238 protein-coding genes, 4 tRNA genes and 1 pseudogene (1 of these 243 cut by a window edge) are annotated in these 217,703 nt (G+C 61.1%); 136 read left to right on the top strand and 107 right to left on the bottom strand.

Annotated features, from left to right (window positions below; all coding sequences use genetic code 11):
* Positions 1–464, top strand: partial view of a hypothetical protein gene (locus MKK04_RS17040; protein WP_241105773.1) — the 3' portion only. Its footprint begins 262 nt before the window's first position; 464 of the gene's 726 nt are visible here — the last part of the coding sequence; its start codon lies off the left edge, out of view; it ends in the stop codon at positions 462–464.
* A gap of 392 nt (positions 465–856) precedes the next feature.
* Entirely contained in the window at positions 857–1,483 is a 627-nt protein-coding gene (locus tag MKK04_RS17035) for a LysE family translocator (protein ID WP_241105772.1), read from the top strand.
* Positions 1,484–1,529: 46 nt separating this feature from the next.
* Here the strand turns inward: MKK04_RS17035 and MKK04_RS17030 are convergent, their stop codons facing one another.
* Entirely contained in the window at positions 1,530–1,838 is a 309-nt protein-coding gene (locus MKK04_RS17030) for a chorismate mutase (protein ID WP_207831231.1), read from the bottom strand.
* Between the two features lie 359 nt (positions 1,839–2,197).
* Here MKK04_RS17030 and MKK04_RS17025 point away from each other — a divergent pair, with 359 nt between their 5' ends.
* A complete protein-coding gene (locus MKK04_RS17025; RefSeq protein ID WP_207831233.1) occupies positions 2,198–2,923 on the top strand; it encodes a hypothetical protein in 726 nt (241 codons plus the stop codon).
* A gap of 313 nt (positions 2,924–3,236) precedes the next feature.
* Here MKK04_RS17025 and MKK04_RS17020 read toward each other — a convergent pair whose 3' ends face one another.
* The gene (locus tag MKK04_RS17020) at positions 3,237–3,905 is read right to left on the bottom strand and encodes an SOS response-associated peptidase (RefSeq protein WP_241106814.1); all 669 of its coding nucleotides are present in this window, start codon (positions 3,903–3,905) and stop codon (positions 3,237–3,239) included.
* A gap of 184 nt (positions 3,906–4,089) precedes the next feature.
* Here MKK04_RS17020 and MKK04_RS17015 point away from each other — a divergent pair, with 184 nt between their 5' ends.
* Together MKK04_RS17015 and MKK04_RS17010 are read left to right on the top strand one after the other, a co-directional pair.
* Positions 4,090–5,304, top strand: a complete 1,215-nt coding sequence (locus MKK04_RS17015) for an aldose 1-epimerase family protein (protein WP_233693596.1) — start codon at positions 4,090–4,092, stop codon at positions 5,302–5,304.
* Positions 5,305–5,571: 267 nt separating this feature from the next.
* On the top strand, positions 5,572–5,955 hold the full coding sequence (locus MKK04_RS17010) for a c-type cytochrome (RefSeq protein ID WP_241105771.1): 384 nt from the start codon (positions 5,572–5,574) through the stop codon (positions 5,953–5,955).
* Between the two features lie 181 nt (positions 5,956–6,136).
* Here the strand turns inward: MKK04_RS17010 and MKK04_RS26720 are convergent, their stop codons facing one another.
* Complete coding sequence (locus tag MKK04_RS26720) at positions 6,137–6,409, bottom strand: GNAT family N-acetyltransferase (RefSeq protein ID WP_442964543.1); 273 nt, start codon at positions 6,407–6,409, stop codon at positions 6,137–6,139.
* A gap of 106 nt (positions 6,410–6,515) precedes the next feature.
* On the opposite strand from MKK04_RS26720, the gene MKK04_RS17005 reads away from it, so the two are divergent.
* Positions 6,516–6,980, top strand: coding sequence for a GNAT family N-acetyltransferase (locus tag MKK04_RS17005; RefSeq protein WP_233686869.1), 465 nt, complete (start codon positions 6,516–6,518; stop codon positions 6,978–6,980).
* A 47-nt stretch (positions 6,981–7,027) separates the two neighbouring features.
* Here the strand turns inward: MKK04_RS17005 and MKK04_RS17000 are convergent, their stop codons facing one another.
* Both MKK04_RS17000 and adhP read right to left on the bottom strand, forming a co-directional pair.
* The gene (locus MKK04_RS17000) at positions 7,028–7,264 is read right to left on the bottom strand and encodes a hypothetical protein (protein ID WP_207831239.1); all 237 of its coding nucleotides are present in this window, start codon (positions 7,262–7,264) and stop codon (positions 7,028–7,030) included.
* A gap of 29 nt (positions 7,265–7,293) precedes the next feature.
* A complete protein-coding gene (gene adhP, locus MKK04_RS16995; RefSeq protein ID WP_241105770.1) occupies positions 7,294–8,307 on the bottom strand; it encodes an alcohol dehydrogenase AdhP in 1,014 nt (337 codons plus the stop codon).
* Positions 8,308–8,878: 571 nt separating this feature from the next.
* Here adhP and MKK04_RS16990 point away from each other — a divergent pair.
* Positions 8,879–9,076 carry a hypothetical protein gene (locus MKK04_RS16990; protein WP_207831243.1) on the top strand — a complete coding sequence of 66 codons (198 nt, stop codon included), beginning with the start codon at positions 8,879–8,881 and terminating at the stop codon, positions 9,074–9,076.
* 1 nt (position 9,077) lies between these two features.
* On the opposite strand, the gene MKK04_RS16985 is transcribed toward MKK04_RS16990, so the two are convergent.
* Both MKK04_RS16985 and MKK04_RS16980 read right to left on the bottom strand, forming a co-directional pair.
* Positions 9,078–9,491, bottom strand: coding sequence for a DoxX family protein (locus MKK04_RS16985; RefSeq protein WP_207831245.1), 414 nt, complete (start codon positions 9,489–9,491; stop codon positions 9,078–9,080).
* Positions 9,492–9,595: 104 nt separating this feature from the next.
* A tRNA-Leu gene (locus MKK04_RS16980) sits at positions 9,596–9,680 on the bottom strand.
* 202 nt (positions 9,681–9,882) lie between these two features.
* On the opposite strand from MKK04_RS16980, the gene MKK04_RS16975 reads away from it, so the two are divergent.
* From MKK04_RS16975 to MKK04_RS16960, 4 genes are all read left to right on the top strand, one after another.
* Positions 9,883–10,158 (top strand): hypothetical protein, encoded by a 276-nt coding sequence (locus tag MKK04_RS16975; protein WP_207831247.1) that lies wholly within the window; start codon positions 9,883–9,885, stop codon positions 10,156–10,158.
* Between the two features lie 113 nt (positions 10,159–10,271).
* On the top strand, positions 10,272–11,432 hold the full coding sequence (locus tag MKK04_RS16970; RefSeq protein ID WP_233686866.1) for a two-component system sensor histidine kinase NtrB: 1,161 nt from the start codon (positions 10,272–10,274) through the stop codon (positions 11,430–11,432).
* A 5-nt stretch (positions 11,433–11,437) separates the two neighbouring features.
* The gene (locus tag MKK04_RS16965; protein ID WP_241105769.1) at positions 11,438–12,883 is read left to right on the top strand and encodes an ATPase domain-containing protein; all 1,446 of its coding nucleotides are present in this window, start codon (positions 11,438–11,440) and stop codon (positions 12,881–12,883) included.
* Positions 12,884–12,895: 12 nt separating this feature from the next.
* Positions 12,896–13,249: a response regulator gene (locus MKK04_RS16960; protein WP_207831253.1), complete on the top strand. Its 354-nt coding sequence runs from the start codon at positions 12,896–12,898 to the stop codon at positions 13,247–13,249.
* Between the two features lie 45 nt (positions 13,250–13,294).
* Here the strand turns inward: MKK04_RS16960 and csrA are convergent, their stop codons facing one another.
* From csrA to MKK04_RS16920, 8 genes are all read right to left on the bottom strand, one after another.
* The gene (csrA, locus tag MKK04_RS16955) at positions 13,295–13,492 is read right to left on the bottom strand and encodes a carbon storage regulator CsrA (protein WP_207831303.1); all 198 of its coding nucleotides are present in this window, start codon (positions 13,490–13,492) and stop codon (positions 13,295–13,297) included.
* Positions 13,493–13,745: 253 nt separating this feature from the next.
* Positions 13,746–14,768 (bottom strand): DNA topoisomerase IB, encoded by a 1,023-nt coding sequence (locus MKK04_RS16950; RefSeq protein WP_207831254.1) that lies wholly within the window; start codon positions 14,766–14,768, stop codon positions 13,746–13,748.
* Between the two features lie 57 nt (positions 14,769–14,825).
* Positions 14,826–15,917, bottom strand: a complete 1,092-nt coding sequence (gene modC / locus MKK04_RS16945; protein WP_241105768.1) for a molybdenum ABC transporter ATP-binding protein — start codon at positions 15,915–15,917, stop codon at positions 14,826–14,828.
* Position 15,918: 1 nt separating this feature from the next.
* Positions 15,919–16,599, bottom strand: a complete 681-nt coding sequence (modB, locus tag MKK04_RS16940; RefSeq protein WP_207831257.1) for a molybdate ABC transporter permease subunit — start codon at positions 16,597–16,599, stop codon at positions 15,919–15,921.
* Positions 16,599–17,357: a molybdate ABC transporter substrate-binding protein gene (modA, locus tag MKK04_RS16935; protein WP_207831260.1), complete on the bottom strand. Its 759-nt coding sequence runs from the start codon at positions 17,355–17,357 to the stop codon at positions 16,599–16,601. The genes modB and modA overlap by 1 nt, the downstream gene beginning before the upstream one ends.
* A 194-nt stretch (positions 17,358–17,551) precedes the next feature.
* Complete coding sequence (locus tag MKK04_RS16930) at positions 17,552–18,640, bottom strand: NAD(P)H-dependent flavin oxidoreductase (RefSeq protein ID WP_241105767.1); 1,089 nt, start codon at positions 18,638–18,640, stop codon at positions 17,552–17,554.
* Positions 18,641–18,684: 44 nt separating this feature from the next.
* The gene (locus MKK04_RS16925; RefSeq protein WP_013973186.1) at positions 18,685–18,855 is read right to left on the bottom strand and encodes a hypothetical protein; all 171 of its coding nucleotides are present in this window, start codon (positions 18,853–18,855) and stop codon (positions 18,685–18,687) included.
* A gap of 7 nt (positions 18,856–18,862) precedes the next feature.
* Positions 18,863–19,165 carry a DUF1883 domain-containing protein gene (locus MKK04_RS16920; RefSeq protein WP_004375922.1) on the bottom strand — a complete coding sequence of 101 codons (303 nt, stop codon included), beginning with the start codon at positions 19,163–19,165 and terminating at the stop codon, positions 18,863–18,865.
* Positions 19,166–19,325: 160 nt separating this feature from the next.
* Here MKK04_RS16920 and MKK04_RS16915 point away from each other — a divergent pair, with 160 nt between their 5' ends.
* From MKK04_RS16915 to MKK04_RS16880, 8 genes are all read left to right on the top strand, one after another.
* Positions 19,326–19,685, top strand: a complete 360-nt coding sequence (locus MKK04_RS16915) for a hypothetical protein (RefSeq protein WP_207831264.1) — start codon at positions 19,326–19,328, stop codon at positions 19,683–19,685.
* Positions 19,686–19,762: 77 nt separating this feature from the next.
* A complete protein-coding gene (locus MKK04_RS16910; protein ID WP_207831266.1) occupies positions 19,763–20,413 on the top strand; it encodes a c-type cytochrome in 651 nt (216 codons plus the stop codon).
* Positions 20,410–21,324: a c-type cytochrome gene (locus MKK04_RS16905; protein WP_233686862.1), complete on the top strand. Its 915-nt coding sequence runs from the start codon at positions 20,410–20,412 to the stop codon at positions 21,322–21,324. Before MKK04_RS16910 ends, MKK04_RS16905 begins: the two co-directional genes overlap by 4 nt.
* A gap of 300 nt (positions 21,325–21,624) precedes the next feature.
* Positions 21,625–22,464, top strand: coding sequence for a UTP--glucose-1-phosphate uridylyltransferase GalU (galU, locus tag MKK04_RS16900; protein WP_013973181.1), 840 nt, complete (start codon positions 21,625–21,627; stop codon positions 22,462–22,464).
* A 97-nt stretch (positions 22,465–22,561) separates the two neighbouring features.
* Positions 22,562–23,917 carry a glutathione-disulfide reductase gene (gorA, locus tag MKK04_RS16895; RefSeq protein ID WP_207831270.1) on the top strand — a complete coding sequence of 452 codons (1,356 nt, stop codon included), beginning with the start codon at positions 22,562–22,564 and terminating at the stop codon, positions 23,915–23,917.
* Between the two features lie 234 nt (positions 23,918–24,151).
* Complete coding sequence (gene ahpC, locus MKK04_RS16890) at positions 24,152–24,715, top strand: alkyl hydroperoxide reductase subunit C (protein ID WP_004375926.1); 564 nt, start codon at positions 24,152–24,154, stop codon at positions 24,713–24,715.
* 124 nt (positions 24,716–24,839) lie between these two features.
* Entirely contained in the window at positions 24,840–26,402 is a 1,563-nt protein-coding gene (gene ahpF / locus MKK04_RS16885) for an alkyl hydroperoxide reductase subunit F (RefSeq protein WP_241105766.1), read from the top strand.
* 169 nt (positions 26,403–26,571) lie between these two features.
* Entirely contained in the window at positions 26,572–26,760 is a 189-nt protein-coding gene (locus MKK04_RS16880) for a hypothetical protein (protein WP_013973178.1), read from the top strand.
* A 4-nt stretch (positions 26,761–26,764) separates the two neighbouring features.
* Here MKK04_RS16880 and MKK04_RS16875 read toward each other — a convergent pair whose 3' ends face one another.
* From MKK04_RS16875 to nhaR, 3 genes are all read right to left on the bottom strand, one after another.
* Positions 26,765–27,409 carry a YceH family protein gene (locus MKK04_RS16875; protein WP_207837006.1) on the bottom strand — a complete coding sequence of 215 codons (645 nt, stop codon included), beginning with the start codon at positions 27,407–27,409 and terminating at the stop codon, positions 26,765–26,767.
* A gap of 110 nt (positions 27,410–27,519) precedes the next feature.
* Positions 27,520–28,731 (bottom strand): serine/threonine transporter SstT, encoded by a 1,212-nt coding sequence (sstT, locus tag MKK04_RS16870; RefSeq protein WP_207837004.1) that lies wholly within the window; start codon positions 28,729–28,731, stop codon positions 27,520–27,522.
* 168 nt (positions 28,732–28,899) lie between these two features.
* Positions 28,900–29,793 carry a transcriptional activator NhaR gene (gene nhaR, locus MKK04_RS16865; protein WP_207836994.1) on the bottom strand — a complete coding sequence of 298 codons (894 nt, stop codon included), beginning with the start codon at positions 29,791–29,793 and terminating at the stop codon, positions 28,900–28,902.
* Positions 29,794–29,927: 134 nt separating this feature from the next.
* On the opposite strand from nhaR, the gene MKK04_RS16860 reads away from it, so the two are divergent.
* Both MKK04_RS16860 and MKK04_RS16855 read left to right on the top strand, forming a co-directional pair.
* On the top strand, positions 29,928–30,167 hold the full coding sequence (locus MKK04_RS16860; protein ID WP_063912438.1) for a hypothetical protein: 240 nt from the start codon (positions 29,928–29,930) through the stop codon (positions 30,165–30,167).
* 28 nt (positions 30,168–30,195) lie between these two features.
* Positions 30,196–30,948: a TerC family protein gene (locus MKK04_RS16855; protein WP_063912437.1), complete on the top strand. Its 753-nt coding sequence runs from the start codon at positions 30,196–30,198 to the stop codon at positions 30,946–30,948.
* A gap of 132 nt (positions 30,949–31,080) precedes the next feature.
* Here the strand turns inward: MKK04_RS16855 and MKK04_RS16850 are convergent, their stop codons facing one another.
* Positions 31,081–31,257 carry a hypothetical protein gene (locus MKK04_RS16850; protein WP_207836984.1) on the bottom strand — a complete coding sequence of 59 codons (177 nt, stop codon included), beginning with the start codon at positions 31,255–31,257 and terminating at the stop codon, positions 31,081–31,083.
* A 166-nt stretch (positions 31,258–31,423) separates the two neighbouring features.
* On the opposite strand from MKK04_RS16850, the gene MKK04_RS16845 reads away from it, so the two are divergent.
* Positions 31,424–32,158 (top strand): peptidase C39 family protein, encoded by a 735-nt coding sequence (locus MKK04_RS16845; protein ID WP_241105765.1) that lies wholly within the window; start codon positions 31,424–31,426, stop codon positions 32,156–32,158.
* Positions 32,159–32,278: 120 nt separating this feature from the next.
* On the opposite strand, the gene MKK04_RS16840 is transcribed toward MKK04_RS16845, so the two are convergent.
* Positions 32,279–33,562, bottom strand: a complete 1,284-nt coding sequence (locus MKK04_RS16840) for an NAD(P)/FAD-dependent oxidoreductase (RefSeq protein WP_063912435.1) — start codon at positions 33,560–33,562, stop codon at positions 32,279–32,281.
* A 203-nt stretch (positions 33,563–33,765) separates the two neighbouring features.
* On the opposite strand from MKK04_RS16840, the gene MKK04_RS16835 reads away from it, so the two are divergent.
* The 4 genes from MKK04_RS16835 to MKK04_RS16820 all read left to right on the top strand — a co-directional run bounded on the left by MKK04_RS16835 (position 33,766) and on the right by MKK04_RS16820 (position 35,363).
* Positions 33,766–33,842, top strand: a tRNA-Val gene (locus MKK04_RS16835).
* 168 nt (positions 33,843–34,010) lie between these two features.
* Positions 34,011–34,087, top strand: a tRNA-Val gene (locus MKK04_RS16830).
* Positions 34,088–34,217: 130 nt separating this feature from the next.
* Complete coding sequence (locus tag MKK04_RS16825; RefSeq protein WP_025338525.1) at positions 34,218–34,787, top strand: SPOR domain-containing protein; 570 nt, start codon at positions 34,218–34,220, stop codon at positions 34,785–34,787.
* Positions 34,788–34,937: 150 nt separating this feature from the next.
* Positions 34,938–35,363 (top strand): GTP pyrophosphokinase, encoded by a 426-nt coding sequence (locus MKK04_RS16820; protein WP_241105764.1) that lies wholly within the window; start codon positions 34,938–34,940, stop codon positions 35,361–35,363.
* Between the two features lie 58 nt (positions 35,364–35,421).
* Here MKK04_RS16820 and MKK04_RS16815 read toward each other — a convergent pair whose 3' ends face one another.
* Complete coding sequence (locus tag MKK04_RS16815; protein WP_207836978.1) at positions 35,422–35,664, bottom strand: DUF1654 domain-containing protein; 243 nt, start codon at positions 35,662–35,664, stop codon at positions 35,422–35,424.
* Between the two features lie 294 nt (positions 35,665–35,958).
* Between MKK04_RS16815 and MKK04_RS16810 the strand changes: the two genes are divergently transcribed.
* The 7 genes from MKK04_RS16810 to MKK04_RS16780 all read left to right on the top strand — a co-directional run bounded on the left by MKK04_RS16810 (position 35,959) and on the right by MKK04_RS16780 (position 42,978).
* Positions 35,959–36,915 carry a sugar ABC transporter substrate-binding protein gene (locus MKK04_RS16810; RefSeq protein ID WP_207836976.1) on the top strand — a complete coding sequence of 319 codons (957 nt, stop codon included), beginning with the start codon at positions 35,959–35,961 and terminating at the stop codon, positions 36,913–36,915.
* 21 nt (positions 36,916–36,936) lie between these two features.
* Positions 36,937–38,490 carry a sugar ABC transporter ATP-binding protein gene (locus MKK04_RS16805; protein ID WP_241105762.1) on the top strand — a complete coding sequence of 518 codons (1,554 nt, stop codon included), beginning with the start codon at positions 36,937–36,939 and terminating at the stop codon, positions 38,488–38,490.
* Complete coding sequence (locus MKK04_RS16800) at positions 38,487–39,482, top strand: ABC transporter permease (protein WP_241105761.1); 996 nt, start codon at positions 38,487–38,489, stop codon at positions 39,480–39,482. The genes MKK04_RS16805 and MKK04_RS16800 overlap by 4 nt, the downstream gene beginning before the upstream one ends.
* A gap of 4 nt (positions 39,483–39,486) precedes the next feature.
* Positions 39,487–40,509, top strand: coding sequence for a LacI family DNA-binding transcriptional regulator (locus MKK04_RS16795; RefSeq protein ID WP_207836962.1), 1,023 nt, complete (start codon positions 39,487–39,489; stop codon positions 40,507–40,509).
* Between the two features lie 15 nt (positions 40,510–40,524).
* A complete protein-coding gene (gene rbsK, locus MKK04_RS16790) occupies positions 40,525–41,433 on the top strand; it encodes a ribokinase (protein WP_241105760.1) in 909 nt (302 codons plus the stop codon).
* The gene (gene rbsD, locus MKK04_RS16785; RefSeq protein WP_016711344.1) at positions 41,430–41,828 is read left to right on the top strand and encodes a D-ribose pyranase; all 399 of its coding nucleotides are present in this window, start codon (positions 41,430–41,432) and stop codon (positions 41,826–41,828) included. The genes rbsK and rbsD overlap by 4 nt, the downstream gene beginning before the upstream one ends.
* A 148-nt stretch (positions 41,829–41,976) precedes the next feature.
* Positions 41,977–42,978, top strand: a complete 1,002-nt coding sequence (locus tag MKK04_RS16780; RefSeq protein WP_233686856.1) for a nucleoside hydrolase — start codon at positions 41,977–41,979, stop codon at positions 42,976–42,978.
* On the opposite strand, the gene MKK04_RS16775 is transcribed toward MKK04_RS16780, so the two are convergent.
* Positions 42,950–43,162 carry a hypothetical protein gene (locus MKK04_RS16775; protein WP_233686855.1) on the bottom strand — a complete coding sequence of 71 codons (213 nt, stop codon included), beginning with the start codon at positions 43,160–43,162 and terminating at the stop codon, positions 42,950–42,952. The genes MKK04_RS16780 and MKK04_RS16775 overlap by 29 nt on opposite strands.
* Before the next feature lie 276 nt (positions 43,163–43,438).
* Here MKK04_RS16775 and MKK04_RS16770 point away from each other — a divergent pair, with 276 nt between their 5' ends.
* Positions 43,439–43,750, top strand: a complete 312-nt coding sequence (locus MKK04_RS16770; RefSeq protein ID WP_233686854.1) for an I78 family peptidase inhibitor — start codon at positions 43,439–43,441, stop codon at positions 43,748–43,750.
* Between the two features lie 223 nt (positions 43,751–43,973).
* Here MKK04_RS16770 and MKK04_RS16765 read toward each other — a convergent pair whose 3' ends face one another.
* Entirely contained in the window at positions 43,974–44,186 is a 213-nt protein-coding gene (locus tag MKK04_RS16765; protein ID WP_003250656.1) for a cold-shock protein, read from the bottom strand.
* Between the two features lie 162 nt (positions 44,187–44,348).
* Positions 44,349–44,654, bottom strand: coding sequence for a hypothetical protein (locus tag MKK04_RS16760; protein ID WP_207836943.1), 306 nt, complete (start codon positions 44,652–44,654; stop codon positions 44,349–44,351).
* 337 nt (positions 44,655–44,991) lie between these two features.
* On the opposite strand from MKK04_RS16760, the gene thrS reads away from it, so the two are divergent.
* From thrS to MKK04_RS16715, 9 genes are all read left to right on the top strand, one after another.
* A complete protein-coding gene (gene thrS / locus MKK04_RS16755; protein ID WP_241105759.1) occupies positions 44,992–46,914 on the top strand; it encodes a threonine--tRNA ligase in 1,923 nt (640 codons plus the stop codon).
* The gene (gene infC / locus MKK04_RS16750; RefSeq protein WP_013972005.1) at positions 46,914–47,465 is read left to right on the top strand and encodes a translation initiation factor IF-3; all 552 of its coding nucleotides are present in this window, start codon (positions 46,914–46,916) and stop codon (positions 47,463–47,465) included. The genes thrS and infC overlap by 1 nt, the downstream gene beginning before the upstream one ends.
* A 61-nt stretch (positions 47,466–47,526) precedes the next feature.
* Positions 47,527–47,721 (top strand): 50S ribosomal protein L35, encoded by a 195-nt coding sequence (rpmI, locus tag MKK04_RS16745; RefSeq protein ID WP_003250667.1) that lies wholly within the window; start codon positions 47,527–47,529, stop codon positions 47,719–47,721.
* A gap of 27 nt (positions 47,722–47,748) precedes the next feature.
* Positions 47,749–48,105, top strand: a complete 357-nt coding sequence (rplT, locus tag MKK04_RS16740; RefSeq protein WP_003250671.1) for a 50S ribosomal protein L20 — start codon at positions 47,749–47,751, stop codon at positions 48,103–48,105.
* Between the two features lie 109 nt (positions 48,106–48,214).
* Positions 48,215–49,231, top strand: a complete 1,017-nt coding sequence (pheS, locus tag MKK04_RS16735) for a phenylalanine--tRNA ligase subunit alpha (RefSeq protein ID WP_013972006.1) — start codon at positions 48,215–48,217, stop codon at positions 49,229–49,231.
* A 31-nt stretch (positions 49,232–49,262) separates the two neighbouring features.
* On the top strand, positions 49,263–51,644 hold the full coding sequence (gene pheT / locus MKK04_RS16730; protein WP_241105758.1) for a phenylalanine--tRNA ligase subunit beta: 2,382 nt from the start codon (positions 49,263–49,265) through the stop codon (positions 51,642–51,644).
* Positions 51,645–51,648: 4 nt separating this feature from the next.
* On the top strand, positions 51,649–51,951 hold the full coding sequence (gene ihfA, locus MKK04_RS16725) for an integration host factor subunit alpha (protein WP_003250679.1): 303 nt from the start codon (positions 51,649–51,651) through the stop codon (positions 51,949–51,951).
* Complete coding sequence (locus MKK04_RS16720) at positions 51,932–52,288, top strand: MerR family transcriptional regulator (protein WP_003250681.1); 357 nt, start codon at positions 51,932–51,934, stop codon at positions 52,286–52,288. The genes ihfA and MKK04_RS16720 overlap by 20 nt, the downstream gene beginning before the upstream one ends.
* 112 nt (positions 52,289–52,400) lie before the next feature.
* A tRNA-Pro gene (locus MKK04_RS16715) sits at positions 52,401–52,477 on the top strand.
* 79 nt (positions 52,478–52,556) lie between these two features.
* Here MKK04_RS16715 and MKK04_RS16710 read toward each other — a convergent pair.
* The 8 genes from MKK04_RS16710 to MKK04_RS16675 form a co-directional block, all read right to left on the bottom strand.
* Positions 52,557–53,720, bottom strand: a complete 1,164-nt coding sequence (locus MKK04_RS16710) for a tyrosine-type recombinase/integrase (RefSeq protein WP_241106813.1) — start codon at positions 53,718–53,720, stop codon at positions 52,557–52,559.
* Positions 53,606–54,010 carry a helix-turn-helix transcriptional regulator gene (locus tag MKK04_RS16705; RefSeq protein ID WP_225903899.1) on the bottom strand — a complete coding sequence of 135 codons (405 nt, stop codon included), beginning with the start codon at positions 54,008–54,010 and terminating at the stop codon, positions 53,606–53,608. Before MKK04_RS16705 ends, MKK04_RS16710 begins: the two co-directional genes overlap by 115 nt.
* A 19-nt stretch (positions 54,011–54,029) precedes the next feature.
* A complete protein-coding gene (locus tag MKK04_RS16700; RefSeq protein ID WP_241105757.1) occupies positions 54,030–54,206 on the bottom strand; it encodes a hypothetical protein in 177 nt (58 codons plus the stop codon).
* A 38-nt stretch (positions 54,207–54,244) separates the two neighbouring features.
* Positions 54,245–54,583 (bottom strand): hypothetical protein, encoded by a 339-nt coding sequence (locus MKK04_RS16695; RefSeq protein WP_241105756.1) that lies wholly within the window; start codon positions 54,581–54,583, stop codon positions 54,245–54,247.
* Between the two features lie 51 nt (positions 54,584–54,634).
* Complete coding sequence (locus MKK04_RS16690; protein ID WP_241105755.1) at positions 54,635–54,946, bottom strand: hypothetical protein; 312 nt, start codon at positions 54,944–54,946, stop codon at positions 54,635–54,637.
* 46 nt (positions 54,947–54,992) lie between these two features.
* Positions 54,993–55,325, bottom strand: coding sequence for a hypothetical protein (locus MKK04_RS16685; RefSeq protein WP_241105754.1), 333 nt, complete (start codon positions 55,323–55,325; stop codon positions 54,993–54,995).
* Positions 55,313–55,717 carry a phage protein NinX family protein gene (locus MKK04_RS16680; protein WP_241105753.1) on the bottom strand — a complete coding sequence of 135 codons (405 nt, stop codon included), beginning with the start codon at positions 55,715–55,717 and terminating at the stop codon, positions 55,313–55,315. Before MKK04_RS16680 ends, MKK04_RS16685 begins: the two co-directional genes overlap by 13 nt.
* A 187-nt stretch (positions 55,718–55,904) precedes the next feature.
* Positions 55,905–56,183 carry a hypothetical protein gene (locus MKK04_RS16675; protein ID WP_241105752.1) on the bottom strand — a complete coding sequence of 93 codons (279 nt, stop codon included), beginning with the start codon at positions 56,181–56,183 and terminating at the stop codon, positions 55,905–55,907.
* A gap of 122 nt (positions 56,184–56,305) precedes the next feature.
* Between MKK04_RS16675 and MKK04_RS16670 the strand changes: the two genes are divergently transcribed.
* The gene (locus MKK04_RS16670; protein WP_241105751.1) at positions 56,306–56,533 is read left to right on the top strand and encodes a hypothetical protein; all 228 of its coding nucleotides are present in this window, start codon (positions 56,306–56,308) and stop codon (positions 56,531–56,533) included.
* Positions 56,534–56,695: 162 nt separating this feature from the next.
* The gene (locus MKK04_RS16665) at positions 56,696–56,920 is read left to right on the top strand and encodes a hypothetical protein (protein ID WP_207833689.1); all 225 of its coding nucleotides are present in this window, start codon (positions 56,696–56,698) and stop codon (positions 56,918–56,920) included.
* On the opposite strand, the gene MKK04_RS16660 is transcribed toward MKK04_RS16665, so the two are convergent.
* Positions 56,908–57,414 (bottom strand): hypothetical protein, encoded by a 507-nt coding sequence (locus MKK04_RS16660; RefSeq protein WP_241105750.1) that lies wholly within the window; start codon positions 57,412–57,414, stop codon positions 56,908–56,910. The two genes, MKK04_RS16665 and MKK04_RS16660, sit on opposite strands and share 13 nt — an antisense overlap.
* 42 nt (positions 57,415–57,456) lie before the next feature.
* Here MKK04_RS16660 and MKK04_RS16655 point away from each other — a divergent pair, with 42 nt between their 5' ends.
* Positions 57,457–57,921 carry a hypothetical protein gene (locus tag MKK04_RS16655; RefSeq protein WP_241105749.1) on the top strand — a complete coding sequence of 155 codons (465 nt, stop codon included), beginning with the start codon at positions 57,457–57,459 and terminating at the stop codon, positions 57,919–57,921.
* A 1-nt stretch (position 57,922) separates the two neighbouring features.
* On the opposite strand, the gene MKK04_RS16650 is transcribed toward MKK04_RS16655, so the two are convergent.
* The 18 genes from MKK04_RS16650 to MKK04_RS16570 all read right to left on the bottom strand — a co-directional run bounded on the left by MKK04_RS16650 (position 57,923) and on the right by MKK04_RS16570 (position 67,457).
* Positions 57,923–58,798, bottom strand: a complete 876-nt coding sequence (locus MKK04_RS16650; protein WP_241105748.1) for a hypothetical protein — start codon at positions 58,796–58,798, stop codon at positions 57,923–57,925.
* A complete protein-coding gene (locus MKK04_RS16645) occupies positions 58,795–59,574 on the bottom strand; it encodes a DUF2786 domain-containing protein (RefSeq protein ID WP_241105747.1) in 780 nt (259 codons plus the stop codon). Before MKK04_RS16645 ends, MKK04_RS16650 begins: the two co-directional genes overlap by 4 nt.
* A gap of 493 nt (positions 59,575–60,067) precedes the next feature.
* Positions 60,068–60,631, bottom strand: coding sequence for a hypothetical protein (locus MKK04_RS16640; protein WP_241105746.1), 564 nt, complete (start codon positions 60,629–60,631; stop codon positions 60,068–60,070).
* On the bottom strand, positions 60,606–60,971 hold the full coding sequence (locus MKK04_RS16635; protein WP_039615420.1) for a DUF7740 domain-containing protein: 366 nt from the start codon (positions 60,969–60,971) through the stop codon (positions 60,606–60,608). Before MKK04_RS16635 ends, MKK04_RS16640 begins: the two co-directional genes overlap by 26 nt.
* 81 nt (positions 60,972–61,052) lie before the next feature.
* Positions 61,053–61,241, bottom strand: coding sequence for a hypothetical protein (locus MKK04_RS16630; RefSeq protein WP_241105745.1), 189 nt, complete (start codon positions 61,239–61,241; stop codon positions 61,053–61,055).
* Between the two features lie 2 nt (positions 61,242–61,243).
* A complete protein-coding gene (locus tag MKK04_RS16625; protein WP_241105744.1) occupies positions 61,244–61,750 on the bottom strand; it encodes a hypothetical protein in 507 nt (168 codons plus the stop codon).
* A gap of 7 nt (positions 61,751–61,757) precedes the next feature.
* Positions 61,758–62,375, bottom strand: coding sequence for a lambda exonuclease family protein (locus tag MKK04_RS16620; RefSeq protein WP_013972383.1), 618 nt, complete (start codon positions 62,373–62,375; stop codon positions 61,758–61,760).
* Positions 62,359–63,120 carry an ERF family protein gene (locus MKK04_RS16615; RefSeq protein ID WP_241105743.1) on the bottom strand — a complete coding sequence of 254 codons (762 nt, stop codon included), beginning with the start codon at positions 63,118–63,120 and terminating at the stop codon, positions 62,359–62,361. Before MKK04_RS16615 ends, MKK04_RS16620 begins: the two co-directional genes overlap by 17 nt.
* Positions 63,121–63,130: 10 nt before the next feature.
* Entirely contained in the window at positions 63,131–64,255 is a 1,125-nt protein-coding gene (locus MKK04_RS16610; protein ID WP_241105742.1) for a hypothetical protein, read from the bottom strand.
* Between the two features lie 284 nt (positions 64,256–64,539).
* Positions 64,540–64,710, bottom strand: coding sequence for a hypothetical protein (locus MKK04_RS16605; RefSeq protein WP_176514331.1), 171 nt, complete (start codon positions 64,708–64,710; stop codon positions 64,540–64,542).
* Entirely contained in the window at positions 64,707–64,910 is a 204-nt protein-coding gene (locus tag MKK04_RS16600) for a hypothetical protein (protein WP_241105741.1), read from the bottom strand. Before MKK04_RS16600 ends, MKK04_RS16605 begins: the two co-directional genes overlap by 4 nt.
* Positions 64,907–65,323, bottom strand: a complete 417-nt coding sequence (locus MKK04_RS16595) for a hypothetical protein (protein ID WP_241105740.1) — start codon at positions 65,321–65,323, stop codon at positions 64,907–64,909. Before MKK04_RS16595 ends, MKK04_RS16600 begins: the two co-directional genes overlap by 4 nt.
* 20 nt (positions 65,324–65,343) lie before the next feature.
* Positions 65,344–65,577 (bottom strand): DUF551 domain-containing protein, encoded by a 234-nt coding sequence (locus MKK04_RS26715; protein WP_412481359.1) that lies wholly within the window; start codon positions 65,575–65,577, stop codon positions 65,344–65,346.
* Complete coding sequence (locus tag MKK04_RS16590; RefSeq protein WP_241105739.1) at positions 65,574–65,852, bottom strand: hypothetical protein; 279 nt, start codon at positions 65,850–65,852, stop codon at positions 65,574–65,576. Before MKK04_RS16590 ends, MKK04_RS26715 begins: the two co-directional genes overlap by 4 nt.
* 185 nt (positions 65,853–66,037) lie before the next feature.
* The gene (locus MKK04_RS16585; protein ID WP_155950787.1) at positions 66,038–66,202 is read right to left on the bottom strand and encodes a hypothetical protein; all 165 of its coding nucleotides are present in this window, start codon (positions 66,200–66,202) and stop codon (positions 66,038–66,040) included.
* Positions 66,203–66,697: 495 nt separating this feature from the next.
* Complete coding sequence (locus tag MKK04_RS16580; RefSeq protein WP_241105738.1) at positions 66,698–66,937, bottom strand: hypothetical protein; 240 nt, start codon at positions 66,935–66,937, stop codon at positions 66,698–66,700.
* A 30-nt stretch (positions 66,938–66,967) separates the two neighbouring features.
* Entirely contained in the window at positions 66,968–67,225 is a 258-nt protein-coding gene (locus tag MKK04_RS16575) for a hypothetical protein (RefSeq protein WP_241105737.1), read from the bottom strand.
* A gap of 22 nt (positions 67,226–67,247) precedes the next feature.
* Positions 67,248–67,457 carry a hypothetical protein gene (locus tag MKK04_RS16570; protein WP_241105736.1) on the bottom strand — a complete coding sequence of 70 codons (210 nt, stop codon included), beginning with the start codon at positions 67,455–67,457 and terminating at the stop codon, positions 67,248–67,250.
* A 712-nt stretch (positions 67,458–68,169) separates the two neighbouring features.
* Here MKK04_RS16570 and MKK04_RS16565 point away from each other — a divergent pair.
* Positions 68,170–68,997 (top strand): hypothetical protein, encoded by an 828-nt coding sequence (locus tag MKK04_RS16565; protein ID WP_241105735.1) that lies wholly within the window; start codon positions 68,170–68,172, stop codon positions 68,995–68,997.
* 50 nt (positions 68,998–69,047) lie between these two features.
* Here the strand turns inward: MKK04_RS16565 and bamE are convergent, their stop codons facing one another.
* The 3 genes from bamE to MKK04_RS16550 form a co-directional block, all read right to left on the bottom strand.
* Complete coding sequence (gene bamE / locus MKK04_RS16560; RefSeq protein ID WP_241105734.1) at positions 69,048–69,356, bottom strand: outer membrane protein assembly factor BamE domain-containing protein; 309 nt, start codon at positions 69,354–69,356, stop codon at positions 69,048–69,050.
* Between the two features lie 101 nt (positions 69,357–69,457).
* Positions 69,458–69,970 (bottom strand): hypothetical protein, encoded by a 513-nt coding sequence (locus tag MKK04_RS16555; protein ID WP_241105733.1) that lies wholly within the window; start codon positions 69,968–69,970, stop codon positions 69,458–69,460.
* An 805-nt stretch (positions 69,971–70,775) separates the two neighbouring features.
* Complete coding sequence (locus tag MKK04_RS16550) at positions 70,776–71,570, bottom strand: XRE family transcriptional regulator (RefSeq protein ID WP_241105732.1); 795 nt, start codon at positions 71,568–71,570, stop codon at positions 70,776–70,778.
* A 116-nt stretch (positions 71,571–71,686) separates the two neighbouring features.
* Between MKK04_RS16550 and MKK04_RS16545 the strand changes: the two genes are divergently transcribed.
* The 14 genes from MKK04_RS16545 (at position 71,687) to MKK04_RS16485 (ending at position 77,576) form a co-directional block, all read left to right on the top strand.
* Positions 71,687–71,884, top strand: a complete 198-nt coding sequence (locus MKK04_RS16545; RefSeq protein ID WP_197843788.1) for a Cro/CI family transcriptional regulator — start codon at positions 71,687–71,689, stop codon at positions 71,882–71,884.
* 29 nt (positions 71,885–71,913) lie between these two features.
* A complete protein-coding gene (locus tag MKK04_RS16540) occupies positions 71,914–72,123 on the top strand; it encodes a hypothetical protein (RefSeq protein WP_014859732.1) in 210 nt (69 codons plus the stop codon).
* A gap of 18 nt (positions 72,124–72,141) precedes the next feature.
* Positions 72,142–72,354: a hypothetical protein gene (locus tag MKK04_RS16535; protein WP_014859733.1), complete on the top strand. Its 213-nt coding sequence runs from the start codon at positions 72,142–72,144 to the stop codon at positions 72,352–72,354.
* A 105-nt stretch (positions 72,355–72,459) separates the two neighbouring features.
* Complete coding sequence (locus MKK04_RS16530; RefSeq protein WP_442964541.1) at positions 72,460–73,308, top strand: Rha family transcriptional regulator; 849 nt, start codon at positions 72,460–72,462, stop codon at positions 73,306–73,308.
* Positions 73,305–73,775, top strand: coding sequence for a hypothetical protein (locus MKK04_RS16525; RefSeq protein ID WP_241105730.1), 471 nt, complete (start codon positions 73,305–73,307; stop codon positions 73,773–73,775). The genes MKK04_RS16530 and MKK04_RS16525 overlap by 4 nt, the downstream gene beginning before the upstream one ends.
* Positions 73,772–74,515 (top strand): helix-turn-helix domain-containing protein, encoded by a 744-nt coding sequence (locus MKK04_RS16520; protein WP_241105729.1) that lies wholly within the window; start codon positions 73,772–73,774, stop codon positions 74,513–74,515. Before MKK04_RS16525 ends, MKK04_RS16520 begins: the two co-directional genes overlap by 4 nt.
* Positions 74,512–75,273 carry a replication protein P gene (locus MKK04_RS16515; RefSeq protein ID WP_241105728.1) on the top strand — a complete coding sequence of 254 codons (762 nt, stop codon included), beginning with the start codon at positions 74,512–74,514 and terminating at the stop codon, positions 75,271–75,273. Before MKK04_RS16520 ends, MKK04_RS16515 begins: the two co-directional genes overlap by 4 nt.
* Entirely contained in the window at positions 75,270–75,488 is a 219-nt protein-coding gene (locus MKK04_RS16510; RefSeq protein ID WP_241105727.1) for a hypothetical protein, read from the top strand. The genes MKK04_RS16515 and MKK04_RS16510 overlap by 4 nt, the downstream gene beginning before the upstream one ends.
* Positions 75,485–75,955 carry a hypothetical protein gene (locus MKK04_RS16505; protein ID WP_241105726.1) on the top strand — a complete coding sequence of 157 codons (471 nt, stop codon included), beginning with the start codon at positions 75,485–75,487 and terminating at the stop codon, positions 75,953–75,955. Before MKK04_RS16510 ends, MKK04_RS16505 begins: the two co-directional genes overlap by 4 nt.
* Positions 75,952–76,275 carry a hypothetical protein gene (locus tag MKK04_RS16500; RefSeq protein ID WP_241105725.1) on the top strand — a complete coding sequence of 108 codons (324 nt, stop codon included), beginning with the start codon at positions 75,952–75,954 and terminating at the stop codon, positions 76,273–76,275. Before MKK04_RS16505 ends, MKK04_RS16500 begins: the two co-directional genes overlap by 4 nt.
* On the top strand, positions 76,266–76,568 hold the full coding sequence (locus MKK04_RS16495; RefSeq protein ID WP_241105724.1) for a nuclease domain-containing protein: 303 nt from the start codon (positions 76,266–76,268) through the stop codon (positions 76,566–76,568). The genes MKK04_RS16500 and MKK04_RS16495 overlap by 10 nt, the downstream gene beginning before the upstream one ends.
* Positions 76,565–76,924, top strand: a complete 360-nt coding sequence (locus MKK04_RS16490; protein ID WP_241105723.1) for an endodeoxyribonuclease RusA — start codon at positions 76,565–76,567, stop codon at positions 76,922–76,924. The genes MKK04_RS16495 and MKK04_RS16490 overlap by 4 nt, the downstream gene beginning before the upstream one ends.
* The gene (locus MKK04_RS26505) at positions 76,921–77,043 is read left to right on the top strand and encodes a hypothetical protein (protein WP_272493113.1); all 123 of its coding nucleotides are present in this window, start codon (positions 76,921–76,923) and stop codon (positions 77,041–77,043) included. The genes MKK04_RS16490 and MKK04_RS26505 overlap by 4 nt, the downstream gene beginning before the upstream one ends.
* Positions 77,040–77,576 carry a hypothetical protein gene (locus tag MKK04_RS16485; RefSeq protein ID WP_241105722.1) on the top strand — a complete coding sequence of 179 codons (537 nt, stop codon included), beginning with the start codon at positions 77,040–77,042 and terminating at the stop codon, positions 77,574–77,576. Before MKK04_RS26505 ends, MKK04_RS16485 begins: the two co-directional genes overlap by 4 nt.
* Positions 77,577–77,942: 366 nt before the next feature.
* Here the strand turns inward: MKK04_RS16485 and MKK04_RS16480 are convergent, their stop codons facing one another.
* Positions 77,943–78,365, bottom strand: a complete 423-nt coding sequence (locus MKK04_RS16480) for a type II toxin-antitoxin system HicB family antitoxin (protein WP_241105721.1) — start codon at positions 78,363–78,365, stop codon at positions 77,943–77,945.
* 45 nt (positions 78,366–78,410) lie between these two features.
* Entirely contained in the window at positions 78,411–78,596 is a 186-nt protein-coding gene (locus MKK04_RS16475) for a type II toxin-antitoxin system HicA family toxin (RefSeq protein ID WP_241105720.1), read from the bottom strand.
* Positions 78,597–78,690: 94 nt separating this feature from the next.
* Between MKK04_RS16475 and MKK04_RS16470 the strand changes: the two genes are divergently transcribed.
* From MKK04_RS16470 to MKK04_RS16365, 22 genes are all read left to right on the top strand, one after another.
* Entirely contained in the window at positions 78,691–79,002 is a 312-nt protein-coding gene (locus MKK04_RS16470; RefSeq protein WP_016711287.1) for a hypothetical protein, read from the top strand.
* A complete protein-coding gene (locus MKK04_RS16465; RefSeq protein WP_241105718.1) occupies positions 79,002–79,271 on the top strand; it encodes a hypothetical protein in 270 nt (89 codons plus the stop codon). Before MKK04_RS16470 ends, MKK04_RS16465 begins: the two co-directional genes overlap by 1 nt.
* A 469-nt stretch (positions 79,272–79,740) precedes the next feature.
* The gene (locus MKK04_RS16460) at positions 79,741–80,388 is read left to right on the top strand and encodes a terminase small subunit (RefSeq protein WP_241105717.1); all 648 of its coding nucleotides are present in this window, start codon (positions 79,741–79,743) and stop codon (positions 80,386–80,388) included.
* Entirely contained in the window at positions 80,363–81,643 is a 1,281-nt protein-coding gene (locus MKK04_RS16455; protein ID WP_241105715.1) for a terminase large subunit domain-containing protein, read from the top strand. Before MKK04_RS16460 ends, MKK04_RS16455 begins: the two co-directional genes overlap by 26 nt.
* Positions 81,644–81,645: 2 nt before the next feature.
* The gene (locus MKK04_RS16450) at positions 81,646–83,025 is read left to right on the top strand and encodes a DUF4055 domain-containing protein (RefSeq protein WP_241105714.1); all 1,380 of its coding nucleotides are present in this window, start codon (positions 81,646–81,648) and stop codon (positions 83,023–83,025) included.
* Positions 83,025–84,101 carry a hypothetical protein gene (locus MKK04_RS16445; RefSeq protein WP_241105713.1) on the top strand — a complete coding sequence of 359 codons (1,077 nt, stop codon included), beginning with the start codon at positions 83,025–83,027 and terminating at the stop codon, positions 84,099–84,101. The genes MKK04_RS16450 and MKK04_RS16445 overlap by 1 nt, the downstream gene beginning before the upstream one ends.
* Before the next feature lie 148 nt (positions 84,102–84,249).
* Entirely contained in the window at positions 84,250–85,014 is a 765-nt protein-coding gene (locus tag MKK04_RS16440; protein WP_241105712.1) for a DUF6651 domain-containing protein, read from the top strand.
* A 98-nt stretch (positions 85,015–85,112) separates the two neighbouring features.
* Positions 85,113–86,276, top strand: coding sequence for a P22 phage major capsid protein family protein (locus tag MKK04_RS16435; protein WP_241105711.1), 1,164 nt, complete (start codon positions 85,113–85,115; stop codon positions 86,274–86,276).
* Positions 86,277–86,323: 47 nt separating this feature from the next.
* A complete protein-coding gene (locus MKK04_RS16430; protein ID WP_241105710.1) occupies positions 86,324–86,650 on the top strand; it encodes a HeH/LEM domain-containing protein in 327 nt (108 codons plus the stop codon).
* Positions 86,650–87,021: a hypothetical protein gene (locus MKK04_RS16425; protein ID WP_241105709.1), complete on the top strand. Its 372-nt coding sequence runs from the start codon at positions 86,650–86,652 to the stop codon at positions 87,019–87,021. The genes MKK04_RS16430 and MKK04_RS16425 overlap by 1 nt, the downstream gene beginning before the upstream one ends.
* Before the next feature lies 1 nt (position 87,022).
* Positions 87,023–87,406, top strand: coding sequence for a glutamate 5-kinase (locus MKK04_RS16420; protein WP_241105708.1), 384 nt, complete (start codon positions 87,023–87,025; stop codon positions 87,404–87,406).
* Positions 87,407–87,408: 2 nt separating this feature from the next.
* Entirely contained in the window at positions 87,409–87,795 is a 387-nt protein-coding gene (locus tag MKK04_RS16415; protein ID WP_241105707.1) for an HK97 gp10 family phage protein, read from the top strand.
* On the top strand, positions 87,792–88,199 hold the full coding sequence (locus MKK04_RS16410; RefSeq protein ID WP_241105706.1) for a phage tail terminator-like protein: 408 nt from the start codon (positions 87,792–87,794) through the stop codon (positions 88,197–88,199). Before MKK04_RS16415 ends, MKK04_RS16410 begins: the two co-directional genes overlap by 4 nt.
* Before the next feature lie 59 nt (positions 88,200–88,258).
* Positions 88,259–89,428, top strand: coding sequence for a phage tail tube protein (locus MKK04_RS16405; protein ID WP_241105705.1), 1,170 nt, complete (start codon positions 88,259–88,261; stop codon positions 89,426–89,428).
* Between the two features lie 57 nt (positions 89,429–89,485).
* A complete protein-coding gene (locus tag MKK04_RS16400) occupies positions 89,486–89,971 on the top strand; it encodes a hypothetical protein (protein WP_241105704.1) in 486 nt (161 codons plus the stop codon).
* Positions 89,972–90,347: 376 nt separating this feature from the next.
* Entirely contained in the window at positions 90,348–93,173 is a 2,826-nt protein-coding gene (locus tag MKK04_RS16395) for a phage tail length tape measure family protein (protein WP_241105703.1), read from the top strand.
* 27 nt (positions 93,174–93,200) lie between these two features.
* On the top strand, positions 93,201–93,344 hold the full coding sequence (locus MKK04_RS16390; RefSeq protein ID WP_241105702.1) for a hypothetical protein: 144 nt from the start codon (positions 93,201–93,203) through the stop codon (positions 93,342–93,344).
* Positions 93,345–93,371: 27 nt separating this feature from the next.
* On the top strand, positions 93,372–93,842 hold the full coding sequence (locus MKK04_RS16385; protein ID WP_241105701.1) for a transposase: 471 nt from the start codon (positions 93,372–93,374) through the stop codon (positions 93,840–93,842).
* Entirely contained in the window at positions 93,839–94,318 is a 480-nt protein-coding gene (locus tag MKK04_RS16380) for a DUF1833 family protein (protein WP_241105700.1), read from the top strand. The genes MKK04_RS16385 and MKK04_RS16380 overlap by 4 nt, the downstream gene beginning before the upstream one ends.
* Before the next feature lie 2 nt (positions 94,319–94,320).
* Positions 94,321–94,698: a hypothetical protein gene (locus MKK04_RS16375; RefSeq protein ID WP_241105699.1), complete on the top strand. Its 378-nt coding sequence runs from the start codon at positions 94,321–94,323 to the stop codon at positions 94,696–94,698.
* Positions 94,695–97,748, top strand: coding sequence for a host specificity factor TipJ family phage tail protein (locus MKK04_RS16370; RefSeq protein ID WP_241105698.1), 3,054 nt, complete (start codon positions 94,695–94,697; stop codon positions 97,746–97,748). Before MKK04_RS16375 ends, MKK04_RS16370 begins: the two co-directional genes overlap by 4 nt.
* A 37-nt stretch (positions 97,749–97,785) precedes the next feature.
* The gene (locus MKK04_RS16365; RefSeq protein WP_241105697.1) at positions 97,786–100,197 is read left to right on the top strand and encodes a hypothetical protein; all 2,412 of its coding nucleotides are present in this window, start codon (positions 97,786–97,788) and stop codon (positions 100,195–100,197) included.
* A gap of 80 nt (positions 100,198–100,277) precedes the next feature.
* Here the strand turns inward: MKK04_RS16365 and MKK04_RS16360 are convergent, their stop codons facing one another.
* A complete protein-coding gene (locus MKK04_RS16360; protein WP_241105696.1) occupies positions 100,278–102,305 on the bottom strand; it encodes an acyltransferase family protein in 2,028 nt (675 codons plus the stop codon).
* Between the two features lie 45 nt (positions 102,306–102,350).
* Between MKK04_RS16360 and MKK04_RS16355 the strand changes: the two genes are divergently transcribed.
* The 6 genes from MKK04_RS16355 (at position 102,351) to MKK04_RS16330 (ending at position 104,457) form a co-directional block, all read left to right on the top strand.
* Positions 102,351–102,839 (top strand): glycoside hydrolase family 24 protein, encoded by a 489-nt coding sequence (locus tag MKK04_RS16355; RefSeq protein WP_241105695.1) that lies wholly within the window; start codon positions 102,351–102,353, stop codon positions 102,837–102,839.
* A complete protein-coding gene (locus tag MKK04_RS16350; protein WP_241105694.1) occupies positions 102,836–103,348 on the top strand; it encodes a DUF2514 family protein in 513 nt (170 codons plus the stop codon). Before MKK04_RS16355 ends, MKK04_RS16350 begins: the two co-directional genes overlap by 4 nt.
* 42 nt (positions 103,349–103,390) lie before the next feature.
* The gene (locus MKK04_RS16345) at positions 103,391–103,603 is read left to right on the top strand and encodes a hypothetical protein (protein ID WP_241105693.1); all 213 of its coding nucleotides are present in this window, start codon (positions 103,391–103,393) and stop codon (positions 103,601–103,603) included.
* Between the two features lie 23 nt (positions 103,604–103,626).
* The gene (locus tag MKK04_RS16340) at positions 103,627–103,833 is read left to right on the top strand and encodes a hypothetical protein (RefSeq protein WP_241105692.1); all 207 of its coding nucleotides are present in this window, start codon (positions 103,627–103,629) and stop codon (positions 103,831–103,833) included.
* A gap of 119 nt (positions 103,834–103,952) precedes the next feature.
* On the top strand, positions 103,953–104,261 hold the full coding sequence (locus MKK04_RS16335; RefSeq protein ID WP_044047026.1) for a hypothetical protein: 309 nt from the start codon (positions 103,953–103,955) through the stop codon (positions 104,259–104,261).
* A complete protein-coding gene (locus MKK04_RS16330) occupies positions 104,251–104,457 on the top strand; it encodes a hypothetical protein (RefSeq protein WP_241105691.1) in 207 nt (68 codons plus the stop codon). The genes MKK04_RS16335 and MKK04_RS16330 overlap by 11 nt, the downstream gene beginning before the upstream one ends.
* 295 nt (positions 104,458–104,752) lie before the next feature.
* Here MKK04_RS16330 and MKK04_RS16325 read toward each other — a convergent pair whose 3' ends face one another.
* Positions 104,753–104,890: a hypothetical protein gene (locus MKK04_RS16325; protein WP_241105690.1), complete on the bottom strand. Its 138-nt coding sequence runs from the start codon at positions 104,888–104,890 to the stop codon at positions 104,753–104,755.
* A gap of 510 nt (positions 104,891–105,400) precedes the next feature.
* Positions 105,401–106,159, bottom strand: coding sequence for an HNH endonuclease (locus MKK04_RS16320; protein ID WP_241105689.1), 759 nt, complete (start codon positions 106,157–106,159; stop codon positions 105,401–105,403).
* A 149-nt stretch (positions 106,160–106,308) separates the two neighbouring features.
* Between MKK04_RS16320 and MKK04_RS16315 the strand changes: the two genes are divergently transcribed.
* The gene (locus MKK04_RS16315) at positions 106,309–107,478 is read left to right on the top strand and encodes a type II restriction endonuclease (protein WP_241105688.1); all 1,170 of its coding nucleotides are present in this window, start codon (positions 106,309–106,311) and stop codon (positions 107,476–107,478) included.
* A gap of 115 nt (positions 107,479–107,593) precedes the next feature.
* Here the strand turns inward: MKK04_RS16315 and MKK04_RS16310 are convergent, their stop codons facing one another.
* Both MKK04_RS16310 and dcm read right to left on the bottom strand, forming a co-directional pair.
* Positions 107,594–108,013 carry a very short patch repair endonuclease gene (locus MKK04_RS16310; protein ID WP_241106812.1) on the bottom strand — a complete coding sequence of 140 codons (420 nt, stop codon included), beginning with the start codon at positions 108,011–108,013 and terminating at the stop codon, positions 107,594–107,596.
* A gap of 83 nt (positions 108,014–108,096) precedes the next feature.
* On the bottom strand, positions 108,097–109,521 hold the full coding sequence (gene dcm, locus MKK04_RS16305; RefSeq protein ID WP_135001994.1) for a DNA (cytosine-5-)-methyltransferase: 1,425 nt from the start codon (positions 109,519–109,521) through the stop codon (positions 108,097–108,099).
* Between the two features lie 529 nt (positions 109,522–110,050).
* On the opposite strand from dcm, the gene MKK04_RS16300 reads away from it, so the two are divergent.
* From MKK04_RS16300 to MKK04_RS16280, 5 genes are read left to right on the top strand one after another with little or no spacing between them, the layout of a single operon-like run.
* Positions 110,051–112,678 (top strand): Z1 domain-containing protein, encoded by a 2,628-nt coding sequence (locus MKK04_RS16300; protein WP_241105687.1) that lies wholly within the window; start codon positions 110,051–110,053, stop codon positions 112,676–112,678.
* Positions 112,671–113,663: a PD-(D/E)XK motif protein gene (locus MKK04_RS16295; protein ID WP_241105686.1), complete on the top strand. Its 993-nt coding sequence runs from the start codon at positions 112,671–112,673 to the stop codon at positions 113,661–113,663. Before MKK04_RS16300 ends, MKK04_RS16295 begins: the two co-directional genes overlap by 8 nt.
* Complete coding sequence (locus tag MKK04_RS16290; protein ID WP_135001991.1) at positions 113,660–115,510, top strand: hypothetical protein; 1,851 nt, start codon at positions 113,660–113,662, stop codon at positions 115,508–115,510. Before MKK04_RS16295 ends, MKK04_RS16290 begins: the two co-directional genes overlap by 4 nt.
* On the top strand, positions 115,507–116,415 hold the full coding sequence (locus MKK04_RS16285) for a hypothetical protein (protein ID WP_135001990.1): 909 nt from the start codon (positions 115,507–115,509) through the stop codon (positions 116,413–116,415). The genes MKK04_RS16290 and MKK04_RS16285 overlap by 4 nt, the downstream gene beginning before the upstream one ends.
* Entirely contained in the window at positions 116,415–117,176 is a 762-nt protein-coding gene (locus MKK04_RS16280; protein ID WP_135001989.1) for a DUF6339 family protein, read from the top strand. Before MKK04_RS16285 ends, MKK04_RS16280 begins: the two co-directional genes overlap by 1 nt.
* Positions 117,177–117,412: 236 nt before the next feature.
* Here MKK04_RS16280 and MKK04_RS16275 read toward each other — a convergent pair whose 3' ends face one another.
* Positions 117,413–117,682, bottom strand: a complete 270-nt coding sequence (locus MKK04_RS16275) for a DUF3077 domain-containing protein (RefSeq protein ID WP_135001988.1) — start codon at positions 117,680–117,682, stop codon at positions 117,413–117,415.
* A 271-nt stretch (positions 117,683–117,953) separates the two neighbouring features.
* Here MKK04_RS16275 and MKK04_RS16270 point away from each other — a divergent pair, with 271 nt between their 5' ends.
* Positions 117,954–118,913 carry an IS110 family transposase gene (locus tag MKK04_RS16270; protein WP_063915132.1) on the top strand — a complete coding sequence of 320 codons (960 nt, stop codon included), beginning with the start codon at positions 117,954–117,956 and terminating at the stop codon, positions 118,911–118,913.
* Between the two features lie 233 nt (positions 118,914–119,146).
* Here the strand turns inward: MKK04_RS16270 and MKK04_RS16265 are convergent, their stop codons facing one another.
* The 3 genes from MKK04_RS16265 to MKK04_RS16255 form a co-directional block, all read right to left on the bottom strand.
* Positions 119,147–119,389: a hypothetical protein gene (locus MKK04_RS16265; protein ID WP_135001987.1), complete on the bottom strand. Its 243-nt coding sequence runs from the start codon at positions 119,387–119,389 to the stop codon at positions 119,147–119,149.
* A 573-nt stretch (positions 119,390–119,962) separates the two neighbouring features.
* Positions 119,963–120,661, bottom strand: coding sequence for a hypothetical protein (locus MKK04_RS16260; protein ID WP_135001986.1), 699 nt, complete (start codon positions 120,659–120,661; stop codon positions 119,963–119,965).
* 51 nt (positions 120,662–120,712) lie between these two features.
* On the bottom strand, positions 120,713–121,510 hold the full coding sequence (locus tag MKK04_RS16255) for a hypothetical protein (protein WP_241105685.1): 798 nt from the start codon (positions 121,508–121,510) through the stop codon (positions 120,713–120,715).
* Between the two features lie 115 nt (positions 121,511–121,625).
* Here MKK04_RS16255 and MKK04_RS16250 point away from each other — a divergent pair, with 115 nt between their 5' ends.
* Complete coding sequence (locus MKK04_RS16250; RefSeq protein WP_087500116.1) at positions 121,626–122,288, top strand: HD domain-containing protein; 663 nt, start codon at positions 121,626–121,628, stop codon at positions 122,286–122,288.
* Positions 122,289–122,509: 221 nt separating this feature from the next.
* Positions 122,510–123,304, top strand: a complete 795-nt coding sequence (locus MKK04_RS16245; RefSeq protein WP_241105684.1) for an NYN domain-containing protein — start codon at positions 122,510–122,512, stop codon at positions 123,302–123,304.
* A gap of 52 nt (positions 123,305–123,356) precedes the next feature.
* Here MKK04_RS16245 and MKK04_RS16240 read toward each other — a convergent pair whose 3' ends face one another.
* Positions 123,357–124,394 (bottom strand): sensor domain-containing diguanylate cyclase, encoded by a 1,038-nt coding sequence (locus MKK04_RS16240; RefSeq protein WP_233686844.1) that lies wholly within the window; start codon positions 124,392–124,394, stop codon positions 123,357–123,359.
* A 213-nt stretch (positions 124,395–124,607) separates the two neighbouring features.
* Between MKK04_RS16240 and glsB the strand changes: the two genes are divergently transcribed.
* On the top strand, positions 124,608–125,516 hold the full coding sequence (gene glsB / locus MKK04_RS16235) for a glutaminase B (RefSeq protein WP_085592323.1): 909 nt from the start codon (positions 124,608–124,610) through the stop codon (positions 125,514–125,516).
* Between the two features lie 243 nt (positions 125,517–125,759).
* Here the strand turns inward: glsB and MKK04_RS16230 are convergent, their stop codons facing one another.
* The 5 genes from MKK04_RS16230 to hxsD form a co-directional block, all read right to left on the bottom strand.
* A complete protein-coding gene (locus MKK04_RS16230) occupies positions 125,760–126,437 on the bottom strand; it encodes a hypothetical protein (RefSeq protein ID WP_402799527.1) in 678 nt (225 codons plus the stop codon).
* Positions 126,438–126,537: 100 nt separating this feature from the next.
* Positions 126,538–127,146 carry a His-Xaa-Ser repeat protein HxsA gene (gene hxsA, locus MKK04_RS16225; RefSeq protein WP_241105682.1) on the bottom strand — a complete coding sequence of 203 codons (609 nt, stop codon included), beginning with the start codon at positions 127,144–127,146 and terminating at the stop codon, positions 126,538–126,540.
* Positions 127,143–128,372 carry a His-Xaa-Ser system radical SAM maturase HxsC gene (hxsC, locus tag MKK04_RS16220; RefSeq protein WP_241105681.1) on the bottom strand — a complete coding sequence of 410 codons (1,230 nt, stop codon included), beginning with the start codon at positions 128,370–128,372 and terminating at the stop codon, positions 127,143–127,145. The genes hxsA and hxsC overlap by 4 nt, the downstream gene beginning before the upstream one ends.
* 5 nt (positions 128,373–128,377) lie before the next feature.
* A complete protein-coding gene (hxsB, locus tag MKK04_RS16215; protein WP_241105680.1) occupies positions 128,378–129,865 on the bottom strand; it encodes a His-Xaa-Ser system radical SAM maturase HxsB in 1,488 nt (495 codons plus the stop codon).
* A complete protein-coding gene (gene hxsD / locus MKK04_RS16210; protein WP_241105679.1) occupies positions 129,862–130,161 on the bottom strand; it encodes a His-Xaa-Ser system protein HxsD in 300 nt (99 codons plus the stop codon). The genes hxsB and hxsD overlap by 4 nt, the downstream gene beginning before the upstream one ends.
* A gap of 352 nt (positions 130,162–130,513) precedes the next feature.
* Between hxsD and MKK04_RS16205 the strand changes: the two genes are divergently transcribed.
* A complete protein-coding gene (locus MKK04_RS16205; protein ID WP_241105678.1) occupies positions 130,514–131,689 on the top strand; it encodes a phospholipase D family protein in 1,176 nt (391 codons plus the stop codon).
* 328 nt (positions 131,690–132,017) lie between these two features.
* Here the strand turns inward: MKK04_RS16205 and MKK04_RS16200 are convergent, their stop codons facing one another.
* Positions 132,018–132,935 carry a LysR family transcriptional regulator gene (locus MKK04_RS16200; protein ID WP_241105677.1) on the bottom strand — a complete coding sequence of 306 codons (918 nt, stop codon included), beginning with the start codon at positions 132,933–132,935 and terminating at the stop codon, positions 132,018–132,020.
* Positions 132,936–133,072: 137 nt separating this feature from the next.
* Here MKK04_RS16200 and MKK04_RS16195 point away from each other — a divergent pair, with 137 nt between their 5' ends.
* Positions 133,073–133,897 carry a phytanoyl-CoA dioxygenase family protein gene (locus tag MKK04_RS16195; RefSeq protein ID WP_063915113.1) on the top strand — a complete coding sequence of 275 codons (825 nt, stop codon included), beginning with the start codon at positions 133,073–133,075 and terminating at the stop codon, positions 133,895–133,897.
* Between the two features lie 80 nt (positions 133,898–133,977).
* Positions 133,978–135,369, top strand: a complete 1,392-nt coding sequence (locus tag MKK04_RS16190) for an amino acid permease (protein WP_233693565.1) — start codon at positions 133,978–133,980, stop codon at positions 135,367–135,369.
* 86 nt (positions 135,370–135,455) lie between these two features.
* Here the strand turns inward: MKK04_RS16190 and MKK04_RS16185 are convergent, their stop codons facing one another.
* The gene (locus tag MKK04_RS16185) at positions 135,456–135,899 is read right to left on the bottom strand and encodes an Lrp/AsnC family transcriptional regulator (RefSeq protein ID WP_207836819.1); all 444 of its coding nucleotides are present in this window, start codon (positions 135,897–135,899) and stop codon (positions 135,456–135,458) included.
* Positions 135,900–136,011: 112 nt separating this feature from the next.
* On the opposite strand from MKK04_RS16185, the gene MKK04_RS16180 reads away from it, so the two are divergent.
* Complete coding sequence (locus MKK04_RS16180; RefSeq protein WP_241105676.1) at positions 136,012–136,650, top strand: LysE family translocator; 639 nt, start codon at positions 136,012–136,014, stop codon at positions 136,648–136,650.
* Here MKK04_RS16180 and MKK04_RS16175 read toward each other — a convergent pair.
* Together MKK04_RS16175 and MKK04_RS16170 are read right to left on the bottom strand one after the other, a co-directional pair.
* Positions 136,625–137,206 carry a GNAT family N-acetyltransferase gene (locus MKK04_RS16175; RefSeq protein ID WP_241105675.1) on the bottom strand — a complete coding sequence of 194 codons (582 nt, stop codon included), beginning with the start codon at positions 137,204–137,206 and terminating at the stop codon, positions 136,625–136,627. The genes MKK04_RS16180 and MKK04_RS16175 overlap by 26 nt on opposite strands.
* A gap of 436 nt (positions 137,207–137,642) precedes the next feature.
* On the bottom strand, positions 137,643–138,920 hold the full coding sequence (locus MKK04_RS16170) for a bifunctional O-acetylhomoserine aminocarboxypropyltransferase/cysteine synthase (protein WP_013972022.1): 1,278 nt from the start codon (positions 138,918–138,920) through the stop codon (positions 137,643–137,645).
* 297 nt (positions 138,921–139,217) lie between these two features.
* Here MKK04_RS16170 and MKK04_RS16165 point away from each other — a divergent pair, with 297 nt between their 5' ends.
* Positions 139,218–139,667: a hypothetical protein gene (locus tag MKK04_RS16165; protein ID WP_233686836.1), complete on the top strand. Its 450-nt coding sequence runs from the start codon at positions 139,218–139,220 to the stop codon at positions 139,665–139,667.
* A gap of 32 nt (positions 139,668–139,699) precedes the next feature.
* Here MKK04_RS16165 and MKK04_RS16160 read toward each other — a convergent pair whose 3' ends face one another.
* On the bottom strand, positions 139,700–140,329 hold the full coding sequence (locus MKK04_RS16160; RefSeq protein ID WP_233686835.1) for a hypothetical protein: 630 nt from the start codon (positions 140,327–140,329) through the stop codon (positions 139,700–139,702).
* A 168-nt stretch (positions 140,330–140,497) separates the two neighbouring features.
* Entirely contained in the window at positions 140,498–141,298 is an 801-nt protein-coding gene (locus MKK04_RS16155) for a hypothetical protein (protein WP_241105674.1), read from the bottom strand.
* Positions 141,299–141,525: 227 nt separating this feature from the next.
* Between MKK04_RS16155 and MKK04_RS16150 the strand changes: the two genes are divergently transcribed.
* The 7 genes from MKK04_RS16150 (at position 141,526) to MKK04_RS16120 (ending at position 149,734) form a co-directional block, all read left to right on the top strand.
* Positions 141,526–142,344: a hypothetical protein gene (locus MKK04_RS16150; RefSeq protein ID WP_233686833.1), complete on the top strand. Its 819-nt coding sequence runs from the start codon at positions 141,526–141,528 to the stop codon at positions 142,342–142,344.
* A gap of 103 nt (positions 142,345–142,447) precedes the next feature.
* Positions 142,448–143,257, top strand: a complete 810-nt coding sequence (locus MKK04_RS16145; RefSeq protein WP_207836791.1) for a ubiquinol-cytochrome C chaperone family protein — start codon at positions 142,448–142,450, stop codon at positions 143,255–143,257.
* Between the two features lie 111 nt (positions 143,258–143,368).
* Entirely contained in the window at positions 143,369–144,433 is a 1,065-nt protein-coding gene (locus tag MKK04_RS16140) for a hypothetical protein (protein WP_233686832.1), read from the top strand.
* A gap of 454 nt (positions 144,434–144,887) precedes the next feature.
* Positions 144,888–145,730, top strand: coding sequence for an ATP-binding protein (locus tag MKK04_RS16135; RefSeq protein ID WP_241105673.1), 843 nt, complete (start codon positions 144,888–144,890; stop codon positions 145,728–145,730).
* Between the two features lie 21 nt (positions 145,731–145,751).
* Complete coding sequence (locus MKK04_RS16130; protein WP_207836778.1) at positions 145,752–147,023, top strand: hypothetical protein; 1,272 nt, start codon at positions 145,752–145,754, stop codon at positions 147,021–147,023.
* Positions 147,020–149,053 (top strand): hypothetical protein, encoded by a 2,034-nt coding sequence (locus MKK04_RS16125; protein ID WP_207836776.1) that lies wholly within the window; start codon positions 147,020–147,022, stop codon positions 149,051–149,053. The genes MKK04_RS16130 and MKK04_RS16125 overlap by 4 nt, the downstream gene beginning before the upstream one ends.
* Positions 149,054–149,065: 12 nt before the next feature.
* On the top strand, positions 149,066–149,734 hold the full coding sequence (locus MKK04_RS16120) for an OmpA/MotB family protein (protein ID WP_207836773.1): 669 nt from the start codon (positions 149,066–149,068) through the stop codon (positions 149,732–149,734).
* Between the two features lie 138 nt (positions 149,735–149,872).
* On the opposite strand, the gene MKK04_RS16115 is transcribed toward MKK04_RS16120, so the two are convergent.
* The 3 genes from MKK04_RS16115 to MKK04_RS16105 form a co-directional block, all read right to left on the bottom strand.
* Positions 149,873–150,859 (bottom strand): 5'-nucleotidase, encoded by a 987-nt coding sequence (locus tag MKK04_RS16115; protein ID WP_207836770.1) that lies wholly within the window; start codon positions 150,857–150,859, stop codon positions 149,873–149,875.
* 62 nt (positions 150,860–150,921) lie between these two features.
* A complete protein-coding gene (locus tag MKK04_RS16110; RefSeq protein WP_207836768.1) occupies positions 150,922–151,413 on the bottom strand; it encodes a DUF1543 domain-containing protein in 492 nt (163 codons plus the stop codon).
* A 214-nt stretch (positions 151,414–151,627) separates the two neighbouring features.
* The gene (locus tag MKK04_RS16105; RefSeq protein ID WP_063913773.1) at positions 151,628–152,542 is read right to left on the bottom strand and encodes a LysR substrate-binding domain-containing protein; all 915 of its coding nucleotides are present in this window, start codon (positions 152,540–152,542) and stop codon (positions 151,628–151,630) included.
* A gap of 94 nt (positions 152,543–152,636) precedes the next feature.
* Here MKK04_RS16105 and MKK04_RS16100 point away from each other — a divergent pair, with 94 nt between their 5' ends.
* The gene (locus MKK04_RS16100) at positions 152,637–153,812 is read left to right on the top strand and encodes an MFS transporter (protein ID WP_233693558.1); all 1,176 of its coding nucleotides are present in this window, start codon (positions 152,637–152,639) and stop codon (positions 153,810–153,812) included.
* A gap of 67 nt (positions 153,813–153,879) precedes the next feature.
* Here MKK04_RS16100 and MKK04_RS16095 read toward each other — a convergent pair whose 3' ends face one another.
* On the bottom strand, positions 153,880–154,503 hold the full coding sequence (locus MKK04_RS16095; RefSeq protein ID WP_063913771.1) for a glutathione S-transferase family protein: 624 nt from the start codon (positions 154,501–154,503) through the stop codon (positions 153,880–153,882).
* Positions 154,504–154,701: 198 nt separating this feature from the next.
* On the opposite strand from MKK04_RS16095, the gene MKK04_RS16090 reads away from it, so the two are divergent.
* The 3 genes from MKK04_RS16090 (at position 154,702) to MKK04_RS16080 (ending at position 156,838) form a co-directional block, all read left to right on the top strand.
* Positions 154,702–155,004 (top strand): DUF3077 domain-containing protein, encoded by a 303-nt coding sequence (locus tag MKK04_RS16090; RefSeq protein ID WP_233693556.1) that lies wholly within the window; start codon positions 154,702–154,704, stop codon positions 155,002–155,004.
* 79 nt (positions 155,005–155,083) lie between these two features.
* Positions 155,084–155,806, top strand: a complete 723-nt coding sequence (locus tag MKK04_RS16085; RefSeq protein WP_207836282.1) for a hypothetical protein — start codon at positions 155,084–155,086, stop codon at positions 155,804–155,806.
* 111 nt (positions 155,807–155,917) lie between these two features.
* Positions 155,918–156,838 carry a LysR family transcriptional regulator gene (locus tag MKK04_RS16080; protein ID WP_063913767.1) on the top strand — a complete coding sequence of 307 codons (921 nt, stop codon included), beginning with the start codon at positions 155,918–155,920 and terminating at the stop codon, positions 156,836–156,838.
* A gap of 121 nt (positions 156,839–156,959) precedes the next feature.
* On the opposite strand, the gene MKK04_RS16075 is transcribed toward MKK04_RS16080, so the two are convergent.
* On the bottom strand, positions 156,960–158,264 hold the full coding sequence (locus MKK04_RS16075; RefSeq protein ID WP_241105672.1) for an MFS transporter: 1,305 nt from the start codon (positions 158,262–158,264) through the stop codon (positions 156,960–156,962).
* Between the two features lie 266 nt (positions 158,265–158,530).
* Here MKK04_RS16075 and MKK04_RS16070 point away from each other — a divergent pair, with 266 nt between their 5' ends.
* The 3 genes from MKK04_RS16070 to MKK04_RS16060 are packed head-to-tail and all read left to right on the top strand — an operon-like array spanning position 158,531 to position 160,840.
* The gene (locus MKK04_RS16070; protein ID WP_241105671.1) at positions 158,531–159,694 is read left to right on the top strand and encodes an iron-containing alcohol dehydrogenase; all 1,164 of its coding nucleotides are present in this window, start codon (positions 158,531–158,533) and stop codon (positions 159,692–159,694) included.
* A 21-nt stretch (positions 159,695–159,715) separates the two neighbouring features.
* A complete protein-coding gene (locus MKK04_RS16065) occupies positions 159,716–160,030 on the top strand; it encodes an NIPSNAP family protein (RefSeq protein ID WP_013972037.1) in 315 nt (104 codons plus the stop codon).
* Between the two features lie 33 nt (positions 160,031–160,063).
* Positions 160,064–160,840: an SDR family oxidoreductase gene (locus MKK04_RS16060; protein WP_207836261.1), complete on the top strand. Its 777-nt coding sequence runs from the start codon at positions 160,064–160,066 to the stop codon at positions 160,838–160,840.
* A gap of 156 nt (positions 160,841–160,996) precedes the next feature.
* On the opposite strand, the gene MKK04_RS16055 is transcribed toward MKK04_RS16060, so the two are convergent.
* From MKK04_RS16055 to MKK04_RS16035, 5 genes are all read right to left on the bottom strand, one after another.
* Complete coding sequence (locus tag MKK04_RS16055; RefSeq protein ID WP_233693553.1) at positions 160,997–161,932, bottom strand: cyclase family protein; 936 nt, start codon at positions 161,930–161,932, stop codon at positions 160,997–160,999.
* 98 nt (positions 161,933–162,030) lie between these two features.
* Positions 162,031–162,573: a WYL domain-containing protein gene (locus MKK04_RS16050; protein WP_241105670.1), complete on the bottom strand. Its 543-nt coding sequence runs from the start codon at positions 162,571–162,573 to the stop codon at positions 162,031–162,033.
* Positions 162,574–162,679: 106 nt separating this feature from the next.
* Complete coding sequence (locus MKK04_RS16045) at positions 162,680–163,072, bottom strand: hypothetical protein (RefSeq protein WP_233687997.1); 393 nt, start codon at positions 163,070–163,072, stop codon at positions 162,680–162,682.
* 58 nt (positions 163,073–163,130) lie between these two features.
* On the bottom strand, positions 163,131–163,928 hold the full coding sequence (locus MKK04_RS16040; protein WP_207836255.1) for an SDR family NAD(P)-dependent oxidoreductase: 798 nt from the start codon (positions 163,926–163,928) through the stop codon (positions 163,131–163,133).
* 92 nt (positions 163,929–164,020) lie between these two features.
* Positions 164,021–164,938, bottom strand: a complete 918-nt coding sequence (locus MKK04_RS16035) for a LysR family transcriptional regulator (protein WP_241105669.1) — start codon at positions 164,936–164,938, stop codon at positions 164,021–164,023.
* A 382-nt stretch (positions 164,939–165,320) separates the two neighbouring features.
* Between MKK04_RS16035 and MKK04_RS16030 the strand changes: the two genes are divergently transcribed.
* The 4 genes from MKK04_RS16030 (at position 165,321) to MKK04_RS16015 (ending at position 168,321) form a co-directional block, all read left to right on the top strand.
* Complete coding sequence (locus tag MKK04_RS16030) at positions 165,321–166,514, top strand: MFS transporter (protein ID WP_241105668.1); 1,194 nt, start codon at positions 165,321–165,323, stop codon at positions 166,512–166,514.
* Positions 166,515–166,544: 30 nt separating this feature from the next.
* A complete protein-coding gene (locus MKK04_RS16025; RefSeq protein ID WP_241105667.1) occupies positions 166,545–167,651 on the top strand; it encodes an alkene reductase in 1,107 nt (368 codons plus the stop codon).
* A 153-nt stretch (positions 167,652–167,804) separates the two neighbouring features.
* The gene (locus tag MKK04_RS16020; RefSeq protein WP_063913757.1) at positions 167,805–168,050 is read left to right on the top strand and encodes a type II toxin-antitoxin system Phd/YefM family antitoxin; all 246 of its coding nucleotides are present in this window, start codon (positions 167,805–167,807) and stop codon (positions 168,048–168,050) included.
* Positions 168,040–168,321 carry a type II toxin-antitoxin system RelE family toxin gene (locus MKK04_RS16015; RefSeq protein WP_241105666.1) on the top strand — a complete coding sequence of 94 codons (282 nt, stop codon included), beginning with the start codon at positions 168,040–168,042 and terminating at the stop codon, positions 168,319–168,321. The genes MKK04_RS16020 and MKK04_RS16015 overlap by 11 nt, the downstream gene beginning before the upstream one ends.
* A gap of 72 nt (positions 168,322–168,393) precedes the next feature.
* Here MKK04_RS16015 and MKK04_RS16010 read toward each other — a convergent pair whose 3' ends face one another.
* Together MKK04_RS16010 and MKK04_RS16005 are read right to left on the bottom strand one after the other, a co-directional pair.
* A complete protein-coding gene (locus MKK04_RS16010) occupies positions 168,394–168,789 on the bottom strand; it encodes a hypothetical protein (RefSeq protein WP_241105665.1) in 396 nt (131 codons plus the stop codon).
* A gap of 88 nt (positions 168,790–168,877) precedes the next feature.
* Entirely contained in the window at positions 168,878–169,786 is a 909-nt protein-coding gene (locus tag MKK04_RS16005; RefSeq protein WP_063913754.1) for a LysR family transcriptional regulator, read from the bottom strand.
* A gap of 291 nt (positions 169,787–170,077) precedes the next feature.
* Between MKK04_RS16005 and MKK04_RS16000 the strand changes: the two genes are divergently transcribed.
* Genes MKK04_RS16000 through MKK04_RS15990 form a run of 3 tightly spaced genes read left to right on the top strand, consistent with a single transcriptional unit; the run spans position 170,078 to position 173,675 of the window.
* Positions 170,078–171,382, top strand: a complete 1,305-nt coding sequence (locus MKK04_RS16000) for an MFS transporter (RefSeq protein WP_233687995.1) — start codon at positions 170,078–170,080, stop codon at positions 171,380–171,382.
* A 29-nt stretch (positions 171,383–171,411) separates the two neighbouring features.
* On the top strand, positions 171,412–172,653 hold the full coding sequence (locus tag MKK04_RS15995) for a Zn-dependent hydrolase (protein ID WP_241106811.1): 1,242 nt from the start codon (positions 171,412–171,414) through the stop codon (positions 172,651–172,653).
* On the top strand, positions 172,653–173,675 hold the full coding sequence (locus MKK04_RS15990; RefSeq protein ID WP_241105664.1) for a histone deacetylase family protein: 1,023 nt from the start codon (positions 172,653–172,655) through the stop codon (positions 173,673–173,675). Before MKK04_RS15995 ends, MKK04_RS15990 begins: the two co-directional genes overlap by 1 nt.
* A gap of 122 nt (positions 173,676–173,797) precedes the next feature.
* Here the strand turns inward: MKK04_RS15990 and MKK04_RS15985 are convergent, their stop codons facing one another.
* Entirely contained in the window at positions 173,798–175,222 is a 1,425-nt protein-coding gene (locus tag MKK04_RS15985; RefSeq protein ID WP_063913751.1) for an aminotransferase-like domain-containing protein, read from the bottom strand.
* A 48-nt stretch (positions 175,223–175,270) separates the two neighbouring features.
* Here MKK04_RS15985 and MKK04_RS15980 point away from each other — a divergent pair, with 48 nt between their 5' ends.
* From MKK04_RS15980 to tam, 3 genes are all read left to right on the top strand, one after another.
* Entirely contained in the window at positions 175,271–175,546 is a 276-nt protein-coding gene (locus tag MKK04_RS15980) for a hypothetical protein (RefSeq protein ID WP_085619209.1), read from the top strand.
* Positions 175,546–176,955, top strand: coding sequence for an amino acid permease (locus tag MKK04_RS15975; protein ID WP_207836243.1), 1,410 nt, complete (start codon positions 175,546–175,548; stop codon positions 176,953–176,955). Before MKK04_RS15980 ends, MKK04_RS15975 begins: the two co-directional genes overlap by 1 nt.
* Positions 176,956–177,129: 174 nt before the next feature.
* Entirely contained in the window at positions 177,130–177,906 is a 777-nt protein-coding gene (tam, locus tag MKK04_RS15970) for a trans-aconitate 2-methyltransferase (RefSeq protein WP_063913750.1), read from the top strand.
* Here the strand turns inward: tam and MKK04_RS15965 are convergent.
* Positions 177,896–178,267, bottom strand: a complete 372-nt coding sequence (locus MKK04_RS15965) for a DUF2784 domain-containing protein (protein ID WP_207836240.1) — start codon at positions 178,265–178,267, stop codon at positions 177,896–177,898. The two genes, tam and MKK04_RS15965, sit on opposite strands and share 11 nt — an antisense overlap.
* A gap of 157 nt (positions 178,268–178,424) precedes the next feature.
* Positions 178,425–179,294, bottom strand: a complete 870-nt coding sequence (locus MKK04_RS15960; protein WP_063913748.1) for a LysR substrate-binding domain-containing protein — start codon at positions 179,292–179,294, stop codon at positions 178,425–178,427.
* A gap of 243 nt (positions 179,295–179,537) precedes the next feature.
* On the opposite strand from MKK04_RS15960, the gene MKK04_RS15955 reads away from it, so the two are divergent.
* From MKK04_RS15955 to MKK04_RS15935, 5 genes are all read left to right on the top strand, one after another.
* Entirely contained in the window at positions 179,538–180,854 is a 1,317-nt protein-coding gene (locus MKK04_RS15955) for an MFS transporter (protein ID WP_241105663.1), read from the top strand.
* Positions 180,855–180,869: 15 nt separating this feature from the next.
* The gene (locus tag MKK04_RS15950) at positions 180,870–182,261 is read left to right on the top strand and encodes an FAD-dependent oxidoreductase (protein ID WP_241105662.1); all 1,392 of its coding nucleotides are present in this window, start codon (positions 180,870–180,872) and stop codon (positions 182,259–182,261) included.
* A gap of 97 nt (positions 182,262–182,358) precedes the next feature.
* The gene (locus MKK04_RS15945; protein WP_013972055.1) at positions 182,359–183,069 is read left to right on the top strand and encodes a YebC/PmpR family DNA-binding transcriptional regulator; all 711 of its coding nucleotides are present in this window, start codon (positions 182,359–182,361) and stop codon (positions 183,067–183,069) included.
* A 139-nt stretch (positions 183,070–183,208) separates the two neighbouring features.
* A complete protein-coding gene (locus MKK04_RS15940) occupies positions 183,209–184,153 on the top strand; it encodes a LysR family transcriptional regulator (RefSeq protein WP_207836233.1) in 945 nt (314 codons plus the stop codon).
* Between the two features lie 181 nt (positions 184,154–184,334).
* Positions 184,335–185,747 carry a DOPA decarboxylase gene (locus MKK04_RS15935; protein ID WP_207836232.1) on the top strand — a complete coding sequence of 471 codons (1,413 nt, stop codon included), beginning with the start codon at positions 184,335–184,337 and terminating at the stop codon, positions 185,745–185,747.
* Positions 185,748–185,883: 136 nt separating this feature from the next.
* Here MKK04_RS15935 and MKK04_RS15930 read toward each other — a convergent pair whose 3' ends face one another.
* The gene (locus MKK04_RS15930; protein WP_207836217.1) at positions 185,884–187,257 is read right to left on the bottom strand and encodes an MFS transporter; all 1,374 of its coding nucleotides are present in this window, start codon (positions 187,255–187,257) and stop codon (positions 185,884–185,886) included.
* A 288-nt stretch (positions 187,258–187,545) separates the two neighbouring features.
* Between MKK04_RS15930 and quiC the strand changes: the two genes are divergently transcribed.
* On the top strand, positions 187,546–189,453 hold the full coding sequence (gene quiC, locus MKK04_RS15925; protein WP_207836214.1) for a 3-dehydroshikimate dehydratase QuiC: 1,908 nt from the start codon (positions 187,546–187,548) through the stop codon (positions 189,451–189,453).
* Between the two features lie 74 nt (positions 189,454–189,527).
* Here the strand turns inward: quiC and MKK04_RS15920 are convergent, their stop codons facing one another.
* The 5 genes from MKK04_RS15920 to MKK04_RS15900 all read right to left on the bottom strand — a co-directional run bounded on the left by MKK04_RS15920 (position 189,528) and on the right by MKK04_RS15900 (position 195,605).
* Complete coding sequence (locus MKK04_RS15920) at positions 189,528–190,196, bottom strand: class I SAM-dependent methyltransferase (RefSeq protein ID WP_241105661.1); 669 nt, start codon at positions 190,194–190,196, stop codon at positions 189,528–189,530.
* Positions 190,197–190,241: 45 nt separating this feature from the next.
* Positions 190,242–191,105 (bottom strand): sensor domain-containing diguanylate cyclase, encoded by an 864-nt coding sequence (locus MKK04_RS15915; protein ID WP_241105660.1) that lies wholly within the window; start codon positions 191,103–191,105, stop codon positions 190,242–190,244.
* A gap of 87 nt (positions 191,106–191,192) precedes the next feature.
* Positions 191,193–192,521 carry a TolC family outer membrane protein gene (locus MKK04_RS15910; RefSeq protein WP_207836204.1) on the bottom strand — a complete coding sequence of 443 codons (1,329 nt, stop codon included), beginning with the start codon at positions 192,519–192,521 and terminating at the stop codon, positions 191,193–191,195.
* Positions 192,522–193,862, bottom strand: a complete 1,341-nt coding sequence (locus tag MKK04_RS15905; protein ID WP_207836202.1) for an HlyD family type I secretion periplasmic adaptor subunit — start codon at positions 193,860–193,862, stop codon at positions 192,522–192,524.
* Positions 193,863–193,868: 6 nt separating this feature from the next.
* On the bottom strand, positions 193,869–195,605 hold the full coding sequence (locus MKK04_RS15900) for a type I secretion system permease/ATPase (protein ID WP_207836200.1): 1,737 nt from the start codon (positions 195,603–195,605) through the stop codon (positions 193,869–193,871).
* A gap of 544 nt (positions 195,606–196,149) precedes the next feature.
* On the opposite strand from MKK04_RS15900, the gene MKK04_RS15895 reads away from it, so the two are divergent.
* Entirely contained in the window at positions 196,150–207,852 is an 11,703-nt protein-coding gene (locus MKK04_RS15895; RefSeq protein WP_241105659.1) for a peroxidase family protein, read from the top strand.
* Between the two features lie 153 nt (positions 207,853–208,005).
* Here MKK04_RS15895 and MKK04_RS15890 read toward each other — a convergent pair.
* From MKK04_RS15890 to MKK04_RS15860, 7 genes and pseudogenes are all read right to left on the bottom strand, one after another.
* Positions 208,006–208,272 (bottom strand): annotated as a pseudogene (locus MKK04_RS15890) (fumarate hydratase C-terminal domain-containing protein); the annotation flags it as partial.
* Between the two features lie 105 nt (positions 208,273–208,377).
* On the bottom strand, positions 208,378–209,283 hold the full coding sequence (locus MKK04_RS15885; RefSeq protein WP_046613995.1) for a MurR/RpiR family transcriptional regulator: 906 nt from the start codon (positions 209,281–209,283) through the stop codon (positions 208,378–208,380).
* 79 nt (positions 209,284–209,362) lie between these two features.
* Positions 209,363–210,127 (bottom strand): ABC transporter ATP-binding protein, encoded by a 765-nt coding sequence (locus tag MKK04_RS15880; RefSeq protein WP_207836191.1) that lies wholly within the window; start codon positions 210,125–210,127, stop codon positions 209,363–209,365.
* 19 nt (positions 210,128–210,146) lie between these two features.
* The gene (locus MKK04_RS15875) at positions 210,147–211,259 is read right to left on the bottom strand and encodes a succinylglutamate desuccinylase/aspartoacylase family protein (protein WP_241105658.1); all 1,113 of its coding nucleotides are present in this window, start codon (positions 211,257–211,259) and stop codon (positions 210,147–210,149) included.
* A gap of 9 nt (positions 211,260–211,268) precedes the next feature.
* A complete protein-coding gene (locus MKK04_RS15870) occupies positions 211,269–211,967 on the bottom strand; it encodes an ABC transporter permease (protein ID WP_063913731.1) in 699 nt (232 codons plus the stop codon).
* Between the two features lie 13 nt (positions 211,968–211,980).
* Positions 211,981–212,670: an ABC transporter permease gene (locus MKK04_RS15865; RefSeq protein WP_207836174.1), complete on the bottom strand. Its 690-nt coding sequence runs from the start codon at positions 212,668–212,670 to the stop codon at positions 211,981–211,983.
* Positions 212,671–212,694: 24 nt separating this feature from the next.
* Complete coding sequence (locus MKK04_RS15860) at positions 212,695–213,471, bottom strand: ABC transporter substrate-binding protein (protein WP_233693544.1); 777 nt, start codon at positions 213,469–213,471, stop codon at positions 212,695–212,697.
* A 284-nt stretch (positions 213,472–213,755) separates the two neighbouring features.
* Here MKK04_RS15860 and MKK04_RS15855 point away from each other — a divergent pair, with 284 nt between their 5' ends.
* Positions 213,756–214,241, top strand: a complete 486-nt coding sequence (locus MKK04_RS15855; RefSeq protein ID WP_063913728.1) for an isochorismatase family cysteine hydrolase — start codon at positions 213,756–213,758, stop codon at positions 214,239–214,241.
* Between the two features lie 426 nt (positions 214,242–214,667).
* Here the strand turns inward: MKK04_RS15855 and catA are convergent, their stop codons facing one another.
* On the bottom strand, positions 214,668–215,567 hold the full coding sequence (gene catA, locus MKK04_RS15850) for a catechol 1,2-dioxygenase (protein WP_233693543.1): 900 nt from the start codon (positions 215,565–215,567) through the stop codon (positions 214,668–214,670).
* Positions 215,568–215,733: 166 nt separating this feature from the next.
* On the bottom strand, positions 215,734–217,437 hold the full coding sequence (locus MKK04_RS15845) for a sigma-54-dependent Fis family transcriptional regulator (protein ID WP_241105657.1): 1,704 nt from the start codon (positions 217,435–217,437) through the stop codon (positions 215,734–215,736).
* Between the last annotated feature and the right edge of the window lie 266 nt (positions 217,438–217,703).

The raw sequence follows: 217,703 nt of genomic DNA, 5'->3' as shown, positions 1-217,703 counted from the left end.
TCTACCTAGCACCTGAATCACTTGAAACAGAGGGGCCCGCATTCGAACGAGACTGTGCGATGCTGCCTCCCCGCTGGAAGGAACTGTATCGTTACTTCTGGTCTTTTATGCTGACTGATCGTTCCTATCTATCCCGCGGGTGGACAAACTCCCCGTTTTCCTACAGCGGACGTCTGTCAATCGAACGCTATCGAGTGCTACGTGGGGTTAAGAAGGCCGTTATCAGGGATTTCGTCAAAGGCATCCAGGCGAGTTCCGAGCACTACCTGCGTTGCTGGCTGCTGACTGATGCGGGCGATGCCCTGTTTCTTGACGAAGGCAAATGCGATGGGAAGGTCTATCACGTTAAGAACGATGACTTTGCCGATTACCGTTTGCTCGAAGATCCGGAGACGGTACTGGACAACTACCTGGCGCACTACGTGACGACGCATTCACCAGAAGGGTTTGACTTCAGGACGTAAAGGGGTTGGGAGTAGGTCGGCAGAGCGCCGGAGGAGAGCGAAAATAGGTTCCAAAACTGAAATGGCGACCCTTGCAGTATGCGGCCTGTAGCCGTGCCGTTTCGTCGTTGTTTTGGAATCTATTTTGCGTTGCAGGCAGCATGGAGTGAAGGTTTATAACGCGGTCTTGAAAACCGTTCAGCAGAACCTGCGCCTGGGCCGCACCTGTTGGGCGGCTCGATTGCCCTATGCGAACGGCTGCTTTCGAGCCACTGCAGACATAGCGTTTTTCGCTGACTTGGACAACTCAGCAGGTCTAAACCCATCAGAGCCAACAATCCTTGAGATTCCTCCTTGCCATTGGCATACCCCACCGTCAGGATGGATGCTTTATCAGGCTTAAGGAGAGAGCCGTGTTTCCAATGAATGTGTGGTTTACCTACACTGCTGCCTGCGTGCTGTTGGTATTGGCGCCGGGCCCTGACAACCTGTTGGCCATTGGCCGTGGTCTCAGCCAGGGCAAAGTCGCAGCGGCCGTATCCGGCATGGCGTCAGGCGCGGGCATTCTGTTTCACGTCGCAGCCGCTTCGTTAGGATTGACCCTTCTGATGCAGACCTCGGTGGTCGCTTTCTGGGTGATCAAACTCATTGGTGCTGGCTATCTGCTCTGGCTCGGCATCAAGGTCTTGCGCGCACGCAGTTTGATCAGCTTTCAGCCGGCGTCCCGGCAATCGTTGCCCAGCATTTTTCTAACCGGTCTGCTTTCGGCTGTGCTCAACCCGAAACCAGGCTTGTTCGTGTTGGCATTCATTCCCCAATTTGTCGATCCGGCTCGTGGATCGGTCAGCGTGCAGATGATGGTTTACGGGGTGTGGTTTGCTGTACTCACAGCTTTCGGTTTTGCCTTGATGGGCATTTTCGCCACGGTGTTATCTCGCTACCTGTACCAGCGGCCGCGGCTGGTAAATGGGCTAAATGTGGGCGCTGGCCTCACCTTTGTCGCATCTGGTGTTTCGATTGCGGCTTTGAGTCAAAGGTAGTGGGTGAGGAAAAGCGGCGGGGCTTCGGATGAGCCCCGCGTTGTCATCAAGATGCTGAAGGTTCGTTGGCAAGCTTCGCATGGGTGGCCAGTTCTTCAGTGATGAAGGCCGAAATCATTGCCCGGTAGACCTGCTCCACGACCTCAGCCGAGGCACCAGTTTCGTCAGCCATTTCACGAACCTTCCTTATCACTTGCTCAACCCGAGCAGGCGCACGCACATCATCGGTGGTTTTCTTGAAGGCAGCTGCTTGCGTCACAAGCCGGCCCCGTTTGGCGAGAAGCGAAACGAGGTTGCGGTCGATTTCATCGATCCCTTGGCGGACTTCGTCCAGAGAGGTGCAAAGTACATCCATTTGCTTGACTTCCTTTTCATGAGCCTGCGCTTTTTTAGGGCAGGCAGTTGCTGGTGATTTGGTGCTGTATTGTAGCCTCTGGTGAATGTCCGCAATGGGTCGAAAGCGGACAGTCAACGGCGGCTACCAAGTGATACCAATTTTGATACCACTAACGGGGAAATGAGGGGGCAGGAGGGGTGTTTTGCCGAATAAACTCAACCCCTTAGCACCGCCAGACACCCCTAGGAAACTGCATGGTAATGTGGCAATAGAGATCTATTTAGTACCGATCATGGCCGAGCCTATACCGGAGCTAGAGGAATGATCCGTCCGGCCGATACAGGATTTCGAAGTTGGAGCTCGAATAGGGATAGATGATGCTTGACAAGGATAGGTACGATTTAGTGTGCACAAGCGCAGCTGATCTTGGAGAGGCTCAGCGGCCGCGCCTGAACAGCGTGGTGATCGATGCGCTTGGCGCATCCGTTGGCGAAATGTTTCCTGGCTTTGCCGAGGCCTTTCCTCGTACCGGTGCGGCGATCGAGCGTGAGTATGCGGTGCCGATAGTGATGTTCAGGCTGTTTGAAGGTACTTGGATGGCCTCGCTGGCGGCTGAAGGGCGGGAGTTGAACCTGTTCTTCGACATCGTGCCCGTTATACTTGAAACAGAGGGGCCTGCATTCGAACGAGACTGTGCGATGCTGCCGCCCCGCTGGAAGGAACTGTATCGCTATTTCTGGTCTTTTATGCTGACCGAGGATTCCTATCTGTCCATCGATTGGACCAACACCCCGTTTTCCTACAGCGGACGTCTGTCAATCGAACGCTATCGAGTGCTACGTGGGGTTAAGAAGGCCGTTATCAGGGATTTCGTCAAAGGCATCCAGGCGAGTTCCGAGCACTACCTGCGTTGCTGGCTGCTGACTGATGCGGGCGATGCCCTGTTTCTTGACGAAGGCAAATGCGATGGGAAGGTCTATCACGTTAAGAACGATGACTTTGCCGATTACCGTTTGCTCGAAGATCCGGAGACGGTACTGGACAACTACCTGGCGCACTACGTGACGACGCATTCACCAGAAGGGTTTGACTTCAGGACGTAAAGGGGTTGGGAGTAGGTCGGCAGAGCGCCGGAGGAGAGCGAAAATCAGTTGCAAAACTGAAACGCCGGCCCTTGTAGAATGCGGGTTGCAGACTGGCAAATACTGATTCGTTTTGGAACTGGTTTTAGCGCCAAAGGCCCATGAGACGGCGAGTCTTCTATCGGATTGCAAATCCGTCTACGCCGGTTCGATTCCGACCTCGGCCTTCACCATTCAAAACCCCGCAGACTAACGTCTGCGGTTTTTTTGTTATGGGTGTTGCTCGAAGGTAAAAACACCTGGCGTGTGAGCGGTGGCGATCACTCGGCGCCTTTCAACACTGAAGCGGGTGAATCAGCTCGGCGCCCTGGTTGCGCACATTCCCCACGGCTGTGCTCACCCGATACCACTCGAAGGCTTCGACCGGCTCTCCCAGGCTGAGCACCAGTTGCTCTGCGTGCTCGCTCGGCATTTCCGCCGCGATCCATTCATATGCCAGCTCAGGTGACAGCACCACAGGCCGGCGGTCGTGAACATCGACCATCCCGCCTTGGGCATCGGCGGTAATGATGACGAACCCGTCGTGCTCGCTTCCAGTGAACTGGCCGATCGAGGCGCACAGGGCAGGGCGCCCATCCTGGCGGCGGATGTAGTACGGTTGCTTCTTCGGCCTGCCTTCATCAACCCATTCGTACCAGCCGTCGATGGGCGTGATGGCCCGGTGCGGCCAGATCGCCCGGAAGAACGGGCCGTGCGCAACTTTTTCGACTCGGGCATTGATCGGCGCAGCGCGATCGGTTGCCCAATGCGGCCGCCAGCCCCACCGCACCAGGTCCGCCCTCGGGCCTGCATCATCCACACGCAGCACTGCTACCGGCGTGGTCGGCGCGACATTGTACCGGCCAAGCGGCTGGTCACCGACGTTGTTCCTCCAGGCCTCTGGCAGGCTCAGGGTTTCAACGAAGTCATGTATGCCACGGTATTGGCTCAACCTTCCACACATACGCCCTCCAACCTGAAGGATAGCCGCTGCCTCGTCGTGGTGACGCGCACTTGTGTTCTGCCTGCCGTAACCACTGCCGGAGGCTGCGCTGGGCATCGAATGCGCCGAGATGTCTGGCTTCCTGGCTTGCTGAAACGTTTCTTCGCGTTTATAAAAAGGCACAACTCCAAGAAAGGCTACTGCCATGTCCCTCCTCAAGCTGTTCATTGCTCTCGGCGCCCTGTCCGCAACCTCTCATGCCCTGGCCTGGGATTACGTTCTACTCGATACCGACAAAGCCGCCCAGAACTGGCAGATCACCAGCCAGCAACTTGGCGTAAAAACCGACAAGCCCTTCAGCGTTACCCTGCGCACCTTGCACGGAGGTCGGCAGGAGGGGGTCAGCATTGTCGACATCGATAACGGAACGATGAAACTCTCCGTAGTGCCGACCCGCGGTATGAACATCTTGCAGGCGTCGGTCGGTAATGTGCGCATGGGCTGGGATTCGCCAGTCAAGGAAGTGGTCAACCCGTCCTTCATCGAGCTCAATGGGCGTAATGGTCTGGGCTGGCTGGAGGGTTTCAACGAACTGGTCACCCGCTGCGGTTACGAATGGGTCGGGCACCCCGGCATCGACAACGGCGAACTGCTGACCCTGCACGGTCGGGCCGCCAATATTCCTGCGAGCAAAGTCACCCTGCACATTGATGAGAAACCACCGTACGCCATCACCTTGCGCGGCGAACTGAAAGAGCAGGCGTTCAAGAAAGTCGACTTCTCCGTTATGACCGAAGTGGTCACCGAACCCGGCAGCGCGGTGTTCGTCCTCAATGACACCCTGACCAACAACGGCGACTATCCGAAGGAATACCAGGCGCTGTATCACAGTAACTTCAGCACCCCGTTCCTGGAGCAGGGCGCTCGTTTCGTCGCGCCGGTGAAACAGGTCTCTCCGTTCAACGACAAGGCCAGGGGCGATCTGCCCGATTGGCAAACCTACCGTGCGCCCACCAAGGACTATGACGAAACGGTTTACAACGTGGTGCCGTATGCTGATGGCCAAGGCAATACGTTGGCTGTGTTGCACAACAAGGCTGGCAGTCTGGGCGTTTCGGTCGGCTTCAATATTCGGACGCTGCCTGTATTCTCCCTGTGGAAAAATACCGATACCCAAGGCCAGGGCTATGTCACGGGGCTGGAGCCAGGGACGAGTTTTTCCTACAACCGCCGTTACCAGCGGCCACTGAACCTGGTGCCGACAATCGGACCGAAGGAGCACAGGCAGTTCCACATCAGCTACAGCTTCTTGCCGGACAAGGTGGCGGTGGACAAGGCCCTGAAGCAGGTGAGCGAGATTCAGGGTGAGCGCGAAACCGAAGTGCGGCAGATGCCATTGGTTGATCTGACCAAAGGGTAGTGCTGGCCAGAGCATGTCGGCCGATGTTGCAAAGCATCGGCCAGATGTTCACGTGTGATCCCGTCGACTTATTCAAGGTTTATCAAGTTGCTGGCTTCTGGCCGTTGCCTTCTTAGGGGCGTCTTACCGTTCGACAGACGACCGAACCGCATCTAAGCTGTCCTTCCTCGGAAAGAGGCGTATTCCTGTCGGCAGCCGAGCTGCCTGATTGGAGAGGTTGTGATCGCGTACGGTTCGTTTCGTTAAAATTGATTGGCGCAAGAAAAAATGAAAAACAGAAAATTGTTCATCGCCTTGCTTGGATTCTGCGCAGCAACCCACGCGCAGCATTCATTGGCGGAAAATATCAATGGAAAGAAACTCTACATGCAGAGATGCTCGGTTTGTCATGGCGCGGATATCAAAGGAACAGGGCCGCTGGCAAGGAAAAGCAATCCTCCAACGCCAGACCTTACGACGTTGAGTTTCAGGAAGCGATTAGCCGATTATCCCGGAGTAATTGTATCTTCGATAGTGCTTCGCCCAAATGGAAGTTTGATTCCAGATACATTAAAAGAAAACAATGTCAAGATTCCGCCTCACTCTTGGAGTGTTCAGGATCTGCGAGATGTTAACCAATACATGAGCAGCTTGATTTCAAAAGCTCAGTGAGCAAGTGTTAATGAAGGATCGGGGTCAATTAAGAGACTCCGCTAAGATCTCTCAACGACTTCAGGAGTAGAGCTTCACAAAAATAATCCGGGATTGCCTCATCCAGATTCTCGACATAACTGCTCTCAATGAAACCGAACTTTCCGAGTGGTTTTTGCAACGGATCATTTAAGGCATTTGTCTATGTGAATAACTTTACGGCTCCGCACTGAGATTCCAGTGTACGGAGGATCGCGGAGCCGACGCCGTGACGGCGCTGTGAGTTTCTCACCATGATGAGCCGGATGAATGCGTGTCCAAAGAGCGAAAAGTTAAGTACATTATACCCCAGCAACATCGACGCATTGCGAGCTTCCACTGCGATCCAGGATCGCTTGTGCAATTCCCAGGCAATTCCCAGGCAGCCCCCTGGAATGTTGCCCCGGTCGGCCGGATCAGTCGACTGTCTCTTCATCCGCGAACAAGGAGGTGCCCCATGACCCAGTTTCCAATGATGTGTCCGTCAATGAACCGTCAACGAAATTCTGGAGGGGCCCTTGCTGCCCCGCGGAGAATCCAACATGTCCACTCTTTGCCCACCGGTGCTTCTTGTTGCCCTCAGCTCGCCTGAGGAGGAAGCCCACTGCCGCACTCTGCGTGTACGCGACGACCAATCTGACTTTATCGCCAGTAACGCCGAATCACTGGAACAGGCTGCCGATAGCCCCTGGTGTGAACCCTTGGCCGTGCGTGCCATGCAGACCGGTGAAATGGTCGGTTTCCTGATGCATGCCCTCGATCCGGATGAGAACAGCCGCTGGATCTATCGCCTGATGATCGACCACCGCCACCAGGGCCGCGGTTATGGGCGCGCCGCCCTGCGCGCGCTGCTGGCATACCTGCAACCGTTGCCAGGTGGTCCCGGTGTTGCCCTTGGCGTCGCCCCGGAGAACATCGGGGCAAAACATCTCTATGCCTCCGAAGGCTTTGTCGAGACCGGCGAAGTCATCGATGGCGAGCTGATCATGCGACGGATGTCGGCATGATCGAAGGCGGGGGCGCCCAGGCGTCCCCGTCGCTCCGCCCATTCAGGCTAGCCTTCCGGCGGGCATATCCCGCAAACGAATTCATCCGATCCAAGGCGATGCGAGCCGAACTCCACAACGTAGCCAGCACCGCGGCGCTGCGCCTCGGCCCTGGCAGTCTTCTGGTCGGCATAGACATCGACGAAATGCCAGGGATGCCGGTCTCTCAGCACGCCCCATCCGAGCACCCAGCCGTCCCTGGCCGGGTCGGGTGGCAGGTTTTTCGCCAAGCTGCGGATGCTCATACATTCACCTCGATGTGCTAGCCAGCCTTCTACTCTGAAGCGAACTGAATCACCATCCGCCCTTTGATCTTGCCCTCCAGCATCTCCTCGAAGATCTGGTTGATATCCTCGATCGGCCGCAGGGCCACCTTCGGCACCACTTTCCCTTCCGCCGCAAACTGGAAAGCTTCCTGCAGATCCTGGCGGGTGCCGACCAGCGAGCCGATCACTTCGATACCGTCCAGTACCAGGCGAGGGATATTCAGGTTCATGGCTTCCGATGGTAGCCCGACAGCAACCAGCCGCCCCCCGGCGCGCAGGGCGTCGACCGCCGAGTTGAACGCAGCCTTGGCAACGGCGGTAACCACGGCGGCATGGGCGCCACCAGTCTTGGCCTGGATAACCTTGGCGGCATCCTCGGTGCGTGAATTGATGACAAGGTCGGCGCCCATCTCGCTGGCGAAGCGCAGTTGCTCTTCGTTGACATCGATGGCGATCACTTTGGCGTTGAAGACGTTCCTGGCATATTGCAGAGCCAGGTTGCCCAGGCCGCCAAGGCCGTAGATGGCGATCCACTGGCCGGGGCGGATGTTGGAGATCTTCACCGCCTTGTAGGTGGTCACGCCGGCGCAGGTAATGCTGCTGGCAGCAGCGGAGTCGAGCCCGTCGGGCACTTTGACCGAGTAATCGGCCTTGACGATGCAGGCTTCGGCCATGCCGCCGTCCACGGTGTAGCCGGAGTTCTTCACTTCGCGGCACAGGGTTTCGTTGCCGCTGGTGCAATACTCGCAATGCCCGCAGCCCTGGTAGAACCAGGCCACGCTGGCGCGATCACCCGGCTTGAGCGAGGTGACGCCTGGCCCTACTTCCTGGACCACGCCGATGCCTTCGTGGCCTAGCACTACGCCGGTCTTGTCACCGAAGTCGCCATTTTTCACATGCAGGTCGGTGTGGCACACACCGCAGCACTGCATCTTCAGCAGCGCTTCACCGTGCTCGAGGGGGCGCAGGGTTTTCTCCACCACAGCCACGCGACGGCCTGGTGCAACAACAGCAGCTTTCATAGGAGCCTCCGTGTCTATCCGAGTGAGCTTGGGTTATCGCCGGGTTAGCATAGCCCTTGCCTGGAGGGGCAAAACTGCTTCAGGTCATGGTCTGGGGGGGTAACCGCCTTGTACTCACTTACCGGCCTTGCGCTCCCACAAGTGCCCTGCGTATGACGGCTGCCAGAGACTAGGCACAAAAAGAAAAGCCCGCGGCAATAATGCGGCGGGCTGCAAGAACATACGGAGCAGGGTCAGTGTGCCCACACGGACGTCAGTATTTCGTGAAGGTCAGGTCATGAGCGTGTCATGGTCCGGTAATTGCGGTGCCAGGCGCTGCTGTTCAGGGCCTGGTACAGGGGGTTCTTCCACTCGCAGCGGGCAATATGCACGCAGTTCAATATGATTTGCCAAGGCTGGAGAAAGGAAATACCAAGGGACAAAAAAAGCCCGCCATGGAAGGCGGGCAAGCAACGTTTGAAGGGAGAGCCTGCATGCTGGACCCGGCCGGTTAACCGAGCATTAAGCGGTAGCGCATTGACCTGCACGGCCGATCGGCCTATACAGGCCTGCCTTTAGCCCAGGAGCCAACATGCACGACGAAGACGACCTGCACGAACCCGAGCACGATCACCTGCTTGACCACGAATTCCTCTACGACGATGTGGAGCCGGAAGCGGATGCCCAAGGCGCCGAGGACGAGGTGGAGGAAGACGAGGAAACGCTGGATGACCTCGATGACGAGGAACGCGATCACCCAGCCTGGTTCGACGATTGCGAAGACGACTGACTCAGCGCCCGTCTACCGAAAAACGCCCAGGGCCGCTCACTGCCAGCAACAGCAGGCCACCCATGATGCTGAGGTTTTTCAGGAACTGGGTCATGTTGGCGCTGCGCTCAGGGTCGACCATGCTCCAGAACGGGTGGCCCAGCAGCGCCGTGCCCAGCACGAACAGCGCAAACAGGAAGGCCAGCGGCCGGGTGTAGAAACCGAGGATCAGCAGGATGCCGACGACGAACTCCATGAGCACGGCAACTGCCGCTGCCAGCATCGGGGCAGGGGCGCCCAGTGAGGTCATGTAGCCGACCGTGCCTTCGAACCCGGTCAGCTTGCCCCAGCCAGACAAGACGAACAGGATCATCAGCAGCAGGCGGGCAATCAGGATAATGATGTCGCGTTGACCATCGAACAGGGAGTAGCGCATGGCGGCGTTCCAGTGGACGGGTACAAGGTCCACTCTAGCAGCTGCGCCCAGGATTGCTGGCAGACAGCAAAAAGGCGCCGCGAGGGCGCCTTTTCAAGGAAGTTTGGTGCGAGTGGCGGGACTCGAACCCGCAAGGCTCACGCCGACAGATTTTAAGTCTGCTGTGTATACCAATTCCACCACACTCGCACGCTTGAAGGGGTCGCAACGACCAGCTCGCTTCTAAGCAGAAGGGCTTTGCAATCAAGCGCGCTTTATAACCCATTGTTATAGTTGAGTCAACCGCAGCACCTATGATCAACAGAGTGAAGGGTCGATCGTATGGGCAATTGACACCTTGCTGTCATTACGCCACTGTTGCCCTCATTATTGGATCCAGGAGTGTGCGGTAATGACCCAATCCGCTACTTCCGGGCGCATCGTGCGCCCACGGCTGTTCTGGCGACTACTGTTCGTGCAGGTGGTCGTGTTGGGGGCATTTCTCTACCTCAGCCTGATCAGCCTGGGCGGTTACCTGCTGATGCTGGGGTTCGATGCCGAACACCCTCAACCGCAGCGGTTGATGGCCCTGGCTGGTGGCGGGCTTATCCTGCTGGTCGGCTTGTGGCTGCTGAAAGTGGCGATGCCGCGACACATAAGCCCGGTGCTGGTTGAAACTGAGCGTTGAACCTGGCCAGCCACACGGGGTCCATCACGCAGGGCTAACCACGCGAGCGCTCACAGGCGAGCGCGTTCGGCCAGGCCTATTTTCCCTCCTGCTGTTGTGCCGGTGGAGCTCGCATGGTTTCAGCTGACTGCCTCGACCACCCCGTCATGCCTGCCCACCGCTATGAGCAGTTGGTGCAGTCGGTGGTGGATTACGCAATCTACATGCTCGACCCGTCCGGCCATGTGGTGTCGTGGAATGCGGGCGCGCAACGCATCAAGGGTTACCGTGCCGATGAAGTGATCGGCCAGCATTTCTCATTGTTCTTCACCCCGCAGGATTGCACTGAGGGCCGCCCGGAGCGCTTGCTGCGTCAGGCGCTGGAGCAGGGCGTGGCGCAGGACGAAGGCTGGCGCGTTCGCAAGGATGGCACGCAGTTCTGGGCCTTGGCCGCGCTGGATGTGATTCGCGATGACCATGGCCAGGTCGTCGGCCTGGCCAAGGTGACCCGGGACATCACCGACCGTCGCGAATCGGCGCTGCAGCTGGACGCGGTGCGCGCCCAGCTGTTCCAGGCACAGAAGCTGGAGGCCCTCGGCCAGTTGACCGGTGGCCTGGCGCATGACTTCAACAACATGCTGACCATCATCATCAGTTCGGCGCGCCTGGCGCTGGCCACCCAGGACCCGGCACGCGCCCAGCGCATGCTGCAGCACATTCTCGATGCCGGGCAGCGGGGCACCGAACTGACCAAGCAGTTGCTCAGCTTTGCTCGCCACCGCAAGCTTGATGTGGCCTGCGTCGCCCCGGCGAACCTTGTTGCCGCCACCCGTGGTCTACTGGAGCATGCGCTGCCTGGTTCGATTGACCTGAAGGTACTGTTGCAACCGGACCTGCCCCTGATCCAGGTGGATGCCGGGCAATTGCAGATGGTGCTGCTCAATCTGTTGTTCAATGCCCGCGATGCCATCACAGGGCAGGGCCGGATCGTCCTGACGGTCGACGTGGTCGAACTGGCCGGCGAAGTGGAAGGGCTGCACGGCGGGTTTGTGCGTTTCGAGGTGGAAGACAGCGGCGAAGGTATCGCGCCAGCGGTACTGCCGCGGATCTTCGAGCCGTTTTTCACCACCAAGCCCTTCGGCAAGGGGACTGGCCTGGGCCTTAGCCAGGTGTATGGTTTTGCCAGGCAGAGCGGTGGCGCCATTTGCGTCGACAGTGAGCCCGGCCGGGGAACTTGCATGCAGCTTTACTTGCCAATCTATCAGGACCAGACGGACAGCCAACTCGACAGGTAGACACCATGGCACAGGCACTCAGGCGGCTGGTGACGGGGATCGAAGGGCTCGATGCGTTGCTCCAGGGTGGCCTGGTGGCTGGCGCGTCCTACATCATCCAGGGCCCGCCGGGGGCCGGCAAGACCATACTTGCCAACCAGCTGGCCTGCGGGCATGTGCGCAACGGTGGCCGGGTGCTGGTGGCTACCTTGCTGAGCGAGTCGCACGAGCGGCTGTTCCAGTACCTGGCGACCTTGGAGTTCTTCGACCCGGCGCTGGTCGGCGACCCGATCCAGTTCGTCAGTGCCTTTGACACCCTGGAGCAGGAAGGCCTGGACGCGGTGGTACGGTTGCTGCGCCAGGAAATCGCCCGGCAGCAGGCCAGCCTGCTGATCGTCGATGGCGTGCTCAATGCCCGGGTGCGTGCGGAAACCGCGCTGGACACCAAGAAATTCGTCTCCGAACTGCAGGGCCATGCGGCCTTTGCCGGTTGCACCGTGCTGCTGTTGACCAGCGCCAGGCTGGAAGAGGGCAGCCCGGAGCACACCATGGTCGACGGCGTGATCGAGCTGGGCGAGCAATTGTTCGGCAGCCGCGCCGTGCGCCATATCCAGCTGCGCAAGACGCGGGGCAGTGCGGCGTTGTCGGGGCGCCATGAGTGCCTCATCGATGAAGCCGGCATGCACGTCTACCCACGCCTGGAGTCGCTGTTCAGCCACCCCAGCCAGGCGGGCAGTGCCACCCTGGAGCGTATCGGCAGCGGGGTGGAAAGCCTGGATGAAATGCTCGGTGGCGGCCTGGCTACGGGTTCGGTCAGCTTGCTGATCGGGCCCTCGGGTATTGGCAAGACGTCCTTGGGCCTGGCCTTTCTCGGTGCCAGCAGCCCGCAGGCGCCGGGGCTGCATTTCGGCTTTTACGAAACACCGGAACGCTTGCGTATCAAGGCCGTGTCGCTGGGTTACGACTTTGCCGCCATGGAGCAGGGCGGCAGCCTGCAGCTGTGCTGGCAACCGACCACCGAGGGCCTGTTGGACCAGGTCGGTGCGCGCCTGCTCGAACGGGTAGCGGCGCAAGGCAGCAAGCGCGTACTGATCGACAGCCTGGGGGCGTTCAGCCGCCTGGCCACCGACCCGGCGCGGCTCAATGCGTTTTTCCGCGCGCTGGTCGGCGAGCTGCGCGCGCGTGATGTCAGCGTGATGCTCACCTGGGAAATGCGCGACATCTTCGGTGCGGAAATCAGCGCCCCGGCCCCGGACCTGTCGAGTATCGTCGACAACCTGATGCTGATGCGCTTCGTCGAACTGGATTCGCAGCTACGGCGCATGCTGTCGATCCTCAAGGTGCGTGACAGCCACCATGACCCTGCCTTGCACGAGCTGCTGATCGGGCCGCAGGGCATTACCCTGCGCAAGGCGTTCGAAGGCGCCTGCGGTGTGCTTTCGGGAACGCCGGTGCCGCAGGGGAGCGGGTGACGGGGCGGGCCGATGAACACCATCCTGATCGTCGATGACGAGTACCTGATTGCCGACATCCTCGGTTTTGCCCTGGAGGACGAAGGTTTCCTGGTGGAAAAGGCGAGTAACGGCTTCAAGGCGCTGGAGGCGTTGAAGGAAAAGCGCGTTCAGCTGGTCATCACCGACTACATGATGCCGCTGCTCAACGGTGAGGAGCTGGTGCGCTCGATGCGTCAAGACTCGGCCTTGAGCGAGTTGCCGGTCATCCTCATGAGCGGCGCGCAGGCCAACCAGGGATGCCCGGAACTGTTCGCCGCGGTGTTCGACAAACCGTTCGACATGGACTGTATGATCGCCAAGGTGCGCGAACTGCTGGGCACCTGAGGCGCGGGGCGATCAAGCGCGTCCGTGCGGCTTGAGGCAGGTCGCTCAGTGCGAGTCGTCTTGCTTTTCCGGTGCCGGGCTGCCGGCCTGGATACGCTTGAAGATCTCTTCGCGATGGACCTGGACGTCTTTCGGTGCATCGATACCGATCCTCACTTGCATCCCTTTGACGCCCAGAATGGTGACTTTGATGTCATCGTTGATGACGATGCTTTCGCCAACCTTGCGGGTGAGTATCAGCATGTATTTCTCCTTGGTGATGTAAAAGTCCGTCGGGCTAGTTGCCACGGCGGCGGGAGCTTGTCCCTCTTCCTTCTCATTAAAGACGCTTTCGGCAGATAGTAATTCCCCGACAGACAAATTCTGTTGCGTGTCTTCAGTTGCAGGTGCCGAAGCAAACCGCCAGCGGTTTGTCGGCCAAGGTGCTCGATGGCAAGAATAGGGGGCTTGGCGCCCAATGGGAAATTTCTTCGCATCATCGGCTGAATAGACCGAGTTAATGGTCATCCTGTTCCTCAAGTGCCTGAAGAAATAACAGCAAGGCCACTTCCTCTTGGTCCAGGCCTTTGCGTACACGTCTTTTCGGCAAGTTGGCCAGGCGCCCCAAGGCAAAGTGTTCAAGCACAGCCGGGTGGATGTAGCAGCGCCTGCACACCGCTGGCGTATTACCCAGGCGTGTGGCCACCTGGCGAACGATGGCGGTGACCTGGCGTTTGGCTTCGCTCTCGGGCTCCCAGGCCAAGGGCCTGAGCAGCTCCAGCGCCAGCCTGCTACCGGCCCAGGTGCGGTAGTCCTTGGCGGTGAAGTCGGCGCCGGTCAGCTGCCGCAGAAACTGGTTGACCTCGCTGGAGCCGACGCTGTGGCGCTGGCCGTCTTCGTCCAGGTACTGGAACAGCGCCTGCCCGGGCAGTTCCATGCAGCGCTTGAGCAGGTTGGCCAGGCGCCGATCGTTGAGGCTGACGTTGTGCTCGACGCCGCGCTTGCCGCGGAACTGGAAGTGGATGCTGCTTCCCTTCACTTCGACGTGGCGGTTGCGCAGGGTGGTCAGGCCATAGGACTGGTTGTCACGCAGATAGCGCTGGTTGCCGATGCGGATCAAGGTATGGTCCAGCAGGCTGACCACCAGCGCCATCACCTTTTCCCGGTCCAGGCCTGGCCGGGCAAGGTGCGCTTGCAACTGTGCGCGCAGCTTTGGCAGGGCTTGGGCAAACGCCAGCATGCGCCCGTACTTGTGCTGGTCGCGGACTTCGCGCCACTGCGCATGGTAGCGGTATTGCTTGCGGCCACGGGCATCGCGACCCGTCGCTTGCAGGTGGCCCTGCGGGTCAGCGCAGATCCACACATCGGTATAGGCCGGGGGGATCACCAGTGCAGCGATCCGGGCGAGGGTATCGCTGTCGCGCACCCGCTGGCCGTTTGCATCCAGGTAGATGAAACGGCCACGCCAGCGCCGCCGGGTCAGGCCCGGCTGGTTGTCATCCACGTAGTGCAGGGTGCGCGGCAGGGGACAGTCGAGCATGGCTGGCAGACCTCGATCAGGTTACTGATCAATGGACACCAGCCACGCGGCCGATGCTCAGCCCAGCAAGGCCACCGACTTGATCTGGGCAAACAGTATCTGGCCCGGGTGCAGGCCGAGCTGGTCTGCCGAGAAGCGGGTAATGCGCGCGAGCAAGGCATTGCCCCCGGCATCCAGGCTGACCAGCACATGGGCCGGGTTGCCGGCCGGGCGGCTTTCGCGCACGCGCACCGGCAAACGGTTGAGGATGCTCGAAGTGCTGTCGGCTGCCAGGGCCAGGCTGACGTCACGGGCCTGCACCTTGACCCGCAGGGAGCTGCCCACCACCTGGGCCGGGTGAGCGATGCGCAGCAGCGGCCCATCCTTGCCCGGCAGGCGCAGGTCGAGCAGGTCGTAGTGCGGGTCGTGACCCACCACCAGGCCCTCGAACACCACACCGGCATCCTCGCCTTGGGCCAGTGGCAGGTCGAGGCGGGCCAGGGTTTCGCCGATCGGGCCGCTGGCCACCGCCTGGCCCTGTTCCAGCAACACCAGGTGGTCGGCCAGCCGCGCCACTTCGTCCTGGGCATGGCTGACATACACCAGCGGGATTTCCAGTTCGTTGTGCAGGCGTTCCAGGTAGGGCAGGATCTCGCGCTTGCGCGGCCCGTCGAGGGCCGCCAGCGGCTCGTCCATCAGCAACAGTCGCGGGCTGCTGAGCAGGGCGCGGGCAATGCCTACCCGCTGCGCCTCGCCACCGGACAAGGTTGCCGGCCGGCGTGCCAGCAAGTGGCCGATACCCAGCAGCTGGCAGGCCTGGTCGAGGCTGACCTTGCGCTCGGCAGCGGCCACCCGGCGCCAGCCGAATTCCAGGTTGCCACGTACCGACAGGTGCGGGAACAGGCTGGCCTCCTGGAACACGTAGCCCACCGGGCGCAGGTGCGGTGCCTGGAAGTAGCCGCGGGCGCTGTCCTCCCAGATTTCGCCGTTGACTTCGATGTAGGCGCTGGTGGCCCGTTCCAGCCCGGCCAGGCACCGCAGGCAGCTGGTCTTGCCAGAGCCCGAGTGGCCGAACAGCGCGCTGATGCCGCGCCCGGGCAGGTGCAGGTCGACGTCCAGGGTGAATTCGTCGCGCGCCAGTTTCAGGCGCGCCACAATCGATGCGCTCATTTCAGCTCCAGCCAGCTTTGCTGCGGCGTCCAGCGTACAGCAGGAGCAGCACCAGGAACGAGAACAGCAGCATGGCGCCGGCCAGCCAGTGTGCTTGCGAATAGGCCATGGCCTCGACATGGTCGAAGATCTGCACCGAGACCACGCGTGTCTTGTCGGGGATGTTGCCGCCAATCATCAACACCACGCCGAACTCGCCCACGGTATGGGCGAAGCCGAGGATGCTGGCGGTAATGAAGCCTGGGCGGGCCAGCGGCAGCACTACATGGAAGAAGGTGTCCCAGGGGCTGGCGCGCAGCGTGGCGGCCACTTCCAGCGGGCGCTGGCCAATGGCGCCGAAGGCATTCTGCAGCGGCTGGACCACGAACGGCATGGAGTAGATCACCGAGCCGATCACCAGGCCGGTGAAGCTGAACACCGCGCTGCCCAGGCCCAGCGCCTGGGTCGCCTGGCCCAGCCAGCCATGCGGGCCGAGGGCGATCAGCAGGTAGAAACCGATCACCGTGGGTGGCAGCACCAGCGGCAACGCCACCACCGCGCCCACCGGCCCGCGCAGCCACGAGCGCGTGCGCGCCAGCCACCAGGCGATGGGCGTGCCGACGATCAGCAGGATCAGGGTGGTCAGGCTGGCCAGTTTCACGGTCAGCCAGATGGCACCCAGGTCACTCGCGTCCAGTGGCATCAGATTTCATAACCGTAGGATTTGATCACTGCCGCGGCTTTCGGGCCTTTCAGGTAGTCGACCAAGGCCTTGGCAGCAGGGTTGTCCTTGCCCTTTTCGAGGATTACCGCGTCCTGGCGGATGGGCGCGTGCAGGGACGAGGGAACGATCCAGGCCGAACCGCTTTCGACCTTGCCGTCCTTGTAGATTTGCGACAGGGCGACAAAGCCCAGTTCGGCGTTGCCGGTGGAGACGAACTGGAATGCCTGGCTGATGTTCTGCCCTTCGACCAGCTTGGGCCTTGTGGCTTCGGTCAGCTTCAGCTTGTCCAGCACCTGGGTGGCGGCCAGGCCGTAAGGTGCGGTTTTCGGGTTGGCGATGGACAGGTGCTTGAATGCGTTCTTCTTCAGCACTTCGCCGTTGGCGTCGACATAGCCAGGCTTGGCCGACCACAGGGCCAGCGTGCCGATGGCATAGGTGAAGCGCGAGCCCGGGACAATGGCCTTTTCCTGCTCGAGCCTGGCCGGGGTGCTGTCGTCGGCAGCGAGGAATACCTCGAACGGCGCGCCGTTCTTGATCTGTGCGTAGAACTGGCCGGTGGCGCCGTAGGCGGCGACCAGCTTGTGGCCGGTGTCTTTTTCGAAGTCCTTGGCAATGGCCTGGATGGGGGCTGTGAAGTTGGCTGCGACCGCGACCTGGACCTCATCGGCCCAGGCAGTGCTGAAGGCGAGCAGGCCGGCCAGGGCGGTGGCAGCCAGGTGGGGCGGGCGGATACGCATGAACACAGCTCCTTGGGGTTATCGTTATATCCTTAACTATATAGCGATAGGTCATGGACCGTGAAGGGGCCCAGTAATGCTTAAGCAGGCTGGGCCCTTTCGCGGGTAAACCCGCTCCCACAGGGTCGGCACAAAAGGTGAATGTTGCGCAGTACCTGTGGGAGCGGGTTTACCCGCGAAGAGGCCAGGCCTGCTTACGCAGACGGTTGGGGGCCGAGCACGGCCAGCGCCTTTTCGGCAATCTCCCGGGTCAACGCACCCGCCGGCATATGCTTGCCCAGCCGCAATGCCTGCCCCGACCACAGGTTGCTGAAGTCGCTATTGCCCTGCGGATCCGTAATCGCCCGTAAAGGCATCAACGCCCCACCGGCCAGCGGGAAGCGCGGCGCCAGGTCGCTCATCGGCCCCAGCTCGCGCATGATGCGGTTGTTGATGCCACGCGCCGGTCGGCCGGTGAACAGGTTGGTCAGCGCCGTGTCACTGGCAGGCGCGCTGTCCAGGGCCTGGCGATGCGCCGGCGAGACCTTGGCCTCGGGGCAGAACAGGTAAGCCGTGCCGATCTGCACGGCCGAAGCCCCCAAGGCTAGTGCCGCCAACAGGCCGCGGTGGTCAGCAATGCCGCCAGCGGCAATCACAGGGATGCTGACCGCATCGGCCACCTGCGGCACCAGGGCGAAGGTGCCGATCTGGCTGGTGATGTCGTCGCTGAGGAACATGCCGCGATGGCCACCCGCTTCATAGCCCATGGCAATGATCGCATCACAACCGTGGCGCTCCAGCCACACGGCTTCCTCGACGGTGGTGGCGCTGGACAGCACCTTGGCGCCGCTGGCCTTTACCCGCTGCAGCAGGTCAGCCTGCGGCAGGCCGAAGTGGAAGCTCACCACCTCCGGGCGCAGTTGCTCGACCAGCTGGCAGCTCTGCTCGTCGAAAGGCGCGCGGTTGGATACCGGCGTGGGGGCCGCGAAGTCGGCACCCACTTCGCGGTAATAGGGCTCGAGCGCCTGCTTCCAGCGTGCATCGCGCTCGGCATCGGGCGCTGGCGGCTGGTGGCAGAAGAAGTTCAGGTTCAACGGGCGGCCCGGGCAGCCGGTACGGAAGGCGGCGATCTCGGCGCGCACCTGGTCGCCCGTGAGCATGGCGCAGGGCAGGGCGCCCAAACCGCCCGCCAGGCCCACGGCGATGGCCATGCCCGAGCCCGTCGCACCGGCCATGGGGGCCTGCAGAATGGGCAGCTCGATGCCCAGCAGGTCGAGGATGCGGCGGTCGGGCCAGTGGCTCATGCGGTTCTCCTTGCGCGGGCGAGCGGTGCGGCGGGGGCGGGTGTTTACAAGGCTTTGCTGACCTGGATGTCGCTGATCTTCTCGGCATCTTCGCCGTGGATCTTGCGCAGGGCTTCCAGGGCTTGTTCGAGGGAGGCGTCGGGCATCAGCGCAAAATCCCAGCGGCGCTGGCCGTCGAGCTTGTACTTGATGACGTATTTGGTGGTCTGGGTCATGGTGGCCTTATCTGAGTTTCGACGACGAACGACGGACGATCTTGATCTTGTGGGTCAAGGTTGGCTTGCGGGTGACCGAGATCGGGCGGGTGGTCACGGTATCGATGGTGATGTTCCAGAACCCGGTGCTGGGCACGGTGATCTTTGCCGGGAACTTGTCGAAATGGCCGCCGTGGTAGGTGTGACGACCGCCGTTCTTGAAGCTGCGGAAGTTGGCGTCGTTCATCAGGCGGATATTGCAGCGCTGGGAGCACTCGATGACGACGATGTCGTCCTCGTTCAGGTGCTCGCGCTGGTGTACGAATTTCATGTGATGCTCCGCAAGGATTGGTTCTGCAAAGCCAAACGATACCACGATGTCGGGTTACACTGCCGCGCTGTTGCGCCAGGCGCAGATAAATCTGCCAAAGCAGGGAGCAAAACGGCCTGGCCGTGGTCGAATCGGATTCTTGAAGGCAGAGGTGCTGCAAATGAAGTGGATGGTGGCGGCGTTGGCAGTGACGCTGGGTGGCTGTGTGAGTGTTTCGGAACTGGAACAATCGCGTGAAACGCTGGATGTAATCTCTGGCAAGTCTCCGCGCGCGTATGCCGATTGCGTCAAGCAGAATCTGGCCGATACCCGCGACCCGCTGGTGGAAGAGCAGCGCGGCGATGGCCTGCGGCTGATCGTGCCGCAAAAGATCAGCTCGGGCGTGGGCCCGGCGGCGCTGGTGGACATCGACAAGCGTGGCAGCGGCAGCAGCATCAAGCTGCACGAGCGGCTGAACAACTTCCCGCTGCGCCTGGGCGATGTGCGCACCGCAGCCACCAAATGCATCTCCGGTAGTTGATCCAGGGCAAGTGATTACGCTCCTTTTGCTTATATGTTTTAAGCCTAAGCTTATAACAATAGAAAAGGAGATTCGTGATGACACCGTTGAGTCGCGCCGTGATCGGCAGCCTGCTGATCCTGGCCTGGCCCACGGCGCATGCCGCCGATGGCCAGAAAGTCTTCACCCAGGGCGGGGCCAACCCCGCCGCCATGGCTTGCCTGGGTTGCCATGGCCCGGACGGCAAGGGCATTGCCGCTGCCGGCTTCCCGCGCCTGGCCGGGCTACCGGCGGCTTACCTCAGCAAGCAATTGCATGACTGGCGCAGCGGCAGCCGCAAGCAGCCGGTGATGGAGCCGCTTGCCAAGGCCCTGAGCGAGGATGAGATCAAGGCGGTCAGCACCTACCTGGCCAGCCTGCCGGCAGACCCCGCAGGCGACCTGCGTCGCCAGCAGATTGCCGATGACCCCACCACCCGCATGGCCCTGTACGGCGACTGGAGCCGGCAGATTCCTGGCTGCGTGCAGTGCCATGGCCCGGGTGGTGGCGGGGTTGGCGAACACTTCCCGCCTTTGGCCGGCCAGCCCGCCAGTTACCTGGTGGCGCAGCTCAATGCCTGGCGTGACGGCACCCGCAGCAATGACCCCAACCAGCTGATGGTCGGCGTGGCCAAGGCCATGACCGATGACGAGATCAAGGCCGTTGCCGAGTTCTTCGCCCGCCCCGCCAGCCAGGAGGTCAAACCATGAAACCGATGATTCCAGCCCTGTTGTTGCTGGCCGTGGGCAGCGCCCAGGCCGCCCAGATTGCCATGGAAGACCAGTCGCAGTTGAAAGTGCCTGGCGTGCAGGCCGCGCCGCAGTTCGTGCCGCCTGCGGAAAGTGAGTTGCCAGACAATGCCTTTGGCAAGATGGTGCGCGAAGGGCACGCCCTGTTCGTCGACACCCGCAGGCTGATGCCCGAGGCCGTGGGCAACGGCATGAACTGCAGCAACTGCCATCTTGACCAGGGGCGGCTGGCGCATTCCGCGCCGATGTGGGGGGCGTACCCGATGTACCCTGCGTACCGCAAGAAAAACGACAAGGTCAACACTTACGCCGAGCGAATCCAGGGCTGCTTCCAGTTCAGCATGAACGGCAAGCCGCCTGCGGCCGATAGCCCGCAGATGACGGCGCTGGCGGTGTATTCGTACTGGCTGTCGACCAAGGCGCCGACCGGCGTGGAGATTGCCGGGCGTGGTTACCCGGAGGTGCCGCAGCCCAAGGGCGGATACGACTTCAAGCGCGGCCAGCAGGTTTATCGCGAGCAGTGTGCGATTTGCCACGGCGACAACGGTGAAGGGCAGAAGGTGGCGGGCGAGTATGTGATGCCGCCGCTGTGGGGCAAGGATTCCTACAACTGGGGCGCCGGCATGCACCGCATCAACACCGCGGCGTCGTTCATCAAGTACAACATGCCGCTGGGCAAGCCGGGCAGCCTGAGTGACCAGCAGGCCTGGGATGTGGCGGCCTGGATCAATCGCCATGAACGGCCGCAGGATCCGCGGTTGGTGGAAGGCTCCATCGAGAAGACGCGGGTGAAGTTCCATGCCAATGACGGGGTGAACCTGTATGGGCAGAAGGTCGATGGGGTGCTGATCGGGCAGGGGACCGGTAGCTGAGGTAATGCCTGTGCCGGCCTCTTCGCGGGTAAACCCGCTCCCACAGGTACTGCACAGCATTCAGAGCCTGTGGTGATCCTTGTGGGAGCGGGTTTACCCGCGAAGAGGCAGTACAGGTAAGCTCATTCCCTGTCATCCGACTGTCATTGATGACAGCAATATTTACGATCCACCGGAACTATCTACACTGGGTTATCTCTATCATGGCATCGGTCGGCACGGGTGGGGGCATTGTAAGGTGACTGCCGCCTGATTAGACTGCGCCGAATTCCACAGGCCTAGCCTTTTGTAAGGACGTATATGATCAAAAAATGCTTGTTCCCGGCAGCCGGTTACGGCACTCGCTTCCTGCCTGCTACCAAAGCCATGCCCAAGGAAATGCTGCCGGTGGTCAACAAGCCACTGATCCAGTATGGCGTTGAAGAGGCACTGGATGCCGGTCTGAACGAGATTTCCATCGTCACCGGGCGCGGCAAGCGCGCGCTGGAAGACCACTTCGACATCAGCTACGAGCTGGAAAACCAGATCAAGGGCACCGACAAGGAAAAATACCTGGTTGGTATCCGTCGCCTGCTCGACGAGTGCTCGTTCTCCTACACCCGCCAGACCGAAATGAAAGGCCTGGGCCACGCCATCCTGACTGGCCGCCCGCTGATTGGCGACGAGCCGTTCGCCGTGGTGCTGGCGGACGACCTGTGCGTGAACCCGGAAGGTGACGGCGTACTGACCCAGATGGTCAAGCTGTACAACCAGTTCCGTTGCTCGATCGTCGCCATCCAGGAAGTCGATCCGCAGGAAACCAACAAGTACGGTGTGATCGCCGGCGACATGATCCGTGACGATATTTTCCGCGTCACCAACATGGTCGAGAAGCCAAAGCCGGAAGACGCCCCGTCGAACCTGGCGATCATCGGTCGCTACATCCTGACCCCGGACATCTTCGACATCATCGCCAACACCGAGCCGGGCAAAGGTGGCGAGATCCAGATCACCGACGCGCTGATGCAACAGGCGCAGAACGGCTGCGTGATCGCCTACAAGTTCAAAGGCAAGCGTTTCGACTGCGGTGGCGCCGAAGGCTACATCGACGCGACCAACTTCTGCTTCGAGAACTACTACAAGACTGGCAAGGCTTACTGATAAGCCCTGCTGGCCTGAAAGCCACCCTTCGGGGTGGCTTTTTTGTTTGCGGCGGCCAACGGCGTTATGCTGGGCGCCTGCCTAGGAGAGTGAATACATGGCCTACGATTTTGATCTGTTCGTGATTGGTGCCGGGTCCGGTGGTGTGCGCGCGGCGCGGTTTGCCGCCGGCTTCGGCGCAAAGGTGGCAGTGGCCGAGAGCCGCTACCTGGGCGGTACCTGCGTCAACGTGGGCTGCGTGCCGAAAAAACTGCTGGTGTACGGCGCGCACGTTGCCGACGAGCTGGAGCAGGCTGCTGGTTTCGGCTGGACCCTGGAAGAAGGGCATTTCGACTGGGGCACCCTGATCGCCAACAAGAACCGGGAAATCGAACGCCTCAACGGCATCTACCGCAACCTGCTGGTCAACAGCGGGGTCACCCTGTTGCAGGGCCACGCGCGCCTGACCGGTGCCAATGAAGTGGAAGTGGAAGGCCAGCGCTACACCGCCGAGCACATCCTCATCGCCACCGGTGGCTGGCCGCAGGTGCCGGACATCCCGGGCAAGGAACTGGCCATTACCTCCAACGAAGCCTTCTACCTCAAGGACCTGCCACGCCGGGTGCTGGTGGTCGGTGGTGGCTACATCGCCGTCGAGTTCGCCGGCATCTTCCAGGGCCTGGGGGCCGACACCACCTTGCTGTACCGTGGCGACCTGTTCCTGCGTGGCTTCGATGGTTCGGTGCGTACGCACCTGAAGGAAGAACTGGAAAAGCGCGGCCTCGACCTGCAGTTCAACGCCGACATCCAGCGCATCGACAAGCTCGAGGACGGTAGCCTCAAGGCCACCCTCAAGGATGGTCGCGAGTTGGTCACCGATTGTGTGTTTTACGCCACCGGCCGCCGCCCGATGCTCGACAACCTGGGCCTGGAAAACACCGGCGTGGAACTGGACGCGCGCGGCTTCATCCGCGTCGACGACCAGTACCAGACCACCGCACCGTCCATCCTGGCCATCGGTGACGTGATCGGCCGCGTGCAGCTTACCCCGGTGGCTCTGGCCGAAGGCATGGCCGTGGCCCGGCGCCTGTTCAAGCCCGAGCAATACCGCCCGGTGGACTACCAGAACATTCCCACCGCAGTGTTCAGCCAGCCGCCCATCGGCACCGTGGGCCTGACCGAAGAGCAGGCGCTGGAGGCCGGGCACAAGGTGCAGGTGTTCGAAAGCCGCTTCCGCGCGATGAAACTGACCCTGACCGACATCCAGGAAAAGACCCTGATGAAGCTGGTGGTCGATGCCGAGACCGACAAGGTGCTGGGCTGCCACATGGTCGGCCCCGACGCGGGCGAGATCATCCAGGGCCTGGGCGTTGCCCTGAAGGCCGGTGCGACGAAGCAGCAATTCGACGAAACCATTGGCGTGCACCCGACCGCGGCCGAAGAGTTCGTGACCATGCGCACAGCGACGCGCTGAGCGCGTTCCATCCTGTGGGAGCGGCCTTGTGTCGCGAAAGGCCGCTCCCACAAAAGCTGCTTCTACAACAAACCTCCCCGCAATCCTTTGCTCAGCCCATTCCCTTCTATTAATAAACCTCGGTTATAGCCAAAACCAATCAAAAGCATGAGCTTTGCCAATGAGCCTTTATCGGGACCAGCGGTTAGGATTCTCTCCATCAACTGATTCCAACCCCATGAAGGAGCGTCTCTCATGCCAATCATCAACAGCCAGGTCAAACCGTTCAACGCCACCGCCTACCACAAGGGCGAATTCGTCCAGGTCAGCGAAGCCGACCTGAAAGGCAAGTGGTCTGTCGTGTTCTTCTACCCGGCTGACTTCACCTTCGTCTGCCCGACCGAGCTGGGTGACCTCGCCGACAACTACGCCGAGTTCCAGAAGCTGGGCGTGGAAATCTACGGCGTGTCCACCGACACCCACTTCACCCACAAAGCCTGGCACGACACTTCGGACACCATCGGCAAGATCCAGTACCCACTGATCGGTGACCCGACCCACGTTATTTCGCGCAACTTCGACGTGCTGATCGAAGAAGCCGGCCTGGCCGATCGCGGTACCTTCGTGATCAACCCGGAAGGCCAGATCAAGATCGTCGAACTGAACGACGGTGGGGTAGGCCGCGATGCTGCCGAACTGCTGCGTAAAGTGAAAGCTGCCCAGTACGTTGCCGCTCACCCGGGCGAAGTCTGCCCGGCCAAGTGGAAAGAAGGCGAAGCCACCCTGGCGCCATCGCTGGACCTGGTCGGCAAGATCTAAGTCCATGTGCCAGTCGCGGGCGGTGAGCAGCCGCCAAAGCTGAAGTACTTACCGCCCCGTCAAACGCCCGGGCGACCTCGCCTGGGCGTTTTTGTATCCGAGTTTTGAAAAAGGAATCGCCCGTATGTTGGACGCCACGCTTAAATCGCAACTGAAAACCTACCTGGAGCGGGTCACCCAGCCGATCGAGATCGTTGCTTCCCTCGACGACGGTGCGAAGTCCCGCGAATTGCACGACCTGCTGCTGGAAATTGCCAGCCTGTCGAACCTCATTACCTTTAGCGCGGACGGTACCGACGCCCGTCGTCCTTCGTTCTCGCTGAATCGCCCGGGAGCCGACATAAACCTGCGCTTCGCCGGCATCCCCATGGGCCACGAATTCACCTCGCTGGTGCTGGCACTGCTGCAAGTCGGCGGCCACCCGTCCAAGGCCAGTGCCGAAGTGATCGAGCAGATCCAGGCGCTGGAAGGCGAATTCACCTTCGAAACCTATTTCTCGCTGTCGTGCCAGAACTGCCCGGACGTGGTCCAGGCGCTGAACCTGATGGCGGTGCTCAACCCCAATGTGCGCCACGTGGCCATCGACGGCGCGCTGTTCCAGGCAGAAGTGGAATCGCGCAAGATCATGGCGGTGCCGAGCATCTACCTGAACGGCGAAGTGTTCGGCCAGGGCCGCATGGGCCTGGAAGAAATCCTTGGCAAGATCGACACCAGCGCAGGTAGCCGCCAGGCCGAGAAGATCAATGCCAAGGATGCCTTCGATGTGCTGGTGGTCGGTGGTGGCCCAGCCGGCGCCTCGGCAGCCATCTATGCCGCGCGTAAAGGCATCCGCACCGGTATTGCGGCCGAGCGTTTCGGCGGCCAGGTGCTCGATACCCTGGCCATCGAGAACTTCATCTCGGTACAGGAAACCGAAGGGCCGAAGCTGGCCACGGCGCTGGAAGAACACGTCAAGCAGTACGACGTGGACATCATGAACCTGCAGCGTGGCGAAGCGCTGATCCCGGCTACCGCTGGCGGCCTGCACGAAGTACGCCTGGCCGGTGGCGCCTCGCTCAAGGCCAAGACCGTGATCCTGGCCACCGGTGCCCGCTGGCGCGAAATGAACGTGCCGGGCGAGCAGGAATACCGCGCCCGTGGCGTGGCCTACTGCCCGCACTGTGACGGCCCGCTGTTCAAGGGCAAGCGCGTGGCGGTGATCGGTGGTGGCAACTCGGGTGTGGAGGCGGCCATCGACCTGGCCGGTATCGTCGCCCAGGTGACGCTGATCGAGTTCGACAGCCAACTGCGTGCCGATGCGGTGCTGCAGCGCAAGTTGCACAGCTTGCCGAACGTGAAGGTGATCACCAGTGCGCTGACCACCGAAGTGCTGGGGAATGGCGAAAAAGTGACCGGCCTGCGCTACAAGGACCGCACCACCGACCAGCAGCATGAAGTGGCGTTGGAAGGCATCTTCGTGCAGATCGGCCTGCTGCCGAACACCGACTGGCTGAAAGGTACCGTCGAGCTGTCGCCGCGTGGCGAGATCATCGTCGACGCCAAGGGCCAGACCAGCATCCCGGGTGTGTTTGCGGCGGGTGACGTGACGACCGTGCCGTACAAGCAGATCGTGATCGCGGTGGGTGAGGGGGCCAAGGCATCGCTGGCGGCCTTTGACCACCTGATTCGCACGTCGGCACCGGCATAAGCCTGTACCGGCCTCTTCGCGGCCAAAGCCGCTCCCACAGGTACTGCGCAGCTTTTGAAAGCTGTGGAGGTCCCTGTGGGAGCGGCTTTAGCCGCGAAAGGGCCGGTGCAGGCAAAGCAGGAACCTGAAGGTGTCTATGATTACTGCAGACCCTTCAGGAATCACACCCATGACCCTGATCAGCCGCGAACCCTGGTGGCTAGTCCCGCCAAAGCCCGGGCAGCAAGAGCAGGACCTGCACTGGGGTTACCTGGAAATCTACGCCGACGGCCGCACCGTGTTCGTCGACCAGCGCCCCAGTGACCGGGAGCTGGCCGAGCGCAAGAGCTGCCGCAACTTCCCCGACCCCGAGCCGTGACGGCTCAGCCTTCCAGCTCGGCCAGGCGTGCCTCCAGCGCCGCGATGCGGGCTTCCAGGGCTTCGATACGGTCTTCCGACACATTGCCGCCGCTGCGTGCGCCACCTTCCTGCTGCCGTGCAGCCAGGATCGCCTCGATTTCCGCCGGATCGCCCAAGGCATGGGTGTAACGGTCTTCCCGCTGGCCGGCCTGGCGTGGCAGGTGCAAGGCCAGGCCGCGCGAGATCAGGCGCTCCAGCTGGTGCTGGATCTGCTCGGTGTCGTCGAAGTCGTGCAGGCGGTTGCTGCGGGTCAGCAGTTCGTTGAGGGTTTGCGGGCCGCGCAGGAACATCAGGCCCATCAGTACCAGTTGCGCCGGCACCAGCTCCAGCGCCTTGTCCACCCGGTGTTCCCAGCGGTCGGCGCGGCTGCCCATCTGCAGGCGGGTCATGCCTTGCCCTTCGAGGGCGCGCAGGGCCTGGCCGACCTGGCCTTGGGTGAGGTTCATCACCGGCTCGCGGCTGGTCTTCTGGTTGCAGGCCAGAACCAGGGCATTGAGGGTCAGCGGGTAGCTTTCCGGGCTGGTGGCCTGCTTCTCGATCAGCGAGCCGAGAATACGGATCTCGATGCTGTTGAAGCGGCCTTCGCCGGCGGTTTCGTGTTCTGACATGGCCCTGTCTCATTGCTGGGGAAAGGCCACTAGGGTAGGTAATGCCATCGTGTTAGGCAATTGGCACCTGTGGGAGCGGGTGAACCCGCTCCCACAGGGCCCCGGCAATCTCAAGCGGTGCGCTGCTCTTCGGCCTGGCACGCCGCTGCGGTAAACAGCACATCGGTCGACGAATTCAGCGCCGTCTCGGCCGAGTCCTGCAGCACGCCGATGATGAAGCCCACTGCCACCACCTGCATGGCAATTTCGCTAGGGATGCCAAACAGGCTGCATGCCAGCGGAATCAGCAGCAGCGAACCACCGGCCACACCCGAGGCGCCGCAGGCACACACCGCCGCCACCACGCTGAGCAGCACAGCGGTCGGCAGGTCCACCGGAATACCCAGGGTATGCACCGCCGCCAGGGTCAGCACGGTGATGGTGATGGCGGCACCGGCCATGTTGATGGTCGCACCCAGCGGGATCGACACCGAGTAGGTGTCCTCATGCAGGCCAAGGCGCTCCGACAAGGCCAGGTTCACCGGAATGTTGGCCGCCGAGCTGCGGGTGAAGAACGCGGTGATACCGCTTTCGCGCAGGCACAGCAGGGTCAGCGGGTACGGGTTGCGGCGGATTTTCCAGAACACGATCAGCGGGTTCATCACCAGCGCCACGAACAGCATGCAGCCGATCAGCACCGCCAGCAGGTGCAGGTAACCGAGCAGGGCGTCCAGGCCCGACTGGGCCAGGGTGGCGCTGACCAGGCCAAAGATGCCCAGCGGGGCGAAGCGGATGACCACGCGCACGATCAGGGTCACGCCATTGGACAGGTCCTCGACCACGGTGCGGGTGGTTTCGCCGGCATGGCGCAGGGCCACGCCCAGGCCGATGGCCCAGGTCAGTATGCCGATGAAGTTGGCATTGAGCAGGGCGTTGATCGGGTTGTCGACCGCACTCAGCAGCAGGTTCTGCAGCACCTCGGTAATGCCGCCCGGCGCGCTCAGCGTAGCCTCGCCGGTGCTCAGCACCAGGTTGGACGGGAACAGCATGCTGGCGACCACCGCGACTACTGCGGCGCCGAAGGTGCCCAGCAGGTACAGCCAGAGGATCGGGCGAATATGGGTTTCCTGGCCGTGGCGGTGGTTGGCGATCGAGGCCATCACCAGGATGAACACCAGCACGGGGGCCACCGCCTTGAGGGCGCTGACGAACACTTTCCCGAGGAAGGCCATGTCGCGGGCGATGGCGGGCGCAAGCAGGGCCAGGGCGATGCCGGCGATCAGGCCGATGACGATCTGCGTCACCAGGCTGGTGCGGTTGAGGAAGCGGAGGACAGGGGTCATGTGCAGCGATATCCCAGCATGTTCAAAAAGGGCGCGACTTTACCATAGACCTTTGTCTAGCAGGGGCGGCCTCTTCGCGGGCATGCCCGCTCCCACAGGTACTGCACCGGCCTCAAATGCTGTGCGGCCCCTGTGGGAGCGGGCGTGCCCGCGAAGAAGCCACCACGGTCACCAGTGAAACAACTCCCGCCGCGCCCCCTCGGTAATCGCCACGATCCCCGGGTGCTTGACCTTGCGCTCCACCGAAATGGCATAGAACGACTCGTGCACGGCCTCGGTCTGCCCGATCAGCACCACGCCATACTGGCGGCACACTTCCTCGGCGATCACGCTGGGCGCGACGAAGATGCCGCTGCCCGACTGCCCGAATGCCTGCATCAAGGCACTGTCATCGAACTCACCCACGATCCGCGGCTGCACCTGCTGCTCAGCCAGCCAGCGCAGCAGGCGGCTGCGGACCACGGTTTCCTGCCCGGGAATAAGCAATGGCGCATCCTGCAGGCAGGCGGGGAAGGGGCCTTCAAGGCGTTGTGCCAGCGCCGGGGTGGCGAAGAAGCTCAACCCGCATTCGCCCAGCTTCTGGCTATAGCCCTTGATGTCCAGGTGGCTGGGCATGGGGCTGTCGGAAATCACCAGGTCCAGGCGCTGGATCGCCAGGTCGGCCAGCAGCCGTTCGAGCTTGTCTTCACGGCAGTTGATGCGCAGCACGTCGTCCAGCTCCATGGTCGGCGCCAGCAGGCGGTAGACGATGGACTTGGGCACCACGTCAGCCACGCCCACGCGGAACAGGATCTGCTCTTGCGGGCCGGCCCGCAGCATGGCTTCCAGTTCGCCGCCCAGCTGGAACATCTGCTCGGCATAGATCAGCGTCTGGCGCCCTGTTTCGGTCAGCTCCAGCTGCCGCCCCACGCGCTGGAACAACTCCAGGCCGTAGGTCTGTTCGAACAGGCTGATCTGCCCGCTGATGGTTTGCGGGGTCAGGTTCAACTGTTCGCTGGCGCGGGCGATGCTGCCGGTCTTGGCCACGGCCCAGAAGTAGTGCAACTGCCGATAGTTGAGCATCGGTGCTTTCCGGATTCGTAAAAACCGAAGTATAACCGCTGAAAATACGAATTTTCCTGATGTATTACGCTCTTTAGAATGCGACCCCATCAGGCGCCCTGTGCGCCGCCGCAATATCGACAAGCGAGGAACCCATGCTGCAACTCAAATCCATCGGCACGCCGCTGGTGCTGGCCTTGGCCCTGTTCACCCTGGCCGGTTGCGAGCAGGCCGAGAAATCCGCCCAACAGATGCTCGACCAGGCCGCACAGTCGGCCAAGCAAGCCATCGACGACACCAACAAGGCCGCGCAGCAGGCGTTGAGCGAGGCCATCGGCAGCGAAGGGCACAAGCCCAAGGACGCCGAAAAGAAAGAAGACACCCAGGAAATCTGACCCCAACCGCTGCTGCAGGATTTGAACAATGGAATACTTGCTGGAACTCGTCGCTAGCCCTACCGCCTGGGTTGCCCTGGCCACGCTGGTGGCCATGGAAGTTGTACTGGGTATCGACAACCTGATCTTCATCTCCATCCTGACCAACAAACTGCCGGTGGAGTACCGCTCCAAGGCCCGCCGTATCGGTATCAGCATGGCCCTGGTCATGCGCCTGGCCTTGCTCAGCACGGTGGCCTGGATCGTCCAGTTGACCGACCCGGTGTTCGAAGTGTTCGGTAATGCCTTCTCCTGGAAGGACGTGATCCTGATTGCCGGCGGCCTGTTCCTGCTGTGGAAGGCGACCAAGGAGATCCACGAGAACGTCGACCCGCACGGGGCCAAGGAAGAAGCCAAGGTGTCGTCGACGGTTACCCTGGGCTTTGCCGCGGCGATCTTCCAGATCCTGTTGCTGGACATCGTCTTCTCGGTCGACAGCATCATCACCGCCGTGGGCATGACCGAGCACCTGCCGATCATGATCATTGCCGTTATCACTGCCGTGATCGTCATGATGGTGGCCGCCGACCCGTTGGCCAACTTCATCAACGACAACCCGACCGTGGTAATGCTGGCCCTGGGCTTCCTGATCATGATCGGCATGACGCTGATCGCGGAAGGTTTTGGCGCTCATGTACCGAAGGGTTATGTGTACGCGGCCATGGCCTTCTCGACGGCGATCGAGGTCCTCAACATCCTGGCCCGTCGGGCGCGGTTGAAGCGTGAGGCGGCTGAAGGTTGATGTGAAAGGGCGGGGCGCTTGCGCCCCGTTCGCGGGTGAACCCGCTCCCACAAGTACCCCGCCGCTTTTGAAGGCAGTGGAGGACCTTGTGGGAGCGGGTTCACCCGCGAATGGGCTCAGGAATTTTTGAAATCAGTGCACCCCGGCATGCCGCCGTGCCCGGCGCACAGGCTGTGGCTTGGCAGGGACCTGCGGTGGCAGGTGGTGGTGGGAATGACGCCGCACGATACGCAGTACCCCCCACAGCATGGCGGCTGCGACGCTCAGCCACATGCCCACCAGCATGAGGATTGCCATGGTCAGGCTCATCTGTGCCTCCATCTCTACAGGCCGCGCTCGGTCAACCGGCGCTGGCCGTCCAGACACTGCTTTAGTCTAGCCCTTCGCCTGTGACGTTCCATTGACCAAAGGTCTATTGCTTGGTCCGATTTGCTCCTAACCGGTGTCGGACTATACCCGCGCCGCTGTCCGACCTATGATCGGTGGCCAGAGCCGGGCGCTGCCTGCCTGGCGTTGGAGCAAGCGAGTGTCCATGCAGCAACATTCCTTCAAGACCACCCCCCGTCGGCTGCTGGCTGCCTGCCTGGTAGCGGCTAGCCTGGCCGGCTGTGCCAGCGCACCTTCCGCCAACCTCAAGGGCCTGCCGCAGCGGGTCGAGATCAGCAGCGTGCCGTTCTACCGTGGCAACGCCAACCACAGCGGGGCCATGGCATTGGCGGCGGTGCTGTCGCAACAGGGGGCACCGATCACGCCGGGGCTGCTGGACAAACCGCTGAACCTGCCCCACGGCGCCGAGGCGCTGGACACCGGCATCCCCCGCGTGGCGCGCGACTACGGCATGGTGGTGTATCCGCTGGACAAGCAGCTGGACGCGCTGTTGACCCAGGTGGCGGCGGGCAACCCGGTGCTGCTGCGTTACGAGGACGGTTCGGCCTGGTGGAGCGAGCCACGCTACGCCGTGTTGATCGGCTACGACCGCTACAAGCAGCGGGTGCTGTTGCGCTCGGGCATGCATCGGCGGCAGGTGATGGGCTTCGATGCCTTTGCATCGGCATGGGCGAAGCTGGGGAGTTGGGCGGTGCTGGTGCAGCCACCACGGCAACTGCCGGCCCAGGTGGACCGCCAGCGCTGGCTGCAGGCTGCAGATGAACTGGCCCGGGCGGGGCAGGAGATTGCGGCGAAGCAGGCTGTGAGTAGCCTGAACAAATAGCTTTATCTCTGCCGGCCCTTTCGCGGGTGAACCCGCTCCCACAGGAAACCCGCTGCCCTCAGGTGCTGTGATATCCCTGTGGGAGCGGGTTTACCCGCGAAGAGGCCAGGCCTGCCTACATCAGAAGCCCAGGCGATCGCGCAGGCTGTAGTACCAGGCCCCAATGGCGCTGAACGGCACGCGCAGCATCTGGCCACCCGGGAACGGGTAGTGCGGCAGGCCGGCGAAGGCGTCGAAACGCTCGGCCTGGCCACGCATGGCCTCGGCCAGCACCTTGCCCGCCAGGTGGGTGTAGGTCACGCCGTGACCCGAGCAGCCCTGCGAGTAGTAGATGTTGTCACCGATACGGCCAACCTGCGGCAGGCGCGACAGGGTCAGCAGGAAGTTGCCGGTCCAGGCGTAGTCGATCTTCACGTTCTTCAGCTGCGGGAAGGCCTTGAGCATCTTCGGACGAATGATCGCCTCGATGTTGGCCGGGTCACGTGCACCGTACACCACGCCACCACCGAAGATCAGGCGCTTGTCGCTGGTCAGGCGGTAGTAGTCGAGCAGGTAGTTGCAGTCCTCTACGCAGTAGTCCTGCGGCAGCAGGGTGCGCGCCAGTTCGTCGCCCAGTGGCTCGGTGGTGATCACCTGGGTGCCGCATGGCATGGACTTGCTGGCCAGCTCTGGCACCAGGTTGCCCAGGTAGGCGTTGCCGGCGACGATGATGAACTTGGCGCGGACCTTGCCCTGCGGGGTGTGCACCACCGGGTTGGCGCCACGCTCGATGCGTACGGCCGGGGTTTGCTCATAGATGATGCCGCCCAGCGACTCGACCGCGGCGGCTTCGCCCAGGGCCAGGTTCAGTGGGTGGATGTGGCCGCCGCTCATGTCCAGCATGCCGCCCACATAGTTGTCGCAGGCGACCACTTCGCGGATGCGCTTCTGGTCCATCAGCTCCAGCTGGTTGTGACCGAAACGTTCCCACAGGCGCTTTTGCGACTCCAGGTGGCCCATCTGCTTGCTGGTGAGGGCAGCGAACACGCCACCGTCCTTCAGGTCGCACTGGATGTTGTACTTGGCCACGCGCTCACGAATGATACGCCCGCCTTCAAAGGCCATCTGGCCCAGCAGTTGGGCCTCCCTGGGGCCGACGGTGCGTTCGATGACGTCGATGTCGCGGCTGTAGCTGTTGACGATCTGGCCGCCGTTGCGGCCCGACGCGCCGAAGCCGACCTTGGCTGCTTCGACGATGCTCACCTTGAAGCCGTTCTCCAGCAGGAACAGGGCGCTGGACAGGCCGGTGTAGCCGGCACCGATGATGCACACATCAGTTTCCACCTCACCCTGCAGCGCCGGACGTGGCGGCACCGGGTTGGCCGAGGCGGCGTAGTAGGACTGGGGGTAGGGGGTGTTAGCCATGCTGCAGGAACCTCGTGTTTTATATTTTTAACGAATGTACCGATGCTATCAATAATAATAAACACCCGCTAGTCGTCCGTTGAAAATCCTTTACTCGGTCCCCGCCAGCGCGCCTTTCTATAAAGAGTTTAAGATTCAGTAGGTTAGCGCGAAAAAAAGTGTTGACAGGGTTTTTGGAATGAGTAGAATGCGCACCACACGACAGGCACATAGCTCAGTTGGTTAGAGCACCACCTTGACATGGTGGGGGTCGTTGGTTCGAGTCCAATTGTGCCTACCAAATCGAAGAAGGGGTGATCCGCAAGGGTCACCCCTTTTTTCATTGGGGTTTCATGCGGCCTGATGCGCCAAGCGCCCTCTCTATGCATGAATCTCGAAAGTTTTTGATTTTTCTCAAAAAAACGCTTTACAGGTACGCATTCGATCACTAATATGCGCACCACACGACAGGCACATAGCTCAGTTGGTTAGAGCACCACCTTGACATGGTGGGGGTCGTTGGTTCGAGTCCAATTGTGCCTACCAAATCGAAAAAGGGCGATCAGCAATGATCGCCCTTTTTGCTGTGCGCACGAAGCAGCGTGTAACGTTTGGTCGCGGTTCGGTCATTGCCTGGCGTGCTAGAATCCGCCCCTTCGAATCTGGAGGTACACGCGTGCGCAAACTGGCTGTGGTAATGGCAGTGCTCGCCCTGGCGGGCTGTGAGAACGAGGTCGAAGGCGTGCACAAGCAGGTGGCTGAACACCTGCACAACCCCAAGACCGCCAAGTTCGGCAACGTGCGGATCGACACCCAGGGCACCATCTGCGGCCAGGTCCGCGGCAAGGATGATGCCGGGCAGTACGAAGCCTACCGCAGCTACGTGGCGATCAAGCGCGATGGCCAGTACGAAATCATCGTCGACGACAGTGGCAACAACCTGCGCATCCGTGAGATGTGCGGCGGCGCCGAGCTGCAGCGCCGCGCCGAAGCCCTGGCTGGCCAGCCGGCCCCGCAAGGCTGGGACGTGGAAGTGATCCAGGGCGCCAACATGGGTGCGCTCAGCGACATGACCGCACGCCTGATCGAAAAGGGCATTCCCTCCTCGGTGGAGTACCGCGACGGCAAGCCGGTGGTGCTGATGGGGCCGTTCCCGAGCCGTGAGGAAGCCGAAGCACGCAAGGCCGAGGTGATGGCCAAACTGGGTACCGATTCGGTGGTCATCCAGCACGGCGCAGCACGCTGAACCCGGTTCCTGTACGAGCGGCCTTTTGTGGGAGCGGCTTCCACAAGTCCGCTTCTGCAAGGTCGGCGCGGCACAGCCACGCCTGCGCTAGACATTGTCCGCACAGTTTTGGCTATGCTTGGCAGGAAGAAGCCGAACGGGGAGGGCCTCATGTCTACACTGGAGCGGGCCATTGCCGTGGCCGCCAGGGCGCATGAAGGGCAGTACGACAAGGGTGGGGCTGCTTATATCCTCCACCCGTTACGCGTGATGATGCGGGTTTCCACGCCTGAACAACGGATTGTCGCGGTGCTTCACGATGTGATCGAAGACACTTCGCTGACCCTGTCCGACCTGGCGCGCGAGGGCTTTGCGCTGAAAATCCTTGCCGCCTTGCTGGCGCTCAGCCGCCGTGAGGGCGAGGCCTACCAGGACTTCGTGGTGCGCCTGGGCGGTGACCCGCTGGCGCGCACAGTCAAGCTGGCCGACCTGGCCGACAACAGCGACCTTTCGCGCATCCCATGCCCGGGCCCCGCCGACCTGGCGCGGCTGGCGCGTTACCGTGAAGCCAGCGCCTACCTGCAGGCCTTGGCCTGAGGTCAAGCCGCAGGCCTTGCAGGCGACCCGGGTCAGGCAACTGCCATGCTGGCCGCGGTCAGTCTTCCTTCGGTACGGTCCAGAAAATCTGCACGCCACCATCGTCGCGGTGGGCGAGGGTGACGTTGTCGTTTTCGGCGATTTCCTCGAGCAGGGTTTCCCAGTCTTCCGGCGTCTCGTGTTCCAGGCGGAAGATCAGCGCCGCGCGGCTGCGCTGGGCGGTGGGGCTGTTGATGATCTTCTGGATGCGCATACCCAGTTGTTCATAGCTGCTCGGGGTGGCGGAGGCGGTGCTGGACACAAGTGTTTCCTTGTTTTGCTGTATGCGCATACAGTATTTTACCGTAAGTAATTTCGCAACATCTTGTCAGGCGAAAACTGTGCTCAAGCGCAAAAGGGCGCATTTCATTCGGAATCCCGAACAAGCACAGGAAAAGGCGTTCGGCTTTTCGGACAAATTCCAGATAAACTGCCCCTGGCTCGACTTGACCTCCGCCAGCCAAACGGATTTGACAAACCCCGGTCCTGTTTCCATAGTGAGTCAACGCAAACGTTTGCGATCCGACAAAAAACACAAGATCCGGAGTCATCGTCCATGAAACTGCCGTTCCCCGGTCGTCTGCTGGCCCTCGCGGTCATTTCCTCGCTGTCCTTTGCCCTGCCGTTTTCCGCCGCCCACGCCGAAGACAAGCCCAAGGTCGCCCTGGTCATGAAGTCATTGGCCAACGAGTTCTTCCGCACCATGGAAGACGGCGCCAAGGACTACCAGAAAGCCCACGCCGATGAATTCGAGCTGATCGCCAACGGCATCAAGAACGAGACCGACACCGGCGAGCAGATCCGCATCGTCGAGCAGATGGTCAACGCTGGCGCCAAGGCCCTGGTCATTGCCCCGGCCGACTCCAAGGCGCTGGTGTCGGCGGTGAAGAAGGCCATGGACCAGGGCGTGGTGGTGATCAACATCGACAACCGCCTGGACCCTGAATTGCTCAAGAGCAAAGGTATCAGCGTACCCTTCGTCGGCCCCGACAACCGCAAGGGCGCGCGCCTGGTCGGCGACTTCCTGGCCAACCAGAAGCTCAAGGCCGGCGACCAGGTCGGCATCATCGAAGGCGTGCCGACCACCACCAACGCCCAGCAGCGTACCGCTGGCTTCAAGGACGCCATGGACGCTGCGCAGATCAAGATCGTCTCGGTGCAGAGCGGCAACTGGGAAATCGACAAAGGCAACGCCGTCGCGGCCTCCATGCTCAACGAATACCCCGACCTGAAAGCGCTGCTGGCCGGCAATGACAGCATGGCCCTGGGCGCCGTGTCGGCCGTGCGTGCCGCCGGCAAGACCGGCCAGGTGCAAGTGGTGGGCTACGACAACATCAACGCCATCAAGCCGATGCTCGCCGATGGCCGCGTGCTCGCCACCCTCGACCAGGCGGCCAGCCAGCAGGCGGTGTACGGCATCCAGGCGGCGCTGAAAATGGTCAAGGGCGAGAAGCCCGACGTGGATGCCGACAACGTCATCCAGACCCCGGTCCAACTCATCACCAAACCCTGATCGCTGGCAGGAGAAACGGCCATGCCTGCATCGGCCAATGAAGTGGTGCTCACCGCCAGCGGCCTGGGCAAGACCTATGCCCAGCCCGTGCTCGGCGAGGTCAGCCTGAACCTGCGGGCGGGTGAAGTGCTGGCCCTGACCGGCGAGAACGGCGCGGGCAAGAGCACCCTGTCCAAGCTCATCAGTGGCCTGGAAACCCCAACAACCGGGCACATGCGCTACCGCGGCCAGGCCTACGCGCCTGGCAGCCGCAGCGAGGCCGAGCGCCTCGGCGTGCGCATGGTCATGCAGGAGCTGAACCTGCTGCCCACGCTGACCGTGGCGGAAAACCTGTTCCTCGACAACCTGCCCGGCCGTTTCGGCTGGATCAGCCAGAAGCGCCTGCGCCAACTGGCCACGGCCGCCATGGCCCAGGTCGGCCTCGACGCCATCGACCCGGATACCCCGGTCGGCGAGCTGGGCATCGGCCACCAGCAGATGGTCGAGATTGCCCGCAACCTGATCGGCGAATGCCATGTGCTGATCTTCGACGAGCCCACCGCCATGCTCACCGCGCGCGAGGTGGAACTGCTGTTCACCCAGATCGAACGCCTGCGCCAACGTGGCGTGGCCATCGTCTACATCTCGCACCGCCTGGAAGAACTGCAGCGCGTGGCCCAGCGCATCGTCGTGCTGCGCGACGGCAAGCTGGTGTGCGACGAGCCGATCCAGCGTTACAGCAGCGCCGAACTGGTCAATCTGATGGTCGGCCGCGAGCTGGGCGAGCATATCGACCTGGGCCGCCGGCAGATCGGCGCGCCGCTGCTCAAGGTCGACAAGCTCAGCCGCGCCGACAAGGTGCGTGAAGTGTCGTTCGAGGTCAGGGCGGGGGAGATCTTCGGCATCTCCGGCCTGATCGGTGCCGGCCGTACCGAACTGTTGCGCCTGATCTACGGTGCCGACCGCGCCGACAGCGGCAGCATCGCCCTTGGCCAGCCACCGCAGGCGGTCACCATCGACTCGCCCAGGGCCGCCGTACAGGCCGGTATCGCCCTGATCACCGAAGACCGCAAAGGCGAAGGCCTGCTGCTGACGCAGTCGATCAGCGCCAACATCGCCCTGGGCAACCTCGGCGCGGTATCGCGGGCCGGTGTGCTCGATGGCGAGGCCGAAAGGGCCTTGGCCGAGCGCCAGATCCAGGCCATGCGCATTCGCAGTGCCGGCCCGCAGCAAGTGGTGGGCGAGCTGTCTGGCGGCAACCAGCAGAAGGTAGTGATCGGCCGCTGGCTGGAGCGCGACTGTCAGGTGCTGCTGTTCGACGAGCCCACCCGTGGCATCGACGTTGGCGCCAAGTTCGACATCTATGGCCTGCTGGCCGAACTGGCGCGCCAGGGCAAGGCCCTGGTGGTGGTGTCCAGCGACCTGCGCGAGCTGATGCTGATCTGCGACCGCATCGCCGTGCTGTCGGCCGGCCGCCTGATCGACACCTTCGAGCGTGACCATTGGAGCCAGGACCAGCTGCTGGCCGCGGCCTTTGCCGGTTATCAGAAACGTGACGCACTGCTGCATGACGCAGCTCCCAGGATGGATGCATGAAAACCACCCCGCTCGACAGCCAAGGCGCCGCACCGGTGCGCCGCAGTGGTACCTACTTTGGCCTGGGTACCTACCTGGGCCTGGCCGGCGCCTTGCTGGCGATGATCGTGCTGTTCTCGTTCCTCAGCAGCCACTTCTGGTCCTACAACACCTTCAGTACCCTGGCCAACCAGATCCCCGACCTGATGGTGCTGGCGGTGGGCATGACTTTCGTGCTGATCATCGGCGGCATCGACCTGTCGGTGGGCTCGGTGCTGGCGCTGGCAGCCTCCACGGTCAGCGTGGCGATCCTCGGCTGGGGCTGGGGCGTGCTGCCTTCGGCCCTGCTGGGCATGGCCGTGGCCGCGCTGGCCGGCGGCATTACCGGCGGCGTCACCGTGGCCTGGCGCATTCCGTCGTTCATCGTCTCGCTCGGTGTGCTGGAAATGGCCCGCGGCTTGGCCTACCAGTTCACCGACTCGCGCACCGCCTATATCGGCGATGCCTATGCCTGGTTCTCCAACCCCATCGCGTTCGGCATCTCGCCGGCGTTCATCATCGCCTTGCTGGTGATCGTGCTGGCCCAGTTGGTGCTGACCCGCACGGTATTCGGCCGCTACCTGATCGGCATCGGCACCAACGAAGAAGCCGTGCGCCTGGCCGGTATCGACCCGCGCCCGTACAAGGTGCTGGTATTCGCCCTGATGGGCCTGCTCGCCGGCCTGGCCGCGCTGTTCCAGATCTCGCGGCTGGAAGCGGCCGACCCCAATGCCGGCTCCGGCCTTGAGCTGCAGGTGATCGCCGCCGTGGTAATTGGCGGCACCAGCCTGATGGGCGGGCGTGGCTCGGTCATCAGCACCTTCTTTGGCGTGCTGATCATTTCGGTGCTGGCCGCCGGGCTGGCCCAGATCGGTGCCAGCGAACCGACCAAACGCATCATCACCGGGGCGGTGATCGTCATCGCCGTGGTGCTCGACACTTACCGTAGCCGGCGTGCAGGCCGGCGGAACTGAGAACATGGCAACCATCAAAGACGTCGCGGCACTGGCGGGTATTTCATACACCACCGTGTCCCATGTGCTGAACAAGACCCGGCCGGTGAGCGAGCAGGTGCGGCTGAAAGTCGAAGCCGCCATCGCCGAACTCGATTATGTGCCCAGCGCCGTGGCCCGTTCGTTGAAGGCGCGCAGCACGGCCACCATCGGCTTGCTGGTGCCCAACAGCGTCAACCCGTACTTCGCCGAACTGGCGCGGGGTATCGAAGACGCCTGCGAACGCAACGGCTACTGCGTGATCCTGTGCAACTCCGACGACAACCCGCAGAAGCAGCGCAGCTACCTGCGCGTGCTGCTGGAAAAACGCATCGACGGCCTGGTGGTGGCCTCGGTGGGCCAGGACAGCGACCTGCTGCAAAGCCTGGCCGGCGTGCGCACGCCAATGGTGATCGTCGACCGCGAACTGGACGGCGTCGATGCCGACCTGGTGCGCATCGACCACGAGCAGGGCGCCTACCTGGCCACCCAGCACCTGCTGGAGCTTGGCCACCGCGACATCGCCTACATCGGCGGCCCCGCCGAGACCGGGGTTACCCAGCTGCGCCTGAGCGGCTTCCGCCGCGCCATGGCCGAGGCCGGCGCAGCGGTGCTGGGCAACCGCGTGCTGCACTGCGACTTCACCAGCCCGGGCGGCCATGCAGCGGCAACCCGGTTGCTGGAGGGCAAGCGGCCCACGGCGATTTTCGCCGGCAACGACATGATCGGTTTCGGCGTGCTGCGCGCCGCGGCCGAACGCAACATCAACGTACCCGCAGAGCTGTCGGTGATCGGCTTCGACGACATCGAACTCAGCCGTTATGTGTACCCGCCGTTGACCACGGTGGGCCAGTCGATCCGCGCGTTGGGCGAGAGCGCCGCGTCGCTGTTGCTGGCGCGTATCGGCACGCCTCGGCAGGGCGCGGCAGAGCAACGTATCGTCGCCCCGCGCATCGTGCTGCGCGAGTCCACCGGGCCGCGCCCGGACCTGTTCAACGATTACCGCTAATGCTAAGGAAATGTCATGAATACCAAGGTCGTGGTAGTCGGTAGCCTCAACATGGACCTGGTGGCCCGCGCCCAGCGCCTGCCCCGGGCCGGCGAAACACTCCCCGGCGAAAGCTTTTTCACCGTGCCGGGCGGCAAGGGGGCCAACCAGGCGGTGGCCGTGGCGCGCCTGGGTGGCAGCGTGGCGATGATCGGCAACGTCGGCGACGATGATTATGGCCGGCAACTGCACCGGGCCTTGTATGTGGAAGGCATCGACTGCCAGGGCGTTACCACCTGCTCGGGCGTGTCCAGCGGTGTGGCGCTGATTACCGTCGATGCCGCCAGCCAGAACTGCATCGTCATCATCCCCGGTGGCAACGGCCTGCTGACGCCGCAGTCGGTGCAGCGTTTCGATGCACTGCTGCAGGCGGCCGAGGTGATCATCTGCCAGCTGGAAGTGCCGGCCGACACCGTGGCCTGGACCCTGGCCAGGGGGCATGAACTGGGTAAGCGGGTGATCCTGAACCCGGCGCCGGCGACCGGCCCCTTGCCGGCGGACTGGTTCGCCCACATCGACTACCTGACACCCAACGAAAGCGAGGCCGAGGCCCTGACCGGTGTGGCAGTGACCGACCTGGACAGTGCCCGGCGCGCCGGCGAGCGCTTGCTGCAGCTGGGCGCGGGCAAAGTGATCATTACCCTGGGCGCGCAAGGGGCCTTGCTGGTCACGGCCAAGGGCCACCAGCATTTCCCTGCACCGGTGGTGCAGCCGCTGGACACCACTGCAGCCGGCGACACCTTCATCGGTGGCTTTGCCGCTGGCCTGGTACGCGGCCTGGGGGAGGGCGAAGCCATCACCTTCGGCCAGCGCGCCGCAGCCCTGTCGGTCACCCGCGCTGGTGCCCAGCCGTCCATTCCCTACCTGGCGGAGCTTGCGCCATGAAGAAAACCCCACTGCTGAACGTCGCCCTGTCGCGGACCATTGCCGGCATGGGGCATGGTGACATCCTGGTGATCGGCGATGCCGGCCTGCCGGTGCCGCCGGGGGTCGAACTGATCGACCTGGCCGTTACGCCTGGGTTGCCGGATTTCGCCAGCGTGTTGCGGGCCGTGCTGAGCGAGTTGCAGGTGGAGCGCCATGTGCTGGCCGAAGAAATGCAGAAAGTGGTGCCGCCGGCGCTGGTTGAAATCGAGCGGCTGAAGGGCAAGCTGGGCAAGCGTGAATGGCTGAGCCATGAAGATTTCAAAGTACTGTCGCGCAGTGCCCGTGCGGTCGTGCGCACTGGCGAATGCCAGCCCTACAGCAACATCGCGCTGATTTCCGGCGTGACTTTCTAGCCCGTCGCCCCCTGTGGGAGCGGGTTCACCCGCGAACACCGGCGAAGCCGGTGCCATCCACCGCGCTGCCTCCTTCGCGGGTAAACCCGCTCCCACAGGGATTTGCGGTGTACCAGGAATACCAATCCAGGCAACAGGAGTGCCACCCATGCTCAAACCCCTGCTACAAGGAATCGCCCTCATGGCCGCAGCCACCACCCTCCAGGCCGCCCCCATCGACCTGATCATCGACACCGACCCCGGCGCCGACGACGTGGTCGCGCTGTTCCTGGCCATGGCCTCGCCCGACGAGCTCAAGATCCGCGCCATCACCACCGTGGCCGGCAATGTGCGCCTGGACAAAACCTCGCGCAACGCCCGCCTGGCTCGCGAATGGGCCGGCCGCGAAGACATCCCCGTATACGCTGGCGCTGCGCGCCCGCTGGTCCGCAAGCCGATCTACGCCGCCGACGTCCATGGCGAAGAAGGCCTCACCGGCATCCAGGTTCACGAACCGAAAGCGCCGCTAGCCCAGGGCAACGCAGTTCAATACCTGGTCGACACCCTGGGCGCCGCCCAACCCCACAGCATCACCATCGCCATGCTCGGCCCGCAGACCAACCTGGCCCTGGCGCTGATCCAGCGCCCGGACATCGTCAAAGGCATCAAGCAAGTGGTGGTCATGGGTGGCGCCCATTTCAACGGCGGCAACATCACCCCGGCGGCGGAATTCAACCTCTATGCCGACCCGCATGCCGCCGAAGTGGTGCTGGCCAGTGGCGTGCAGCTGACCTACCTGCCGCTGGACGTCACCCACAAGCTACTGACCAGCGACGCCCGCCTCAAGCAACTGGCAGCCGTTAACAATCAGGCCAGCAAACGGGTAGTGGATATCCTCAACGCCTATATCACCCACGACATGGACCTGTACGGCATGCCCGGCGGCCCGGTGCACGACGCCAGCGTGATCGCCTACCTGCTGAAGCCCGAGCTGTTCAGCGGCCGGCGCATCCATATGAGCATCGACAGCCGCGAAGGCCCCAGCTTCGGCCAGACCCTTGCCGACTGGTATGGCGTGCTAAAGCAGCCGGCCAACGTGATGTGGGTGGAGCAGGGCGATGCCCAGGGCCTGTTCGACCTGCTCAGCGCCCGTTTGGCGCGATTGGAATAGCCGCGTGCGGCGCGAAGCGCTCGAACACCTGGTCGATGAAGCTGCGTGCCGCCTCGGCGCCGCGATCGCGCACCAGCAGGTCGATGGCAATCAACAGCAATTCCTCCGGTGTGCCAGGGCTGTACGCGCTCTGGCCCTCGGCCCATTTGACCTTGATATCGGCATCGATGCTGTGGCTGCTCATGAAAGGCTCTCGCTTGGGGCCCAGGACGAAGGGGCGAACACCTGACCCTGGTGTTCGATGGAGGCGGGGTGCGCTCCACTTCTGGCACTAAATCATGACTTTGCGTCAGTGACGTTGCGGCTTAAGCATATGGCAAACGCAGCGGGTTGTGCAAAATCCGGTCACGATTGCGTTTTCGCCTCTGCTGGCGAGTTCAGGCAGACTTGGTCGGTTTTGCAACAAATGATGAGTGGAACTGTCGGATCAGACAGTTCCCGGACCGATTTAGGAGGCTTCATGTTCCGTACCCGTGCTTACCTGGCAACCCTGGCGGTGGCTGCTGTCCTGGCTGGTTGCAGCACTGGTGGCAATTCTGCTGGTGGCGCTGCGCCGGCAGGCAACGACGGCCGCTGCGAAGCCAGTGGCGCCAATTTTGCCATTGGCAAGCCAGCCAGCGCCGAGCTGCTGGAGCAGGCGCGCAAGGCCAGTGGCTCGCAGATGGCACGCATTCTCAAGCCGCACGACGTGGTCACCCTGGAGTACCGCTCCGAGCGCCTGAACCTGAATGTGGACGAGCAGGGCAAGGTGATTCGCGTCAACTGCGGTTGATACGCGGTCCTTGTGGGAGCGGCCTTGTGTCGCGATAGGGCCGCAAAGCGGCCCCGGCCATTGATGCTGCGAAGCTGAAAACCTTGGGGCCGCTACGCGCCCCTTACGCGACACAAGGCCGCTCCCACAAAAAAAGCCGCGCCCGCATGGCCAACCCCGTCAGCCCATGCAGCACCCATAAAAAAACCCGCCACAAGGGCGGGTTTTTTTACAGCTATCCGAATTACTCCGGACGAACCTGTGCAGCCTGCATGCCCTTCTGGCCGCGCTCGGCGACGAAGGAAACAGTCTGGCCTTCTTTCAGGCTCTTGAAGCCGTCAGATTCGATGGCCTTGAAGTGAACGAACAGGTCGTCGCCGCCGCCTGCTGGGGTGATGAAGCCGTAGCCTTTCTCATCATTGAACCATTTGACGGTGCCTTGTTGGCGATTGGACATGGGTGAATCTCCAGAACATTTAGTTTTTTCAGTGGTGCAATGCGGCCGAGGCTACGGAGCACGGGACACATCATAGTCTAATTCTGCGCATCTAGCGCCTTTTACCTTCGCAGGATATTGATCCAGCGCAAAGAATGGCTGGCCTGCTCTGGCTTTAAGGTTTCAGCTCTTCGGTGCGCAGGCCTGTTTCACGACCGTCTGGGCCTTCTGCATCAGCTTGGCGTCCACGCCATCGTTGCTGTCGAGGTCGGCAATCTCCGCGTCGGTGAAATTCTTTTTGATGGTTTGCGCACCACAGTCGCAGTGTTTTTTTGCGGCCGCAGCATCAACGCCTTGGCCTTGAGCCACTTGCGTGCACTGGGTCATGTAGGCGGCTTCCTTCCCGGCCGGGAAGTTGCCGGCGTTCGCAGCCATGGGCAGCAGCAGGGCCGCAGCGGCTGCCAGGGTCAGAAGAGATGGAACTCGCATAACCAGTTACTCCTTGGGTTAAGGTCACATCAAGAGTAGGTTGCTTCCCAAGGTCTGATAGGAATTTTTCCGTGTAAGTTCAGCCGAAGTCTGTAATTTCCAAATATTTCTGCCTGCCACGCAACCTGCGTGCTAGCATGCCCGGCTTGCAGCTGACAACGTGCAGCCTGCAGCAATCTTTTTTCTTTCCAGTCACTCTGGTTCGTCCCTGACAAGCCGAAAGGCTTCTGCCACTGTGAGGCAGGCTTCCCACCGAGGAAGGCAGGTCGGATCTTGTACTGGCTCATCCCAACCCACGTGACCTTTGGTAGGGGTCACCACTAGGAGAGGAGGCGCCATGCCCGTTATTACTCTTCCCGATGGCAGTCAACGTTCGTTCGATCACGCCGTATCCGTAGCCGAAGTCGCCGCTTCCATCGGCGCCGGCCTGGCCAAGGCCACCGTGGCCGGCAAGGTCGACGGCAAACTGGTCGATGCCTGCGACCTGATCAGCAACGACGCCACCCTGCAGATCATCACCCCTAAAGATGAAGAGGGACTGGAGATCATCCGCCACTCGTGCGCCCACCTGGTCGGCCACGCGGTGAAGCAGCTGTACCCGACCGCCAAGATGGTGATCGGCCCGGTCATCGACGAAGGCTTCTACTACGACATCGCCTACGAGCGCCCCTTCACCCCTGAAGACATGGCCGCCATCGAAAAGCGCATGATGGAGCTGATCGACAAGGACTACGACGTCATCAAGAAGATGACCCCGCGTGCCGAAGTCATCGACGTGTTCAAGGCCCGTGGCGAAGACTACAAGCTGCGCCTGGTCGAAGACATGCCGGACGAGCAGGCCATGGGCCTGTACTACCACGAAGAATACGTCGACATGTGCCGTGGCCCGCACGTGCCGAACACCCGCTTCCTCAAGGCGTTCAAGCTGACCAAGCTGTCCGGCGCCTACTGGCGCGGTGATGCCAAGAACGAGCAGCTGCAACGCGTGTACGGCACCGCCTGGGCCGACAAGAAGCAGCTGGCGGCGTACATCCAGCGCATCGAAGAGGCCGAAAAACGCGACCACCGCAAGATCGGCAAGCAGCTCGACCTGTTCCACCTGCAGGAAGAAGCCCCGGGCATGGTGTTCTGGCACGCCAACGGCTGGACCGTGTACCAGGTACTCGAGCAGTACATGCGCCAGGTCCAGCGCGTCAACGGCTACCAGGAAATCAAGACCCCGCAGGTTGTCGACCGTATCCTCTGGGAGCGCTCCGGCCACTGGTCCAACTACGCCGAGAACATGTTCACCACTTCGTCGGAAAGTCGTGACTACGCGGTAAAACCGATGAACTGCCCGTGCCACGTGCAGGTGTTCAACCAGGGCCTGAAGAGCTACCGCGACCTGCCGCTGCGCCTGGCCGAGTTCGGTGCCTGCCACCGTAACGAGCCGTCCGGCGCCCTGCACGGCATCATGCGCGTGCGTGGCTTCGTACAGGACGACGCGCACATCTTCTGCACCGAAGAACAGGTGAAGAAAGAAGCCGCCGACTTCATCAAGCTGACCCTGGACGTGTACAAGGACTTCGGCTTCACCGACATCGCCATGAAGCTGTCGACCCGCCCGGCCAAGCGCGTGGGCTCCGAAGAGCTGTGGGACCGTGCCGAAGGCGCACTGGCCGATGCCTTGAACGAATCGGGCCTGGAGTGGGAATACCAGCCAGGCGAGGGCGCCTTCTACGGCCCGAAGATCGAGTTCACCCTGCGCGACTGCCTCGGCCGTAACTGGCAGTGCGGTACCCTGCAGTACGACCCGAACCTGCCAGAACGTCTGGATGCCAGCTATATCGCCGAAGATAACAGCCGTGTTCGCCCGGTCATGCTGCACCGCGCCATCCTCGGTTCGTTCGAACGCTTCATCGGCATGCTGATCGAGCACTACGCTGGCGTGTTCCCGGCCTGGCTGGCACCTACCCAGGCCGTGATCATGAACATCACCGACAAGCAGGCCGATTTCGCCCTCGAGGTGGAAAATACCCTGAACGGTAGCGGTTTCCGTGCCAAGTCGGACTTGAGAAATGAGAAGATCGGCTTTAAAATCCGCGAGCATACTTTGCTCAAGGTCCCGTACCTTTTGGTTATAGGGGATCGCGAAGTCGAAACGCAGACCGTCGCAGTACGCACCCGTGAAGGCAAAGACCTCGGCTCCATGCCGGTGGCTGAATTCACGCAGCTGCTCAACAGCACTGTCGCCCAGCGCGGTCGCCTAGAATCGGAGTAATGACTATTAAGCGTGAAATGAGAAACGATAAACGAACTGCACCGAAAGCCCCGATCAACGAGAATATCTCGGCACGCGAGGTTCGGTTAATTGGCGCTGACGGCGAGCAGATTGGCATCGTCTCGATTGATGAAGCGCTTCGTATCGCTGATGAAGCGAAGCTGGATCTGGTGGAGATCTCCGCCGACGCGCAACCGCCCGTCTGCAAGGTGATGGACTACGGCAAGCACCTCTTCGAGAAGAAGAAGCAGGCCAACGAAGCCAAGAAAAACCAGAAGCAGATCCAGATCAAAGAAATCAAGTTTCGTCCAGGGACGGAAGAAGGGGATTACCAGGTAAAACTACGCAACCTGGTACGTTTCCTTACCGATGGGGACAAGGCCAAGATCTCTCTGAGATTCCGCGGCCGTGAGATGGCCCACCAGGAGCTGGGCATGGAGCTGTTGAAGCGGGTCGAAGCCGACCTCGCCGAATACGGCTCCGTTGAGCAGCATCCGAAGATGGAAGGACGCCAGCTTATGATGGTCATCGCCCCCAAAAAGAAGAAGTAATCTCCCGGGCACGGCAGGCCTGATGATTATTGTGTAATTTTATCGAATGCGGAGTTCCAACATGCCAAAAATGAAAACCAAGAGCGGTGCTGCGAAGCGCTTCCTGAAGACCGCTTCCGGCTTCAAGCACAAGCACGCTTTCAAGAGCCACATCCTGACCAAAATGTCGACCAAGCGTAAGCGTCAACTGCGCGGTGCCAGCCTGCTGCACCCGTCTGACGTGGCAAAAGTCGAGCGCATGCTGCGCGTACGTTAATTCTGGTTTAGATAGAGGAAGTTACTCATGGCTCGTGTTAAGCGTGGCGTCATCGCTCGTAAGCGTCACAAGAAAATTCTGAAACTGGCTAAAGGCTACTACGGTGCACGCTCGCGCGTATTCCGCGTTGCCAAGCAGGCTGTCATCAAGGCAGGTCAATATGCCTACCGTGACCGTCGTCAGAAGAAGCGTCAGTTCCGCGCACTGTGGATCGCTCGTATCAACGCCGGTGCCCGCACCAACGGTCTGTCCTACAGCCGTCTGATTGCTGGCCTGAAAAAGGCTTCGATCGAAATCGACCGTAAGGTTCTGGCCGATCTGGCAGTGAACGAAAAAGCGGCGTTTGCTGCGATTGTCGAGAAAGCTAAAGCCGTTCTGGCTTAAGTACCCGCGACAATCACCCGGCGGCGCTAGCGCCGTCGGGCATTGAACGTCATCGATAGGGGAAGAGCCTTCAAAGCTCTTCCCCTATTTTCGTATCTGGAGTCTGTACATGGAAAACCTGGATGCGTTGGTCTCCCAAGCCCTAGAGGCCGTGGAACGCGCTGAAGACATCAATACCCTGGAACAGATCCGGGTGAACTATCTCGGCAAGAAAGGCGAGCTGACCCAGGTGATGAAGACCCTGGGCAACCTGCCAGCCGAAGAGCGGCCGAAAGTCGGCGCGCTGATCAACGACGCCAAAGAGCGCGTCACCGTTGTGCTCAATGCCCGCAAGGCCGCCTTCGAAGAAGCCGAGCTCAGCGCTCGCCTGGCTGCCGAATGCATTGACGTCACCCTGCCAGGCCGCGGCCAGGCCACCGGTGGCCTGCACCCGATCACCCGTACACTCGAGCGCATCGAGCAGTTCTTCACCCACATCGGCTACGGCATCGCTGAAGGCCCAGAGGTCGAAGACGACTACCACAACTTCGAAGCGCTCAACATCCCCGGCCACCACCCGGCCCGGGCGATGCACGACACCTTCTACTTCAATGCCAACATGCTGCTGCGCACCCACACCTCGCCGGTGCAGGTGCGGACCATGGAGTCCACCCAGCCGCCCATCCGCATTGTCTGCCCGGGCCGCGTATACCGCTGCGACTCGGATATCACCCACTCGCCGATGTTCCACCAGGTCGAAGGCCTGCTGATCGATCGCGATATCAACTTCGCCGACCTCAAGGGCACCATCGAAGAATTCCTGCGCGTGTTCTTCGAAAAAGAACTGGCGGTACGTTTCCGCCCATCGTTCTTCCCCTTCACCGAGCCGTCCGCCGAAGTCGACATCCAGTGCGTGATGTGTTCCGGCAAAGGCTGCCGCGTGTGCAAGCAGACCGGCTGGCTGGAAGTGATGGGCTGCGGCATGGTGCACCCGAACGTGCTGCGCATGTCCGGCATCGACCCTGAAGAGTTCCAGGGCTTCGCCTTCGGCATGGGCGCCGAGCGCCTGGCCATGCTGCGCTACGGCGTCAACGATTTGCGTCTGTTCTTCGATAACGACCTGCGGTTCCTTGCCCAATTCCGCTAGGCCCAATCGACGCACATTCTAGGAGAACAGCATGAAATTCAGTGAACAGTGGCTGCGCGGTTGGGTAAACCCGCAAGTCTCCCGTGACGAACTGGTCGCCCGCCTGTCCATGGCCGGCCTCGAAGTCGACAGCGTTACCCCCGCTGCCGGCCAGTTCAGCGGCATCGTCGTGGGCGAAATCCTCGCCACCGAACAACACCCGGACGCCGACAAGCTGCGCGTGTGCCAGGTAAGCAATGGCCAGGAAACCTTCCAGGTCGTGTGCGGCGCCCCTAACGCCCGCCCAGGCATCAAGATCCCGTTCGCCATGATCGGTGCCGAACTGCCGGGCGACTTCAAGATCAAGAAGGCCAAGCTGCGCGGCGTCGAGTCCTTCGGCATGCTGTGCTCGGCTGCCGAGCTGCAGATCAGCGAAGAGAACGACGGCCTGCTCGAGCTGGCTGCCGACGCCCCGGTTGGCGAAGACATTCGCCAGTACCTGAGCCTGGACGACGCCAGCATCGAAATCGGCCTCACCCCCAACCGCGGTGACTGCCTGTCCATCGCCGGCCTGGCCCGCGACGTCAGCGCCCTGTACGACACCCCGGTCACCCGCCCGGTAGTGCCAGCCGTACCGGCTGCCCACGACGAAGTGCGCCCGGTCGAAGTCAGCGCCCCGGCTGCCTGCCCACGTTACCTGGGCCGCGTCATCCGCAACGTCGACCTGAGCAAGCCGACCCCACTGTGGATGGTCGAACGCCTGCGCCGCAGCGACGTGCGCAGTATCGACGCCGCCGTCGACATCACCAACTACGTGATGCTCGAACTCGGCCAGCCGATGCACGCCTTCGACCTGGCAGAAATCAACGGCGGCATCCGCGTACGCATGGCCGAAGAGGGCGAGAAGCTCGTCCTGCTCGACGGCCAGGAAGTGGCCCTGCGCGCCGACACCCTGGTCATCGCCGACCACACCCGCGCCCTGGCCATCGCCGGCGTCATGGGTGGCGAGCACAGCGGTGTGAACACCGAAAAAACCCGCGACCTGTTCCTCGAAAGCGCCTTCTTCGAGCCGATCTCCGTCGCCGGTAAAGCCCGTTCCTACGGCTTGCACACCGACGCCTCGCACCGCTACGAGCGCGGCGTGGACTCGCAGCTGGCCCGCGAAGCCATGGAGCGCGCCACCCAGCTGCTGCTGGACATCGTCGGCGGCGAAGCCGGCCCGGTCGTCGAAGCCGTCAGCGAACAGCACCTGCCGCAAGTGGCCCCGGTCACCCTGCGCGCCGAACGCATCACCCAGATGCTCGGCATGGAAATGGACCCAGCCCAGGTCGAGCAGCTGCTCAACGCCCTGGAACTGACCACGACTAAAGACGGGGAAGGGCAGTGGACCGTTAACGTCCCAAGCCACCGCTTCGACATCAGCCTGGAAGTGGACCTGATCGAAGAGCTGGCCCGCCTGTACGGCTACAACAACCTGCCGGTTCGCTACCCGCAAGCCCGCCTGGCCCCCCAGGGCAAGCCGGAAACCCGCGGTGACCTGCCGACCCTGCGCCGCCTGCTGGTTGCCCGCGGCTACCAGGAAGCCATCACCTACAGCTTCATCGACCCGAAACTGTTCGAACTGTTCAGCCCGGGCGTAGAGCCGCTGTTGCTGGCCAACCCCATCTCCAGCGACATGGCCGCCATGCGCGCATCCCTGTGGCCGGGCCTGGTCAAGGCACTGCAGCACAACCTGAACCGCCAGCAAGACCGCGTGCGCCTGTTCGAAAGCGGCCTGCGCTTCGTCGGCCAGCTCGGCGACCTGAAGCAGCAGCCGATGATCGCCGGCGTTGTCACCGGCAGCCGCCTGCCAGAAGGCTGGGCCAACGGCCGCGACGGCGTCGACTTCTTCGACGTGAAGGCCGACGTGGAAGCCCTGCTGGGCTACTCCGGCGCCCTGAGCGACTTCACCTTCAGCGCCGGCAAGCACCCAGCCCTGCACCCAGGCCAGACCGCCGCCATCGAGCGTGACGGCAAGCTGGTCGGCTACCTCGGCGCCATCCACCCAGAGCTGGCCAAGGCCCTGGACCTGGACCGCCCGGTGTTCCTGTTCGAGCTGGTGCTGGGCGACGTGGTCGAAGGCCGCCTGCCGAAATTCAGCGAGCTGTCCAAGTTCCCGGAAACCCGCCGCGACCTGGCTTTGATCGCAGGACGTGATGTAGCTTCTAGCTCGGTGCTTGAAGTAATTCGTGACAATGCAGGCGAATGGCTTACAGACCTCAGGCTGTTTGACGTCTACCAAGGTAAAGGCATTGATCCTGATAGAAAAAGCCTTGCCGTCGGCTTGACCTGGCAGCATCCATCGCGCACTCTTAACGACGATGAGGTGAACGCCGCACTGCAAAACATCCTCACCTCGCTCGAACAAAGGTTGAACACCACGTTAAGGAAATAACGGCATGGGTGCTCTGACGAAAGCTGAGATGGCCGAAAGGCTGTACGAGGAGCTGGGGCTTAACAAGCGTGAGGCCAAGGAGCTGGTCGAGCTGTTTTTCGAAGAAATTCGGCACGCACTTGAAGAGAACGAGCAGGTCAAGCTGTCCGGTTTCGGCAACTTCGACCTTCGCGACAAACGCCAGCGGCCGGGCCGCAACCCCAAGACAGGGGAAGAAATCCCGATCACTGCACGGCGCGTCGTCACCTTTCGTCCAGGGCAGAAGTTGAAGGCCCGGGTTGAGGCCTATGCTGGAACCAAGCCATAACGACGAACTGCCCCCCATACCGGGCAAAAGGTACTTCACCATTGGTGAGGTGAGTGAGCTTTGTGCGGTAAAACCGCACGTGCTGCGGTATTGGGAGCAGGAGTTCGATCAGCTCAATCCTGTGAAGCGGCGGGGGAACCGGCGGTATTATCAGCGGCAGGATGTGCTGATGATTCGCCAGATTCGCGCGCTGCTTTATGACCAGGGGTTCACCATTGGTGGGGCTCGGTTGAGGCTCTCCAGTGATGAGGCTAAGGATGAGTCGAGCCAGTACAAGCAGCTGATTCGGCAGATGATTGTCGAGTTGGAGGATGTGTTGGTGGTGTTGAAGAAGTGACCTGGGTTTTTGATGAGTGAATTTTTTTGAGAAAAAGCTTTCATTTATCAGGATGTTAGGGTACATTCTTCAACGTTCTCGGTAGCATTGAGAACATGCTTCAAAGCCCAGTCGGGGCGTAGCGCAGCCCGGTAGCGCACTTGCATGGGGTGCAAGGGGTCGAGTGTTCGAATCACTCCGTCCCGACCATATACTTCAATGACTTAGGCCATTTCCGAAAGGAGTGGCCTTTTTCATGTGCGTGACTTTTGCGTGACTTCTCAGGTTTTTACGCCTGCCTCCTCTTCAAAATCGTCAGCACCGGCCCACGCGAGTCCGTCGCTGAAACTTTGTTTGCCGCCTCTATCAACTGTCCCAGCTCCGCGCCAGAATAGTGACTGGTCACGCTGCCGTTCTTGTGGCCAAGAAGCGACTTCCGATCTTCCTCTGTTACACCAGCTGCTTTCAGGCGCCTGCCGAAAGTGTGCTTCAAGTCGTGAACCCTGATCGAAGCGAACCCAGGGTGTGCCGGCCGCAAGTGTTGCTCCTGCCAGAGCTTTGCCGCGCGCACCCTCGCTTTCTTCCAGGCCGAGTCGTTCATCCTGTGCATCCCGGTGCCGTTGTAGGGAAACACCCATTCCCGGCTAATCCCGCGCTGCCCGTCGATGATCGACTTTGCCACGCTGTTCAGCACCACCAGACGCTCATCTCGGTTCTTCACGCCTGAGTTCTCGTGCCGGCCGCCGAAATCGGCAGGTATCAGGAACACACTGGTGCCCAGTTCGGGTACCGAGATCTCCCAGTCCCACCTCAGTTTGCAGACCTCCTGCTCGCGGCAGCCCGTGTTCACCTTGAACAGGGCCATACGCTGCAGGTGGTCCGGCAACTCACCGAAGAGAATCGACTGCTCATCCCAAGACATCGGGTATGGCTTTCGACTGGATCTCTTCTCCTCCAGCTTGGCCAGCAGCGGGATGCTGTCGAGCCAAGGCCTGCGCTCTTCATCCCGCCATTTCCGGCAAGCCAGCGACAGAACGCGAATCACCCGCTCGATCGCGATGTTCACCGTCCGGTTGCTGACCGCCTTCCTCACTTTCCCATTCGGCAAATCTTCGTCCGTCTGCCGGTCCCGAATGAACGGGGCCAGCGCCTGGTCGTCGATGTGCGTCAGCGGCAGGTCGCCCAGGTATGGATCAAGTTGCTGGAGGCACAGGGCAGTCAGCTTGATTGACGGCTGATCCTTGTGCTCGAGCAGGTACCTGGTAGCCGCCTCCCGGAACGTCCGAACCTGCCGAACACCATACACTTTGCGCTGGCGGATCTGCTCGAGCCGGTGGATCAGGTACTTTTCCGCTTCCGCCCGGTCACAAGTTCCAGTGCTTTCGTAAAGTCTCTCGCCGTTGATCCTCTTGTCGATGTGCCAGATGCCGTTCCTTTGGGAAAGGCCTGTGATTGTCTTTCGCGCCATCCCTTATCTCCTGATGGGCGCTCGCTGCCGGGTGATTGTCGTCCCTGAGCGCCTTCTTTCGCAATTGCCATGGCCTGGATGTAGTCGTTCACCCAGGCGTCCAGCTCTTCCCGGTCGAAACCGATGCCGCGCTCCCCAATGGGGAATTCGCTCACATGCGGCCTGACGGTCTTGTTGAATTCCGATCGGCACATGCCGAGGTAGTGGGGTGCATCGCCAGCGCGGATGATGCGCGGCTGAATGCGAGCGGCCGGTGCCGCGCTGGCGTTTGCCATGTGGTTCTCCTGCGGCCGATCAGGCCGTGAAGTGGTGCCCGACCTTCGCCGCGCGGGCGGCTTCCTCGGTGCGGAACATGAGTTCGGTTTTGCCTGGGCGGCCTTCCGATTCGTTCTCGGCCCCCACCCACCAGAAGCCGAACTTGCGGTACGGCTCGCCGAGGATCTTCGTGACGTAGCAGTCGATCAGGTTCATGGATGGTCTCCACGCCGCCGGTGGCGGCAGGTTGGTGGTCAGGGCTTGACGATCGGCGTCCAGCCGCCTGGCCGGTGCGTCTCGTGGTAGGTATCAACGCCGCGGTGCTTGCCGTGGCTAATGCGGCAGACCTTGCACATGCGCGAGTCGCCGAAGTCGCCGTACTTCACTAGCGAGAATGCTGACCACCGATGGCCGAAGGGTTTGCAGATCAGCCAGCGGCCGGCCAGCACGATCGCGTTCCAGATGCGCGGATATTCGCTGTGGAGTGCCAAGTGGACGTGATTCAGGCGCATGCCCATCCGCCATTTCAGCGGACGATGCTTGTCGCCTTTGCGAAGCGGCTCGGTGATGAGCTTTCCGATTTGTTTGAGCACAGGGCATCCTCGTCCGCGCATGTCGGCGGGCTTGAGTAGTTGGGGGAGGGGTTAGCGTTGGCGGTCGAAGAAGTTGCCGGCCTTGCGCTGGAAGGTCAGGTGAGCCCATTGGCGGGCTGCGTTCCCTGCCTGGACGAGTGAGGTGGCGTCGGTTGAGTAGCCGACATGCAGAACTTCGTCGCCGGCTGCACTGCTGAGTACGATCATGGCTGCCACCGGCTCGCGCTCCACCTCGTTGCCCTCGATGTGCTGGGCGATTTCGCGGAACCAGTCGGCCAGCCTTTTGCGCTCGGCTTGGTTGGCCATCACCTGGTTGTTTTGGGCTCGGCGCTTCAGCGGAAACTTGAAGACTTCTGCGCTCATCGCGGCCACCTGTAGAGGTTGAAGGCCACGAACATCAGGGGCAGGATCACTGGCATAGCTCCTTCGGCACGCTGATGGTTTCGCCGCGGGCGTGGTGCACCACAGCGCGGGCCGCTGCTTCTGCCCGGGTATCGCCTGGCTGCCTGTCCAGCGGATGACCTGACACACAGGCCAACCAAGGCCAGCTGTAGCCGCGGTCGATCCAGATGCCGTGCTTCTGGATCAGGTGCTCTCCCGCCGCGTCGTCGATGGTTTGGCCACCCAGTGGAAGTTGCAGTTGGCCGGCCACCGCCGGCATCGGGCCGTCTACCAACTCGATGGCCCAGAGCAGCGCCTTGCCGGCTAGGTCGCAGGTTTGCACCTTGATCAGGCTGGGCATGAGATCAGCTCCTTTGGTACCCGCACGACTGGGCCGAGCTTCGCGTGGACCAAGGCGCGGCAAAAGGCGATAAGGGGTGTAGGACCGGAAAGCCATGTCGAGTTGAGCGGCCCTGCGCTGCAGCCGCATGGACCGCCTGACAAATACCGGTCATGGCTCAAGCCTGCCTGATGCTTTTCGATCAGCGGCCCACCGTGCTCCCAGTTTGATGAGGGCCTGAATCCATAGCCCATCTCGACGCCGCGGATGCTGATGCTGGTAGGGTCTTCTTCGTTGAGCCAAACATTTGTCAGACGCTCGGGATCTGACTCGAATCCTTCGGCCATGGCCACAGCCCAGTCCAGCGGCGCGCCGACCAGGTTGGATACCCTCACTTCGATTAGGTCGGTCATGGTCGCCGCTCCATTTGGCGCTGGCGATATGTCGATGGCCGCTCGATTCCCCACCAACCAGAACTGCGCGATAGGGAGAAATACCAGCGGCCTCCTGCGTCTGTCTTGTACCAGCCGGCCATGAACTTGGGAGTGCTGGGCGCCCATGCCTCTGCATCGCGAGGTGCGACGTTCCAATTCATGCTGCTCACAGCTCATACCTCTCATCAATCCAGCGCCCAGGCGCCAGTGCGGGTGTAGGTTCGGGTTGGGTTTCGTGCGGGGAGAGCTGGCGCTCGTTGCCGGCCTGCAGCTGGCTGTCGGGGATGCAGCTGATGCCGACCCCATTCAGCAGGTAGCAGGTGACGCCGCGCTGGCTGTCGTGCTGCACGTCGATGACGTTATCTTGCGGCTGTGGTGCTGCGCTGGCGCCGGTGGCCAGCAGCAGGAGGCAGAGGGCGAGGCGAGGCTTGATTTCTTCAGGCATGAAGTTGTCCTACCGACTTCTCGGCGCTGGGGGTAGAAAAATGGGATTTCTTGGAGGCGGTGAGGTCAACAGGGAGAGCCGTCGACGCTGATAGCTCATCTATCCACCGAGAGGTGAGCTATATGCCCAACGCAAACGAAAGCCGTTACCAGGCTTATCTGCTTCTCAGAGAGCTCGATGCTCAAATTGCTGCCACGATGAACCAGATCGCCTATGGGCGAATGAATGGGATCGAATGGGAAAAGACCTGCAAAGCCCACCGAATCGCATTCGATGAGTGGATCAAATTCGCCGATATACGGGCCGCTGAAGGAAAAGATTCAGCTTCAGAAAGCCTTAACGACGACTGACTGGCCGATGGCTATCGACACTTCTCCTCGCCGCGATATCGCGGCAGTGAATAGAGGGGAGAGGGGTTCCAGCGGGATGGAGTACAAATGTGCTCTTTCGTGTTTTGCGTTTCCGACTGCTCAGGCAGGGACTAGACTTAGCGTCCCAACCGGAGAGCAGCCATGACCACAGAACGGGTTATGCATTTGGAGCAAGCGCTGGCGGCCGTGTTTGCTGCGGCAGAGCAACAGGGGCTTGATCCAATTCAGCTTCGCCGTCAGGCCATAGGTGGCCTTATAGGCAATGCGTCGTGGCGCTGGGTTGCCCCCGAGCATGTACCTGGCGCAATCGCTGAGATCGAGGGCGCGTTGTTTCTGGTGGATCCGGAGCCTGTTCAGGCCAGCTGAAGGCTGTCGGGTGTTGCGCTCAAGGCTGCGCGGGCAATGGAGCCGTCTTCAACGAACCAAGCCTCGGATTCATGCCACAGCACATTCGCTGGCTCGCCGCTTACGTTGTCCCAGTCGCTGCCAATGTCCTGTGCGAAATGATCCCGGTCGGCGTAGAACTTCAGGGCCTCTCGCAGCCTCTGAACCTCGCCGGTATCGGTCATTGGGCCCAGTCCGGTAATCGGTAGCCCAGTCGCCGCGGCATCCCGCTCTGCCTCTTCTTTGGTCCACCAGAAGGCAGCACCAACCGTCCAGGCTATAGGCTCGGGGTGGGGCTGCGGTTCTGGATGCGTTTCGCGGTAGCCGGCCAGAAACAGCAGGTAGTCGCCGTGGGTGCGCGGGTCTTCGAAGCCGGTGCTGTCCTTGCGCAGCTCCGCCTCACCTAGGCCGAGCGGGTTGAGGCTGATGAACAAATCGCGCGGGTCGGTGTTGCAGGATCGGTTTTCTGTGGGCATGGGTGGTCCTATGCGTTACATTCGCTGGCCAATGAAATGGAGGTGGATGTGCAGCAAAAGTCCTTGGAAGAACTGGTTTCCGAATTTCGGAGCGCGATTCAGTCGTTGGCTGTTGAGGGATTCTGGTTCGGAATTTGTATCAATAGCCGATTCCCTGAGGGGGCATGCGACGACTCTTCTATGCTTCTTGCAGCCTACTTGACTGACAATGGATTCCCTGGAGCGATGCGCATGTCAGGCGTCGATGGTGGCCGGGATGAGGAGTGGGACTCTCATATTTGGCTGAAGCTTGGCGGTAAGCTCATAGATATCACCGGCAGTCAGTTTGAAGGGTACGATCAGCCCGAAATCCTGATTGAAGAGTCCGACGCGTTCCTTGACACATTCACTATCGATAAAGAGCCAAGGCTCGCTGATTACAGGCTTCAGCAACCGCAGCTCTCGAACAGAAGCTATTTCACAGATTCCTATAATGCTATTCGAGCACGCATAGCCTCTGAGGCTTGACTTAGTCCCCGCAGAAGCAGTCTATGTCCTCGGACAGGTAGTCAAAGTCAAAATCCGCCTGCCTGGCGCGCTGGTCAGCTGACCAGGCCAGCGACCGGTAATTGGGTCGGTCCTGCCGGAATACCTGGCCGAATCGTTCTTCGGTGCCAGACCACCAGATCACTCTGGATGGGTCTGCCTGGATGGTCCTGATCAGCTTGGCCTCGTTCTTTTTCCAGCACAGGTCGCAGTTGCCGTAGTCCGAGTCCATGCCCAGGTCGAAAGGCAGTTCGGCCCAGAAAGCCGCCACGTCTTCCTTGATGATGCCAGCGACGTAGGATGGGCGGACGCTGTCCCATCGCGAATTGCCGCGCTCGTTGGCGGTCATCATTCGGCTGTAGCGGCGCGGCTCGTCGTACCGGATACCGACGATGCAATCCCACTCGTCGTAGCCTAGGGCGCGCATGTGCTTCTCGCCGATCTTCACCTTCAGGTAGGCGGTGCACATGTTGTTGCTGAAGTTGGGCAGCACCGCCGGCAGGTTCTTCTCTGCTTTCCGGTATGCCTCGTAGTACTCGAGCATCATCGTGAACGGCTCGCCGTTGCGGCTGGCCGTCTCGAAGTCGACGATCTTGTACCATGGCGCGTCGTCTGGCTGCCCGTACACCCGGCACCACTCCATCCAGATGATATTGACGCCCCAATGCTTGGCCATGGCGTCGATGAAGACCAGCGTCTCCTCGCGCTCCTTGCCGGTGTTCTGGAAGAAGGCGTGCACGTCTGCCGGTAGCTTGCCGCCGTGGGCCTCCAGAATTTTCCAGAGCATGTGCCCGCTGGTGCGGCCACCACTGACGCCAATCTGCGCCGGCCCAGTGATCTGATAGGGGTTAATCGTCATGAGCTTCCCAGCCTGAACTGTTCCTGGCCACCGTGCGCCATGGCTGGATTGAGCTGGACGCGCTGCCCGGCGAGCATTCCTGCGATCTGAGCGGCCATGTCGAGCTCTACGGGCCCAGACTTGCGCTGCTTGCCAATCTCGCGGCCACCCAGGTACTGCTCGATCAGCGCTTTGTCCTGGCTTTCCGCCTGCACAAGGTCGCGTCCACTAGAGCACTGCTCGATGGCTGGATCTTCTTCGCCCTGCGGCACCAACTCATGGATCTTGCCGTGCACCACTGAAACCCACGCGATTGCGAAGTGATCGCCGGCTGTCTCGGGGGAGTAGGCGCTGCGGCGCTTACCACTCCTGACCGAGGCTACGTAGTCGCGGCGAGCCTGCGTCAGCTTGGTGAGCAAAGTCTCGTAGGCATACATCGCGATCTGCGGCGCAGGCATCACGCCTACGAACAAGGCCCGCTCAACCATTCGCCCAGACGACTCGCACCAGTGCTTATACGAGAGCGGTCGGCACCCGAACACCCTGGCCACGATGCCGCTTAGGTGCCGATCCCAGGTTGGCCGGCGGTTCGCCCTGGACTTCTCCGACTGGACCTCGTCCACATCGCTCAGGCGGACATCCAGCTCGGTGAGTCGATACTCGCGCATCAGCGCTTGGGCCTGGCGCATTGCCGTGGCCGCCTCGTTCTCGTTCGAGCTTTTGGACAGGGCCAGACAGCGCTTGATCTTGCGGATGACCCGCTCGAGCTTGCTTTCGTCGTGCTGTTGTTCGGTCATGTTGTGGTCCTTGCGTGCAGGCGCCGCCCTCGCCGGGGAGGCGTGATTTGTTGAAAGGGATATGCGAGTCGAGGTCGTTTCGAGGCTGTACGGGGTGTTAATTTATAATTGGCGGCGCTTAAAAAGTTTTTGTAAGCCTTGCAATTCCGTATTAAATGGCCATGATGTCGAAGCGGCATGGTGCCGAGCACAGGAGATCGAGATGGAAATTTGGCGTCAGGGTGCAAACCGGAAGACCGGCTGGTCTGTAATCAAATCTAGGAAGGCCCCAATTTTTGGGTTCGAGGAGGATTCGAAGAAGGGAAGTGTTCTCGGGATTACGCTGAAGACCACATCCGATCCTAGCCAGGTTGGAGAATACGACCACCTGGTGCGCTTGACGCTCAGCGATATCGGCCTCCTCTTAGATGAACTTAGCGAGGTACGCGATCCGAAGATCCAGGCAGAGCTGGCTGAAACCCTGTCAGAATACGTCCGACCGCTCCATCGCTTGCTAAATCTGGCGAGCGGGGTCTCTCTGTCTAGGTAGTTGACCACAGCCCTCTGCTGTCGGAAGGGCGATTTCGTCCCCCGGATCCTGCTGAATCATCAGCATGCTCTTCCTGTCGAAGGCCATGGCCAGTCTCGGAGATATGCTGATTTTGTGCCGCGGCGGGGTGAGAAACTTCGCCGCGTGCAGCCTGCCCAGTGCGTGGATGCCGTGGATCAATGCCTCAATCATCTGGCTGTACGTGGCGTCTGCCCAGCCGCATATGGCGCGCAGGTGCTGGCCGGTTCGCTTCCTGGCTGACAGCCGCAGCGGCTCATTCCGCGCCACAGATCGGTGAGCTTCGATTTCGTGGCGTGCGATCCTGAATAGCGCGTGATGCCCGAGCGCTTCGATGTGATGAATCATCAGCGTCATCGCCTCGCCTTGCTCATCAATGCCGGCCCACTCCATCAGCTCTAGGAGGGCCTGCTTAGTCCCTGGTCGAACCTTCAAGCGCAGGTCTTCTTCCTGCAGGCGCTCGGCCTTCTCTCGCCTGCGCTCATCACGCTGCTGCTGCGTCAGAGCCATCATCGCCTCCATTGCGCACAAAGCGGGTGCCTGGTGCGTACTCCAGCAGGTCGCACACCCGGTTGATGATCTTGAGCGCGGCGTCGAACACCTTGGCGTCGTCCGGCTCGCGGGCCAGGCGCTTCATGTTCGGCTGATGCTCCAGGCAGACCTTGTCGACCAGGCGACGGGCCAGCCTGCGCAGGTGGTCGGCGCTGTCGTGCACGCGCAGGCTCAGCGCGAAGGCCAGAGCCACGTCATCAGGCCGGTACTGGCCGCCGCTGCGGGTGTTGTACAGCTTCTTGACCGGTGACTTCAGCCAGCCCGGAAGGGTTACGACTCCAGAGGGTGCTTTCTGCATGTCTGTGCTCCGTGAGGCCGCTGGGCGGCAGGTGGAACTGTTCTTGCCGCCGGCGATGGCGGACCAGGTTGTTGATCCGTCTCATGCGGCGCGCGCCGTATCGATCTGCTCGGTGACCTCGACCAGTTGCTGGGTCAGGTTCTCGATGGTGGCGGCGCCGCGCACACGTTCGGCGCGGCCCCATTGGCAGCTGCGGTTGAACAGCAGCTGCAGGTGCTGCTCCAGTTCCTTCCGGCGCAGGAGGAGGTCGGGGGTGGTGATTGCTGTCATGGCTATGCCCTGCGTTTTCTGAGCGGGAAGTCGATACCGAACTTCTTGATGATCCGACTCATCGTCGTGTGGCCGATCTCGAGCTTCAGAGTTGCGCTATTGCGCGATAGGCCTGCATCCCTGAGTGCCCGGATTCGATCGGCCAGCTTGGCGTCACGGGCCTCGACGTCTGGCTTTTCGATGTGTTTGCCGCGGTTGCCCGAGACAAACGCGAAGCCGTGGCGCTTGGCCATGTCCCATAGCGAGGACTGGGATACTTTGAGTTCCTGGGCCGCTTCTCGGCAGGTCATGGTCTCGGCCATCTTCGCCACCATGTCGGCGCGGGCCTTGGCCTTTTCCTGACGGGTACCGTGCTGCACTGGGGGCGGCCCCCGGCGCTTCTTAGGTGCGGGCTCAGGGTGCTTGCGCTGGGGCAGCGGCCGGTAGGTGAAGCCCTCCAGCACTACGAGCTGGCCGCCAGACGCGAAGAAGGCCGCTTTTGCGGCCTCCAGGTCGATTGATTGGTTCATGCTCACCTCATGCTGCGATTCCGAGCACGCGATTCATGCGCTCGTCGAGGATTTCGTAGAAGGTTTTCACGCGCTCCGAGAGCTTGCGGATCATCGCCTCGTCCCGGTAGGCACGCTTCACGAACAGCGGCATGCCCGGCCAGTAGCAGATGAAGTCGATCCATTCGCGCTCGGACACCCAAAGGCCGCCCTGGCACTGAGCGACATGCTCTTTCGGGATCTCGCCACCCAAGATCACGTCGACCTGCAGCTTCGGCAGCTTGGTCTTGATCTCGGTCAGGCCGTTGTCGCCGACCAGGGCGTCTGGTGAGTAACCAATGCCATGGTTCAGGATGATCCCCACCTGGTGGGTCTGGACGTCCTCGCGGTCGCAATACAGGGCCCGGGCAGTACCTTCCAGTTCGTGCCCGCGCTCGGTGTGGCGGTTACCGGTGAACGGGTCGGCCGCTTCGCCGGTGATGCGCTCGCCGATCAGGGTGTTCATGTAGGTGAAGGCGCCGGCACCGAAACCGGCCTCACCCTTGCCGTTCACCAGCAGGCAGTCCAACTCGCTGCAGGTAATGATGCCCAGGCGCAGGTCAAGCCAGGCCTGGGTGCCTTGCTCGACGTCACTGATGATCTGCATTTGCGGCCTCCGCGGCCCTAATGGCCTTGTTCAGTTGCGCGACCAGGATGTCGTGGCGACCCTTCGGCACGCATTCGGCCGAACCGTATTCGCCGGTAAACCAGTCGCGGGTCGTCTGGGTGCAGCGATCGAGCAGGGCGCTGATGCCGGCCGCCTGCACGCTGGTGACGTTCGCCGTTGGCACGGCTGCGTGGCCGTCGTCATCCTCGCCGCGGGTGGTGAGGTTGAGCAGGGCGCTCATGACGTAGCGCTTGCCGTAACTGGTGGACGAGCCGACCGCCTGGACAGCGTTCTTGCTGCCGCTGGTGTCGAGCGGGAGCAGCATGGTTGTGCTCTCGCGGTGTCCGGCCCGGTGCATCAGGATGCCGGTTACCGTGAGGCCGCCCGGCGTGTTCTCGACCTTGAACGTGATGGCGAAGCCGTGGGCCTGCATGATCGGCTTGATGACATCGTTGATGTCTTCGAAGGTGGCGTAGTCGCTGCGCTTCTGGCCGTTCACCACGATGGCGCCGCGTTCGGCGATGCTCGGGATGTCGCTCTGCATGGCCGCCATGGCGGCGTTGAACTCTGCCTCAGCATCACGGGCCTGCATGCGTTCATGCATCGCCATCAGACGCTCCAGCTTGTCGATGTCACAGGTGGGGTCGGTAGCGGCCCGGCTGATTACGGCCAGGATGCTGCTGTCGGCCTGCGCGGGCGCGGCCACCGGGCGGCGCTGCTCCGGCACAATGATCGTGCTGCTCATGGTCGGTGCCTCAGTAGGAAATGGCGATGTTCGGGATCTTGCGCTGGGCGATCAGGGTGACCGCTTGCTTGGCGCACGCTTCAGGCATGCCTTCGGCCATGAAGGCTTCCAGGGCGGCGCGGTTGATGCTGGCTCGGTGCGCCTTGTCGGCCTCGCGGGCTTCTTGCTGGCGAAGAATCTCCGCGGCAGCGGCATCAGCGCGGCGGCGCTCGTCCTGGCGGGCCTGCTCGGCGGCTTCCTCTTGCCGGCGCGCTGCGGCCTGGCGCTCCTGCTCCATCCGCTGCTCGGCGGCAACGCGGTCGGCTTCAGCCTGGATCCGGGCGCGCTCGGCTTGCTCGGCCTGCAACTTGAACTGGAGGCGCTGGTTCTCGGCTTCGCGCTCTTGCGCAGCGGCCTGGTCAAGCAGTTCCTGCTCTCGGCGGGCTGCGGCTTCGCGTTCTGCTTGCTGCTGCTGGGCCACGCGCTGGCGCTCGGCCTCGACAGCGGCCTCTTGTGCCGCTCGAATCCGGTCATGCTCGGCGCGCTCTTCAGCTTCGCGGCGCAGCCGGGCCAGCTCGGCCTGCTCTGCGTCGTACTTCTGCCGGGCCGCCAGCGCTTCACGAAGCACGGCTAGCGCTTGGTCTTTCACCTGTCCGGCCTCGGCGGTGAATTCCTCCCAGGCGTCGTCCAGGGCAACGCCTTCAACCCTTCCGATCCGGGCCAGAAGGTCCTCGGCGGTCAGCAGGCCGAGTTCGGCGCCTTCCGCTTTGATGGCTGCAATGCCTTGCTCATGCCGGGCGACACGGGCGGCTTCTGCCTGCTCCCACTCGGTGAGCGGCCGGCGCGTCTCGTCCCGCAGCGCGTCCATCGTGGTCACGAACTCACGCAGCTCGGCCTCGACCACCTTCGGCATTTCCTTCAGCCGGCGTAGGTAGTCGCGGCCCGGCTTCTCGACGGCGGTCTTCGATTTGCTGACCTTGGCGGCCAGGCTGGCGATGCGTTCGCGGCCCTTGCGGGTGGTCAGATCGGGCACTTCGCCTTCGACCTCAGCCTTCACCAGGTCGATGAATTGCTTCAGGCCGCCGGCCACGTAAATGGCCGGGGCGTTCTCCTCGCTGATCTCTTCGATCGCGATCAGTTTCTGTTCTGCGGACATTAGAAAACCTCGCGCCAGGCCGGCGCCGTCAGTTGAAAGGGGAAATGCCAGGTCACCCGGATTGGAGGTGCCACCAGGCCCTGGCTGCGGTGGATGGTTGCGCGCTCTCGCCGCTTACGCTCCGGGTAGGTCCGGTTATCCCCTAAGGGCCCGCCGGGCTCGGGTGTGTGTTCAGGAAGTGATGCTGCCGGCCAGTGCGCTGGCGAGCATGAAGAAGGTGCAGGCGAAGAGCATGGAGAAGGATCCGCGCCAGATGACCAGGCGCCGGGCGCGCTGGTAGCTGGTCATGGCCGAGGCCTCACAGCGATCCGCCCGGACTTGATGGCCGCCACCAGCTTTGGCGGCAGGTGAGCCACAGGCAGCTCACGGGGCAGGCCGGCGCCGATGATGGCCAGGCTGCGCTCGATCTGCTCAAGTTGCTCGTCGATCAGGGACTTCACAGGTGCAGTACTCATGCAGCCTCCTTGCGCCGCTCAGCAATCCGCCGGATGCGCTCGCAGTAGTGTTTGAACTCGTTGGAGTCGATGGCCAGAAGAGAGAAGTAGGCGACCACCATGGATTCGGCCTTCGCATCCTCCACCGGGCCAGAGCCCGGCAGAAGCATCGTCTCGATTGCGGCCTCGATGGCGCGAACCGCCACGCTGTGAGGATTCATTCCGCGTCCTCGGCCTGGGCCAGCACTGCTTCCTTGGCGAAGGGCGTGAGCAGCTGGCGGGCGATCTCTTCCAGCGCTGCCTCGGGGTTGGCCACGCTCATGATCTCGTCAGCCGCTGCCTTTGCGTCGCTGGTGACCTTGCAGCGCGCCGCTAGGACCAGGCGGCCCAGCACCGAGTTGCTGATCCCCGATAGGCCAAGCTGGCCCATCACGAACTCATCCACCGCCTGAGCGAAGCGCTCATAGGTGACACCCTGCTTCGGGCGCATGCGGCGCTTGAACACTACGTCGCGGCGCGCCATCAGCTCAGCGATTCCGTCGTCGATCCAGGTGGATTCCGCGTCGGCTACTTCGCTCACCGCCGGCGGCATCCGGTTGTCGTACTCAAACTGTGCTGCTCGAAGTGCGCCCATAGTCGCCTCCAGGTGGCGGGTTACTCGGTGGGTGGGGAAGGGAGGGGCTGCCAGTGGGTCGGCTTCCAGCTTGAAGCCCAACTGCTTTGCGGCTCTTCCCACGAGAAGTACGGCGGATATCCGTGGGCGTGCGCAATCGAGCCTTTGCCGTGCTCGCGATAAAGCGACTCGCGAGCACCGTATCGTTCGTTCCAAGCAAGAACCCTGGTCCCTATCTCCGGCAGCCTGTCGCTGCACTTGATCCACTCGCTCATGCTGCCTCCGGCCAATTGCTGTTGATGCTCTGTCTCGCGTAGATCGACAGGCGACTGAAGCTATCCGAGCCGCCGCACCCGGGCATGGTTCCTTCCAGCTCGACGCAGGCCTTGATGTCACAGCGCCGCGAGCACACCCAGCCGCCGTAGTGGCAGCGGTGAACCTCGCCGCGTGGATCAGGGTGATAGGCCAGGCCGCCTTTCCAAGAAGGCGACCCGCGCAACTTGAGGCCGCAGCCCCGGCACACGGCCTGGGTATCGGTGCAATTGTGCATTTTGGTTATCCTCGACAACCGCATTGGCCAGGCGCCATGCGCGGGTGACCAAACCCACCGTGAAAGGTGGCCTGGCGCCTGCCAATGCGGTCGATGTGAAGGGAAGGGGTGCAGGCGCCCGGCGCTGCCCGGGATGCGTCGAATCTGGCCAGCTGATGCCCTCGGACTCGCCTGCAAAAAGGGTGTTACTGATCAGCCTTGAGATGGGCGATTGCCACCCGGTAGGCCGCTGCGTTGTCACGCTCAAGCTTGGCTTGTTCGTGATTGCCCTCGGCCTCGTTGATCGGCGCGTTGGTTTCGCAAACCTGAGCGCTGACCTCCAGCTGGGCGATAGCTGCTGCGTGCTTCATGGGGTTCTCCTGATGATGCGGGGTGCATCGGACTGGGCTCGTGAAGGCTGGGCAATCGACCGGTTATCCGCGTCGAGGTGGCCACCCCGCTGTTTGCTTGCAGCTCATCCGAGTCCAGTCCGATGAACCCAGCGATGGGGAGCAGGGCATCGGGCCAGTCTGTTCCTGGCAGTCAAGGGAATAGGCGCCTGTTTTTACAGGGGCAGGCTCCCTGTTTCCTCGCTTTCCACAGTCGAGGGAAACCGGCTAGGATTTTGGATCCACAGTCGAGATAAGGAACATCGAAATGCCGAGTTACATGGTTAGGGTTGAGCTAAAGAATGCGAATGGCGAGGACTACAACGAACTACATGAAAAGCTCGGTGCTCTAGGGCTGGCCAGAAGCGTAATAGGTAATGATGGCGCGTCTTATGAGATGCCCACGGGCACCTATTACGGGAAAAGCGACCTCAGCACCGGCTCTCTGCGCGAGCGCGTCAGCACTCTTTCCAATCCTCACTCGCGACCAGGCGTTGCAGCGGTCTTTGTTGCAGAGGTATCTGACTGGGCATTCTGGCTGTACAAGGAGTGAGCTGAGCCGCTGCCCGCAGCGCCCGTCCTGCCTTTTGGCATGTGATTGGTGTGCTCCCTGAGGAGCCCCATAACGCCAGCGAAAGCCTCATCAAAAGTGATGCTTTCGCCTGTCGCGATCTCCTGCACCAATTCACGCACCCGCTCTATCTGAGCTTCGTTCATCGTCTTGCCCTCCAGGGCGGTTGATTCGGGTTACTCGGCCTCCAGCCTCGCCAGTTCTGCGCGCAGCTTCTCAATTCGCTCTTGCTTCGCCTTGGCCCCATCCCCATCCGTGTCGACGATGAGAGAGGCTCGGAATCGCCTATCTTTCAGGGTGGATACAACCAGTCGACTCACATACTGGCTGAGAGCTTGCTCTAGGATCAGGTTTCCTTGAGCTCTGCCAATGGCATCGAGCAGCACCTTCAGCTCTGGCGTGTCAGTGTTGATGCTGATTCTTCGCGTTTCCATGGCTCTCTCCAGTTCCATCCGGTTACTTCCAGCCGTCCCGGTCAAGCCATGCCTTGGCCAGCTTGACGATCCGGTCACCGTTGTAGATGGCGAACACCATGAAGCAGGCAACCATAGGCACCACACAGAGAATCGCCCACAACGTGCCCAAGGTCAGATACCAGGCAATGCATGAGGCGATGAAGCCGGCTAAAGGCAGGCTGAATTTCTTCTGCTGCGATGTGATTTTCATGCTGCTGTTCCAGTGTGATTTCCCGGATGCCACTCTCTGAATGGCACCTGGTGAAATCCCGGCCTCGCTACTGGCGACAGGCCGGGGGTATTGCGTCAGCGATGTCATAGCCATTTCCCCGCCGCTGATTGCAGGTCAGGCTTCGTCGTCGATGTGGGCTTCGAGCTTCCTCCCCATGGCGGCAATCAGTGCCTGTTCGCCATGGATCGCAGGTCCTTACAACATGCACGCTGCAGCTCTGGGTGCCCGGGTGATTGGGGCAGGGTGCATGAGGTCCGGCGCCCCTCAATGCCGAAGCTCGGGGCGCTAATTCAAAACGGTGTCTCTCCCTTCTTCCGCGGGGATCGCGGGGCGCATTGCTTGCCGGGTCGTTCGCGCGGTTCGAGCGTTTCGCTCTCGATCAGCCGTACAGGTTGTTCCTGTCGTGGGCGGGCTATCTGACCCGTCTGATCGCCGGTCGCCGGTAGAGGCAATGCGGTCTGTTGGTGTTTCGGTGTTGCGCTGGCTTGTTAAAGAGCGGTGAGGCTTGAGGGCCTCTGCAGTCCCTCGTGAGTGACTGCGCGAAATAAAAGTAGCACTGCTGTTATTGATCAGTCAACAGCAGTGCTAATAATTTTATTCCTCACACAGCAAGCCCGGCACTACCGGTCGAGAGCAGTCTCTATGGTGGCGATTTGATACACTCTCGCCGGTCATATAAGGAGCTTGGGAAATGAAAAGAGCCGTTGTTGCATTGACTCTTGGGTTGTCGCTTGCTGGCTGCGGTAATGCCGACAGGGAGAAGGCTGAACAGCTTCAAGGAGAGGTGAGCAAGCTGCAGTCTGAGATCGCCACACTCAAGGCGGAACTGGATGCTGAAAAACATGGAGCTCAAAGATTGCTGGCGCGAGCGAAGGACGCCAAGGCCGCAGGAAATAACGCTTCTGCCAAATCAGACCTGCACGACCTGATCGCGCATCATCCAGAAAAACCAGAGGCGGCAACGGCAAAAGCTATGCTCGATGCCATTGAGCGCGAGGAAAAGGCTGCGGAAATCGAAAGGCTGGCAGCTGAGAAAAAGAAAGCAGAGGAGGCAAGGGAAGCCCTGGCGAAGCTGGACAAGAACCTCAAGAAAAATACCGATGAGATCAAAGGGATAACCTGGGTTTCCCACAAGTCCATCCCTACGCTCGACACCTACATGTCACTGTACTTCGGGCTGGAAGGTGAGAACTCCAGGGTTATGCCGCTGAGGCTTAAGCTCCAATATCACTCTGACAGTTGGCTATTTGTCCAGAGCGTGACGATCAAGGCTGACGATCAGACCTTCCAGCTAGGCAGCCAAGACTTCGAGCGAGACAACGGCTACGGCGGAATTTGGGAGTGGTCGGACACCGTTGCCGAGAACAAGGCCATGCTAAGAAAAATTGCAGACGCCAAAAAGGTGACCATCAGGTTCGACGGGAAGCAGTATTACAACGACTTCATCCTGCCGGATTCTCAAAAGCGCGCCATCAAAGAAATGATCTTGGCATGGGAGCGCTACGGCGGTAAGGCTTGATGTGTCCACAAAAAAGCCCGCGCTAGGCGGGCTTCATTGGCGTAGCTGACTCACTCGTCAGGGCTAGGCTTGGCGATGTAATCCTTAGGGATATACGGAACCTTTGTCACCTTGCCGTCCTTCGTCTCAAACGATACTGACTTCGCGCCGCCGAATGCTGTGGCATGGCTGTAGACCCACATCTGGCCGTCTTCCCTGGATGTGACCATGTAGGGATTACCCATGATCTCGTACAGTTGGTCCTCGGTCATGCCGACCTTGACCTGGCTGGCCTGGCCGAAAGTGAATGGGGTGCCCGCGCAGCCTGCCAGAACGGCGACTACCGCGACGAGAAGAAATCGTTGAATGTGGCGAAGCATGGTGACCTCCCTGTGAATTGAGACGCCATCCTACCACTCCGGCCCTGAGCCATCGCGCAGGCGTGAAAAAGCCCGTCGAGGCGGGCTGTTTGGTGTTTAATTCATTGAGCAGCCTGGGGAGCTTTCTGTTGCGCCTTGACTTGCTCCAGCAGTTGCCTTGTCTCGAACGACTGCTGCTTCATCTCCTGGAGGGCGGCAGATGTATCGCGACCAGAGTCAAAGTTCGCCACCCCGTATGCCATCACAGCAATGGTGATGCCGACAATCGCGATCACTGACAGGACCGAATTAAGAATGATCGTCCCTTTCAGTCCGCGCACTCCTGAAAGGTCTTTGTCCAGGAGCTGAAGGCTGTGGTCCATTTTCAGCAACCCATCAGCTACACGGCCCTCAAATTCCTTCAAGCGCGCATCTGCCTTGAGCTGATGATTCTCAAGCAGGGCATTGAGCTCTTCGCGCGTGATGTCGTTCATGCGCTGAGTATGGTCATTTTGCTCATTTTTGTCACGAACACCTATTTCAGGGCGCGGCGCCCTTGGAGTAACAAGCTGATTCCAGTCGATAGAGTCAGGTAGCTCTTTTGACCACTCCTTGTTGCCCGGCATCCTGACCATGTCAGATCCTCTTCGCCGGATTGGCGCTCAGCCACTCCGCAACGATAGGCTGGTAGATGTGCTCAACATGCCCGCAGTTGTGACAAAACATTGCGTAAGTCGATATCCCGTATGGTTTGCCGTCCTCCCTAACCTTACGGAAGCGATGGAACAGAAGCTCCATTACCGGCTCCTCACTAGCAGAGTCATTGCCTTCCCAGTCATCAGCGAAAAGACCCCATTTCGAAGGTGATTTTCCGCATGCTGGGCAAGTAGATTGGACCCTTGTTGCATTCAAGAACCGGATGAATTCCTGGGTAGTTACATCACTTGCCATTGTTCTTCCTGATGGTTGCTTGGTTGGATTTGGCTAGGGGCATGGCTACACCTTCTTCACATCGCCTGAAAACCGGTCTGAGACCTTCTCGGCTCCACCGAGCCTAGAGACAATCTCTGTCCAGGGATCCCTGTGGCACTCTTGCAAGATGGACTCGCAACGCTCATCGGGGTCATTAATGTTTTCGGCTAGCTGTCGGATCGAGAGCAGAAATCGGTGAAAGTCGCTTCCGTGGGTTGGTACCGGCCCAATCTCAGATGCCATTTTTGAGAATGGGACCATGCGATCAGAGAATTCCGTCTGAGGAATCCATATCCCTTGCCATTCTTCGCGAATGAAGATTGGAGGAGGCGCAGATCGATCCCAGTAGGTCTCGCCGTGGCGCTCAAGGACGCAATATGGAGTCCTCAGCTGCATGGTTGCGGCAAACATGAAGTGCGTGACGATTTCGTCAGGCCATGACTGATCCCAAGCCCTATACTCCATGGGTCAAAGATCTCCGCCGCGCCAGATCACCTTGCCGATGATCCGATGCTCGTTGCCGTTGATGTGCAGATGGTAGCGGTCCGGATACTGCACTTTGTCTTCGTTGTCACTTCGAAGAAGCCACTGGCCGAGCGATCCTTTAACCAATCGTTTCACGATGGCGCCGTCGGTGCCAGCGAGCACAAACACCTGACCGTCAACAGGATCGATCCTCGATCGATCTACCAGGAGAACGTCGCGGTCACTGATGGTTGGCCACATGCTCTCGCCCTCGGCGTAGATCACGATCAGCTGCTCAGCCTTGGCTCCCTTCACCTTCAGCCAATCGCGCTTGAAAGCAAGGGTGGAGCGTATTTCAACGTGCGGATTCTCGCTCCCTAGGCCGGCAGCAGCTTTGGCGTCGTACTGGGGGACGTAGGCGTACCGGCCGTCTAGCTCGTCTTCATCTGCCCCGTCAGGGAGTGGAGAGTTTGCAGCCTCAGTCGTATGCAGGACTTGGTGGGATGTGCGCCTGATTCCGGCTGCCAGGGTAGGACTCACCTGAGCAGGCTCGAAGTCTAAAGCCTCGGATAGCTTTACGAGAGCTTCGAGGTTTAGCGCAACCTTGCCGGTCATGTACTGACTCACGGTGCTTTGTGGTGACTTCCACTCGCAGCGCTCTCCAACCTCGGTCTGGGTGAGGGCGGGCTTCGACGGATCCTCACGCGATTCCTTCACGCGCTGCTTGTAGATTTCGTGCAGCCGCTTTGCATCAGCAAGCTGCTCGGCAGAAAGAGGAGTTCTGATCGGTTTCTTCATGCGCGTGATTTAGTAGCACAGCTGCTTCTTAAGCAAACAGCACTGCTACTCTTTGTCCTTGAATATTGTAAAACAGCAGTGCTAATATTCGATCAAATCCCTATGAGGCAGACCAGATGAACACTGTTTCCCTTGAGGAATACCTGGCCGGGCATGGAACCCAGAGCGACCTCGCCAAGGCTCTGGGGATTCAGCAAAGCGCCGTCTCCCAAATGTTCCGTGCCAAGCGGGACATCCGAATCACCATGCACGACGACGGGCACATCGAGGCGAACGAGGTTCGCCCAATTCCTGCTCGCAAGTCGGCTGCGTAAACATTTTTCAATCACAAGGAAATCCCTGAATGCACCTGGACCCCGCCAACAAACGCAGCGAAGTGATCAAGTCGCGCTGGAAGCCTGAAGAGGTTCGAAAGCTGCGCATGGAAGCCCGTATGGCTGGCATGCAGCTGGCCACCTACGTGCACGAACTGGCCAACCTAGGCCGTCGACTGGGCGCTGCTGATCTGCTCCGAGAAATGAACGGCGCTGGTGAGCAGGATAAAACGGCCTGAAGCCCCTATGGAGGGCCTATGCCTGAAACCACCTTCGAATTGCTGCCAATCGAGGTGAAGGCTGAGGTTCGACAGCTGGCTGCCGACCTTGGCTGGAGCCTGGATAGATCGACGGATGAGTACTTGGAAATGAGTCGCTCGCTCGCGGTCCAGGAGCAATTGAGACAAATGCGACACAAGGCCCCCGTGTTGGGGCTGGTAGGGCACAAAAAGGGCCTCGATGTTCCCTGATTGTGGAAAGACAGAGGCCCTCTTTCGGGCTTCTTAAAGGCACAAAAAAGCCGGGATTGCGGCCCGGCTCTCTGCAATACAAAACTCTGTAGGGGAATTATGCATATGCAGACCCAAAGTGTACAGGCCCTGTCCAGGACCGCGCCACAAAATGCGAACCACGATTTCGTGGCGCGCACGGAAATTGTCACGGTGTTCGATGGCGAAGCTGTCACCAGCACCGTCACCGTCGCCCGCGAAACTGACAACGAGCATGCCAGCGTAATCGCGCTGGTTCGCAAGTATCAGGCTGATTTCGGAGAGTTCGGAGGGGTCAGATTTCAAATCGAACCCTTTGAAACTGCTGGCGGCGCCCAGTCCCGCGAGATCGCGCTGCTGAACGAGCAGCAAGCGACCCTCTTGCTCACCTACATGCGCAACACCTCGATCGTCCGCGACTTCAAGAAGCGCCTGGTCAAGGAGTTCTGGCGCTTGGCGAAAGCCGCCCCGGCCCAGCCCGCCGACCTGAGCAAGCTGGAGATCCTTCAGATGGCCCTGGAGTCGGAGAAAGCTCGCGTCCTGCTCACCGTCCAGGTCGAGGCCCAGGCCAAGAAGATCGACCACCTGGAGAACCTGTTCAAGGAAGGCATGAGTCACGTCCAGTTCTGCAAGGGCCTCAATGGGGTCAACGTGATGCAGGTTGGGCATTTCCTTGAGCGCCGCAACTGGCTCTACAACGAGAGCAAGTCCGGAACCCGGTACCGCGTGGCCGCATACGCCCGCGACAAGTACATGACCGAGCACCAGCAGGAGATCACCCCGCACGGGAAAGAGGCGTTCATCAGCTACACGCCGATCCTGCTGCGCAAGGGCGCCGCTCGCCTGTACGAGCTGTACCTGGCCGGCGAGTTGCCCATGAAGAAGAACTGGGATGGCCTGCACACCCACGACAAGGCCGTGCGGGGTGCAGCATGAGCGACGACTTGATCCGGGCGCAGTTCGAGGATGCTTTCAACGCCCTGTATCCGACCACTTACAAAGCAGCCAAAGCGGGTGAGCCAAAGGCCAGCGGCGACATGTCCTGCGCTTGGTGGGGATGGAAAGCATCGCACGATGCTGTAGCCCTCAAGCTCGCACAGCTTGACCAGCTGCTACAGGCCATCCCTGCCTGTGCGGAGCATGGCCCATGCGTACCGTTTGCAATCCAGTGGATAGGCGACATGAAGCGCCAATTGACTGAGATCGCCGAGTCGCGTGACGGGCTACAGATCGACATCGAGGGCCTGCGGAAGGACGCCGAGCGCTATCGGTGGTTCAAGTCCAAATTCCACGATGAGGGCCTTGTGATCGCGAAGTGCACTGAATGGAACATCGCGTCTTGGTCTGGGGATGATCCGGACGGCGAGATCGATAAGGCGATGGCCAAGGAGCGCGGCCAATGACCGACATCCCGCGTCAATTCAAGGGCGTCTGGATCCCTGCTGAGGTATGGCTCGATCACTCCCTGTCGATCACCGAGAAGGTGATGATGGTCGAGATCGGTAGCCTGCAAGACCCTGTGCGCGGCTGCTACGCCAGCAACAGCCACTTCGCCAGGTTCTTCGGCCTGTCGAGTTCCCGCGTGTCCGAGATCATCAGTGCTCTGTCGGCCAAGGGCCTTTTGCGGGTCGAACTGATCCGCGATGGTCGGCAGGTAGTAGAGCGCCGTGTGCGCCTCACGAACCTATTCGGAAAGTCGAATACCTATTCGGAAAACACGGCGACCCTATTCGGAAAACACGGTGACCCCTCTTCGGAAAAGGCGGAGGAGAGTAATACAAAGAGCAACAGTACAACTGAGGGTGAGCGCGCGGCCGCCAAGGCGTCCTCGACCGCTTCGCGCAAGGCCTCGAAGTTCGATCCTCTGACTGCTTGCCCTGCCAACGTCACTCCCTCCGTGTGGGCCGACTGGTGCCAGCACCGCAAAGAGATCCGTAAGCCGCTGACCGCCACCACCTGCGCGAAGCAGACCAAGACCCTGGCCGGCCACCACGCGCCGGATGCCGTGATCAACCAGTCCATCAGCAACGGCTGGACTGGTCTGTTCCCGGAGAAGGTGCTGCCGGGTGCCCAGCAGGGCCAGCGCCGCAGCGGCCCCGACTTCAACGACACCAGCTGGGCTGATGACCTGGGGGGCTTATGAGCGCACAACCGAAACTGCGCAGCGTCACGCAGATCATGGCCGCCAGCCGCAACCTGCCGGCCGAGGTGCAGGCCCCGGCCAAGCAGCTCGACCCCGGCACGACCGAAGTGGTCAACGCCCTGTTCAAGGAGCTGCAGGCCATCTTCCCGGCGTGGAAGCAGGCCTGGCCGGATGACGATGCGCTGAAAGCGGCCAAGCGCAGCTGGATCAAGTCCTTCGTCGCCGCGGGCATCAACACGCTCGAGCAGATCCGCTTCGGCATCCAGAAGTGCCGGGTGCTGGGTACCGATTTCGCCCCGAGCAGCGGCAAGTTCATCAAGCTGTGCCAGCCGACCCCGGAAGAGATGGGCATTCCGTCGCTTGCGCGGGCCCTGGCAGAGGCGCTGGAGAACTTTCACCCCAGCAGGGCAGGGTCACGCGTTTGGACGCACGCAGCGGTGCGCCACGCGGCCCTGCAGTGCGAAGCGCAGAACCTGGGGTCGATGGAGGTGGAGCGGGCGGAAAAGGTATTTGCCCGGGCCTACGACATCACCATCCGCATGCTGGTCGCAGGCGAGCCACTGGGTGACATCGCCACCGGCATCGGCCACGACAGCCAGAAGAGCCTGGTAGAACTGGCCGATGAGTACGCCAGCCAGCGCCAGGTCCGTCTGCTGGAGATCCAGCAGATCCCAACCTGCGCCGCCGCGTGCCGTGCACACCTGCTGGCCAAGTTGAACATCAAGCGTGCCGGGCAGCCGGCCGGGGAGGGCGTATGACCGTCGACAAGAAAAAACTCCAGCCCTTGCTGTGGTCCGTTGTGGCGTCCTGGCGGTCGGGTAGTGATGCCTTTGAGCGACACACCGATGCGCTGGACAAGTTCCTCGGCGAGACGACGGTTGAGGAGGTCGCCCTTAGCCTGCTCGACGAGATCAGCCAACTCACCGCTCGGGTTCGTGCCGCGGAGAGGCAACTGCAGGAGGTGGAGGCATGACGGAGAAGATCAGCGTCAACAGCCAGGCCAAGCTCTCCGAGGCCGTGACCATGTTGACCCGCCTGTTCCGCGACAAGAAGTTTGTCGTGGTGAGCATGCGCCCGGGCAAGGACCGCACCCTGGACCAGAACGCCCTGTGGTTTGCGATGTACGACCGCATCGCCAAGAGCACCGAGATGGGCGACATCGAGGATGTGCGCCGGTACTGCAAGCTGCACTTCGGCGTTCCGATCATGCGCGCTGGCTGCGATGAGTTCCGCACCGGTTGGGCCGAGTCGTTCATTCACCTCCCGTATGAGGTGAAGCTGCGCATGATGGGGCCGTGCGCGATGTTCGGGCCGGATGGCTTCCCGGTCACCCGGTTGTTCGACCGGGCCCAGGGCTGCCAGTACACCGACCGCATCGTGGCCGAGTTCGCGCCGCAGGGCGTGGTGTTCAGCGACTTGCTGAGCGAGGAGGCGGCATGAGCCATCAATTGAAGCCGGGCGACCTGGCACTGGTTATAGGGTCGAGCCAAGGCATTTCGCCAAACATCGGTATGGCTGTGGAGCTGGTCCAACAGCTCGAAACGGATGCCGGGTTCGTCATGCCTGATGGCCGCACCATTTTTAACCGCGGACCGCTGTGCTGGGTGATCTATGCGGACGGGGCCTCTGCGCAGCTCAGCAATGGCGGAATCGTGGATATCGGCGGATTTGCGTTGTGCATGGAAATCTACCTGATGCCCCTACGCGGCGACTTCGAGCCCGAGCAGCAGAAAGCCAAGGAGGCCGAGCCATGCGCGTAGCCAGCAAGAAGGTGCGCGAGAGCGCACGCGGCCAGGACTGCACTGTCCGCATTCCAGGCATCTGCAACTTCAACCCCGACACCACCGTGCTGGCCCACCTGCCTTGCGGGCAGAAGGGCATGGGCATGAAGGGCTTCGACACCGTGGCGGTATACGCCTGCAGCGCCTGCCATGACGTGCTCGACGGTCGCGGGAAAGGTGAAGTGGACTGGTCCGACATGCCTCGGGCAATCGCTGAGACTCATGAGGCCCTGATCCGGGCCGGCATTCTGACCATCAAGGGGGCCGCATGACGGAACTGACACTACCGTGGCCACCGGCCGCATGCAGCCCGAATGCCCGGGTGCATTGGGCCAGGAAGAGCAAGGCGGCGAAGACCTATCGGTATGCCTGCTTTCTCCTGGCCAGGCAAGCAGGCATCCAGCCTCCTGAGGGTGGCGCGCTGCTCATGCTCGAGTTCGTGCCCCCAGATCGCCGTCGGCGCGACGACGACAACCTGCTGGCGATGTTCAAGGCCGGCCGTGACGGCCTGGCTGATGCCCTGGGCATCGACGACAACGTGTTCGCCACCCAGATCAGGGTGAGCAAGGAAACGATCAAGGGCGGCGCTGTGCGCGTCCGCATACAGGCCCAGGAGGAAGCAGCATGACCTGGACGATCGCAGATACCGCCGGCGCGCTGCTGCTGGCCATGACCATCGCTTCCACCTGGTGCGTCGTCCGCGCCAAGACCATCGCAAGCCGCCGCAAGAATGAGGAGAAGGCATGAACAAGACATCCGTGTTGATCCGCATACTGCTTGCTGGGTCGGAAGGGAAAACCGCTTCGGCAGCCTGGGTCGACGCTGACCAGGGCTGCGCAGGCTACGGCGGCATGAGTCGCCAGGAGCGCTTCGAGATGGACTGCGAGTATCGCAGCCTGCTTCACAAGCGCCTGCTTCCGCGACATTGGGATGCGCTGATTGCACGCTACACCCTGGACACTACAGAGCGGGGCCATGCCATCAAGGGGCTGGGCCGGGTGATCGCCACCCACGCACACCAGCACTTCAAGTTCTATGCAGTGCTGACCTGGGCAGAGCCGCAGAAGCCTGGCGCAGATGGAAAGCGGTCCTCCACCATCCTGCAGGCGAACATCTACGACATGAACCTGTGGGATGACAACAAGGGCACCCCGGAGCGCACCCGCCGTGACTGGCGGAGCAAGATCCACAAGGCCCTGGAGGAAATGGTAGGCGAGGCCATAAACGCTGGCGTAGAGCTTCTGGAGCAAGAAGAGCTATTTGTGAAGATGGCAGCTTGACATCCTTTGCCGCATTGCCGAATATATCCCCATCCTGTCATTCCTGCGCGTGTTGAGGAGTGACGAAGAGAAACCCGGCCAATGAGCCGGGTTTTTTATTGCCCGAAGAGGGCCTCAAGAGTCCCGGCCAAGCGCCGGGATTTTTGTTCCTGCAAGAAACGCAACTGCAGCCAGGGCAGGCCCTAACGGGACAGCCTGGACACTGCTAGCCGGTAGTGTGGTGACACGGGAAAACACCGGCAGCCCGCGCACCCTGACCTCACATGCTTTCAGGGTGGCGCGTGACCGGATCGGCGAGACTGGTGCATTGGGGTGCCAGCGCTGCAATGGTCTTCGGCGGACAGGTGGGGAAAGACCCACACAAATTCAGGCCGGCTCGGCAGACACCACCAGGCGTTTACCAAGCGCGGCCAAAGCTGCCTCGACCTGCTCGATCTTCGAGCTGTGTTCGAAGTCGAGGAGCCGATCCACTTTGGTCTGCACTGCCCCCAAGGTCCGGCACAGGTCAGCCTTCCGCATGCCTTTCTCTCGCATGGCGTTCCACAGCGCGATTTTTGCGTTCACCAGGGCGGACAGCCGAATAACGTGCTGCCCCTCTTTCGCTGGCGAGGCAGGCGGGATCGGCCGCAGCTGATCGACGTAGATGGACAGAGCCACCTCGAGCCCCTCGGCAGCATGGCGCAGCAGCTCTTCGAGCGTGTCGCCCGCGCTGTGCGCCTCTGGGATGTCGTCACACGATGACCAGAAAGACCCGGCCTCCTGGTTCACGTTGATTGCGTAGTCGTACATATCGTTACCTCAGGGCAGATGTAGTCGAGCTCAAAGGGTGGAGCCTCAATCCTTGAGGCCCAGTTGTTTGATGATTGCCTTCCTAGTCCCTTCGGCCATTTCCTTGGCCCCGTGGTTGGGAAGGGTTGTCTGTTTGCCGTTGAAGTAGAGTTTGAAGTGACTTCCCTTTGCCGTCTTCGAAACCTCTACCCCTCTTGCCAACAGCCACCGCTTGAACTCGTTACATTTCATCTGCCCTCCGCTGTGTGGTTGATGAGTTCAGTATGCACCATAAATGGTGTATGACAACACATTTATGATGTATTTATAGATTCAGGGATTTCTTATGGCCGAACCAGCAAGCACGACTGCCGGCGTCCTGCTGGTGAAGTACGGCGTGATCATTGGCGGCTTCGCAGGAGCGATCCTCTCGCTGACCTTCCTGCGCGGCCTCACCCGGGGCCAGGCGGTCGCCGCCTTCTTCACCGGCTTCGCATCGGCAGTCTTCTGCACCCCGCTCGCCATCAGCTACTTCAGCCTTGGCACAAGCGGAGAAACCCAATACGGCGTGGCCTTTCTGATAGGCCTTCTGGCAATGAACATCATCCCGGTGCTGAAGTCGCTTGTGGGTCAGTTCGGAGCCAAGGGAGCTACCTGATGAGCTCGACCCTGATTTCAGTCCTGATCGGCGCCAATGCCTTCCTGAGCGTGCTGGTGGTGATCGCTGCGTGCGACTACCTGCGCCGGATCAGGCCAATGGATGCGCCACTGCTGGCCATCGCGTTCTACCTGGTGGCCATCGGCGCGTTCGGCGCGTTCGTCTTGGCCATGAACGGCCATGTGCCCACCCTGTACGGCGTGATCCTTAAACTGGGGATCGTCCTGTATGCGGTCGCCCGGCGCGGCCATGTGTTCCAGCCGGGGTAGGGCGCCACAAAACAGAGGTGTGCCGTTTCGTGGCGCGATGATGAATCTAGCGCCTACTACAAGTCATTTCCTCGCATGCCTTGGCGTATCTCCTCTTGGCTAAGACCTGGTTTCGAAGCGGTGAACCCGTTCGAGCCTCCATCAATGCTGTAACCAAGGCGGCGCACCGTTTCGTAGTCGACTCCAGACTCTCTGCTTACCTCCATCCATAGGTAGGACTGAATAGGCTGGGTTTGGTTTTGGATCAGTCTGTTGCAGGCTTCTTCGATCCGGGCAGCGTCCTGGTTGTCCTGACTAGCCTTGGCTCGCTTCTTTTTGTCGTTCCCACGATAGCTGTTGCGAGCTACGTAGATTGGGTATGAGACCACGTTGGCACTCCATGCTGTAGTTGAAAGCCATTGCTTAGCAGCAATGGGAGGCATCTTCAAATTCAAGTTAAGCGAGGCACCTAAGTCTCAAGGAATTCCATATGGCGCTGACAGCAAAACAGCAGCGCTTCGTCGACGAATACCTGATCGACCTGAATGCCACGCAAGCCGCTATCCGCGCCGGATTCAGCGCGAAGACTGCACGCCAGGCCGGGAATCGCCTGTTGACAAATGTTGACATTCAGCAGGCCATTCAAGCTGGCATGGAGGCGCGCTCTGGCAGGGTAGCAATCACGCAGGACATGGTCCTTCGAGAACTGGCCAAGATCGGGTTCAGCGACATCCGCAAGGTTGTCCGCTGGGGTGAGACGATGGTTCGCATGGCTGATGCCGACGATGAAGGCGCCGAAGACTTGGTGCCGTACCACGGGCTTGCATTGATCGACTCCACCGAGATTGACGATGACACGGCTGCCGCCATCGCTGAGGTGTCTCAGGGGCGCGACGGCCTGAAGGTCAAGCTGCACGACAAGAAGGGAGCCCTGGTCGATATCGGCCGGCACCTTGGGATGTTCAGTGCTCCCGGGCACGCTGACCTTGATGTCGAGCTGAAGCGAATCGAGGTTGAGAACAAGCGACTGGCCAACGAGAAGCTGCGCCGTGAGCTTGAAGACCCGAATCAAGGCCTGCCTGAGCCGAAGCAGGTGATTATCGGGGTGGAAGATGCAAGCATCCCTGAAGCTGAATAAGCCGCAGTTCGAGTTCATCAAGCACCCGAAGAAGTTCTCCGCGTTCGTGGGCGGATACCGTAGCGGTAAGACTTTCGTCGGCTGCGTGCGCATGTGCATCAACGCACTTGAGAATCCTGGGTTGCCTCAGGGTTACTTCGCCCCGACCTACCCGCACATCGCGGACATTTTCTACGACACGATTCCGGCTGTAGCTGAGGCCTTCGGGCTGGTTGCCGACATCGTGCCAAGCAACAAGCGCGTCCACCTTCGCGATCGGATAGGCCGCTGCCTGTCCACGATCATCTGCAAGAGCATGGAGCACCCGCACAAGATTGTTGGCTTCAACATCGCCCATGCCCTGGTGGATGAGATCGACTGCATGCCGATCAAGAAGGCCGACAGCGCATGGAAGAAGATCATTGCGCGGATGTCGACCGTCTGGCCGAGTCGCAGCGAGAACACTGTGGATGTGACCACCACCCCAGAGGGGTTCAACTGGGTCTATCGCAAGTTCGTGCGCGAGATCGCCGAAGACCCTGAGCAGGCCGGCCTGTACGGCATCGTCCACGCCTCAACGCGGGACAACGCCAAGAACCTGCCGCTCGACTACATCCCATCGCTGCGCAAGTCCTACCCAGCGAACCTGGTGGACGCGTACATCGACGGGAAGTTCGTCAACCTGACTTCAGGCTGCGTTTACCCGAACTTCTGCCGACGGCTGAACCACACGGACGAGGTGATTCGCCCGGGCGAGCCGCTGCACATCGGCATGGACTTCAACATCAACCGCATGGCCGCTTGCGTGTTCGTGATGCGCGAGGGCAGGGCGCTGATGCTGGACGAGTTCACCAAGCTGTTCGATACACCTGCGATGGTCGCGGCGATCAAGGCACGGTACCCAGATCGCAGCATCACGATCTACCCGGATGCCAGCGGCAAGAACCGCAAGAGTGTCAACGGCAGCGAGTCGGACCATGCGTTGCTGCGTCAGGCCGGGTTCGGGGTTCAGGTAAACCCCTCGAACCCACTGGTCCGTGACAGGGTGCTGGCCGTCAATGCCCAGTTCCTGAACGGCCATGGTGAGCGATCGCTGCTCATCAACACCGACCGCTGCCCGCAGACCACGCAAATCCTCGAGCAGCAGGCATACAACGAACACGGCGAGCCGGCAAAGGACGGCACCGAAGACCCTGCCGACGCATTCGGCTACTTCGTCGTCCAGCGATTCCCGATCAACGTGATGCTGATGATGACCCAGACCCTGAGAGTGTGACCATGTCCAACAGCCCCGACGCCACGCTGCCAGCGGTCAACGCCATGCGCGTGTACTGGGAGCGGATTACCCCTCTGATGCTTGGCACGCAGGCTATGCGCGATGCTGGCACCTGCCTGCTGCCGAAGTACCCGGCGGAGGATGACTGCGTGTACAAGGAGCGCCTGGCGCTGTCCACGCTGCTGCCAGCCTATTCGGAAACGGTCGGCAACATGACCTCCCGGGTCTTTGCCGAACCGCTGCAGCTGGGCGACGACGTTCCGGCGCAGATCGCTGAGATGGTCAAGAACATCGACAATGCTGGCAATGACCTCAACTCGTGGTCGGTCGCCTTCTTCGGTGAGGGATTGAGCCATGGTCTGTGCCATGCCTTCGTTGATCATGCCAGGGTTGAAGGCGTGCGCACCCAGGCCGACGAGCAAGCCGCCGGCGTTCGCCCCTACGCGGTGCTGGTGAAGGCCGAGCAGGTGCTGGGATGGCGCTCGAAGGGTGGCGTTCTGACCATGGTCCGATACAAGGAGGTGGTAGAGGAGGAGGATGGCGAGTTTGGCGCCAAGTGCGTCGAGCAGATCCGCGTCCTTGAGCCAGGCTCCTGGCGCATCTACCGCAAGGGCGAAAAGGCTGGCGAGTGGGCGGTGCACGACAAAGGCGTCACGAGCCTGCCTGTCATCCCTTGGGTGACCTTCTACACAGGCCGCACCGGCTTCATGACGGCCAAGCCGCCACTGATGGAGTTGGCCCACCTGAACGTCAAGCACTGGCAGAGCCAGAGCGATCAGGACAACATCCTGCATGTCATCCGTGTGCCCATCCTGGCCCGGATCGGCGTGCAGCAGCAGTACGACAATCAGGGCAAGCCGCTGCCCACTGAATTCAAGGTTGGTGTAGGCGCACTGACTGACCTGCCCATGAACGGCGACATGAAGTACGTCGAGCACACCGGCAAGGCTGTCGAGGCCGGCCGCACCGCCCTGAAGGATCTCATCGATGAGATGCGGATGGCCGGGGCTAAGCTGCTCACGCCCGAGAAGGTGGCGACCAAGACCGCCACGCAGGCGGAGGAGGATGCGGCGCAGGAGCTATCACCGCTGGAGCGCATGGCGCACCAGTTCGGCGACTGCCTGGCGCAGCTGCTCCAATACATGGCCGATTACCGCAGCCTGGGCGACGGTGGCACTGTCGAGATGCGCGGCAACTTCGACGTTGACTACATGCCGGAGGTCTCGCTGCCTACCCTGGTATCCATGGCCAACGCTGGCATGCTCTCGCACGAAACCCTCTTCACCGAGATGCAGCGTCGTGGCGTGATCAGCGACGAGTACAAATGGCCTGAAGAGCTCGGAAGGATCGGGTCTCAAGGCCCAGCCCTCGGAGCGATCTGATGAAAACGGCCAACGAGAAGCTGCTGGACGATCTGATCGGACACGAGGTTGATCTGGCCAGGCTGAGCAACAGCCAGGTTGTGGCAATCATCAAGATCCTGAATAGCTCGGACCCTGAACTGCGCGCCGCGCTGATTTCGGCGCTCGACAGCCTGGGGGCGGGCGCATCCGTTGCCGAAATCGATGCCGCACTGACCCCCGTTCTGCGCATCAACCAATCTACCTTCCTGAGCCTGCAGCAGGCGCTCACTGGCGTTGTTGACGGCGTGGCCAGCTACGAGATTGCCTTTCAGGCGGGCGCGCTGACAGCGGCTGTCCCAGAGCTTGTACAAGCCCGTTTCCCCGTTGCCGTGGCCGAGTTCAGCCAGGTGCGTGCCATAGCGCTGGCAAGACCCTTCCAGGGGCGGCTGCTCAGCGAATGGATGGCGGGCATCGAGACGGACCGCGCTGTGTCGATACGCGATGCCGTGCGGTCTGGCGTGCTTGAAGGTCGCACGACGCCAGAGATCGTCCGGCAGATTATGGGCACCAAGGCGGAGAAGTACGCTGACGGCATCCTGCAGAAGCCCCGGCGCGAGGTGGAGGCTGTCGTCCGGTCCGCGGTGTCCAGCACAGCGGAAACAGCCAGCGACAAGGCATTCGAAGCCAACAGCGACATCATCAGCCACGTTGAATGGCTGAGCACGTTGGATAACCGGACATCGACGACCTGCCGAATTCGTGACCGTCTGCCGTACACGCTGGGCACCTACCGGCCAATCGGGCACAAGGTGCCTTGGCTCGCTGGCCCTGGCCGTATTCACTTCTGCTGCCGGTCGACCAAGCTGCCGATCCTCAAGAGCGCCCTGGCGCTGGGGATCAGTGACGCGGCGACCCGGGCAAGCATGGACGGGCAGGTTCCGCAGCAGACCACGTACGCGCAATGGCTTGCACGCCAGCCTGCCGCCCGCCAGGACGAGATCCTTGGCCCGGAGCGGGGGAAGCTGCTGCGCCAGGACAAGCTTAAGCTGCAGGACTTCTACAACGACAAGGGCAAGTTCCTGACGCTCGATGAGCTCCGGGAGCGCCTGTTGTAACCCGCGCCACAAAACACCAAAGCGCCATTTCGTGGCGCGCAATTTCATAGCCTCGCCCAGTGCGGGGCTTTTTCATGCCTGAAACCCGGATGGGTAGGGGCGCACAGCGGCGGATGCCGCGCAGATGGGCGGATGCCCGGAGAACCGCATGAAACTGAAGCTCGACGACCAAGGCCACGTAGTTGTTCAAGACGGCAAGCCGGTGTATGTGCACGACGACGGGAAGGAGGTGGCATTCGATGCCGCTGGTACCGTCAACACCATTTCCCGCTTGAACGCTGAGGCCAAGTCTCACCGTGAGCGCGCCGAGGCTGCTGAAGGAACCCTGAAGGGCTTCGAAGGCATCACCGATCCTGCTGCCGCCATCAAGGCCCTGGCCACCGTGAAGAACCTGGACGACAAGAAGCTGGTCGATGCCGGCGAAGTCGAGCGGATGAAGAACGAGGCGGTGAAGGCGTTCGAAGAGAAGTACGCCCCAGTGGTCAAGGAAAATGAAAGCCTCAAAGGCCAGCTGAACAACCATCTCATCGGTGGTGCGTTCTCCTCGTCCAAGTTCATCGCCGAGAAATTCGCCGCTGAAGGCCCGGCCGGCGTTGAGATCGCTCGCGCCCTCTTCGGCAACAGCCTCAAGGTCGAAGACGGCAAGGTCGTCGGCTACGACAGTAACGGTCAAAAGCTGTTCTCCCGCGCCCGCCCGGGCGAACTCGCCACCGCAGACGAAGCAATCGAGCTGCTGGTGGATGCCTACCCGCACAAGGCACACATCCTGAAGGCATCCGGTGCAAACGGCAGCGGTGCACAGCCGGGCAATGTGCCGGCAGGGAAGAAATCCATGTCGCGCACGAACTGGAACGCCCTTGATCCTGCGGGGCAGGCCGCGTTCGCGCGTGAAGGTGGCGTCGTCACCGAATGACGCCAGACAACATGCCGGTCCCCGGATGGGGATCGGTGCTTGGGTCGGATGGCCCGGAAGTCTGAAAACTCAAACATCGATCCCTTAGGAGTATCACCATGGCCAACACCCTCACCGGCCTGATCCCAACCCTGTACAACGCCCTGGACGTGGTTTCCCGCGAACTGGTCGGTTTCATCCCTGCCGTCACCTCCGACATGACCTACGATCGCGCCGAGGTCGGCCAGACCGTCATGTCGCCGGTGACTCCGGCCGCCATGGCCACCGACATCACCCCGGCGGTCACCCCGCCGAACGACGGTGACCAGACCATCGGCAACGTTGCGATGACCATCACCAAGGCCCGCCGCGTACCGATCCGCTGGAACGGCGAAGAGAAGCGAGGCCTGGACAACAACGGCGCGTCGTACAACGTCATCCTGTCGCAGCAGATCCAGCAGGGTATGCGCACCCTGGTCAACGAGATCGAATCTGACCTGGCAGCCCTGCACCTGAAGGCGTCCCGCGCCTACGGCACCGCAGGCACCGCACCGTTCGGCACCGCTGCCGATCTGAGCGACTCCGCCGGCGCTCTGCGCATCCTCGAAGAAAACGGCGCCCAAGGCTTGGACTTCCAGCTGGTGCTCGGTACCGCGGCCATGGCCAACCTGCGTGGCAAGCAGTCGGTCCTGTTCAAGGTGAACGAGTCGGGCCGCGAGGACATGCTGCGCAATGGCATCACCGACCGCCTGCAGGGCCTGGCCCTGCGCCAGTCGGCCCAGGTGAAGACCTTCACTGCGGGCACCGGCGCGGCATCGACCACCAACGCCGCGGGTTACGCCGTTGGCGCCACTTCCATCACCCTGGCCTCGGCCGGTACCGGCACGATCCTGGCTGGCGATGTAGTGAGCTTCGCGGGCGACCCGAACAAGTACCTGGTCGTGGCCGGTGACTCCGATGTGTCTGGTGGCGGCACCATCACCCTGGCTGCACCGGGCCTGATGAAGGCCATCCCGGCCGCTGCCACCGCCATCACTCTGGCGGCCAGCGGCGCTCGCAACATGTTCTTCGCCCGCTCGGCCATCGCCCTGGCTACCCGCGCCCCGGCGCTGCCGCCTCAAGGCGACTCGGCCATCGACCGCATGATCGTGACCGATCCGCTGACTGGCTTGAGCTTCGAGGTGTCGATGTACGCCCAGTACCGCCAGATGCAGTTCGAGATCGCCATGGCGTGGGGTTGCCAGATGGTCAAGCCAGAACACGCCGGCATCCTGCTGGGCTGATCAACCTGCCGGGGCTTTCGGGCCCCTAGCTTTCGCTGGAGAACCGCATGAAACTGATCAAGGTGAAGCCGTGGGGCGAAGGGCAGGGCGACTTCGTGCACATCAACGAGGAAGACTTCGATCCGGACTTCCATGAGCTGCTGGACGAGGCCGAGAAGCCCAAGAAGGCCCCGACCATCGACGATATCCGCGCCGCGCTGACCGCGAAGGGCATTCAGTTCGATGAAAAGGCCAAGAAGCCTGAGCTTCAGAAGCTGCTCGATGACGCTGCCAAGGCTGACGACCTGAAGGCCAAGCTGACCGAGAAAGGCGTCGACTTCGCTGCCGCCGTCACCCTGGAAGACCTCCAGAAGCTGCTGGACGAGGCCGTGTAATGACCATCTACATCACCGTCGAGCAGGTAGACGCCCTGCTTGGGCCTACCTGGGCGCCCGACGACCAGAAGGCCCGGGCGGTGCTGATGGCCAACACCTGGCTCACCAATCTCGGCCTGCCTGAGTTCGACCCCGTGCCGGACGACGTCATTCAGGCCGGCGCCGAGATTGCCCGGGAGGCTGCGGCAGGGAACATCTACGGCAGCAAGGAGACCGGCGTGCTGAGCAAGTCGGTCAACGCTGACGGGGTTTCCAGCAGCAAAACCTACTCGGAATCCTCCCGCACCATCAGCGCTGGCGAGTCGTTCGCCCTGGCGCTGCTGGCGCATTACCTGAGCAGCAGCGGCCAGACCAAGATTGTGAGGGGCTGATATGGGACTTCGCGATGAACTGCAGGCCGACCTGGCCCAGGCGTTCAATACGGACCTGTCCGACGCGGTGCTGGCCTTCACCGGCGAATATATGGGGCCAGGTGCGTGGGATCCGGTTAACGAAACCACGACAGCCCAGCCAGTGATGTACACGGGCCGAGGCGTGCTGTCCCGCTACGAAGATAGCCGGATCGACAACGTGAACATCCTGGTCGGCGACCTACGCCTCACCGCGCTTGCCAACGAGGTTACCGATACCCCGGACGTTGGGCACAAAATCACCGCGCCCGACCTGATGGACCGTTCCAAGCAGGTGGTCTACCTGGTCAAATCAGTGCGCTCCGACCCGGCTTCAGCCACCTACCGATTGCAGCTGAGGAAGTAGCCATGGCCAAGAGCAGGGGATGGAGCACACCGCCAAGCCTGTTCACCGGCCTGGTCGAAGAAGCCCTGACGCAGCGCGTGCGCGTCATTGCCCTGGCCATGCTCAACGAAATCGTGCTGCGGTCGCCTGTCGACACTGGGCGATTCCGGGGTAACAACATCGTCAGCGTGGGCGCGCCCGTGTACGCCAGCAGCGTGAATGTCGACCCCACCGGCTCGGAGACCATCCAGCAGGGCGTCAGGGTGATGACCGGGCTTGAACCGTTCACGCAGGTGTTCATCCAGAACAACCTCCCATACGCCGTACCGCTTGAGGATGGGCACTCCCAGCAGGCCCCCGCCGGCATCTACGCGGTGTCGTTCAACAGCGTCTCGCAGGCCTACTCATGACCTTCGAACAGATCAGAGCCATCGTCACTGGCCGCATGGCGCAGTGGGCGGGCATTCCAGCATCGGCTGTCGATTACCCGAACAACCCACAGGGCCCGTTCGACCCGGCCGGCAAACCCATCTGGGCTAGGCTGGCGGACGTTCCTGGCTTGGCCAGTACACCAGAGGTCGGCATTGGCCCATGCGTGCGCCGGACCGGCATCATCATGGTTCAGCTGTTCGTGCCCAGCAACAAGGGCACACTGGCGATCACCAAGGCCGCAGATACCCTGGTCCAGCACTTCGAGTTTTACAGCGACCCGACCGGGCCGTTCGAATGCCACGCAGCCTCGGCCAGCACGATCGGCGATGACGGCCATGGGTGGTACCAGGTCAACGTCAGCGTGCCATACCGGGCCTACTGAGCCCGCAACATCCACCGCCACATGGCGGTTTTTTTACGCCTATCGATAGGAGAAACCGCATGTCGAGCGGAGCCAAGGTCCAGCTGGCCTGGATCAAAGAAGTAACCCCCGGCGTGACGCCGGCCGGCGACTGGAACGTGCTGACGCGCATCAGCAATGGCCTGATGCCGACCTTCAACTCGGAAGAGAACAACGAGATCGGCTTCACCCGCATGTCGCAGGGCACTGCCCAGACTACCGTGGATGTGGGCGGCGACATCGAGACCAAATGGCGCTATGGCGCGCTGGACGAGTTCATGGCCTCCTGCTTCGGCAGCAACTGGTCCAGCAACCAGCTCACCATGGGTGATGACCGTATCACCTTCTCGATCGCCTCCTACGCGACCGACATCGGCGTCTCGGCCATCGCTCGAGGCGTGCAAGTCGCCACCATGAACTTCGATTTCCCCGGCGACAACGAGGTCACGGTCACCACGACCATGGCCGCGCGGTCCTGGGATGACAAGGGCGACAACACGTCGTTCATCATCAACGCCCAGCCCGAGGCCAGCCAGCGCCGATTCAGCTTCAAGGACATCAGCGGCCTGAAGATCAATGGCGTCCAGGTGGGCGAGGACAACGCCTGCGTCGACAGCTTCAACCTGCAGTTCGATAACGCTGTCCAGACCCAGCGCTGCATCGGCAATGGCAACCCGTACCCAGGCAACATCATTGCCACTACCTTTACCCCCTCCGGCGCCATCACCATCAGCTGGTCGAAAATGGCCTACGAGCTGTGGAAGGCCCAGAAGACCAACGACGCTATCAGCCTGGAGTTCACTATCGGCAACGCCGACGGCGGTTACAAGTTCCTGATCCCCGAGATGGAAGTTACCGCTGATTGGCCTGATGGCGGCTCGACCGACATCATCCAGGTGGAATTGAACTACACCGCCCGCCGCGTGGCTCCGACCATTACCCGCCTGCCGGCGCCGATCGTTGTGGCCGCCGTGGATGTCACCCCGGCCACCCTGAGCGTGGCAGTGGGCGACACCGGCGACCTCGAAGTCGTGGTCACTCCAGCCGGTGCCAGCCAGCAGGTCACCTGGACCAGCTCCGCCCCGGCCATCGCCAGCGTGAGCGAGACCGGCCTTGTCACCGGCTTGGCCGTGGGTACCGCCACCATCACCGCGACCAGCGCCGCAGACGGCACCAAGACCGACACCTGCGCTGTCACCGTCACCGCTTAACCCTTTGCCCGGCGCGCCCTGCGGTGTGCGTCGGGCCTTTTACCGCAGAGGAATACCATGGGCATCACCATCGAGAAAAAGCCTGAACTGGACACCAACGGCGAGCGCTGGGTGCACTTTAAGGTTGAGCCTGGAAATGTCGTCGTGAAGTGTGAGGCGGGCGAAGACACCGCTGCCGTCCTGGTTGGCTCTATCGCCAACCCGCTCTACAAGTCTCACCAGGCTTTGATCAACCGCCATCTGGCCGCTATCAACCAGCAGGCCATGGTTGGCACCGCAGCATTCAGCCTGGACTCTATCCCGGATGTCGCCCTTGAAACTGATGACGACTTGTTCGTCGAGCTGGCGGCCAAGCACCTGATCAAAGACTGGAAGGGCGTGGATATCGAGGAAGCTCCCGGCGTGCCGGCAAAGTACAGCGCCGATCTCTGCATTGCCCTGATCGGACAGTACCCCGGCGTCTACTTCCTGGCCCTGCGCACCGCGACCGACATCGCCCGCCGCGTCGAGGAGAAGGCCGCAGCCACTGCGGAAAAGCAGTAGCGGCATACCTGTGGGGGCGTGAGTGGGCCGGCGATGGCAACGAGAAGAAGCGCTGGAAGCATGAGCGACTTGGCTCCGGCGTTCCTGATGCGCCCGAGATCGACGGCGTAACCGCCGAGGTCCTTCAGGCATACGCCTACATCAGCCGCTCCCGGCAGTACGTTGGAATGGTCGGCGCTCCGGCGCCTATCCCGCCTTCGGCCATCACCGAATACCTCGCCCGCTACCCATCTGCGATATGCCGCGAAGAGTTAGACGCAGCCGTCTTTGCCCTCGATGACCAGTTCCGCAAGCACTGGGAGGAGCAGAACGAGAAAGCCCAGGCCGAAGCTGAGGCCAAAAACAACCCCAAGAGGCGTTGACGCCGGAGGATCACATGGCGCAGGAATCACGCCTTGCGGTGACGATCGATTCGCGCGGAGCAAAGCGCAACGCTGACGACCTGACAGGATCGCTTCAGCAAATGGAGCGGGCCGGTGATGCCGCAGCAGCCTCGGCAGAGGGCGTATCAGATAGCCTGGAAGATCAGCGCAGGGCGCTATCCCAGCTGCTTGGCCAGATCAACCCGACGACAGCCGCGCTGGGTCGCCTTGATGACATGCAGGAGAAGCTGGCCAAGTTCAAAAAGGCCGGTATCGTCGAGAGCGACACATTCGTCGAGTACACACAGCGCATCAACACGATGCGCGATGCTCTCGGCGAGACCTCTGATGGCATGAACAGGGCGGGCATGTCGGCAAAGGCCTACAACGCAGCGCTCCGTGGCTTGCCTGCCCAATTCACCGACATCGCGGTCAGCCTACAGGCAGGGCAGGCGCCGCTCACTGTTCTGCTTCAGCAGGGCGGCCAGCTCAAGGACATGTTTGGCGGCATCGGCCCGGCTGCAAGAGCCATGGGCGGCTACATCGCTGGCCTGGTAAACCCGTTCACTGCGGCTGCAGCAGCTGCTGGCGTGCTTGCTGTTGCCTACTACCAAGGCTCTGAAGAGACTGAGCGCTTCGCCAATGCGCTGATCGAGAGTGGGAATGCTGCTGGCCTGAGCGCCAACCAACTTGCCGATATGGCCAATCAGGTGGCGGCATCAAGCGGAACCGTTGGTGCGGCCGCCGGGGTCCTCACCCAACTGGCCGCCGCCGGCAATCCGCTGCGCAGCATGTACGTGGAGATCACCCAGGCCTCATTGGCCTGGTCGAAGCAGACCGGCCGGGATATCACAGAGGTCGTCCAGACCTTCAACGAGATCGGCAAGAACCCTGTCGAGGCCATCAAGAAGCTCGATGGCGAGCTGAACATCCTCACCGCATCGCAATACGCCAACATCCAATCCCTGCAGGAGCAGGGCAAGACGATGGACGCTGCGGCTATGGCGGCCGGCCTGTACGCCGAGGCCATCAACAGCCGGGCAGGGGAGATTGAGCGCAACCTGGGCACGCTGGAGTCCGCGTGGCAGTCCATCACCGGGGCGGCCAAGAAGGCCTGGGATGCCATGCTCGACGTTGGCCGCGATCAGACGATCGAGGACCAAATCGCCAACACCGAGAAACTGATTGCCCAGCGCAAAGGGGGCATCATCGGGTTCTTCGCGGGCGATGACGACCAGACCCTGCGAGGACTAGAAACCAGGCTCAAGCAGCTGCAAACGGCCCTGGCAAACAATGCCGCCAAGGCTGCGCAGGATGCCAGCAACAAGGCCACACAGGATGCCGGCAAGAAGGGCATCGACCTGATCAACTCGACCTACAAGTCGTCTTTGACCCAGACCCAGAAGCTCCAGAAGGAACTGACGGACCTGGACAAGGCGCGCAAGGATGCCATTGCCGCTGGCGGATTCAGCGCTGCCGAGGAAGAGAAGTACGCCAAATCCCGCAAGAACATCGAGCAGGAAATCGCGGACATCAAGGCCCGCGAGGCGAAGAAGAACGCGCCGAAGAACGTCAACCGTGGCGTGGCTGAGGCGGAAAACACCTTCGCCCGACTGTATGGCCAGTACGATCCAGCCGCCCAGGCCGCCAGGGCGCTGACAAAGGAGCAGGGTCAGCTCGACCTAGCATTGAGCAAGGGCAAGATCACCCAGGAGGAGTACAGCAAGGCGCTGGCCCAGGCGTCGATCAACTACGCCGCCGCCATCAAGGGCGCCAAGGGCCTGACCCAGGCCGAGGAGTATCGGGCGCAGCTCCAAAAGCAGCTGGACAATGACCGTGCTCAGTACAGCCTTGAAGCGGCCGGCGTCGGTATGGGTGACCTGCAGTTCGAAAGGATGCAGAAGCGTATCCAGCTCGAGCAGCAAACCAACGACCGCATCAAGCAGCTTAGAACCGAGCTCGCGAATGCGACGACCGCCAAACAGCGGGAGGAACTGCAGAAAGAGATCGATCAGGAAAACGAGTTCTTGCCGAAGCGATTGGCAGCTCTGCAAAACGGCTTTGCTCAGTACGACGCCGCTATCATGAACCCAATCAACGGCTGGACGGCCGCAGTGCAGAACTTCGGCAACCAGGCGCGCGACATCGCCGGGCAGACGCAGGCCTTGTTTGCTGGTGCCTTCAATGGAATGACCGACTCCATCTACAACTTTGTCACGACAGGGAAGCTGTCGATGTCCGATTTGGCCGCCACTTTCGCCTCGGGCGCTTTACGGATGTTGATCCAGTGGGGTACTGCTCAGGTTGCAATGGCCGCCCTGAACGCTTTCACATCTACCGCAGCTATACCAATCGTCGGTCCATTCGCGGCTCCCGCAGCAGCAGCTTCAGCGCTCGGGTCGGCAGGTAGCTTCATGGCCACGATCAACTCCGTCGCCGGCATGGCTCACGATGGTATTGACTCGGTTCCAAAAACTGGGACGTGGCTTTTGGAAAAGGGCGAGCGTGTAGTCACCTCGAAAACATCAAGAAAGCTTGACGCGACCCTGAATGCGATCAACTCGAACGAGAGGGTATCGGTGGCCGGCGGGGCGGGGTCGGTTGTCTCTACGCAGGCAGGACGGTCCGGGGCATCCGGCATACAGCAGAACATCTACATCCAGAACCACTCCAGCGCTCAGGTTGAGCAGCGTCGCATGCCTAACGGAGACCTTGAGTTCGTTATCAGGGAGGCAACTGACCGGGCCGTACAAGAGGTTGCTGGTCAGCTCGCGTCAGGCTACGGCGATGTAGTGAACGCTGGGGAGGGCGCTTACGGGTGGAAACGACCCGGCGATTAACCACTTACTCCGACTTAAGGAAGTCTCATGACCACCGAAACTGACGAGGCCGACAGCGGGGCGGGCGCAACTGCGCCCGATCCTATTGTTCCCCCTGATGAGAAAGAGCTCCTGCTGCAGCGGCGACTCGCCCGCATCGAGGAAGCGCTGGGCCTCAGCCCTCTCACCTAAAACGCAAACCTCAGCTGAGGAACGGCAATGATTCAATACCCGGCAGAATTGCCACTTCCTCTGCAGGAGGGGTATGGCCTGAGCACGGTTGATCCGATGCGGGCTACGCCGATGGTCACCGGGCGCACGCGGTACCGGAAATTAACCAGCAATCCGCCGACCTCCGCTCAGTTCACATTCAACTTCAGTCAGGAGGAGGCCGCCCTCTTCGAGGGTTGGTATACCTGGGCTCTGAACCTTGGCGTCGAGTGGTTCGAGATGCCGCTTCAGACTCCACTTGGTATGCAGGTGCACCTGGTCCACTTCAAGAGCATCCCCGTCGGCGGGGAACTGGCTCAGATCAAGCGCTGGCGGTTCTCTGCTCGCTTGGAGTTCAAGAAGCGCCCTGTCTACACCGAGGACCAGTACCTTAGTGCGGCCATGGGCATACCGCTCGACCAGTTCAACACTCAGCTGTCCGGCAGCCTGGACAAGTGGTACACGAGGTACTTCGGATGAGCCTGATCGAGGAGTGCTATGCCTCGGGCAGGGGCGAACTGGTCGACACCATCGAAGCCAGGAAGGAAGGTGGCACCGTCTCCCACCTGTACTGCTCGGGCTGGGAAGACCGGGTGTGCACGACCGAAGACGGCCGCACGCTTACCTTCATCGCGATGGCCATGGACCTGGCCTTGCCCAAGAACGACAACAGCGCGTTCCAGAACCTGGTGCTTGGCCTGGACAACGTGACTGGCGAGGTGCAGGAGGTCGTTGAGGAGGCCAAGGCGGCCGGCGACCGATTCATCATCACCTTCCGCCGATACCTGGCCGAAGACCTGTCGTTCCCACAAGAGCGGTGCCGCATGACGCTGCTCAGCCGGGAGTATGAAGACAACGTGGCGAAGCTAACCGCCGGCTTCTTCGACCTGCTCAACACCAACGGCCTCCGCACCATCCTGACCACATCCCTGGCACCTGGCCTGAAGTACATCTGACCATGATCGAAAAATTCATGCGCGCCCCGTATCGCGAGGGTGCTCGGGGGCCTATTGCCTTCGATTGCTGGGGGCTGTGCATCACCGTGCGTCATGAGGTGTTCGGCCTGCCGCTGCTGCCCAGCCTGGGCGCCGTTGGCAAGAGCAAGCCAAAGGCCAATACCGCCGCCTACCACGAACTTCGCCAGGGCATGGAGGAGTGCGCCCCAGAGCCAGGCGCCATTGCTGCCGTGTTCCGCGGCGCGCTGTGCCTGCATGTCGGCGTGGTGGTGGAAAGCGAAGGGCGCCTGAAGGTGCTGGACACAAACCCCGGCGGCGCCTGCCTCCGGACGACTGGCGAGTTCGAAGCCGCTCACCCGAGGGTGGTGTATTACCGATGATCGAATTTTATCCGAACAAGCTGAGCAACACGGCGCCGCTCGGCACCTGGAAGACCGACCGCCGTATGACGATCGAGGAGTGGCTGAAGAGCCAGGCCCAGTCGTACGAGCGCCGGGAAAGCCCACCATTCAGCGTGGTGCTGAACGACGAGATCATCGGCCAGCACCTATGGCACAAGGTGAAGTTCAAGCCGTCCGACCTGCTGCAGATCTACCGAGAGCCAAAAGGTCTTGAACAGGCTTTCATGGCGGTTACCCTATTCGCAGGGGTTAAGGCGGTCTCCAAGCTGCTCATGCCCAAGATGCCAGGCATGCCATCCAGCGCAGGCACCCAGCAGGGCGACCCCTTGACCGAGGCCAGTGCCAAGGGCAACAAGGTCAAGCTCGGCGACCCGGTGCGCCAGATCGCAGGCCACCAGCGCGTCTATCCGTCGTACCTGACCCAACCGCGCCGGGCATTCCTGGCGCCTCGGGACCAGCGTGTGGAGATGCTGCTGTACATCGGCGAAGGCGAGTACGAAGTGCCGCTGGCCAAGGTCAAGGTCGGGGAAACCCCGCTGATCTCCTTGGGCGCGGATGCTACGTTCACCATCTATCCGCCAGGCGCCGACCTGTCTGCCGATCCGGCGCATATCAACTGGTTTAACGCGCCAGAGGTGGGGGCAAGCTCAAGCGGCTCTGCCGGCCTGGAACTGACCATGGCCACCGACCTGACCAGGTCGGCAACCGCCTCGGCGTACCAGTTCGTCGGCGATACGATCAGCGTGCCGGACGGCTCCGGCCAGTTCCCGGCTGACTGGTCGAACGGGATCATCGTCCGCGTACTGGCACCCTACACCTACACCGTCATTGACGGCGGGGCAGGGCGCGACATCGTGCGTGGTCCGCTGGACATGCTGAACCCCACTCCGGGCATGCTGATCGAGGTGGCAGGGGCCAATGCGGGCCTGTACGTCGTGCACAGCTACACGCCATACAGCCCAGAAGTGCCAGCAAACCCAGGCACTGCTTCGACTCTCACCGGGGCCGCTGCGCCAACCAGGTATGATTTCGACGTAACCCCGCTGAGCTTCACCCTGTTCCGTGGCGCGACCAGCTACCCGATCACGCTGAACACCGCGACCACGAACTTGTCCGGCCTGGTGTCGGCGCTCAATACGCTGTTCAGCGGAAAGCCGTTCCAGGCGCAAGTGAGCGGCAGTGTGCTGCGTATCGTCGAGCTGACACCGTTCGCCGGTCAGGCCATCACCGCTACCGGCGCATCCACCATCCTGGGATCGTCGCCAGTAGGCGTCACCGGTACGGCCACCACCAGTGCCATCCCCGAGCAGCCCGCGGAGATGACCCTGGACTATGACGGTGGATCCCCGGTAGTGGGCCTGGCACTGGGTCAGGGCCTGGCAACCATCGGCCCGCGCGGGCTTCGTTACCGGATCACGGCCTTCAGCACGAGCCTGCTCGAGGTGGAACGCCTGACTGCATCCGGCTCTACCGACACCGGCTGGCCAGGCTTCAACGCCATGCAGACGGTGAACGGCCTGATCACGCTGGACGCCTCGAACCTGCAGGGCGGATATCGTGGGCCATTCGCCTGTTGTCCGGAGAACGAGAAGGTCACGATGCTGGAGTGGTCGGTGACCTACGCCAATGGTCTTGCCGGTATCGGACGGGAAGGGCAGATCTACGAGATTCCGACCTACTACGTCTTCGAGTATCGGGACATGGATGTGGCCGGTGCCTGGACCGTCATTGAACTGATGAAGACGGGCGGCTCGCTGGATGCTCAAGGCTTCACCGACCGGGTGACACTGCCATACCCAATGCGCGCCGAGGCCAGGGTCCGCAAGCTGTACAAGGACCGTCCGGGGCGAATCAACGACGAGGCCCGCGACGACGCAACCTGGACGGACTTGCGCGGGCGGATGCAGAACTCGCCAACGAGCTATCCAGGCCTGACTGTGATGACCTGCAACATCCGCGGCGGCGACCGGCTGTCTGCGCAATCGGAGAGCCAGGTGAGCGGAGAAGCAACGCGCATCTTGCCACTGATGGAGGGCGGCAAGGGGCCGACCCGCGACATCGTGCCGTACTGCATCCACCAGTTGAAGCAGCGCGGATACACGGACGACGACCTGGATCTGCCTGAGTGGCAGGCCTTCCACGAAATCTGCGTAGCCCGTGGCGACACCTATGACGAGACGCTGGACGCGACGATCACCGTGAAGGACATGGTGAACAACGCCCTGGCGTGCGGGTTCGGCGAACTGGTGACGTTCCGTGGTCTGCTGCGGCCTGTGCGGGACAGCGCCCGCGCTGCGTTCGATGTCACCTACGGCCCGAAGACGCAGACCTACTCACCGCAGAACATGACCAAGATGCTGAAGATCAGCGGCGCCATGCCGTCGATCAACGACTTCGACGGCGTTGATGTCGAGTACTTCTCGAGTACCACCTGGGCATGGGAGACGGTCGAATGCAGATGGCCGGGTGACATGGGCAACAAGGTCGAGAAGATAAAGATGCCCGGCATCAGCGACAGGACAAGGGCTTGGCGCATCGGCATGCGTCGCCGTGGACACCAGAAGTTCCGGACCGACGTCTACACCTGGGAAACCGAGATGGACGGCAGCAACAGCGGCTATCTCAGCTTCGCGGCGGTTGCCGACGACAGACCGAAGGGATGCCAGAGCGCGATCCTGCTGGCCTTCGAGGTGACTGGGGCGGGAACGCTGCTGACTTCGTCCGAGCCGCTGGACTTCAGCGCCGGCGGAGAGCACCGGATTGGCGTACGCAAGCTGGACGGCACGCTGTCTGGTCCGTGGACCGCCACGCAGGTTGATCAGTACGCAGTTCGGGTGGATGCGCTCGACTTCACGCCCGTGGTCGACGGCCCGCTTGAGCCTCCGCACATCCTGTTCGGCCCCGCAACACGCTGGGCCTACCCAACCCTGATCACCAGCTCCGACCCCGCAAACGGCAACGTCGCCATGAAGGGAATGCCCTACGACGCCCGCGTTTACACCTACGACGACCAGTCGCCACCCGCCTGATTTACACCAGCCCCTGTGGGTATGAAGAGGAAAGACTATGGCCTCCGGCGCAGAATCTCTGCAGCTGTTTGAGCAGCTTGTTGCCAACGCAAACTCGCTGTTCCTGTCCAATGACGACACTGTCGTCATCAATGGCATTACCAAGCCGACCCTGAAAAAGATCTACGCCGAGTTCCTCGCCAGCATGGGTACCTATACCACTGTTGCAGCCGGCCTGGCCGCCACCAGTGGAACTGGCACCAATAACCGCTTCTTCTCGGTGCCAGGCACGGGCGATGTATTTGAGACCCGTTACCGGAACGATGCTGGCGTAGCGGTGGAAATCTCGTCCCTGCTGTCCTGGTTGGCGGATGCGCTGACCATCAACAAAGGAAAGGCGTATCCGCTTCGCCCGATGAACAGAGGGGGAGTTACTTCACCTGCGAACACGATGATGAACCGCTTCCTACTGAACTGCGAGGTGCTTGGAGCGGACCCGAGCAAATACTACTTGATCTCTTTTCAGAGGAACGGCTCAAGCATCGGCGGAAGCTATGAATTCGGCTGGATTCTTTACGAGGCCGACCCCGCGACATATGCATCTACTGGCGCGGTTACCGAGATCCACTCGCATACCAATCCGGCGCCGAACATCGATCGCGCTGGTGGAGTCCAGACGCTGATCGTTACGCCGAATCTGCGGCCAGACATTCGTTTCAAAATCGTGGTGGATGCTAGCCAGCTCCCGGCAGCTGGAATAGCGATCGACTCCAACAGTACCGGAGCCGCCGGTCGAAGCTGGATCGTAGATCCCTCTCGATATTCTGCGCCGCCGGTAGTGCGAGACGACTCGCTGAGCATCAACAAAGGGAAAAGCTACCCGCTTCGGCAGAAGACCCGTGGCAGCACCTCTGGGGCCATCACATCCCCTGCTAACACTGCGATGAACTCCCTGCTGCTTGCGGTTGAGATCACCGGTGCGGAGGCTGGAAAGTATTACCTGATCTCGTACCAACAGAATCAGCAAAGTATTGGCGGAGACGCTGACTTCGGGTGGATTCTGTATGAAGCTGATGCTGCAACCTATGAGACCACTGGCGCTATTACCCAGATCCATGGTCATGTAAACCCTGCGCCTAACATTGACCGGGCCGGCGGCGTACAGACCGTTACGGTTACACCGCAGTTGCGTCAAAACATGCGATTTCGGATTACTTTGGATGCATCTGCCTTGCCTCCAGCCGGAACTCCAATCGACGCCAACAGTACCGGTGCGGCCGGGAGAAGCTGGATTGTTGATCCAACTTGCTACTTCATCGGAGAGAGCCAGGGCGCGCCGACGAAGCAGCTGCAGGCTGGAAACATGTGGGTTGAGGCAGAGACGACCGGCAACAACTTTGATTTCGTGTGGTCGCACGGTTCGAATCAGATGTTCATGCTCAAGTTCGGCCCCAATCAGGTAAATCAGTTATTCAACTTCAAGGGCTGGAAAATTGCGGCGCTCACCGCTGTAGAGTCGGCGGCATGGGAGGATCTTGGCGGGTGGAACACGGACTGGTTTCCCCCAATGACCATTCAGGCGGTGAACGATGGTGATGGTGGGGAGGAACAATACACGGGAGGCGGGCATTGGGACGAATCCGACCCCACCGAGCAAACGCCGACAGCGAAAATGGCCAACCTCAAGTGCTCCGTCAACGGCCAGATGATACCTCCTGGGCGGGTCTATTCAGGGCCGGCCAGTGAAGCGACTTTCACTTGGACGGTAGATCTTATGGCTTACAACACGCTGATTGCTAAACGCTATGTCGGCAGGCAGCACTTCACCTTGCATGTGAAGCCTGGGTCTGCAGAGCTGATGGTTGAATTTGAAGCGCTGGAGGAAGTCATCGCGAAGATTGATAACGGCCCGCAAATGGGCGTGTATACCGCTTTTCCTGAGTGGGTCCATTACCTTGGCGATAATCGTGGTCCGCTTCTTCAATCAAACCCAGACTCCGTGAGTGCGCAGAGTAAGACGCTTGCGCCGGAGGTTTTCGCGGCAGTCTGCTACCACCCTACACGCGGCTTCTGTGCCAGCTGGCTGGATCGTACCTATGAGGCCGGTGACGGTCGTTACGTGTCTCCAACCCTACCTTTCGCCAGGCGTAACAGCGGTAGCTGGAAGTTCTACCAAGCGGTAATTTCTGGCGTGCACACCACGTTCCAACCGGGCCAGGGCTATAAGTGGCGTGGTGGTTATGCCATTGCCCCCAACGAGTTTGTCGTTGGCGATGTGAATTGTGGGTTTTTGTATCACAAGGGCGGTAAGCCGTGGTTGGCTTGGGGGCTTGATGCAGATGGTGGGATGGGTCGGGTGAAGCCGGTCCCGTCGGCGGCTGGACGTTCAGTGGAGGGTCGTGTGATCGGGACGAGAGGGCTAGACGTTGCGGCTGCCGCCTATGCGTTCGGTAATACCCAGATGCAGTGATTCAGATAGAAGAGCCCGCAGGGAGCGGGCTCTTCTTGAGGCGGCTGGAGATCAAATGCCAATGTTCGAAAAATCGAGCGTTACAGCCCTTCTGTGCCAACTTGTCCTACAGATCGAGCGGAAGGCGCCAAAGCAGAAATGGCTTGAGGTACCCGCCCAGATTTCAAGGCAGACCGCCCGAGAATCTCAGAGCCGATCATACTGATGTGCCAAGGATCGTAGTAGAGAAGAGTCTCTTGATCATAGGCTGAACAAGTACCGTTCTTGCAGATCTGCGAGCGAATATCGAAAGTGGTCACGTTAGGGTATTGGCTGGCAACCTGTTTGAGATAGTTGTTGATGTCGCTATCTCCGACATCTGCCTTTAATGCTGTGGCAGGGCAGTTCATGCCAGGGATGCGAAGAGCTTTCGCCGTGCACATCCTATCGAGGCCGGTGAAGATAGGGACATTGAGCGCAATGATTACTTGGTTGCCATTGCTTGCTAGCTCAGCGATGGCTTGCGAAAACTTTTCTCTGCCGCTTTTGCCAGTATTTGCATATATCTCCCAAGACGCACCAACAATAACTGTCTTATAATTTTTGGATTCGACGAAAGCTCTTTTATTAAATTCGGCGCATGATTTAACCCTGTCCTGCGAAATCAGTCCGGATGCATCCAAGACTGGAGGGCAGGAAGAATGTGAGATATTCCGAATTGAGAAATGCTGTGCTTCGCCGACAGCCTTGAAGTACCCGACATAGTGCGCAGCGTTCGAGTCACCCCAAAGCAGTGTTTCAGGTTGAACCGACTTGTCGCCGTTGACGCATTGATCCTGTGTCCACTTGGATGGATCGTACTTCATCATCTGGCAGTTGAACGGGAAGCGGCTTGCGGGCTTAGTGTTGTAATCGTGTTGGGATATGAGCTTTCTGTACTCGTAACCGGACGAGGTTGGCCAGTAGCCTTTGTTATTGATTAGCACATACCCTGCGACGATGATCCCGGCACTCGTCGCAACGATTGGGCCTGCCTTGGTGAGGAGCCACATAGGGCTTTTTGACCGGAATGGGGTTTCGATCAGGTGATACGAAATCAGCGTCAAAACTACCATCAGGCCTGCGCAAGCCAGGCCGCCAGCTAGGGTTGGCTCCCCGTAGGCATATCGGTAGAAGGCGAGTACTGGCCAGTGCCACAAGTAGAGCGAGAAGGAACGAAGCCCGATGTATCGAGCAACTGGGTTTCCTAAAATCTTGGTGAGGGGGCTGGACTGATTGGTGCCGGCAAGAATAAGAAGAGCTGCACCTACCGAAGGGATAACCGATCGTACGCCCGGGAAACCATTCTTCTCATCGAGCAAAGCAACGGCGCCGGCAACCATGGCCAGCCCCACAAGACCCGCGATATTCGCTGCGGAAGCGGAAACACGGCGTGAATCCATCCAAAGGAAAAGAAGGGCACCCACAAGCAGTTCGCCAGCCCTAGAAGGCAGCATGTAGTAGGCAAAGGACGGGTCACGGGAAAGGAAGTACTCGCTGATTGCAAACGACGCGACGGCTAGAACAACACCGGTTGCTGCCAACAGTCGCTTGCCGCCTATCTTCATGGCAATGATCATCAGCGCCGGCCACACCAGATAGAACTGCTCCTCGACACCGAGTGACCACATATGTAGCAGCGGGACAGTATCAGATGAGGCAGCAAAGTAGCTGGTATCAAGGAATAGCCAGAAGTAGACGTTTGCTGCAGACAAAGTGGCGCCGATAGCTGACTCAGACAGTGTCTTCACGTCCGCTGGAAGCAGCAAGAACGACCCTGCGAGCATCGTGACTACAGTTACGAATGCTGCTGCCGGCAGAATGCGGCGAACGCGACGTCCGTAGAAGTCAGCGAATGAGAAATTGTTGCCTTGGCCATAGATGATCCCGGTGATGAGGTAGCCCGAAATCACAAAGAAGACGTCAACCCCAACAAACCCGCCCGGAAGCCACTGTTTGTTGAAGTGAAAAACAGTGACCGCCAGAACGGCCAAAGCCCGCAACCCGTCTATGTCGGGGCGATAGGCTAGGTGTTTGCCTTGCATTTTTGAATTCCCTTTCATGGGTCCGCTGAATAAGCCGCGAATCATACCTTTTTGCCCGCATTCGCGGGCTTTTTTGTGCCTGGAGAAAACATGGCCAGACTCACCGAGACCCAGGCCGGAGGCGCGAACGTGCTCCGGTTTCTGGACCTGATCGCCTTCTCTGAAGGCACCTCGACCATCAAGGCGAGCGATGACGGTTACAACGTGCTGTATGGTGGCGGACTGTTCCAGGGGTATTCCGATCACCCGCGGCGCAAGCTGACCTTTCCCATCAACGGTAAGCCGGTTACCAGCACCGCCGCCGGCCGGTACCAGTTGCTCGAGCGTTACTGGGATGCGTACAGAGTCAGCCTGCGCCTGGTGGGCGGGTTCACGCCGGAGAACCAGGACCGCATCGCGCTGCAGCAGATACGCGAGCGCAATGCCCTGGACGACATTAAGGCCGGCCGCATCGAGCAGGCGATCGCCAAGTGCTCGAACATCTGGGCCAGTTTCCCGGGCAATAGCTACGGCCAAAATCCGCACCGCCTGGAAAAGCTGCTGGCTCAGTGGCAGAAGCTCTGCGGGGTGCTGGCGTGAGCTGGCTCGGCGCGGTACCGGCCTGGTGCTGGTGGCTGATCGCCTTGGTGCTGGTCGCCGGCGGTCAGCAGTACCGGGTGGTGGTAGCCCAGGTCGGGACAGCTGAGGCACGCACCGAACTGGCCGACTACCGCCTGGTGGTCGCAGAGAACAATCGGCGAGTTGCAGCACAAGCGCGCGCCGAGGAGAAACGCCGCCAGAAGGTGGCAGACGAGGAGGGTGAGAGTGCACGCAAGAAACTGGAACTGGCCAAAAGCCGCGCCGCTGATGCTGAGTCTGCTGCTGATGGGCTGCGCGGGGAAATCGCCAGATTGCGGGATGGCCACCGAGCCACCTGCCATGCCATCGCTGCCCAGCAGCGCCAAGCAGGAACCTCTGCCGTCGTGGTGCTCGGGGGATTGCTTGAGGAAGCTGACCGAATGGCGGGAGACCTCGCGACAGCGCTTGAGCGAAGCCGAATAGCCGGGGTGGCCTGTGAGGGGGTGGTTGACCGCATGAAGGTTCCGTAGCGACTGCCTATAATGAGGCGTCCACCGGGACGGAGCAGGGCAATGGACAAGCGCACCTTCATTGGGATTGTCGATGCCGGCGAGCCGCTGATCCAGCAGACCATCGACGCCATACGGGAATACCACCAAGCCCAGGATATTGGCGCGCCGCCTGAAGAGGTCGAGCGCCTACGTCTATTGGCGGATTCGCTATACCAAGCGGTTATCGATTACCAGTTAATCCAAGCAGGGCGGGCACCGTCTACCATTCAGTGATGGCCTCCTCAGGATGGACCCCGATGAAGTGTAAGCCGCCGATCCTTTACCCTGACCATCCCATGTACACCGACGCCGTGGACGCCATGAAGCGTTATCACGAAGCCCAGGCTTTGGGTGAGCCGCCGGAAGAGGTGGAGCGTCTACGGCTGATTGCCGAATCGCAATTCCAGGCGGTCACCGACTACCAGCTCAAAGCGTTAGGCGGCCCTGCTGGCCCGATTCACTGATCGGGCCGCATGTGTCGACATCCTTCCTGAGCAACCACGCATAGTCCGCCGAGCGGTACTGGCGCGGTTGCTTTACCTGATGCTGAAATACTGTATCCATATACAGTATTCGGTGCAGCATGTACTTCCTCCTCGTTCGCCGCCGCGTGAATGGCGTGGCCATCCCTTCCGATCAGCTCAGGAAGATCCAGCCCCTGCGGGCCGACATCCATATCGGTGACCACCACAGTGAGCCGCTGGGCCGGGTTTCGACCCAGGCGTGGGTGTTCAACCCATCACCCGGACCCGACATAATCCCCCGGCTGCACGACGCCAAGCTCAATGGCATGGCCCAGCTCGGCCTCAACATCAACGGGGTTGAGGAAATCGACGGCGCCCTTTACGCCCAGTCGTGGTGGTGCAGGGCGGTGGGCGATTATGGCAACTGAGCTTCCGCAGGCCTGGTTGGCCGAGCTGAACGACCAGGCTGCCCTAGTGGCTGACCCTGATGGGCGCGCAGCGGTGCTCGATGAGATGGCCTATGCCGCGCGTCGGCGGCAAGAGGTCGATGACAGCGACCTGGTCGACATGCTGGAGATCGTCGAGTCGGCCAGGCTGTGGGCGCTGGATGGCGCCGATCTGTGAGCAGCTATATAAAGGAAGGGAAACGGTCGGCAGAACGCCGGGATGGGCAGCCTGGGCTGCGTGAGAAATGCGTGACTCTCGTGAACGCTTGGGAGCACCTATGGGCAGTCGGTTGCAGCGAGCGCGCCAAAAAATGCTGTGGTATCATGCCTTTAGCTGGCTTGGCATGCATGGGGTGCAAGGGGTCGAGTGTTCGAATCACTCCGTCCCGACCATTATTTAAACGACTAAGCCACCTTCGGGTGGCTTTGTTGTTTCTGGTGCTGGCGACTTTTCGAGTGACTTTGCCTTTCCATCATCCAATCCTCTTCTTCAAAATAGCCAGGAACGGTCCGCGCGAATCGGTGGCCGATACTTTGTTTGCCGCCTCAATCAGTTGATCAAGCTCTGCATCAGAGTGGTGGCTGGTCGCGTTGCTGTTCTTGCGGCTCAATAAGGCTTGCGCTCCTCTTTGTTGAGGGCTGTCGCTTTCAGCTTCCTGGTGAAAGTAATCTTAAGGTCGTGAATCCGTATGGAGGCGAAACCAGGAGTGGCGGTCGTAGACTTTGCTACTGCTAGACCTTTCTTTCGCCCTTTCGCATTATTCTAAGCCGAGTGATTCATTTGGTGTATAGCTTGTGCTGCTGCATGGGGAAAACGCTCACGGCTGATGCATCGCTGCCAATCGATGATCGACATTGTTTGGTTGCTTAATACCACTAGTCGCTCGTCCCGGCTTTTTTGCCTGAGTCTCAAGCCGGTAGCCTCGGCTGGTACAGGAAGGCGCTGGTGCCCAGCGCTGACATAAAGAGCTCTCAATTCCGCCTCGGCTTGCAGGCCTCCAGCTCTTGGGGGTCAATGCTCACCTGAACAAGACCAACTTGTGCAGATGATCCGGTGCCGCTCAGAGGCACGTGACAATTTCAAACCATCTCTAGAAGCGCTGAGCCAGGCTAATTGGGATTTAATATTGTGAAATTGACTTGATGTGTTTTTTCAGAACCTTGCGCAGTTTGCTGCGATCTCCACTGTGATGCTGTTCGCGATGGCAGTGCGGGCATAAGGCGGCTACATTGTCAAGATTGTCAGCGCCATTTTCGCTGAGTGGGGTGATGTGGTGAACTTCCAAATAGTTACTGCCATCGCTTCGTTTGAATAATTTTGCAGTGCAGCCTGGCATCTCACAGGAATTTTTCGCTCTGAGTATTGCTGCCATCACCACGAATCGGTTGCGAATGAAATCGTTTTTGATGATTTCCTTTTTCTTAGGTTTTGTGGGGGCTCTCTTTGCTAGAGCAAAGATAATTGGGGGTGGAGATCTTAGGGCAAGCTCTTCTATCACCTCTTCAGTGGTAAGATCTTTCACGGACTCGAGCTTGATGGCGCAGAGCGTCTGCCCGATGTTACCAAGCAGGACATCATCGCCTACTGTTAGCCACTGGCTAATGAATTTTCGGCCGATCCGCGGCTCCGGCCCTCTATCCGCTTCAAGCGATCGATTTGAGTGATAGAAAGATGCTTGGATGCTAGTGAAGGCAGTATTTAGGGGTATTTTAATTTCAAACGGGATGCCTGGGCGCTTCTCGGAAGGGAGGATTCCAGCTTTTTGGATAGCTATCTCTTGTTCAGTTGTAACGACGTAGGCGCTTTTGCTTTTGTCAGTGGGGGTTACGCGCTTGATGCCCCAATTGTCAAAAATCAGGCTCCAGTCAACAATTGCCATTTGAGGTCCCTCTGAGGCTACATGTGGTAGTGTAGATTAGGTGGCGTAGTGCCAGTTGTCTACGGGGCGTGTTCTAGCTATCCTGTCTGTCTTTGGGGTCGCACAGGAATTTAAAAAGGATGGGAAGCCTCCGACAGCACTTTACGGGAGTGGCTGCCAAGCATTTGTCTGCTGTTGACGCCACCCCTCGATCTCATCAGCATGAGATCGGCTCTAATGCCTTCGTACAGATTTTGGGTAACCCGGGAGAGCATAAGGTTTCTTTCGAAGGTACTTTTCTATACTTCGACGATGAAAGTGATACCCCGCTAAAAGCTACCGGTGGACTTACCTGGTACGATACCCGGCTACGTCAGGCTCACCGGAGGCCGGAGTACCGTTTGTACTATCGAGAAAATGCGGTTACGAATCGGATGTCAGAAGGAGACTTTTGTGTTCTCGCTGTTCGTCCAGACAAAACTCTAATGTTAGTGGTTAGTCCGCGTGGCTCCACCAGTGAACAACAGATTCGCTGGCTTTTTGATATTGATCACTTGCCTATGAAGGGGTTTGAGGTCCACGAAGTCGAAGATAGAAGGCAAGTAAGCATTATTGAGGTGATGATACTTGAAGAACTGGGTATTGAGGTTCGCAGTTATAATGATGACTGGCTTGGTAAGATTGTCGATCGATTTGGGGAGCGTTTTCCGGTAACGGCTGAGTTCAGCTCTTTCGTCCGTGAGACCTGCAGGATGGCGGAACCGGTCCAAACGGATCCTGATTCCGCACTGCTAGCTTGGATGGAGCATGAGGAGATGCTCTTTAGAACGCTTGAGCGGAAAATTGTTCAGGCTCAGTTGGATAAAGGGTTTTCTGATGTTGAGCACTTTATCCGGTTCTCGCTGAGTGTACAGAATAGGCGTAAATCACGCGTTGGGCACGCATTGGAACATCATTTGGCTGCCGTTTTTGAAGCTCATGGCTTGCCCTTTGGTCGGCAAGTGATTACCGAGAACCGAGCAACTGCAGACTTTTTATTTCCGGGGCAGAAGCAATATAGTGATTTAAATTACCCAGACGAGCGGCTAGTGATGCTTGCTTCGAAGTCTACATGCAAAGATCGTTGGCGGCAGGTGTTGGCAGAGGCATGTCGAATAAAGGAAAAGCATCTCTTTACCTTGGAACCGGCTATAAGTTTGAATCAGACTAATGAAATGAAAGCCCATAATTTGCGATTGGTCGTCCCGTCGGCACTATTTGGAACTTATGGCAGCGAGCAGAAAGAATGGCTGCTAAATTTGGCTGCGTATCTGGAGCGTGTGAGATATATGATTTCTTGAGCTCTATGGTGTGGCCTGGCAGTGTTGTTGATTTAAACGCATCTGAGGGTGCCGGCTACTGCGTGTTGGCTGGTTGATTTTGCTGAAGAGCTTTTCTGATTTGAAAGTTGATAGTCTATGTGTTCTGTTCGTCAAGCTCGTGAAAGGTTGAGTTTTGAGATAGCCATGCTGCCACAGTGTCGATCAGGGTAATGGAGTTTTCACTCTTCATTTTCCGAATTGCGCACTCCCATATGATTAGAGTTCGCCAGCCAGCCTCATTAAGTTTGGCTATTTGAATTGCGTCTCGTACTTTGTTTTTCTCTATTTTGTCCATCCAGAACTCTGTACGAGTTTTGGGGGTCTTGAAGTATCGGCAATTATGGCCGTGCCAGAAGCAACCATGAACAAAAATTGCTGCTCTGAACTTGGGGAGAATTAGGTCGGGTTTGCCCGGCAGGTGAGTTGTGTGTATGCGAAAGCGAAAGCCTCGGGCATGGAGGGCCTTGCGAATGACGAGCTCGGGAGAGGTGTTTTTCCCCTTTATCCCTGACATCATGCGAGATCGCGTCACAGGATCAACAATATCAACCAAAATGAACCCCACTCAAGGTGCGGCGCACCCTGAGTGGTCAGAGGTTACGCAGGCAAGCTGAACTCCAGCTGCGTTTGATTCTGATCCGTTTTGGCCTTGGCTGCAAGGATTCGATCTTTCATTAGTCGGGCAACTGCTTCAAAAACAGGTACGGCGACCGAGTTGCCAAACTGTCGATAAGCCTGAGTATCAGATACCGGGATAACGAATTTGCTTTCGCCGGGCTTATCGAATCCCATCAATCTGGCGCATTCGTGAGGCGTGAGTCGGCGAGGGCGATTGATTTGATTCAATTCTCCGTAGAAATCCAGCTTTTCATTGAAGCCACGATCAACGAGAATTTCAGAGCCATCTTTGTGATATCGAGCAGACAATGTACGGGCTACATCGTTTGGTCGAGTCAGGCCAAACCCGAACCCATTACCTTTCTGGCGATGTTTTTCAGCGTACTTATAAAGATACTCCCATAGCTTTGGTGTCAAGATATATTTGGCGTCAACCTTTTCGTCAAGAAGGTCGCCGAAAGTTGGTCGAGCTGATGGATATAGCTTTTCGATTTCTTTAAGGGTGAACCCGCCGTGAACGTTAAGATCCCGTCGGAATCCTACGAGCACAATTCGCTCTCGGTGTTGGGGGACAAAGTGCCGGGCATCAATTACTTTAGGGTCTTGGCCTTTAGGGGCTTCGACATCTGCCACCTCATAGCCTAGCTCATTCAATGTCTCGCAAATAATGCGGAAAGTCTTACCTTTGTCATGACTCTTGAGGTTCTTCACATTCTCAAGAAGAAATGCTGCGGGCTTTTTTGCCGCTAGAATCCGAGCGACATCAAAGAAAAGTGTGCCTTGGGTCTCGCACTCAAAACCATGCTTGCGCCCCAGGGAATTCTTCTTGGATACACCTGCTAGCGAAAAAGGCTGGCAGGGAAAACCTGCGAGGAGTACATCGTGATCAGGGATTTCTTGATCGATGTGGCGATATGCCTCTTCTTCACTTATTTCTGCCTGATCAGAAAGGGTAACGGTGCGGATGTCCTGATTGAAGCGGTGCCGGGCGGGATCACAGTAGTGATTGGCTTTGTAGGTGCGGACAGCATGCTCGTTCCATTCAGATGTGAACACACATTCACCGCCGATCGCCTCAAAACCCTTTCGGATTCCACCAATCCCCGCAAAAAGATCGATAAAACGAAAGGAGGTCTTACCTTCAGGGCGCTTGGGCAGAAAAGATTGCAGGTGTACGAACTCCCGGTGGGTAAGCCTCGGGACAGCTTTGCCCTTCATCCACCGGTTCACGGTTTCTCGACAATGTGTAGAGCCAATCTCATTCAGCTTTGAAGCAATTTGTCCTTGGTCGTAAATCTCCAGCAATTGGCGAAGCAGCGCTAGGTCTTGCTGCGGCTGTAGCTCCTGAGAGCTTTGCGATTCGGTCTCTGCGGACTCGAGAGCGTGAGGTTCGAAAAGGTTCATGAGTCCGTATTCCTCTGGGTCAAACGTGTGATGTGCTGTCACCATTTTATTCCTTATCAGGATTTTGTAAACCGCCCATTTGCCATGGTTGCGCGCATTGCACGGGCTATGTGTACTGTATATGCAGACAGTATAGTGAGCAGCTTCTTTTGTGTCTCCGGATGATTACAGTCATTCGTAATGGCACTCTGGTTGCCGTGACGCGGCACAGAGCCTTTGTGCTTAGAATTGCCTCAGACCTGCTGCAGCGCAGGTGATGCCCTGCCGAGACACAGGCCGGGTTGGCCGGGCGCTTGAGATTGGGGCACCGGCAGAGATGTATCAGCGAATGGTATAAGGGTATTGATATTACTGTGCTACCAGTCGATGCTTGCAGCTGCGCTGAGGACTCGCGACAAGCCCTGTCCAGTTGGCATGCAGACCCCGTCCTTGACGGTGAACCGAATTACGATAATGGGCCGACCATTCGCCAAGGATGTCAGGAGCTCAACCTTGCCGAATTGGCCTGAGGAATTGCAGGAAGCTTATGATGACCTCACAGATTGATATCTTCGAGAAGCAGATCCGCGAAAAGCTTCCGACACATGAAAGCCCCGCCACGGCTGCAGAAGCCATCAAACGAGAGGCTTCAGTTTTTGGCATTACGTTTTCCGCCGACATGGATAAGAACCTTGCGATCGCCCTCGCACGTGTCGTCGTGTCGTTGGGGAGTGTGGAGGTCCTGCGTCATTCTTCGCTCATCAAGTCGAGGGAGGAGTGGTACACCGGGCCGAGTGCAAGCGACGTTCACTGGCCAGCGCTCGAAGGCTACTTGACCAACGTCAAGGGCTGGGACAAGGACGCTGTTAAATCGATAAACAAAAGCTCGTCGGAGGTGGTCTCGCTGTTGGCAAACCCCTCTGCGGCCAAATTTCGTCACCGCGGGCTTGTCGTGGGTTACGTTCAGTCAGGCAAAACGGCCAACATGACTGCCGTCATCGCCAAGGCAGTAGATGCAGGCTACAACCTCATTGTTCTTCTCGCAGGTGTCACCAATAAGCTCAGGGCACAGACACAGAGCCGAATCGAAAATGACGTCGTAATGCGCCACAGTCACCTATGGCAGCTGTGGACGGAGAGCAAAGACGACGGTGACTTTGAGATCCCGGCCAGTCGGCACTTCGCGCTTCCCGTGCCAGGTCGCGCTCAGTTGGTAGTAATGAAAAAAGTTGCTTCACGTCTGCAAGCGTTCCGCCGAACGATCGTCGACGACAAGGGGCGTAGCACCTCGACGAATGTCCAGGCGCAACTCAAGGTACTCATCATCGATGATGAGTGCGATCAGGCATCAGTAAATGCTTCGAACAATGACGAGGACATGACTCGAATCAACGAAGAGATTCGGAAAATCATCCGGGCTCTTCCTGCGGTCTCTTACGTGGGCTACACCGCCACGCCGTTTGCCAACGTCTTTATCGATCCGTATCCGCGCAACAAGGACGAACTGGACGATCTTTACCCTGAAGATTTCATTACAGCGCTACCTCGGTCCGACAATTATTTTGGGGCGAGGGAGGTGTTCGGTTTCGATCCGAAGGACGCCGACAACGAAAGTACAGAAGAAGCCGGCCGGGACATGATACGGACCATACCGGTGGAGAAACTGAATACTTTGCGTCCCGCTCGCGCAAGCGATAAAAACTTCAAGCCGCAGATGACAGAGGAGCTGGAGGAAGCGCTCCTCTGGTTCCTCATCTCGTGTTCCATACGTCGAGCGCGAGGCCAAGGACACGAGCATATGTCGATGCTCATCCACACATCACCGCTTATTTCTCAGCACGAAGGTATGGACGCGGTCATTTGTGGATGGCTGAAGACGCACGGTACTGATCTGGCTACAGGTAACGGAGATATTTCTGCGAGATTGAGCACGATCTTCAACCGTGAAATTTCTGCGGTTCCACTCGAGCACGACGTAAGCCCTCCGACATTGCAACAGCTTTTGCCACATCTCCAGCAGACGCTTGCAGCCCTGGAGGTTGCCATCGAAAACGGGGTCAGCGAGAAACGGCTGGACTACACGAAGGGCCCAAAAACCTATGTAGTGATCGGTGGAGCAGTGCTAGCTCGGGGACTGACGATCGAAGGGCTCTGCGTATCCTTTTTCCTTCGCACTTCGATGCAATACGACACCCTTCTTCAGATGGGCCGCTGGTTCGGGTATCGAAATGGTTACGAGGATCTTCCCCGTCTCTGGACTACGGCTGAGCTGATTTCAAGCTTCAGGGCGCTTGCGCGCATCGAGGAGGAAATTCGCGACGACATCGCGCGGTACAGCGAATACAAGACCACTCCTGCGGAGTTCGCAGTGAAGGTGCGCGCCATTCCTGGGATGGCAATTACTTCGGCGGCGAAAATGCGCCACGCGTTTCGTACCAGCATCAGCTTTGAAGGGCGTCATGTACAGACCATTCGCTTTGACCATCAAAGTGAACGAGTGGTCAGCGCCAACTGGTCTGCTGCTAGCTGCCTCGTGGATGACATTGGCGCTGACAATATCAAGGACTTGGGAAATCGAAAACTCGCCCAGGACATACCGCTGGCATTGATCAGAAAGTTTTTGAAGACCTACGAGATCTGCGACCAGCATATGGATCTGAAAAGAGAAATGCTGCTGGCTTACATCGATAAGGCAGGACAACAACTGCAAACCTGGAACGTGGGGTTCATCACACCTGGATCCAGTCTCTCTCGCAAGCCGCTGGGGCAGTTAGGTCCAATTCCTACCAACCGCCGCGCGCAGTTGAGCGCTTCGGAGCGAAGCTATGCCGACATCAAGGCCTTGATGTCGAAGAACGATATTCTCATCGACGCGTTAAGTCCCTCCAGCGACGAAGATGATGACTCGTGGGCATCTTTCAAAAGCCGAAGACCCGCTAAGCCGTTGTTACTGCTGTATGCGATTGACCAAGAGTCTCCGCCAATGGCGAGCACGAAAAATCGTGTCATGCTAGATGCCGCCGATGACCTCATTGGAATCGGTATCGTGTTTCCAGGCGTCAAGGATCACGCTGGTGCGTACTACGCGGTGGAGCTGGATGTTCCATCGGAAGAAAAAATCGACGAAGCATTGGAAGAGCTCGTTGCAGATGAAGAGGCGCAGACTGCCGATGCATAATCCTCTTCATCGGTGGTCGCAACTTCGCTCCAGTGAGAGGGGCGATGGCGTCGTCGAGATTCCGACTTTGGACTCCGGCATCGACACTGGCTTCGGTGTCGTACGTTACGCAATCGGCCTGCATGGCGAACCCCGTCTGTTGGTCCCAACCAGTGGGTATCATCCAGTAGGGCTCACCTCTACCAGCAAGCTCTCGATATCCATCGTCAGTCTTGCAGTCGCGGGTAAGAGTGTCCGGTTCATTGACGTCATGTGCCTTGAAAAAACGCTGAATGCAGTGTTTGCGGAGCTGGCGGAGGCAATTCTCAGGCGCCTGCAAAACGGAGATTCGCCTCACACGGCAGTTGCAAGCGCGATTCATGATTTCCGCGTATTGCTGGGGGAAACATCGACTCCGCAAACTCCTGAAAGTGCAATACTGGGGCTTGTTGGCGAACTGCTGGTACTTCGTGAACTGGTGAAGATAGACCCTGGCGCTGTCGATGCGTGGTCGGGGCCGCTGGGGCAGCGCCACGACTTCCGCAGGGGTGTTCACGCTCTGGAAGTGAAGACTTCCGGTCGCCTGGATACGATGCAGATAGGTATCAACGGCATAGACCAACTGGAGCTGCCTGACGAGGGCTCGCTTGTACTGGCGCATGTCAACATTGAGAAGGCAAGGGGCGGCGAGTTGTCCGTCGCGGAATTGGTAAAACAGTTGCAAGCCAGCGGAGTGAATACTTCAACGCTCAATGAGCGCTTGGCTGCAATCGGTTGTCAAAGCCCCGACGCTCCGGAATGGAATCGCATTGCTTACTCCGACTGGTCGATCAAGACCTATCAGGTTGGGCCTGGTTTCCCCAGAGTCACCCGTTCGGCATTCGAGTCAAAATCACTCCCGGCCGGCGTGAGCAATCTGACGTATACCGTAGACCTGACCCATGCCACCGCATACGAGCTCTCTGAAAGTGAGCAGATGTGCGCCTTCGAGAGAATCTCGAAATGAGCCTGTTGGAACTCTTCAGCGAACCATTCGCGCGCACCGGTAATATCGCCGCCGACGGCTTCAAAAAATTGCTTGGCTGCCCTGCACAGGATCTTTTGCAGACAGTGCTGCGGGAATCCATTCAGAACAGCATCGATGCGGGGCGTCTGGGAAAAGGCCCCACCATCCATGTCCGCTATCGCACGCTGACATCGGAGCAGTTGAGGTTTCTCCTAAACCAAGTGCTATCCGATCAAATCGCTTGCGACGAAACTGCAGGGGCCATCCAGGAGACCCTAGGGAAGTCCGATCTGAAGGTTTTGGAGATCTGCGACTTCAATACCACTGGATTAGGCGGTCCGACGTCAGGTGATGCCGTTGCAGAAGGTGACGAAGCGCTAGATTTCGTGAATTTCCTGCGAAATGTCGGTGTTGCGCGGGATACCCATAATGGGGGAGGTACATACGGGTATGGCAAAAGCTCCCTTTACGCGATGAGCGCCTGCTCCACTATTCTTGTCGATACACAAACCACCGCGAGCGGCACCCAGACGAGAAGGTTCATGGGTTGTCACCTCGGCAGTGCTTTTGACGCCATTGCATCGGACGGCAGGAGAAAACGTTTCACCGGGCGCCACTGGTGGGGTATCAAAGATAACGAAGGCGGTATCGACCCGGCCACAGGCGGAATAGCTGAAGAGCTTGCAGCATGCTTGGGCATGCCGGCACGTGCGCACCTCCTGACTGGTACGACAGTCATGATCCTTGACCCCTACGTGGCCGAGGGGGCACGCACAGTCGCGGATGAGATTATCGAGACGATACTCTGGAACTTCTGGCCTCGACTCACGCAGACGACTCCAGTGGAGAGGAAACTGGATATTCGGTTATTCATAGAGCAAACCGAAGTCCCCATTCCTCGACCCGAGCAGTTTCCACCGCTAGATTTATTTTCTGCTGCCATTGCCGAGCATCGCAATGTTGACGGCGATATCATTCGGATACAACGGGACAAGCCGTACAAACCCCTAGGGGCTCTCGCGCTCAAGAGGGGGATGCGTGCTACCCGCTCTGCAGTAGCCCTTCATGACGATTCCAAGGTGCCCCATCAGGCGAGCCACATCGCGGTGATGCGGCCTGTGGAACTCGTCGTCAAATATATAAGCGGTGCACCGTTCCCGGATACGCGCTACGAATGGGCGGGCGTTTTCATCTGTTCGGATGAGAAATCAGTAGAAGAAGCCTTCGCAAAGGCGGAGCCCCCTGCGCATGATGATTGGGTGCCTGACATGCTCCCTGGCTCAGACGCGAAGTCAATGGTCAGGATTGCACTGAAACGTCTTGACCATCATGCCCAAACCTACGCTTCCCCGACCTCGACGATTGTTGCGAGCGAAAGAACCAAAGGTCCCTCGCTAGCGAAGACTGCAGCCAGACTGGGAAATTTTCTGGATGCTGTTTCGGGTAAAGGACCAGGCAAACCAACCACAGCTAATTCTCGTACACCCCGCAAGTGTGATGACCTATCCGTGTCTGTGCCCAGGTTTTTGCGACTTGAAATTGACGAAAATGATCAGCCATGTGCGGTTTTTGAAGCCGAACTGCGTAACGACGAGAGAGATGAGCATCTTAAATTGCTTGCTGAAGCAAGACTCATCGCAGATGGTGGGATGACGGACAGCAAGGACCTTCCACCTGGATTTGGATCCAGGGTATTGAAGATGGATCTGGACGGTTCGCAGAAAGTAGCCTGTGGCGATACTCTGGAAGTGGGCAAGCAGAGTGGTATTGTGACTATTCGGGTGTTAAGTACAGTTCATGCCGCCGTCGGAGTACGCTTGGCTTTTGTAAAGGAGGGTGATCAATGAGAAGAATTGCTCTGCCATTTCTCACACTTTCCGATGACTCTGTTGTGCTAAATGGTTGGACGATCGGTGAACCAGGTCAGCCGCGGTTTCCTCTTGGCGAAATCCTGGAGGACTGGGACTACGAGAAAGATCTGGAGGTCGGAGTGGATGTCACTGTTGACATTGATCAGGCTGCTTTGGATCTGGCTCTCGACCCTGCTTCACTCAAGCTTGCCGCAGTGCTCGTGGTTGGGACCGGCGCAGGGTCGCTTCCTCGCGTAACCCACAATGCGTGCATAAAAATTCTTGATAGTGACGAAACCTGTGTACGTCTCGAAGCGACACTTGCAGGGCATACGCTCTCATCCCAGCTTTATCTTGAAGTCAGAATTCTCCTCGATGGGCCCACTGCATCAGGGAATCAGTTATCACCCCGGTTCAAAGGGGCGAAGCTTTGGCATACGGATCTGCGCGTCCTCATCGAGGATGGTGGCGGATCGCGCTTTCCGATCGAGCTCACGAGTTTCACTGACAGCTTTCAGGGTATGCCTGAGCAGAACGCTCCTTGGTATGTACAGTGGGACCCGTCAAACTTTCATGCCGACTTCGGGGGCAATGTGCGGCTCTACGTGAACGCTGACATAGAGGAGGTCGCGCAGCGCTTTGTGGACGGAGACCGGCTTTTGCTTCAAGCGATCGTAGCTGATGTCATGACACAAATGATTACTACCGCGCTTGATCAAGAGAGTGAGGATGATTTTTTGGTAAGTTTTGAAGAGGGATCCATCGGACAACAGACCCGTATCTGGATCGAAACCGCTTTTAGTGGGCAGAACCGCCAAAGTATCAGCGTCTTGCGTCGAAGCTTTCCCGGCCGTTTTCATGCATCGATTTTGGCAGCTGCCGAGTTAGGGGGCGAAGAATAATGACTGTCGCACTATTACCTCGCCTGAAGCCAATAGGTGTGGATACCGCCCTCGGACGATTTCATGAGACAGGCGTAAATACTCGATCTACTCTGAATATCCTGTCGGATTATTCGGACGTATTGTCGTTTGCTCCCAGCGGTGGTTACAAATCGGGCAAGGCCGCTTTGGATCTCGGGCAAGGCCTCAAAGAGATCGCACAAAGCGCAGGATTTCCTCGCGTAGTGAGCCAAAGCGCCAAGGCGGAGTTCGATCAGGAGGCGACGATCTACCTTGCGCAGGCGTCAGCACTGTCCAGTGGCGAAGCGCTAAGGAATGATGTTTGGGCATTTCTTGCGACTGTCATTGTGCCTGATCTGGTGGTATGGCGCTTCCCGGGTGAAAGTCGTAGCCGGTTTGCCGGTGGGAACCGAAATACGTTTCAGCGGCTCTGGATGCGCGGTAAGGGGCTTGATCGTGGAGAGGACCATCCTGACCGCTGGGGTCTGGTTAAAGCACTACCCGAGGATGCGATGGTACAGATATTTGAAAGGCCCTCCATTGCCAGCTCCCAGCGACTTGCGACAGCTGTGGCGGAGGGCTGGATGAGGGCGGCAATCGAAATAGAAAAAGGCACAATGGAGGACATCATGCGCAGAGCTATAAAGATTCTTCGTATTCGTAACGAGGTGATCGATCTGGCTTATCTGGATGCAGAGCAGCTTGAGGAAACTGTGGCGGCGGTTTTCGAAGATGCGATGTCCATTGAATCTGCCCCATGAAAGGTTTGCGCCGGCATAAGGCAGGTGGCGGCCGTAGGTCACCACATGGCCGGTAACGGTCATGCGCATACTTAGCTGGTCTATTAAGGGCGGTACAAGTTGCGCTGGGGGCTTGGATTGCTGGGGCCGCTTTGCGGCCCTTTCGCGACCTAGGGGCTCCTGCAGAGACTGCGTAAGTCATGGCAGGTGCGATAGTGCAGGGGCGGCTTGTTCTGCTCCTGTGGGGACGGGAGTTTTCAAGGGTTTTTCATCATTCCCAACTCGGCATCATCCATCAGCGCCTTGGCCAAAGCGCAGAGGTAGTGCGAGGCCCAGATCAGTTGGGGTTTGTCTTCCATCAAGCCATCCAGGGTCATATCCCGTGCGTAGCCCATCAGTTCCGAGGCCTGTTCGCGGGCGCTCTGGCAAGGGATGCCGGCTTCAATACGAAACAGAGGATGGGTCTGGTTTGCCCCTTGGTAGAAGGTGGTTTTGCCGACGGTGAATTTGGTTTCTTCTGTGGTCATTGTTCATTCTCCCCGAAATATCTAGTGCCTAGTCTGGCCTCATCGCCGGTAAGCCAGCTTGTGTCTTGAGAGGGGATTAGAATCTGGAGTGAGAGCGGTGAATGGCAAGCTGAATGCCAGAGGTGCCTTGAGCACGTGTGGGAGCACAAGCTGCCATTCACCGTTCCACTTTGGCGAGAGCCCGAACAGTTGGATGAGGGCCTAATCTCGAACCACAAGCGTGGGCCAAGCCAAAGCTCTCTCACACTGTTGAGTCTAGGAGGTTTTGGCGATGGCTTCCTTCTTGGGTATCGATGTTTCCAGTCTTTCCCTTGATGCACTGGTGCGGCCCCAGGGCATCAGGATCAGCGTGCGCAATGATCCAGCGGGCTTTGAGGAACTGGTGAAGAGCCTTCGAGGGCTCAGCATCAAGCGCATCCTTCTGGAAGCTACAGGCGGCTACGAGCTTGATGTCATGCGCTTTCTCCAGAACGCCAGCTACAAGGTCATACGCGTGAACCCCAAGCGAGCCAGATCGTTCGCGGATTCCTTGGGCATCAAGGCCAAGACCGATGCCATCGACGCCGCAGTGCTGGCCCATTTCGCTGAGGTCATTCCTGACAAGCCAACCCTGAAAACAAGCCCTGAAAGGGCCCTGTTACGAGAACTCCTTCAGCAGCGTGATCGCCTGGTCCAACAGCGAGATGACGATCGGCGGCGCCTGAAGCAGGCCCAGTCAGCAATGGTCGCCAATTTCCTGAAAACCAATCTTCAGCACTTTGCATCGCAGATAAAGTTGGTGGAGCAAGCGATCAAGCGGCAGGCCACAGTGCTCAGCGATGAACGGATAGCCAAACTGGACGAAGTCAAAGGCATCGGGATGGTAACCGCGACCAAGCTGGTAGCGCTCTTGCCGGAACTGGGGCACGTGGAGTCCCGGGAAATAGCCTCTTTGGTCGGTGTGGCCCCCTTCAATCACGACAGCGGAAAGTCCGTGGGCAAGCGCTTTATCTCAGGAGGCCGATTTGAGGTCAGGCGTGCGCTGTACATGGCGTGCCTGGTAGCGGTGAAACATAATCCAACGCTCAAAGCCCGATATGAGGCGCTGCGTGGGCGAGGGAAACTTGCCAAGGTTGCGCTTGTAGCCTGCATGAGAATCTTCATCGTGCGCCTCAATGCGATGCTCAGAACGGGCACGCCGTGGCGGGATGACTTACCGCAGCCTGAAAACATGGCGCAAATCACAGCGTGATCCTGTGGGAGCGGGTTACCCGCGAGACGACACCGCGGTGGATGGCACGGGCTTCGCCCGTGTTCGCGGGCAAGCCCGCTCCCACAGGGGGCGCGCCAGCTTTTAGAAATTGAGCAAGACAGTTGCTCCCACAGGTACTGCACAGGCCTCGAGATCTGTGGCGCAGCTCAGACCTTTGTGGGAGCCCGCCGTGCCGGCGATAGGGGTAGCCAAGGCGACACATCAATGAAGCCTTAGTGCAAAGTCCTAGGCTCAGTGGGCATCTGCACCTGGACAAGCGCGGACTCAAGCAAAGCTCGCAGAGTCTCCAGTTCATGCATTGAGGTCATCATCAAAATCGACGCTGGTGACTTGGGCTGCAGCAGCATTGCCTGATGCACAACGGTCGCCGCGCATAGCGCGTAATCCGTAGCTTGGATCAGGGTATCTTCAAGGCAAAGAGTATTTTGGGGTGGATCTGGGATTATCTTCAGCATGCTTACGCTCCAACAATGGTTGAGCTGCTATCCACCTCGCTGTCAAACGGGAGGGTGGCAGCTGTACGCGGGTTGACAGACCGAGATTGTTGGCACTCGGCGCACACGAGGGTGCCCGCACGTACAGCCGCCATAAGCGTATGCACACGGACAACAATCGACGGCCTGTCAAAACCGGTCGCTGAATTGGCAGCGACGGGTCGAGACTAGGACTCACGATTTGCATGTGCAACGAAAAACAGGCGCAGGGAGTATCTTTGGGAAATGGCCTACAAGGAAGGGCTTAATTCTGATTTTTTGCACGTCCACCCATGACAGCATGCAACGCTAGCTGCTCGGTTAATGGATCAAGGCTCTCAAAAAACTCGTCACCCATTTATCCCTGAATCCCGCTATGGTCATCGACGACTCCGCTTCTAAGCTGTACTCAGGTGCTTGGCTATACAGCGGTGTCGATCAGCTCGCCGGGGGGACCTGCCCAAACAGCTGATCAGCTGCTGCACCGCCATCCAGCCCAAGTGGGACACCAGGTAAGTACGTTATTCCAAACACGAAGAGGTACCAAGCGCCTTTCTAGTTTTGTGGTGGAAGCCCAGCCCAGCCATCCCGCATCCCGGCGAACACGTTCAAACTTGGGCATACAAGGCGCACCATGCGATCCGCCTTGCGCCTGAATTTGAGGTTTTCGTCCTCTGTCCACACGTAGGCTTTGAGCCAGATCGTCATGGACCCGACCTGAAACCTCAGGGCACTCTCGCCATCCAGAATCTTCAGCGCCCGCTTGACCTTTTCGTCCCGTTCAAAAACGGTCGCTACCAGCCCGACCCGATAATCCAGCCCGTCATCCTGCTGCTGTTTCACCGAGCGGAAGTCGGCATCCGAGAAGCGATAGTAGCCCCCTCGCTCCAGCTCCAGCTCCGTCTTTATCTCATCATCCTGGTAGCTGTACGGGTGGCTATGATAATCGCCGAGGAACGTGACCTCCGGGAAGAACGTATCGATGAAGCTTTGTTTGATTTCCTGCGGCGCATCGCCGTAGGAAATCGACCCTTGGTCTCGGGTGACAGAGGTGCAAGTGTCTGCCCAAACCACGCGATACATGGTTTGCGCGCCTATGGATTTCTGAGCGTAACCCCATAGGTGTCCGTAGGTTTCAACCCGCGCTGCGAAGTCGCCGTTTTCGAGCAGATGCTCGACTTTGTATGCCTCCAGCGCAGAGGTGACGATGCTGAAGAATGCTTGTTCGGATATCGATACTACTGAGTTGACCATGGGTAGCCTGGGGTTAGTCGATCGTCTGTTGGAGCGCCTCTCGGCGCAGCGTTACTGTGGCTCCGTCATCAACCGTGCCGAGGCCGCGACGGTTGGATCATTCGGCAGATTGCCAAGGAGTATCTGGTCCAGAAGAAAGTGCCGTGCTGCGCGTGAGCCGGCACTGACGCTGCTCGGGTGCTGAATGCGATAGCACTGTATTGAGTCATGCAGGCGGAAGCGCCACAGCTGTTTAACCGGAATGCCTTGCGTACGGTAATCACCGAGGTCGCTGCAAACACTGAGTTCGCCTTTGTGCGGGAAGAATTGCTGCCTGATGTGGGCACTGCTCGCGCCGTTGGCAAACACGATTATGTCAGGACGAAGTACGTCGATTTGCGCCTCGAGCAGGCGCTTGGATACCTTCGCGAGGTCTTCGAAATGTCGCCAGCGCATGGGTGACCCTTTCTGCCATGCGAAGCTGAAGAGGTTGGCCCAAGCGATACCTACGGATTGATCGGGCTGGTGGAGTTTGCGGAGAAAATTGAAGAAGCTGGCCCCTCGGTCGGCTTTGTCTTGGATGTACTTTGCCAAGTGGCGTTGCTGGATTGCCATGGCGCGTTGGATGTACTCGTCCAGATCAATGAAGGGTTTATCGGCGGTCAAAACATCCCAACGACGCGTTTCTCGGCCCACAACCATGATACGTTTTGCCGCCTGCTCAAACTCCGGCGACGTACCAGGCAGAAACAAGCCTGAAAGGTGCTTGAAATCCGCTTCGTGCTCGCGGCTGCGGTCCAGCCAATGCAGCGGTAGGCCTGATAACGCTTGGCGGTACGCGCTCATCAATTGTTGCTGCTTGCTTTCCATCGCTTGTTTTTCCAGGGCTGCATCTTTCGGCCGAATGTTGTCGGTGGGGAAGGTTTGCAAATTGGTGGGGTAGTGTCAATTTGATGTCGCGCGATGAAAATGGAACGTACCCAAGATGACTATCGAAGCTTTTGCCCCTTTCCAGCGCTTTGCCGCTGACCTGCTGAAGTACCTACCGGCCGACCAGCCAGATGGCTCCCACGACCTGTCCCACATCCATCGCGTATGGGTCAACGCGCAACGGATACAGCGCGTAGAAGGCGGCGACCTGGAAGTGCTGCTTGCAGCGACGGTGCTGCATGACTGTGTCGCAGTAGAAAAGAACTCGCCCTTGCGTGGGCAGGCGTCAACGCTATCCGCACAAAGGGCGGCGTCGATCCTGGCTGATATGGGCTGGCCATTGCAGCGCATCGAACAGGTGGCGCATGCAGTCAAAACCCACAGCTACTCGGCTGGCTTCGAACCACTCACCCTTGAGGCCAGGATTCTTCAGGACAGTGATCGCCTGGACGCCATAGGTGCAGTGGGTATCGCCCGGTGTTTTTACGTTTCCGGGCGAATGGGGTCGGCGCTGTACGATTTCGAGAACCCCACTGCATGGGGGAGGGAGTATCAGGACAAGGCGTATACGGTCGAGCACTTTCATACCAAGCTGCTCAAGCTTGCGTCAGGCTTTAAAACTGCTGAAGGGGCTCGGCTGGCTGCTGAGCGCCATGCTCGGCTTGAAGTGTTTCTTGCGGATTTCATGGATGAGATCGGGGCCAGCGGTGCAGGCTGAAGCGCGTTAACCCCAAACCCTTTAACAGTCAAGAACGCGATTGGTCTGTGGCTGTTTTTCCGCCGATTTTTCTTCACTGTGCAGCTGCCGGATGGATTACCGGTGACCGTGCCAGGGAATACAGGCTCAGAAGCCCCCGCAAGCCGATCCGATTGGATATTGAAAAGGGGGAGATTTCTGGAACCGTTGACGATATGGTTGATTCTTTTCAAGGACGGATCATGGCCACTTACAGCGTGAACCACTCACAGAAGCACCTCGCTGTACTGATTGATGCCGACAATGCCCCGGCCGCCATCGTTGAGGGGCTGTTCGAGGAAATTGCCAAGTACGGTGTGGCGAGCGTGAAACGTATCTATGGCGACTGGACCGGCCCCCAACTGGGTGGCTGGAAAAAGGTTCTTCTCGATTACTCCATTCAACCCATACAGCAATTCGCCTACACAAAAGGGAAGAACGCAACCGACAGCTCGTTGATCATCGATGCGATGGACCTGCTCTACACCCGGCGCTTTGATGGTTTTTGCCTGGTTTCGAGCGACAGCGACTTCACTCGGCTAGCTTCGCGCATGCGTGAGGAAGGTCTGACTGTTTATGGGTTTGGGGAGGAAAAAACACCGAAACCATTCGTGGCTGCCTGCGACAAGTTTATCTACACCGAGCTTTTGCGGGAGGAGGTTTTGCCTTCTGCCAGCGAGGAAGTGGCAGGGGAGGTTGATGCTACTGCAGGGACCGGTAAGCCGAACACAGAAGTAGTCGCTCGTAAAAAGCCCAAAGCTCCAGTTAGCTTTATCAGCAAGATTCTGGACGATCTCGCTGACGAGGAGGGCTGGGCGAACCTGGGGGCGTTGGGCGCCAACATGACCAAGCTTCGACCTGAGTTCGATTCGCGCACGCATGGTTTCAAGAAGCTGAGCGATTTGATCAAGGGCCATCCACATGTATTCGAGTTGCAGGCACGGCCGGTTTCCGGGGGCACGGCTGCGCTTTACGTTCGCCACAAAATCTCCCGTTAGGTTCGGGCTGATGTGCAAGAAGAAATGCCGTACAGCCCTGATCGTGCTCGGCTCAGAGTGACGGCGCTACATACACAACCCGGTTTCGTCCATTCTGCTTGGCGTCATAAAGCCCCTTGTCAGCGCGCTCCAGTGCGTCATCCAGCGTTTCACCCTTGGCAAACAGGGTGCACCCTACGCTCACGCTCACCTTCAGTTGACCACCGGGCAATTGCATCGGTCCGGCACCCACCTGTTCGCGAATCCGCTCAGCAATCCGCGTCAGCTCTTCGCTGTCCTTAACCTGCAAAATAGCGACGAACTCCTCACCCCCATGGCGCACCAGCAGGTCATCAGGGCGAAGTGCTGCACGCAGGCGCCGGGCAGACTCGCAGAGCACCTTGTCGCCGCCGCCATGGCCGTACTTGTCATTGATGGCCTTGAAGTGATCCAGGTCGGCATAAACCGCACCCAGTTGTAAGCCGTTCACCTCTGCCAATCGCCGTTCATGGTCTTCAAACGCCGTCAGCGCGCCGCGGTTCCACAGTTGCGTCAAAGGGTCGAGCAGGGCCTTGCGCTGCTCGCGATCCATTTCAAGCCGCAGATCGCGGTTCACCTGTGCCAAGGTGCGCAGCTGCAGATACCCCTCGGCGAGTGTGGCCAGGTCCCTGAAGTTCGCTTGCTGAGCCTCGCTGAGCACGCGGGGGCGCGGGTCGAACATGCACAGCGTACCGATGGCTTTACCGTTCCCGGCGCGCAGGGGGTGGCCGGCGTAGAAGCGGATATAGGGCGCGTTCAGCACGAGCGGGTTATCGACGAATCGCCCGTCGCACGTGGCGTCGGGCACCATCAGGGTATCCTCGCCGAGAATGGCGTAGCCGCAGAAGGAAATACTGCGCGTCGTCTCGCTTGCCTCAAGCCCTATGCGGGCCTTGAACCACTGTCGGTCCTGGTCGATGAGGCTGATAAGCACAGTATCCACATGAGCCAGGTCCTGGGTGAGCCGCACCAGGGTATCGAGGTAAAGCTCGGCTGGCGTATCGACCAGGTTCATGTCATCGAGCGTGCGCTGGCGAAGCGCTTCGTCAGCGGGAAAAGGGCAAGCGGGCATCCTTGGTTCTCCAGTCCTTGGTTAGTTGCTTCTGCACCTGACGGGTGCATGTACTCTATCTGTCAAAGCAAGCACAGCATAGGTGATGGCGAGAAGCCACGGGTTACAGGATTGGCCGGGCATTTCTTGCCGAGTGTGTGATTTCTTCCGCTCAAGCTTCGTCAAGAATGCTACCCCTTAGCCGTCGTCTTGGGGACTGATACAGGGCCTTCCATGCAAACGCTGTTGAACGAGATTCTCGAAGAAGTACGTCCCTTGATCGGCAAGGGCAAAGTGGCTGACTACATTCCTGCGTTGGCCGATGTGCCGGCGAACCAGCTGGGTATCGCAGTCTATGGCAACGATGGCAGTTATTACTGCGCAGGCGACGCGCTGGTGCCGTTCTCGGTGCAGAGTATTTCCAAGGTGTTCAGCCTGGTTCAGGCGATTGGGCACTCCGGGGAAGCCATTTGGGAGCGGCTTGGCCATGAACCCTCCGGTCAGCCGTTCAACTCGCTGGTGCAGCTGGAGTTCGAGCGTGGTCGGCCGCGCAACCCGTTTATCAATGCGGGTGCGTTGGTGATCTGCGATATCAACCAGTCGCGCTTTGCGGCACCCACGTTGTCGATGCGCGATTTCGTTCGGCGGCTGTCGGGCAATCCGCACATTTCCATTGATGCCCGCGTTGCCGATTCGGAGTATCAGTTCCGCGCGCGCAACGCGGCCATGGCTTACCTGATGCAGTCGTTCGGTAACTTTCATAACGAGGTGGAGACGGTGCTGCGTAGCTATTTCAGCTATTGCGCGCTGCAGATGAATTGCCTGGACCTGGCTCGGGCATTCTGCTTCCTGGCTAACGATGGGTTCTGCAAGCACAGTGGTGAGCAGATTCTGACCCGGCGTCAGACCCAGCAGGTGAACTCGATCATGGCCACCAGCGGGTTGTATGACGAAGCAGGGAATTTCGCCTATAGGGTGGGGTTGCCGGGCAAGAGTGGCGTGGGGGGCGGGATTGTGGCGATCGTGCCGGGGCAATTCACGGTGTGCGTGTGGTCGCCGGAGTTGAATGCTGCGGGTAACTCCCTGGCTGGGATGGCGGCGCTTGAGTTGCTCAGTTCACGGATTGGGTGGTCGGTGTTCTGATCGGCGGGCGAGAACTCCCATACCAAACTGCCTTCCTGGGTGAAGTTGCAGCCAGCGGTGCGGAGTGAAACGAGTGGACTCCGAACTCTTCGGCAGTTTTCCGGGGGAGCGGCTGCGCTGTACGTTCGTCACAAAACCTCCCGCTAGGTTCGACATTTACTGGCCCTAGGCGTTGTATCCGTCCAGGTTCAATCCAACGGAAGGGCCAGCTTTACACGCAGCCAAGTGCTGCAGCTCAATTACTTACTCAATCCCGCTTGGAGGGACAAGCCGATGATAGTTATCGAGAGCTTTCATTGCCTTCATACGTGCCTGTCGAAGCTCATCGATATGGGGCGGGGAAAGATTGGCTAGCGGTGTTGGTAATGCAGAAGCCGTGGCACGGCACCAGATGTCATAGGTGGGGCTACTTGAAAACTCAGAGACGTGCAAGCCTCGTGCAAGAGCTTCCTCGATCCCTTTGGCGATGGCTGGCTTTGCTCTGTGATAGGCAAACCGTGATGAGGGATGGTTAACCACCGCCACCGGTGTGCCCTTCGATAGCGAACGGACTTTTTTTCCGTTGCGTTTGCTGAAACAGACAATCAAATCCGGCGCCAGCACGCTCACCACTTCAGAAAAGGCAGATTCGCTCCGCCCCCAGGCGCTTTTGGGTGGGGCTTTGCGACAGGCACTTACGAACTCCTGCAGGTAATTGTAGTAAGCGATGCACTGCCAAAACCCTTGCGTATCCAAACTGGCGCCATCGGGCCTGGCCTTCGTGACCGCAGTCCTGATCTTGGTAAAATGCGCGTGTTTACCTGGTTTGGCAGTGGCCAAGGGATGAGCTTGCCCCAGAGCGAGAGCTTTTATGATTTCCGGTGTAACGGTTGGCCGCTCATGTTCCTTTTGCCCATAGTGCGATTCGCACACCAAAAGCATGCGCAAGCCGTGGACGCCCTCTGTATATCGGGCGCCCACCCAAGGTGCGAATCGAACGGGATGTTGAGGAACTGTCATCTCTGTTCTAGCCGGGGGCGACTTATGGAATCTTGATCCCCAGCGCATTCAACGTTGGCGTATCCATCCTGCCATTCACGGTCAGCGCACTGTCCATCTGGAAGGCCATCAACGCACCACGTGTCGCCTTGCCCAACACCCCATCAATGGGGCCTTGGTAATACTGGCGTACCGTCAGGGCGGTCTGCACGCGAGCGACCAGGTTGCTCTTCTGCTCGTTGGTTGCTCGTGCTTTTGAAGTCGTCGAACTCGTCCCGGTCGATGTACCAGACGACTGATAAAGGCTATTGCTACTCGAGGTACTGCTCGATGTACTTGGCGCGCTGTAGTTCCGCGTGCTGGTTGTGGGCGGGCTGTAGTAGCGTGGTGCGCTATAGCCGCCCGAGCCGCTGTAGTGGGAACTATGCGAGCTGTGGGACCGATGTGAACTATGCGAGCGATGTGCCGCATAGATGTTCACTGCGTCTGGCGCGTTGAGCGTATCGGCAAAGACTGGGGGCTGTAGTTTGTCGTTCGGCTGCCAGCTGGCATCAGCAAGCGGCATATGGACCGCCTGTGCCAAGGTGGTACCTGCCATCGGCAGCAGGGTGATCCCACTGATCAGGACTTTCCAGCGGTCAAGCAATTTCACTGCGCACTCCTTGCAAAGGCGCTAAAGGCCTCGGTCGATAGTGGTTGTACGCCGCGGCTCTGCCAGCGGTCGGTGTGGGATTTGAAGAAGCCTGAGCAATGCTGAACCGCAGCGCATTGCTGGCAGGCATCGATGAACAGGTTCTTCCAGTCCGAAATGCTCTGGCGGGCGAAGCGCGAGAGATGAGCCGGGATCAAGCACAGGGGCAGGTTATAGATCGAAACCGGCATCCCGCGGTTGAACAGGAAGTACACGGCTTGGCTCAATGATTCCTGATAGTCCAGCGGGTCAACCCACAGTTCTTCGTAGTGCTTCCTGGCGAGGCCCGTACTTTCGATACCCATCAGCGCAACATGCCGTACGAACGGCAGGTTCCTGAATACGTAGTGGGCTAGCTCGGGCAGGCGCGGTGTGGTCAGGCGATTGAGCACGACGCGAATCTCGATGATCTGGTCGGCGCGGGCGAGGTTATAAAGGCCATGCAGGGTTTCGCTGAAGGCGCCAGGGGCCTGCACCACATGGTCATGGTCTTCAGCATTGTCGGCATACAGTGGAATACCCCAGCTCAGCTGAGGGTGGCCAAGGGCATTCAATGCTGCGATCCAGCTTGGGTCTTTGAACAGGCGCCCATTGCTAAGCACGTGTACGGACTTTTGCGGCAAAACGGCTTTGCACTTGGCCAGAATCTCCAGCAGACCATCGCGATAGAGCGTTGGTTCTCCGCCGCTGATGCCAAGATTTTCCTCGCCCGCGTCCATCAAATCTATGAGCCGAAGGTTTTCCTCGATGTGCCAGCGGTCATCAATATCTTTTGGCGGCTGTGAGCACATAAGGCATAGGCTGTTGCAACGGTCCGTCATGAACAGCAGGTTGCTGTCTGAACCGCGACGGTAAAGCACTCTTACCAAGGTGTTGCCTGGCGTGATGGCAATGACATCACCCGGCTGCACGACATCCGCATCTTTTGGAGAATGCAGGTGCAGTCTCTCGTTCTCGATGTGCTCAGTCAGTGGTTCCGGGGTCAGGATGCCGCCTACCGGCAATGAACGCAGGTGCGGGCTTCGTTGCAGTTCGTTGTTTGGCAGCCAAAGCAGCAGATCACTGAATACAGCGCTTCCGGCACACACAGCCAGGCCCTGCTCGATGAACTCATCCAGTGTGATGACCTTGAGCAGCTTTGGCTCATTCAAGTGATGAATTTCGAAATGGGTATCTTTGCGCAGCATCGTCTTCAGCCCCTGTAGCCCGGGAAGCGAACATCGCTGTAGGAGCGCCTGTTCAACCAGGACAGCAGTACCCGTTGTAAGTTGTCGTCACCGTCGCGAAGCAAGCCAAACAAGTGCTTCAGCAGACCCATGTTCTTCTTGCAGAAGCTGCTGAATACCCTATGCCCGATCGGGTCGCCTTGGCGGGCATAGTGTTCGATCGGGTCTGCACCACAGTAAGGGACCAGCGCGCAGTCCGAGCAGCCGGGCAGTGCTTCGGCAACTCCGCTGGCAAGCAACGCTTCCATGACGGGCGAAGCCAGGAGTTCTGGCAGGGGTTGATGGACTGTGCCTAGCCTCAAACCGTCTTCGCCCATCTCCAGTAACATCCGGGCTTCGTCCGACGGGTAGACATAACCGTCATAGTTGTAAACCAGCGCCGCAGAGCCGGCGCCGGCGGGGGAGCGCAGGTCTACATAGCCGGAAGAGAAGGGCGTCAAGATGTTCTTCAACAGCAGGCTCGTATAGCTTTCCGACAAGAACACGCCTTGCTGGTTGATATCTAACAGATAGGCCAGTGCCTTCTTGTAGAACTCCAGGTATCGCTCAATCGGGTAATCAAGGCGATGCGCACTCTTGGTGGCAAACCCGTAAGGGCTCAGCGGCCGAAGAGAAATGCTGGAGAAGCCCTGGTTTACATACTCGTCGATGATCGCTTCAGGCTGTTCAAGGCTTCTTGAGGTCAGCGTGGTCAGGGCGGAGACCGCGTCGTGCCCAAGGCGTTCACGCACCCGCTGTATGCCTTTCACGGTACGCTCGTACGAATCTCGTGACGGTGTTGGGCGGTTGGCATTGTGCAAGGGGGCGGGCCCATCGAGCGATGTCGAGAACTGGATTCGATGCTGGTTTGCGAAGTCGAGTATTTCGTCCGTCAGATGGTGCAGGGTAGTGGTAATGACGAATTGGATATCCCGCTGTTCGACCACGTTTCGTTCAGTCACCCACTCGACAATCTGGCGCACACGCTCGAAGGCCAGAAGCGGCTCGCCGCCCTGAAACTCCACCGTCAGGGCGGGAGCGTTCGATTCGAACAAGCGATCAACTGCGGCTAATGCGTCCGTTTCCGACAGGTCGTGGCCGGAGCCGCCCAGCGGGGCGCGCGACACCTGGCAGTACTGGCAGGTGTGATTGCAGCGCAGTGTTACAACAAACAAGTGCAGCGCAGGGCCCTGGAACAAGAAGTCTTTGCGGCTGCGATACTGCGCAGCCATTTCCGGGAACGGATCGTGACGGCCTGGCTCGTAGATGAAGTGCCGAGCCAGCAAGTCTTTGTAGAACGGTGTGCCTGGCTCAACGCTGAAGTAACTGAGGGCCCGCAACTGCGCGTCGTTCACGTGCAGGTACTCGCCTGTATCAGAGGTGAGCAGAATGTCACGGTCATGCCCCGTGTTCATGCGCATGAAGCGAAAGGGCAGCAGGCGGTAGCTGTTGGCATCGGTTGCAATCAGTGTCACTGCGAAATCCCACATCCAGCGAGCGCAGCTCGGGCCAGCATTTCGCGCAACCCTGCGGTTTCGCGGTTGATGTGGTCGCGCAGGGCAAAGTCGTTCAGATGCTGGAGGATCAGCGAATGGGCTTGCTCCAGGGATAGCGTCAGTTTCGCTTCAGCGGGCAGGGCTATGAGGCTAATTTGGTCGGCGTCGATCCTAATCTGGATCGCGACGGTGTCGGCCAGCGCGTAAGCGGCTCGCTGTACCACGCAGAGGGGATAGGCTGCGCTGTCGAGTGTCAGCGTGACTGGCCATGTCATCGAAACCGGTCCTTCATACCCATTGGAAACGTATGGATTTTGCCTGTTATTGAGGCATTGTGCCATCATGATTTTTTACATTTTCTCACATTTGACATGCATGAAGTGCTGACTTGGCTGTTGACGTGAAGTTTCTTGTTGCTTTGTCGAGGGAGCCAGTCGCCTGCTCCCTACGTCCCTACGTCCCTACGTCCCTACGTCCCTACGTCCCTACGTCCCTACGTCCCTACGTCCTTGCGGTCACGGCGTTTGATTTAAACTATCAGTAGTGGCCATATGCTATTCAGTAAGGGTAAGCTCGTTTTCAAAGTCTTATAGACCCATCGACAACCCCCACCCCCCCTTGGAAGCCATGGAACTCATCAGTACCGCAAAAGCGCTGGAAGCGCATCTCAAACGGCTCATCGAAACCCACAGCACTATTTCTTTCGGCGTCGCCTGGGCATCAGCGAACACCGCCGTCTATGAAGCCTTGTTCCGAAACAAGGTGAAAATTAGCAGCGCAGTCATCGGTATACATTTCTATCAGACAGACGCCAAAGTACTGATGGATTTTGCCGGCTCCGAACAGGTCAAGTTCGTCATGCAGCCAAATGGCGTTTTCCACCCTAAGGTCTTTCTCTTCCAGAGCGATGGCAGCTGGGAAGCCATTATTGGCAGTGCGAACCTGACTGCAGGCGCACTGGGCAAAAACACCGAACTCTGCACACTCATAACCCATCGGGATGGCTTGGCTGTCGAGGAAATTCAGAAACTGGTCAATGGATATGGCCAATACGCACGTGTTGTTTCAAAAGACGATGCAAAACGATATCAAGCCATTCGAGAAGCGAGGAAGCCCCAGCTTGACAAGCTGATGGACCTTTATGGGGAGCGGCCCTCTGGCAAAGCAGCAGTCGACTCCAGCGTCATGACGTTGGACTGGGCTAGCTATTTGATGCTGCTCAGGACGGACAAGCAAGGCCTCAAGGAGCGCTTGGCGTTTCTAGACGAGATACAGGCGGCTTTCGCCCGCGCTCCAACCTTTCAAGATCTTGATGGGCAGACGCGAAGAGCAATCGCGGGCCTGCCAAATCAAGTCATCGCTTCTGCCGGTTGGTTTGGTTCGATGCAGGGCGCAGGCGTCTACAAGAACGTGGTGATTGAAAGGCCTGAGCCATTTTCAAGAGCGTTGGAGCACATCCCTGTGCAAGGGACAGTCACAAAGTCGCAATACAGCAGATTCATCGAAGAATATTGCAGCGCTTTCCCTGACGGCCGGGATGGTATAGCAACGGCTACACGTCTACTGTGCATGAAACGACCTGATCAGTTTCTGTGCGTCGACAGTGCCAACCGAAAACGACTGGCCAAAGATGTCGGGTTGGTGCGGCCTGACCAACTGGACTACATGCGATACTGGGATGAGGTTGTAGAGCGCATCCTGGATGCGCCGTGGTGGAGGTCCGCACCGCCACCTTCAGGTCAAGCTTTAAAGGCTTGGAATGCCAGGGCCGCTATGCTGGATGCCTTGTTTTACGAGCCATAGGTTAAATATTGCCCAGCTAAACTGATAACTTTGTTAGCTTTTGCGCGAGGGTAACGTCAGCTTACGAGGCACAGTAGTGCGACTTTTAGCGCACTGTGCCTATTGGCGGTCTCCACGCCTGAAGAGTCGCAGGGTCAGAGCAGATTGTTATCGCGGGCTCTTGGGGCTCCTCTATCGAGTAGAGATCTCAACGGGTAGCACTCCACGCGGCACGCTTTCACAGGGGGCTACTCGAACTGATCCGTCATTGTCCCTCGAGAAAACTTGCAAACTGCAACGAGGTACTTGGCCCGTCTCGCAGCAACCCTGCTGAATACCTATGGCTACCTCAATCGAACTCAGGCCCCCCACCAGCTATCTCCCGAGCAACCCAACCCTTGAACGCCTCCGCCACCGGCGATGGGTGCATCGCACCTGATTGGGCCAGCACCACTTTTTGCGGTGATACCTCTTCCAGCAATGGCCGGCACAACAGCGGTGTACCGTCATAGCAGTGGTCCCCGGCGGGCCGGGTGCATGACAGGGCAACCCCGTAGCCATGCGCGACCAGGCCCCGTTGCATCTCGAAGGTCTGGGTAAATTGCTGAGTGCGCGGTTGCAGGTTATGCGCCCAAAACAGCGAAAGAAAATACTCACGCGTTTGTGCGATGTCCTCAAGAATCAAACACTCTTGCGCCAGCTCATGCAGCGGTATCGCTGCCAGCTGGGCCAGGCGATGGTCAGTAGCGATGAGTGCGTAGGGTTTCAGCTCAGCCAGTACCTGGCGCGGCAGCGAGGGATCGAGGCCTATGTCATACGTCAGCGCGAGCTCGGCCTTGCCGGCGCTCAGGTGGCGGTGTACGTCTGCCAGGTCAGTCTCGAACAGCGTGACCTCCACATCGGGATACTGCTTGCGAAAACTCGATAGCAGCCGCGGCGCGTAATAGGGGCCCAAGTCCTGAAAGCAGATAAGCGACAGGTTGCCGCGCAGCGAGCCTCGCGTGGCATCCGCGTTTTGATTCATGGCAATGGCCATGCCGATGATATCGCGTGCCTGGGCCAGTAAACGCGTGCCTGCTGACGTCAGCTCCAGCCCGCGGCTGACCTGGCGCCGGAACAGCCGCTCGTTCAGCGCCTCTTCAAGCTGGGCAATCGCAACCGAAACCGATGGCTGCGAAACGTGCCGGGCTCGCGCCGCAGCGCTGATGCTGCCGTGTTCTGCCACGGCGACGAAGTACTCGAGCTGTCTGAACGAGAACCCTATCATCTTTTCCTATACTCGGGATTAGGAAATATATTCTTTTCCTATCGTAGCTGAAAAGCAATACTCGCGGTGCACCTTGCTTGTTCCGCTTGATACTTGGCAGTGGTGCTGTTGCCCAATAAAAAGACCAAAGGGTGCTTATGAAACAGACCGCCGAATTTCAATTAAGTGAAGAAACCATCGAGGCTTTCCAGCGCGATGGTGCCGTCTGCGTACGTAACTTGTTCACGCCGGAAGAAGTTGCACTGCTCGAAACCGGCATCGAACAGAACCTGAAAGCCCCAAGCGAGCGCGCTAAAGTGGCGAGCCGCCCTGACGACCCGGGTTGGTTCTTCGAAGACTTCTGTAATTGGAGTGATATTCCGGCCTATCGCCAGTTCATCTTTGAAAGCCGGGTGGGTAGCGTTGCAGCGCAACTCATGAACAGCGAGACAGCCCGGCTTTATCACGATCACCTGCTGGTCAAGGAACCCAACACGCGCCAGCGAACGCCTTGGCATCAGGACCAGCCCTATTACAACATCGACGGGCGCCAGAACTGCAGCATGTGGATGCCCGTCGACCCGGTCTCGAGAGCGTCCACCCTTGAATTCGTGGGGGGCTCGCACCTTGGGCCATGGCTGATGCCACGCAGCTTCCTCGACAGCCAGGCGCAATGGTTCCCGGAAGGCAGCCTTGCGGACTTGCCGGATATCGAGGCCGATCGCAGCGCCTGGAACATCCTCGGCTGGGCGCTCTCCCCAGGCGACGCGGTGTTCTTCCACATGCTCACCTTGCACGCCTCTGGCGGTGTCGGGGGCAATCGCCGGCGTCGAGCCTTCTCGGTGCGTTTCCTGGGCGATGACATCACTCACGCACCGCGCCAGTGGAAAACCTCGCCACCGTTTCCTGGCCTGGAAACGCAACTGGCCAGCGGTGCCGAAATGAACCACGAACTGTTTCCGGTGCTGTGGCCAAGGGCTTGATGATTGGAATAATGCGTGCCTGATAAAACCGCACGGCATTAGCGTTGTGCGGACCTGATAATAAAACCAAGAAGGTATCTATGAGCGCTCAATCTTCACATCAGTTGAAGCGGGGTCTCTCTACCCGGCATATTCGTTTCATGGCGTTAGGTTCTGCTATCGGTACCGGGCTGTTTTATGGCTCGGCATCGGCAATCAAATTGGCAGGGCCTTCAGTTCTGCTCGCCTATCTGATCGGTGGCGCAGCCATTTACATGATGATGCGCGCCCTTGGCGAAATGGCGGTTCATAACCCGGTGTCAGGTTCGTTCGGCCACTATGCCAGCCAATACCTGGGGCGCTACTTTGGCTTTCTGACCGGTTGGAGCTACGCGTTCTCGATGTTGGTGGTGTGCCTGGCAGACGTGACGGCCTTTGGCGTTTACATGGGGCTGTGGTTCCCTGAAACGCCCGCGTGGATCTGGGTGCTGGGGATAGTGTTCTTTATCGGGGCGCTGAACCTGTGCAGCGTGAAAGTGTTCGGGGAGATGGAGTTCTGGCTGTCGTTGCTGAAGGTGACCGCGATCGTTGCCATGATTGTGGCAGGCGCGGCAGTGCTGCTACTGGGTATCCAATTGAATGACGAGGCAGGCACGGTTGCCGGAATCTCGAACCTGTGGAGCCACGGCGGGTTCTTCCCTAATGGCGTCAGTGGAATGATCGCTTCTTTCACTGTCGTGATGTTCGCCTTTGGCGGGGTCGAAATGATCGGCATCACCGCAGGCGAGGCAAGGGACCCGAAGCGCGTGCTGCCGAAGGCTATCAACTCGGTGCCTCTGCGTATCCTGCTGTTCTACATTCTTACCCTGTTCGTACTCATGGCCATTTACCCTTGGACCAGCATTGGCAGCCACGGTAGCCCGTTCGTGCAGATCTTCAGTGGTCTTGGCATCAGTTCAGCGGCAACCGTGTTGAACATCGTGGTCATTTCAGCGGCTGTTTCGGCAATCAATAGCGATATCTTCAGCGCTGGGCGCATGATGTACGGCATGGCTCAGGACGGCCAGGCACCTGCCGGCTTCGCATCGTTGTCGCGTTTCGGTGTGCCGTGGATGACGGTTGCAGTGATGGGCGTTGCGCTGCTTCTGGGCGTGGTATTGAACTACCTGGTGCCAGAAGACTTGTTCCTGGTGCTCGCTGCGGTGGTCACGTTCTCCATTGTCTGGGTCTGGTTGATGATCCTGCTCTCCCAAGTGGCCATGCGGCGTGGCATGAGCAAGGAGGAGGCGGCTGCGCTGGATTATCGTGTGCCACTGTGGCCGGTAGGGCCAGCTTGCGCGATTGCTTTCATGGTATTCATTTTTGGCGTGCTCGGTTGGTTCCCGGCCAGCCGCACAGCCATGTATGTCGGGGTTGGCTGGTTGGTGCTGCTATCCCTGGGTTACTGGTTGTGGGGTGTGCGTGCGCCACGACAAGTGTCGGCCAACGCTTGAGGGATTGAACCGTCAGCGTCCGGCAAGGGAATGCCGCGACGCGTCTCCGATGCATGGCCAGGAGTATACCTTCAAACCACTTCGGGTCACGATCGAGTGGGGCGTTCAATTGCCCGTGCGGGGATCGGGGTAGACATCACGATGGACGTTCGCGTCTCTCCATAGATGTTGATCTTTTCGATCAGCCGCTCCAAATCGCTCATGCTGGCGGCGACCACACGGAAGATGTAGGAGTCTGCCCCTGTTATGTGATGGCACTCCAGCACTTCCGGTATCGACCCTAGCAGCTTGAGGAATTTTGCCTTGGCCGGTTGGGGTACTGTCATGGCCAATATGGCCCCGACCAGATAGCCCGCTTTTATCGGGTTGACCCGCGCCGCATAGCCCTCGATCACTCCCTCTTCCTCAAGGCGCTTGACTCGCTCGGTGACGGCTGGCACCGAGAGGTGGACGTGCCGGGCAAGCTCTGTATAGGTCATGCGACCGTTGCCCTGAAGGCGATCAAGGATTTTCCAGTCAATGTCATCCATGTGGCTTAATTCCTTAGGTAAAAGACGAATCTTCCTTAGAAAACCCATTCTGCCCCACCCAAGCCATGCCTACCATGCCTCCATGATCGACGCGTACCGTATGGAGGGGCTCATGTTGTTCATCAAGGCGCTTGTCATTGGCTTTTCAATCGCTGCCCCCGTCGGCCCGATTGGCCTGCTCTGCGTCCAGCGGAGCCTGAAGCGTGGCTTTCGTTCAGGACTTGCGACAGGGTTGGGGGCTGCAACCGCCGACGCTCTCTATGGGGTGCTCGGGGCAGTCGGCATTACCGGGGTGGCCCTGTCTGCTCCGTCGCTGGCAATGCTTCTGAAGGTGGTTGGTGGTGCGTTCCTGATGTGGCTGGCCTGGGGTATTGCCCGCGACGCGCTGAAACCCAAGCATGCAGCAGTGGTGGCAGCCTCTACGGCAGTCACTCGCGACTTCCTGACAGCGTTCGGGTTAACCCAGTCCAACCCCATGACAATATTGGCCTTCATTGCCATTTTTGCGGCACTCGACCCGCTGTCCGGCGAGCCGCAGGCGGGTGAAGCAATGTGGTTTGGCACCTGCTCAATGCTGGCTGGAGTCTTCTTGGGATCTGCTGCGTGGTGGCTGTGCCTGAGTGGGCTGACGGCGGCTTTGCGCAAGAAGATGTCCGTCTCGTTCATGCGGGTCATCTCTGCAATGTCTGCAGTCGCTATCGGCACCTTTGGCTTTGCCCAGGTGGTCATCGGGTTGCGCCTGGTCTTGTAGCAGATGTCGAACAAATGCCTGCAAGCCACTCAGCCCGTGTCATCTCCCATATTTCGACGCGCATCTGCCCGCAGACAAAATCACCGTCCCGCACGCCCACCATGCGCATGCCTTCATTCTCTGAGACCTTGCGGGACGCCTGGTTGGCAACCGCTTTGGGGACCTGCATGAGCGGACGCGACAATGTCTCGAACCAATACGCGTTGATGACCCGACATGCTTCACGCATATAGCCTTTTCCCCACCACTGGGGCGCAAGCCAGAAGCCTCTGTTGTTTCCAGGCTGTTCAAACAAACTGATGCTGCCAATGATGCACTCGGCGTCGTTGCGCAGGCGGATCATCCAGTGCCATTCACGACACGCTGCCATGGCCGGCAGGGCGACATCACGCACATAGACCAGCGCGCCATCCTCTGGATACGGCCATGGGACACGACGATCCAGATAGCGCACTACCTCCCATTGGGGGAACAACTCCTGGATGATGGGGGCATCCTGCAACTGGAGTGGCGTGAGAACAAGACGATCGGTGAACAGCGTCGGAAGGCGATCCATGGCATTCGTTCCTGGGCATCCGTTTGGCTTTTAATGGTCTGTGATGGATTCGTTGGTGTCGAGCGTTCACTGCCCTTTGGACTGCGCTGTCGCCTGGAGAACTGAATTCGCAAGCGGTCCGCGTACCTGTGGGACCAACTGTCTTGTGCAAGCTTTAAAGGCTTGCGCAGTTTTTGTGGGAGCGGGCGAGCCCGCGAACACCGGCGGAGCCGGTGCCATACACCGCGTTGGCTGTTTCGCGGGCACGCCCGCTCCCACAAGGGAAAGTGACACGCTCTCGAACATTGTTCCCTGTGCGACAGCGCAGCCCCAAGGGCTGGGCAATCTCCCACAGTGTCCCTGCCAATCCAATGAGTCATGTGCAGCGCCATGACAACTGGCTTGCCTGCAATCAGCAGGTGCGCCCGCCGTCGGCACTGGGTAGGGCGCAGGTGAATCAGCCGCGGCTGGCCTCCAGTGCCTGGGCCAGGTCGGCGATGATGTCGTCGCTGTGCTCGATGCCGATCGACAAACGCACCATGTCCCGTGGCACGCCGGCCTTTTCCAGTTCCTCGTCGTTGAGCTGGCGGTGGGTGGTGGAGGCGGGGTGGCAGGCCAGCGACTTGGCGTCGCCGATGTTCACCAGGCGCACCACCAGCTGCAGCGCATCGATGAAGCGCGCACCGGCCGCCTGGCCGCCCTTGATGCCGAACGACAGGATCGACGCCGGCTTGCCACCGGTGTAGCGCTGGGCCAGTTCATGCTCGGGGTGGTCGGGCAGCCCTGCGTACTTCACCCAGGCCACCTGCTCGTGGGCTTGCAGGTAGCGGGCAACCTTCAGCGCGTTCTCGGTGTGGCGCTCCATGCGCAAGGCTAACGTTTCCAGGCCTTGCAGGATCAGGAAGGCGTTGAACGGCGACAGTGCGGCGCCGGTGTTGCGCAACGGCACCACGCGGCAGCGGCCGATGAAGGCGGCGGGGCCGAAGGCTTCGGTGTAGGTGACGCCGTGGTAGGACGGGTCGGGAGTGTTGAGCAGGGCGAAGCGTTCCTTGTTGTCGGCCCAGGGGAATTTGCCGGAGTCGATGACGATGCCGCCGATGCTGGTCCCGTGGCCGCCGATGTACTTGGTCAGCGAGTGCACGACGATATCGGCGCCATGCTCGAACGGCCGGCACAGCACCGGGGTGGCTACGGTGTTGTCGACGATCAGCGGCACGCCGTGGCGGTGGGCGGCCTCGGCCAGCGCGGCGATATCGACGATATTGCCAGCAGGGTTGCCGATGGACTCGCAGAACACCGCCTTGGTGCGCGAATCGATCAGCGCTTCGAGGGCGGCGATGTCGTCATGGGCGGCGAAGCGGGTGTGGATGCCCATGCGCGGCAGGGTGTGGGCCAGCAGGTTGTAGGTGCCGCCGTACAGCTTGGCCACCGAGACAATGTTGTCGCCGGCCTCGGCGACGGTCTGGATGGCGTAGGTGATGGCCGCCATGCCCGAGGCCACCGCCAGCGCACCAACCCCGCCCTCCAGGGCGGCCATGCGCTGTTCGAGCACATCGTTGGTGGGGTTCATGATGCGCGAGTAGATGTTGCCGGCCACCTTCAGGTCGAACAGGTCGGCGCCGTGCTGGGTGTCGTCGAAGGCGAAGGAGGTGGTCTGGTAGATCGGTACGGCCACCGCGCGGGTGGTCGGGTCGGGGCTGAAGCCTGCGTGGATGGCGAGAGTTTCCAGCTTCATGCAATCGTTCCTTGAGCGTGGGGTGGAAGCGTTCGAGCATGCGGCGGTGGGAGGGCGTGGGTCAAGGAGGTCGTGGTGATGTGCCGTTGAGCGGCGTTGCAGAAAAGAAAGTGACGATTGGAAGGAGGGCGAAGGGCAGCTTTTGGCCTGATATGTGATCGGCTGGTTGAAACCGATTGGACATTCGAAATCACTGGCACAATCAGGAGATGAAAGGGTAAAAAGACCCAAATCAGGCAACCCCATCGGCATCACCTTTGAATGCCATTCGAGAAGACGGGACGGGTACTGCAGTTCATGGAAATCACTCAGCTACTCAAGACTATGCTGCACTACAGGGAAGCCCTCGAGGCCCATGGCATCCGAGATACTGGCGGTTACGCTGAATTACTAGCGGCAAAGGCGCTTTGTGCACACCGCAACAAAAGTGGTGTTGAGAAGGGTTTTGACATCCTGTGTCCGCAATTGGGTAGAATTGAAGTGAGATCCAGATGCTTGCCGCGGAGCGGTAGGCATGAGACTCGCATTGAGCTCTCTGACAAGAAGGAGGGTTGTTTCGACTACCTGCTGGGTATTCTATTTGACCCGGATATTGAGGTTGTTGGCGGCTTTTTGCTTCCTCACCATGCCGCCTTCAGTCTCTCTCGGCTGCAGCAATTCAAACGCATTCCATTTTCGACTGGGCTGGCTCATCCGCAGGCGATTGATATTACCGAAAAGCTCCGACTAGCGCAGAAACAGCTTTGAATTGCGCGTGCCTCGCTTCTGGCTCGCAATGGCTAGGGAATCGCGCTGTAAATATGGGCCATTTTCTGTTTTTGGACTTCCGTGATTGGGAAATAGGTATCGCAAATTGGATCAGTCAAGACCAATTCTCCCGTTGATGGCCTGACCATCATGTTGTCGAGTCTTACGTCAATAGCTGCTTCGTGTTGAGCAGCAAAACGCGCCGCCGTTTCCCAGGCCTCTAACACGCCTGAGTAATCATCATGGTGATCGGCAAGCTGTAAACAGCGCTCTCCAAACTCAACCAAAGCCTCTCCATACAGTTGGCTCTCTTCGTCTTCAACCAGTTGTGCCAGAATCAAGCTGATGTCTTCTGCGAGTTTGCTGCCAAAAGGGATAGGTTGCAGGACCTCAACCTCAGCCAGCCAGTAGAAGCTGTCGTCGTCCTCGTCCGATGGTGCGACTGGGCCGTAGTCATGCAGAATGTTCGTAACGTGTGGACTAAGTCTTGCTGATTGCTCTGCTATGAAGTTATGCCCGCATCCCTCTCGGGTCAAACGATACAGTTTGTTCTTAACTTGATAAAGCATAGTGTTGGATCCGTGCTTGAAGTAGCTGGCTGACTTCAACGGATCATTGGCCAGAACGTAGTCGAAGAACGGGCCTTTGAATAGATTGCTCATGAGTTTGGAACCTTGCTCTTGGTTGCGGCGTACGTTTCAGGTGGACTGCTTCGCTGCCGTGTCGATAACGTGGTCGCGAAACACTTCGCCAATGGGGCGGACCAACCCGACTCTAAATGAACTTGTCCCACTGGGCAGACTAGATGATCTTACCGGTGCAACTCCTGCTCACTGAGTCAGTATTTCGACATACTGACGGTAAAGCGCTTCTTTCTGCGCCGGCGAAAGGTTTTCCGCTGGTACGTACTCGCTGAATATGACCCCGGTATAGTCCGGGAAGCTGGCCTCTGTCAGGCGCTCCAGGGGCAAATTGAGCAGGGACTCGTCTACGGCCTCGATAAACGTCTCAAGGCTGACAGGCTCGCCTTCACTGCTCAGTTCTACCCACAAGGCGCCCTCTTCAAAGACGGTGCTATCCCACGCGCCCCTGAACAGGTACTGGGCCAGCAGTTGTAGTGCGTGGTCATTCCACAGGCGGTAGGTTTTGTAGTTTTCCTCATACTCATCACACACACGACCGACGATGTCCTGGAATGTCAGCCCCAGCTTGCCGGTGTCGCATCGCAGGCGGAAGCCATCCTCTTCTTGCGCAAACCCGACTTCGTTCTTCACGGGGTAAGAGGTGCACAGCTTGAGCGCCACTGCATAGGAACTACCGACCAGACGATCATCATTTCGCCCCATGGCGGCAACGTTTCGCACGATGAGCTTGGCGAGGTAGTCGAGCAGTTCCTTGAAGACATAGTCCCGCTTTTTCCTGGCCCAGGCCTCATCGTAAACAGGCTGGCGACCGTCATACACCACGTTGCCTGGAATGCCAGGCTCAAGCAACCGCTCGAAGCGAACCAGCGGCAAGTCAAGGCCGTAGGCGTCCTCGAAATTGCGCAGCCCTTGTTTGATGCTCTCGATCAGTTGGTCGCGTTCGGCGATCTGATACTCGTCCAGGCCATGATCGGCGCCATGTTTCATTCCATTGCCTCGGTTGTCGAAGGGGCCAGAATTGGTCGTGCGGCAAAATACTATCACCGAGCCGACCGCGGCAGGATAGCCCTTCAGCGTTGGCAATGCTGCTATCGCAGCCCATACGTACGCTTGCCGAGGCCGGTATAAATTGGCAATCTGCGCCGCAATATCAAAAAGACATCATGCAGTGCTCCAGGCCCTGTGCATGGACGCTTCGATAAAAGGGATTTCCCATGCCGCACGCTGTAAAAACGATCACCCAGGCGCTGGACGAAGCACGCGCCTTGATGGCCGATTGGGTCGTACCAGAAGGGGCCAGTGACGCTGATACATTGGGTGAGCTCGTCGGGGTGCTGGATAACCGTACCCTGAACAATGCAATGCGCACGCTGTCCGCGCCGTTCCACCAGGGCATCAACCGCAGGCTTCTGGCCCCGCGCTATAAAGTCGCCTTCGACCTGCTGCACAAATACGGGGTGATGGTTGACCCAAGCTCGCTCAGCGATGAAGTCATCGAGCGCCTCTATCCGCGGGTCAACTACCCGCGCTTCAGCTACGGGCAGACCTTGCGTGAATGGAGCGACGCGGTGCTGGGGGAGGGCGAGCAGGTGCAGTTCTTCCTGCCGCAGGCTCCGCGGCGCAATACGCACCTGGCTACCGTGCAGTTCCTCAGTGATGACATTCGCGAGCTGACCGATGCGTTGGTCAAAGCCGCCTGCCCGGCTGATGAGGCAGAGGTGGAAGCCGTTGTCGAAGACAGTGCCTATGAGCCGGAAGTGCGAACGGCAACACCTTCGGATTTCGCCGCCGAGGCACAGGACATTACATCGGGTGCGCGGCGTGGCATCAACACCCTTATTGCTTTGGCTGAGGAAGCCGAGGAACGCTGGTCGCCCGCCATGCGTGAATGCATTGCTGCAGTCAGGAGGGATCACGAGCGGGATGATGAGGCCGACACGCTGGAGGTGATGGTCGAGTTGGTCGACCGCCTCGACAGGCTGGCACGCGAAGCCCGCAGGCTTTTGCAGGAGCGCGGCACAGCCGCAGGGTGATAGCTCATCGTCGTGGAATGTCGTAACGGTGAGCCCGGCAAACCGTTAAATATTTGCACAGTGATACCGACAGCTTGGTTGAACAGATTTAGAGGAATGTTTGATGGAAAGCGAGATTGACATCAACGGGGACACCGAGCTTTTGCAGTTGCTCAGTGACGCCGATCCCGCCGATGTGTCCGTTCTGGTCGACTTCTTGACCGACTCCGGCAAGGGGCGGTTGTCGATGGCAAGTGAAGTCCGAGCAGCACTTGAGTCGGCGAAAAGAAAGAGCAAGTTTTCCCGAGGCGTGCTGTTGCTACTGATTCGTGAGCTTCAGCACTATGGCGGGAACAGCATCGTCAACCTGTTTCGCCGCAATGGGGTTCCTTATGCCGAGATCGTTGCCGATGTGCTTAGCCATGTGGGCGGAACGAGCAGCAAGGACGAGCCGGCGGCGAGCCTGGAACTCAAGGTGCTGGAGAAATTGCTCTCTCAGGCCTGGGAGAAGATGTCGCCGCAAGAACAGGCCGATTTCTCCAAGGGCTTCCAGAACGACACAGGTGTGCTGGGCATATCGTACGCCGCGATTCAGGCAGCCATACGGCGCGGCGGGCCTGCCGCCGTACAGGCCGCGCTTCTGGCAAACAATGCGTTCGCCCGGTTGGCAATGGGCGGGGCTTTGGCCGCTGGTGCCAACATCATCGCGGGGCGTGCAGCCGGGTTGGCATTTGGCCCTGTGGGGGTGGCGCTGACGGGTATTGCAGGGGCTCACACACTGGCGAGCCAGGCCTACCGGGTAACGGTGCCGTGCGTGGTGCAGATTGCCTACATTCGGCAGAAGAATGCACAGGTCACTTGCCCCGCTTGCCATGCGGGTAGTGTCCGGGGCACTAAATTCTGCAGCGAATGCGGCACAGCCTTGGTGCAATGACCGATCCAAACTGAACTGGAGCCCGTGATGGAAAACAACCTCCCAATGCAAAGCGCTCCCACTAGCGAGCCAGCGACCTGGTTGATAGGGCGATCTGCCGAGCAGCCCCTGATGAGTGTCAATCTTGTCACGGAACAACTTGTTCCCGCCGGCGCCGAAAAGGTGGATGCCAGCAAGTTGGGCATCGACCGATTGGCTCCATTGCTGCAAACACTGCCCAATCTGGTCGTCGCTCAGGACGTTGCCCAGTCTCGTTACATGCAAGTGGTCATCGATGGCCCGCTCGCCGCCGCAGCGAATGGGGAGGGCTTCCGGGCCTTCTCGATTCAGGGTGGAAGGATTCGTGAGCATGCGACTTTGTTCGAGCCTGAACGGCTCCAGCAATTGGTCAGCTCTGCTGCGATGTTCCAGATCGCCTCTGCAGTCGTTGCACAAAAGCATCTGGCAGATATCAGTGCCAAGCTCAGCGAGATACAGGCAGGGGTGGAAGGCATTGCCACGTTCCTGGTCGAGGAGCGCAAATCCAAGGTTAAAGGGGCCCTAAAGTACCTTCGACAAGTCACCCCTCTGGTCCTGGCAGGTGAATTGAACCCTGCAATCAGGCAGAAGCTGGAGGACATCGAACTGGATTTGGAGGTGATTAATGACCACGTGGAGGATGAGCTGACCAAGTTGGCCCAGAAGGCCGTGGAACATAAGGCACCAGGCCTGTTCGAGACGACGGCTGGATTGACGGCTGCCTTGAAAAAGATGCAGAGCGAATCCGATGCGCGAGCAGAGGAATGGAAGCTGTGTATGGGAACTCGTCTCGTTGCCTGCCGGCTGTTGAGTTCATTCCCTGGCGAAGCTGCTGTGGTCAAGCACCGTCAGGCGACGCTGGAAAAGGTTGCGGCTGACTTCCTGGGGGAGCGTGGGCAATTGTCCAATTTCAAGCGTGCTGTCCAGGCTCGGGTCAAAGGCCTTACCTCCTACCTGGACTCCCAATCCACAATCCAGGCAAACCGCTTGTCGTTGAGAGAGTGGGAGGAGGATGCGCTGCCATTGTTCATGGCAAGTACGAAAAGCGATATCGGGCAGATGCAGCAATTGCTGGTTGAGCAGCAGTCGCCCGTCGTATTGACGATCGAGATGCGGGGTAATGACGTGGTTGGGGCCTATCAGTCCCCGGCCGCATAAGCCACAACAGTGCGTTCGAAGTTATCGAACGAAAGCCTTGCTGAAGATTGAAAAGGGTGGTGGCAAATGGCTATTTATCATAGTAATCTCGCCATCACTTTGACGTCAAAACGCCATGGGTTTCAAGGATGATCAAGCATTGGATGCGCCAGCGAGGCACTTTGGTAAGCGTGGCTGCGAACACCGCAAGGTCCAGCTTCAAGCACGCCACCTCAGCCATGCGTGCCTGCGACGTCGCCCGCAGTTTGCTCTCGGGCACCTTTCACGTTTCGTTCCCCATCGCATTTTCATCTGAGCACGGCTCCAGTCGGTAAAACGGTCTTCCCCCGCGCTCCATGTCTCTCAGGCTAAATCCATGCACGATAACGCCCCCGGCCAGATTCCGGTGCCACCACGCGCGGCCGATCCATCTTGCAACGCCCCTGCTTTCACCCTGAGGCCCACACGTTTCAGCTTGAAAGATGACCTGGTGCTGCCGGCCAAGACACGGCTACAGCTGGACGAATGTCTGGCGCGCCTGCGCTTTCATCGCACCATCTACCAGGATTGGGGCTTCGCCGCAGTCGACCCGATGGGCATGACTGCCATCCTCAACTTCTATGGCCCACCGGGTACAGGAAAAACCCTGTGCGCTGAAGCGTTGGCGGGTCAGCTTGGGTTACCGTTCATGGCGCTGGGCATTGCCGAACTGGAAAGCAAGTTCATGGGCGATACCGCACGCAATATCCAGGCTGCGTTCGCCCAGGCGACCGAGACCGGCGCCCTGTTGTTTTTCGATGAAGCCGATACCTTGCTCGGCAAGCGTTTGTCTTCGGTTACCCAGGGTGTCGATAACGAGGTCAATGCGATGCGCTCGACGCTGTTGATCGAGCTTGAGCGCTATGAAGGGATTGTTGTTTTCGCCACCAACTTTCCTGGCAATTACGATGAGGCATTTCGCAGCCGAATCGGCTATCACATCGAATTCAACCTTCCAGACCTGGCCGCCCGCGAGCAGTTGTGGTCGCGCTTTCTGGTCGAGCAGATCCCCTTGGGTTCACCCCGCGATTTGCTGTTGAGCGAAGCGGCCATGCAATCCGAGGGGCTGTCCGGACGAGAGATCCGCACCTGCATGCGCCTGGCGTTACCCAAGGTCCTGCTGGCTGCTGAGCAGGAAGGCGGTCCGGCGCAATTGCAGATGGCCCATATTCAGCAGGCCATCGACGAAGTGCAGACCGCCCAACGGCAGGTCGCCATCCCGAATACCCACGCTACCAAGGATGCCAAGCGGGCCAAGGCCCTGCTGGGTATCGACTGACGACATCACGAGGATTGAACAATGGGCTTTTTTTCGGATTGCTGGAGCGCCATCAAGAGCGTTGGTTCAGCGGCGGTAGAGGTGGTGCGCACAACGTTCGACAACGTTCGTGAAAAGGCCAGGGACGCCCTGGACTGGATGGCAACCAAGGCAGAGTCCTTTGTTGGCAAGGTCAAGGAGGTATGGAGCAAGGTCAAGCCCTTCATCGCTAATGTGGTCAGGCCAGCGCTGAAAATTGCTGCCGAATGGGCGACCGTTGCACTGCCGACCTTCCCTTGGGTGGCGACTGCCATACGGGCCTTCGACAAGGCCCTTGAAGCGTTGCTGAACTGGGAAAAGAGCGCGCTGGCCAAGCAGGTAAAAGCTGCTGTCGAGTGGGCCATTGCCAAAGCGAAAATGCTGCGCGATATCTTCTTGAACGACAAGGAAATGGAGCAGGCTGCGGCTCACGAGGAAGTGTTGCGCGAAGCCCGTGAGGACGTGCGCGGCGAAGCTGGCCGTGCCCTCGACCTGGCAACCCTGATTACCCAGTATGCCCAGTTGAGCACGCGTATCCAGCAAGTGCTGGAAAACAACAACATCAGCGATTTCGACCATTACCTGCGCCTGCGCGCTTCGCAAAAGTTGCTCAAGGATACCGAGCAGCGCCTGATTCATGCGCAGGACCTGGAGGCGATCAACCGTGACGATCTGTTCCTGGTAGAGATTGGCGCAGAGTTGCTCAAGGCCAACCCCCTGGTCAGCGATGACCAGGCGGTGCGCCTTGATGAAGTGATCCATGCACGTTTCGGCAAAAAGCTGATTCCGTTCGTCTTCGAAGAGCTGATCATGGCTTGGGGTTGCAACCTCGAACAGCAGGAGAAGGACTGGAAAACGCTCAGTGAGTCGGTGGCCAGGCTCCAGGTTCAAGAGCGCCAGTTGAAGATCAGCCAGAACCTCGGTGAACCCTCTGCCGAAGACAAGGCGACCTTGGCAGAAATTCAAGCTCGCCTGCCTGCCCTCAAGGCACAGATGGATCAGCTGCGCAAGCGCAACCAGGAAATGCGCAACTACGTCTATGCCGCCGAGGGCTTCCTGCAGGTGCTGGAAAAGCAGCCTGAAGACTTTGCCGATGACGCTTACCTGCTCAGTGACAGCCAGGAGGTCGGCATGATCATCATCGACTGCGCTCAACATGGCAAACGCTGGGAAGAACTGACCGAAGATGAGCAGAGCCTGATCATCGACTTCGCCAACATCTTCGAAGAAGCCAGCCGTGAGCGTGCTGGCCGCCTGGTCGAGGTGGCAGCGTGAGTTTTCAGGAGATCCTTACTTTCCTGCTGCCTTCGACGGACCCGCTACAGCTGTTGTTCGCCGGGCTGATCGGCGTACTTTCGCTGGTGACAGTGGTCGCCTTGCAGCTTGGCGCACGGGAGCGGACCTGGGAGCGCAAGTGGAATGGCGGCGGCCAGAATGACCTGGACGTCGAGCACGGCTCGCTGAATGAAATCAGTGCTGCTGTGGCCAGCCCTGGTGAAAAAATGGCCGAGTTCATGCCCGGGATCTTGTTGATCCTGGGGTTGCTGGGTACCTTCCTGGGCCTGGGTATCGCTTTGAACAAGGCGTCGACGATTCTGGTCGAAGCCAACGCCGGGGGTGGCATGGATAACGCCATGGCCAACCTCATGGGCATGATGGAGGGCCTTGGCACCAAATTCAAAACGTCCACCTGGGGCATTCTCGCCTTCTTGCTACTCAAAGCCTATGCGGCCAGCAACGGCTATGAAGAGCGGCGTCTTCGCTGGTGTGTCGGGCAGATGAAGCGTGCCTTCGACAGCAGCCGTCTGCAACGTCAGGAAGAGCGCCAACATGTACAGACGAGGCTGTTTGAGACATTGACTCGTTTTGATGTCAATCTTGCCAGCCAGAACGAGAGCCAGCGGCAGTTGCTGGAGTTGCAGGTACGTCTGCTCAAACTGCATGCCGCAACGACCCAGCAGGCGCTTACGGACAATCGTGCCAGCATCGATGCCTTGCTTGTGCCACTGCAAGCGTCGCTGCACGAACAGCAAACCGGTAACAAGACCCTGCAAGGGCTGTTACAAGAGCAGCAGGCAGCCAACCACAACGTGCTGAAACTGCAAGAGGATCAGTTGTCTGGACACCAGGTTCTGCAGACCCTGGTACAGGAAACCCAGGCAGGTAACCAGATCCGGGATGATGTCCTGCAGGCGCAGCAAGCTGGCAATCAAACACTGCAGGGGCTACTCCAGGAGCAACAGGCAGCCAACCACAATCTGCAGAAGCTGCAAAAGGACCAGTTGGCAGGCAACGAGGTTCTGCAAAACACCGTGCAGGTACAGCAAGTAAACAGCGACTTGCTGAAAACTGCCCTCCCTGTGTTGAGTACCTTGAACAGCACCAGCGAACTGGCGCTGACTACGTTGAGCGGCATCGATACCCGATTGCAACAGCATGGTGAGCAGAATCAGCAGCAGCTTGAAGACGGTCGGGCCACCCGCCAGGCGATGGAACACTTGATTGACAGCAACAGCCGCAACCTCGCTGCGATTTCTGGTGCAGCTGAACAGATGGCCAGTGCCGCCAGCATCATCGGTGCTTCGGCAGGTGACCTGCAGCAAGCCATTGGTGATTTCAAGGAGGGTGTGGCTGGCGTGCTTGGTCACCTCAAGCAAGACCTCGGCGAGACCATTGGCCTGATGGGTAGCAGCTTCACCAACAACATGACACAGATGTCTGCCAGCCTGTCCGAAGCCACACTGGGAATCTCCGCCGCGGTCAACAGCCTGTCGAACAACGTAGGCCAGACCATGGAGGGCATGAAGAAGTCTAACGAGGAGTCGCTGAACCTGCAGCGTAATGCTCATGCCAGCTTCCAGGGCTCCAGTGAAACCTTGCAAGTCAATGTGGAGGGCATGACTCACCTGGTGGGCGACCTGCGTGAGAAAATCCTCTCTGGCCTCAAGGCTGTTTCCGATAGCGGCCGACGAATGGTGGCCCTTGACAGTCGTTACGAATCGATCACGCAGCAGGCCGAATTCGCCGCCAGCGAAATCAAGGAGTTGGTCGCGCAGCTCATGACGATGCAGCACAGCAGTCCGTTGCAACCGGCCATGGATGCATTGACTGCGCGTGTCGACATGATCGGCCGCAATCTGCAAGCGATCGATCAGCGTCTGGATGAGCTGAGTAGTCTGGCCCAACACAGTCAGCAGCGCAGCACCGGCAGTGAAATTACCCAGTCGCTCAGGAAGATCATTGACCAGCTTCATGCCCTCGACCGCCCGCAACCCGTTGCGGCACTGAACGAGGTGGTCGAGTGAAGGTAACCGGCGATGAAAGATAAACCGAATGAATGGGTTTCCATTGCCGACCTGATGGCTGGGGTCATGGCCGTGGTCATGTTGTTGCTGGTGATGGCGGTGTTGCAGAAGAGCTATTCGGACCTCAAGTATCAACAGGAACAGGCTCAGAGCAGTGCCAGCCAGCGGCAGAAAGTCGAGCAGTTGCTCGGCGCGCTGCAGGACTCGCTCAATAGTACTGCCGGTGCCAGCCTGGTGGCCCTTGACCTGGGCGCACAGAAACTGACACTGCGTGACGGGGTGTTCGGTCGCGGCAGTGCATGCATCACCGAGCAGTCCCGCGAAGCCTTCCAGAGCATCGAGGCGGCGGTAACGCAGTTTCTGGCACAGTTTCGGGGTGCGCAGGTGTACATTGAAGGCCACACCGACAACTTGCCAGTGCTGCGACCGGTGACAAACTTCGAAGCCAATTGCACGGTCTACGACGACAATTTCACGCTTTCTGCTGCCCGTGCTCGTGAAGCGCGCAAACTAATCGTCGGTAATCTTGATCCTGTTACTGCAAGACGTGTGGTAGTGGCAGGTTATGGCGACTCACAGCCCATCCCGGGCATAGCGCCGGAGGATGCACAGCAGCGCCGTATCGAAGTCCGCTGGATTACCCCGGAAGAGCCAAAGCCCGGGCCCAATCTGGCGAAATGAAGAAAGCCGGGGTGGCGATGCGAATCGCCAGCCCAGAGCCCTAATGCCAGCCAGCTGAACAGATTTGGGCCGCTTTGCGACCCTTCGCGGCGGTTCGGTGCCCCGACTTGCCCGCTCCCACAGGTACTGCACATCACATCAAATCGGTGCGATCGAAGTGGGAGCAGGCACGTCGAGCGCAGAGTCCGCTGCCGAGCGCTCGCGATTCGCCACCCCAAACGGCACGTGCACCATCGGCAAATCCCCCGCCGGCGACTGCAAATGGCTGCGCTGGTCATCAAAGAACACATGCGGTTTCAGGATCGACAACACCCTGGGCTTTTCCATCCCGCCCAAAAAGAAGCACTCGTCCGGCGATACGCCCCAGTCCTTCAACGTCGTCACCACCCGCTCATGCGAAGGCGCATTGCGCGCTGTCACGATCGCAATCCGCAGAATCCGTTTGTACGCCGGGTCCTCGGCCAACTTGCGGTCCTCGAGCATGCGAATCAGCGAAAGCTTGCGGTACAGGTCCGCCAACGGCCCCGGCGAATGCGGGATGCCCTTGCGCGCCCGCTCGTGCTCCTGAAACTCGTCCAGGTTGTCGTCGCGCTTGTACACGCGCTCGGCCTCGTCATCGGCAATCACCCCGTCAAAGTCGAAGGCCACCCGCAGTTCGGTGTCGATCTCGTCATCGTAGATGCGTGTCGGCAGCACCCGCCCGGCCGGGTAGTCGGCGTCGATGGCTTTCTGCACATCCTCCTCGTTGGCGCTGAGGAACAGCGAGGCATTGAACGCCGGGATGTACTCGTAGGGCGAGCGGCCCGACATGAACGCCGCGCGGGTGATGTCCAGCTGGTAGTGGCTGATCGAGCGAAACACCCGCAGGCCGGTTTCCGGCGAATTGCGCGACAGCAGCACCACCTCCACCGGCAACTGCTCGGGGAAGGCCTGGTTGATGCTCAGGAAGCGGCGAATGAACGGGAACGCCACGCCCTTGGGGAACGGTTCGTCCAGGTTCTGCTGCTGATGCTGGCGGTAAGCCTCGACGCCCTGGGTCTGGTAGATGTCGTCCGAGACGGTGAGGTCGAACAGCGCACTCGAAGCAACGCCAATGACCAGTTTCTGTTCGATGGGGTAGGGCATGAAACAACTCCTGAGCGTGAGCTGAAGGCAAGTGTACCGCGCGCTTCGCGGCGCTGTCGGCGTCAGATCAGGATGTAGTCGTTACGCACCACCACCGGCTCGTGTGCGCCTTCGACCAGGTGCACGAACTGGCCGGCCACCTGGTCGATCGCCAGGCAATCGTCGACATCCAGCAAGGCATCGGTATGCGGCTTCAGCCAGTCCGCCTGCATGCGTTGCTTGCCCAGGGCCTTGGCCTCGGCCTTGTTGTGGGCGGTGACCAGCAGGTAGCGGTGGGCCTCGCCGAATACCTCGCGTTCGTAGCCACCGAGGTTGATGAAGTACAGGCGCAGCGCACCAGGGGCAGGGGGCTGCTGGCGCAGTTCGATGCGTTGGCCGTCGATACCGTGCACTTCCAGCCACGAATCGATATGCAAACCTCGCGGGCTGCCGAACCAGGCCTGGCGCAATTGCGGGTAGGCCTGTTCGAAGGTGTCGGCCTGGGCGAACACCACATCGTGGACTTCGATCTTGGCGCCGGGGTGACGGCCTCCGAGCATGACGACGTAAAGCATGGGCGGTCCTTTGCATGGCTGATGTAAAAGTGCGTCATTGTACTGCCTGATTCGCGGATGCCGCTTTCATGGAACTGCACATGACTCATTGAATTGGCAGGGACCCTGTGGGAGCGGCTTTAGCCGCGAACACCGGCGCAGCCGGTGCCATGCACCGCGTTGGCTTCTTCGCGGCTAAAGCCGCTCCCACTGGGTATGCGCACCGCTTGCGAATTCAGTTCTCTTCGCGACAGCTCCGGCCTGACAGTTGCTCCACCAGAAAATCCACGAACACCCGCACCCGCGCCGGCATTGCCGGGCCGCCGACGAACACTGCATGAATCGGCTCCCGATCACCGGGGTTGTACGCCTCCAGCAACGGCACCAGCTGACCGCTGGCCAGGTCATCGGCCACGGTAAAGGTACCGATGCGCGCTACGCCGGCGCCGAGCCTGGCCAACTGCGCCAGGGCTTCGCCGCTGCTGCATTCGATATTGCCCGTCACCTTCAATGAGAACGCCTGCCCGTCGCGGCGGAATGGCCAGTCGGGGGCGGCGCGGCGGAAGTTGAAGCGCAGGCAGTTGTGCCGGGCCAGGTCCTCCGGCACAAGCGGCGTCCCACAGCGCGCCAGGTATGCGGGCGAGGCGACGATCACCTGGCCGGTTTCGCCAATGGCGCGGGCGCTCAACGAGCTGTCCGGCAGGTGGCCGAAGCGCAGCGCCACGTCGGCCTGGCCGCCGAGAATGTCGGCCACTTCGTCACTGAGGGTAAGGTCGACCAGCACCTGCGGGTAGCGCGCGCTGAACGCTGCCAGCAACGGCACCACGGTCAGCCGGCCATGGCCCAGCGCTGCGCTGACGCGCAAGCGCCCGCGTGGCACGCCCTGGTCGGTGATGGCCTCTTCCACTTCGAGCATGTCGGCCAGCACCCGCCGCGCACCGCGCAGGTACGCTTCGCCCTCGGGCGTGAGAGTGATCGCCCGGGTGGTGCGTAGCAGCAGGCGGGTGCCCAGCCGCTGTTCGGTGCGCGCGAGGATGCGGCTGACCGCCGAAGGCGTCAGCCCCAGCGCCCGGGCGGCGGCAGACAGGCTGCCCTCTTGTGCCACCTTGGCAAATATTTCCATCTCTCCGGATCTTCCACTGAAGTCCATTTGTGCCTCTTGAGCAAAGGTGGTTCGCAAAAACGCAGTCTAGTGCGGCTCAGCTTCGGATCGTAGCATTTGCAGCACAGATAAGGAGTTTGCCATGCGTATCAATCCACCGCTTGTCGCACTCGCCATCGGTGCCTTTGGCATCGGTGTCACCGAGTTCGCCCCCATGGGCATGTTGCCCAGCATCGCCACCGACCTTGGCGTCTCAATCCCGGCTGCCGGGCTGTTGGTCAGTGCCTATGCGATCGGTGTGCTGATCGGGGCACCGCTGATGACCCTGGCCACGGTGAAGGTCCCGCGGCGTTACCTGTTGATCGGCCTGATGGCCATCTTCACCCTGGGCAACCTGATGTCGGCCCTGGCCAGCGACTACGCCAGTCTGCTGGTCGCCCGCGTGGTCACCTCGCTCAACCACGGTGCGTTCTTTGGCATCGGCTCGATCGTCGCGGCCAGCGTGGTGCCGCCCGAGAAGCGCGCCGGGGCCGTGGCCGCCATGTTCATGGGGTTGACCCTGGCCACCATCGGCGGTGTGCCGCTGGCGACCTGGTTCGGTGAAATGCTGGGTTGGCGCACGGCATTCTGGGGCATCGCCGGGCTCGGCCTGGTGGCAATGACAAGCCTCTGGTATGCACTGCCCCATGTGCCGTCGCCCAAGGGTGACGGGGCCATGGCCGAAATCCGCGTGCTGGGTCGCGGGCCGGTGCTGGCGGCATTGCTGCTGACCGTGGTGGGCTCCAGCGCGATGTTCACGGTATTCACCTATATCGCGCCGATCTTGCAGAGCGAGGCGGCCGCGTCCACCACCTTCGTCACGGCCATGCTGGTGTTGTTCGGTGTCGGCCTGACCTTGGGCAACGTGTGGGGTGGCAAGGCCGCGGACCGCTCGATCGACCGCACCCTGATGCTGTCACTGGCCGTGCTGATTGCGGTGTTGCTGGTGTTCCCGCTGGTGATGGGCTGGCCGCTGCCGACTGCGCTGGCGATCCTGGTGTGGGGTGCGGCCAGCTTTGCCCTGGTGCCGCCGCTGCAGATGCGGGTGATGGAGGCGGCCAAGGATGCGCCCAACCTGGCGTCGGCGGTGAACATTGGGGCGTTCAACCTGGGTAACGCGATTGGTGCGGCGCTGGGTGGGGCGGTGATCAATGCCGGGCTGGGGTATTCGGCGGTTTCCCTGGCGGGGGCGGCGATGGCGGCGGTTGGATTGGTAATGGTCTTGATGTTTGCCTGGCGTGGGCGGGCGGTGGCGTTGAGGGATCGGGTAGCAGTTTAAGGGGCTGAGATCCTGGGGGCGCTTTGCGCCCCTTTCGCGACGCAAGGCCGCTCCCACAATGTTGCCATCACGGCGTACCGTTGCGGCCGTGCAGGTGATAGGCCGGGCGCTCGCTCAACCGCTCGTAATAGTCGCGCACGGCCGGCAGGTGCGGGTGCTCGAACGGTGTTTCGAACCAGCGGTTGACGGACAGGCCGATGGGAATGTCGGCCAGGGTGAACTGGCTGCCGGCCACATAGGCACCGGTGGCCGCCAGCTGGCGGTCGAGAATGTGCATGTAGCGCGCCCAGTCCGCACAGCCGGCGGCGAGGGCCTGAGGGTCCTGGTGGGCGGGCGAGTGCCTGACCAGTGACATGAACGCGTAGCTCCAGGAGCGGTTGAGGTCCGAGGCCTGCCAGTCGATCCACTGGTCGATCCTGGCCCGCGCCTGCGCTTCGCCCGGGTAGAACGCGGTGGCGCCGTAGCGCGTGGCCAGGTAGCGGATGATGCTGTTGGATTCCCACAGGGTGAAGTCGCCATCCTGGATCACCGGGATCATGGCGTTGGGGTTCAACGCAAGGAACTCGGCGCTGTCCGTGGGCTTGAAGCCCGCCCCCCAGTCTTCGCGCTCGAACGGAACCTCGAACTCGGCGCACGCCCACAGGACTTTTCGTACATTGATGGAAGAGGCTCTGCCCAGTATCCGTAGCATGGTGTTCGTCCTTGTGTGGGGGAACTTGATCGTCCGTCACTGCCGGGTGCCGGTCAAGAGCCTGGCCGGTGGCAGAGCGTCCCCTTTGTAGGATTCTTGTAGTCCATTTCCGAAAGTAAGCCTTTCCACCCCCAAGGTGATTGTGGCGTGGCAGGTAGCGCCCTAGTCTCGGCACGCTCGTAACCCCGAGGAATGGACATGGACAAAGACACTCCGAAAGAAGGCAGCAACCTTAATGTCGTGCGCGCAGCGGGCCGTTTTGGCAACGGCGGTGCCGAACTGGTGCAGATGAAACCGCAGCTGCCAATGCGGACGGCGCTGATGGAAGCCTCAAGCATCATGGGCTGCATTACCGAACTCACCCGCAAGGCCATCGACCGGCCTGGCGACCGCAAGGTGATGATGCAGGCCACGTACTATCTGGCAGGTATGGCCAAGGCGTTGATCGACGGCCAGTTGCATCAGTTGCGCCAGGCACGGGCAGGTGAGGAGCAGCCTTAGTCAGGCTTGCCTGGGGGCCGTGAACTTGGCACCCTTGGTCAGCTTGAATCGTCTGAATCACGACAGAAGGAAGTTCGCATTGAGCTGGGACAAGGTGGGGAAACTTCTGGTAGCCGTGCTGCTTGGCCTGATGGTTCTGCTGGCCGTCTATGGGCTGCTCAGAGGCAACCCGCGCCTGGAGGCATCGCTGACCTATGCCTACCTCACCTATCCCAGCCAGTTCAGCGAACGCATCAGCAAGGCCAGCGAGCAGCTCAAGTACGAGCAGTTGCAGGGGCGTATCAACACCATCAGCGAGGGCGGGCTGAGCCACGATCAGGTCGAGCGCCTGATCGAAATGGCCCAGGCACCCTATGCCCAACTGTTCGCCAAGCCCTTCGAGGCCGGGCTGGTCGACCACCGCACCGGTTTGCTCATCGAATTGCGCAACAGTGGTGATGCACAGGTGCGTCAGGTGAAAATCCGCCTGCCAGCCAAGGGCCTGGTGCAGGTGCGCGACGCTGCGGGCAACGACACCATCCTGGAAACCGCCACCATGCAAGTGGATATCCCCGCCATCGAGCCGGGTGGCGCGTGCAAGGTATGGGTGTACTTCGATGCGGACTACTCGCAGATCCGCCAGAGCGGGGTCAGCATCAGTCACGCCAATGGTAAGGCCGATGTGCAGGTGTACCGCGAGGTCATCGGCTTCCCGGCCTGGGTGGCCCGCTACAGCCGTGAGCTGATGGTACTGCTGGGCGTATTGGCGGTCAGCGTGCTGGGCCTGGGGTATGCCTGCCTGTCGCGGCGCCGCGTGGTATAGCCCCGGCGGGCGTGCCTTCAGGTCAAGGGTCATTTGCCGCAAACTCAACAATCGCCCGTTGACAACCCTCTATAGTGCTCGGCATTACAAGACCTATGCCGAGCCTGCCCGATGATCCCTTCCCTGGACTCCATTTTCTCCCGCCTGCGCCTGCGTCAGTTACGCCTGCTCATCGAACTGGACCGCTGCGGCTCCCTGCACAAGGCGGCCGAGGCCATGGCGATTTCCCAGCCCGGGGCCACCAAGGCCTTGCGCGAGGTAGAGGAGGTGCTGGGTGTGCCGTTGTTCCAGCGCCTGCCCAGCGGGCTGGTGGCCAATGACGTAGGTCGTTGCGTGGTGCGTTATGCGCGGTTGATCCACAGCGACCTGGGGCACTTGCGCGAAGAGGTGCTGGGCATTGTCCAGGGCCAGGGCGGGCGGCTGGCGGTAGGCAGCATCATGGGTGCCATGCCGACCCTGGTCGGCGCCCTCGGGCGGCTGCGCAGCAGGCAGCCGCAACTGGCGGTGGAGATCGCCGAAAACACCAGTGCCAACCTGCTGGCCCAGCTCGATGAAGGGCGCCTGGACCTGGCCATCTGCCGGCCAGGGCTGGGCCGCAACGCGGCAGACTATGCCTTTGTCGAACTGGCCCAGGAGCCGCTGGCGGTGGTCGCGCACCCACGGCACCCGCTGGCCGGGGTAGCGGCGCTGGAAGTCGGCGACCTGAGCCAGTACCGCTGGATTGTCTACCCGGCCAACATGCCCATGCGCCAGGCGCTGGAGCGTGAGTTGAGCGAAGCGGGGGTGGAGGTGCCACGCTACCCGCTGGAAACCTTCTCCACCTTCGCCACCTTCATGCTGCTGGAGGATGACCCGACGCTGGTGGCGGTGATCCCCAGCGCGGTGGCGGCCTTTGCCGAGCAGCGCGGCTTGCTGGTGTCGCTGGCAGTGCAGCTGCGGGCACTGAGCGAGCCGTTCGGCATCGTGCACCGGGTGGCAGCGCCGCTGTCACCGGCGGCGCGCTTGCTGGTAGAGGAGTTGACTGCCGGTTGAAACCTGTAGCGGCCCCTGTGGGAGCGGGCGAGCCCGCGAACACCGGCGCAGCCGGTGCCATCCACCGCGTTGCCTGCTTCGCGGGCTCGCCCGCTCCCACAGGGGCTTGCAATCCCAAACCTCAGAACTGCCGCTCGCGGTAATCGATCAAGCTGGAAAACACCGCAATCAACACCGCCGCCACCACGAAGAAGATCAGCGCAAAGAAGTAATCCCCGGTGAACTGCACGATCAGCCCGATCACGATCGGTACCAGCACCCCGGCCATGTTGCCGCAGAAGTTCATGGTGCCACCCAGCACGCCGGTGCGCGACGGCCCGCCGATGATCGCCGGCAGGCACCAGTACATCCCGCACCAACGGATGAAGAACATCGCCACGCACAGCAGGCTGATCACCGCGACGGTTTCGCCCGCATAGGCTGCTGCCAGGATGCACACCGCTGCCACCAGCGCCGAACCGCTGAACAGGGTGCGCATCACCAGGTTCGGCGAGGCACCGCTGGCCCGCCAGCGGTCACCGATCCAGCCGCCGATCAGCTCGCCGACAAACCCGCACATGAAGATCAGGAAGGTCGCCCCACCCATGGCCGAGATGTTCAGGCCGTGGGCCTTGTGCAGGTAGCTTGGCATCCAGGTCAGCAGGCCATAGAACACCGCCAGGATGCAGCTGTAGCCGGCGAACATGGCAAAGATCGAACGGTCCTTGAGCAGCTCGCGCAGCGGCAGGCTGGCCTTGGCTGCCGCGGCATGGGCGCTGGCGTTGCCTTCGGTGATGTGGCGCAGCTCGGCCTCGTTCACCCCTGGGTGCTCGCTGGGGTGGTTGCGGATGTACTTCCACGCCAGGATGCCGGCCAGTACGGTACCGACCCCCGCCACCACGAAGGCCAATCGCCAAGAGCCCAGCCAGGCAATCAACCCGGAAATCAGGATCGCCCCCAGGGCGCTGCCCAGCGGCGCGCCGCCGTCCACCAGTACTGCGCCACGGCCACGTTCGTTAGGCGTCAGCCAGGCACCATTGAGCTTGGCCCCGGCGGGCATGATCGGCGACTCGGCCACGCCCAGGCCGATGCGCGTCAGTAGCAGTACCAGCCAGTTGTGCGAGGCCGCGCCCAGCGCCTGGAACAGGCCCCAGGCCACGGTTGCCGCGCCAATGATGCCGCGGGTGTGGAAGCGGTCCAGCAGCAGGCCGCCAGGGATCTGCATCAAGGCATACGACCAGAAGAACGCACTGAGCATCAGCCCTTCCATGGCCGGTGTCAGGTTGAATTCGGGGGCGATCAGCGGCAGCGCCACCGACAGCGAGGCGCGGTCGATGTAGTTGATTGCGGTCAGCAGCAACAGGATCAGGAAGATGCGCCAGCGCACCGTGGTCATCGGGGCCGCGGCGGGCAGCGCCAGGTCGGCCGGGGAGGGGATGGTCTTCATCGCGGGAGCTCGTTGTTGTGATTATCGGGAGGCGTAGCAGCTACGCAGGCCGATTGTTGGAGCGCTGCCGGCGGGGCGGGTAATGAAAAGAGCTGATCCGCCAATAACGCCTGCTTATTACCCGGGCAGGGGATAAGCAGTGGTTATTGGCGGATCAGCTCTTTTCATTATCGGCGGCCCTGGCCCGCGCTCTAGATTGCCCCGGCACGGCCCGCCAGCGTCACGGTGGGCACAACAAGAACAACGCAGTTGCCTGAGGACCCCTCATGAGCCAATTCCAGTTCCATTTCCCCACCCTTGCCAAATGTGGCGCGGGCCTGGCCGACCAGGCCGGTGCGCTGCTCAAACCGTACCTGGACGGCCCCCTGCTGGTGGTCACCGACCAGGGCCTGATCGACGCTGGCATCCTGGCCGGTTTCTTCGCCTCGCTGGAGCAGGCGGGTATCGACTACCAGCTGTTTTCAGACGTTGAAGCCAACCCCAGCACCGACGTGCTGGACGCTGCCGTCGCACTGCTGAAAGCGCGCAATTGCACCTCTGTGATCGGCGTGGGCGGCGGTAGTAGCATCGACACCGCCAAGGGCGTGGCGGCGATGGCCACCAACCCTGGCAACATCCTCGACTACGAGGGTTACGACAAACTGACCCAGCCACCGCTGCCGATCTTCGCCATCCCGACTACCTCCGGTACCGGCAGCGAATGCACCGCGTCGACCGTGTTCACCAACAAGCGCACGCTGTTCAAGACGGTGATCGTCAGCCCGCGGCTGTTCCCGCGCCTGGCCATTCTCGACCCGGCACTGACCCTGAAACTGCCCGCGGCCATCACCGCCGCCACCGGCATGGATGCGCTGACCCACGCCATCGAGTCGTATGTGTCGCGCCAGGCCAACCCGATCAGCCAGGCCATGGCCCTGCAAGCCATTCGCATGATTGCCGGCAGCCTGGAAAAAACCTACTTCGTCGGCACCGACATGGACGCCCGCGAGCAGATGCTGCTCGGCTCGTTCCTGGCCGGGGTGGCGTTCTCGCAATCCAGGCTGGGCAACGTGCATGCCATTTCCCATACCTTCGGTGGGGTGTTCAACATTCCCCATGGCATCGCCAACGCCGCCCTGCTGCCTTACGTGATCAAGTTCAACCTGCCGGCCTGCCCGGAGCGCTTCCGCGACATCGCCATTGCCCTGGGCGCCGATGTGACCGGGCTCAGCGTGGAGCAGGCCGCGGCGCGCACGGTAGAGGCGGTGGTGGCCCTGAACCAGGCCATCGGCATTCCCGCGACCATCCGTGAACTGGGTGTGGACCTGGAGTTCCTGCCGCAGATGGTCAGCGACTCGATGCGCAGCGGCAACGTGCTGGTCAACCCACGCCTGACCACGGCGCGCGATGTCGAGCGCCTGATCACCGACGCCTACCACGGCAACCTCTGAACCTTTAGCGGAACCACGACCATGTTCTATGAAATGCGTACCTACACCCTGCACATCGGCAAGATGAAGCAATACCTGGAGCACTTCGAAAAGGAAGGCTTGCCGGTGATCTCACGCTACGCCAAGCTGGTGGGCTGGTGGTATACCGAGATTGGCGAACTGAACCAGGTGGTGCACATCTGGGCCTACGAGAGCCTTGACGACCGCATCGAGCGCCGCGCCGCCCTGTACCGCGATGCGGACTGGCTGGAGCGCTTCATCCCGGTGGCCTTTCCGATGCTGGTGCGGATGGAATCGAAGCTGTTGATGCCTGCCGCGTTTTCGCCGATCCAGTGACCCTGTAACTGCATTGCATCAAGGAGCAACCCAATGGATCTAGGCATTACCGGCCGCTGGGCCATCGTCTGCGCGGCCAGCCAGGGCCTGGGCAAAGGCTGCGCCGAAGCGCTGGGCAAAGAAGGCGTCAACCTGGTCATCAATGCCCGCACCCAGGCCACCCTGGAGCAGACCGCTGCCGAGTTGCGCGCGGCCTGCCCGGGCATCGAGGTGCGCACCGTGGCCGGGGATGTCGCCGACGCCGAGGTGCGCCAGGCGCTGCTGGCAGCCTGCCCGCAGGTGGATATCCTGGTCAACAACGCCGGAGGCCCGCCACCGGGTGACTTCCGTGACTGGGGGCGTGAGGACTGGCTGAAGGCACTGGACGCCAACATGCTTACCCCCATCGAGCTGATCAAGGCGGTGGTCGATGGCATGGCCGAGCGCGGGTTCGGCCGGGTGGTGAACATCACCTCCGGTGCGGTGAAGGCGCCGATCGATATTCTTGGCTTGTCCAATGGCGCACGCAGTGGCCTGACCGGCTTCATCGCCGGCCTGGCCCGTCAGCAGCGCCTGGCGGGCAGTAACGTGACGCTGAATAATCTGCTGCCGGGGGCGTTCGACACAGCGCGCCTGCAGAAGACCTTGAAGGCGGCAGGTGGCGATGTAGAAGCCACCGCACAGTCCCGGCGCAAGGCTATCCCGGCGGCGCGCTTTGGTAGTGCCGATGAGTTCGGCGCCTACTGCGCGTTCCTGTGCAGTGCGCATGCCGGGTACATCACCGGGCAGAACCTGCTGATCGATGGCGGGGCGTATCCCGGTACCTTCTGAATCGCCTGACTGAACTGTCATTCGAAACAAAATGCAGGCCCCTGTGGGAGCGGGTTCACCCGCGAACAAGGCGACACGGTGTATGGCACCGGCTTCGGCGGTGTTCGCGGGTAAACCCGCTCCCACGGGTACCGCGTCAGCCTTGAGGTGCGGCGATCAGTGAATCGCTACGGGGTTGATGTTCACCTGGGTCGAGCCCTTGTACAGCGGCTGCCCAAGCACGAACAGGAACTCGAACGCCTTGTCCTTCACCAGCGCGCGGGTGTCGATCAGCTCAAGGTTGTAGATGCCACGCTTGGCCAGCATGAACTGGTTGACCGGGAATTCTTCACCGGTCGGGTTCGGGTACACCTCCGACGCCCAGGTGTCGCCACCAAAGGCAACGATGCCCTGGTCCGCCAGCCACTCGGCCGCCGGCAGGTCGATGCCCGGTTCGGTGGCGAGGAACTGCTGGTTGTCCTTGCCGATCAGTTCCAGCCAACCGGTGTTGAACAGCACCACGTCACCCTTGCGCAGGGTAATGCCTTCTTTCTTCAGCACGGCCTTGATGTCATCGACGGTGATCGAGGTGCCGCCCGGCACGATGGCTTTGCCGTAGTGAGCGGTCATGTCCAGCACCACGCCGCGGGTGACCATGGGCGGTACTTTCTCCACACCCAGCTTGGTCACGCCTTCGACGGTGACGAAGTCGGCCGCCTTGTTGCCGTTGTAGTAGACGTTGTCGATACCGATGTGGCCGATGCCGTTGAGCTGGGTGCCGACGCCGGTCCAACCGTTGACCAGTTCATCGTTGAACGTGAACTTGTTGCGGCCCAGGGTCTGGCCAGCCTGCTCGCCGGGCTGGATGTTGTACAGGTGGAAGCTGCGGTGGCGGAAGGCTGGCAGGTCCTTGCTCACCGGCACGGCCAGCGGGTAGGTCTTGCCGGTCTTGACCAGGCCGACCGCCTGCCTGACCACTTCGGGAGTGAGCAGGTTGGCGGCGCCGATTTCATCCTGTTTGCCGTAGGGCGAGGTCTGCCAGTCGGCGGCCAGGGTGGCCTGGGCAGTGCTCGCCAGGGCGACGGCGAGCAGCAGGGGCTTGAAGCGTTTCATCGGGTACTCCTGATGGTGAGGCGTTGTCAGGAGCAGATTCTGCGCAGGGCCCGCTATGGGAAAAAGCGGCCCGGGGGACAATGACTTTTGCTTGCCGATCAACAACCACTCTCGTGCAGCGCCAGGCTCTGGCGCAACTGTTCGAGCATGGCCTGGCGCAGTGCCTGCGGCGCCTGCACGCGGATCGAGCCGGCCTGGGACAGCAGCCAGCCCATCAGCGCGCGGTTGTCGTCGACGGTGGCGACCAGCGTGGCGCCGCCGTCCGCTTGCGGCGTCAGTTGCATATCTGCCGACAGTGGCGACGCTTCCAGGCGCCTGGCAAGCGCAGCATCGACCCAGGCGTGCAACTCAACCTGTTCCGGGGGTGTGAGCGCATCGGGCTGCAGCTGCTGCGCTTCACCCAGGCTCAGGCCCGGTTGCCAGTACCAGCCGTAGGGCATGCCTTTGCTGTTGCACTGCAGCGGGAACAGCGCCGCGAGCTCGACCAGGTCGCGTTCGACGGTGCGTTTGCTGGTGATATGGCCAACGGTTATCAGGGCCGCCTGCAGCTGGGTGGAACTCATCCCTGGGTGACGGCCGGGCAGCAGCTTGAGCAACTGCCACTGGCGGGCGATGGTGTGACGGGTAGGGTGGCTGGGCAAAGGGCTCGTCCTTGAAGGCAGGCACGAAGCCTGCCTGAGTAGTGGCGTTTAGCTATCGGTCAGCATACCTTGTCACGGAATGGGATCCAAGTTCTCCTCACGGCTGTTAGTCGAGGCGTGTCACCCATTTGCCTGCGCCTAGGCCTTCTTTCAGCTGCTGCAGAGCCTGTGGCAATGCCGAGAAGGCGAACTCTCGGCGCTGTGGCGCGATCAGGCGGCCATCGGCGACGGCCTGCAGCAGTCGTTCACCGGCCACGCGCAGGGCCTGGCGATCCGCCAGCCGGCCGTGGGCATGAATGCTGTTGAGCGCCACTTCATGCAGCGAGATCGCCGTGCTGAAGGCGGGCGTTGGTGCGGTTTCCTGGCCGTTGTAGCCGAGCAGGTAGGCAAGGCTGCCGGCATGGGCGCCGCTGACGGTGTCGAACAGGGCATGCAGCGGGCGCTCGCCCAGGGCGGCCTGCAGTTGGTTCTGCCAGTCGGCGTCGTGGTAGTCGAACACGCCGCTTACGCCGAGGGCCTTGAACAGCGCTTCGGTGGACGGGTAGCCGGGGTTGAATTCAGATAGCCAGGCTGTCGACCACGCCGCCGTCGACCCGCAGCGCTGCGCCGGTGGTGGCGGAGGAGTAAGGGGAGGCGAGGTACACCGCCAGGTGGGCGACTTCGTCGACATCGGCGGCGCGCTGGATGATCGAGCTCGGCCGTGCGGTACGCACGAAGTTGTCGGCTTCTTCACGAATGCTGCGCCCGGACGCCTGGGCTGCATCGGCTACCAGCGCAGCCACGCCGTCGGTCAGGGTTGGGCCGGGCAGTACTGCGTTCACGGTTACCCCGGTGCCGGCCAGGCGCTTGGCCAGGCCATGCGATACCGCCAGGTTGGCAGCCTTGGTGACGCCGTAGTTGATCATGTCGGCAGGGATGGCGATGCCCGATTCCGAGGAGATGAACAGGATCCGCCCCCAACCTTTCTCGACCATGCCCGGGGCATAGTGACGGGCCAGACGCACGCCGCTCAGCACGTTGGTGTCGTAGAAGCGCGTCCACTCGCTGTCGGCCACGTCGAAGAAGTCGACGTCGTCGTAGATGCCCAGGTTGTTGACCAGAATGTCGGCCCGTGGGTGGGCGGCGAACAGGGTGTCGGCACCGGCGGCGGTGCCCAGGTCGGCGACCACGCCGTGGATCTGCCCACTCCCACCTTGCTCGCGCAGTTCGGCCAGGGCGGCATCCAGCGACTTCTGGCTGCGGCCGGCAATGACTACGTCGGCGTTTGCGCGGGCCAGGCCGCGGGCGATAGCCAGGCCAATACCGCCGGTCGAGCCGCTGATGATGGCGGTGCGTCCGCCGAGGTCGATGTTCATGGAATGGCTCCTGTGGTTGGGTTGCATCGATAGGAGCCATCCTAGTGAAGCGCAGTCAGACTGTAAAAGACGTAATTCGACTGAGTTAAGACCTACATGGACTTATCAAGCCCTTCCTCGGCCAATGCCAGCACCCGCTCGCGGAAAATGCCCACGATTGGCCGCAAGTCGACCTGGTGCCAGACCGCCCACAACTGCTCGCTGGGCTGGAACCAGTCCAGCTTGCGCAGCACCACGGTTGGCCCGGCGCTGGCCGACAGGCTGCTTTGCACCATGGCCAGGCCCAGGCCGGCGGACACCAGGCCGAGTACGCTCAGCGGGTCGGTAGCCTCCAGCGACAGGCGCGGGGTGAAACCGGCATCACCACAACGGGCAATGAAATCGTCGCGCTTGTTGACCTGGTCGGGCTGACCACCGGTGATGATCCATTCCTGCTCATGCAGGTCGGCGGGGGTCAGCCGGGCCTTGCTGGCCAGCGGGTGCGCGGCCGGGATGGCCAGCAACAACGGGTCGTCCAGTACCGGCTGGCCGCGCAGGTCGGGGTCGTTCTTTGGCGGCGGCTCGCAGACCAGGGCAATGTCCAGGCTGCGCTGACGCAGGCCTTCGAACTGCTCGTTGGGGGGCATGTTGTACAGCGCAATGTGAATGTTCGGGCGCTCGCCACGAATGGCCCGCACCGCGCCAGGCAGCACGCCGGCATGAATGGCGTGGTTGATGTAACCGATGCACAGCCCGCCTTCCTCGCCGCGGCCCAGGCGCTTGCCCAGCGATTCCAGGCGCTCGGCATGCTTGAGCAGGCCACGTGCCTCGGTCAGGAAGGTGCGCCCGTCCCTGGTCAGGTACAGGCGCTGGTTGCGCCGTTCGAACAGGGCCAGGCCCAGGTTGTCCTCCAGCTGGGCGATCTGCCGGCTGAGGGGAGATTGGGAAATATGCAGCTGCTCGGCGGCCCGGCCGACGTTCTCGCATTCGGCGACGGCCACGAAGTAACGCAACTGACGTAGATCTTGCATGAGACCTCCGGGGACTTAACTGTTGATGATTATGACTTTGGCGGTCTCGATCTGGCCAGCCATGGATGCGCTCACTTCGTCGGTTGAGCATGCCGACCAGGACTTGGCGGTGTTCAACCCAAGGGGAGGGCTTTGCCCTCCATTCGCGGGCACGCCCGCTCCCACAGGTACCGCGCTGTTTCAAATGCAGCGCAGTACCTGTGGGAGCGGGCGTGCCCGCGAATGCATCTGTCCAGGCCCCACAAAAGCTTGATCCTTTCGCAACAGCCCGACCACCACCTTTGCTTCAGAGGCAAAACTCATTGTCCCGCCCCCGTCTTTTTCCCATCCCCGCGTCCCCCCGAGAATTCACCCATCCCAACCTTCCACAGGTGATTCTCAAATGCCTCTCGCCTTGTTAGCCCTGACCTTGGCGGCCTTCGCCATCGGCACCACGGAGTTCGTGATCGTCGGCCTCATCCCGACCATCGCCAATGACCTGGCGGTCACCCTGCCTTCGGCCGGCCTGCTGGTCAGCCTTTACGCCCTCAGCGTCGCCATCGGCGCACCCCTGCTCACCGCCATGACCGGCCGCGTACCGCGCAAGCTGTTGCTGGTCGGCCTGATGGCGCTGTTCACCGCCGGTAACCTGGTGGCCTGGCAGGCGCCCAGCTACGAATCGCTGATCATGGCGCGCATCCTCACCGGCCTGGCCCACGGGGTGTTCTTCTCGGTCGGCTCGATCATCGCCACCAGCCTGGTGCCGAAAGAAAAAGCCGCCAGCGCCATCGCCACCATGTTCAGTGGCATGACCGTGGCCTTCGTCACCGGCATTCCGCTGGGTACCTTCATCGGCCAGCACTTCGGCTGGCGCGTGACCTTCCTGGTGGTGGCCGCGTTCGGCCTGGTGGCGCTGCTCGGCGCGCTGCTGTTCGTGCCCAAGCGCATCCAGCACAGCCAGCCGGCACCGCTGCTGCGCCAATTGCGGGTGATGCTGCAACCGCGCCTGCTGCTGGTGTATGCCATGACCGCCGTGGGTTACGGCGGCTCGCTGGTCGCCTTCACCTTCCTTGCCCCGATCCTGCAGGACATCGCCGGCTTCGGCGCCAACAGCGTTGCCCTGGTGCTGCTCGCCTACGGCGTATCGGTTGCCCTGGGCAACATCTGGGGCGGCCGCCTGGCCGACCGCAAAGGCCCGGTCAAGGCACTGTCGATCATCTTCCTGCTGCTGGCCATGGTGCTGCTCGCGCTGACCTTCACCGCGCCGCATCCGGTGCTGGTGGTAGTGACCGTGCTGGCCTGGGGCGCAGTGGCCTTCGGCAATGTGCCGGGCCTGCAGGTGTACGTAGTGCAGCAGGCGGAAAAGGTCGCCCCCGATGCCGTCGACGTGGCCGCCGGTTTCAACATGGCCGCCTTCAACCTGGGTGTGGCCGGTGGTTCCTGGGGCGGTGCCCAGGTGGTGCAGCAACTCGGCCTCGGCCACACCCCCTGGATCGCCGCACTGGTCACCCTCGGAGCCCTGGCCCTGACCCTGTACAGCGGCCGTCTCGACCGCCGCGTGCCTGCCCAGCCACAACCTGTCGTCAGCCGCGCCTGACCCCTGATTCGACTTACGGAGATGCTCGCCATGACTCAAGATCCGCTGTTCCAACCCCTGCAACTCGGCGCCCTGAACCTGCCCAACCGCGTACTGATGCCGCCGATGACCCGCTCCCGCGCCGCCCAGCCTGGCGATGTACCGACCGCGCTGATGGCCGAGTACTACGCACAACGCGCCAGTGCCGGGCTGATCGTCAGTGAAGGCACCTGGATCTCGCCGCTGGGCAAGGGCTACGCCCGCACCCCGGGCATTCACACCCAGGCGCAGATTGACGGCTGGCGCCTGGTCACCGAGGCGGTGCATGCCGCGGGCGGGCGCATCTTTGCCCAGCTCTGGCACGTCGGCCGCCTCAGCCACAGCAGCCTGCTCGGCGGCCAGGCACCGGTGTCGTCCTCGGCGATGCAAGCCGAAGGTGTGAATGTGTTCATCGACAATGCCGACGGCACCCCAGGCTTTGTCCAGGCCTCCAAACCGCGCGCGTTGAGCGAAGCGGAAATTGTCGAGATCATCGAGCAGTACCGCCAGGCCGCGCGCAATGCCATGGCGGCCGGTTTTGACGGTGTCGAGTTGCACGCGGCCAACGGTTACCTGGTCAACCAGTTCCTCGATTCTGGTGCCAACGACCGCACCGACCGCTACGGCGGCTCGCTGGAAAACCGCCTGCGTTTCCTCGACCAGGTCACCCGCGCGCTGGTCGAAGGCACGGGCAACGCTCAGCGCGTAGGCGTACGCCTGGCGCCGCTGACCACCCTCAATGGTTGTGTCGATGCCGACCCGGTCACCACCTATACCGCAGCGGCCCAGCGCCTGGGCGAAATCGGCATCAGCTACCTGCACATTGCCGAAGCCGACTGGGATGACGCGCCGGACATGCCGGTGGACTTCAAGCAACAACTGCGGGCGGTGTTCCCCGGGGTGATGGTGTATGCCGGCAAGTACACCGGCGAACGTGCACGGCGTGCGCTGGAGGAGGGCTGGGCTGACCTGATCGGTTTTGGCCGGCCATTCGTGGCCAACCCGGATCTGCCGGCACGGCTGAAGCTGAATGCGCCCTTGGCGGAACACGAACGGGCTACGTTGTTTGGCGGTGATGCCCATGGCCTGACCGACTACCCGGCACTGGCAACAGCCTGATACAAGCCTTCGCGCGGACTTTTGCAGGGGCGGCCTTGTGCCGCGATAGGCCCGCAACGCGGCCCCGGCGATGTCAGTGCGAAGCTGCAATCGAGGTGCTTGTTTGTGTCCTATATATGAACCAAAATATGGCTCTCTATTGAGGGTGCAAACATGCAAAACATATTCGCTGACGTGGCTGTAAGCGTGTCGGAACTGAAAAAGAACCCATCCGCGGTGATGACCGGCGCTGCGGGTATGCCCGTCGCCGTGCTCAATCACAACCGCGTGATGGGTTACATGGTGCCGGCCGAACTGTACGAGGCCATGATGGAACGCTTGGAAGATCTCGAATTGAGCGAACTGGCAAAGTCGAGGCTGGGTGAACAAGGCGTACCGGTTTCCCTGGATGACCTATAAACTCGAATTCCTGCCTTCGGCAATGAAAGAGTGGGGCAAGCTAGGCCAGACCGTGCGCGAACAGATCAAGAAAAAACTCGCCGAGCGCCTGCAGTCACCCAAGGTACAGGCCGACGCGCTGCGTGACCTGCCGAACCACTACAAAATCAAGCTCAAGGCCTCTGGATATCGCCTCGTCTATCGAGTCGAGGACGAGCGTATCGTTGTAGTGGTGGTATCGGTTGGCAAGCGCGAGCGTAGCGAGGTGTATCGATCCGCTCAGAAGCGGTAAACATCATCAGTGGTGTAGCCATCCTGCAAACGCCGCGCGCTACGAATGCGCTTCGCTTACCGTTCCTCGTTGCTATTCCATCAGCATCACAGCGTTGGCGTATTTTTCCTGGTCCGGTGTGAACGTTGTCAGCATGCCGGTGTGATTACAGGTCAGGGTGAGCTCTGTTCGCGTATCGATGAACAGATCTTCGCCGCGAAGGCCCTGCCATTGCGCCAGATACTTGAACGAACCGTACTTCATCGGTTTTTTCAAGGCGCGATCATGACCACCTTTCCAACCTAGCACCGGGAGTGCGCCATCGACACAGTGGCGGGCAAGTTCTGGCTGAGTCAGAGCCCGCTCACGGCCGATCTCCCAGCACCGGATCAAGCCCTCGTCGGGTCCTTTCCATGCTTCTTCCCAGGTGATCAAGGGGCGGATGGGGTGATGAATAGGGCGCTTGATGATCCCGGTAGTTCGATCCATGACTGAGATTGTCCGTAATGTTCAGTTGGCCTGGATGCTACTAATTGGCCATCATTGTGTCCAGTGCTGGCCCGCCTCACCTCTGTGTTCAGTCAAGGCTTTGCTGCAACGCCTCGATAAACACCTCTTCCGCGCGGCTGAAGCGCTGCTCCCTGTTCCACAACAGGTGGATATCCACATCGGCAATCCCTTCCTGCGGCGGCAGCTTCCACAGCAACCCGGCGTCTACATCCGGTGCCACCACATGCTCGGGCAGGCAACCTATGCCAAACCCGGCAATCACCAGCCGGCGCACTTCTTCAAGGCTCGGTGACGACGCCACGATCCGCCCGGCAAACCCTTGCTGGTCGCGGAAAATGGTCAGTGGCGACAGCATGCCGCCAATCTGGTCACTGGTGAAACTGACGAAGTTCTCCCGCTGCAGGTCGCCTTCGTCCTGGCCGAACAGGGCATGGTGCTTGCCACAGAAGAACGCATAGCGCTGGCGCAGGAACAACCGTTGCTCCAGCCGTGGCTGCGCACGCCGGTTCAGGCTGAGGCCCGCCGTGGCGGTTTTTTCCTGCAAGGCGGCGACGATGTCGGAGCTGCGCATCACGTCGATCTCCAGCTCCACCCGCGGGTGCTGGCGGTGGAAATCGGCGAGGAAGTCGTCGAAGCGTTCGTTGACGATACGGCTGATCATCAACAGGCGTACCTTGCCCACCAGTTCGTCCGCCGGCTGCTCCAGCAAGCCGCCGATCTGCGACATCTGCCCATAGACCTCGCCGGCAAGCTGGAACAGCTGCTCGCCCATTTCGGTCAGAACGAAACGCGGCCCGCGACGGGCGATGAGTTGGCGGCCAAGTTGCTCCTCCAGGCGCTTGAGTGCCTGGCTCACTGCCGGCTGGGTGAGGTGCAGGCGGGCGGCGGCGCGGCTGATGGACAGCTCCTGGCCGATGACCCGGAAGGTGCGCAGCAGGTTCCAGTCGAGGCGGTCGTTGAGCAGGCGGTCGGGCATGGCGGGGCTCGATAATAAGCAAGGCTAATAGTGCGAATAATAAATAGAAAATTGACTAATCATAGCCCCGGGCCGATAAATCGCAGGTATTGAGGCCTGTTGCATCGGTGCTGGCCTCTTCGCGGGTAAACCCGCTCCCACAGGTACTGCAGCGCTTGCAGACCTTGTGCAATCCCTGTGGGAGCGGGTTTACCCGCGAAGAAGCCAACACCAGACCAGCAGGCCAAGCGCCACAAGAGCGCCACCGTGCCCCCGACAACTCCTGCCAGAACAACAAGCAAAGGAGCCCCCATGAAGCCCACCGCTTCCCCCCAACCACGCCGTGCCGCCGCCGCCGCATTCATCGGCACCATGATCGAGTGGTACGACTTCTACATCTATGCCACCGCCGCCGCCCTGGTGTTCGGCGCGCTGTTCTTCCCCTCCGACAACAGCCTGTTCAGCACCATGGCCGCGTTCGGCACCTTCGCCGTCGGCTTCTTCGCCCGGCCGCTGGGTGGCATCGTCTTTGGCCATGTGGGCGACCGTATCGGCCGCAAGAAGTCGCTGGTCATCACCTTGCTGATGATGGGCATCGTCACCGTGGGCATCGGCCTGCTGCCGACCTACGCGCAAATCGGCGCCATCGCGCCGGTACTGCTGATCCTGCTGCGCATCGTCCAGGGCATTGCCGTGGGCGGCGAATGGGGCGGGGCGGTGCTGATGGCCGGCGAGCATGCGCCCAAGGGCCGGCGCAACTTCTTTGCCTCGTTCGCCCAGTTGGGCAGCCCGGCGGGCCTGATCCTGTCGCTGCTGGCCTTCGGCGCGGTCACCCGCCTGCCGGAAGCAGACCTGATGAGCTGGGGCTGGCGTGTGCCGTTCCTGGCCAGCGCGCTGTTGCTGCTGGTGGGCCTGGCAATCCGCCTTGGGGTGAATGAATCGCCCGAGTTCATCGCCAGTCGCGAGCAGGCGGAAAAGGCCCGGCGCAAGGAGCAGGCTCCGGCATTCGAAGTGCTGCGCACGGCCTGGCGCCCGCTGTTGCTGTGCATCGGCGCCAATACCCTGGGCATTGCCGGGGTCTACTTCACCAACACCTTCATGATCAGTTACACCACCCAGCAATTGCACCTGGAGCGTTCGTTGATCCTGGAGTGCCTGTTCTTCGTGGCGATCATCCAGTTCTGCGTGCAGCCGCTGGCCGCGTGGTTGTCGGAAAAGATCGGCGCTACCCGCTTCCTGGCCCTGGTTGCGTTGCTGGCCATGGCCTCGCCATACCCGATGTTCGTGCTGGTCAGCTCTGGCGAAGGCCCGCTGATCGTGCTCGGCATCGCCCTGGCAGCCGCGTGCATGGCGTCGTTCTACGCGGTAATCGCCGGCTACGTCAGCGGCATGTTCGACACCCGCGTGCGCTACACCGCCATTTCCCTGGCCTACCAGATCTGCGGCGCCATCGCTGGCGGCCTGACCCCGCTGATCGGCACCTGGTTGGCCCACACCTTCAGCGGTCAGTGGTGGCCGATGGCGCTGTTCTACACCCTGATCGCCACTATCTCGTTGGTTTGCGTGCTCGCCCTTGCGCGTCAGTACGCCCGTAGCCAGCGCCTGGAGCTGGCTTGATCGAACCGTTTATTCTGGAGTACCCGCACATGTTGAAAAGCAATGGCGAACGCCTGTGGGCGAGCCTGATGGCCATGGCCGAAATTGGCGCCACCGCCCGTGGCGGCAGCTGTCGCCTGGCTCTGAGCGACGAGGACAAGGCTGGCCGTGAACTGTTCAGCCACTGGTGCTGCGAAGCCGGCCTGACGCTGACTGTGGATGCCATTGGCAACCTGTTCGCCCGCCGCGCTGGCAGCGACCCGGCTGCAGCGCCGGTGATGATGGGCAGCCACCTCGACACCCAACCAGAGGGCGGTCGTTTCGATGGCGTCTACGGTGTGTTGGCGGGGCTCGAAGTGGTACGCCGGCTCAATGACTTGAACATCCAGACGCGCAAACCGCTGGAAATCGCCGTATGGACCAACGAGGAGGGGGCCCGCTTCACCCCGGCCATGTTCGGTTCGGCGGTGTTCACCGGCGCCCTCGCGCTGGACGAAGCGCTGGCCATTCGCGACGCCGATGGCATCAGCGTCGCCGACGAACTGCAACGCACCGGTTACGCCGGCCAGCGCCCGCTGGGCGGTCAGGTCGCTGCCTATTTCGAGGCGCATATCGAGCAAGGCCCGATCCTTGAAGACAACGCCAAGGCCATCGGTGTGGTCAGCGGCGGGCAGGCCATCCGCTGGCTGGACGTTACCGTCGAGGGCCAGGCGGCGCATGCCGGTACCACGCCGATGTCATTGCGCAAGGATGCCCTGTACGGCGCTGCACAGATGATCCAGGCCGTCGAGCAACTGGCCGCCGACTTCGCGCCGCAAGGCCTGACCACCGTGGGCGAACTCTCTATCGCCAAGTCCTCGCGCAACACCATCCCCGGCGTGCTGCGCTTCACGGTGGACCTGCGTCACCACCGCGATGAAGCCATCGAGGCCATGGAGCGTGACCTGACCCTGAAGCTGCAAGCCATCGCCAACCAGCGCGGCCTGCAGGTGCGTATCGAGCGCCACTGGGTCAGCCCGGCCACGCCGTTCGACGCTGACTGCGTAGCCGCTGTGCAGCAGGCGGTGGACGGCCTCGGTTATGCCCAGCAGTCGATCGTCAGCGGCGCCGGCCACGACGCCATCCTGCTGGCCCGCTACTGCCCGACCGCCATGGTGTTCATCCCCTGTGTCGGCGGCCTGAGCCACAACGAAGCCGAAGACGTACTGCCCGACGACGCCCGCCAGGGTGCCGATGTACTGCTCAACGCCGTGCTGGCCCGCGCGGGCCGTATCGAACAAGGAGAAGCCTGATGCGTTGCTACTTCCATCCCGAACAACTGCTGCACCACCCCCGTAGCTATTACTCGCGCGGCGCCATGCGCACCCCGCAGGAAGTCCCCGAGCGCGCCCAACGTCTGCTGCAGGCGGTCAGGGACCTAGGCTTCGACATCCGTCAGCCTGAGGATGCCGGCCTCGAGTCGCTCAAGGCTGTGCATGGCGAGGCCTACCTGGCCTTCCTCGAAGAGGCCCATGCGCGCTGGAAGGAAGTGCCTGAGGACTGGGGCGACGAGGTCATGTCCAACATCTTCGTGCGTGAGCCCAACGCCCTGCGCGGCATCCTCGCCCAGGCAGGGCGCTACCTTGCGGATGGTAGCTGCCCTGTAGGTGAAAACACCTGGCGCTCGGCCTATTGGTCTGCGCAAAGCGCGGTGGCCGGGGCAAAGGCCATTCTCGATGGGGAACCGGCGGCCTATGCGCTGTGCCGACCTCCTGGGCACCATGCGCGGTTCGATGCTGCGGGTGGTTTCTGCTACATCAACAACGCTGCCGTTGCTGCCCAGGCCTTGCGCAGCCGCTACAGCCGCGTGGCCATTCTCGATACCGACATGCATCACGGGCAGGGGATTCAGGAGATCTTCTACGATCGCAGTGATGTGCTGTATGTGTCGGTGCATGGTGACCCGACCAACTTCTACCCGGGTGTGGCCGGGTTCGAGGATGAGCGTGGCAGTGGTGCGGGGGAGGGGTACAACCTGAACTTGCCGATGGCGCATGGGGCTAGCGAAGCGGACTTCATGGGCCAGTTGGAGGTTGCACTCGCTGCGGTGAAGGACTTTGGCGCCGAGGTGCTGGTGTTGTCACTGGGGTTCGATATCTACGAGCTGGATCCGCAGAGCAAGGTGGCGGTGACGACGGAAGGGTTTGCGGTATTGGGCGAACGGATTCGGGCGATGCGCTTGCCGTGCCTGATCGTGCAGGAAGGGGGGTATCACCTGGAGAGCCTGGAGGCGAATGCGCAGGCGTTTTTTGCTGACAAGGCGGACTGGCGATAAGGAGGGGCGGGGCTGACAGGTGCTTGCCATGACAGTTTCAGCGCCTGAGAGATCGAGCGCCGCGCGGGCGGCGCTCGATCTCTCAGGCGCTGAAAGTGTTGTGGCGAACACCCCGCAAACCGTTACACCCCACCCCGCCGCACATGCTTCACCAATACCTTCTCCAGCAACTCCCACATCGCCGGCTCGGTGCTGAACGCCACGTTGAACCGCATCCACCCGGTCGCCTTGGCATCGACCATGAACAACTGCCCGGGCCCGAGCATGATGCCTTTCTCCAGCGCATCATCCAGCAACGCCGCGCTGTCCGGAATCGCCGGGTGGCGGGTCCAGATATACATCCCTTCATCCGACTCGATGAACAATTCGAAACCCAACCGATGCAGGTGCCGGCCAACTTCCTGGTGCGCTTCGGCCAGCCGTTGGCGCAAGCGCTTGAGGTGCTTGCGCCAGCGCCCGTCGATGATCGCGGCATACACCACGCGCTCCATCACCTGTGAAGTGGTCAGGCCCGAGCGCATCTTCAGGTGCAGCAGCTTCTGCATCAGTTCGGGGTTGGCCAGCATGTAGCCAACGCGCACATTGGGCGAGATGCTCTTGGAGTAGCTGCCCACGTACACCACCTGCTGCAGGTGGTCGAGGCTGGCGAGGCATGGCTGCGGCTCGGCGACCATGTCGGCGTACAGGTTGTTCTCCACCAGGCGGAAACCGTGCTGGCTGGCCAGTTGCAGCAGGCGGTGCAGCTGCGGCAGCGGCGTGCGCGAGCAGGTCGGGCTGTGCAGGTGCGGCTGGGTGAAGAACGCAGTGGGGCGGTGATGGCTGAGCAACTGTTCCAGCTGGTTCAGGTCGTAGCCGGCCGGTGTGCGCGGCACGCCGACCAGGGTCGCACCCTGGGTGCGCAGGATGCTCATCAGGTTGGGGTAGCCGGGGTCGTCCACCAGCACCACATCGCCCGGGCGCACCAGCGTACGCGCGGCCAGGTCCAGGGCCTGGCTGGCGCCGTGGGTGAGCATCAGTTGCGCCGGGTTGGCGACGATCGACAGTTCCTGCTGCAGGTTCTGCGCGGTCAGCGCGCGCAGCTCCGGCAGGCCCATGGGGTCGCCGTAGCCCGACAGCTCCAGCGGGCTGCCGGCCACCTGGCGCAGGCCGCGGCGCAGGCCGTCTTCGTACATCCAGTCGTTGGGCAGCCAGCCGCACCCCGGCTTGAACGGCAACTGGCGGATTTCGAAGATCTGCTGCAGGTACCACTCGGAGTTGAACGTTGGTCGACTGGTGTCGGCCTCGGCATTGTGCTGGTCCAGCAATTCGCCCGCCGCGCGGTTGACGAAGAACCCCGCATTGCCCCGGCTCACCAGCAGGCCCTGGGCGACCAGGCGGTCGTAGGCCTCGACCACGGTGAAGGTGCTCACCGAATAGCTCGCGGCAAAGGCGCGGATCGAGGGGACCTTGGCGCCTGGCTTGAGGGTCTGGTTGTCGATCAGCTCGCGCAGCCCGTCGATGATCTGGTTCACCAGCGGGGTCGAGGAGTCTGGATGTAATTCGAACATTCGGGGCCTTCAGGGTGCGTATCGCCCGGCGTTTGCAAGGTGTATTGCATGGGCGACCTGTACAGTGCAGTGCGAGTTTCATGCCACTGTGCATGGCTCTCTGCGTCGGACATTTTTACATTAGGTGTCAGATATCGCCACCTAAAGCATGTTCAGTTCGCCCCAGGCGCCTGCCCTGGGGCGCGTCAGCAGGCCGCCATGGAAGGCCTGCGTGTGTTCGCTCACACCATCCTGCGCGCATTAGCACTGATGTACGTGAAACCGCCAGCCATCGGGGTTTCACAGTTTTCCTTGGATAAAAAGAAGCACGGGGTACACAACTGATGGACGCAACATCCACAACCACCACCGCGAAAAGCGGGCACGAGAGCAAGCTCAGTGCCTCGCTGAAGTCGCGCCACCTGACGATGATGTCGATCGCCGGGGTTATCGGCGGCGCCTTGTTCGTCGGTTCCGGCAGCGTGATTCACAGCGCCGGCCCAGCCGCTGTCCTGGCCTACCTGGCAGGTGGCATCCTGGTGGTACTGATCATGCGCATGCTGGGTGAAATGGCGACTTCCTCGCCAGACACCGGTTCGTTCTCCACCTACGCCGATCGCGCCATCGGCCGTTGGGCCGGTTTCACCATCGGCTGGCTGTACTGGTGGTACTGGGTCATCCTCATGGCCTGGGAAGCTTATGTGGCGGGCAAGATCCTGCATGGTTTCTTCCCCGACGTCAGCGTCAACGTGTTCGTGCTGGCCACGACCCTGTTGCTGATCACCGTCAACTTCTTCAACGTCAAGCACTACGGTGAGTTCGAGTTCTGGTTCGCCTTGATCAAGGTGATCGCGATCGTCTGCTTCCTGATCGTGTGTACCGCTGCCGTGCTGAACATCTGGCAGTTCGGTGAAGTGCGTGGCATCAGCCACCTCACCGCCGAAGGCTTCATGCCCAACGGCATCACCACCGTGATCGGTGCCTTGCTCGGGGTGATGTTCGCCTTCCTCGGCGCGGAAATCGTCACCATCGCCGCTTCCGAAGCCAAGGACCCGGCCGCGCAGATCGTCAAGGCGACCAACTCGGTGGTCTGGCGTGTGTGCCTGTTCTACGTGGGTTCGATCTTCCTGATCGTCTGCCTGGTACCGTGGAACGACCCGTACCTGGGCGTTTCCGGCTATGGCGCCTACCGCCGCACCCTGGAACTGCTGGGCGTGCCCTATGCCGAGCTGCTGATGAACTTTGTGGTGCTGACCTCGGTGAGCAGCTGCCTGATCTCGGGCCACTACACCGCTTCGCGCATGCTGTTCTCCCTGGCCCAGCGTGGCGACGCGCCGTCGTTCTTCAAGATCACCCGCGCCGGCACCGGTGTACCGGTGTACGCGATCATGGGTTCGTGCGCCGTGGCCGTGGTGTGTGCACTGATCAACTTCAGCGAGACCCTGCGCCCGAAAGACGTGCTGGAAACCCTGATGAACACCACCGGCATGATCGCCCTGCTGGTGTACCTGGTGATCGCCTTCTCGCAGCTGCGCATGCGCCGCAAGCTGATCGCCGAAGGCAAGGAAGTGCGTCTGAAGATGTGGTTGTTCCCGTGGCTCACCTACCTGGTGATCGCGTTCATCGTGGCCGCCCTGGTGACCATGGCCTTCATGCCTGACTACCAGATCCTGGTGATCTCCACCGGTATCGCCGCAGCAGTCGTGGTGGCGATGGGTGTGGTGCACCAGATCCGCACTGGCAAGCAGCACTAAACGTCACGCGCTTCTCAAAACGGCCGGCTCCCTGGGGGGACCCGGCCGTTTTGTGTTGTTGGGCCAGGGTTTTCCCTCGGACTTCTGGCGTTTTGCTTGTGGGGCCGCGTCAGACCTATCAGAACAGGGCAGATGGCATATGCTGAACACATTGCCCGCCCAAAGGAGCTTCACATGGCCTGGTCCGCCACCCAGTATTCCCAGTTCGAAGACGAACGCACGCGCGCCGTGCGCGACCTGCTCGCCGCCGTGCCGCCACGCCCGGTCCGCCACGCCACCGATCTGGGCTGTGGCCCCGGCAATTCCACCGAGGTGCTGCTGCAACGTTACCCGGATGCCCAGGTGACGGCCCTGGACAGCGACCCGGACATGATCGACAAGGCCCGCGAGCGCAAACGGCTGTGCATCCCCCGCGTGCGCACGGTCATTGGTGACATTGCAGGCTGGTCCGCCCCCGAGCCGCAGGACCTGATCCTGGCCAATGCCTCGCTGCAATGGGTACCTGACCATGCCTCGCTGTATCCGCACCTGGTGCGCCAGCTGAGCGAAGGTGCCAGCCTGGCCGTGCAGACCCCGGACAACCTCGACGAGCCGGCCCATCGGCAACTGCGCGAAATCGCCAGCCAGGGTCCCTGGGCGGCGAAGTTCGCCGATTTCCAGCTGCCGCCACGGCACAACGCGGCGTTCTACTACGACCTGCTCAGCCCGCTGTGTGCGCGGGTGGATGTGTGGCGTACCACCTACCATCACCCGTTGGCCGGCGGCGCCGAAGCCGTGGTGGAATGGTTCAAGGGTTCTGCCTTGCGTCCGTATCTGGGGCGGTTGGAGGCGCAGGAGCAGGTGGATTTCCTGCAGATGTACCTGCAGGCGATGCAGCGCGACTACCCGCCGGCCACCGATGGCAAGGTGCTGTTGCCGTTCCCGCGGCTGTTCGTGATCGCTACCCGCTAGGGCGGCGCCAGCGCCAGGCCACGTAGCTGTAGATGCCGAGGTTGAGCAGCAGTACGAAAGTGCCCAGCAGCAGCTGGATGTGCGGGGTCAGCCCGGCGGGGTAGATCAATGGCCAGATGTAGTGCTCGACGAAGCCGCCCTGATAGCCCGCGTCACCGGCAGCGCTGCGCATGCGGTTTTCCCAGGTGGTCAGCGGGCAGCCCAGGTGCAGGCATTCTACCGCCAGGCCCCAGGTCAGGGCCGGCAGGTGCAGCAGCAGGGCAGGGCGCCAGCGCAGCACCAGCAGGCCGCCGAACAGCACCAGCAGGATGAAGGCCAGGTGCAGCAGGACCAGGGTGTCGGCGGCAAGGCGGTAGAGCATGGGGAGTTGTTTTGTGAATTGAGTTCTTCCCAGCATAGATGGGTTGCCTGTACTGGCCTCTTCGCGGGTAAACCCGCTCCCACAGGTACTCCACGGAACCTGAGAACTGTGGGGGATCTGTGGGAGCGGGTTTACCCGCGAAGAGGCCGGCACAGGCTTACAACCCTTCCTCCACCATCTGCAGGAAGGTCGCCACCACCCGCCGCGTGCGCTGTTCACTCAGGCACACCAGTGTCTCGGTCAGGTGCCGCTGGCAATCGACGATCGGCAACGCACACACCCGTGCATCCGCACCAAACTCCGCCGCCGACACCACCCCCACACCAATCCCCACCACCACCGCTTCCCGCGCCGCTTCCCGGCCTTCCACCTGGATCGCCGGGCGAATCCGCAGCCCGGCCCGTTGCATCTCTTCTTCCAGCGTCTGCCGCGTCACCGACCCGGGCTCGCGCAGCACCAGCGGCATATCGTCCAGATCCGCCAGGCTGATCGCGCCACGGCTGGCCCATGGGTGCTGGTGGGAGACGAACGCCACCATCGGGTCGCGACGCAGCGGCAGGCAGTGCAGCCGCTCATCGTCGACGTCCCGCCCCAGCAGGGCCAGGTCGGCCTGGTAGCTGAACAGCCGGGCCAGCGACTCGTCGGTGTTGCCGGTCTCGATCTTCACCTGGATGCCCGGGTAGCGCTGGCAGAAGCGGGCGATCTGCGGCAGCACGTGCACTGGCGCATCCACTGCCAGTACCAGGCTGCCGGTGTGCAGCGCACGCGAATCCTGCAGCAGTTCATGGGCTTCGGCCTCGCAGGCGAACAGGCGCTGGCTGATACCCAGCAGGCGCTCGCCGAGGTCGGTGAGCTGCACCGAGCGCTTGTTGCGGTGGAACAGCAACACGCCGAAGCGCTCCTCGAGTTTGCGCACCTGGTCCGACACCGCGGGCTGGGTAAGAAACAGCTTCTCGGCGGCGCGGGTAAAGCTGCCGTGAACTGCCACGGCATGGAAGGCCTTGAGTTGTGCGTGGGAAACCGACATGACGACCTCAGTAACAAGCTGGGCTTATGTGTGAAATACGATAAATCGATTTTATTTATCTTACTGCAACTGTTTCCATGCATGTCAGCCCGACGCAGGCACCACAAGCGCCGCCAGGGCCATGGCGCCCACACGGTGCCATCTGACCCGATGACAGCCTCGTCATCGCTGTGCGTAACACAAGAACAAGACAGGCGTTTCTTCACATTCTGCCGGCACACTTGAGCAAGAGGTCAGACTTACATGAACCAATCCCTAGCCGCGTTCAAACGCTGGCGCATCCAGATTTTCGCCATTACCTGGCTGGCCTACGCCGCCTTCTACTTCACCCGCAAGGCCTTCTCGGTGGCCAAGCTGGGCATCGCTGAAGACCCCGGCTTCATGCTCGACAAGGCCGCCATGGCCAACCTCGACGCCATCTACCTGGCCGCCTACGCCGTGGGCCAGTTCACCTGGGGCATGCTTGCCGACCGCTTTGGCCCGCGCGTGGTGGTGCTCGGCGGCCTGCTGATTTCTGCTGCCGCGGCGGTGGTGATGGGCAGTTACGCGACCTTCCCGATCTTCGCCACCTGCATGCTGGTACAGGGCCTGGCGCAATCCACCGGCTGGGCCGGGTTGTGCAAGAACATCGGCAGCTTCTTCCCCGCGTCGCAGCGTGGGCGGGTGCTGGGCCTGTGGAGTTCCTGCTATGCCTTTGGCGGCCTGGTGGCCTCGCCGTTCGCCGGCTGGTGGGCCTATACCCTGGTTGGTACCTGGCACGCGGCGTTCTTCTCCAGTGCCGCGGTGGTGGCGCTGGTGGCCGTGCTGTTCTTCTTCCTGCAGCGCAACAAACCTGAAGACGTTGGCCTGCCGGCGGTGGAGCCCGAGCCGCAGAGCATGGCCCCGGCCGGCAACCTGTGCAGCGTGTGGGCGCCGCTGAAGGAGATCCTGCGCAACCGCACGGTGCTGACCCTGGGGCTGGCGTACTTCCTGTTGAAGCCGGCGCGCTACGCCATCCTGCTGTGGGGGCCGGTGATCGTCTTCGAGCAGATGCCTTCGGTGGGCAAGGTAGGTGCAGCGATCATCCCGACAGCCTTCGAACTGGCCGGGCTGCTCGGCCCTATCATCATTGGCCTGGCCTCCGACAAGCTGTTCGGCGCCCGGCGCATGCCGGCCTGTGTCATCAGCCTGCTGCTGCTGACCGTGGCCCTGGCGGCATTCATGGCGGCCATGCACACCGGCAGCGTGATCCTGGTGGTGGCCCTGCTGTTCGTCATGGGCCTGACCCTGTACGGGCCGGACTCGATGATCAGCGGCGCTGCGGCCATCGACTTCGGCACCGCCAAGGCCGGCGCCACCGCAGCTGGCTTCGTCAACGGCTGCGGCTCGGTGGGGGCGGTGCTGGGCGGGCTGCTGCCGGGTTACTTCGATGGTGTCACGGTGTTCATCGTGTTTGCCGGCTGTGCCCTGTTCTCGGCGCTGGTGCTGCTGCCGCACTGGAACAGCCGACCGGCCAGCGCTGTGCAAAGCACCGATGTGGCACCGAATACCAGCATGGCAATCAAGCCACTGCGTACCTGAAAGGAAAGCGAGCGAATGAGACCCTTCTGGCTGCAACAGGCCCTGGATTCGGCGCAGGAGGCGGTGTGCCCACCGCTGCAAGGCGATGCCCGTTGCGATGTATGCATCGTCGGTGGCGGCTACACCGGCCTGTGGACCGCACTGATGCTCAAGGAGGCGGTGCCGGCCCTGGATATCGTGCTGATCGAGGCCGATATCTGCGGCGCCGGTGCCAGTGGCCGCAATGGTGGCTGCGCGTTGTCCTGGTCGGCCAAGTACTTCACCCTCGAGCGCCTGTTCGGGGTGACCGAGGCGGTGCGCCTGGTGCGCGAGTCGGAGCGCAGCATCGGTGAAATCGGCGCGTTCTGCGCGGCCAATGGCATCGACTGCGATTACCGTCTTGACGGCACGCTGTATACCGCCACCAATGCCGCCCAGGTCGGCGCCACCGACGCGGTGATTGCTGCGCTGGAGCACAGGGGGATCAATTCGTTTCGCCGCCTGCCGCTGCAGCAGGTGCAGCGCCTGGCGGGTTCGGCGCGGCACCTGGAAGGCTGGTTTTCGCCGGCCGCGGCCACGGTGCAGCCGGGCAAGCTGGTGCGCGGCTTGCGCCGGGTGGCCTTGCAGCGCGGCGTGCGTATCCATGAGGGCAGCGCCATGACTGGCCTGGAGCACGGCACCCCGGTGCAGGTGCGCACGGCCCATGGCACGGTGCGCGCCGACCGCGTGGTCCTGGGCCTGAATGCCTGGATGGCGCGGGCTTTCCCGCAGTTCGAGCGCAGCGTGGCGATCGTTTCCAGCGACATGGTGATCACCGAGCCGTGTCCCGAGCTGCTGCACCAGATTGGCCTGGACAGCGGCATCAGCGTGCTCGATTCGCGGATTTTCGTGCATTACTACCACAACACCTCCGATGGTCGGCTGATGCTCGGCAAGGGCGGCAATACCTTCGCCTATGGCGGGCGCATGTTGCCGGTATTCGACCAGCCGTCGCCGTACCGGCCGCTGCTGCGCGAAAGCCTGGGCGGATTTTTCCCGGCGCTGGCCGAGGTGCCGCTGGCGGCCAGCTGGAACGGGCCGTCCGATCGCTCGGTGACCGGTTTGCCGTTTTTTGGCCGGCTGGACGGGCAGGGCAACGTATTCTACGGCTTTGGTTACTCCGGCAGTGGCGTCGGGCCGTGCCACATGGGTGGGCAGATTCTCTCGTCGCTGGCGCTGGGGCTGGACAACCCGTGGACCCGTTCGCCGTTGGTGAAAGGGCCGCTGGGGCTGTTCCCCCCCGAGCCGATCCGCTACCTGGGCTCGCTGATGGTGCGCAATGCCATCCGCCGCAAGGAGCGGGCCGAGGACCATGGTTTGCGTCCGCGCCGGCTGGATGTGCGGTTGGCGCGGTTGGCCGCGGCGGCAGGCAAGGCGGACAAAGGCTGATGAGATTTCTTGTCGAACACAGGCCAGAGGGCGTATAAACTGCACCCACTTTTGGCCGGTCGCTTCCTGAACCGGCCGCTGAAACAAGAGAGTCGACATGGGCGCACAGTGGAAAGCCAAACATAAAGAAGCCGCGGCCAACGCCAAAGGCAAGATCATGGGCAAGCTGTCCAAAGAGATCCAGATCGCTGCCAAGTCCGGTGCCGACCCGGACATGAACCCGCGCCTGCGCCTGGCCATCGAGCAGGCCAAGAAGGCCTCGATGACCCGCGAGACCCTGGAGCGCGCAATCCGCAAGGGCGCGGGCCTGGACGGCGATGCCGTGCAGTACTCGGCGGTTAGCTACGAAGGCTTCGCCCCGCACCAGGTACCGCTGATCGTCGAGTGCCTGACCGACAACGTCAACCGTACCGTCGCGCAAATCCGCGTGCTGTTCCGCAAGGGCCAGTTGGGTGCCAGTGGTTCGGTGGCCTGGGACTTCAACCATGTCGGCCTGATCGAAGCCACCCCGAATGGCGATGCCGACCCGGAAATGGCGGCCATCGAAGCCGGTGCCCAGGACTTCGAGGAAGGCGACGAAGAGGGCTCGACCCTGTTCATCACCGACACCACCGACCTGGACGCGGTGCAGAAAGCCCTGCCGGAGCATGGCTTTACCGTGACTTCGGCGAAGATCGGCTACACCCCGAAAAACCCGGTGAGCGCGGCCAGCCTGAGTGCTGAAGCATTGGCCGAGGTGGAAGCGTTCCTCGAGGCGATCGACGAGAACGATGATGTGCAGAACGTGTATGTCGGCCTGACTGACTGATCTGCGTATCCGGGGCCGCTTTGCGGCCCTTTCGCGACGCAAGGCCGCTCCCACAGTGGAACGCATACTCCATGTGGGAGCGGCATTGTGTCGCGAAACGAGGGCAAAGCCCTCGCCAGCGGTCTGGAGCCGAACCCCGATGAACCCCACCTTCGCCTCCCTCAGCCTCGCCCACCTGCGCACCCTCGACCACCTGCTGCAGCTGAAGAACCTCAGCCACGCCGCCGAGCGTCTGGGCGTCAGCCAGTCCGCCCTTAGCCGCCAGCTGGCCCACCTGCGCGAAGCCTTTGACGACCCGTTGCTGGTTCGCCAGGGCCGCGGTTACGTGCTAAGCGAACACGCCGAAGCCCTGGTCGAACCCCTGCGCCAGGTTCTCGAAGAACTGCACGCCCTGCGCCAGCCCGCAGTATTCGACCCGGCGCGTTGCGAGCGGCGCTTCTGCCTGGCAGCGTCCGACTATGTGGCCGAGCACATGCTGCCGCTGCTGGTGGCGGCGCTGGAGCGCGAAGCGCCGGGCGTATCGCTGGAGTACCGCACCTGGCAGGCCGGCCAGTACGCCTTGCTGGCCAGCGGTGAGATCGACCTGGCCACCACCTTGTTCGACGAGTCGCCACCCAACCTGCACGGGCGCCTGTTGGGCGAAGACCGCGCGGTGTGCCTGATGCGCCACGACCATCCGCTGGTCGCCCACGGTGCGCTCAGCCAGGCCGACTATCTGGCGCACAAGCATGTGCGTATTTCCGGCGGTGGTGACAAGGACAGCTTCATTGACCGCCATCTGCGCGTCCAGGGCCTGCAACGGCGGGTCAGCCTGGAAGTGCCGTTCTTCTCAGCCACCGTGCAGGTGATCGCCAACAGCCAGGCGCTGGCCACCGTCCCCGAGCATATCGCCCGGCAGCTGTGTCGCCTGCATGACCTGGCCTGGCGGCCGCTGGGTTTCATCGACCACAGCCAGCGCTACTGGGTGGTATGGCACCAGCGCCTGCAGGCCTCGGCCGAGCACCGCTGGTTGCGCAACCGGGTGTTCGAGTTGTGGCGCCAGTCGCAGTTTGGTGTGCAGGGCGGGCATGCGGGTTTGCCATAACAGGTATGCGCGAAGCGGGGTTATTCACTTCGGGATAGGTGCCTAGACTGGGTGCAATGTGTTGTCTGTACCGGCCTCTTCGCGGGTAAACCCGCTCCCACAAGCGATGCCATGCCTGTGGGAGCGGGTTTACCCGCGAAGAGGCCGGTACAGGCAGCGAATAACCCACAGGAGACCCCAGGTGACCCCCGAACAATTCCGCCAGTACGGCCACCAACTGATCGACCTTATCGCCGATTACCGCCAAACCGTTGGCGAGCGCCCGGTCATGGCCCAGGTCGAGCCCGGCTACCTCAAGGCCGCCTTGCCCACACAGGCCCCTCAGCAAGGCGAACCTTTCGCAGCGATCCTCGACGACGTCAACCAGTTGGTCATGCCTGGCCTGTCCCATTGGCAGCACCCGGACTTCTACGGTTATTTCCCCTCCAACGGCACCCTGTCGTCGGTCCTCGGTGACTTCCTCAGCACCGGCCTTGGCGTATTGGGCCTGTCGTGGCAGTCCAGCCCGGCCCTGAGCGAGCTGGAGGAAACCACCCTCGACTGGCTGCGTCAGTTGCTCGGCCTGTCTGGCCAATGGAGCGGGGTGATCCAGGACACCGCATCCACCAGCACCCTGGTGGCGCTGATCTGTGCGCGCGAACGCGCCAGCGACTACGCACTGGTGCGCGGCGGCCTGCAAGCCCAGGCCAGGCCGCTGATCGTCTATGTCAGTGCCCACGCCCACAGCTCGGTGGACAAGGCAGCACTGCTGGCCGGTTTTGGCCGCGACAACATCCGCCTGATCCCGACCGACGAACGCTACGCCATGCGCCCGCAAGCACTGCAGGCGGCGATCGAGCAGGACCTGGCCGCCGGCAACCAGCCCTGCGCCGTGGTCGCGACCACCGGTACCACCGCCACCACGGCGCTCGACCCGCTGCGCCCGATCGGCGAGATCGCCCAGGCCCATGGCCTATGGCTGCACGTGGACTCGGCCATGGCCGGCTCGGCGATGATCCTGCCGGAGTGCCGCTGGATGTGGGACGGCATCGAGCTGGCCGATTCGCTGGTGGTCAACGCGCACAAGTGGCTGGGCGTAGCCTTCGATTGCTCGATCTACTACGTGCGCGACCCGCAGCACCTGATCCGGGTCATGAGCACCAACCCCAGCTACCTGCAGTCGGCGGTGGATGGCGAGGTGAAGAACCTGCGTGACTGGGGTATCCCGCTGGGCCGCCGGTTCCGGGCGTTGAAGCTGTGGTTCATGCTGCGCAGCGAGGGCGTTGAGGCGTTGCAGGCACGGCTGCGGCGTGACCTGGACAATGCCCAATGGCTGGCCGGGCAGGTTGCGGCGGCTGGGGAGTGGGAGGTACTGGCGCCGGTGCAGTTGCAGACGTTGTGCATTCGCCATCGGCCGGCGGGGCTTGAAGGGGAGGCGCTGGATGCGCATACCAAGGGCTGGGCAGAGCGGCTGAATGCGTCCGGGGATGCCTATGTGACGCCGGCGACGCTGGATGGGCGGTGGATGGTGCGGGTGTCGATTGGCGCATTGCCGACCGAGCGGGAGCATGTCGAACAGCTCTGGGCGCGCCTGCAGGAAGTGGTCAAGGGCTGAAATTGCCGGGGCCGCGTTGCGGCCCATTCGCGGGCAAGCCCGCTCCTACAGGGACTGCATCGGCCTCAGGCTTGATGCGACCCTGTGGGAGCGGGCTTGCCCGCGAATGGGCTGCAGAGCAGCCCCCTGCAATCGATCAGTGGCTCACTGCCTGAAAGCTACCTTTACGGCTAGCTTCATAGGTGGTCTTGTCCATCGGCTTGGCATCGGGGTTACCCAGGTCTTCCATCGCCAGGCGATGGGTTTCCGGGGCAATGTACGCTGCCAGGGCGCACACGCAGGTGATGAAGAACGCCAGCCCACCAACCACCAGCGGGATGTTGTCCGAGCCGGGCGGGGCAACCAGAGCGAACAGCGCCGGCAGCATGGCGGTCAGCATGGTGCCGATGTTCTGCGCGATGGCCATGGCCGAAACGCGGTAGCGGGTGTGGAACAGTTCTGGGTAGAAGCTGGGGAACACCGCGTTGTAGCCCTGGTACACCATGCCCCACATGACGATCGACGAGGCGAACGCCAGCGGTACGTTCTGGATGCTGATCGCATACAGGTAGAGGAACGCCAGCAGGCCCGAGCCCAGGCAACCGGCGATCATGGTCGGGCGACGGCCGATCTTGTCGGACAGGTTGCCGACAAACGGAATCACCAGCACCGCAACGATGTTGCCGACTACCGGAATCCACAGGTACACGCTCTTGTCGAAGCCGATGCCATAGGCCGGCTGTACCGCGTAGGCCGCACCGAAGATGGTGGCCACCACCGGGATCACGTTCATCAGCGCCATGAACATCACCAGCACCATGTGCCTCCAGCTGTGGCGGAAGGCTTCGCTGATCGGCGACTTGGCGACTTTGTCCTGCTTCTCTTCCTTCACGAACGCCGGGGTTTCGTGCACTTCCTTACGGATGATGAAGCCGGCAATCAGCACGATGGCGCTCATCAGGAATGGAATGCGCCAGCCCCAGTCGTTGAAGGCTTCGCTGGGCATGAAGTAGGCCAGTGGCAGGAACACGGCCGCCGCCAGCACCTGGCCAGCCTGTACGCCTTGCAGGGTGAAGCTGGCGTAGTAGCCCCGTCGACCGAATGGCGCATGTTCCATGATCATCGAACTGGCACCGGAAATTTCACCAGCCACGGCAAAGCCCTGGATCAGGCGCAGCACCACCAGCAAGGCCGGGGCGAGCAGGCCGATGTCGTGGTAGGTGGGCAGCAGGCCCACGGCCATGGTCGACAGGCCCATCAGGAACATGCACAGCAACAGTACGTTCTTGCGGCCGCGGGTGTCACCCCAGTGGCCCAGCACGAAGGCGCCGAACGGGCGCGCCAGGTAACCCACGCCGTAGGTGGCCAGCGAGGCAATGATGGCCATTTTCGGGTCGGTGTTAGGGAAGAAGATCTGCGGGAAAATCAGCGCAGCGGCCTGGGCGTAGATGAAGAAGTCGTAGTACTCGAGTGCCGAGCCTATCCATCCACTGGCGGTCGCTTTCTTGGCTTGAGAGCTGGAGTGAGCCATCGTTGTCTCCGTTGTTATTGTTGTTAGCGCAGGTTCCGCCGGAGGTTAGCCAAGGCAGGAGGCAGTGGTCGGTGTGCCTGCGTCTGTGGTTCATGTTGACCACGGGCCAGCGGACTGGCAATTCGCTAAAACGGGTATTGTGCGATAATCGAACGCAAAACTAACCATTCCGTACAAAGAGATTGAAGCGACGACTCTACCTGCGAATAATCGATCGTGCCATAAACTGTGACAGTGTTTTTTTACCTGTCTGGCACCGTCTCCCTCTAACAACAAGGAACTCCCGCCATGCAGCGTTCGATCGCTACCGTGTCCTTGAGCGGCACCCTGCCGGAAAAGCTCGAAGCCATCGCCGCCGCCGGTTTTGACGGCGTCGAGATCTTCGAAAACGACCTGCTCTATTACGCTGGCAGCCCGCGCCAGGTGCGGCAGATGTGCGCCGACCTGGGTATTGCCATCACCCTGTTCCAGCCGTTCCGCGACTTTGAAGGCTGCCGCCGCGACCGCCTGCAGAAAAACCTCGACCGCGCCGAGCGCAAGTTCGACCTGATGCAGGAACTGGGTACCGACCTGGTGCTGGTGTGCAGCAACGTCCAGGCCGATGCCCTGAGCGAAGAACAGTTGTTGGTCGACGACTTGCGCCTGCTGGCCGAGCACGCCGGCAAACGCGGCCTGCGCATTGGCTACGAAGCCCTGGCCTGGGGCCGCCACGTCAATACCTACCAGCAAGTCTGGAACCTGGTGCGCCAGGCTGACCACCCGGCCCTCGGGGTGATCCTCGACAGCTTCCACACCTTGTCGCTCAAGGGCGACCCGAGCGCGATCCGCGATATCCCCGGCGACAAGATCTTCTTCGTGCAAATGGCCGATGCGCCGATCCTGGCCATGGATGTGCTGGAGTGGAGCCGTCACTTCCGTTGCTTCCCGGGGCAGGGCGAGATGGACATGGCCGGTTTCCTGGCGCCAATCCTCGCCACCGGCTACCGCGGGCCGCTGTCGCTGGAAATCTTCAACGACGGCTTCCGCGCGGCACCGCCCCGGCAGAATGCCGCCGACGGCCTGCGTTCGCTGCTGTACCTCGAGGAGCAGACTCGCCTGCGCCTGGAGCAGGAAGGCACGCCGATCGAACCCGGTGTGCTGTTCACCCCACCGGCGGCCAGTGCCTATGACGGTGTGGAGTTCCTCGAATTCGCGGTCGACGAGGCCGTTGGCGCGCGCCTGGGTAGCTGGCTGAAGCGCCTGGGCTTTGCCGAAGCCGGCAAGCACCGCAGCAAAGCGGTGCAACTGCTGCGCCAGGGCGATATCAACATTGTGCTGAACGCCGAACCCTATTCCTTCGGCCACAACTTCTTCGAGGCCCACGGGCCGTCGCTGTGCGCCACCGCGCTGCGGGTCAAGGACCAGCAAGCTGCCCTGAAGCGTGCCACCGCCTACCGTGGCCAGCCGTTCCGCGGCCTGGTCGGGCCTAACGAGTGTGAAGTGCCGGCGGTACGAGCGCCGGATGGCAGCCTGCTGTATCTGGTGGAGCAGGGCACGGCTGGCCAGACCCTGTACGACACCGACTTCAGCCTGGACAAGAGCGCCACGGCCACCGGCGGCCTGCGCCGCATCGACCACATGGCCCTGGCCCTGCCAGCCGAGTCGCTGGACAGCTGGGTGCTGTTCTACAAGAGCCTGTTCGATTTCGCTGCCGATGACGAAGTGGTGCTGCCGGACCCTTACGGGCTGGTCAAGAGCCGCGCCCTGCGCAGCCAGTGCGGCACCTTGCGCCTGCCGTTGAACATTTCGGAAAACCGCAATACCGCCATCGCCCATGCGCTGTCCAGTTACCGTGGTTCGGGGGTGCACCACATTGCCTTCGATTGCGACGACATCTTCCGCGAAGTGGCGCGGGCCAAACTGGCTGGCGTACCGCTGCTGGAGATCCCGCTGAACTACTACGACGACCTGGCGGCGCGTTTCGATTTCGACGACGAGTTCCTCAGCGAACTGGCCTACTACAACGTGCTGTACGACCGCGATGCCCAGGGTGGCGAGCTGTTCCACGTGTACACCGAGCCGTTCGAAGAGCGTTTCTTCTTCGAAATCATCCAGCGCAAGGGTGGTTATGCCGGTTACGGTGCAGCCAACGTCGCGGTGCGCCTGGCGGCCATGGCCAAGGCCCGCAGCGGGGCGGTGCGCAAGCCGGTCCTCTGACCCTGGCGCGGTCCCTGTAGGAGCGGCCTTGTGTCGCGATGGGCCGCAAGGCCGCTCCTACGACCGCGTATGCTTCAAGGGCGCTCGGCCACCAACAGCAGCGACTGCGGCAGCGCACTCTGCGGGTGCTGTGGCTCCTGCAAACCGACCAGCCGCAACCCCGCCATGTCCAGCGCGTTCAGCCAGCTGGCCAGGGTGCGGAAGTACCAAGGCATCACGTGCCAATCCCCGGCGAGCCCGGCAAACGACTCCTCCCGCCAGCCATCCTGGTAATTCCCATCCGCCACGCTCCATGGGTGCAGGGTCTGGATCACCAGCGCACCGCCTGGCACCAGCAACGCATTCATCGCCGCCAGCAGCGGGATGATGTCCTGCTGCAACAGGGCGAAGTTGGCACAGACCAGGTCATAGTCCTGGCCAACATAGGCCTGCGCATCGACCAGCTGTGCATAGCTGGCCAGGTGCACCTCGGCGGAACCCGCAGCGCGCGCGGCATCCACCAGCGCCCGGTCACCATCCACACCTACTGCTTCGACACCACGGTCGCCCAGCGCCCGCAACAGCCAGCCTTCACCACAGCCCAGGTCGAGCACGCGTTCGGGTTGGCGACCAAGAATGGCCAGCAGGATGGCCTGGTCGGTGACCTGGCGGCGGCTCTCGATGGCGCCACTGCGCACCGCGTCGATCCAGGCCTGGGCGTTGTGCTGCCAGCTATCGAGCAAGGTATGTTCAGGGTTGCGCATGGTCATCTCCGTTGTGGTCGATTCCACCAGCGGCCGCCAGAGCGATCAGCTGGCCGCAGCGCGCTGTCGCTTGACCCGGTACATATCGCCATCAGCATGGCGCAGCAGCATGTCGGCGTCGCTGCCGTCCTCGGGGAAACAGGCCACGCCAATGCTGCAGGAAGGCGCGTCGATGCCCGCAAACTCGGCGCCGAGTGGCTCGGCCATGGCTGCCAGGATACGTGCCACCTGCTCGGCAATGGTCTCTGGCGATGCGTAGTCGGTCAGTAGCACGGTGAACTCGTCACCGCCCATTCGGGCTACTGTATCGGTCGCACTCACACAGCCTTCCAGGCGCCGTGCCAAGGTGCACAGCACCCGGTCACCCACGCTGTGCCCATGGTTATCGTTGATGTCCTTGAAGTCATTGATATCGATGAACAGCAACGCCAGCGGGTGGTTGTGGCGCCGGGCCGCGGCAAGGGCGGTGTCAAGCCGCTCGTTGAACATGGCCCGGTTGGCCAGGCGGGTGAGGGGGTCATGGTGGGCCAGGAAGCGCAGTTCTTCCTCGGCCTGGCGTTGGGCGGTGATATCCCGCGCCACACCGATGCGGGCATCGGCCTCGTCGGACCAGCAGGCCGCCCACAGGATATGCACGATACCGCCATCCTTGCGGATGTAGCGGTTGCGGAAGTCGTAATGGGGATGGCCGCTCATCACCCGGACGATCGATGCACGCGTGATCGCCAGGTCGTCAGGGTGCATATAGTCGGTGATCGGGGTGCCGATCAGTTCGCAGGCCTGGTAACCCAGCAGCGCCTCGCAGGCATCGCTGACGAAAACGATCTGGTTGTCCCTGTCGACCACGAACACCGTGTCCAGCATCAGGTGGATCAGCCTGGGGTATAACGCTTGCAGGTCGACGGGCATAGGTCAGGGCGTCCGCGGCGGGGTGACCGATCATAGCCTGAAATGGAACAAAATGCGGTAGGCGCCGCTGTGGGAGCGGGCCGATAGTCAGTTGCTCACCACCAGTTCCGGTCCAAGGTAATCGTTGATCTGCTGGATATCGTCATCCCCCAGGCTACCCACCGACGACGCCAGGCGCAGCCGCGACATCAGGTAGTTCAACTTCGCCTCGAACAGGTCGTGGCGGGCGTCATACAGCAACTCTTCGGCATTGAGCACATCGGAGTTGGTGCTGGTGCCGCCTTCCTTGAAGCCCTTGCGGGCCGAAAGCAGCGAGCGTTCGTTGGACGCCACAGCCTTTTCCAGCGCCTGAATGCGCAAGGCGCCACTCTGCACGCCGCGGTACTCGCGAGTGGTGCCGGAAATCACTTCCTGGCGCGTGGCGTCCAGTTCATCCAGGGCCTTGGAACTGTTGGCACTGGCCTGGCGGGTGAGGGCACTGGTACCGCCACCGCTGTACAGCGGAATGTTCAGCTCCAGCCCGATCGAGCTGTAGTGGTTGCGCTGGTTCAGTTCGGAAATCGACTGGCTGCTGCCAGCGGTATAGCCCGCCACGAAATCCAGGGTCGGCCAGTGCCCGGCGCGGGCGCGCTTCACTTCTTCTTCGGCCAGCTCGTAGCTGTGCCGGCGCGCATGAATCAACGGGCTGTCGGCCTGGGCCTTGACCAGCCAGTCCTGCAGGTTGCCCGGTATCAGGGGCGGTGTGTTGAAGCCTGGCTGCAAGGTGGTCAGCGACTGCGGGGTTTCACCGATGTATTCCTCCAGCTTGCGGCGGGCGTTGACCAGGTTGTCCTGGGCCTCGATCAGGTCAGCCTCGGCCAGGTCGCGGCGGGCCACCGACTCGTCGATGTCGGTGATGGTGCCGGCACCCAGCTCCATGCGCCGCTTCGCCGACGCCAGCTGCTCTTCGAAGGCATTCAGCTTGGCCTTGGCCAGGGTGATGGTTTCGCTGGCCAGCAGCACGTCGAAGTAAGCGTCGGCCAGGCGCACCGCAGCGTCCTGGCTCTTGGCGTCGAACACTGCCACGCTGTAGTCGGCACGTTGCTGGCCCTGACGGTATTCGGCCATCTTCTGCTTGTTGAACAGCGGTTGGCGCAAACGCACGTTGGCGCCCTTGGAGTCATAGTCCAGGTCGCTGTCCCGGCCACTCTGCCGCTGGCTGCCATTGACCTTGTTGAAGTAGCCAGCCGCGTTGATCTGCGGTAGCAGGCCGGCCTGGCCGATGGCGCGGTTCTCGCTGCCGGCTTCTTTCTCGTGCACCGCGGCGCGGTAGATCGGGCCCTGGTACTGCAGCAGGTCCCAGGCTTGTTTCAGGTCCATGGCACTGGTCTGTGCGGACAACCCCAACAGGCAAAGCATCAGGCACCGGTGATTCATTCACTGCTCCTTGAACGAGGCGTCCACGCGTTCGAGCATCGGTTTTAGCAGGTAGCTTAGCAGGTTGCGCTCGCCAGTCTTGATGGTGACGGTGGCCGGCATGCCGGGGCGGATGTGATTGCTGCCCAGCAGGCCCATGCCGTCCTGCGTCACCTCAACCTGGGCCAGGTAGTACGGCTGTTTGCTTTCTTCGTCCATCAGGCGGTCGGCGGAGATGGTCTTGACCCGCCCTGGGATGTTCGGCGTCTTCGCATGGTTGAAGGCCGGGAAGGCGAGGTCCACGTCCAGGCCCGGGACCATCTTGTCGATGGCCTGTACCGGGATCATCGCGTCGACCTGCAGCGGCTGGTCGAGCGGCACCACCTCCATGATCTTGACCCCAGGCTGGATGATGCCGCCGACCGTGGCAATGCTCAGGGCCTGGACCATGCCGTCGATCGGCGAGCGGATCACCGTGTGGGTCACTTCGTAGTCCAGCGCGCGCAGGCGGTCGGCCAGGGTGGTGTTCTCCTTGGCGGTATCGGTCAGTTGCGACTCCACTTCCTTGAGGTAGTCGTGCTGGCGTTGCAGCATGCGCAGCTTGATCTCGGTGGCCTGGCTGCGCGTGCGGGCAATGTTGTTGAGGTTTTCCGCCTGGCCGGCGGACAGGTCGGCATTGTTGCGCTCCAGCTCCAGCAGGCGGTTGCGTGGCACGTAGCCTTCGGCGGCCAGCACGCGGGTGCCTTGCAGTTCCTGGTTGAGGAAGCCAATCTGCGAGGCACGGGCGCCGTACACCTGCTGCAGGCCCTTGAGCTGTACCGCAGTGGCGGCGAGGTTTTCCTCGAGGATGCTCAGTTCACCGGCAAGGCCCGCGCGGCGGGTGTCCAGCAGGCGTTGTTGCAGGTCCATGGCTGCCAGCAGGCGCGGGTCGTTGCCGTAGTGCTTGAGCAGGGCTGGGTCGAAGGTGACCGTGTCGCGGCCATCGCGCTCGGCTTCCAGGCGGTTTTCCACGGTCTTGCTGACGATGTACTGGGCACTGACTGCGCCCTGTTCGGCCACTGCGCGCAGGGCGTCGAGGCGTACCACCTCCTGGCCTTTCTTCACCATATCGCCTTCGCGCACCAGGATTGCCTCGACCGTGCCGCCGGTCAGGTGCTGTACGGCCTTGCGGTTGCTGGTGACCTTGACCGTGCCGGTGGCGACCACCCCGGCATCCAGTGGCGCCAGGCACGACCACAGCAGGAAGCCGCCAAAGCCGGCGATGACCATCCATACGCCCCAGCGTGCCGGCCGGCCCATGTCCAGGTCGATCCCGTTGCGGGCCTCGGCGGGAATCAATTCGGTGTGTTGGGTCATCTGCATGATCGATCACTCCCGTGCTTTTACCGAAGCCAGCGGCGCAGCGGTTGCCGCCGGGATCACGCTGGCCTTGCGCAGCGCCGCGAACACTTCGTCGCGGCTGCCGAGCATGTGTACAGCGCCGTCACGCAGCATCAGCACCTTGTCGACCGCACACAGCACATTGGGCCGGTGGGAAATCAGGATTACCGTGGCACCGCGTGCCTTGAGTTCGGCCAGCGCATCGACCAGGGCCTTTTCGCCAACGTCATCGAGGTTGGCGTTGGGCTCGTCCAGCACTACCAGGTTCGGCTCGCCATACAGCGCACGGGCCAGGGCAATGCGTTGCTTCTGGCCACCGGACAGCGGGCTGCCGTCGGCGGCCAGACGAGTGTCGTAGCCCTGCGGGAAGCGCAGGATCATGTCGTGCACGCCGCTGCTGCGGGCAGCGCGGATCACCGCCTCGCTGTCCACTTCTGCGAAGCGTGCGATGTTCTCGGCGATGGTGCCCTCGAACAACTCCACGTCCTGCGGCAGGTAGCCGATCCACGGCCCCAGTTCGGCTTTGTTCCAGGTGAAGATATCGGCACCGTCCAGGCGCACCTTGCCGGCCTGGGTCGGCCACACGCCTACCAGCAGGCGGGCGAGGGTGGACTTGCCGGAGGCCGAAGGGCCGATGATGCCCAGGCTTTCACCCGGGACCAGGCTGAAGCTGACCCCACGCACGATGTTGTTGCTGGTGCCGGGGGCGCCAGCGATCACGTTTTCCACGGCCAGCATGCCCAGTGGCCGCTGTAGCGACATGCTCGGTGGCCGCTGCGGGTAGTCGTGCAGCAGGTCGTTGAGCCGGCCCCAGGCGGAACGGCAGCCCAGCAGTTGCTTCCACGCGGCGATCACCTGCTCTACCGGGGCCAGGGCGCGGCCGGTGAGGATCGAGCAGGCGATCATCATGCCGGGGGTGATCTTGCCTTCGATTGCCAACAGTGCGCCGGCGCCAAGGATTACCGACTGCAAGGTAATGCGCACGAAGCGCCCGGTGCTGCTGATCAGCGCGGCGCGGTCGGAGGCCAGGGTCTGCATCTGCAGGATGCGCAAGTGGCCCTGGTACCAGCGCTTGCCGATCGCCGGCAGCATGCCCATGGCTTCGATCACTTCGGCGTTGCGCAGGTTGTTGTTGGCGTAGCTGGCCGACGACATGGCCGCCTGGTTGGCTTCGGCCAAGGGTTTTTGCGTGGCCTTTTCGGTGAGGTAGGCCAGGCCCACCAGAATCAGCGAGCCGATCAGCGTGACCAGCCCCAGCAGTGGGTGGATCAGGTAGCTGACCAGCAGGTAGATCGGCGTCCAGGGGGCATCGAAGAAGGCGAACAGGCCGTTGCCGGTCAGAAACTGCCGCACCTGCGCGAGGTCCTGCAGGGCCTGGGCCGGGTTGCCGCCGGCGCGGCTCAGGTTGCGCTCGAAGGCGGCGCTGAAGATGCGTCGGTTGAGGTCCATGTCGAGGAAGTTGCCTACCCGGATCAGCACGCGGGTGCGGACCATCTCCAGGGCTGACATCAGCATGAACAAACCGATCACCAGCAGGGTGAGCATGCTCAGGGTGGTGACGTTGCGGCTGACAAGAGCGCGGTCGTACACCTGCAACATATAAATTGCTGGCGTCAACATCATGACGTTTATGACACCGCTGAAGGCGGCCAAGGCAAAAAAGCTACGGCGCAGGCGGAACAGCACGTCGGCCAGCTCGGAACGAGTGCGTGGTGGCTTGTGCATCGGGGCCTCCCTTTTATCGCAAATCGGGAAGCCCTTGCGGCGCCCCGTACAGCGGTAGTCGTGGCTTCTGGCTGGCTCGCAGGCGGATCGCTCTTATGGCGAATGGTCCAAAACGCTGCGTAGCTCCCACATGCTGGAGCGTAGGTTGCAGCGACATGGACGGTAATATCGTTTCGCTCTATCGGGTCTTTGAAGTTTTCATAAGTGCCAATAAAACAGCTATTTGCAACGCATTATCACCGTGTGGTGTTTTTTTCGACGAAATATTGACAAGCTTTTCGCCTGCGACTTTAGTCTGATGTATTCGGACCCTGTGCGAGCTGGGGTCGATGCATGTGCGTTACAGCTGTATCGCATGCTTAACAACGCCCCCGGACAGTGGGTGCCGGCTTGCGAATGAGAAGGCCAGTGGGGCCGGCACAAGCGTGTTGTGCGCCCTGCGCCTGGAACACAGAACCAGTATCTGCGCACGTCAATACTGACTGGGCGCGGGAAGGACCCTGTTGCCCTGTGTCATCTCCCGACAGATCGAGGGCAATTTGAAATGGCCAATTTCAGCAAGTCGGACCTTGAATTCATCCTGCAACAGATTTTCATCGCCGAAGCCCACGCCGATGGCGCGAACCTGATCGACCTGCTGCCCAACAGCCAGGTACCGTTCGGTTTGCGCACCGTGGACGGCAGCTACAACAACCTGGTGACCGGGCAGAGTGAATTCGGTGCCTCCGACAACTCGTTCCTGCGCCTGCTCAGCCCCTCCTTCAGCGGCGATTATGCGGGCACCGGCACGGTCACCGATTCGCAACCACGCACCATCAGCAACCTGATAGTCGATCAGACGGCGAACAACCCGGCTGCGGTGGAGGCCAATGGCGGTGCTGCTCCGGTGATCAGCCCCGGCATCGATGGGGTGTTCGGCACCGCTGACGACACGCAAGTGTTCTTCATCCCCAACGTGTCGCCCGACGCCGGCCTGACCGCCGGCTTCAACGCCTGGATGACATTCTTCGGCCAGTTCTTCGACCACGGTCTGGACCTGGTCACCAAGAGCAGCACCGACTTCGTGTTCATCCCGCTGCAGCCGGACGACCCGCTGTTCGACCCCAACAGCCCGACCAACTTCATGGTGCTGCCGCGCGCCGTGCGTACCGCTGGCGCCGATGGCGTGGTGGGCACCGCCGACGATGGTCAGACCAACACCACTTCGCCGTTCGTCGACCAGAGCCAGACCTACAGCTCGCACCCCTCGCACCAGGTGTTCCTGCGTGAATACACGCTCAACGCCGCAGGCGACCCGGTAGCCACCGGACGGCTGATCACCAACCGTGACCTGGGCCCCGATGGCCGCTTTGGCACCGCCGACGATGGCAGTGGCGAAAGCGGTGGTATGGCCACCTGGGCAGTGGTCAAGGCCCAGGCCCGCGACCTGCTCGGCATCAACCTGACCGACGCCGACGTGCACAGCGTGCCACTGCTGGCCACCGACCCCTACGGCAACTTCGTGCGCGGGCCCAACGGCATGCCGCAGGTGGTGATGCGCGTGAGCAATGGTGCCGACGGCATCGCCGGTACCGCCGACGACGTCACCACGCTGGTCGAAGGCAACCGCGACGCGCCCATCAGCTTGGCCAATGCCGTGAGCAGCGGGCATGGCTTCCTTGACGACATCGCCCACAACGCCGCGCCGGTGATCGTGAATGGTGTGCTGCAGGCCGACGCCGATACTGCCGTCGGTAACGCGCAGCCGGTGGGGCCAGGTGGCAACAACCTTACCTACGACAACGAACTGCTCGACGCCCACTACATTGCAGGCGACGGCCGGGTCAACGAGAACATCGGCCTGACCGCCGTGCACCACGTTTTCCATTCCGAGCACAACCGCCTGGTGCAGCAGACCAAGGACACCCTGCTGGCCTCCGGTGACCTGGCGTTCCTCAACCAGTGGCTGATCGATGATGTCGCTGCCATCCCCACCACGCCCGCTGAAATCGCCGCGCTGGTATGGGACGGCGAGCGGCTGTTCCAGGCCGCCAAGTTCGGCACCGAAATGCAGTATCAGCACCTGGTGTTCGAAGAGTTCGCCCGCACCATCCAGCCGCAGATCGACGAGTTCCTGGCCCCCAATGGCTACGACACCTCGATCAACCCGGCCATCCTCGCCGAGTTCGCCCACGTGGTGTATCGGTTCGGCCACTCGATGCTGACCGAAACCGTCGACCGCTTCGACCCGGCGTTCAACCCGGTGTCAGCCGACCCGAACAACCCCGATCAGCAGCTTGGCCTGATCGCCGCCTTCCTCAACCCGCTGGCATTCGCTGGCAGTGGCGCAACCGCTGATGAAGCGGCCGGCGCGATCATCCGCGGCGTCACCCGCCAGCTGGGCAACGAAATCGACGAGTTCGTCACCGAAGCCCTGCGCAACAACCTGCTTGGCCTGCCGCTCGACCTGCCGGCGCTGAACATCGCCCGTGGCCGCGACACCGGCATCCCCACCCTGAACGAGGCACGCCGCGAGTTCTATGCTGCAACCGGCGACAGCCAGCTCAAGCCGTACATCAGCTGGGTCGATTTCGGCGACCACCTCAAGCACCCGGCGTCGCTGATCAACTTCATCGCCGCCTACGGCACCCACGCCAGCATCACCGGGGCAACCACCCTGGCCGATAAACGCGCCGCGGCCGTGGCGCTGGTGCTTGGCGGTGCCGGCGCGCCAGCGGACCGCCTGGACTTCCTCAACGGCACCGGTGCCTATGCCAACGTGACATTGGCCGGCGCGGACGGTATCGCCGGCACCGCCGACGATATCAGTGGGGTGACCGTTACCGGCGTCGATGACATCGACTTCTGGGTCGGTGGCCTGGCCGAGAAGAAAATGCCATTCGGCGGCATGCTCGGTTCCAGCTTCAACTTCGTCTTCGAAACCCAGCTGGAAGCCCTGCAGAACGGCGACCGGTTCTACTACCTGTCGCGTACCGCGGGCATGAACTTCGGCACCGAACTGGAGAACAACTCCTTCGCCAAGCTGATCATGGCCAACTCGGATGTGACTCACCTGTCCAACACTGTGTTCCTCACCCCAACCTTCACGCTCGAGGTGAACCAGGCCAACCAGTTCACCGGGCTGGGCGCCGATGGCCGGGCCGACCCGACCGGCGGGATCATGATAAACGGCGTGGAGATCGTACCGCTGGTGATCCGCGACAATCCCGATACCGTGGGCAGCGACACCAACTACCTGCACTACACCGGTGAAGACCATGTGGTACTGGGCGGCACCTCCGGCAACGACATCATCATCTCCGGCGAAGGCGACGATACTGTCTACGGCGACGCCGGTAACGACACGCTTGAAGGTGGCGCCGGTAACGATGCGGTACTGGGTGGCGCAGGTGACGACATCATCACCGACTCGTTCGGTGACAATCGTCTGGAAGGCAACGACGGCAACGACGTGATCGTCGCCGGCAGCATGCTGGCGGCCGGCAACCTGATCCTGGGTGGCAACGGCCAGGACTTCATCGTCACCACCGAAGACATCACCACCACCTTTGGCGGCCAGGGTGATGACTTCATCCTCGGCGCCAAGACCAACCTGCCACCTACCGGCAACGAGGGTGACGACTGGATCGAGAAGGGCACCCAGGACGGTGCGCCCGGCGACAACTTTGCGCCGCTGCTGGGTGATGAAGTGGTCGGCAACGACATCTTCGTCGGTGGCGGTGGCTTCGACGAAATGATCGGGGAGGGCGGCGACGACATCTTCGTCGGCAGTGACGCCCAGGACAAGATGGACGGCATGTCCGGTTTCGACTGGGTTACCAACAAGAATGACCAGGTTGGCGTCACCGTCGACCTGACCCTGGCCGCCCTGGCTCAGCCCCATGGCAACGCACCGAACCAGAACGCTGGCGTGTTCAACCCGGTCGGCGCCTCGCCGGCTTCCATCCTCGACCGCTTTGCCGAGGTCGAGGGCGTGTCCGGTTCGAACTTCGCCGACGTGCTCAAGGGCGACAACGTCGATGCCGTGACCATTGTCAACCATGGCGGTGCCACCGGCAGCGCCTTGACCAACGTCGCGTTGATCCGCGGCTTGCAACAGTTCCTGGCCGATGCCGGGTTGCCGACCACTGGCTTTGCCACCGGCAACATCATGCTCGGCGGCAATGGCAGCGACCTGATCGAAGGTCGCGGCGGCGATGACCTGATCGACGGCGACAAATGGCTCAACGTGCGCATCGCGGTGTATGCCGCCGATGACGTCAATCATACCGGCCCTGAAATCGCCAGCTTCGACAGCATGGTCGACATGATTCCGTTCATGCTCGACCGTACCTACAACCCTGGCCAGCTCAAGGCCGTGCGGGAAATCCTGCCCGGCACCTCGACGGGGGGCGCGGCGTTCGACACGGCTGTGTTCTCGGGGATTCAGGGCGAATACACGGTGACGCAGAACACCAAAGGTACGCTCGACACTTCCGATGATGTCTGGACGGTGACCGACAACGTGGCTGGCCGCGACGGCGTCGATACCCTGCTGCATATCGAGCGCTTGCAGTTCGCCGACAGCCAGCGGGTGCTGGTTGAGGGGCTGAATGCGCAGCCTACCGGCAGCCCGGCCATTACTGACGGCAACGGCGGTGCGATTACCGTGGGCGATGTCCTTACGGTAAACGTCGCCGGTGTGTTGGATGCCGACAACATCAGCGCCGGTAACCCGCAGGGTACGCTCGCCGACCGTTCGGTGTCGTACTACTGGCAGTTCGAGGCCACCCCGGGCAGTGGTGTGTTCGAGGACATCATCCTGCTGCCAGCCGGCGACCTGGCGTTCCAGAGCGCCGACGGCACCACATTCAAGGTGTCGCCAGACCTGGCCGGGCTAGCCCTGCGGGTCAAGGCGATCTACCAGGACGCCCACGGCACTACCGAAGTGCTGTTCTCCCAGCCCACCGCCGTGGTGCAGCCGGGCGCGCCTGTGGTAGTGACACCGGCCACGCCGGTGGTGGATGCCACTGCAGGCGGTGCCGGTCTGCACATGGTGCGCTCCGACCTCAACTTCATCCTCGACCAGATCAAGATCGCCGAGGCTGACGCCAACGGGGCAGACATCCTTTCGTTGCTGCCGAACATCCGTGCGCCGCTGGGCCTGCGGGCGGTGGATGGCTCGAACAACAACCTGATGAACCTCAATGGCATCAACAACACCGAGTTCGGTGCCAGCGACAATGTCTTCCCGCGCTTGACCGATCCGGTGTTCAACCCGGCCGAAGGTGCGCCTGCGGGCTTCTTCGGTCCTGGCTCGCCGGCCATTCCGGGCTCGTCGTACCAGCAGACCAGCGGCCCGGTGTTCGACTCGCAGCCGCGCACCATCAGCAACCTGGTCGTCGACCAGACCTCCAACAACCCGGCGGCCTATGCCACCGCGTATGATCCGGGTGCCGACGGCGTGCTCAACTTCGGCGCCGTTGGCAACGACGACGTGCTCAAGGACGGTGTGCGCATCGTCGCCAGCCCGGGCCTGGACGGCCAGTTCGGTACCGCTGACGACCACGACGTCTACCTGTTCGAGAACACCGCTGCCGATGCTGGTCTGTCCGCGCCGTTCAACGCCTGGATGACCTTCTTCGGGCAGTTCTTCGACCACGGCCTGGACCTGGTGACCAAGGGCGGTTCGGGTACCATCTACATCCCGCTGCAGCCGGATGACCCGCTGTACGTGGAGGGTGGTTTCACCAACTTCATGGTGGTGACCCGGGCCACCAATCTGCCTGGCGCGGACGGCGTGCTTGGCACGGCCGACGATATTCACGAGCATACCAACACCACCACCCCGTTCGTGGACCAGAACCAGACCTACAGCTCGCATCCTTCGCACCAGGTGTTCCTGCGCGCCTACGTGCTGACCGACGACGGGCCGGTCGCCACCGGCCGATTGATCACCAATCGGGACCTGGGTGCCGACGGCAAGTACGGTACCGCTGACGACACTGAAATCGGTGGCATGGCGACCTGGAAGGTGGTCAAGGCCCAGGCCCGCGATGTGCTCGGCATCAACCTCACCGATGCCGACGTCGACAACGTGCCGCTGCTGGCCACTGACGCCTATGGCAACTTCATCAAGGGGCCCAATGGCTATCCGATGGTGATCATGAAAGGCCTCGACGGCATTGCCGGCACGGCCGACGACCAGCAGGTCGAAGGCAACCCGGCCGCGCCACTGGACCTGACCAACGCGGTGCGCACCGGTCATCAGTTCCTTGCCGACATCGCCCACAATGCCGTGCCGGTATTCAGCGCTGGGGTACTGGCGCCGGATGCCGATAGCGTTGCGGGCAATGCCGTGCCGGTGAACCCGCAGACCGGTGCCAACCTGGCCTACGACAACGAGCTGCTCGATGCTCACTACATCGCCGGCGACGGCCGGGTCAACGAGAACATCGGCCTGACCGCCGTGCATGCGATATTCCACTCCGAGCACAACCGGCTGGTGGCACAGACCAAGGACACCGTGCTCGACTCGGGCGATCTGGCCTTCATCAACGAGTGGCTGCTCAACCCGCTGACCGCGCTGCCGGCCAATCAGGCCGAGATCGACGCGCTGGTGTGGAATGGTGAGCGCCTGTTCCAGGCGGCCAAGTTCGGTACCGAGATGCAGTACCAGCATTTGGTGTTCGAGGAGTTCGCCCGCACCGTGCAACCGCGGGTCGACCTGTTCTTCGCTCCGACCCAGGTGTATGACGTCGACCTCGATGCGTCGATCGTGGCCGAGTTCGCCCACACCGTGTACCGCTTCGGCCACTCGATGCTGACCGAGACTGTCGACCGCTTCAACGTCGACTTCACTGTCATCGGCGACCCGAACAGTGCCAACCCCGACCAGCAACTGGGCCTGATCGCGGCGTTCCTCAACCCGCTGGCGTATGCCGCCAGTGGCGTTACCCCCGAGGATGCCACCAGCGCCATCGTGCGCGGGGTCACCCGCCAGGCCGGTAACGAAATCGACGAGTTCGTCACCGAGGCGCTGCGCAACAACCTGCTCGGCCTGCCGCTGGACCTGCCGGCGATCAACATCGCCCGTGGCCGCGACGTCGGCATCCCTTCGCTGAACGCCGTGCGCCGCGACATCTACGCGCAAACCGGCGATACCCAGCTCAAGCCGTACACCAGCTGGGTCGACCTGGTGCAGCACCTGAAGCATCCGGAGTCGCTGATCAACTTCATCGCCGCCTACGGCACCCACAGCACCATCACCGGAGCCGTCACGTTGCTGGAAAAACGCGCAGCGGCCATGGCCTTGGTGTTCGGCGGTGACGGTGCACCAGCCGATCGCCTGGACTTCCTCAACAGCACCGGCGCCTACGCCAACGTCACCCTGCCTGGCAAGGATGGCGTGCTCGGCACCGCCGATGACCTGAGGGCGGTTACCGTGACCGGGGTCGATGCCATCGACCTGTGGATCGGCGGCCTGGCTGAAGCGAAAACCCCGTTCGGTGGCATGCTTGGCACTACCTTCAACTTCGTGTTCGAGAACCAGATGGAGAAACTGCAGGATGGCGACCGCTTCTACTACCTGGAGCGCACCGCTGGCCTGTCGATGAACGCCGAGCTGGAAAGCAACTCGTTCGCCAAGCTGATCATGGCCAACACCTCGGCCACCCACCTGCCGGGCCTGGTGTTCTCCGACCCGGGCTTCTACCTGGAAGTAGACCAGAGCAAGCAGTTCAACGAAGGCCTGGGCAGCGCCGACCCACTGGGCGAAAATGGCGAGCAGGTGGTGTTCCGCGACAGCCCGCTGACGGCAGGCCCGGACACCAACTACATCCGCTATGCCGGTGCCGAGCACATCGTGCTGGGCGGCACTGATGGTGATGACATCCTGGTGTCCAGCGAGGGTGACGACACGGTCTGGGGCGATGGTGGCAACGACCGCATCGAGGGTGGCGACGGCAACGACCAACTGCGTGGTGGTACCGGCGACGACATCATCAGCGACATGGGTGGTGACGACAATATCCAGGGCGGCGACGGCAACGATGTGCTGCACGGCGGTAATGGTATCAACCTGATTATCGGTGGTTTCGGCAACGACTTCATCGTCACCGGTGAGGACGCTTCCGAGGCCATTGGCGGCCAGGGCAATGACTTTATCCTGGGCAGCAAGGCCAACGAGCAGGACATGGGTAACGAAGGCGACGACTGGATCGAGAAGGGCACCTCGGACGGTGCGCCTGGCGACAACTTCGACCCGCTCGGCAACGACCCGGTCATTGGCCACGACGTGTTCATCGGTGGCAACGAGAACGACAAGTTCAATGGTGAAGGCGGCGACGACATCATGGTCGGCAGCCTGGGCTTCGGTGACCGCTACATCGGTGGTTCCGGTTACGACTGGGCAACCTTCAAGGGCCTGGCCCAGGGTGTGACCATCGACTACAGCGACCGCTTCTTCGATGTGCCGCCGGTACCGGGGTCGGGCGCGTCCGCGCTGGTGCGCTTCGACATCATGGAAGGCCTGTCGGGTTCGGCCCATGGTGACTTCCTGCGCGGTGACAGCGAAACCGCCGCCACCTTGCCGACCAACGGTGCCAACGGCAGCGTGCTGACCAACATCAACCTGATCGACGGCCTGGCGGGCCTGCTGGCTGCCGGGGCGACGTTCTACGATGGTGGCAACATCATCCTCGGCGGCAGTGGCAGCGACCTGATCGAAGGCCGTGGCGGTGACGATATCCTCGACGGTGACAAGTGGCTGAACGTGCGCATCAGCGTGCGCGCCAACAGCGACGGCACCGGCCCGGAAATCGCCAGCTACGACAGCATGGAGCCGATGGTGCCGCTGATGCTCAATGGCACCTACAACCCGGGCCAGCTGGTGATCATCCGCGAAATCCTCAACGGCACCGACAGCTACGACACGGCGGTGTTCTCGGGGGTGTCCACCGACTACAGCGTGGTGGTCGATGGCAACTCGGTGATCGTCACCGACCTGGTGGCCGGGCGTGATGGTGTCGACCACCTGACCGGTATCGAGCGCCTGCAGTTCTCCGACAGCTCGCAGGCTTCCGGCGTGGGCACTGCCGTCAACGCCGGCCCAACGGGCCACCTGGCGATCCTCGACGCTGCCACTGGTCTGCGTAACGACACATCGGTCAGCGGCCAGCTGCTGCGGGTGAGCAACGTGGCGGTGCACGATGCCGACAACGTCGGCGCAGGCAATGCCAGCGGTGCCGTCAACGGCCCGATTGCCTACTACTGGCAGGTCGAGCGCCTGCCGGGCTCGGGGGTGTACGAAGACATCACCTTCGTCGCCGCCGGCGAGGTCTCGCGGGCGATCGGCAGCACCTACCGGGTGACCGATGATGTAGCAGGCCTGAACATCCGCGTACGCGGAGTGTATCAGGACACCAAGGGCACGCTGGAAATCGTCGATTCGTCGCCGAACAACGCGCCGACCGCCGGGCCGACCGTGACCGGGCTGCTGGTGCAGAACCAGACCCTTACCGCCAACACCGCAACCATCGTCGATGCCGACGGGCTGAGCAACCCGCAGTTCACCTTCCAGTGGCAGTCCAACCGGGGCCTGGGCTGGGTCAATATTGCCGGTGCCATCAGCAGCACCTTTGTCCTGACCCAGGAACAGGTGGGGCAGAACATGCGGGTGTTGGTGAGCTACGTGGATGACGTCGGCGTACATGAAAGCATCGCCTCCGACATCCTCGATCCGGTGGCCAACGTCAACGATGCGCCCACCGGTGCCGTGCTGATCAGCGACACCACGCCAGATCAGGGGCAGACACTGACGGCACTCACTGGCGGTATTGCCGATCTGGACGGGCTGGGTGCGTTCAGCTTCCAGTGGCAGCAAGGTAGCGGTACGACGTTTACTGACATTGCCGGTGCAACTACGGCTACCTTCACCCCAGGTCCGTCGCAGGGGCACTTCCAACTGCGCGTGCTGGTGCGTTACACCGATGGCTTCGGCGCCCTGGAAACGGTGACCTCTGCACCGACGGCGGAGGTGCCTGCGGTGCCAGGCGTGACGCTGGTGGGTACAACCGCAGCAGATACTCTGACCGGCACAGTGGGTGACGACGTTCTGCTTGGTCTGGCTGGTAACGACACGCTCATTGGCTTGACCGGGTTCGATCAGTTATTCGGTGGCGATGGCGACGACACGCTCGATGGCGGAGAGGGTAACGATACCCTCGACGGCGGTGCAGGCAACGACGTGCTCAATGGTGGGCTGGGTGCAGATGCGATGACGGGCGGTACCGGCAACGACACTTTTGTCATCGACAACGCGGGTGACACAATCAGCGAGGCGGCTGGCGGGGGCTCGGACCAGGTGCAGACCAACCTGGCAAGCTACACCCTGGGCGCTAACCTGGAGAACCTGAGCTTTACTGGCACCGGCAACTTCATCGGAGTGGGTAATCCTCTGGCCAATACCATCGTCGGTGGTGCCGGAAACGACTTCCTCAACGGTGGTGCAGGTATCGACCAGCTGGTGGGTGGTGCCGGTAACGACAGTTATGTAGTCGACAATGCCGCTGATGTGCCCGTGGAACAGGCAGGCGGTGGTACTGACCTGGTGCGGACGACGCTGGCCAACTGGACGCTGGGTAACAACCTGGAGAACCTGAGGTACTTTGGCGTCGCCAACTTCACCGGTACCGGTAATGCCCTGGACAACGTCATCACCGGCGGTTCAGGTAATGACATCCTAACCGGCAACGCCGGTAACGACACACTCGACGGTGGGCTCGGCACGGACACCATGATCGGCGGAGCTGGTGATGACACCTTTGTCGTCGACAACGCCGCAGACGTCGTCGTCGAGGTGTTGGGCGGAGGTTCCGATCTGGTGCGCACCAGCCTGACGAGCTACACCCTCGCGGCTAATCTGGAGAGCCTGAGCTTTACCGGTACTGGCAACTTCACAGGCGTAGGTAATGGCCTGGCCAATACCATCGTCGGCGCGGCCGGAAACGACTTCCTCAACGGCGGCGCGGGTATCGACCTGTTGGTGGGCGGTGCCGGGAACGACAGCTATGTGGTCGATAATGCCGGGGACGTGCTCGTGGAACAGGCAGGGGCTGGTACCGATCTGGTGCGTACGACGCTGACCAGCTGGACGCTGGGCAATAACCTGGAGAATCTGGCCTACTTTGGTGCCGCCAACTTCGTCGGTACCGGTAACGGCCTGAACAACGTCATTATCGGCGGCTCGGGCAATGATGTCCTGAACGGTGGGGCAGGCTCAGATGCCATGGCAGGTGGTGCCGGGAACGACACCTATGTCGTCGACAACGTGGGTGACACCGTCACCGAGGCGGCTGGCGGCGGTACGGACCAGGTGCAGACCAGCCTGGCCAGCTACACCCTAGGCGCCAACGTGGAGAACTTGAGCTTTACCGGCACTGGCAACTTCTCAGGTGTAGGTAATGGCTTGGCCAACACCATCGTCGGCGGCGCCGGAAGCGACTTCCTCAATGGTGGTTCGGGTATCGACCAGATGGTGGGCGGCGCCGGCAACGACAGCTATGTAGTAGACAATGCCGGGGACGTGCTTGTGGAACAGGCCGGTGGTGGTACTGACCTGGTGCGCACCACGCTGACCAGTTGGACGCTGGGCAACAACCTGGAGAACTTGAGGTACTTCGGTGCCGCCAACTTCACCGGTACCGGTAATGCCCTGAACAACGTCATCACCGGTGGCTCAGGTAATGACACCCTAACCGGTGGTGCGGGTAACGACCAACTACTGGGTGGCATTGGCAACGATACCCTGGACGCAGGTGACGACAACGACAGTCTCGACGGTGGTCTCGGCGACGATATCCTGAACGGTGGGGCGGGTAGCGACACGCTGTTCGGCGATGATGGCAACGACATCCTGTCGGGCGGCAGTGGCAATGACTTCATCAACGGTGCGGCTGGCAACGACACGGTAAACGGCGGCGCGGGTGATGACACCATGATGGCTACTGATGGCAATGATGTCTTCCAGTTCGCCGCCGGCTTCGGCAATGACCTGATCATCAACTTCGATAGCGATGCGACGGGTGGGCAGGACCTGCTGGATATCACTGCCTTCAACATCACCGCGGCCACCTTTGCCGCCAACGTTACCATCGCCGATGACGGTGCGGATACGCTGGTCAGCATCGGTGCTACCGACTCCATCCGCCTTGTGGGGGTGGCGGATGCAACCACTGTGACTGCAGCGGACTTCAATCTGGTAGGTTGAGGGCCTGAGGGGTACGCGCCAAGGGCCGCTTTGCGGCCCATTCGCGGGCAAGCCCGCTCCCACAGGGATATCACAGCCCTCAGGCTTGGTGATATCCCTGTGGGAGCGGGCTTGCCCGCGAATGGGCCGCAAAGCGGCCCCTGTCGCACGCGGTCATTGGATGAACCGGACCTGGCTGTCGATCTTCTCGATCACCGCCCCCTTGCGCTCGTTGAAGCGGGCCCTGTTCTGCTCGAACAGGTTGTTGCCCTTGGTGTCGATGGAGATGATCAACGGGCCGAACTCGCGCACGCGGTTCACCCACAGCGTCTCCGGCATGCCCAGGTCCTGCCATTCCGCGCGCTCGATCTCTTCCACCTGGGTCGCTGCCAGCACCGCGCAACCGCCTGGAAACACTGCATGCACTGCCTTGTTCTCAAGGCTATCATCGAACTGGGCCGCGAACTGCCGGTCGACCTGCGTGGCGGCGCCTGGCGGTGTGGCAGTAAGGCCGCTCAGGAACGATCCGCCCCAATCAGGCAGTGACTACTTTCTTGAAGCCTTGCCGCTGGGCACATGCAGGTAGGACATCACGCTTTCTGTCAACTCTGTCGCCAGCTTCACCGCTTCCTTGTTGCGCGCCATGGCGCCGGCTACCAGCCCTTCTATAAGTGCCAGCACGGCAATGTTGGAGCTGGTAAGCACCGGATGATCGGCGGGTGCGAACAACACGTGGTGAGCGATGGCTGTCAGGGGGGAAGCGGGCGAATCGGTAATCGCCAGCACCGTGGCATTGCGTTCGCGGGCAAAGCGCGACAGCTGAAGGGTGTCCTGGGAGTAGCGGGGCAGGGTAATCGCCAGCAGCACATCCTGCTCGGTGATGGCAGCCAGACGGTAGGCGGCATTCTCGTTGCCACCCTCCATGCTGATGGCACAGGTGTCCTTACAGAACGGTACCAGCGTCGAGGCCGCGAGGCCGGCCATGTAGACACTGTTGCCGAAACCCAGCACGTAGACTTTGCGTGCCGCAATCAGGTTGCTGACGAAGGCTTCGAACGCATCGGCCTGGTTGTTGCTGGCGGCAGTGGCCAGGTTGCTGCTGGCGCTCTGGATCTGCTCATGCAGCCCAAAATCGCCACCGGGCCGCTGGGCCAACTCATTGCGCAGTTTGTCCACGGGCGAGACCATTTGCTGCAAGGTCGTCACCAGCTCGGCTTTCATGCCGCTGTAGCCGCCCAGTTGCAGGGCCTTGGCCAGGCGATTGACGGCCGCTGGCGAAGTGCCGGTGGCTTGGGCCATGTCTTCGATGGTCAGGGTCGCTGCCTTCAGCGGGTGACGCAGGATGTAATCGGCGACCTTGCGCAGCGAAGGCGGCAGGTCGGTCAGGCTCTCCGACAACTTGCGCATGACTGGCGAGGCGTACACGGTGGTGTTTTTCGAATTGCTCGGCATGCGGCTCAACACTCCCTGAATGAGTGCCATAGTGTATCCCAAGGCTTCCCCGGCAGCAGCCGGGGGCGCCTGTGGAGGCTTACTTGAGGCTGCCGGCAAGGAATTGCTGCAAGCGTTCGGACTGCGGACGAGCGAGTACCTCGCGCGGATCGCCACGCTCCAGGGCCAGCCCCTGATGCAGGAACATGACCTGGTTGGAGACTTCGCGAGCGAAGCCCATTTCATGGGTGACCACCACCATGGTCCGGCCCTCCTGGGCCAGCTCCTGCATCACCTTCAGCACCTCGCCGACCAGTTCCGGGTCGAGCGCCGAGGTCGGTTCATCGAACAGCATCACCTCCGGCTCCATGGCCAGGGCCCGGGCGATCGCCACGCGTTGCTGTTCGCCACCGGACATGTGTGCCGGGTAGGCGTTTCGGCGATGGCTGACGCCGACCTTGTGCAGGTAGTACTCGGCTTTCTCACGGGCATCCTTGCGGCTCATGCCCAGCACATGCACCGGGGCTTCCATGACGTTGTCCAGGGCGCTCATGTGTGACCAGAGATTGAAATGCTGAAAGACCATGCTCAGCCGTGAGCGCAGGCGCTGCAGTTGTTTCGGGTCAGCGGCCCGCAGCCCGGCGCGTGGGCAGGTACGCAACTTCAGGCGTTCGCCATTGACCATGATCTGCCCGGCATTGGGTTGCTCGAGCAGGTTGATACAGCGCAGGAAGGTGCTTTTGCCCGAGCCGCTGGAGCCGATGATGCTGATCACGTCGCCTGCCTTGGCCTGCAGCGAAACGCCCTTGAGTACCTGGTGGTTGCCGTAGCTTTTGTGCAGGTCCTGAATTTCCAGTTTGTTCATCGATGGGTACTCGTTGGTATCAGTCGCTGAGCAAGCGACCGTGGCGAATGGGCAGGCTGCCAGCGACTTTCGCCAGCCAGAGGCCCGGTTGGGCGAAGCGAAGGCGTTCGCGGGCATAGAGAATGCCGTCGGTTGTGGCCCTGACTACGCTGTGGCTGTCACTGAGCGGGTCGATGACTTCGAACAGTGGGTCCCCGATCCGAACCTGCGCACCCAGAGGTTGCAGATAGCTGACTACGCCGGGGTGTTCGGCATAGGCGTACTGGGCGCCGGCAAACGGTGTGGCCTGGCAGCAATGAGTCGGTGCCTCGGGCCATGGGCCGCTGACCAAGCCCTGGTCGGCCAGGTAGGCAAGAATGTGCTCTGCGTCGGCTTGGCAACGTTCTCGCTCGGTATCGGCCATGCCGCGCAGCTCGATGGTGGTGGCGATACAGGCCAACGGGATGTTTGCCTGCGTAAAATGCTCGGCCAGCTTCACCCATGGCAGCGCACAGGCTTCGTCGAACGCATTGCCGCCAGCATCCTCGGCCAGCAATGCAGCTTCAGCACCCAGGCGTGCCGCCAGCGAGCGCAAGCGGGGCCAGTTTTGCGGCAGTGCATACAGCAGCATCACCGATTCGAAATCACAGTGCAGGTCCAGCACCACATCGGCGTCGCACGCATGCTGCAGAAGCAGGCGACGAAGGCCTTCGAGCTCCGATGGCGCAGCAGGCAAGTCGTCGAGGATGTCGAGCATGGTGCGGCGAATGATGGCCACGTTGGCCTCGCCATCCTCGTCTAGATGGCCCTCCAGGCGCCTGATGAGCGCTTCGGTCAGTGCCGGAAAATCGCGGTTGAAGTTCTTGCCGCTGCTGAACTCGAAACGGCCTTGATGGGTGGCCTGGAACATCTGGCCGATACCGATCGGGTTGGCCAGTGGCACCAGTTCTATCACGCCCGTGAGTCGGCCTTGGGCTTCCAGCTCGGCCAGACGGGCCTTCAATGCCACCGCCACGCGCATGCCGGGCAGTTCGTCAGCGTGCAGAGAGGCCTGGATATAAGCTTTGCGCGGGCCGTTGCCGAAGCGGAAGAGGCGCAGAGTGCGCTGGGTACCGCAGGCACTCCAGGGCAGGATATGGTCGATTTGCTGCATGGGTGCTCCTCAGTGCTTGCGTGGGGCCAGGTACTTCAGCCAGCGGCGCTCGGCCAGCTTGAAGAGGCGAACCAGCAGGAACGTCAGGGCCAGGTAGATCAGCCCCGCAGTAATGAATGCCTCGAACGGAAGGTAGTAACGAGCGTTGAAGGTTTTTGCCGCGCCTGTGATATCGACCAGGGTGACGATCGAAGCCAGGCTGGTGGTCTGTAGCATCATCAGCACTTCGTTGCTGTACTGCGGCAGCGATCGACGCAGGGCCGACGGCAGCAGGATGCGCCGGTACAAGGCCAGGCGCGACATGCCCATGGCACGTGCGGCTTCAACTTCGCCGCGCGGCGTGGCCCGCAGGCTGCCGGCCAGCAACTCGGCGCTGTAGGCGCTGGTGTTGAGGGCGAACGCCAGGCAGGTGCAGAAGGTTGCGCTGGACAGGTACGGCCAGAGCGGGCTCTGACGCACAAGTTCGAACTGAGCCAGGCCGTAGTACACCAGAAACAACTGCACCAGCATCGGTGTGCCACGAATGACATAGGTGTAGAGCCAGGCCGGGTAGCGCAGCAGGCAGGAATGCGAAACGCGCATCAGTGCCAGTGGGATAGCCAGTGCCAGGCCGCAGGCCAGGGAAATCAGCAGCACCTTCAGGGTCAGCGCAATGCCGTTCAGGTACAGCGGCAGGTTCTGCCAGATAAGTGGGTAGTCAAGCATCATGCAAACCTTCCCTTCATAGTTCGGCGGCTTTGAAGCCGAACGAATAACGCTTTTCCACGCTGCGCAGCAGCACCAGCGACAGGCTGGTCAGCAGCAGGTAGAGCCCTGCCACGGTGAGGAAGAACGTGAACGGTTCATGGGTGGCATCGGCTGCGTTCTTGGCCTTGAACATCATGTCCTGCAGGCCTATCACGGAAATCAGCGCAGTCGACTTGATCAAGACCAGCCAGTTGTTGGTGAAACCCGGCAGCGCCAGGCGCACCAGCTGCGGCACGCTGATCCGCCAGAACACCTGCAGGCTGCCCATGCCATAAGCGGCCCCTGCTTCGGCCTGGCCCTCGGGAATGGCGAGAAAGGCCCCGCGAAAGGTTTCCGAAAGATAGGCACCGAAAATGAAACCCATGGTGCAGACCCCGGCGATGAACGGGTTGATGTCGATGTACTGCTCGTAGCCCAGCGCCAGCGCAAGACGGTTGATCAGGTCCTGTCCGCCATAGAACACCAGCAGAATCAGGACCAGGTCAGGAATGCCGCGCACTGCCGTGGTGTAGATCTCGCCCAGGGCTGCCAACCAGCGCAGTGGTGACAGCCGGCAGGCGGCGCCGACCAGGCCGAGGCTGATGGCCAGGGCCATCGCCATCAGGGCCAGGCTGATGCTTAACCGCGCGCCATCGAGAATGCTCGAACCGTAGCCGTGAAGCATGATGAAAGTCCTCGTCAGCCGGGGTCATTGGCCGTAGATATCGAACGGGAAGTACTTGCTCTGCACTTGCTGGTAGGTGCCGTTGGCGCGAATGGCGGCAATGGCGGCGTTCAAGCGCGCCAGGTTGGCGCTGTCCCCCTTGCGCACGGCAATGCCCGCACCCCGACCGAAGTAGCGGGGGTCGTTGACATCCGGACCGACAAGCGCAAAACCTTGGCCGGCGGGCGTCTTGATGAAGCTCTCTTCGGTATTGACGATGTCGGCGAGGGTGGCATCCAGCCGCCCCGCGGCCAGGTCGAGGAAAGCTTCGTTCTGCGAGGCGTAGCGCACGACCTCGACACCTGCACTTTCCAGCTGCTCGGTAGCGAAGCGGTCATAGGTGGAGGCACGCTGCACGCCGAGCTTCTTGCCTTTGAGGTCCTGCATCGGGTTGCTGATCTGGCTGCCGGACTTCATCGCGAACTTGCCCGGGGTTTGATAGTACTTGTCGGTGAAGTCGACGGACTTGAGCCGATCTTCAGTAATCGACATTGACGACAGCACGGCGTCAATCTTGCGCACCTTCAACGACGGGATCATCCCGTCGAACTCCTGGATCACCCACTGACATTTGACTTGCATCTGCGCGCACAGGGCGTTGCCGATGTCGTAGTCAAAGCCGGCGAGTTCGCCTGCGGGGGTGCGGTAGGAGAAGGGCGGATATGCCACTTCGATCCCGATGCGCAGGCTGCCTTCGTCAGCCTGGGCCAGTGCGCTGCAGGCACAGAGTGCCAATGCGCCTAGAAGTCCGGTCTTGTTCATATTATTGACTCCGGTGGATAGGGCAGTACCGGCCTGAGCCCGTTGTGGGGCTCGGTTCGGCATGAAGAAAAATGACATGTTTAATTTCACAAATCAATATCAATGAAAATAATCGTGTCAGTCTGGTGACTGCCGGTCATCCGGCGTGTACGGAGGTGGGTGCGAAGATGGCTGCTGCGTGAGGCGCGGGGCTGGCCTGGCGTATCGTGTCCTGGCTCGCTGGGCGACCACGGCACTTGCATCACGCTATACTCCGCGCCTTTTGCCAGCACCGGAATCCGCCCATGCGCCAGGTTTTGCTCATCGTCGATGTCCAGTCCACCTTCAGCCCGCCCGAGTGGTTGGTCGATGGCCTGCGCCGGTTGTCGGCCAACATCCCCACCATTGCCTCGGTCGAGTTGCACGATGAACAGGTCACGCCGTTCGAGCGCCAGCTCGGCTGGCACCCGGCGGCGGAGGACGAGAGCCTGGTCGAAGCCGATCAGGTGTTCGTCAAGCATGGCTACGGGCAGAGCGCAGAGGCCATCGAGTACATCCGGCAACTGGGTGTGGAGCGGGTGCTGGTATGTGGGCTGCAGACCGAAACTTGCGTGCTGGCCGCCGGTTTTGCCCTGTTCGATGCGGGGCTGATGCCCACCTTGGTCACCGACATGACGGTAGGGTCTTCGCTGGACAGGTCGGGCAAGCTGGGGATCGAGCTTTGGCAGCATCACTTCCGCCAGGTCACCACCTCGGCCGAGGTGCTCGCCGAACTGGCCCTACGAGGCTAAGGCATGCAGGCATCATGCGGGCATGCATCTGGGCTGTGCTGTCACGTAGAGAACTGAATTCGCAAGCGGTCTGTGGGAGCGGCTTTAGCCGCGAAGAATCCAACGCGGAGCATGGCACCGGCTGTGCCGGTGTTCGCGGCTAAAGCCGCTCCCACAGGGTCCCTGCTAATTCAATGAGTCGTGTGCAGTTCTGTGGGACATGGCCCAGTCTTTTGGGCTGCGCTGTCGCGTAGAAAACTGAATTCGCAAGCGGTCTGTGGGAGCGGCTTTAGCCGCGAAGAATCCAACGCGGAGCCTGGCACCGGCTGCGCCGGTGTTCGCGGCTAAAGCCGCTCCCACAGGGTCCCTGCTAATTCAATGAGTCGTGTGCAGTTCTGTGGGAGCGGCCTTGTGTCGCGAAAGGGCTGCAAAGCAGCCCCGGCAATCTCAAGCCGTTTGCAAGGCCCGCGGCCGCTGGCTGCGTTGCTCATCATCCGCATGCGCTGCCGGCTGCAGGCAGAAGTTGAACACCACCCGCGCCACACCGCCTTCGAGCCGTTCCACCTCGCCCACCAACCCGTCGCGGGTAGCATGGGCAAAGTCATCCCACAGGTACGCGTCACCCGCCAGGTTGATCTGTGTGGTCAGGTGCCGGTACCCCGGTGCACTGATGAAGAAGTGGATATGCGCAGGGCGCTGGCCATGCCGGCCCAACTGGTCCAGGCAGGCCTGGGTCGGGCCATCGGCCGGGCAGCCGTAGCCGCTGGGGACGATGCTGTGTGCGCGGTAGCGGCCTTGGGCGTCGGTGACAATGCGGCGGCGCAGGTTGTAGGCCGACTGGCCGGAATCGAAGTAGGAATACAGGCCTTGGGTATTGGCGTGCCACACATCGACGATAGCCCCGGCCAGCGGCTGGCCGGCCAGGTCCAGCACCTGGCCTTCAAGCAGCATCGGCTGGCCAGGGTCACGGCCGTCGTCCAGCCGCGCCTCGCCTTCGCACAGCGGCGCACCGGCCACGTACAGCGGACCTTCGATGGTGCGCGGGGTGCCGCCGGTATGCCCGGCCTGGCTGTCGCGGGCATCGCTGAGCAGGTCGAGGAAGTGCTCCAGGCCAAGGCCGGCCATCAGCAGTCCGGCTTCGTTGCGGCTGCCCAAGCGGTTGAGGTAGTCGACAGCGGTCCAGAATTCGTCGTCGCTGATCGCCAGGTCTTCGATCAGCTTCGCGCTGTCCTGCAGTATGCGCAGCACAATCTGCTTCAGGCGTGGGTTGCCCTGGTCGTTGCCAACGCCTGCCGCTTTCGCGAAGAAGGCTTGTACTTCGGGGGAATGGGAAATCGCTACAGTCATGGTTGCCTCACCGGTCGTTGTTGTTATTGCGGTGCAAGGCTCAAGGCAAATGCGATGCCATGTTTATAACTGTTTGATATAAAAGGTTTTTTTGTTTTTTAGGTACCGATCGCCGGCGCGCGCTCGATCATATGATCAATCCGCGCCAGCGCAATTGCGCAAATGCTCAAGGCTTGTCGGTCACGCTTTCGCCTGGTGATTTCTTCAGCCGATAGGCCAGGGCCGGGCGGGTCATGCCGAGCAGGCGCGCGGCTTCCGAGACGTTCTGCCGGCAGCGCTGCATGGCTTCCTGCATCAGCGCTTCCTCGACGGCATCCAGGCCGGTGCCGCTGTCGAGAATCTGTGCCACCCAGCCGGGCGCGGCCTGGTCACTGGCCGCCACCAGCCGACCATCGCTGCCCAGGCCGATGCTGTCGGTGGCCGGTGGCGCATGCGGGAACAGTGCATCCAGGCCGATGCTCTGGTTCTCGTCGGTGATGATCACACCGCGCTCCATGAGGTTTTCCAGCTCGCGGATGTTGCCCGGCCAGTCGTACTGCAGGCACACCTGCAAGGCCCGGTCGCTGAGGCCACGGGTTTTCTTGCCGTAGCTCTGGTGCAGGCGGCCGAGGAAGTGCTCGATCAGCAGCGGGATGTCTTCGCGGCGCTCGCGCAGCGCCGGGACATGCACCGGGAACACGTTCAGGCGGTAGAACAGGTCGGCGCGAAAACGCCCGTCCTTGACCGCCTGTTCGAGGTTTTCGTGGGTGGCGGCGATCACCCGTACATCCACCGGCCGCGTGCGGCTGTCACCCACCCGTTCCAGCTCGCCTTCCTGCAGTACGCGCAACAGGCTGGCCTGCGCACGCGGCGTGAGCTCGACGATTTCATCGAGGAACAGGGTGCCGCCGTTGGCCCGCTCGAAGCGGCCCATGCGCGCCTGCTGGGCGCCGGTGTAGGCACCTTTCTCGACGCCGAACAGCTCGGCCTCGATCAGGTCGGGCGGGATGGTCGCGCAGTTCAGCGCCACGAACGCCGCGCCGGCGCGCTCGCTGCGCAGGTGCAGGCTGCGGGCGATCACCTCCTTGCCGACCCCGGTTTCGCCCAGCAGCAGCACCGAGGCCTTGCCCGGGGCCACCTTGTCGGTCAGTGCACAGCAGCGCCGGTACACCGCCGACTGGCCGATGCCGTAGAACTGTCCCGACTCGTACTGCAGACGCTGGCGCAGGTTGGCCACCTGCACCTGCAGCGATTGCAGCTCGTCGATCACCGGGTCGCTCTGGAAGTAGCGCAGGAAAGTCTCGGCATCTTCCCACTGTTCCACCGGCTTGCCGATGATGCGGCATTCGCGGCCACCGCAGCCGCGGCAGCTGACTTCCTTGTAAAGCACCTGGCGACCGAGGAAGAACGAGCTGTAGCTGATCGCGTAACCCAGCAGCATCCAGCACACCGGCTGTTCGGAATGCAGGCCTTCGGACTGGCAGTTTTCCACCTCGAAGGAGTCCTGCCACTCGATGTCGGCGTAGAAGTGGCCGCTGTCCATGTCGATTTCCAGCTGTAGCGGGCGCACCTTGACCATGCCCTTGAGCGAGTGCAGCTGCGGGCCGATGAAGAACATCTCCACCGGGTTGCCGTTGGGGCGCAGCTTGCGCGCCAGTTCGGCGTCCTTCAACCCCGACTGGTAGCCCAGGCGCAGGAAGAAGCCCTTGGCCCGCTCCACACCGAGCATTTCGATCAGCTCGCGGCGCATGCTGGCCATGGTCGCGGCCTGCACCAGCAGCATGCGCTGCTCGTCCAGCCAGATCTTGCCTTCGGTGCCGAGGAACCGCACCCGTTCGGTAAGGTCCTTCAGCGCCGGTGCAGGTTCCGGCGCCCTGTACTGGGTAATCATTCGCTTGCGCCCCTTGCTTGTAGTTGTATGGGGAGGTGGCGTGCGCCCGCTCAGGCAAGGCGGGTACTGGGCACGCCGGGACGACCGCGGCGCTGCAGGCAAGGCTCGGGTCGCTCTTTTACTAAACCGCCTGAAAGCGGCGCAAAAGTCAATCGCCGGCCTTGTTCGCCATTTGCTCGAAGCGCCCTGGCCCGATTGAGCAAATGATCAATCGGGCCGGCTGTGGCGCGCCGGCCGCACAGGGGTTGGTCAACCCATCCATGATT

It is taken from the genome of Pseudomonas sp. LS.1a, from assembly GCF_022533585.1.
Classification (GTDB): Bacteria; Pseudomonadota; Gammaproteobacteria; order Pseudomonadales; family Pseudomonadaceae; genus Aquipseudomonas.
Note: the sequence above shows the minus strand (reverse complement) of the source record. Positions and strands in the feature narration are given on the sequence as shown.

What these genes read in the sequence shown, in the direction of transcription:
- MKK04_RS17030 (WP_207831231.1), bottom strand. Translation starts at nt 1,838, where the DNA reads ATGGATGTACTTTGCACCTCTCTGGACGAAGTCCGCCAAGGGATCGAT.
- MKK04_RS16460 (WP_241105717.1), top strand. Translation starts at nt 79,741, where the DNA reads ATGGCGCTGACAGCAAAACAGCAGCGCTTCGTCGACGAATACCTGATC.
- MKK04_RS15905 (WP_207836202.1), bottom strand. Translation starts at nt 193,862, where the DNA reads ATGCAGATGACCCAACACACCGAATTGATTCCCGCCGAGGCCCGCAAC.
- MKK04_RS16160 (WP_233686835.1), bottom strand. Translation starts at nt 140,329, where the DNA reads ATGAGCAATCTATTCAAAGGCCCGTTCTTCGACTACGTTCTGGCCAAT.
- MKK04_RS16425 (WP_241105709.1), top strand. Translation starts at nt 86,650, where the DNA reads ATGACCATCTACATCACCGTCGAGCAGGTAGACGCCCTGCTTGGGCCT.
- MKK04_RS15900 (WP_207836200.1), bottom strand. Translation starts at nt 195,605, where the DNA reads ATGCACAAGCCACCACGCACTCGTTCCGAGCTGGCCGACGTGCTGTTC.
- MKK04_RS16025 (WP_241105667.1), top strand. Translation starts at nt 166,545, where the DNA reads ATGACTCAAGATCCGCTGTTCCAACCCCTGCAACTCGGCGCCCTGAAC.
- MKK04_RS16910 (WP_207831266.1), top strand. Translation starts at nt 19,763, where the DNA reads ATGACACCGTTGAGTCGCGCCGTGATCGGCAGCCTGCTGATCCTGGCC.
- MKK04_RS16765 (WP_003250656.1), bottom strand. Translation starts at nt 44,186, where the DNA reads ATGTCCAATCGCCAACAAGGCACCGTCAAATGGTTCAATGATGAGAAA.
- MKK04_RS16960 (WP_207831253.1), top strand. Translation starts at nt 12,896, where the DNA reads ATGAACACCATCCTGATCGTCGATGACGAGTACCTGATTGCCGACATC.
- MKK04_RS16950 (WP_207831254.1), bottom strand. Translation starts at nt 14,768, where the DNA reads ATGCTCGACTGTCCCCTGCCGCGCACCCTGCACTACGTGGATGACAAC.
- MKK04_RS16390 (WP_241105702.1), top strand. Translation starts at nt 93,201, where the DNA reads ATGACCACCGAAACTGACGAGGCCGACAGCGGGGCGGGCGCAACTGCG.
- MKK04_RS16185 (WP_207836819.1), bottom strand. Translation starts at nt 135,899, where the DNA reads ATGGATGACATTGACTGGAAAATCCTTGATCGCCTTCAGGGCAACGGT.
- MKK04_RS16805 (WP_241105762.1), top strand. Translation starts at nt 36,937, where the DNA reads ATGCCTGCATCGGCCAATGAAGTGGTGCTCACCGCCAGCGGCCTGGGC.
- MKK04_RS16485 (WP_241105722.1), top strand. Translation starts at nt 77,040, where the DNA reads ATGAACAAGACATCCGTGTTGATCCGCATACTGCTTGCTGGGTCGGAA.
- MKK04_RS16510 (WP_241105727.1), top strand. Translation starts at nt 75,270, where the DNA reads ATGACCGTCGACAAGAAAAAACTCCAGCCCTTGCTGTGGTCCGTTGTG.
- MKK04_RS15955 (WP_241105663.1), top strand. Translation starts at nt 179,538, where the DNA reads ATGAACCAATCCCTAGCCGCGTTCAAACGCTGGCGCATCCAGATTTTC.
- MKK04_RS16275 (WP_135001988.1), bottom strand. Translation starts at nt 117,682, where the DNA reads ATGACCACAGAAGAAACCAAATTCACCGTCGGCAAAACCACCTTCTAC.
- MKK04_RS16495 (WP_241105724.1), top strand. Translation starts at nt 76,266, where the DNA reads ATGCGCGTAGCCAGCAAGAAGGTGCGCGAGAGCGCACGCGGCCAGGAC.
- rbsD (WP_016711344.1), top strand. Translation starts at nt 41,430, where the DNA reads ATGAAGAAAACCCCACTGCTGAACGTCGCCCTGTCGCGGACCATTGCC.
- MKK04_RS26720 (WP_442964543.1), bottom strand. Translation starts at nt 6,409, where the DNA reads ATGAAGAGACAGTCGACTGATCCGGCCGACCGGGGCAACATTCCAGGG.
- MKK04_RS16930 (WP_241105767.1), bottom strand. Translation starts at nt 18,640, where the DNA reads ATGAGCCACTGGCCCGACCGCCGCATCCTCGACCTGCTGGGCATCGAG.
- MKK04_RS16010 (WP_241105665.1), bottom strand. Translation starts at nt 168,789, where the DNA reads ATGGATCGAACTACCGGGATCATCAAGCGCCCTATTCATCACCCCATC.
- MKK04_RS15990 (WP_241105664.1), top strand. Translation starts at nt 172,653, where the DNA reads ATGCGTTGCTACTTCCATCCCGAACAACTGCTGCACCACCCCCGTAGC.
- MKK04_RS17020 (WP_241106814.1), bottom strand. Translation starts at nt 3,905, where the DNA reads ATGTGTGGAAGGTTGAGCCAATACCGTGGCATACATGACTTCGTTGAA.
- thrS (WP_241105759.1), top strand. Translation starts at nt 44,992, where the DNA reads ATGCCCGTTATTACTCTTCCCGATGGCAGTCAACGTTCGTTCGATCAC.
- MKK04_RS16800 (WP_241105761.1), top strand. Translation starts at nt 38,487, where the DNA reads ATGAAAACCACCCCGCTCGACAGCCAAGGCGCCGCACCGGTGCGCCGC.
- MKK04_RS15940 (WP_207836233.1), top strand. Translation starts at nt 183,209, where the DNA reads ATGAACCCCACCTTCGCCTCCCTCAGCCTCGCCCACCTGCGCACCCTC.
- MKK04_RS16200 (WP_241105677.1), bottom strand. Translation starts at nt 132,935, where the DNA reads ATGATAGGGTTCTCGTTCAGACAGCTCGAGTACTTCGTCGCCGTGGCA.
- MKK04_RS16630 (WP_241105745.1), bottom strand. Translation starts at nt 61,241, where the DNA reads ATGACAGCAATCACCACCCCCGACCTCCTCCTGCGCCGGAAGGAACTG.
- MKK04_RS16310 (WP_241106812.1), bottom strand. Translation starts at nt 108,013, where the DNA reads ATGTCAGGGATAAAGGGGAAAAACACCTCTCCCGAGCTCGTCATTCGC.
- MKK04_RS16990 (WP_207831243.1), top strand. Translation starts at nt 8,879, where the DNA reads ATGCACGACGAAGACGACCTGCACGAACCCGAGCACGATCACCTGCTT.
- MKK04_RS17025 (WP_207831233.1), top strand. Translation starts at nt 2,198, where the DNA reads ATGCTTGACAAGGATAGGTACGATTTAGTGTGCACAAGCGCAGCTGAT.
- MKK04_RS16855 (WP_063912437.1), top strand. Translation starts at nt 30,196, where the DNA reads ATGGAATACTTGCTGGAACTCGTCGCTAGCCCTACCGCCTGGGTTGCC.
- MKK04_RS16820 (WP_241105764.1), top strand. Translation starts at nt 34,938, where the DNA reads ATGTCTACACTGGAGCGGGCCATTGCCGTGGCCGCCAGGGCGCATGAA.
- MKK04_RS16370 (WP_241105698.1), top strand. Translation starts at nt 94,695, where the DNA reads ATGATCGAATTTTATCCGAACAAGCTGAGCAACACGGCGCCGCTCGGC.
- MKK04_RS16300 (WP_241105687.1), top strand. Translation starts at nt 110,051, where the DNA reads ATGACCTCACAGATTGATATCTTCGAGAAGCAGATCCGCGAAAAGCTT.
- MKK04_RS16075 (WP_241105672.1), bottom strand. Translation starts at nt 158,264, where the DNA reads ATGAAGACCATCCCCTCCCCGGCCGACCTGGCGCTGCCCGCCGCGGCC.
- MKK04_RS16925 (WP_013973186.1), bottom strand. Translation starts at nt 18,855, where the DNA reads ATGACCCAGACCACCAAATACGTCATCAAGTACAAGCTCGACGGCCAG.
- MKK04_RS16590 (WP_241105739.1), bottom strand. Translation starts at nt 65,852, where the DNA reads ATGCACAATTGCACCGATACCCAGGCCGTGTGCCGGGGCTGCGGCCTC.
- MKK04_RS16770 (WP_233686854.1), top strand. Translation starts at nt 43,439, where the DNA reads ATGTTCCGTACCCGTGCTTACCTGGCAACCCTGGCGGTGGCTGCTGTC.
- MKK04_RS16565 (WP_241105735.1), top strand. Translation starts at nt 68,170, where the DNA reads ATGAAAAGAGCCGTTGTTGCATTGACTCTTGGGTTGTCGCTTGCTGGC.
- MKK04_RS16880 (WP_013973178.1), top strand. Translation starts at nt 26,572, where the DNA reads ATGACCCTGATCAGCCGCGAACCCTGGTGGCTAGTCCCGCCAAAGCCC.
- MKK04_RS17010 (WP_241105771.1), top strand. Translation starts at nt 5,572, where the DNA reads ATGAAAAACAGAAAATTGTTCATCGCCTTGCTTGGATTCTGCGCAGCA.
- MKK04_RS16600 (WP_241105741.1), bottom strand. Translation starts at nt 64,910, where the DNA reads ATGAATCCTCACAGCGTGGCGGTTCGCGCCATCGAGGCCGCAATCGAG.
- MKK04_RS16490 (WP_241105723.1), top strand. Translation starts at nt 76,565, where the DNA reads ATGACGGAACTGACACTACCGTGGCCACCGGCCGCATGCAGCCCGAAT.
- MKK04_RS15865 (WP_207836174.1), bottom strand. Translation starts at nt 212,670, where the DNA reads ATGCTTCACGGCTACGGTTCGAGCATTCTCGATGGCGCGCGGTTAAGC.
- MKK04_RS16685 (WP_241105754.1), bottom strand. Translation starts at nt 55,325, where the DNA reads ATGCCCAGCCTGATCAAGGTGCAAACCTGCGACCTAGCCGGCAAGGCG.
- MKK04_RS16005 (WP_063913754.1), bottom strand. Translation starts at nt 169,786, where the DNA reads ATGCCCGACCGCCTGCTCAACGACCGCCTCGACTGGAACCTGCTGCGC.
- MKK04_RS16465 (WP_241105718.1), top strand. Translation starts at nt 79,002, where the DNA reads ATGAGCTCGACCCTGATTTCAGTCCTGATCGGCGCCAATGCCTTCCTG.
- MKK04_RS16700 (WP_241105757.1), bottom strand. Translation starts at nt 54,206, where the DNA reads ATGAACCTGATCGACTGCTACGTCACGAAGATCCTCGGCGAGCCGTAC.
- MKK04_RS16850 (WP_207836984.1), bottom strand. Translation starts at nt 31,257, where the DNA reads ATGAGCCTGACCATGGCAATCCTCATGCTGGTGGGCATGTGGCTGAGC.
- MKK04_RS16400 (WP_241105704.1), top strand. Translation starts at nt 89,486, where the DNA reads ATGGGCATCACCATCGAGAAAAAGCCTGAACTGGACACCAACGGCGAG.
- MKK04_RS16920 (WP_004375922.1), bottom strand. Translation starts at nt 19,165, where the DNA reads ATGAAATTCGTACACCAGCGCGAGCACCTGAACGAGGACGACATCGTC.
- MKK04_RS16260 (WP_135001986.1), bottom strand. Translation starts at nt 120,661, where the DNA reads ATGGTCAACTCAGTAGTATCGATATCCGAACAAGCATTCTTCAGCATC.
- MKK04_RS16090 (WP_233693556.1), top strand. Translation starts at nt 154,702, where the DNA reads ATGGACAAAGACACTCCGAAAGAAGGCAGCAACCTTAATGTCGTGCGC.
- hxsC (WP_241105681.1), bottom strand. Translation starts at nt 128,372, where the DNA reads ATGCTGCGCAAAGATACCCATTTCGAAATTCATCACTTGAATGAGCCA.
- MKK04_RS16020 (WP_063913757.1), top strand. Translation starts at nt 167,805, where the DNA reads ATGCAAAACATATTCGCTGACGTGGCTGTAAGCGTGTCGGAACTGAAA.
- MKK04_RS16345 (WP_241105693.1), top strand. Translation starts at nt 103,391, where the DNA reads ATGGACAAGCGCACCTTCATTGGGATTGTCGATGCCGGCGAGCCGCTG.
- MKK04_RS16265 (WP_135001987.1), bottom strand. Translation starts at nt 119,389, where the DNA reads ATGCTGAAGATAATCCCAGATCCACCCCAAAATACTCTTTGCCTTGAA.
- MKK04_RS16320 (WP_241105689.1), bottom strand. Translation starts at nt 106,159, where the DNA reads ATGGCAATTGTTGACTGGAGCCTGATTTTTGACAATTGGGGCATCAAG.
- MKK04_RS16445 (WP_241105713.1), top strand. Translation starts at nt 83,025, where the DNA reads ATGAAAACGGCCAACGAGAAGCTGCTGGACGATCTGATCGGACACGAG.
- quiC (WP_207836214.1), top strand. Translation starts at nt 187,546, where the DNA reads ATGCAGCGTTCGATCGCTACCGTGTCCTTGAGCGGCACCCTGCCGGAA.
- MKK04_RS16060 (WP_207836261.1), top strand. Translation starts at nt 160,064, where the DNA reads ATGGATCTAGGCATTACCGGCCGCTGGGCCATCGTCTGCGCGGCCAGC.
- MKK04_RS16105 (WP_063913773.1), bottom strand. Translation starts at nt 152,542, where the DNA reads ATGGACTTCAGTGGAAGATCCGGAGAGATGGAAATATTTGCCAAGGTG.
- MKK04_RS16550 (WP_241105732.1), bottom strand. Translation starts at nt 71,570, where the DNA reads ATGAAGAAACCGATCAGAACTCCTCTTTCTGCCGAGCAGCTTGCTGAT.
- MKK04_RS16985 (WP_207831245.1), bottom strand. Translation starts at nt 9,491, where the DNA reads ATGCGCTACTCCCTGTTCGATGGTCAACGCGACATCATTATCCTGATT.
- MKK04_RS16130 (WP_207836778.1), top strand. Translation starts at nt 145,752, where the DNA reads ATGGGCTTTTTTTCGGATTGCTGGAGCGCCATCAAGAGCGTTGGTTCA.
- MKK04_RS16295 (WP_241105686.1), top strand. Translation starts at nt 112,671, where the DNA reads ATGCATAATCCTCTTCATCGGTGGTCGCAACTTCGCTCCAGTGAGAGG.
- MKK04_RS16555 (WP_241105733.1), bottom strand. Translation starts at nt 69,970, where the DNA reads ATGGTCAGGATGCCGGGCAACAAGGAGTGGTCAAAAGAGCTACCTGAC.
- bamE (WP_241105734.1), bottom strand. Translation starts at nt 69,356, where the DNA reads ATGCTTCGCCACATTCAACGATTTCTTCTCGTCGCGGTAGTCGCCGTT.
- modA (WP_207831260.1), bottom strand. Translation starts at nt 17,357, where the DNA reads ATGCGTATCCGCCCGCCCCACCTGGCTGCCACCGCCCTGGCCGGCCTG.
- rbsK (WP_241105760.1), top strand. Translation starts at nt 40,525, where the DNA reads ATGAATACCAAGGTCGTGGTAGTCGGTAGCCTCAACATGGACCTGGTG.
- MKK04_RS17015 (WP_233693596.1), top strand. Translation starts at nt 4,090, where the DNA reads ATGTCCCTCCTCAAGCTGTTCATTGCTCTCGGCGCCCTGTCCGCAACC.
- MKK04_RS16190 (WP_233693565.1), top strand. Translation starts at nt 133,978, where the DNA reads ATGAGCGCTCAATCTTCACATCAGTTGAAGCGGGGTCTCTCTACCCGG.
- sstT (WP_207837004.1), bottom strand. Translation starts at nt 28,731, where the DNA reads ATGACCCCTGTCCTCCGCTTCCTCAACCGCACCAGCCTGGTGACGCAG.
- MKK04_RS16110 (WP_207836768.1), bottom strand. Translation starts at nt 151,413, where the DNA reads ATGCTTTACGTCGTCATGCTCGGAGGCCGTCACCCCGGCGCCAAGATC.
- adhP (WP_241105770.1), bottom strand. Translation starts at nt 8,307, where the DNA reads ATGAAAGCTGCTGTTGTTGCACCAGGCCGTCGCGTGGCTGTGGTGGAG.
- MKK04_RS16665 (WP_207833689.1), top strand. Translation starts at nt 56,696, where the DNA reads ATGACCACAGAACGGGTTATGCATTTGGAGCAAGCGCTGGCGGCCGTG.
- MKK04_RS16625 (WP_241105744.1), bottom strand. Translation starts at nt 61,750, where the DNA reads ATGAACCAATCAATCGACCTGGAGGCCGCAAAAGCGGCCTTCTTCGCG.
- MKK04_RS16145 (WP_207836791.1), top strand. Translation starts at nt 142,448, where the DNA reads ATGGAAAGCGAGATTGACATCAACGGGGACACCGAGCTTTTGCAGTTG.
- ihfA (WP_003250679.1), top strand. Translation starts at nt 51,649, where the DNA reads ATGGGTGCTCTGACGAAAGCTGAGATGGCCGAAAGGCTGTACGAGGAG.
- MKK04_RS15920 (WP_241105661.1), bottom strand. Translation starts at nt 190,196, where the DNA reads ATGCGCAACCCTGAACATACCTTGCTCGATAGCTGGCAGCACAACGCC.
- MKK04_RS16280 (WP_135001989.1), top strand. Translation starts at nt 116,415, where the DNA reads ATGACTGTCGCACTATTACCTCGCCTGAAGCCAATAGGTGTGGATACC.
- MKK04_RS16395 (WP_241105703.1), top strand. Translation starts at nt 90,348, where the DNA reads ATGGCGCAGGAATCACGCCTTGCGGTGACGATCGATTCGCGCGGAGCA.
- MKK04_RS26505 (WP_272493113.1), top strand. Translation starts at nt 76,921, where the DNA reads ATGACCTGGACGATCGCAGATACCGCCGGCGCGCTGCTGCTGGCCATG.
- MKK04_RS16515 (WP_241105728.1), top strand. Translation starts at nt 74,512, where the DNA reads ATGAGCGCACAACCGAAACTGCGCAGCGTCACGCAGATCATGGCCGCC.
- MKK04_RS16760 (WP_207836943.1), bottom strand. Translation starts at nt 44,654, where the DNA reads ATGCGAGTTCCATCTCTTCTGACCCTGGCAGCCGCTGCGGCCCTGCTG.
- MKK04_RS15995 (WP_241106811.1), top strand. Translation starts at nt 171,412, where the DNA reads ATGTTGAAAAGCAATGGCGAACGCCTGTGGGCGAGCCTGATGGCCATG.
- MKK04_RS16140 (WP_233686832.1), top strand. Translation starts at nt 143,369, where the DNA reads ATGAGTGTCAATCTTGTCACGGAACAACTTGTTCCCGCCGGCGCCGAA.
- MKK04_RS16620 (WP_013972383.1), bottom strand. Translation starts at nt 62,375, where the DNA reads ATGCAGATCATCAGTGACGTCGAGCAAGGCACCCAGGCCTGGCTTGAC.
- MKK04_RS16845 (WP_241105765.1), top strand. Translation starts at nt 31,424, where the DNA reads ATGATCGGTGGCCAGAGCCGGGCGCTGCCTGCCTGGCGTTGGAGCAAG.
- MKK04_RS16605 (WP_176514331.1), bottom strand. Translation starts at nt 64,710, where the DNA reads ATGAGTACTGCACCTGTGAAGTCCCTGATCGACGAGCAACTTGAGCAG.
- dcm (WP_135001994.1), bottom strand. Translation starts at nt 109,521, where the DNA reads ATGAACCTTTTCGAACCTCACGCTCTCGAGTCCGCAGAGACCGAATCG.
- pheS (WP_013972006.1), top strand. Translation starts at nt 48,215, where the DNA reads ATGGAAAACCTGGATGCGTTGGTCTCCCAAGCCCTAGAGGCCGTGGAA.
- MKK04_RS16905 (WP_233686862.1), top strand. Translation starts at nt 20,410, where the DNA reads ATGAAACCGATGATTCCAGCCCTGTTGTTGCTGGCCGTGGGCAGCGCC.
- MKK04_RS16970 (WP_233686866.1), top strand. Translation starts at nt 10,272, where the DNA reads ATGGTTTCAGCTGACTGCCTCGACCACCCCGTCATGCCTGCCCACCGC.
- MKK04_RS16780 (WP_233686856.1), top strand. Translation starts at nt 41,977, where the DNA reads ATGCTCAAACCCCTGCTACAAGGAATCGCCCTCATGGCCGCAGCCACC.
- MKK04_RS16380 (WP_241105700.1), top strand. Translation starts at nt 93,839, where the DNA reads ATGAGCCTGATCGAGGAGTGCTATGCCTCGGGCAGGGGCGAACTGGTC.
- MKK04_RS15880 (WP_207836191.1), bottom strand. Translation starts at nt 210,127, where the DNA reads ATGAACAAACTGGAAATTCAGGACCTGCACAAAAGCTACGGCAACCAC.
- MKK04_RS16285 (WP_135001990.1), top strand. Translation starts at nt 115,507, where the DNA reads ATGAGAAGAATTGCTCTGCCATTTCTCACACTTTCCGATGACTCTGTT.
- MKK04_RS16610 (WP_241105742.1), bottom strand. Translation starts at nt 64,255, where the DNA reads ATGTCCGCAGAACAGAAACTGATCGCGATCGAAGAGATCAGCGAGGAG.
- modB (WP_207831257.1), bottom strand. Translation starts at nt 16,599, where the DNA reads ATGCCACTGGACGCGAGTGACCTGGGTGCCATCTGGCTGACCGTGAAA.
- MKK04_RS16240 (WP_233686844.1), bottom strand. Translation starts at nt 124,394, where the DNA reads ATGCCCGCTTGCCCTTTTCCCGCTGACGAAGCGCTTCGCCAGCGCACG.
- MKK04_RS16330 (WP_241105691.1), top strand. Translation starts at nt 104,251, where the DNA reads ATGGCAACTGAGCTTCCGCAGGCCTGGTTGGCCGAGCTGAACGACCAG.
- MKK04_RS16255 (WP_241105685.1), bottom strand. Translation starts at nt 121,510, where the DNA reads ATGGAAAGCAAGCAGCAACAATTGATGAGCGCGTACCGCCAAGCGTTA.
- MKK04_RS16015 (WP_241105666.1), top strand. Translation starts at nt 168,040, where the DNA reads ATGACCTATAAACTCGAATTCCTGCCTTCGGCAATGAAAGAGTGGGGC.
- MKK04_RS15965 (WP_207836240.1), bottom strand. Translation starts at nt 178,267, where the DNA reads ATGCTCTACCGCCTTGCCGCCGACACCCTGGTCCTGCTGCACCTGGCC.
- MKK04_RS16875 (WP_207837006.1), bottom strand. Translation starts at nt 27,409, where the DNA reads ATGTCAGAACACGAAACCGCCGGCGAAGGCCGCTTCAACAGCATCGAG.
- MKK04_RS16095 (WP_063913771.1), bottom strand. Translation starts at nt 154,503, where the DNA reads ATGCTACGGATACTGGGCAGAGCCTCTTCCATCAATGTACGAAAAGTC.
- MKK04_RS16355 (WP_241105695.1), top strand. Translation starts at nt 102,351, where the DNA reads ATGGCCAGACTCACCGAGACCCAGGCCGGAGGCGCGAACGTGCTCCGG.
- MKK04_RS16435 (WP_241105711.1), top strand. Translation starts at nt 85,113, where the DNA reads ATGGCCAACACCCTCACCGGCCTGATCCCAACCCTGTACAACGCCCTG.
- MKK04_RS16230 (WP_402799527.1), bottom strand. Translation starts at nt 126,437, where the DNA reads ATGCTTTTGGTGTGCGAATCGCACTATGGGCAAAAGGAACATGAGCGG.
- MKK04_RS16650 (WP_241105748.1), bottom strand. Translation starts at nt 58,798, where the DNA reads ATGACGATTAACCCCTATCAGATCACTGGGCCGGCGCAGATTGGCGTC.
- MKK04_RS16340 (WP_241105692.1), top strand. Translation starts at nt 103,627, where the DNA reads ATGAAGTGTAAGCCGCCGATCCTTTACCCTGACCATCCCATGTACACC.
- MKK04_RS16860 (WP_063912438.1), top strand. Translation starts at nt 29,928, where the DNA reads ATGCTGCAACTCAAATCCATCGGCACGCCGCTGGTGCTGGCCTTGGCC.
- MKK04_RS16705 (WP_225903899.1), bottom strand. Translation starts at nt 54,010, where the DNA reads ATGGCAAACGCCAGCGCGGCACCGGCCGCTCGCATTCAGCCGCGCATC.
- MKK04_RS16150 (WP_233686833.1), top strand. Translation starts at nt 141,526, where the DNA reads ATGCCGCACGCTGTAAAAACGATCACCCAGGCGCTGGACGAAGCACGC.
- MKK04_RS16115 (WP_207836770.1), bottom strand. Translation starts at nt 150,859, where the DNA reads ATGCCCTACCCCATCGAACAGAAACTGGTCATTGGCGTTGCTTCGAGT.
- catA (WP_233693543.1), bottom strand. Translation starts at nt 215,567, where the DNA reads ATGACTGTAGCGATTTCCCATTCCCCCGAAGTACAAGCCTTCTTCGCG.
- MKK04_RS15910 (WP_207836204.1), bottom strand. Translation starts at nt 192,521, where the DNA reads ATGAATCACCGGTGCCTGATGCTTTGCCTGTTGGGGTTGTCCGCACAG.
- MKK04_RS16670 (WP_241105751.1), top strand. Translation starts at nt 56,306, where the DNA reads ATGCCCAACGCAAACGAAAGCCGTTACCAGGCTTATCTGCTTCTCAGA.
- glsB (WP_085592323.1), top strand. Translation starts at nt 124,608, where the DNA reads ATGCAAACGCTGTTGAACGAGATTCTCGAAGAAGTACGTCCCTTGATC.
- MKK04_RS16360 (WP_241105696.1), bottom strand. Translation starts at nt 102,305, where the DNA reads ATGATTCGCGGCTTATTCAGCGGACCCATGAAAGGGAATTCAAAAATG.
- MKK04_RS16335 (WP_044047026.1), top strand. Translation starts at nt 103,953, where the DNA reads ATGTACTTCCTCCTCGTTCGCCGCCGCGTGAATGGCGTGGCCATCCCT.
- MKK04_RS16840 (WP_063912435.1), bottom strand. Translation starts at nt 33,562, where the DNA reads ATGGCTAACACCCCCTACCCCCAGTCCTACTACGCCGCCTCGGCCAAC.
- MKK04_RS16475 (WP_241105720.1), bottom strand. Translation starts at nt 78,596, where the DNA reads ATGAAATGTAACGAGTTCAAGCGGTGGCTGTTGGCAAGAGGGGTAGAG.
- tam (WP_063913750.1), top strand. Translation starts at nt 177,130, where the DNA reads ATGGCCTGGTCCGCCACCCAGTATTCCCAGTTCGAAGACGAACGCACG.
- MKK04_RS17000 (WP_207831239.1), bottom strand. Translation starts at nt 7,264, where the DNA reads ATGAGCATCCGCAGCTTGGCGAAAAACCTGCCACCCGACCCGGCCAGG.
- MKK04_RS16205 (WP_241105678.1), top strand. Translation starts at nt 130,514, where the DNA reads ATGGAACTCATCAGTACCGCAAAAGCGCTGGAAGCGCATCTCAAACGG.
- MKK04_RS16245 (WP_241105684.1), top strand. Translation starts at nt 122,510, where the DNA reads ATGGCCACTTACAGCGTGAACCACTCACAGAAGCACCTCGCTGTACTG.
- infC (WP_013972005.1), top strand. Translation starts at nt 46,914, where the DNA reads ATGACTATTAAGCGTGAAATGAGAAACGATAAACGAACTGCACCGAAA.
- MKK04_RS16365 (WP_241105697.1), top strand. Translation starts at nt 97,786, where the DNA reads ATGGCCTCCGGCGCAGAATCTCTGCAGCTGTTTGAGCAGCTTGTTGCC.
- MKK04_RS15870 (WP_063913731.1), bottom strand. Translation starts at nt 211,967, where the DNA reads ATGATGCTTGACTACCCACTTATCTGGCAGAACCTGCCGCTGTACCTG.
- MKK04_RS16070 (WP_241105671.1), top strand. Translation starts at nt 158,531, where the DNA reads ATGAGCCAATTCCAGTTCCATTTCCCCACCCTTGCCAAATGTGGCGCG.
- MKK04_RS16585 (WP_155950787.1), bottom strand. Translation starts at nt 66,202, where the DNA reads ATGAAGCACGCAGCAGCTATCGCCCAGCTGGAGGTCAGCGCTCAGGTT.
- MKK04_RS16635 (WP_039615420.1), bottom strand. Translation starts at nt 60,971, where the DNA reads ATGCAGAAAGCACCCTCTGGAGTCGTAACCCTTCCGGGCTGGCTGAAG.
- MKK04_RS15875 (WP_241105658.1), bottom strand. Translation starts at nt 211,259, where the DNA reads ATGCAGCAAATCGACCATATCCTGCCCTGGAGTGCCTGCGGTACCCAG.
- MKK04_RS16675 (WP_241105752.1), bottom strand. Translation starts at nt 56,183, where the DNA reads ATGCCTGAAGAAATCAAGCCTCGCCTCGCCCTCTGCCTCCTGCTGCTG.
- MKK04_RS16270 (WP_063915132.1), top strand. Translation starts at nt 117,954, where the DNA reads ATGGCTTCCTTCTTGGGTATCGATGTTTCCAGTCTTTCCCTTGATGCA.
- MKK04_RS16580 (WP_241105738.1), bottom strand. Translation starts at nt 66,937, where the DNA reads ATGAACGAAGCTCAGATAGAGCGGGTGCGTGAATTGGTGCAGGAGATC.
- MKK04_RS16505 (WP_241105726.1), top strand. Translation starts at nt 75,485, where the DNA reads ATGACGGAGAAGATCAGCGTCAACAGCCAGGCCAAGCTCTCCGAGGCC.
- MKK04_RS15960 (WP_063913748.1), bottom strand. Translation starts at nt 179,294, where the DNA reads ATGTCGGTTTCCCACGCACAACTCAAGGCCTTCCATGCCGTGGCAGTT.
- MKK04_RS15915 (WP_241105660.1), bottom strand. Translation starts at nt 191,105, where the DNA reads ATGCCCGTCGACCTGCAAGCGTTATACCCCAGGCTGATCCACCTGATG.
- MKK04_RS16405 (WP_241105705.1), top strand. Translation starts at nt 88,259, where the DNA reads ATGTCGAGCGGAGCCAAGGTCCAGCTGGCCTGGATCAAAGAAGTAACC.
- MKK04_RS16165 (WP_233686836.1), top strand. Translation starts at nt 139,218, where the DNA reads ATGGAAATCACTCAGCTACTCAAGACTATGCTGCACTACAGGGAAGCC.
- MKK04_RS16155 (WP_241105674.1), bottom strand. Translation starts at nt 141,298, where the DNA reads ATGAAACATGGCGCCGATCATGGCCTGGACGAGTATCAGATCGCCGAA.
- MKK04_RS16000 (WP_233687995.1), top strand. Translation starts at nt 170,078, where the DNA reads ATGAAGCCCACCGCTTCCCCCCAACCACGCCGTGCCGCCGCCGCCGCA.
- MKK04_RS16180 (WP_241105676.1), top strand. Translation starts at nt 136,012, where the DNA reads ATGTTGTTCATCAAGGCGCTTGTCATTGGCTTTTCAATCGCTGCCCCC.
- MKK04_RS16175 (WP_241105675.1), bottom strand. Translation starts at nt 137,206, where the DNA reads ATGGATCGCCTTCCGACGCTGTTCACCGATCGTCTTGTTCTCACGCCA.
- MKK04_RS15855 (WP_063913728.1), top strand. Translation starts at nt 213,756, where the DNA reads ATGCGCCAGGTTTTGCTCATCGTCGATGTCCAGTCCACCTTCAGCCCG.
- MKK04_RS16480 (WP_241105721.1), bottom strand. Translation starts at nt 78,365, where the DNA reads ATGTACGACTACGCAATCAACGTGAACCAGGAGGCCGGGTCTTTCTGG.
- nhaR (WP_207836994.1), bottom strand. Translation starts at nt 29,793, where the DNA reads ATGCTCAACTATCGGCAGTTGCACTACTTCTGGGCCGTGGCCAAGACC.
- MKK04_RS15845 (WP_241105657.1), bottom strand. Translation starts at nt 217,437, where the DNA reads ATGATTACCCAGTACAGGGCGCCGGAACCTGCACCGGCGCTGAAGGAC.
- modC (WP_241105768.1), bottom strand. Translation starts at nt 15,917, where the DNA reads ATGAGCGCATCGATTGTGGCGCGCCTGAAACTGGCGCGCGACGAATTC.
- MKK04_RS16420 (WP_241105708.1), top strand. Translation starts at nt 87,023, where the DNA reads ATGGGACTTCGCGATGAACTGCAGGCCGACCTGGCCCAGGCGTTCAAT.
- MKK04_RS15975 (WP_207836243.1), top strand. Translation starts at nt 175,546, where the DNA reads ATGGACGCAACATCCACAACCACCACCGCGAAAAGCGGGCACGAGAGC.
- MKK04_RS16645 (WP_241105747.1), bottom strand. Translation starts at nt 59,574, where the DNA reads ATGACCGAACAACAGCACGACGAAAGCAAGCTCGAGCGGGTCATCCGC.
- MKK04_RS16195 (WP_063915113.1), top strand. Translation starts at nt 133,073, where the DNA reads ATGAAACAGACCGCCGAATTTCAATTAAGTGAAGAAACCATCGAGGCT.
- MKK04_RS16290 (WP_135001991.1), top strand. Translation starts at nt 113,660, where the DNA reads ATGAGCCTGTTGGAACTCTTCAGCGAACCATTCGCGCGCACCGGTAAT.
- MKK04_RS16660 (WP_241105750.1), bottom strand. Translation starts at nt 57,414, where the DNA reads ATGCCCACAGAAAACCGATCCTGCAACACCGACCCGCGCGATTTGTTC.
- MKK04_RS16430 (WP_241105710.1), top strand. Translation starts at nt 86,324, where the DNA reads ATGAAACTGATCAAGGTGAAGCCGTGGGGCGAAGGGCAGGGCGACTTC.
- MKK04_RS16615 (WP_241105743.1), bottom strand. Translation starts at nt 63,120, where the DNA reads ATGAGCAGCACGATCATTGTGCCGGAGCAGCGCCGCCCGGTGGCCGCG.
- MKK04_RS15950 (WP_241105662.1), top strand. Translation starts at nt 180,870, where the DNA reads ATGAGACCCTTCTGGCTGCAACAGGCCCTGGATTCGGCGCAGGAGGCG.
- rpmI (WP_003250667.1), top strand. Translation starts at nt 47,527, where the DNA reads ATGCCAAAAATGAAAACCAAGAGCGGTGCTGCGAAGCGCTTCCTGAAG.
- MKK04_RS15860 (WP_233693544.1), bottom strand. Translation starts at nt 213,471, where the DNA reads ATGAACAAGACCGGACTTCTAGGCGCATTGGCACTCTGTGCCTGCAGC.
- MKK04_RS15895 (WP_241105659.1), top strand. Translation starts at nt 196,150, where the DNA reads ATGGCCAATTTCAGCAAGTCGGACCTTGAATTCATCCTGCAACAGATT.
- MKK04_RS16690 (WP_241105755.1), bottom strand. Translation starts at nt 54,946, where the DNA reads ATGAGCGCAGAAGTCTTCAAGTTTCCGCTGAAGCGCCGAGCCCAAAAC.
- MKK04_RS26715 (WP_412481359.1), bottom strand. Translation starts at nt 65,577, where the DNA reads ATGAGCGAGTGGATCAAGTGCAGCGACAGGCTGCCGGAGATAGGGACC.
- MKK04_RS15985 (WP_063913751.1), bottom strand. Translation starts at nt 175,222, where the DNA reads ATGTTCGAATTACATCCAGACTCCTCGACCCCGCTGGTGAACCAGATC.
- MKK04_RS16080 (WP_063913767.1), top strand. Translation starts at nt 155,918, where the DNA reads ATGATCCCTTCCCTGGACTCCATTTTCTCCCGCCTGCGCCTGCGTCAG.
- MKK04_RS15930 (WP_207836217.1), bottom strand. Translation starts at nt 187,257, where the DNA reads ATGGCTCACTCCAGCTCTCAAGCCAAGAAAGCGACCGCCAGTGGATGG.
- csrA (WP_207831303.1), bottom strand. Translation starts at nt 13,492, where the DNA reads ATGCTGATACTCACCCGCAAGGTTGGCGAAAGCATCGTCATCAACGAT.
- MKK04_RS15945 (WP_013972055.1), top strand. Translation starts at nt 182,359, where the DNA reads ATGGGCGCACAGTGGAAAGCCAAACATAAAGAAGCCGCGGCCAACGCC.
- MKK04_RS16120 (WP_207836773.1), top strand. Translation starts at nt 149,066, where the DNA reads ATGAAAGATAAACCGAATGAATGGGTTTCCATTGCCGACCTGATGGCT.
- MKK04_RS15980 (WP_085619209.1), top strand. Translation starts at nt 175,271, where the DNA reads ATGGGCGACCTGTACAGTGCAGTGCGAGTTTCATGCCACTGTGCATGG.
- MKK04_RS17005 (WP_233686869.1), top strand. Translation starts at nt 6,516, where the DNA reads ATGTCCACTCTTTGCCCACCGGTGCTTCTTGTTGCCCTCAGCTCGCCT.
- MKK04_RS16375 (WP_241105699.1), top strand. Translation starts at nt 94,321, where the DNA reads ATGATCGAAAAATTCATGCGCGCCCCGTATCGCGAGGGTGCTCGGGGG.
- ahpC (WP_004375926.1), top strand. Translation starts at nt 24,152, where the DNA reads ATGCCAATCATCAACAGCCAGGTCAAACCGTTCAACGCCACCGCCTAC.
- MKK04_RS16455 (WP_241105715.1), top strand. Translation starts at nt 80,363, where the DNA reads ATGCAAGCATCCCTGAAGCTGAATAAGCCGCAGTTCGAGTTCATCAAG.
- MKK04_RS16100 (WP_233693558.1), top strand. Translation starts at nt 152,637, where the DNA reads ATGCGTATCAATCCACCGCTTGTCGCACTCGCCATCGGTGCCTTTGGC.
- MKK04_RS16470 (WP_016711287.1), top strand. Translation starts at nt 78,691, where the DNA reads ATGGCCGAACCAGCAAGCACGACTGCCGGCGTCCTGCTGGTGAAGTAC.
- MKK04_RS16915 (WP_207831264.1), top strand. Translation starts at nt 19,326, where the DNA reads ATGAAGTGGATGGTGGCGGCGTTGGCAGTGACGCTGGGTGGCTGTGTG.
- MKK04_RS16775 (WP_233686855.1), bottom strand. Translation starts at nt 43,162, where the DNA reads ATGAGCAGCCACAGCATCGATGCCGATATCAAGGTCAAATGGGCCGAG.
- MKK04_RS16415 (WP_241105707.1), top strand. Translation starts at nt 87,409, where the DNA reads ATGGCCAAGAGCAGGGGATGGAGCACACCGCCAAGCCTGTTCACCGGC.
- MKK04_RS16035 (WP_241105669.1), bottom strand. Translation starts at nt 164,938, where the DNA reads ATGCAAGATCTACGTCAGTTGCGTTACTTCGTGGCCGTCGCCGAATGC.
- MKK04_RS16440 (WP_241105712.1), top strand. Translation starts at nt 84,250, where the DNA reads ATGAAACTGAAGCTCGACGACCAAGGCCACGTAGTTGTTCAAGACGGC.
- MKK04_RS16410 (WP_241105706.1), top strand. Translation starts at nt 87,792, where the DNA reads ATGACCTTCGAACAGATCAGAGCCATCGTCACTGGCCGCATGGCGCAG.
- hxsD (WP_241105679.1), bottom strand. Translation starts at nt 130,161, where the DNA reads ATGACATGGCCAGTCACGCTGACACTCGACAGCGCAGCCTATCCCCTC.
- MKK04_RS16640 (WP_241105746.1), bottom strand. Translation starts at nt 60,631, where the DNA reads ATGGCTCTGACGCAGCAGCAGCGTGATGAGCGCAGGCGAGAGAAGGCC.
- MKK04_RS16385 (WP_241105701.1), top strand. Translation starts at nt 93,372, where the DNA reads ATGATTCAATACCCGGCAGAATTGCCACTTCCTCTGCAGGAGGGGTAT.
- MKK04_RS16030 (WP_241105668.1), top strand. Translation starts at nt 165,321, where the DNA reads ATGCCTCTCGCCTTGTTAGCCCTGACCTTGGCGGCCTTCGCCATCGGC.
- MKK04_RS15885 (WP_046613995.1), bottom strand. Translation starts at nt 209,283, where the DNA reads ATGCCGAGCAATTCGAAAAACACCACCGTGTACGCCTCGCCAGTCATG.
- MKK04_RS16525 (WP_241105730.1), top strand. Translation starts at nt 73,305, where the DNA reads ATGAGCGACGACTTGATCCGGGCGCAGTTCGAGGATGCTTTCAACGCC.
- MKK04_RS16040 (WP_207836255.1), bottom strand. Translation starts at nt 163,928, where the DNA reads ATGAACATCGACCTCGGCGGACGCACCGCCATCATCAGCGGCTCGACC.
- MKK04_RS16795 (WP_207836962.1), top strand. Translation starts at nt 39,487, where the DNA reads ATGGCAACCATCAAAGACGTCGCGGCACTGGCGGGTATTTCATACACC.
- pheT (WP_241105758.1), top strand. Translation starts at nt 49,263, where the DNA reads ATGAAATTCAGTGAACAGTGGCTGCGCGGTTGGGTAAACCCGCAAGTC.
- MKK04_RS16055 (WP_233693553.1), bottom strand. Translation starts at nt 161,932, where the DNA reads ATGAAACGCTTCAAGCCCCTGCTGCTCGCCGTCGCCCTGGCGAGCACT.
- MKK04_RS16535 (WP_014859733.1), top strand. Translation starts at nt 72,142, where the DNA reads ATGCCTGAAACCACCTTCGAATTGCTGCCAATCGAGGTGAAGGCTGAG.
- MKK04_RS16575 (WP_241105737.1), bottom strand. Translation starts at nt 67,225, where the DNA reads ATGGAAACGCGAAGAATCAGCATCAACACTGACACGCCAGAGCTGAAG.
- MKK04_RS16450 (WP_241105714.1), top strand. Translation starts at nt 81,646, where the DNA reads ATGTCCAACAGCCCCGACGCCACGCTGCCAGCGGTCAACGCCATGCGC.
- ahpF (WP_241105766.1), top strand. Translation starts at nt 24,840, where the DNA reads ATGTTGGACGCCACGCTTAAATCGCAACTGAAAACCTACCTGGAGCGG.
- MKK04_RS16545 (WP_197843788.1), top strand. Translation starts at nt 71,687, where the DNA reads ATGAACACTGTTTCCCTTGAGGAATACCTGGCCGGGCATGGAACCCAG.
- MKK04_RS16500 (WP_241105725.1), top strand. Translation starts at nt 75,952, where the DNA reads ATGAGCCATCAATTGAAGCCGGGCGACCTGGCACTGGTTATAGGGTCG.
- MKK04_RS16975 (WP_207831247.1), top strand. Translation starts at nt 9,883, where the DNA reads ATGACCCAATCCGCTACTTCCGGGCGCATCGTGCGCCCACGGCTGTTC.
- galU (WP_013973181.1), top strand. Translation starts at nt 21,625, where the DNA reads ATGATCAAAAAATGCTTGTTCCCGGCAGCCGGTTACGGCACTCGCTTC.
- MKK04_RS16170 (WP_013972022.1), bottom strand. Translation starts at nt 138,920, where the DNA reads ATGAAGCTGGAAACTCTCGCCATCCACGCAGGCTTCAGCCCCGACCCG.
- MKK04_RS16965 (WP_241105769.1), top strand. Translation starts at nt 11,438, where the DNA reads ATGGCACAGGCACTCAGGCGGCTGGTGACGGGGATCGAAGGGCTCGAT.
- MKK04_RS16540 (WP_014859732.1), top strand. Translation starts at nt 71,914, where the DNA reads ATGCACCTGGACCCCGCCAACAAACGCAGCGAAGTGATCAAGTCGCGC.
- MKK04_RS16520 (WP_241105729.1), top strand. Translation starts at nt 73,772, where the DNA reads ATGACCGACATCCCGCGTCAATTCAAGGGCGTCTGGATCCCTGCTGAG.
- MKK04_RS16250 (WP_087500116.1), top strand. Translation starts at nt 121,626, where the DNA reads ATGACTATCGAAGCTTTTGCCCCTTTCCAGCGCTTTGCCGCTGACCTG.
- MKK04_RS16595 (WP_241105740.1), bottom strand. Translation starts at nt 65,323, where the DNA reads ATGGGCGCACTTCGAGCAGCACAGTTTGAGTACGACAACCGGATGCCG.
- MKK04_RS16530 (WP_442964541.1), top strand. Translation starts at nt 72,460, where the DNA reads ATGCAGACCCAAAGTGTACAGGCCCTGTCCAGGACCGCGCCACAAAAT.
- MKK04_RS16680 (WP_241105753.1), bottom strand. Translation starts at nt 55,717, where the DNA reads ATGACCGACCTAATCGAAGTGAGGGTATCCAACCTGGTCGGCGCGCCG.
- rplT (WP_003250671.1), top strand. Translation starts at nt 47,749, where the DNA reads ATGGCTCGTGTTAAGCGTGGCGTCATCGCTCGTAAGCGTCACAAGAAA.
- MKK04_RS16720 (WP_003250681.1), top strand. Translation starts at nt 51,932, where the DNA reads ATGCTGGAACCAAGCCATAACGACGAACTGCCCCCCATACCGGGCAAA.
- MKK04_RS16570 (WP_241105736.1), bottom strand. Translation starts at nt 67,457, where the DNA reads ATGAAAATCACATCGCAGCAGAAGAAATTCAGCCTGCCTTTAGCCGGC.
- MKK04_RS16810 (WP_207836976.1), top strand. Translation starts at nt 35,959, where the DNA reads ATGAAACTGCCGTTCCCCGGTCGTCTGCTGGCCCTCGCGGTCATTTCC.
- MKK04_RS16065 (WP_013972037.1), top strand. Translation starts at nt 159,716, where the DNA reads ATGTTCTATGAAATGCGTACCTACACCCTGCACATCGGCAAGATGAAG.
- gorA (WP_207831270.1), top strand. Translation starts at nt 22,562, where the DNA reads ATGGCCTACGATTTTGATCTGTTCGTGATTGGTGCCGGGTCCGGTGGT.